This window comes from Bacteroides sp. 4_1_36 (genome assembly GCF_003466325.1).
Taxonomy (GTDB): domain Bacteria; phylum Bacteroidota; class Bacteroidia; order Bacteroidales; family Bacteroidaceae; genus Bacteroides; species Bacteroides uniformis.
In genome coordinates this window covers 1-206018 of sequence record NZ_QSOX01000008.1, presented here as the reverse complement: position 1 = coordinate 206018, position 206018 = coordinate 1, and the positions used below count along the sequence as shown (strand labels likewise).

General features: G+C 47.6%; 140 protein-coding genes and 5 pseudogenes. 63 read left to right on the top strand and 82 right to left on the bottom strand.

What is annotated here, in order from left to right:
* Positions 1 to 424, top strand: a pseudogene (locus DXD65_RS21245) (glycosyltransferase family 2 protein); the annotation flags it as partial.
* A gap of 21 nt (positions 425 to 445) precedes the next feature.
* Here the strand turns inward: DXD65_RS21245 and DXD65_RS10170 are convergent.
* Genes DXD65_RS10170 through DXD65_RS10155 form a run of 4 tightly spaced genes read right to left on the bottom strand, consistent with a single transcriptional unit; the run spans position 446 to position 4205 of the window.
* Positions 446 to 1273, bottom strand: a complete 828-nt coding sequence (locus DXD65_RS10170) for a phosphorylcholine transferase LicD (protein ID WP_005833794.1) — start codon at positions 1271 to 1273, stop codon at positions 446 to 448.
* 17 nt (positions 1274 to 1290) lie between these two features.
* A complete protein-coding gene (locus tag DXD65_RS10165) occupies positions 1291 to 2022 on the bottom strand; it encodes an NTP transferase domain-containing protein (protein WP_005825963.1) in 732 nt (243 codons plus the stop codon).
* Positions 2019 to 3056 carry a pyridoxal phosphate-dependent aminotransferase gene (locus DXD65_RS10160; RefSeq protein ID WP_005825966.1) on the bottom strand — a complete coding sequence of 346 codons (1038 nt, stop codon included), beginning with the start codon at positions 3054 to 3056 and terminating at the stop codon, positions 2019 to 2021. Before DXD65_RS10160 ends, DXD65_RS10165 begins: the two co-directional genes overlap by 4 nt.
* A 3-nt stretch (positions 3057 to 3059) precedes the next feature.
* Complete coding sequence (locus DXD65_RS10155) at positions 3060 to 4205, bottom strand: glycosyltransferase family 4 protein (protein ID WP_005825968.1); 1146 nt, start codon at positions 4203 to 4205, stop codon at positions 3060 to 3062.
* 367 nt (positions 4206 to 4572) lie between these two features.
* Between DXD65_RS10155 and DXD65_RS21240 the strand changes: the two genes are divergently transcribed.
* From DXD65_RS21240 to DXD65_RS10135, 3 genes are all read left to right on the top strand, one after another.
* Positions 4573 to 4788 carry a hypothetical protein gene (locus tag DXD65_RS21240; protein ID WP_227201678.1) on the top strand — a complete coding sequence of 72 codons (216 nt, stop codon included), beginning with the start codon at positions 4573 to 4575 and terminating at the stop codon, positions 4786 to 4788.
* Between the two features lie 46 nt (positions 4789 to 4834).
* Positions 4835 to 5878 carry a 4-phosphoerythronate dehydrogenase PdxB gene (gene pdxB / locus DXD65_RS10140; RefSeq protein ID WP_005825977.1) on the top strand — a complete coding sequence of 348 codons (1044 nt, stop codon included), beginning with the start codon at positions 4835 to 4837 and terminating at the stop codon, positions 5876 to 5878.
* Positions 5879 to 5994: 116 nt separating this feature from the next.
* Positions 5995 to 7848 carry a sulfatase-like hydrolase/transferase gene (locus DXD65_RS10135; protein WP_057097419.1) on the top strand — a complete coding sequence of 618 codons (1854 nt, stop codon included), beginning with the start codon at positions 5995 to 5997 and terminating at the stop codon, positions 7846 to 7848.
* On the opposite strand, the gene purN is transcribed toward DXD65_RS10135, so the two are convergent.
* Complete coding sequence (gene purN / locus DXD65_RS10130; protein WP_016272085.1) at positions 7839 to 8426, bottom strand: phosphoribosylglycinamide formyltransferase; 588 nt, start codon at positions 8424 to 8426, stop codon at positions 7839 to 7841. The two genes, DXD65_RS10135 and purN, sit on opposite strands and share 10 nt — an antisense overlap.
* Positions 8427 to 8575: 149 nt before the next feature.
* Here purN and DXD65_RS10125 point away from each other — a divergent pair, with 149 nt between their 5' ends.
* The 3 genes from DXD65_RS10125 to rnc are packed head-to-tail and all read left to right on the top strand — an operon-like array spanning position 8576 to position 10985.
* Positions 8576 to 8812 carry an acyl carrier protein gene (locus DXD65_RS10125; protein ID WP_004291965.1) on the top strand — a complete coding sequence of 79 codons (237 nt, stop codon included), beginning with the start codon at positions 8576 to 8578 and terminating at the stop codon, positions 8810 to 8812.
* A 21-nt stretch (positions 8813 to 8833) separates the two neighbouring features.
* The gene (fabF, locus tag DXD65_RS10120) at positions 8834 to 10099 is read left to right on the top strand and encodes a beta-ketoacyl-ACP synthase II (protein ID WP_005825984.1); all 1266 of its coding nucleotides are present in this window, start codon (positions 8834 to 8836) and stop codon (positions 10097 to 10099) included.
* A 7-nt stretch (positions 10100 to 10106) separates the two neighbouring features.
* The gene (gene rnc / locus DXD65_RS10115; RefSeq protein ID WP_172679983.1) at positions 10107 to 10985 is read left to right on the top strand and encodes a ribonuclease III; all 879 of its coding nucleotides are present in this window, start codon (positions 10107 to 10109) and stop codon (positions 10983 to 10985) included.
* On the opposite strand, the gene DXD65_RS10110 is transcribed toward rnc, so the two are convergent.
* A complete protein-coding gene (locus tag DXD65_RS10110; protein WP_005833813.1) occupies positions 10944 to 11954 on the bottom strand; it encodes an ATP-dependent 6-phosphofructokinase in 1011 nt (336 codons plus the stop codon). The genes rnc and DXD65_RS10110 overlap by 42 nt on opposite strands.
* Before the next feature lie 122 nt (positions 11955 to 12076).
* On the opposite strand from DXD65_RS10110, the gene DXD65_RS10105 reads away from it, so the two are divergent.
* Positions 12077 to 13588 carry a GH3 auxin-responsive promoter family protein gene (locus DXD65_RS10105; protein ID WP_005833815.1) on the top strand — a complete coding sequence of 504 codons (1512 nt, stop codon included), beginning with the start codon at positions 12077 to 12079 and terminating at the stop codon, positions 13586 to 13588.
* A gap of 145 nt (positions 13589 to 13733) precedes the next feature.
* Here the strand turns inward: DXD65_RS10105 and DXD65_RS10100 are convergent, their stop codons facing one another.
* Positions 13734 to 14615 (bottom strand): DUF3078 domain-containing protein, encoded by an 882-nt coding sequence (locus tag DXD65_RS10100; RefSeq protein WP_005825995.1) that lies wholly within the window; start codon positions 14613 to 14615, stop codon positions 13734 to 13736.
* Between the two features lie 99 nt (positions 14616 to 14714).
* Positions 14715 to 15767 (bottom strand): tRNA 2-thiouridine(34) synthase MnmA, encoded by a 1053-nt coding sequence (gene mnmA / locus DXD65_RS10095; RefSeq protein WP_117887605.1) that lies wholly within the window; start codon positions 15765 to 15767, stop codon positions 14715 to 14717.
* A gap of 125 nt (positions 15768 to 15892) precedes the next feature.
* Here mnmA and cysS point away from each other — a divergent pair, with 125 nt between their 5' ends.
* Complete coding sequence (cysS, locus tag DXD65_RS10090) at positions 15893 to 17368, top strand: cysteine--tRNA ligase (protein WP_008662079.1); 1476 nt, start codon at positions 15893 to 15895, stop codon at positions 17366 to 17368.
* A gap of 158 nt (positions 17369 to 17526) precedes the next feature.
* Here cysS and DXD65_RS10085 read toward each other — a convergent pair whose 3' ends face one another.
* From DXD65_RS10085 to DXD65_RS10075, 3 genes are all read right to left on the bottom strand, one after another.
* Positions 17527 to 19557, bottom strand: coding sequence for a patatin-like phospholipase family protein (locus DXD65_RS10085; protein WP_061412285.1), 2031 nt, complete (start codon positions 19555 to 19557; stop codon positions 17527 to 17529).
* 145 nt (positions 19558 to 19702) lie between these two features.
* Positions 19703 to 21247 (bottom strand): sulfatase, encoded by a 1545-nt coding sequence (locus DXD65_RS10080; RefSeq protein WP_016272089.1) that lies wholly within the window; start codon positions 21245 to 21247, stop codon positions 19703 to 19705.
* Positions 21244 to 22443, bottom strand: a complete 1200-nt coding sequence (locus tag DXD65_RS10075) for a glycoside hydrolase family 88 protein (protein WP_005826007.1) — start codon at positions 22441 to 22443, stop codon at positions 21244 to 21246. Before DXD65_RS10075 ends, DXD65_RS10080 begins: the two co-directional genes overlap by 4 nt.
* 178 nt (positions 22444 to 22621) lie before the next feature.
* Here DXD65_RS10075 and DXD65_RS10070 point away from each other — a divergent pair, with 178 nt between their 5' ends.
* Complete coding sequence (locus DXD65_RS10070; protein ID WP_005826009.1) at positions 22622 to 23065, top strand: PaaI family thioesterase; 444 nt, start codon at positions 22622 to 22624, stop codon at positions 23063 to 23065.
* Here the strand turns inward: DXD65_RS10070 and DXD65_RS10065 are convergent.
* Together DXD65_RS10065 and DXD65_RS10060 are read right to left on the bottom strand one after the other, a co-directional pair.
* On the bottom strand, positions 23010 to 23924 hold the full coding sequence (locus tag DXD65_RS10065) for a DUF3108 domain-containing protein (RefSeq protein WP_080545834.1): 915 nt from the start codon (positions 23922 to 23924) through the stop codon (positions 23010 to 23012). The two genes, DXD65_RS10070 and DXD65_RS10065, sit on opposite strands and share 56 nt — an antisense overlap.
* Positions 23839 to 25794, bottom strand: coding sequence for an Ig-like domain-containing domain (locus tag DXD65_RS10060; RefSeq protein WP_005833829.1), 1956 nt, complete (start codon positions 25792 to 25794; stop codon positions 23839 to 23841). The genes DXD65_RS10065 and DXD65_RS10060 overlap by 86 nt, the downstream gene beginning before the upstream one ends.
* 308 nt (positions 25795 to 26102) lie before the next feature.
* On the opposite strand from DXD65_RS10060, the gene DXD65_RS10055 reads away from it, so the two are divergent.
* The 4 genes from DXD65_RS10055 (at position 26103) to lpxA (ending at position 33024) form a co-directional block, all read left to right on the top strand.
* The gene (locus DXD65_RS10055; RefSeq protein ID WP_005833830.1) at positions 26103 to 27278 is read left to right on the top strand and encodes an efflux RND transporter periplasmic adaptor subunit; all 1176 of its coding nucleotides are present in this window, start codon (positions 26103 to 26105) and stop codon (positions 27276 to 27278) included.
* 54 nt (positions 27279 to 27332) lie between these two features.
* A complete protein-coding gene (locus tag DXD65_RS10050; RefSeq protein ID WP_005826019.1) occupies positions 27333 to 30752 on the top strand; it encodes an efflux RND transporter permease subunit in 3420 nt (1139 codons plus the stop codon).
* 19 nt (positions 30753 to 30771) lie between these two features.
* Complete coding sequence (locus tag DXD65_RS10045; protein ID WP_022401867.1) at positions 30772 to 32157, top strand: TolC family protein; 1386 nt, start codon at positions 30772 to 30774, stop codon at positions 32155 to 32157.
* Positions 32158 to 32256: 99 nt separating this feature from the next.
* A complete protein-coding gene (lpxA, locus tag DXD65_RS10040; protein ID WP_009037409.1) occupies positions 32257 to 33024 on the top strand; it encodes an acyl-ACP--UDP-N-acetylglucosamine O-acyltransferase in 768 nt (255 codons plus the stop codon).
* 563 nt (positions 33025 to 33587) lie between these two features.
* Here lpxA and DXD65_RS10025 read toward each other — a convergent pair.
* Positions 33588 to 34322, bottom strand: coding sequence for a carbohydrate-binding family 9-like protein (locus tag DXD65_RS10025; protein ID WP_057281884.1), 735 nt, complete (start codon positions 34320 to 34322; stop codon positions 33588 to 33590).
* Entirely contained in the window at positions 34313 to 35395 is a 1083-nt protein-coding gene (locus DXD65_RS10020; protein ID WP_008662096.1) for a phosphotransferase enzyme family protein, read from the bottom strand. The genes DXD65_RS10025 and DXD65_RS10020 overlap by 10 nt, the downstream gene beginning before the upstream one ends.
* Before the next feature lie 189 nt (positions 35396 to 35584).
* Here DXD65_RS10020 and DXD65_RS10015 point away from each other — a divergent pair, with 189 nt between their 5' ends.
* The 4 genes from DXD65_RS10015 to DXD65_RS10000 all read left to right on the top strand — a co-directional run bounded on the left by DXD65_RS10015 (position 35585) and on the right by DXD65_RS10000 (position 46115).
* On the top strand, positions 35585 to 39658 hold the full coding sequence (locus DXD65_RS10015) for a hybrid sensor histidine kinase/response regulator transcription factor (protein ID WP_117720806.1): 4074 nt from the start codon (positions 35585 to 35587) through the stop codon (positions 39656 to 39658).
* A gap of 129 nt (positions 39659 to 39787) precedes the next feature.
* On the top strand, positions 39788 to 41347 hold the full coding sequence (locus DXD65_RS10010; RefSeq protein WP_008662099.1) for a sulfatase family protein: 1560 nt from the start codon (positions 39788 to 39790) through the stop codon (positions 41345 to 41347).
* 170 nt (positions 41348 to 41517) lie between these two features.
* Positions 41518 to 44598, top strand: coding sequence for a SusC/RagA family TonB-linked outer membrane protein (locus DXD65_RS10005; protein WP_005826038.1), 3081 nt, complete (start codon positions 41518 to 41520; stop codon positions 44596 to 44598).
* 26 nt (positions 44599 to 44624) lie between these two features.
* Positions 44625 to 46115 carry a RagB/SusD family nutrient uptake outer membrane protein gene (locus DXD65_RS10000; protein WP_034522898.1) on the top strand — a complete coding sequence of 497 codons (1491 nt, stop codon included), beginning with the start codon at positions 44625 to 44627 and terminating at the stop codon, positions 46113 to 46115.
* 405 nt (positions 46116 to 46520) lie between these two features.
* Here DXD65_RS10000 and DXD65_RS09995 read toward each other — a convergent pair whose 3' ends face one another.
* Both DXD65_RS09995 and DXD65_RS09990 read right to left on the bottom strand, forming a co-directional pair.
* A complete protein-coding gene (locus DXD65_RS09995; protein WP_005826042.1) occupies positions 46521 to 49166 on the bottom strand; it encodes a glycoside hydrolase family 2 in 2646 nt (881 codons plus the stop codon).
* Between the two features lie 8 nt (positions 49167 to 49174).
* Entirely contained in the window at positions 49175 to 51655 is a 2481-nt protein-coding gene (locus DXD65_RS09990) for a polysaccharide lyase family 8 super-sandwich domain-containing protein (protein ID WP_117887604.1), read from the bottom strand.
* Positions 51656 to 51849: 194 nt separating this feature from the next.
* Here DXD65_RS09990 and DXD65_RS09985 point away from each other — a divergent pair, with 194 nt between their 5' ends.
* Complete coding sequence (locus DXD65_RS09985; RefSeq protein ID WP_008662105.1) at positions 51850 to 52983, top strand: glycoside hydrolase family protein; 1134 nt, start codon at positions 51850 to 51852, stop codon at positions 52981 to 52983.
* Positions 52984 to 52985: 2 nt separating this feature from the next.
* Positions 52986 to 53954 (top strand): tRNA-dihydrouridine synthase family protein, encoded by a 969-nt coding sequence (locus DXD65_RS09980; protein WP_005826046.1) that lies wholly within the window; start codon positions 52986 to 52988, stop codon positions 53952 to 53954.
* 208 nt (positions 53955 to 54162) lie between these two features.
* Here DXD65_RS09980 and DXD65_RS09975 read toward each other — a convergent pair whose 3' ends face one another.
* From DXD65_RS09975 to DXD65_RS09960, 4 genes are all read right to left on the bottom strand, one after another.
* Positions 54163 to 57249: a chondroitinase family polysaccharide lyase gene (locus DXD65_RS09975; RefSeq protein ID WP_005826047.1), complete on the bottom strand. Its 3087-nt coding sequence runs from the start codon at positions 57247 to 57249 to the stop codon at positions 54163 to 54165.
* 6 nt (positions 57250 to 57255) lie between these two features.
* Complete coding sequence (locus DXD65_RS09970; RefSeq protein WP_005826049.1) at positions 57256 to 57945, bottom strand: DUF6250 domain-containing protein; 690 nt, start codon at positions 57943 to 57945, stop codon at positions 57256 to 57258.
* A 114-nt stretch (positions 57946 to 58059) separates the two neighbouring features.
* Positions 58060 to 58572, bottom strand: a complete 513-nt coding sequence (locus DXD65_RS09965) for a hypothetical protein (RefSeq protein ID WP_005826053.1) — start codon at positions 58570 to 58572, stop codon at positions 58060 to 58062.
* A gap of 77 nt (positions 58573 to 58649) precedes the next feature.
* A complete protein-coding gene (locus tag DXD65_RS09960) occupies positions 58650 to 59924 on the bottom strand; it encodes a DUF2851 family protein (protein WP_117887603.1) in 1275 nt (424 codons plus the stop codon).
* Between the two features lie 96 nt (positions 59925 to 60020).
* On the opposite strand from DXD65_RS09960, the gene dapB reads away from it, so the two are divergent.
* From dapB to uxuA, 7 genes and pseudogenes are all read left to right on the top strand, one after another.
* Positions 60021 to 60785, top strand: coding sequence for a 4-hydroxy-tetrahydrodipicolinate reductase (gene dapB, locus DXD65_RS09955; RefSeq protein ID WP_005826055.1), 765 nt, complete (start codon positions 60021 to 60023; stop codon positions 60783 to 60785).
* Positions 60786 to 60791: 6 nt separating this feature from the next.
* Positions 60792 to 62285, top strand: a complete 1494-nt coding sequence (lepB, locus tag DXD65_RS09950; protein WP_005826057.1) for a signal peptidase I — start codon at positions 60792 to 60794, stop codon at positions 62283 to 62285.
* Positions 62282 to 63217, top strand: a complete 936-nt coding sequence (gene lepB, locus DXD65_RS09945; protein ID WP_005826058.1) for a signal peptidase I — start codon at positions 62282 to 62284, stop codon at positions 63215 to 63217. The genes lepB (DXD65_RS09950) and lepB (DXD65_RS09945) overlap by 4 nt, the downstream gene beginning before the upstream one ends.
* A gap of 89 nt (positions 63218 to 63306) precedes the next feature.
* Positions 63307 to 63948, top strand: coding sequence for a WbqC family protein (locus DXD65_RS09940; RefSeq protein WP_117887602.1), 642 nt, complete (start codon positions 63307 to 63309; stop codon positions 63946 to 63948).
* A 5-nt stretch (positions 63949 to 63953) separates the two neighbouring features.
* Positions 63954 to 65171 (top strand): annotated as a pseudogene (locus DXD65_RS09935) (alginate lyase family protein); the annotation flags it as partial.
* 137 nt (positions 65172 to 65308) lie between these two features.
* Positions 65309 to 66121, top strand: a complete 813-nt coding sequence (locus DXD65_RS09930) for an SDR family oxidoreductase (protein WP_057097399.1) — start codon at positions 65309 to 65311, stop codon at positions 66119 to 66121.
* 34 nt (positions 66122 to 66155) lie between these two features.
* Complete coding sequence (uxuA, locus tag DXD65_RS09925) at positions 66156 to 67328, top strand: mannonate dehydratase (protein WP_005826068.1); 1173 nt, start codon at positions 66156 to 66158, stop codon at positions 67326 to 67328.
* A 134-nt stretch (positions 67329 to 67462) separates the two neighbouring features.
* On the opposite strand, the gene DXD65_RS09920 is transcribed toward uxuA, so the two are convergent.
* From DXD65_RS09920 to DXD65_RS09905, 4 genes are all read right to left on the bottom strand, one after another.
* Positions 67463 to 68128 (bottom strand): MIP family channel protein, encoded by a 666-nt coding sequence (locus DXD65_RS09920; RefSeq protein ID WP_085931073.1) that lies wholly within the window; start codon positions 68126 to 68128, stop codon positions 67463 to 67465.
* Positions 68129 to 68386: 258 nt separating this feature from the next.
* Positions 68387 to 70612, bottom strand: coding sequence for a glycoside hydrolase family 3 C-terminal domain-containing protein (locus DXD65_RS09915; protein ID WP_008662112.1), 2226 nt, complete (start codon positions 70610 to 70612; stop codon positions 68387 to 68389).
* Positions 70613 to 70972: 360 nt separating this feature from the next.
* A complete protein-coding gene (locus tag DXD65_RS09910; RefSeq protein WP_008662113.1) occupies positions 70973 to 72223 on the bottom strand; it encodes a glycoside hydrolase family 5 protein in 1251 nt (416 codons plus the stop codon).
* Between the two features lie 205 nt (positions 72224 to 72428).
* The gene (locus tag DXD65_RS09905; protein WP_034523271.1) at positions 72429 to 74021 is read right to left on the bottom strand and encodes a DUF6377 domain-containing protein; all 1593 of its coding nucleotides are present in this window, start codon (positions 74019 to 74021) and stop codon (positions 72429 to 72431) included.
* 106 nt (positions 74022 to 74127) lie between these two features.
* On the opposite strand from DXD65_RS09905, the gene DXD65_RS09900 reads away from it, so the two are divergent.
* The 3 genes from DXD65_RS09900 to DXD65_RS09890 all read left to right on the top strand — a co-directional run bounded on the left by DXD65_RS09900 (position 74128) and on the right by DXD65_RS09890 (position 76894).
* Positions 74128 to 75312, top strand: a complete 1185-nt coding sequence (locus DXD65_RS09900) for a DUF5009 domain-containing protein (protein ID WP_117887600.1) — start codon at positions 74128 to 74130, stop codon at positions 75310 to 75312.
* Positions 75312 to 75899, top strand: coding sequence for an epoxyqueuosine reductase QueH (locus tag DXD65_RS09895; protein ID WP_008662117.1), 588 nt, complete (start codon positions 75312 to 75314; stop codon positions 75897 to 75899). Before DXD65_RS09900 ends, DXD65_RS09895 begins: the two co-directional genes overlap by 1 nt.
* An 89-nt stretch (positions 75900 to 75988) precedes the next feature.
* Entirely contained in the window at positions 75989 to 76894 is a 906-nt protein-coding gene (locus tag DXD65_RS09890; protein WP_008662118.1) for an alkaline phosphatase, read from the top strand.
* A gap of 9 nt (positions 76895 to 76903) precedes the next feature.
* Here the strand turns inward: DXD65_RS09890 and DXD65_RS09885 are convergent, their stop codons facing one another.
* On the bottom strand, positions 76904 to 78151 hold the full coding sequence (locus DXD65_RS09885) for a M16 family metallopeptidase (protein ID WP_008662120.1): 1248 nt from the start codon (positions 78149 to 78151) through the stop codon (positions 76904 to 76906).
* 123 nt (positions 78152 to 78274) lie between these two features.
* Here DXD65_RS09885 and DXD65_RS09880 point away from each other — a divergent pair, with 123 nt between their 5' ends.
* From DXD65_RS09880 to DXD65_RS09850, 7 genes are all read left to right on the top strand, one after another.
* Positions 78275 to 78880, top strand: coding sequence for an SIS domain-containing protein (locus tag DXD65_RS09880; protein WP_008662122.1), 606 nt, complete (start codon positions 78275 to 78277; stop codon positions 78878 to 78880).
* The gene (locus DXD65_RS09875) at positions 78868 to 79797 is read left to right on the top strand and encodes a carbohydrate kinase family protein (protein WP_005833892.1); all 930 of its coding nucleotides are present in this window, start codon (positions 78868 to 78870) and stop codon (positions 79795 to 79797) included. Before DXD65_RS09880 ends, DXD65_RS09875 begins: the two co-directional genes overlap by 13 nt.
* Positions 79798 to 79960: 163 nt before the next feature.
* Positions 79961 to 81343: a hypothetical protein gene (locus tag DXD65_RS09870; RefSeq protein WP_005833893.1), complete on the top strand. Its 1383-nt coding sequence runs from the start codon at positions 79961 to 79963 to the stop codon at positions 81341 to 81343.
* Positions 81340 to 81954 (top strand): DUF5043 domain-containing protein, encoded by a 615-nt coding sequence (locus tag DXD65_RS09865; protein ID WP_005826095.1) that lies wholly within the window; start codon positions 81340 to 81342, stop codon positions 81952 to 81954. The genes DXD65_RS09870 and DXD65_RS09865 overlap by 4 nt, the downstream gene beginning before the upstream one ends.
* Positions 81955 to 81990: 36 nt before the next feature.
* Positions 81991 to 82608 carry a DUF5043 domain-containing protein gene (locus tag DXD65_RS09860; RefSeq protein ID WP_005826097.1) on the top strand — a complete coding sequence of 206 codons (618 nt, stop codon included), beginning with the start codon at positions 81991 to 81993 and terminating at the stop codon, positions 82606 to 82608.
* 149 nt (positions 82609 to 82757) lie between these two features.
* Positions 82758 to 83822, top strand: a complete 1065-nt coding sequence (locus tag DXD65_RS09855; protein ID WP_008662127.1) for a tyrosine-protein phosphatase — start codon at positions 82758 to 82760, stop codon at positions 83820 to 83822.
* Between the two features lie 144 nt (positions 83823 to 83966).
* Positions 83967 to 85919 carry a DEAD/DEAH box helicase gene (locus tag DXD65_RS09850; protein WP_008662128.1) on the top strand — a complete coding sequence of 651 codons (1953 nt, stop codon included), beginning with the start codon at positions 83967 to 83969 and terminating at the stop codon, positions 85917 to 85919.
* 89 nt (positions 85920 to 86008) lie between these two features.
* On the opposite strand, the gene DXD65_RS09845 is transcribed toward DXD65_RS09850, so the two are convergent.
* Entirely contained in the window at positions 86009 to 86497 is a 489-nt protein-coding gene (locus DXD65_RS09845; RefSeq protein WP_005826103.1) for a Dps family protein, read from the bottom strand.
* A 140-nt stretch (positions 86498 to 86637) separates the two neighbouring features.
* On the opposite strand from DXD65_RS09845, the gene DXD65_RS09840 reads away from it, so the two are divergent.
* The 3 genes from DXD65_RS09840 (at position 86638) to ahpF (ending at position 90099) form a co-directional block, all read left to right on the top strand.
* Complete coding sequence (locus DXD65_RS09840) at positions 86638 to 87564, top strand: hydrogen peroxide-inducible genes activator (protein ID WP_005826104.1); 927 nt, start codon at positions 86638 to 86640, stop codon at positions 87562 to 87564.
* A 195-nt stretch (positions 87565 to 87759) separates the two neighbouring features.
* On the top strand, positions 87760 to 88326 hold the full coding sequence (ahpC, locus tag DXD65_RS09835) for an alkyl hydroperoxide reductase subunit C (RefSeq protein ID WP_005826106.1): 567 nt from the start codon (positions 87760 to 87762) through the stop codon (positions 88324 to 88326).
* A 213-nt stretch (positions 88327 to 88539) separates the two neighbouring features.
* Complete coding sequence (gene ahpF, locus DXD65_RS09830) at positions 88540 to 90099, top strand: alkyl hydroperoxide reductase subunit F (protein ID WP_008662129.1); 1560 nt, start codon at positions 88540 to 88542, stop codon at positions 90097 to 90099.
* Positions 90100 to 90137: 38 nt separating this feature from the next.
* On the opposite strand, the gene DXD65_RS09825 is transcribed toward ahpF, so the two are convergent.
* The 13 genes and pseudogenes from DXD65_RS09825 to DXD65_RS09765 all read right to left on the bottom strand — a co-directional run bounded on the left by DXD65_RS09825 (position 90138) and on the right by DXD65_RS09765 (position 109114).
* Complete coding sequence (locus DXD65_RS09825; protein WP_005833898.1) at positions 90138 to 92276, bottom strand: S46 family peptidase; 2139 nt, start codon at positions 92274 to 92276, stop codon at positions 90138 to 90140.
* A 16-nt stretch (positions 92277 to 92292) separates the two neighbouring features.
* Positions 92293 to 93663 (bottom strand): TIGR00341 family protein, encoded by a 1371-nt coding sequence (locus DXD65_RS09820; RefSeq protein WP_005826112.1) that lies wholly within the window; start codon positions 93661 to 93663, stop codon positions 92293 to 92295.
* 52 nt (positions 93664 to 93715) lie between these two features.
* Positions 93716 to 94348, bottom strand: a pseudogene (gene dinD, locus DXD65_RS09815) (DNA damage-inducible protein D); the annotation flags it as partial.
* Positions 94349 to 94528: 180 nt separating this feature from the next.
* Positions 94529 to 95971 carry a lipopolysaccharide biosynthesis protein gene (locus DXD65_RS09810; RefSeq protein ID WP_117887608.1) on the bottom strand — a complete coding sequence of 481 codons (1443 nt, stop codon included), beginning with the start codon at positions 95969 to 95971 and terminating at the stop codon, positions 94529 to 94531.
* Between the two features lie 112 nt (positions 95972 to 96083).
* Positions 96084 to 97121, bottom strand: coding sequence for a Holliday junction branch migration DNA helicase RuvB (gene ruvB, locus DXD65_RS09805; protein WP_034525480.1), 1038 nt, complete (start codon positions 97119 to 97121; stop codon positions 96084 to 96086).
* A gap of 241 nt (positions 97122 to 97362) precedes the next feature.
* Positions 97363 to 98889, bottom strand: a complete 1527-nt coding sequence (locus DXD65_RS09800) for an ADP-ribosylglycohydrolase family protein (protein ID WP_005826117.1) — start codon at positions 98887 to 98889, stop codon at positions 97363 to 97365.
* A 35-nt stretch (positions 98890 to 98924) separates the two neighbouring features.
* The gene (locus DXD65_RS09795) at positions 98925 to 100496 is read right to left on the bottom strand and encodes a RagB/SusD family nutrient uptake outer membrane protein (protein WP_005826118.1); all 1572 of its coding nucleotides are present in this window, start codon (positions 100494 to 100496) and stop codon (positions 98925 to 98927) included.
* Between the two features lie 8 nt (positions 100497 to 100504).
* A complete protein-coding gene (locus tag DXD65_RS09790) occupies positions 100505 to 103459 on the bottom strand; it encodes a SusC/RagA family TonB-linked outer membrane protein (protein ID WP_005826119.1) in 2955 nt (984 codons plus the stop codon).
* Positions 103460 to 103511: 52 nt separating this feature from the next.
* The gene (locus tag DXD65_RS09785) at positions 103512 to 104516 is read right to left on the bottom strand and encodes a GRP family sugar transporter (RefSeq protein ID WP_005826120.1); all 1005 of its coding nucleotides are present in this window, start codon (positions 104514 to 104516) and stop codon (positions 103512 to 103514) included.
* A gap of 11 nt (positions 104517 to 104527) precedes the next feature.
* Positions 104528 to 105463 (bottom strand): ribokinase, encoded by a 936-nt coding sequence (rbsK, locus tag DXD65_RS09780; protein ID WP_005826121.1) that lies wholly within the window; start codon positions 105461 to 105463, stop codon positions 104528 to 104530.
* 39 nt (positions 105464 to 105502) lie between these two features.
* Positions 105503 to 106429: a ribokinase gene (gene rbsK / locus DXD65_RS09775; protein ID WP_005826122.1), complete on the bottom strand. Its 927-nt coding sequence runs from the start codon at positions 106427 to 106429 to the stop codon at positions 105503 to 105505.
* Between the two features lie 216 nt (positions 106430 to 106645).
* Positions 106646 to 108196, bottom strand: coding sequence for a hypothetical protein (locus DXD65_RS09770; protein ID WP_008662136.1), 1551 nt, complete (start codon positions 108194 to 108196; stop codon positions 106646 to 106648).
* A gap of 150 nt (positions 108197 to 108346) precedes the next feature.
* The gene (locus DXD65_RS09765; RefSeq protein ID WP_008662139.1) at positions 108347 to 109114 is read right to left on the bottom strand and encodes a DNA alkylation repair protein; all 768 of its coding nucleotides are present in this window, start codon (positions 109112 to 109114) and stop codon (positions 108347 to 108349) included.
* A 131-nt stretch (positions 109115 to 109245) separates the two neighbouring features.
* Here DXD65_RS09765 and DXD65_RS09760 point away from each other — a divergent pair, with 131 nt between their 5' ends.
* From DXD65_RS09760 to ybeY, 3 genes are all read left to right on the top strand, one after another.
* Positions 109246 to 110250: a M28 family metallopeptidase gene (locus DXD65_RS09760; RefSeq protein ID WP_008662142.1), complete on the top strand. Its 1005-nt coding sequence runs from the start codon at positions 109246 to 109248 to the stop codon at positions 110248 to 110250.
* Positions 110251 to 110275: 25 nt separating this feature from the next.
* The gene (locus DXD65_RS09755) at positions 110276 to 111508 is read left to right on the top strand and encodes a nucleoside recognition domain-containing protein (RefSeq protein WP_008662144.1); all 1233 of its coding nucleotides are present in this window, start codon (positions 110276 to 110278) and stop codon (positions 111506 to 111508) included.
* 67 nt (positions 111509 to 111575) lie between these two features.
* Complete coding sequence (ybeY, locus tag DXD65_RS09750; protein ID WP_117887598.1) at positions 111576 to 111989, top strand: rRNA maturation RNase YbeY; 414 nt, start codon at positions 111576 to 111578, stop codon at positions 111987 to 111989.
* 71 nt (positions 111990 to 112060) lie between these two features.
* On the opposite strand, the gene DXD65_RS09745 is transcribed toward ybeY, so the two are convergent.
* From DXD65_RS09745 to DXD65_RS09670, 16 genes are all read right to left on the bottom strand, one after another.
* A complete protein-coding gene (locus tag DXD65_RS09745; RefSeq protein ID WP_229122456.1) occupies positions 112061 to 112546 on the bottom strand; it encodes a hypothetical protein in 486 nt (161 codons plus the stop codon).
* 179 nt (positions 112547 to 112725) lie between these two features.
* Entirely contained in the window at positions 112726 to 113253 is a 528-nt protein-coding gene (locus DXD65_RS09740; RefSeq protein ID WP_008662148.1) for a hypothetical protein, read from the bottom strand.
* 6 nt (positions 113254 to 113259) lie between these two features.
* Positions 113260 to 114690, bottom strand: coding sequence for a C10 family peptidase (locus DXD65_RS09735; RefSeq protein ID WP_016272137.1), 1431 nt, complete (start codon positions 114688 to 114690; stop codon positions 113260 to 113262).
* A 69-nt stretch (positions 114691 to 114759) separates the two neighbouring features.
* Positions 114760 to 115896: an aldose epimerase family protein gene (locus DXD65_RS09730; RefSeq protein ID WP_117887597.1), complete on the bottom strand. Its 1137-nt coding sequence runs from the start codon at positions 115894 to 115896 to the stop codon at positions 114760 to 114762.
* Between the two features lie 29 nt (positions 115897 to 115925).
* Entirely contained in the window at positions 115926 to 117956 is a 2031-nt protein-coding gene (locus tag DXD65_RS09725; RefSeq protein WP_117887596.1) for a hypothetical protein, read from the bottom strand.
* A gap of 33 nt (positions 117957 to 117989) precedes the next feature.
* A complete protein-coding gene (locus tag DXD65_RS09720) occupies positions 117990 to 120716 on the bottom strand; it encodes a family 78 glycoside hydrolase catalytic domain (protein WP_117887595.1) in 2727 nt (908 codons plus the stop codon).
* Positions 120717 to 120721: 5 nt separating this feature from the next.
* Entirely contained in the window at positions 120722 to 121729 is a 1008-nt protein-coding gene (locus DXD65_RS09715) for a family 43 glycosylhydrolase (protein ID WP_005826142.1), read from the bottom strand.
* Positions 121730 to 121756: 27 nt separating this feature from the next.
* Positions 121757 to 122725, bottom strand: coding sequence for a glycoside hydrolase family 43 protein (locus DXD65_RS09710; protein ID WP_057259006.1), 969 nt, complete (start codon positions 122723 to 122725; stop codon positions 121757 to 121759).
* Positions 122726 to 122728: 3 nt separating this feature from the next.
* On the bottom strand, positions 122729 to 123697 hold the full coding sequence (locus DXD65_RS09705; RefSeq protein WP_057256598.1) for a glycoside hydrolase family 43 protein: 969 nt from the start codon (positions 123695 to 123697) through the stop codon (positions 122729 to 122731).
* Positions 123698 to 123941: 244 nt separating this feature from the next.
* Complete coding sequence (locus DXD65_RS09700) at positions 123942 to 126584, bottom strand: family 43 glycosylhydrolase (RefSeq protein WP_117887594.1); 2643 nt, start codon at positions 126582 to 126584, stop codon at positions 123942 to 123944.
* A gap of 84 nt (positions 126585 to 126668) precedes the next feature.
* On the bottom strand, positions 126669 to 128246 hold the full coding sequence (locus DXD65_RS09695; RefSeq protein ID WP_035447546.1) for a RagB/SusD family nutrient uptake outer membrane protein: 1578 nt from the start codon (positions 128244 to 128246) through the stop codon (positions 126669 to 126671).
* A 22-nt stretch (positions 128247 to 128268) separates the two neighbouring features.
* Positions 128269 to 131319 carry a SusC/RagA family TonB-linked outer membrane protein gene (locus tag DXD65_RS09690; RefSeq protein ID WP_035447543.1) on the bottom strand — a complete coding sequence of 1017 codons (3051 nt, stop codon included), beginning with the start codon at positions 131317 to 131319 and terminating at the stop codon, positions 128269 to 128271.
* Positions 131320 to 131619: 300 nt separating this feature from the next.
* A complete protein-coding gene (locus tag DXD65_RS09685) occupies positions 131620 to 135573 on the bottom strand; it encodes a hybrid sensor histidine kinase/response regulator transcription factor (protein WP_117887593.1) in 3954 nt (1317 codons plus the stop codon).
* 105 nt (positions 135574 to 135678) lie between these two features.
* Complete coding sequence (locus DXD65_RS09680) at positions 135679 to 137496, bottom strand: glycoside hydrolase family 2 protein (protein WP_061412246.1); 1818 nt, start codon at positions 137494 to 137496, stop codon at positions 135679 to 135681.
* Between the two features lie 331 nt (positions 137497 to 137827).
* Positions 137828 to 139318 (bottom strand): RagB/SusD family nutrient uptake outer membrane protein, encoded by a 1491-nt coding sequence (locus DXD65_RS09675; RefSeq protein ID WP_117887592.1) that lies wholly within the window; start codon positions 139316 to 139318, stop codon positions 137828 to 137830.
* A 19-nt stretch (positions 139319 to 139337) separates the two neighbouring features.
* The gene (locus tag DXD65_RS09670; protein ID WP_117887591.1) at positions 139338 to 142499 is read right to left on the bottom strand and encodes a SusC/RagA family TonB-linked outer membrane protein; all 3162 of its coding nucleotides are present in this window, start codon (positions 142497 to 142499) and stop codon (positions 139338 to 139340) included.
* Positions 142500 to 142794: 295 nt separating this feature from the next.
* Between DXD65_RS09670 and mnmG the strand changes: the two genes are divergently transcribed.
* The 6 genes from mnmG (at position 142795) to deoC (ending at position 148953) form a co-directional block, all read left to right on the top strand.
* Positions 142795 to 144669, top strand: coding sequence for a tRNA uridine-5-carboxymethylaminomethyl(34) synthesis enzyme MnmG (gene mnmG / locus DXD65_RS09665; RefSeq protein WP_005826165.1), 1875 nt, complete (start codon positions 142795 to 142797; stop codon positions 144667 to 144669).
* Between the two features lie 56 nt (positions 144670 to 144725).
* Positions 144726 to 145250 (top strand): adenine phosphoribosyltransferase, encoded by a 525-nt coding sequence (locus DXD65_RS09660; RefSeq protein WP_005826167.1) that lies wholly within the window; start codon positions 144726 to 144728, stop codon positions 145248 to 145250.
* Positions 145251 to 145372: 122 nt separating this feature from the next.
* Entirely contained in the window at positions 145373 to 147193 is a 1821-nt protein-coding gene (uvrC, locus tag DXD65_RS09655) for an excinuclease ABC subunit UvrC (RefSeq protein WP_117703750.1), read from the top strand.
* Positions 147194 to 147273: 80 nt separating this feature from the next.
* On the top strand, positions 147274 to 147726 hold the full coding sequence (gene dtd / locus DXD65_RS09650) for a D-aminoacyl-tRNA deacylase (RefSeq protein ID WP_117887590.1): 453 nt from the start codon (positions 147274 to 147276) through the stop codon (positions 147724 to 147726).
* On the top strand, positions 147726 to 148064 hold the full coding sequence (locus tag DXD65_RS09645) for a nucleotide pyrophosphohydrolase (protein WP_005826173.1): 339 nt from the start codon (positions 147726 to 147728) through the stop codon (positions 148062 to 148064). The genes dtd and DXD65_RS09645 overlap by 1 nt, the downstream gene beginning before the upstream one ends.
* On the top strand, positions 148051 to 148953 hold the full coding sequence (gene deoC, locus DXD65_RS09640; RefSeq protein ID WP_035447524.1) for a deoxyribose-phosphate aldolase: 903 nt from the start codon (positions 148051 to 148053) through the stop codon (positions 148951 to 148953). Before DXD65_RS09645 ends, deoC begins: the two co-directional genes overlap by 14 nt.
* A gap of 84 nt (positions 148954 to 149037) precedes the next feature.
* On the opposite strand, the gene DXD65_RS09635 is transcribed toward deoC, so the two are convergent.
* Positions 149038 to 150012: a polyprenyl synthetase family protein gene (locus DXD65_RS09635; RefSeq protein WP_008662178.1), complete on the bottom strand. Its 975-nt coding sequence runs from the start codon at positions 150010 to 150012 to the stop codon at positions 149038 to 149040.
* An 87-nt stretch (positions 150013 to 150099) separates the two neighbouring features.
* Here DXD65_RS09635 and polA point away from each other — a divergent pair, with 87 nt between their 5' ends.
* Together polA and DXD65_RS09625 are read left to right on the top strand one after the other, a co-directional pair.
* A complete protein-coding gene (gene polA / locus DXD65_RS09630; RefSeq protein WP_034525482.1) occupies positions 150100 to 152955 on the top strand; it encodes a DNA polymerase I in 2856 nt (951 codons plus the stop codon).
* Positions 152956 to 153233: 278 nt separating this feature from the next.
* A complete protein-coding gene (locus DXD65_RS09625) occupies positions 153234 to 153626 on the top strand; it encodes a DUF3836 domain-containing protein (RefSeq protein WP_005826180.1) in 393 nt (130 codons plus the stop codon).
* A gap of 153 nt (positions 153627 to 153779) precedes the next feature.
* On the opposite strand, the gene DXD65_RS09620 is transcribed toward DXD65_RS09625, so the two are convergent.
* Entirely contained in the window at positions 153780 to 155567 is a 1788-nt protein-coding gene (locus tag DXD65_RS09620) for a RagB/SusD family nutrient uptake outer membrane protein (protein ID WP_005833922.1), read from the bottom strand.
* Positions 155568 to 155623: 56 nt separating this feature from the next.
* Positions 155624 to 158674: a SusC/RagA family TonB-linked outer membrane protein gene (locus tag DXD65_RS09615; protein WP_005833923.1), complete on the bottom strand. Its 3051-nt coding sequence runs from the start codon at positions 158672 to 158674 to the stop codon at positions 155624 to 155626.
* 215 nt (positions 158675 to 158889) lie between these two features.
* Here DXD65_RS09615 and DXD65_RS09610 point away from each other — a divergent pair, with 215 nt between their 5' ends.
* Complete coding sequence (locus tag DXD65_RS09610) at positions 158890 to 160305, top strand: calcineurin-like phosphoesterase C-terminal domain-containing protein (RefSeq protein ID WP_005833924.1); 1416 nt, start codon at positions 158890 to 158892, stop codon at positions 160303 to 160305.
* 106 nt (positions 160306 to 160411) lie between these two features.
* Positions 160412 to 161035 carry an HD domain-containing protein gene (locus DXD65_RS09605; protein ID WP_005833925.1) on the top strand — a complete coding sequence of 208 codons (624 nt, stop codon included), beginning with the start codon at positions 160412 to 160414 and terminating at the stop codon, positions 161033 to 161035.
* Between the two features lie 270 nt (positions 161036 to 161305).
* Here DXD65_RS09605 and DXD65_RS09600 read toward each other — a convergent pair whose 3' ends face one another.
* Complete coding sequence (locus DXD65_RS09600) at positions 161306 to 162922, bottom strand: family 43 glycosylhydrolase (protein ID WP_005826184.1); 1617 nt, start codon at positions 162920 to 162922, stop codon at positions 161306 to 161308.
* A gap of 339 nt (positions 162923 to 163261) precedes the next feature.
* Here DXD65_RS09600 and ychF point away from each other — a divergent pair, with 339 nt between their 5' ends.
* The 6 genes from ychF to DXD65_RS09570 all read left to right on the top strand — a co-directional run bounded on the left by ychF (position 163262) and on the right by DXD65_RS09570 (position 171831).
* Complete coding sequence (gene ychF, locus DXD65_RS09595; RefSeq protein WP_008662190.1) at positions 163262 to 164365, top strand: redox-regulated ATPase YchF; 1104 nt, start codon at positions 163262 to 163264, stop codon at positions 164363 to 164365.
* 74 nt (positions 164366 to 164439) lie between these two features.
* Positions 164440 to 165252, top strand: a complete 813-nt coding sequence (locus DXD65_RS09590) for a carboxypeptidase-like regulatory domain-containing protein (protein WP_117887589.1) — start codon at positions 164440 to 164442, stop codon at positions 165250 to 165252.
* A 19-nt stretch (positions 165253 to 165271) separates the two neighbouring features.
* The gene (locus tag DXD65_RS09585) at positions 165272 to 166192 is read left to right on the top strand and encodes a ketopantoate reductase family protein (protein WP_035447514.1); all 921 of its coding nucleotides are present in this window, start codon (positions 165272 to 165274) and stop codon (positions 166190 to 166192) included.
* Between the two features lie 86 nt (positions 166193 to 166278).
* Positions 166279 to 167181, top strand: coding sequence for a prolipoprotein diacylglyceryl transferase (gene lgt / locus DXD65_RS09580; protein WP_005833929.1), 903 nt, complete (start codon positions 166279 to 166281; stop codon positions 167179 to 167181).
* Positions 167182 to 167282: 101 nt separating this feature from the next.
* Positions 167283 to 169619, top strand: a complete 2337-nt coding sequence (locus tag DXD65_RS09575; RefSeq protein ID WP_057281848.1) for an alpha-xylosidase — start codon at positions 167283 to 167285, stop codon at positions 169617 to 169619.
* Between the two features lie 34 nt (positions 169620 to 169653).
* Positions 169654 to 171831 (top strand): glycoside hydrolase family 3 C-terminal domain-containing protein, encoded by a 2178-nt coding sequence (locus DXD65_RS09570; RefSeq protein ID WP_117887588.1) that lies wholly within the window; start codon positions 169654 to 169656, stop codon positions 171829 to 171831.
* A gap of 167 nt (positions 171832 to 171998) precedes the next feature.
* On the opposite strand, the gene mutS is transcribed toward DXD65_RS09570, so the two are convergent.
* A complete protein-coding gene (gene mutS, locus DXD65_RS09565; protein ID WP_008662199.1) occupies positions 171999 to 174614 on the bottom strand; it encodes a DNA mismatch repair protein MutS in 2616 nt (871 codons plus the stop codon).
* Between the two features lie 331 nt (positions 174615 to 174945).
* Positions 174946 to 175782, bottom strand: coding sequence for an AraC family transcriptional regulator (locus tag DXD65_RS09555; RefSeq protein WP_227212800.1), 837 nt, complete (start codon positions 175780 to 175782; stop codon positions 174946 to 174948).
* A gap of 299 nt (positions 175783 to 176081) precedes the next feature.
* Between DXD65_RS09555 and DXD65_RS09550 the strand changes: the two genes are divergently transcribed.
* On the top strand, positions 176082 to 177257 hold the full coding sequence (locus tag DXD65_RS09550; protein WP_057087309.1) for an acyltransferase family protein: 1176 nt from the start codon (positions 176082 to 176084) through the stop codon (positions 177255 to 177257).
* A gap of 25 nt (positions 177258 to 177282) precedes the next feature.
* Positions 177283 to 178873, top strand: a pseudogene (locus DXD65_RS09545) (glycoside hydrolase family 3 N-terminal domain-containing protein); the annotation flags it as partial.
* Positions 178874 to 179173: 300 nt separating this feature from the next.
* Here the strand turns inward: DXD65_RS09545 and DXD65_RS21235 are convergent.
* The 8 genes from DXD65_RS21235 to DXD65_RS09505 form a co-directional block, all read right to left on the bottom strand.
* Positions 179174 to 179398, bottom strand: coding sequence for a hypothetical protein (locus tag DXD65_RS21235; protein ID WP_229078195.1), 225 nt, complete (start codon positions 179396 to 179398; stop codon positions 179174 to 179176).
* A complete protein-coding gene (locus DXD65_RS09535; protein ID WP_087332804.1) occupies positions 179395 to 179574 on the bottom strand; it encodes a hypothetical protein in 180 nt (59 codons plus the stop codon). Before DXD65_RS09535 ends, DXD65_RS21235 begins: the two co-directional genes overlap by 4 nt.
* Positions 179558 to 181183, bottom strand: coding sequence for a hypothetical protein (locus tag DXD65_RS09530; protein WP_087332803.1), 1626 nt, complete (start codon positions 181181 to 181183; stop codon positions 179558 to 179560). The genes DXD65_RS09535 and DXD65_RS09530 overlap by 17 nt, the downstream gene beginning before the upstream one ends.
* A complete protein-coding gene (locus DXD65_RS09525) occupies positions 181183 to 182211 on the bottom strand; it encodes an HlyD family secretion protein (RefSeq protein WP_117887586.1) in 1029 nt (342 codons plus the stop codon). The genes DXD65_RS09530 and DXD65_RS09525 overlap by 1 nt, the downstream gene beginning before the upstream one ends.
* Positions 182212 to 182213: 2 nt before the next feature.
* Positions 182214 to 183596: a TolC family protein gene (locus DXD65_RS09520; protein WP_233556133.1), complete on the bottom strand. Its 1383-nt coding sequence runs from the start codon at positions 183594 to 183596 to the stop codon at positions 182214 to 182216.
* A gap of 507 nt (positions 183597 to 184103) precedes the next feature.
* A complete protein-coding gene (locus DXD65_RS09510; protein WP_117887583.1) occupies positions 184104 to 184625 on the bottom strand; it encodes a DUF3836 domain-containing protein in 522 nt (173 codons plus the stop codon).
* Positions 184626 to 184809: 184 nt separating this feature from the next.
* Entirely contained in the window at positions 184810 to 184950 is a 141-nt protein-coding gene (locus DXD65_RS21125) for a hypothetical protein (protein WP_165852974.1), read from the bottom strand.
* Between the two features lie 271 nt (positions 184951 to 185221).
* On the bottom strand, positions 185222 to 185578 hold the full coding sequence (locus tag DXD65_RS09505) for a cupin domain-containing protein (RefSeq protein WP_117887582.1): 357 nt from the start codon (positions 185576 to 185578) through the stop codon (positions 185222 to 185224).
* A gap of 199 nt (positions 185579 to 185777) precedes the next feature.
* Here DXD65_RS09505 and DXD65_RS09500 point away from each other — a divergent pair, with 199 nt between their 5' ends.
* A complete protein-coding gene (locus DXD65_RS09500) occupies positions 185778 to 187043 on the top strand; it encodes a S41 family peptidase (protein WP_005833947.1) in 1266 nt (421 codons plus the stop codon).
* Positions 187044 to 187128: 85 nt separating this feature from the next.
* Here DXD65_RS09500 and DXD65_RS09495 read toward each other — a convergent pair whose 3' ends face one another.
* From DXD65_RS09495 to DXD65_RS09485, 3 genes are all read right to left on the bottom strand, one after another.
* Complete coding sequence (locus DXD65_RS09495) at positions 187129 to 187554, bottom strand: DUF3836 domain-containing protein (RefSeq protein ID WP_008662201.1); 426 nt, start codon at positions 187552 to 187554, stop codon at positions 187129 to 187131.
* A 290-nt stretch (positions 187555 to 187844) separates the two neighbouring features.
* Positions 187845 to 188711: a hypothetical protein gene (locus DXD65_RS09490; protein ID WP_081030275.1), complete on the bottom strand. Its 867-nt coding sequence runs from the start codon at positions 188709 to 188711 to the stop codon at positions 187845 to 187847.
* 110 nt (positions 188712 to 188821) lie between these two features.
* Positions 188822 to 189520 (bottom strand): response regulator transcription factor, encoded by a 699-nt coding sequence (locus tag DXD65_RS09485; protein ID WP_057087546.1) that lies wholly within the window; start codon positions 189518 to 189520, stop codon positions 188822 to 188824.
* Positions 189521 to 189691: 171 nt separating this feature from the next.
* Here DXD65_RS09485 and DXD65_RS09480 point away from each other — a divergent pair, with 171 nt between their 5' ends.
* The gene (locus DXD65_RS09480; protein ID WP_230373589.1) at positions 189692 to 190165 is read left to right on the top strand and encodes a metalloprotease family protein; all 474 of its coding nucleotides are present in this window, start codon (positions 189692 to 189694) and stop codon (positions 190163 to 190165) included.
* A 2-nt stretch (positions 190166 to 190167) separates the two neighbouring features.
* Here DXD65_RS09480 and DXD65_RS09475 read toward each other — a convergent pair whose 3' ends face one another.
* The 9 genes and pseudogenes from DXD65_RS09475 to DXD65_RS09435 all read right to left on the bottom strand — a co-directional run.
* Complete coding sequence (locus DXD65_RS09475; RefSeq protein WP_117887581.1) at positions 190168 to 192393, bottom strand: sensor histidine kinase; 2226 nt, start codon at positions 192391 to 192393, stop codon at positions 190168 to 190170.
* A 136-nt stretch (positions 192394 to 192529) separates the two neighbouring features.
* On the bottom strand, positions 192530 to 194614 hold the full coding sequence (locus DXD65_RS09470) for a DUF2961 domain-containing protein (RefSeq protein WP_117887580.1): 2085 nt from the start codon (positions 194612 to 194614) through the stop codon (positions 192530 to 192532).
* 11 nt (positions 194615 to 194625) lie between these two features.
* Positions 194626 to 198237 (bottom strand): annotated as a pseudogene (locus tag DXD65_RS09465) (glycoside hydrolase family 38 C-terminal domain-containing protein).
* A gap of 40 nt (positions 198238 to 198277) precedes the next feature.
* Positions 198278 to 199450 (bottom strand): glycoside hydrolase family 76 protein, encoded by a 1173-nt coding sequence (locus tag DXD65_RS09460; RefSeq protein WP_117887579.1) that lies wholly within the window; start codon positions 199448 to 199450, stop codon positions 198278 to 198280.
* Positions 199451 to 199473: 23 nt separating this feature from the next.
* Positions 199474 to 200619: a DUF4185 domain-containing protein gene (locus DXD65_RS09455; protein WP_022400933.1), complete on the bottom strand. Its 1146-nt coding sequence runs from the start codon at positions 200617 to 200619 to the stop codon at positions 199474 to 199476.
* A 22-nt stretch (positions 200620 to 200641) separates the two neighbouring features.
* A complete protein-coding gene (locus DXD65_RS09450; RefSeq protein ID WP_117887606.1) occupies positions 200642 to 202585 on the bottom strand; it encodes a glycoside hydrolase family 172 protein in 1944 nt (647 codons plus the stop codon).
* A gap of 369 nt (positions 202586 to 202954) precedes the next feature.
* Positions 202955 to 204148 (bottom strand): glycoside hydrolase family 172 protein, encoded by a 1194-nt coding sequence (locus DXD65_RS09445; RefSeq protein ID WP_057258994.1) that lies wholly within the window; start codon positions 204146 to 204148, stop codon positions 202955 to 202957.
* 31 nt (positions 204149 to 204179) lie between these two features.
* Positions 204180 to 205628, bottom strand: a complete 1449-nt coding sequence (locus DXD65_RS09440) for a glycoside hydrolase family 125 protein (protein ID WP_057258992.1) — start codon at positions 205626 to 205628, stop codon at positions 204180 to 204182.
* 101 nt (positions 205629 to 205729) lie between these two features.
* A partial coding sequence (locus DXD65_RS09435; protein WP_199670732.1) for a glycoside hydrolase family 97 C-terminal domain-containing protein occupies positions 205730 to 206018 on the bottom strand: 289 nt, incomplete at its 5' end.

Below are 206018 nucleotides of genomic sequence, written 5' to 3'. Positions count from 1 at the left end.
TGAGAGGACGTTTAGACGCAAGAAGGACGCTGAAGAGCTTAGTTGCGGATTTGAGGGTATAGAATACTCACCCGGAATGTACAGCGACCCAGATTTCACCGCAAAATTATATATGTGTGGAGTCAGATTCATGAAAGGGCTACAAGCCAGTCGCATCTATCATTTTGAAACAAAATCAACTACCCGCATACGCAAGAATTGTGGTCAAATGCAATTTCTATTAAAATGGGGCATGACTTCATCCACATTCCGCAAAGTTTTCACTTACAAAGGAAAAGATTTCAAATCCCAAAAGATAGGAACTTTCAAAACAGGAAATAGATTCAAAATAAGCCTAATACGCGGCCGCCTAAAAGCCATATTTTATTTATTAACCAAAGATTTCGGTCCCTTATGGAAATTTTGGAAAAAAACATTTGTCTAACATTTCCCTAAAAGAGCAAAATTATAAAATAGAATTGGAACTTTCTTGTGAAGAATAGGGCTTATCCAAATCCAAATAGTGGAAATTATGCTGTCTCTGCCCGCTTTGTTTCGGTATAACCATGTAGTCTCCATATTTTCGGGTCAGATAGGCGTCATAATCTTGTACTCCCCACACTGTTTCGCCCTCAAACGAAACGGGAGTCGGAGCTCCCAGCTCTGCCTTGGGCATAATACCGCGCATACCGTCGTCATAATCACAGACTAAAGAAGACTTGTCAAAGTCATAGGTGGTCATCACATTTCTGATACTCCTCTGTACGCCGGCAGTAGTAAAAAGTCTCCGGCACAGCAGCGGCAACCATGAGCCGGGACCTTTTCCATGTTTATAAGGGTCGCGGTAGATAAAATAGAGCACCCGCTTGTAAAATTCATACCGGGCAAAATGAATCCTCTGTTTCAGGTTGCTTTGCGGTACACCGTCCAATGGAAATACGTCCAAGTAGATACCTCCCAAGTATTTCAAATGCATACGCTCGATAAGAGTCGTATCCGCATCTTGTATCTTGGCAAAAGGTAATGGATAATTCGGATCATTTTCTGCGCAGACAGCCTCATAAGGCTTGGGAAGCCATTCCTTGGAATGAGACATCAACAAATCATAATCAGCCCTCGGCATACCGATATCCAAATCATCGTCCCAAGGGATAAATCCCTTATGACGGACTGCACCAAGCATAGTACCGGCCATTATATAATAGCGCAAACCATGTTCTTTACAAACTTTATCCACAGCAAGCAATATCTTCAAAATACGAAGCTGCAAAGGACGTATATCATAATCTGCCATAAAAATCAGCCCATTAATTAATAAAGTTGTGAAGGAATCAACCGCTGTGCTTGTTCAAAGTCATTCACCGTATCAAGCTCCACAGAAAAATATTCGGTAGTGTCAAGCGCATAGAAAGAGTGTCCTTGCGGTATGAGACGCTCAAAAGCACGTTCATAGAAGATATTATCCAAACCTTCTTTGGTAATCATAACCTCCAATTCCCGGAAAAGCGCTTCTGTATAAGCGGCAGACATCTTCTCGATGCCAATAGACTCGCCAATAGCTCGGGATATGGAGCACGTCTTACTGATTTCCAACACCTTGCCATCATTGTCCGCTATTACCTTGATTTCCTCTTCCCCCAATGTATGATGGTTCAGAGCCAACGCATCCGCTTGACCATATCCAAGCAACTTGGCTACAATCTGCGGGTCAAAAAGGATATCGCTGTCCAGCAACAGAATGTCCTCTTTATCTACATAAGGCCGTGTAAGCCATAAAGAGTAGATATTATTGGTAGAAGCATATTTCTCATTATAGATAAACGTAACCTCCAATGCCGGATAATGAGCTTCCAGAAAGTTCACAATCTGCTGCTGTCTATAACCGGTGACAATGACAAACTCCCGAAAGCCATTCTGCAGCAATGCATCAAAGGCTCTTTGCAGCAAACAACGCTCTCCAACTTTCAACAGACATTTTGGAGTGGTATCAGTCAACGGACGCAAACGCGAAGCTATCCCTGCAGCCAATATAACCGCTTTCATTGTAATGCAATTTTTTTAATGGTGTCAATGACAATACGGTTCTGTTCAGGACGCCCCAAGGTAATACGCAAATGGGTATTGATGTCTGGTTCATTCATGAACTTCACCTTATAATCCTCGTCGGCAAAAGCTTTCTGTAAGCGTTCTTTCAAGACAATCGGATATTTTATAAGGACAAAGTTCGCCACCGACTCATATACCTTGAAACCAGGCAACGTCCCTATCTCCGCTTCAAAGCAGGCGCGACTCTCATTCATCAGCCGTGCTATATTCCGGTAATGCGCATCCGATTTCAGTGCGGCAATAGCAATATCCTCAGAGATACGGTTATAACCCAGATATTTGTTGCTGTATTTGCCAAAGCTGGCCAACTCCTTACTCATAAACCCAAACCCCATGCGCAATCCGGGCAATCCGTAGAACTTGGAAAGCGTGCGTGAAATAATCAGGTTGGGATATTTATCAACCAGCATTTTAATATAGTCCGTATCAGTAGATACGAAAGAGGCATAGGCTTCGTCCACCAAAACGATGGTTGTTACGGGCAACTCAGCCAACAAAGCGTCCAATTCTGCGGGGGTCAGACCGTTACCGGTGGGATTATTGGGCGAAGCGATTAATAAGACCTTGGGATTCTCACGCTGTACCATCTCTTTCATGGCAGCGAAATCATATTTAAAGGTATTGCCATCCTCATACAATGGATACTGCAACGTATGCCCGTCCACTTCATCAGCAATGGATTTATAGTACCACCACGAGAATTTAGGAATGAGCATCGTCTTGTTCCCATCCTCTTGGGTCAGGAAATAGTGGACTGCTTGTTTCAATATATCTTCTCCACCATAACCCAACAGTACCTGCGGTTCATCAATTCCGTAAGATTCAGATAGATAAACAGACAGAATACTCTTCTTGCCTTCGTCGTAGATACGGGTATAGAAACAGAGTTTGTTTATATCAAAATTCTTTAGAGCCTCCACCACCTCTTGCGAAGGTGCGTAGTTAAACTCATTGCGGTCCAAATAATTCATATCTTAGGTTTCTTTTGTTAATACTTTCCGATAACACTCCATCGTCTCACGCGCCATCTGCTCCTCCGTGAAACGCTGTGCCCACTTCAGCCCCTCCTCAATCATGGTGGCACGCAAAGAAGGCTCTTGTGTACGGGCAATCGCTGCCGCCAATCCCTCCACATCATAGGGACGCACATACAATGAATGCTCCCCCCCCGCTTCTTCAAGACAAGAGCCGGTTGCTGCTACCACCGGAATGCCGGAATGCAAAGCCTCAAGAATAGGGATGCCAAAACCTTCGTAAACGGATGGGTATACAAAAGTCTCGGCCGACTGATAAATGGCAGGTAAATCGTCCGAAGGGATACCATGCAGAAAATGTACTCTGTCTTGCAATCCGGCTTTTGTCATAAACTCTTTCAGCTGATGGATATAGGCTGTGGGTCTCCCTACCAGAACAAAATGCAGTTCATCGGGCAGATACTCCAAAGCCTTCACAATGGCCAGCGCATTTTTACGCTCCTCAATGGTGCCCACCGACAAGATATAGCGTTCGGGCAACCGATAACTCCGCATCACCTCCTTGCGCTTATCCTTACCGACACGACAGGCATACAGAGAACTACACCCTTGGTAAATAACGGAAATTTTATCCGCAGGAATTCCATAATAATGTATGATGTCACGCTTGGTACACTCACTCACAGCAATGATGTGGTCTGCATGCTTGCATGCATAGCGGCATTTGTAGTTATAAATCAAGCGGTCGACCAACGAAAAACAATGTGAAAGTCTCAGGAAAATAAGGTCGTGAACAGTCACCACACTCTTTACTTCCCGTACCCGATGGATGGTCAGGGGAAGTTCGTTACTCAATCCGTGGAACAGCCGTATGTTGTCCCGTTTCAAAGTCCTGCGTATACCTCCCACGCGCCACAACGAAGTCATTCCTCTCCAGAGCCAATAAGATGGATAATGTACCGATACCGTTCCCCGGCTTTCGGCCACCATCGACGAGAGTTGCTGATTTTCACGGTGTACCGGAGCATACAACCAATACTCGTTTTCCGGAGCAAAGGCTGACAATGACTGCACCACATACCGGCTGTAATTGCCCAATCCCGTAAAATTCTGCACAGCCCGTTTTCCGTCGTATCCTATTCTCATCTCTAAAAAGTTTCAGCTGCAAATGTACAAGATAATCCTCATATAGCAGTCTATTTCGCTTTCCTTTTTTGACAAAAACACAAATTCACCTATAAAACATAAGATAGAGATGAGCAATCACTTGCTGTCTGTTACAAAAACCAAGTACGGAATCGGGCACATCCCCATTGTTCAATCCGTACTGGCCCATTGTTTTATCCTTCAAACACCTTATCTCCTTCCCGAAAACTACTTTATTCATCATCGGCCCACTGTTATGAACCAATTCAACCACACTAGTGAGCTGTTTAGTTCACTCAAGTGAACATCACGGCTCACTAACGTGGGCTGCTGAAGAATCCAAAAGTAAAACGAAAGAATGAAAAGGATGCAACAGAAGAAAGAAGGATGCGGAACGGAAGAAAACACGGGTGAGAGCAAAATTTACCCTCACCCTTTTCGATTGCTCTCACCCACCCCTGCAATGCCGTTGAATAGGGAAGTTGAAGAAAAGAGTGAGAGCGGTGAGGGCAGAAATGCAAACTTAAAAACGGAAAGAGTCAAATTATTTTCCGGGCATTACTTAGCCACTTTGACGGATTAGTCGTATCTTCGCACGATGGAAAATCGTCGAAAAGAACAGCAGCATTATGAGAGTCATTGTTGACAACAAAATACCTTTCATTAAAGAAGCCATCGAAAAAATAGCCGACAGCGTGATTTATACTCCCGGCAGAGACTTCACTCCGGAGTTGGTAAAAGATGCCGATGCACTGATTATACGTACCCGCACCCGCTGCAACAAGGAATTGCTGGAAGGCAGTAAAGTCCGCTTCATTGCTACCGCCACCATAGGCTTCGACCATATAGATACGGAATATTGCCGTGAAGCAGGCATCGCTTGGACCAATGCCCCCGGATGCAATTCAGCATCCGTAGCCCAATACGTGCAATCAGCCTTACTATTATTGCAACAACTCAAAGGAGTACAACTGTCCGAATTGACATTAGGCATCATCGGCGTAGGCAATGTGGGTAGCAAAATAGCCCAAGTAGGGCAAGAACTAGGCATGCGTGTCCTGAAGAATGACCTGCCCCGGCAAGACAAGGAAGGAGAGAGAGATTTCAGTTCCTTGCAAGCACTCGCAGCAGAATGTGATATCCTCACCTTCCACGTACCTTTATATAAGGAAGGGCCATACAAAACATTCCATTTGGCAGACCATACTTTCTTCCGGTCATTAAAACGCTGTCCCGTCATTATCAATACCTCACGTGGAGAGGTGATTGAAACCAATGCGCTCCTGAATGCCTTAGAAGACGGACTGATTTCCGATGCCATCATTGATGTATGGGAGAACGAGCCTGATATCAATCTTACCTTATTAAATAGAGTGTTCCTTGGAACTCCCCATATAGCCGGTTATTCAGCCGACGGAAAAGCCAATGCCACCCGTATGTCCCTGGATGCCCTTTGCCGTTTCTTTCACATCAAAGCCGACTACCGCATCGCTCCCCCCCAACCCCGGAACCCGATTATTACCGCCGACAGCCTGGCAGAAGCATATCTGCAAATGTATGACCCGAGAAGGGACAGCGAAACACTGAAAACACATCCCGAACAATTTGAAAAATTGCGGGGAGACTACCCGCTACGAAGAGAAAAAGATGCTTACACTTATATCCCAAAGTAGCACATACATTTAGAGATACAGCCCGATAATACAAAAGACGTCACTATATAAGCTCCTCACGCCTTTACTATCAATGCCGAATCAGAGGAAACTATAGGCAAAACATTACAATATCAATGCAAAAAATACAGTTAGAGAAATCACTCAGTGAAGGATTTATTTTTTATGCAATTTCAACTCTGACGATTGCCATACAATTTCTGTTTTATCTGATTCACAGTCCCCGGCTCGCCATGATGGACGTGGGAGGCTGGATGTTTTATATAACGGCCGCTTGCTCACATGCCGCCTTGTGGGCACTTATTCCTTATATCGTATCCTTAATCGTAGCCATTACCGTCCGGCGCCATCAAGCCGCCGCCATCACACACATTATTCTTGTATCATTACTCAATATACTTGCTTACATAGACGGCAGTGTGTACAGTCTTTACAAGTTCCATATCAATGGTTTTGTACTGAATCTCCTGGTTGGAGAGGGCAACAGTGAGATTTTCACATTCAGCTTCTGGCTTTATCTGAAGATTGCAGGAGTATTAGTGGGTATATTTGCCGCCAATACTTTGCTAAGAATACTTGCAGGCCATTGTTATACCCGCTTTCACCGCTGTGGCTTCCGTCCTGTACTTGCCACTCTGATTTTGTTTGCACTATTCTCTAACTTTTATCATGCCTATGCCGCTGTAGCGCAAAAGACTTCAGTGATTCGCAGCGCCCCCTGCCTGCCCTATTACTTCCCGCTTACGGCAACCCGCCTGATGATGAAGTTAGGAGTGGTCTCATCCAAGGATGTCATTAAAATGAACTTCAACAACAAAAAGCAGTCTGCTGACCTCAACTATCCGATAGATTCTTTGAAATACGAAGTCCATTCCAACCCCAAGAATGTAGTGCTGATAGCCATAGACTCATGGAACTACCGCGCCTTTAACCAGGACATTACACCTCATATCAGCCACTTTGCCGACAGTTGCAGCAGATTCACCTCCCATCTAAGCAGCAGCAATGGCACACGTGGAAGTATCTTCGGGCTTTTCTTCAGTCTCTCATCCATCTACTGGACTGATTTTGAGGTATCGGGCATACAGCCCCTGCTCATAGAAGAACTATTGAAGCAGAATTATCAGATAGGTATTTATCCCAGTGCTACAATCGTCAACCCGCCATTTGCCAAAATACTTTTCTCAAAGGTACCCGACTTGCGTACCCATACCGAAGGAAAAACCGTTTATGACCGCGACTGCCGTATTACAGCAGATTATCTGCAAGCACTCGATACGCTGGGCAGCGGTACAAAACCTTTCTTTTCCTTTCTCTTCTATGATTTGGCACACGGATATGAAGTGCCGAAGGACAAGCTTTATCGTTTCCAACCGTCCTGGGAGTTCGCCGACTATATGAAACTGAACAACGACATAGACCCTACTCCTTTCCTGAACCTCTACTACAACTGCGTGGCGGAAGCCGACTCACTGGTGGGATGCGTCCTCCACAAACTTGAGGAAAAGAAACTGCTAGACAATACCCTGGTCATCATTACCGGAGACCATGGACAAGAATTCAATGAGAATCATAAAAATTATTGGGGCCACGGCAGTAATTATTCACCGGTACAAACACATATCCCCTTCCTATTATATGAACCGGGAGAACAGCCACATACCTACCATCACCGTACCACGCACTATGATTTTGCACCAACCCTAATGAATAAAGTGCTGGGTGTAACCAATCCGCCTTCCGATTACAGTATGGGGCATTTAATAACCGATACTTGTCCACGGAACTGGCATATCGTGGGCGACAATCTCAATTATGCCTTTATCGTAGAAAATCATACTATTCTGGAAAAACACCCTTCCGGATATATAGAGATCAGCGACAGTGCATTGAATCCCCTGGAAAACTACAAGATAGACAACCGTAAGCTGAACGAGGCCATCCTCTCCCTTAACCGATTCTATAAATAACTGGGAGAGAGGCCTTCCACCAACTCCTCTATCACCTTCGGATAGTATTCATACTCCAGCCGGTGGATGCGTTGCGCCAGCTCCTCCGGCGTATCGCCCGGCAATACGGGGCATTTCTGCTGGCAGATAATGCCGCCTTCGTCATAATGCTCATTCGTATAATGGATGGTAATACCGCTTTCCTTTTCGCCGGAAGCAATCACTGCCTCGTGCACACGGTCGCCGTACATTCCCTTTCCACCGAACTTGGGCAGCAACGAAGGATGTATATTTATCATTTTATTGGGATAAGCATGCAGAATATTGTCCGGCACACGTGCCAGGAATCCTGCCAATACCACAAAATCAATATCATGCTCTCGAAGCGTCGACAAAACAAGCTCTCCACTTTCCCAATCGCTCTTGGCAAACCAGACACAAGGCACTCCCAGCCCCTTGGCACGCTCTAAAACAAACGCATTCTGCCGGTTAGTCAAAACCAGAGCCACACGTGCCGAACCTTTTTCCCGGAAATAACGGATGATATTCTCGGCATTCGTACCACTTCCCGACGCTAAAACTGCGATATTTTTTCCCATAATCCCTCCAATTACTGCACAAAACCGTGAAAAATGTGCAAAAAGGTGCATTTAATTCATCAAATATTTGCGAGGAATGATAAATATTCATTCCTTTGCACCGCAAATTTAAAGAAATAAAACTAATTATTAATTAAAAACTTAAAGTTATGTCTGAAATTGCATCAAGAGTGAAAGCGATTATCGTCGATAAATTAGGCGTAGAAGAATCAGAAGTTACTAACGAAGCTAGCTTCACTAACGACCTGGGAGCTGATTCTCTTGACACTGTAGAACTTATCATGGAATTCGAAAAGGAATTCGGTATCTCTATTCCCGATGACCAGGCTGAAAAGATTGGTACTGTAGGTGATGCTGTATCTTACATCGAAGAACACGCTAAGTAATCTTATCCATTCGTTTATAACATGGAATTAAAAAGAGTTGTAGTAACAGGTCTCGGCGCCATTACTCCCATTGGCAACAGTGTTCCCGAATTCTGGGAAAATCTTGTGAATGGGGTTAGTGGAGCAGGACCTATTACTCATTTCGATGCATCGCTTTTCAAGACTCAGTTTGCATGCGAAGTAAAAGGCTTCGATGCTACCAAATATATAGACCGCAAAGAGGCCCGCAAGATGGACTTGTACACACAATATGCCATTGCAGTAGCCAAAGAAGCGGTAGGTGACTCTGGGCTTGACGTCGAAAATGAGGATTTAAACAGAATCGGTGTCATCTTCGGCGCCGGTATCGGTGGCATCCGTACATTCGAAGAAGAGGCGGGCAACTATGCCCTGACCGGTAAGGAAAACGGCCCCAAATTCAATCCGTTCTTCATCCCCAAGATGATTTCGGACATTGCTGCCGGACAAATTTCCATCATGTATGGTTTCCATGGTCCCAACTACGCAACTTGTTCTGCATGTGCCACTTCCACAAATGCCATTGCCGATGCGTTTAACCTCATCCGTTTGGGTAAGGCAAATGTTATCGTGTCCGGTGGTTCGGAAGCTGCCATCGCCGCTTGCGGTGTAGGTGGTTTCAATGCCATGCATGCATTGTCAACCCGCAATGATTCTCCCGAAACTGCATCCCGTCCGTTCAGCGCAAGCCGTGACGGATTCATCATGGGTGAAGGTGGCGGTTGTCTCGTTCTCGAGGAACTGGAACACGCCAAGGCACGCGGTGCCAAAATCTATGCGGAAGTTGCCGGCGTAGGAATGTCTGCCGACGCTCATCACCTGACAGCCTCTCACCCCGAAGGTTTGGGAGCCAAGTTAGTGATGCTGAATGCGTTGGAAGATGCAGAAATGAAACCCGAAGAAGTAGATTATATCAATGTTCACGGTACATCTACTCCCGTAGGTGATATTTCGGAAGCAAAAGCAATCAAAGAGGTATTCGGACAGCATGCGTATGAGTTGAACATCAGTTCGACAAAATCCATGACCGGCCACTTGCTGGGCGCTGCCGGTGCGGTAGAATCCATTGCAAGCATCCTCGCCATCAAGAATGGCATTGTTCCTCCGACCATCAACCACGAAGAGGGTGATAACGACGAAAACATCGACTATGACCTGAACTTCACGTTCAACAAAGCACAAAAGCGCGAAGTGAACGTAGCTTTGTCCAATACTTTTGGATTCGGTGGTCATAATGCGTGTGTCATTTTCAAGAAATACGCAGAATAATAAGGTCGTGTTACGTAACCAAATAGATAAAATAAGGCTCTTGTTCCGCAAGGATAGAGAGTCTTATTTTTGTTTTTACAGAATTCTCGGCTTCTTTCCACGTGACATCAAGGTCTATCAGCAGGCTTTGCTGCATAAATCCATCTCCATGCGCTCCGAAAAAGGACGTCCCATCAACAACGAACGGCTGGAATTCTTGGGCGATGCTATCCTCGACGCCATTGTAGGAGATATTGTCTACCGCCATTTCGAAGGACGCCGCGAAGGTTTCCTTACCAATACCCGTTCCAAAATTGTACAGCGGGAAACACTCAACAAACTGGCCGTGGAAATCGGACTGGACAAACTGGTGAAATACTCCACCCGCTCCTCATCCCACAACAGCTACATGTACGGCAATGCATTCGAAGCCTTCATCGGCGCCATTTATCTGGACCAGGGCTACGACCGCTGCAAGCAGTTCATGGAAGAGAAGATTTTCAAAAACTATATCGACCTCGACAAGATGTCTCGCAAAGAGGTCAACTTCAAGTCAAAACTCATCGAATGGAGCCAGAAGAACAAAATGGAGGTGTCATTCGAGCTTATCGAGCAGTTTCTCGACGAAGAATACAATCCGATGTTCCACACCGAAGTCCGCATCGAAGGGATATCGGCAGGTACCGGCACCGGTTATTCCAAGAAGGAGTCGCAACAAAATGCGGCACAGATGGCATTGAAAAAAATTAAGGATGCCGCTTTCAAGGAGGAAGTCCAGGCAGCCAAGGAGCGAAACCATGCAACAGAAACCTCCACAGAAGAAAATCCCATGGCAGAAGCTGTTGAAGAATCCCCACAAGAAAAATTAGCCGAAACAGATTCCCATCCGACGTCCCTGGACAACTAAGTCATTGTCTTCCGTCACCAGCTTCAACTTGCCCGCAATCTCCTCCAGCGGTGCAGAAGCTATTTCATTCCCCTTCAAGGTAATCATCCGCCCGAACTGCCCGTTGGCAATCAGTTCCGTGGCATGTCCGCCCATACGTGTGGAAAGGTTACGGTCAAAAGGTGTGGGTGAGCCGCCCCGCTGAATATAACCCAACACAGTCTCACGGGTCTCGATACCCGTCTCATACTCTATCTCCTGAGCGATATACTCGGCGGCACGCTTCCGCCCGTCCGTCTGTATACCTTCGGCTACCACCACGATGGAGTAAGGCTTTCCTTTCTTCAGCCGATTCAGAATCGTTTCTCCGATACGGTGGATATTATAGGGAATCTCCGGAATCAGAATCACGTCACCACCGCCTGCCATACCGGAGTATAAGGCTATCCAACCTGCCTTGTGCCCCATCACCTCAATCACCATCACCCGTTTGTGCGAGCTGGCCGTGCTGTGCAACCGGTCGATGGCATCCGTAGCAATGCTGACGGCAGAATCGAATCCGAAGGAGAAATCAGTTCCCCAAATATCGTTGTCTATGGTTTTAGGTACAGACACAATGTTCAGCCCCATAGCAGAGAGTTTGGCGGCTGTCTTCTGCGTACCGTTCCCGCCGATACAGACTACACAATCAAGCCCCATCTCTTCGATATTCCGCGCTATCAGTGCCGGTTTGTCCACGCCGGACATCACGCCGTTCTTCTTAAAGGGCTTCTCGCGCGAAGTACCGAGCATCGTACCTCCCAAGTTCAGCAAACCGGATAAGGATTTTTCGGTAAACGACTCCACATCCTTGGTCAGCAGCCCCTGAAAACCGCTGTGAATGCCAATTACTTCCATTCCATAATGGTTGATAGCTGTTTTACATACACCGCGAATGGTAGCGTTGATGCCGGGACAGTCGCCTCCTGAAGTCAAAATACCTATTCTCATGATATTTTTGTTTGAATTATTGTTCTATAGGTCCGTAAAGATAGAAAAAAAAGAGAAAAAAGATAGAGATGCCGATAAATAAGATTATTTTTGCGGTTTAAAATAAGATTTCACAAAGAACGATGAATATTACAAAGTTTCTGAATAAGGTATATTTTGCTCCCCGTCTGAAAGAAATCGAACAATACACCAGCCATGCCGGTGAATTGCAACAGCTTGTACTGCAGCGCCTCGTCCGGACAGCGGCAAACACGGAATGGGGAAAGAAGCATGACTATGCCTCTATCCGTACTTATGAAGATTTCAAGAAGCGCCTTCCCATACAAACTTACGAAGAAGTAAAACCTTATGTAACCCGCCTGCGTGCCGGTGAGCAAAATCTGCTTTGGCCTTCGGAAATACGTTGGTTTGCCAAATCATCGGGTACCACCAACGACAAGAGTAAGTTCCTGCCCGTCAGCCGGGAGTCCTTGCACGACACGCATTACAAGGGAGGCCGGGATGCCGTTGCCATCTATCTGGGACAGAATCCCGAAAGTCGTTTCTTTTCCGGTAAAGGGCTTATCCTTGGAGGCAGCCACGCTCCCAACCTGAACACCAACCACAGTCTTGTAGGCGACCTCTCCGCCATCCTCATAGAAAATATCAACCCACTGGTAAACTTTGTCCGCGTACCCAGCAAGCAGACAGCCCTGATGGAGCACTTCGAGCCCAAAATGGAGGCCATCGCCCGCGAAACCATCCATGCAAATGTCAGCAACCTTTCCGGCGTACCGTCCTGGATGCTTGTACTCATCAAACATATATTGGAAAAGACGGGAAAGCAGAGCCTTGAGGAGATATGGCCCAACCTGGAGGTATTCTTCCACGGCGGCGTTGCCTTCACTCCCTACCGCGAGCAATACAAAGACGTGATCCGCAGCAGCAAGATGCATTATGTAGAGACTTATAACGCCTCCGAAGGCTACTTCGGCACGCAGAACGACCCTGCCGACCCTGCCATGTTGCTGATGATTGACTACGGTATCTTCTACGAGTTCATCCCGCTTGAAGATGTAGGCAAGGAGAATCCGCGTACCTTCTGCCTCGAGGAGGTGGAGCTGAACAAAAACTACGCCATGGTAATCTCCACTTCTGCCGGTTTGTGGCGATATATGATTGGAGATACGGTGAAGTTCACATCGAAGAACCCCTATAAGTTCGTCATCACCGGACGTACCAAGCACTTTATCAACGCGTTCGGCGAAGAACTGATTGTGGATAACGCGGAAAGAGGACTTGCCAGGGCATGTGCCGAGACCGGTGCACAAGTAGTAGATTACTCTGCTGCTCCCGTGTTTATGGACAAGCATGCCAAATGCCGCCACCAGTGGCTGATAGAGTTTGCACAAATGCCGGACAGCCTGGAGAAGTTCGCCAAAGTATTGGACGACACCCTGAAAGAGGTGAACTCCGACTATGAAGCTAAAAGGCAGAATAACCTGGCGCTGCAACCGCTGGAAATCATCGTCGCCCGTCCCAACCTCTTCCACGACTGGCTGGATAGCAAGGGGAAACTCGGCGGACAGCATAAGGTGCCCCGGCTCAGCAACACGAGGGAGTATATAGAGGAAATGCTGGAACTGAACCGGTAAATTACTATATCATAAAAATCAAGCGCGGATTACGCAAATTACGCGGATAAATTAATAAATCCATGTAATCTGCGTAATCCGCGTTTTACAAATCAGTCAGTACGTTTTGACTTTACTTTTTCATCTCAACAATCAGCCTCAAGGATTAGAAATTATATGCCAGCCCAATTCCCAGCACTTCCTTAAACTGCACCTTGGCGCCCTTCTTCACTCCATTGTCATCAAACGTTTTCACATCATTGTCATACTTCAGAGTTGTATTGATGGTAGCCGACAATACTTTATTGATTTTCATGCTGATAAGTACATCCCAATTCACATCTATGTTTCCAAAATCTTTGCTGTAAGGAGTAAAGAAATCAGCCGTAGTAATCAGATTCACATTCTCCATCACGGGCAATTCAGCACGGGCTTTCACAAAAGCGCCACCCTCTATCTTGAAGTGGTCACCCGGGTCTACACCAAAGGCACCCAAATCGGAGAGATAATCATCAGTCACGAAAGTCATCTTGGTGGAAACGGGTGAAAGCAGCAGAGAATAGTTACTTTTAGGCCTCCATTCCATACCCAGAGCGATATTCGAATAGGCAGGAGCAAAGAAATTGGAAATCTGGTGCTCTTTGTCGGGATAGTCATATCCTTTGGCAAACTGGGTATTCAAATCACCCATCAGCGTATAGAACCAGACGTTGTCGGTAGAATATCCCAACTGAGTGGAAAGCCCTATTTTATCACTACTTTTCCTCATCCCCTGAGATTTGGTTTTGGACAAGCCATAGTCCAGCACCATGTTGGTGACCCAGAGCCAGTTTCCTTTCTTGTGTGTCAGTGATGCATTCAAGTAGGCATTTCCAGCAATGGAATTTTCACCTCCTGCCGACCAGTTGGCCATGGCAGTCTGTGACATATTAAGACCAGTCACTCCTTTCAATACCCAAGCTCCCTCCTGATAACCTTTATCATCCGTCTGAGCATAAGTTATGGTTGCTAAAGCAGCAAACAACATTACAATATATATCCTTTTCATATTACAGTTCGTTTTAAAAGTTTCTCATAAAAAGACGTCTCATAAAATTAACAACATTTACTATCTTTTGTTCGAGAAGCTATAAAACGAATGTAAGGTTCAGAGAATAATTCCACCGCCCAACAAGTATCCGTCCTTATCATAGAAAGCCGCTGCCTGCCCGGGTGCAATGGATTCCAGCGGCTCTATCAGACGGACACGTAACAGACCTTCCACCGTAAGAGTCACCCTGCACCGGTTTGCCTGCTTACGGTAGCGTATCTTCACAATAACCTCGTTTGCACCCAGCACACGACTATTCTCCACCAGGTTCCAGTCTCCCAGCCACATTTCCTGCCTGTAGAGGGAAGAGAGCGGAGCTAAAACGACTTCATTGCTTTCCACTCTTGTCTCTTTCACAAAAACAGCCTTGTTCAGATGGATACCCAAGCCCCTACGTTGCCCTACGGTATAAAACGGATAGCCCTCATGCCATCCTAAGAAATTCCCCTTTTCATCGACGAATCTACCTTTACCGGGTAATAGTGTTTCAGGAACCTCACGCTTTAAAAAGGAACGGTAATCCAAAGGGCAAAAGCACACACCTATACTGTCTTTCTTCGCAGCCACCTGCCCGAAACCACGCTCCGCCGCATACGAGCGCGCCTCATTTTTCGTAATATCTCCCATCGGAAGCAACATACGCTGCAGGATGTCCTGCTTCAATCCCCACAGAAAGAAAGTCTGGTCTTTGTCCTTATCTGCAGCAGGAGCTATATAATACTTTCCTCCGGACAAGACTTTACGCACATAATGTCCGGTAGAAATCCAATAAATCCCCTTTTCATCGGCTATTTTAGCCAACAGTGCCCACTTCAGCTCATTATTGCAGACCGTGCAAGGAACGGGAGTGCGTCCCCTTAGATACTCTTCCACAAAATAGCGGATAATACGCGAACGGAAAAGCTCGCGTGCATCATAGGTAATGTGTTTCATCCCCAGCTTCAGGGCCAGAGCCCGTGCATCTTCCAAATACCCGGTCTCATCTCCTGCCTCATAGAAACGGAAAGTCACGCCAGTCACCTCATAACCGGCTTCCTGCAACCTCATGGCGGCCACGGAACTATCCGTGCCGCCACTCATGCCAAGCAATACACGTTTATCTGACTTCATGGATACAAAAGTAATAAACGAAGGTGAAATCCGTTGCATTTACTCTTATAAAACAGAATATCATTATAGATTTTCACAGATTTATTATACCTTTGTACTCCTAAAAGAACTAATAATCAACTGTTATGGAACATCAACTGACCATTTACAACACTTTAAATAGAAAAAAAGAGCTGTTCGTACCGCTGCATGCACCGCATGTAGGCATGTATGTCTGCGGACCGACCGTGTACGGTGACCCGCACTTGGGACATGCACGCCCTGCCATCACTTTCGACCTGCTGTTCCGCTACCTGACGCACATCGGCTACAAGGTGCGCTATGTCCGCAACATTACCGACGTGGGCCATCTGGAGCACGATGCCGACGAAGGTGAAGACAAGATTGCGAAAAAAGCCCGTCTGGAACAACTGGAGCCAATGGAAGTGGCACAGTACTACATCAACCGCTATCATAAGGCGATGGATGCATTGAATGTGCTGTCTCCCAGTATCGAGCCACATGCCAGCGGCCACATCATCGAACAGATAGAACTTGTAAAGGAGATATTGAAGAACGGATATGCCTATGAAAGTGAAGGTTCCGTTTATTTCGATGTAGAAAAATACAACAAGGACCATCACTACGGCAAGCTCTCCGGACGCAACCTGGATGATGTTCTCAACACCACCCGCGAACTGGACGGACAGAGCGAGAAGCACAATCCCGCAGACTTTGCCCTCTGGAAATGTGCGCAACCGGAACACATCATGCGTTGGCCTTCCCCGTGGAGCGACGGCTTCCCCGGCTGGCACGCCGAATGTACAGCCATGGGAAAGAAATACTTGGGCGAGCACTTCGACATTCATGGTGGCGGCATGGACCTTATCTTCCCGCATCACGAATGCGAGATTGCACAATCCGTAGCTTCCCAAGGAGAAGATATGGTACATTATTGGATGCACAACAACATGCTGACCGTGAACGGACAGAAAATGGGTAAGTCTTACGGTAACTTCATCACATTGGAAGAGCTCTTCAAAGGCACACACCCCATGCTGGAGCAAGCCTACAGCCCAATGACCATCCGCTTCTTCACCCTGCAAGCCCACTACCGCAGTACGGTAGACTTCAGCAACGAAGCTCTGCAAGCCGCCGAAAAGGGATTGGCAAGACTGATGGATGCTGTACATGGACTGGACAAGATTACCCCTGCTGCAACCTCCACCATAGACGTGAAATCCCTGCGTGCCAAGTGTTACGAAGCCATGAATGATGACTTGAACTCACCGATTGTCATCGCCCACCTCTTCGACGGCGCCAAGATGGTAAACAATATCCTGGCTGGAAACGATTCCATCACAGCCGAAGACCTGAAAGAATTGAAGGAAACCTTCCACCTCTTCTGCTTCGACATCTTAGGATTACAAGAAGACAACGCCTCCAACGAAGAGCGTGAAGCTGCCTTCGGCAAAGTAGTGGACATGCTATTGGAAGAGCGTTCAAAGGCAAAAGCCAACAAAGATTGGGCTACATCCGACAAAATCCGCAATGAACTCACCGCGCTCGGTTTCGAGATTAAGGACGGTAAGGACGGAAGCGAATGGAAGCTGAATAAATAACGAAGGTATCATAACTCACCACAGAATCATACAGATTGGGGTAAGTTTTAGACAGAAGAACAAAAGAACATATTTCTCTCTCTTGTTCTTCTGTTCTTTTAACTGAAAAATAAAATCTGTATAATCCTATGGTGATTGTGTATTTTGATACATCCCTGTTAGAATACGAATCCGAACCCGGCATACCACCCTACTTTCTTCGTCTGGTTGGACCAATTCAATTGTATCTCCACTGGTCCCAGAAAACTCTTGTACATATAGCCGATGCCTACCCCTGCCATATCAACCGATTCGGAAGAGTCAAGAATCTGATGAAACTTCCCGGAGTTTCGCCCATAACTGCCCATCACTGATATATACTGGTTTTTCAAGATACGCTGTCTGAGGTTCAGCCCTGCAACCAGCAATGCGGCTTGTGACAGTTCCGCACGGTTGATGCCCGTAAACGGTATCTGCTGTGGCATATAGCGCCCCGGTATGGTCCCCCCCACCATATTGATGATGGCAAAAGGATAATTATCGCTTCCGGACAATACGCGTCCATAAAACGAAGGAGTGACAGTGAGCTTACTCGACGGAGAGAAACATCCCTGCCAACGGGCATCGAAAACAGAAATAGGATTGTTGTCTTTATACTGGAAGAGGTTATCCGTATAGAGATGGTAGGATACCGCCCACGACATGCCTTTTGTAGGGGCGCTCCTCTCATTCAAGTTGTTGAACACAAGTCCGGCAAAGTAACTGAATAAGGACGAATTCTCAAACAGTGCCGAAGCCAACGGGTCGAGCGACAGCAAATCATGATAGTGGTAGTAATCAAAGTCAATGCCCAAACTGACCTGGATATTGTTCCAGTCCTTCGCCGCCCCCATACGGACCAGCTGATGTGTAAAAGTCAAATCCAGCGTCAGTTTGCCTTCATTATAAATATTCATATCTTTATAGTCGAACTGATAGGCAAGTCCTGCCTGCCATCCACCGTCCCACTGATAACTATATCCGAGTCGTGCCAGTGTACGCTTGCCCAGACGGGCGGTGAGGCTGGCCAGCGACTCCCGCTGCCGGCCGAAATAGAAGTCCGTATTTGCCTGCAACGCCGCCAGTTCTTCCGTATCAAAACGAAAACCGACATTCAGCTTGTTCTCCCGTACAGCAGGGGCGGCTATTTGGGAATCAACGGGAATCTCCCTATCAACAGCCGCGCCGGGCAAGCGGAAAGGTCCCGGGCGGCGAGGCTGATAATCTTCTGCAAGTCCCAGCTTCCGTTTCAGGGCAAGCAGTCCGTCCCAACTGTCCATGGCAGCACGCTCTCCCCGCACCATCAAAGTGTCGATGGCCTCTTTGGTGAAACTTGCAGCCGAATAGCCGGTGACATCCACCTTTATCAACACGTCGGTATTACGCAGATTCTCACGGTATTTCTTCTCTCCTTGCAGATTAATGATTTGCCCGAAGATGTCTTTCACCGATTTCAGCTCGGAAGCCTTAAGCAGCGGACTCTGCACATCCACCCCGATAATGTAGTCGGCCCCCATGGCAAGCGCCACATCTACCGGATAGTTATTCACCATTCCACCGTCCACCAACACCATTCCATCCAGGTCTACCGGAGCAAACACACCGGGAATGGACATGCTGGAACGCATGGAAGTGGCCAGTATTCCCTCATGGAACACTACTTCGCTGCCATTCACCAGATTTTCCGACACGCAGGCAAACGGAATAGGAAGACGGCTAAAATCCACAGAATCCTGGTAACCTTCTGTCAATGTGGAGAACAAACGTGCCAGGTTCTTCCCTTTTATGATACCCGCATCCGAAACAGCGGCAGATTTCAAAGAAAACGGAATGGAGAGTACATAGCGCTCCGACTTCAACCGGTCATCCAGCAACACATCCTTAGGATTGGGGGCATCCGAGAGCAAGAATTTCCAGTTCTGGGCATTCACCATACTGTCCAATTGCTGCGGGGTATATCCGATAGAATACAAACCGCCCACAATGGCCCCCATACTAGTGCCCACCACATAATCTATAGGGATACCCGCTTCTTCAATTACTTTCAGAGCACCGATATGCGCCGTCCCTTTGGCGCCACCCCCACTGAGTACGACAGCCACTTTCGGACGCCCGGACGCCCAAAGGACCATCGGCAAAAACAACAAACAAGCCCATAGTCTATACTTCATCTCCATCATTTACTTAATACGTATTGGTAATTTATTCCACTCTGAATCAAACAACCCGCTCCGACAAATAGTTCACTATCAGTCGAAGCGGGTCGCAAAAAACGTTCAAGCAATTTATGGAGGATTATCTATAACCCATTTCCAATCAATAAGGTATCATATCCTTCAAGATACCTTCCTTATACCAAGGATCATCAATCTCTTTCAACACTTTGCCCATCTCTGCGCAAAGGTCTTTTACGACTTCTTGGTTTTCTTCCAAAGAAAGGTTATTCATCTGATACGGGTCCTTTTCATCGTCAAACAACAAACTTTTGACCAGCTTATGGTTTTCGCGGTCAATGTAGAGCGCCAGCGTGTAGCGCGCCGATTTAAAGCCGCGCGACGAAGGGAAGTAGGAACGGACCATACCTTCCGCATCCTTCTCACCGTCCAGGTTCTGGATGTAGAGAGCGCCGGTGGGACGTACAATATCCGCCTTTTCATCGAAGAAAAGCGGTGCATAGTTGCGTCCCTGCACCTCGGCCGGAATGGAGTCGGCAAGACCGGCAAGACCCAACAAGGTAGGCATGATGTCCGGCGAGGAAAGCATCAAGTCGTCCACGCGGGGCTTAATCTTATCGGGAAAACGCACCAGGAAAGGAACGTTCATGGACTCGGAGTACGGGGAATTCTTCGGGTCTTCCGTATGCTGGCTGCACATGGTCTCTCCATGGTCGGAGGCAAACACGACAATGGTATTCTTGTCCAGTCCGAGTTCCTTCAAGGCATCGAGTATCTGACCGAAAGCACGGTCGACACCCGTCACAGAAGCAAAGTAGTAGCGTGCACTCTCTGCCTTGAGCATCTTGGAGTCGGCATTCGGACGGACGAGCAAGCTGTCCAGAGGCTGGTTTTTATAGAGATTGAAATCTTCCTCCATACAGTCGTCCAAAGAACGGTACGGACTATGGGGAGGATTCATGCCTACCATAATGAAGAAAGGTTTCTTCGGGTCGCGTACATTCCCCTCGTTCTTCAGATAAGACACCACCTTGCCCGATTCGTGTAACGGTGACCACTCGCGCGGGTCGTGGCGACGGCCTTCCGTATCCCAGTAATGCGGATTCTTGTGTTCGTCAAAGGTACCGTAAGAATACCAGTAATTGAACCCATGACGACGTTCTTTCGGCGTATAGGCATCCCATGCAGGTACACGGTCTTCCACATACTGTCCGGGACGTTCGGGGTCGTTGGGGGTAGGAAAGTCGGCATGCAGTTTGCCAAAGTAGGCACAGTCATATCCGGCATTGCAGAAAACATCACTCACACACACAGCATCCTCACGCAAGGAGCTGATGGGACGGCTCGAATTGCAATTCAATGGAATACCACTCTTATTAGGATACATTCCCGTCAACAGAGAACCACGGTGGGGACTGCTCAACGGGCAGTTGCTCATGGCAGATGTCAATACCACCGACTCCCGGGCAAAATCATTCAAGCGTGGGGTATGCACCGGGTCATTCCGAAAGTTCACTTTCTCGCGAAAACCTTCCTGGCCCCAGAACTCCATCGCCTGGTTACGGTATTGGTCGGGAAAAACGTAAATGACATTCGGCTGGACGGATTGTTCCGCCTGCGGGGCTTTACAGCCCTGCAAGGCGAACAAACCTAAACCACCTAACAAAATATTTAATTGAGTTTTCATTTTTCCAAGTCTCTTTTACGCATCAATCCTTCCAGGAAGTAATAGTCGGCATAATTCAGCGGTACATCAATCTCCGCACCGTGAGGAATACTGCCCACAGAGTGCATCAGGATGAAGTTGCCGTTGGTACCCACCTTGGCACGGTAGGAAGGAGAAGCGAGGCTTTCCATAATCCGGTCGGCGGTTTCCTTGTATCCCTTATCCGGCAGATAAGTACTCAGCTCGTAAAGGGCGGACGCCGTGCAGGCAGCTGCCGAAGCATCGCGAGGTTCATTCGGGATATTGGGAGCATCGAAATCCCAGTAGGGAACCAAGTCTTCCGGAAGATTCTTGTTGTTGAAGATAAAGTTGTAGACCTTTTCAGCCTGTTCCAGGTATTTGGCATCGTGTGTATAGCGATAGCACATGGTATAGCCGTACAAGGCCCACGCTTGTCCACGTGCCCAAGCAGACTCGTCGGCATAGCCTTGTGCAGTCTGTCTCTTACGGACTTCACCGGTTTCGGGGTCATAATCCACCACATGATAGCAGCTGTTGTCCTCACGGAAATGGTTAGCCATAGTCGTATCGGCGTGCTTCCGGGCTATGTTATAGAAAGTGGAGTCGCCGGACAGCTTGGAAGCTTCGAACAGCAGTTCGAGGTTCATCATATTATCAATGATAACGGGACATTTCCAGCCACGTTCAGCCTGCCACCCCTTGTCTGCATCCCATGACTGAAGTACGCCTGCTGCAGGGCGGAAACGGGTAGACAATGATTTGGCTGTCTGTATGATGACCGGCTTGTACTCCTCCTTACCCGCAAAACGGTATCCGTTCAGGTAGCTGCTGCCAATCATAAAGCCCACATCATGGTGCCAGGTAAGGTATTGTACCGAATCCAAATCCTCGGTATACTTCTCTGCCAGCGGCAGCCACTTCTGGTCACCGGTCAACTCGTACATATGCCAGATATTACCGGGGAAGAAGCCGGAACACCAATCGTCGATAGGTACATAGACAATGTTCCCATCCTTATCAATGGTACGGGGATTAAGGATTTTACCGGATTTTTCGATAATGTCTGTCTGAATTGTCTCCTGAGCCACAGCATTATCAATGTTTTCTTGGATAAAGTTGCTTTCAGCCTGCTTTTGCCCTGCGCAACCTGCCAATACAAGGAGGGAGATTCCCAATGTAGTGAGGACTGTTTTCATAATAAGGGATTTATTTATTAAGAGTTTATGATTTTTCCTGCTGCAAAAGTAGAGCAAGTGTACAGATTTGACCCGCCTAAATAATTCAATTAATGGCTAAAATCGTTACTTTTGCGTCCGGAAGCACATATTTTCCACCCATTAATCATTAATCACTAAACATTAATCATTACTCCCCATGACCGCACAAGAGTTTTTTAAGAACGACCGCTTCGCCACGAATGCAGGTGTAGAACTGATAGAAATAAAGGAAGGATACAGCAAGGCACGCCTGGTTATCACGGCAGAGCATCTCAATGCGGGAGGCCGTACGCAAGGGGGTGCCATCTTCACCCTTGCCGACCTGGCACTGGCAGCAGCAGCCAACTCCCACGGAACATTGGCCTTCTCTCTTTCGTCCAATATCACCTTCCTGCGCAGCAGCGGACCGGGCGATGTACTGTATGCCGAAGCACGCGAACGCTACATCGGCCGCACCACCGGATATTACCAGATCGACGTCACCAACCAGGAGGGAAAACTGATTGCCACTTTCGAATCCAGTGTATTTAGAAAAGGGGATAACATCACTTTTTCCTTACCACAGACGTCATCGGATAGCGGTTGCCCCGGACACTCTTGAAGAATGCCTTGGCCGAACCGAAATTCAAATACATGTCCAAGCGAATGGGAAGGTGGTTCTTATCATCGGATACGAAGAAGGTGATGACCTCCTTCTCCTTACCTTTCTTGTACTCTACGAAAGAGAATACCAAGCAGCGGTAAACGGTGTCGTTATTCGCCTTGACCTCCTCCTTGCCGCGGTAAATCAACGTCTGCTCTTCCACCCTGCGTCCTGTGGCCATGGGAAAGAGTATCTTCTGCCCTACCTTGTAGTCTTTAGGGTCATAAGAGCGCGCCTGCGCCAAAATGCTCAACATATCGAAGATACAGCGACTATCACTGTATTCCATCTCCTGAGCCTCACGCACGGGATTGTGCCAGGTGCGTCTCTGCTTTACATTCGCCAGTCCGTCCGAGTAGGAGAACCAAGCCTCGTCCACCGTATGGCGGCTTCCCTCCTCCGCCGCTTTACGGAAGTAGAGCGGCTCCAACCTATCGCTGACATAACAAGTCAACGTATCACGCATCTTGAAGAAAAAATCGGTCTTTTTACTGCCTACACAAAGCAAGTTAAAGCGAAATGCAGGCTCGGAATGGTAAGTCGTGGCATTGGTAGTGAGGCTTGCCAGACCCACCTTCTTCCAAATGAACTTCCAATTGAAATATAAATCGTACATGACATGCTCGCCCGACTGGAAAGCTTCATTCTTTGCAGTACATTGGGCCTGAACAGACTGGGAGGTTCCCAAACAGACCGCTCCCACCATTAATAGAATGAACAATTGCTTCCGCCTAATAGCTATGGCCTCTACCACTGTTGCGGCTGCTATTGCCACTGCGGTTATTTTTGTTCCTGTTTTGCTTTTTCTTGTCTTCATCTGGTTTTTGTTTTTTTAGTTCGTCCGGCTTCTGCCTATCCAGGGACTTGGCCTTAATATCCCATTCCTGGGTCAAATCAAAGTTCGCTTTAAGCTCCAGAACCATCGGATAATAGTAAACCATTTCAGGCTGGCGCTTCTCGGCATAGTTTCCCGTATCCCAGACGCCATTCCCATTCGTATCATTTATCAGCCGCGCTCCATATTTGCCCGGATTGAGGAAATAGAAATCGGCTTTCCCATCCACCACCGGCACCGTGCGCAGCACTTTGTCCTGACCGTCCAGTAGTTCCACAAAAGCCAGAGAGTCCGCTCCATGCACATTAAAGAATATCTGCCCGTACTCTTCCAGCTTCTTGGCCTTGAAGTCCTTCTTTATCTTGTCGGAGAACAACCCGTACAATCCGCGTATGGCAGCAGAATCCACTTCAAATGTATAGCTTTCGCCGGGTGCCCATTCGGCAAACAGATTATAACGCTTCAAGTCCAAAGAGTCGCGCATAAAGTCGAACGGGATATCCTGCCACAACGAGTCCACTTTCAGTTTCAGATGGAAAGCGGTGGTATCTATGCTTGCCACCGGCTCCGTAAACGACAGAGTAAGATAATCATATACATCGATTGCAGAAGGGGCATACACATCTACAGCCAGGAATTCCGTCGGCTCGGGCTCTTCCACCTCACCTTCCTTCAACTTCTTCTTTTTCTTCTCACGCTCTTTCTGTTCCTTTTCCTTCGCTTCCTGCTTCTGCTTCTGCTGCTTGTCGTATGTCAACTTCGCCAGCACATTCAAAGTATCGGTACGGGGTACCAATCGTTTCAGGCTATCCGTATACAAATAGGTGATACTCATTTTCAGGGAATCCTGCTTATAGAGCAGAGAATCCTTTATCCAATAATGAATCGTATCGTTCCGGCCGGTAGGCTGTTCTATAACAAACGCATCTTCCTCATTAAAGTTCAATCCTTTCAATAAAGGCAACGTGTCTGCCGGAGCAGTGAAATAGAGCGAAAACTTCTCCGGAGTCAACCGTTCGGCCTTCAAAAAACGTTGCGAGAAGGAAAGCTCCTTGAAAGCACGCAGCAGAACATCATCCGGAAGGTAGTGGGTATATTGACGTTCTACAATCGTATCTACTGTCAGCGAGTCTATCCAGGTCGTATCCTGGCGCATGCGCTCTTCCATGGAAGGAATGATGATAGAGTCATTAAAAGCTATCACTTCCGTCGGCTGGGAATAGGCAAAATTCTGGTCGGCATCCTGCAAGGCATAAATGCGATACTTGCCGGGAGCCACTCCACGGATAGAGAAGCGTCCGCGACTGTCCGTACGCCCCACCCGCTCAAAAGGAAGTTTGGTAAAAGCGGAGTCGGCCAGATTGGCATGCAGACCGACCAGCATTCCTTTCACCGGTTCAAGATTGGCCGCATTCAGTACTGTACCGGCCACAGCCATAGAGTCGAGACGGTCGCCCGTAGAGAAAGAATAGAAGAAATTCTCCAAGGGATTCCCCTCATTATTATCCTGGATGGCATCACCAAAATCGAATGTATAAGTAGTATTGGGTTTCAATGTATCCTGCAGAGTGATGACCACCTTCTTCCCATTAGACTTAATTTCGGGCTGCTGCACCTGCGGAGGGGATATTACAATCTTCTCATTCGGCTTGTCAAGCTTGATAAATTCATCGAACTCAATGGAAAGTTTATTTTTATTGTGATGGAGTGCGCCGGGCGTGGGAGTACCGGAAATAAAACGCGGAGGAGTCTCATCATAAGGTCCTCCTTCAATACGGCCCACACTGGCACAAGAATACAGTGCGGCAGCTATGGCAACACCCCCCAACAACCTGCGGAAAAGCGGCTTCATTTTAGTATGGCGTTTACGTTCTAACATGCTGCAAAAATAAAGGTTATCTGCCAATTAGCGGTATGCTTTACAGTATTTTAATCAAAAAATGTCCTTTCGTTCTCATCTATGTATGAAACATAGTTAAAAAAGGAAGTGTTTCACACCTTATATACTAAGAAAAGAATATTTTTGCAGACGAAAACTGAATAGGAGTATTCAGTTTTCTTTTTCCTACCTTATTTCTAAATCATGAATTACACACAAAAACGCCTTTCAAGAATCGAAAAAAAGAAGAATATAAAATTATACAGAGAACAAAAAAGAGTATGAAGAGTAGATTAGTATTATTGGCATGTTGCCTGGCACTGCTCAGCAGTTGCGGACAAGGCGACAAAGGAACGGGTAAAGCTCCCGAATTTGCAGTGATTGAGGCAAAGACCACCACTGCCAACTTGACAAACAGCTACCCTGCTACTATCAAGGGGAAACAAGATGTAGAAATCCGCCCGATGGTGAGTGGGTTCATCACAAAATTGCACGTGGATGAAGGCGCCACAGTGCGCAAAGGACAAGTGTTGTTCAGCATCGACCCCGTACAGTATCAGGCAGCCGTAAATTCGGCCAAAGCTGCTGTTGAAACAGCCAAAGCTGCCGTAAACACACAAGAACTGACTGTAAACAACAAACGTGAACTGAACAAGAAAAACATCATCAGTGACTACGATTTGCAAATGGCCGAAAACCAGCTGGCACAGACAAAGGCACAACTAGCACAAGCCAATGCCCAATTGGTCAATGCCAAGAACAATTTGTCATACACCAGTGTAACCAGCCCCAGTGACGGTGTAGTAGGTAGCATTCCCTACCGCGTAGGTAGCTTGGTTAGTCCTTCCGTAGCCAGCCCGCTGACTACCGTTGCCGACATCTCCGAAATGTACGCCTACTTCTCCATGACCGAACGCCAACTCTTGTCACAGATTCGTGAAGGCGGTAGCACCAAGGAAATTCTGGAAAAGATGCCGAATGTACAGTTGCAGCTCATCGACGGAACCATGTATGCCGACAGTGGCCGCGTGGAGACAATCAGCGGAGTCATTGACCAGACTACCGGTTCGGTAACCATGCGTGCCCTCTTCCCCAACAAGCACAACGTGCTGCGTAGTGGAAGCACCGGCAATGTGGTATTCCCCAACCCGCTGCATGATGTCATCATGATTCCACAGTCTGCCACTACCGAAATCCAGGACAAGCAGTTCGTATTCGTACTGCAACCGGACAACACGCTGAAAAATACCGAAGTTAAAGTGTTCAGCTTAGACGACGGCAAGTATTATTACGTGACGGAAGGTTTGAAAGCAGGCGAAAAAATCGTTATCGAAGGGGTACAGAACCTGAAGGACGGACAGTCCATCACGCCCATCACGCCTGCTGAAAAGGAAGCCGAATACCAGAAGGCCCTAAAAGACCAGAAAGAAGGCAATATTCAGACTGCGTTTCAATGAAAGAATGAAAAATAAAAAAATTCTTCAATTTTTAATTCCTTAATTGTTCATGAAATGAAATTAGATAGATTTATTAACCGTCCGGTACTATCAACGGTAATTTCCATCCTGATAGTAATCTTAGGAGTTATTGGTCTGGCTACCTTGCCTATCACCCAATACCCGGACATTGCACCTCCCACCGTATCGGTAAGTGCGACTTACCAAGGTGCCAATGCCCAAACGGTGCTTAACTCCGTTATCGCTCCGCTGGAGGACCAGATTAACGGTGTGGAAAATATGATGTATATGAGTTCGAGCGCCACCAACAGCGGTTCGGGCGACATTTCCATCTACTTCAAGCAAGGTACCGACCCCGATATGGCAGCGGTGAACGTACAGAACCGCGTTTCCATGGCGCAAGGCTTGCTGCCTGCCGAAGTTACCAAAATCGGTGTAACCACCCGTAAACGCCAGACTTCCATGTTGATGGTATTCTCCATCTATGATGAAAAAGACCAGTACAACATCGAGTTCCTGGAAAACTACGCCAACATCAACCTTATCCCTGAGGTGAAACGTGTCAACGGTGTGGGCGATGCCATGGTATTGGGACAAGACTACTCCATGCGTATCTGGCTGAAACCTGATGTAATGGCCCAATACAAACTTATCCCCAACGATGTGGTTGCCGCCTTGAGCGAACAGAACATCGAAGCGGCTCCCGGCCAGTTGGGTGAGCGCGGTAACCAAACCTACCAGTATACCCTGCGCTACAAAGGACGTCTGCAACAGACTACGGAGTTCGAGAACATTGTCATCAAGGCCTTGGAGAACGGTGAAATACTCCGTCTGAAGGATGTAGCAAATGTGGAACTGGGCCGTCTGTCATACGGATTCAACAATATGGTAAACGGACATAAAGCCGTGAGTTGTATCATTTTCCAGATGGCAGGCAGTAATGCCACGCAGACCATCTCGGATATCGAGGCCCTACTGGACGACTATTCCAGCAAACTGCCCGCCGGCTTGAAGATAAACATTGCACAGAGTGCCAACGACTTCCTCTTCGCTTCCATACATGAGGTAATCAAGACATTGATCGAGGCCTTTATCCTGGTGTTCATCGTAGTGTATATCTTCCTGCAGGATATGCGCTCCACGTTGATTCCCGCCATCGCCATTCCCGTGGCGTTGATTGCCACCTTCTTCGTATTGAAACTGATTGGCTTCAGTATCAACTTGCTGACCCTTTCGGCCATGGTGCTTGCCATTGCGATTGTGGTCGATGATGCCATCGTCGTCGTCGAGGGCGTCCATGCCAAGCTGGACCAGGGCTACAAATCGGCCCGTACAGCTTCCATCGACGCCATGAGTGAACTGGGTGGTGCCATCGTCTCCATTACGTTGGTGATGATGTCCGTATTCGTTCCCGTGAGCTTCATGGGAGGTACGGCAGGTACTTTCTACCGTCAGTTCGGTTTGACCATGGCGATTGCCATCGGTTTCTCGGCTCTGAACGCCCTGACCCTGAGTCCTGCGCTGTGTGCCATCTTCCTGAAACCTCACAACGGCGGACACGAAAGTCTGAAAGAGCGTGTAGGCGTTGCCGCCAAGGAAGCCCGCAAGATTATGATTGCACGTTATGCCGACTCTATAGGCCGGTTGATGCGTCCCGGCATTACACTGCTCTTCGTGACGGTAGCTATCCTGGGCATGATTTTCGGTCTGTTCAGCTTCAGCGAACACCCCATTCTGTGTAGCTTGATGATTATCATCAGTGTGCTGGCGTTGGCAGGTATGACTACCGACAAGTTCAAACAATCCTTCAATGACTCATACAACGGTATCTTGGGCAAGTATAAGAAACAAGTGCTGTTCTTCATCCAGAAACGCTGGATATCGGCAGGACTGGTTATCGGCTCTATTGTACTGTTGGGCGTATTCATGCAGATAACCCCGACCGGTATGGTGCCCAACGAAGACACCGGTACCATCATGGGCGCTGTGACACTGCCTCCGGGCACTTCACAAGAACGCGCACAAGAGATTTTGAACCGTGTGGACAGCTTGGTTGCTGCAGACCCTGCCGTACAGTCACGTACCGTTATCTCAGGTTATAGCTTCTTGGGCGGTCAAGGCCCCTCCTACGGTTCACTCATCATCAAGCTGAAGAACTGGGAAGAACGTTCCACGATGCAGAACTCCACGATTGTGTACGCCACTTTGTACATGCGTGCCCAAAAGATTATCAAGGAAGCGCAGGTATTGTTCTTCGCGCCGCCTATGATTCCGGGTTACTCGGCTTCAAGCGACATCGAGTTGAACATGCAGGACAAGACGGGTGGTGATTTGAACCACTTCTTCGACGTGGTGAACAACTATACTGCTGCCCTGGAAGCGCGTCCGGAAATCAACTCCGCCAAGACATCCTTCAACCCTCACTTCCCGCAATACCAGCTGGACATTGACGCTGCCGCTTGTAAGAAAGCAGGCATCAGCCCCAATGACATCTTGACTACCTTGCAGGGATATTACGGTGGTTTGTATGCTTCCAACTTCAACAGCTTCGGTAAGATGTACCGCGTAATGGTACAAGCCGAACCTGATGCTACCAAGAATATGGAAACACTGCAAAGCATCAAGGTGCGCAACGGCAACGAGATGGCACCTATCACGCAGTTCATCTCCATCAAGAAAGTATATGGTCCTGACGTCATCAGCCGTTTCAACCTCTACACCTCCATGAAGGTGATGGTGGCTCCCGCATCAGGCTACACTTCCGGTCAGGCTCTGCAAGCCATTGCCGAAGTGGCGCAGGAAAACCTGCCTGCCGGTTTCGGTTATGAGTTGGGAGGTATGGCGCGTGAAGAGGCCGAAACGAGTGGCAGCACTACGGGACTCATCTTCATATTGTGCTTCGTATTCGTTTATCTGTTGCTGAGTGCCCAGTACGAAAGCTACATCCTGCCTTTATCCGTATTGCTGTCCGTGCCGTTCGGTCTGCTGGGTAGCTTCCTCTTTGTAGGCGGTATAGGCGCATTGGGCAGCATCCCGGCACTGAAAATGATTCTGGGTACGATGTCCAATGACATCTATATGCAGATTGCCCTCATCATGTTGATGGGTCTGTTGGCCAAGAACGCCATCTTGATTGTAGAGTTTGCCCTCGAACGCCGCAGAATGGGTATGAGTATCACCTGGGCAGCCGTATTGGGTGCCGCAGCCCGTCTGCGTCCTATCTTGATGACGTCGTTGGCAATGATTGTCGGTCTGCTCCCGCTGATGTTTGCTTCCGGTGCGGGTGCCAACGGTAACCGTACGCTGGGTACGTCTGCCATCGGCGGTATGTTAATCGGTATGATTCTGCAAATCTTCATAGTGCCCGCACTGTTCGTGGCATTCCAGTACCTGCAGGAGAAATTCAAGCCGATGGAATGGGAAGATGTGGACAACTCGGATGCAGAACCGGAGATTGAACAATATACAAAATAGTGATTAACGATTAGCGATTATGAAGAAAATAATATGCCTGATGTGCGCAACTGCTTTATTGAGCAGTTGCCACATCTACAAATCATACGACAGACCCGAAGACATAACAACTGCCGGACTGTATCGCGACACGGCGTCCGTGAACGATACATTAGCCGCAGATACGGCCAACTTCGGTAATCTGCCTTGGAGAGAAGTGTTCACAGACCCGCAGCTGCAGACACTTATCGAGCAAGCACTCACCAACAACGGTGACCTGCGTAGTGCCGCCTTGAACGTGAAACAAGCACAAGCCGCACTGATGTCTGCCCGTCTTGCCTATGCTCCGACGCTTGCCTTGTCTCCGCAAGGAACCGTCAGCAGCTGGGACAAGGGAAAGGCTACACAAATCTACTCCCTGCCCGTCACCGCAAGCTGGCAAGTCGACCTCTTCGGTCAACTGCTGAACCCGAAGCGACAAGCAAAGGTTAGCTTGAAGCAGACGCAATTCTACGAACAAGCCGTTCAGACGCAAGTCATCGCCGGCGTAGCCAACATGTACTACACCCTGCTGATGCTGGACCGCCAACTGCAAATCACCGAAGGCACCGTCGAGATTCTGAAAAAGAACCTGGAGACCGTGCAAGCCATGAAAGATGCAGGCATCTACGGAACCACTTCTGCTGCCGTAGAGCAGAGCCGCACTGCCTACGCTCAAGTCATGGCATCACTGCCCGACATACGCCAGAGCATACGCGAAACCGAAAACGCCCTCTGCCTGATGTTGCACCAACCGGCACAGAGCATCGCACGCGGTGTGCTGGAAGAGCAACAGCTGCCTACGGAATTTTCAGTAGGTATCCCCTTGCAGTTGCTATCCAACCGTCCGGACGTGAAAGCTGCCGAGATGTCACTGGCTGCCAGCTACTATAATACCAACAGCGCCCGTGCCGCTTTCTACCCGCAGATTACATTGAGCGGTTCGGGAGGCTGGACCAATAACTCCGGTGCAGGTATCGTCAACCCGGGTAAACTGCTGGCTTCCGCCATCGGTTCGCTGACGCAACCCTTGTTCTATCGCGGTGCCAACATTGCCCGTCTGAAACAAGCCAAGGCACAAGAGGAGCAGGCTAAGATTCAGTTCCAAACCGCCCTGCTAAATGCCGGAAATGAAGTGAGCAACGCCCTGCACCTGTATCAAATGGAGAAGGACAAAGCCGTTTCACGCACTATTCAAGTAAATTCTGCCCGCCAAGCTGCCTCAGATACAAAAGAATTGTTTAACTTAGGCACGTCGACCTATCTGGAAGTCTTGTCTGCCGAGCAGTCTTACCTCAGCGCACAGCTTGCAGAAGTATCCGACACCTTCAGCAGCATGCAGGCAGTCATCAGTCTGTATCAAGCGCTTGGAGGAGGAAGAGAATAAAATGAGCGATAAGTGATTAGTGATTAGCGATTAATGAAATAGTAAATCCTAATCACTAACCATTTATCACTAATCATTAATCATTAATCGCTAATTACTATGATAAGTCCGTTAGCTTATGTAGATTCTGCCGCAAAAATCGGCAAGAATGTAACCATCCAGCCCTTTGCTTTTATCGAAGGGAACGTGGAAATCGGTGATGACTGTATTATTATGTCGGGTGCAAAAATTCTGCACGGTACCCGCATGGGAAAAGGGAACAAGGTGCATCACAATGCCGTTCTGGGTGCCGAACCGCAAGACTTCCATTATACGGGAGAGAACAGCATGCTGATTATCGGTGATAATAACGACATCCGCGAGAACGTGGTTGTCAGCCGTGCTACCCATGCAGGAAGCGCCACCCGCATCGGCAATGAAAACTACCTGATGGATGGTGTACACCTCTGCCACGACGTGCAGATAGGCAACCATTGTGTACTGGGTATCAAGACTACCGTAGCCGGAGAATGTCAGATAGACGACTGCACCATTCTGAGCAGCAACGTCATTCTGCACCAATACTGCCACATTGGAAGTTGGGTACTGATTCAAGCTGGCTGCCGCATATCAAAGGATGTGCCGCCCTATATCATCATGAACGGTAATCCGGCAGAATACCACGGTATCAACGCTGCTGTGCTTCAACACAAACACCAGGTGAGCGAACGTGTATTGCGCCATATCGTAAATGCCTACCGTCTGGTATACCAGGGAAACTTCAGCGTGCAGGATGCCTTGCAGAAGATTGAAGACCAAGTACCGATGAGTGACGAGATACACAATATCATCAACTTCATCAAGAATTCCAAAGGAATCGTGAAGTAAACACCCTTCTTCGGGCACGAATCACGCAGACAATACGGATGGATAAATTCTTTTCCGTAAGTCTGCGTAGTTCGTGCCTTTTTCTATATTCCTCTACAATAGTTCCTGCATTGTCTTTTACTATTTTTTGATGTATATTCATTCCAGGCAGTATGCTAAGTAAAACAAACTGTTTCCTTTAACTAAACATTTTGTTTCCTTATAGAAAACACTTTGTTTCCCTTAACAAAACAGTTCGTTCCATTATATGAAAACAAAGTGTTTTTCTATACTGAAACAAAGTGTTCTCTAATGCTGGAACAAACTGTTCAGTGTTGTGAACTAACGGATTAAGTATATAAAGGGTATTTATTATACTGTTTCTGTAGACAATGGTCTGTCTTGTCCTATAAAAGACGGGGAAAGAAGCAGGAAGCAACCGGGTACGCTCGGAAGGGTGAGGGTAAAATTTGCCCTCACCCTTTTTATTTGCTCTCACTCACCCTTGAAAGGGCGATGAATAGGGAGTTTCAGAAAAGCGGTGATAGTGGTGAGGGCAGGTTGAGTAATTTTTTGTTCTACTACTACTCGAAATGCAGTGCGCCGAAGAACTCCGGACAATGGAAGTTCGGCTTCTCCAGCCCTATCGGATTCCAGGAAAGGAAATGGGGAGTCTGAAGCTTGTCGCCGCATTTATAGAAGTTGGCACGGATTGTCTTGCCGTCCAGCGACGTGATGTCATGCAGGAAGAAAGCGGAATAAGGGATGATCAGGGCCACTTCCCAGGCACACTCACCTACCCTTTCGTCGAAAGCCTTACGTCCCAAAGAAGCCCAACGCTGTACTTTATCGAGCACCTCTTGCGGGGCATGCTGGCGGTTTCCACGTCCGGCACCCGCACCGATAAGCAGCGTTCCGGCACAATTACACTCCATATTGTAGTACACTCCGTCACCGGCAGGCACAGAGAAGAACTCTACACAAGCATCTTCCCAGACCGGACCGTTATCGTGTCCTGCCACTGCGCGTACACTCGCTTCCCTTACCTTGAAATGCAGCAGAATGGCATCTTCCGTATGCGCTATGCGGAACTCCACATCGGGAGCATAAGGAAAAGCAGCCCAATTCACTGTGTTTACGGGCTGAAACGCCACCTTCTCTTCATCCATAAGAGCCGGAACCGACTCTACCGGTATATTGGCCACACTTACTTTCTTTACATTCAATTCTTTCATTTTACTATTTTGGGGATTAATTGCAGACAGCGGCAGGACGCAAAGGAGTGCCGCCATCATCATCAGATACTTTTTCAGATACATGAGTCAATGAACTTTTTCATCTCCGGTGTATGTTCCTCCACACTCTGCAACAGTTTGAACTGAGCCTTGGTACGCACAAGATTGTGCTCCGGATACTGGATTTTATAATAAGTATCACCGTTGATATAATCTGCCAGGAAGCGTACGCACTGCATGTATGGGAACAAGGCAGCCGCATAAGGCAGATTCTCAATCTCTATCGGCAACAGGAAGGACTTGCCCGATTCCAGATAGCCCTTGGTAAATGCCCGGAATATTTCCATATTGAAGTTCACATTATCCGGATTCTTGTCGTCTTCCAACCCCGTGTTGGCACCTGAGCGAAGGAAATCGCCATAATCGGAGAAGATGAAGCTGGGCATCACCGTATCCAGGTCGATGACACAAAGCACCGTACCGTCTTCGTCGAACATCATATTGTTCACTTTCGTATCACAGTGGCATACCCGTTTGGGCAGTTTGCCTTCACGGAACAAGCGTTCTGCCTTGCACATTTCATCAGCGCGTTTTTCTATCTCATCCAGAAAATACCGCACCTCCTGCACACGTCCCGCCGCATCGGCAGCCACAGCATCACGGAGTTGCTTCAGGCGGAACTCCATGTTGTGGAAATCGGGAATTGTCTCGCCCAATGTATCTGGAATGTCGGCAAGCATAGCCTGGAAATTACCGAAGGCAGTTCCCGCATAATAGGAATATTCGGGGTTCACCGTCTCGTAAGTCTTGGCACGGGGAATAAAAGTCATGATACGCCAGTAGTTCTCACCGTCATACCAATAGGTTTTCCCTTCGGCCGTGGGGATGAAATGAAGCACTTTACGCTCGACATCGGCCTCTCCTTTCTCTTCCAGCTTCTTACGGATATGCCCGGTCACAGCCTCGATATTAGACTGTAACATCTCTACATTCTGGAAAATGGCATGATTGATACGTTGCAGAACATAGTCCGGCGCATCGGCCTCAACGGTGGTCACTTTGTACGTATCGTTAATCAGGCCTGAGCCTAAAGGCTTGATTTCACGAACCGTACCCTGCATTTGAAAATGAGATACAATAGATAAAAGGTCTTTCATGATAATAAATGAATTAATTTGTTTACAAAGATACGCCGATTGCCATCTATCAAAAGACAAGTATCGTTCGGCGCGCTTCCAAAATTATACATTTATCCAAACATAACCGCAAAAACTGCCTAATAAATAAGAAGTCTTGTACAAAATATACCTATATTTGTAACTGAAACCTTAAAAACTACCCGAAAAGTGCGAACGTTTATCATCCGGCTACTTCTTGTCTCAGTAAGCATGATTGCTGCAACCCTGCAGGCGCAGAACATCACCTTCAACCATCTGACAACCGACGACGGTCTGTCACAATTCTCCGTGAACAGCCTTTACATCGATGAAAACGGTGTTTTATGGATTGGAACCCGAGAAGGCTTGAACCGTTATGACGGAGAAGACATACAAACTTACAAGCTGCAGAAGAACGACCCTTACAGCCTTTTCTGCAACACCGTGCTGCGCATGGCCGGCAACCGTAACGGAAAAATCTACCTGCTCTGTACGGAAGGAGTAGCCGAGTTCAATCTCGCCACCCAAAGATTCACCACCCTGCTGCAAGGAAATGTACACAGCATATATTACAAAGAGGCCCTTTTCATCGGAAAACAGAATGAAATCTACCGCTATAACGAGCAGACCGGGAACTTTGACCTCTATTACCAGCTTCCCGGAAAAAGTCTGGAAATCTGCTGTATGCATCTGGACAATGGACAAATGTGGATTGGAACGACCACCAACGGAGCATACCGCCTGCAACTGGACAAGAACGAGCTGACCCACCCCATCCTGAAAGGCAACATCACCAGCATATACCAAGACAGCGAAGGCGAGTTATGGATTGGCAGCTGGGAAGAAGGGCTGCACCATGTAAAGACCGACGGAACCATCGAAATCTTTGAATACGACGCAAAGAACCCTTACAGCATCTCTTCCAACTTCGTGCGAGCCTGCTGTGAAGACAATCTGGGAAACATCTGGATTGGGACATTCAACGGATTGAACCGGTATGACAAAAGTACGGGACTCTTCCAGAACCACACTGCCAGTGATGCCCAGAGCGACGGACTGACACACTCTTCCATCTGGTGCATCGTAAAGGACAACCAAGGAACGCTGTGGCTGGGGACCTACTTTGGCGGCGTCAACTACTTCAACCCCGAGTACGAGATATACAGCCGCTATATGTATTCGCCCATCGAAAAGAAGGGGCTGAGCAATCCGGTTGTAGGCCGCACCATCGAAGACAAGGACGGCAATCTGTGGATTGGCACCGAAGGGGGCGGACTGAACTATTACAACCGCCGTACCCGTGAGTTCAAATGGTTCCGCCCGGAAATCGGTCCCAACAGTATTTCCCATAACAACATCAAGGCTCTCTACTATGATGCCTCCAAAGACATCATCTGGATAGGAACCCATCTGGGCGGACTGAACAGACTGGACATACGCTCGGGGCGATTCACACACTACCGCATGGAAGCAGGTAATCCGGAGACCTTGCCTTCCGATATCATCCGCGATATCGCGCCTTACCAAGACCACCTGGTGATAGCCACCCAAAACGGAATCTGCCTCTTCGACCCTGCCAACGGGAAATGCCAACAACTGTTCCAGGACAGCAAAGAAGGCAAAAAAATCAAGATGGTGGCAGATGTCACTTTCGACAGCAACGGTACGCTCTGGATTGCAGCCACGGGCGAAGGTGTGTTCAGCTACCGTTTCGATACCGGCAAACTGACCAACTACCGCCATGATACTGCCGACCCACACAGCATCAGCAACAACAATGTAAACAACATTACCCAAGATAGCAAAGGCAATCTGTGGTTCGCCACTTCGGGCAGCGGACTAGACTTATACCGCCCTGCCAGCAACGACTTCGAGAACTTTGACCAAGCGAAGAACGGCCTTTCCAGCGACTGTATCTATGAGACGGAGGAATCCCCCACCAGCGGCAAACTGCTGCTCATCACCAACGAAGGCTTCTCCATCTTCGACTACCGGCAAAAGGCATTCCTGAACTACAGTGCCGAAAACGGTTTCCCAATGACTGCCGTCAATGAGAATGCCCTTTGCGTGACCCGTGACGGAGAAATATTCCTGGGAGGCACGCAGGGAATGATTTCTTTCCACGAAATGGAGTTGAACTTCACACCAAAACCCTACAAAATCATCCTCTCCCGCCTCATTGTGAACGGAACGGAAATACAAGTGGGAGATGAGACCGGTATCCTGCAGCAAGCCTTGTACTGCACCCCCGAGATTACGCTCAACGCTGACCAGTCCATGTTCAGCATAGAGTTCGCCACTTCAAACTATGTAGCCGCCAACAAAGACGACATCATCTATAAGCTGGAAGGCTTCTCCAACGACTGGAACAGTGCCCGTGGACTGCACAACATCACCTATACCAATCTAAACGCCGGAACCTATAACTTGATTATAAAGCCCAACGGAAAAGACGAGAGCCTTTGTCCGCAAGTCCACCTGACCATACACGTGTTGCCTCCCTACTACAAGACTCCCCTTGCCTATCTTATCTACCTGATAGTGACGGGAATCCTGCTCTGGTATCTGGTGCGTACCTACAAGTCCAGAATCAAGTTGCGGGAATCACTGAAGTACGAACAGAAGCACATCCGTGACGTAGAGGCCCTGAACCAGTCAAAGCTACGTTTCTTCACCAACATTTCCCATGAATTCCGCACCCCGCTGACACTCATCGTGGCCCAAGTGGAAACGCTGATGCAACTCCAGAACTTCACGCCTGCCATATATAACAAGGTACTGGGCATCTACAAGAACAGCATACAGCTACGGGAACTCATCACCGAGCTGCTCGACTTCCGCAAGCAGGAACAAGGGCACATGAAGATAAAGGTAAGTCCACACAACATCGTGAACTTCCTATACGAAAACTATCTGCTTTTCCTGGAATATGCCAGCGCCAAACAAATCAGCCTCTACTTCGAGAAGGAAACAGACAGCCTCGAAGTATGGTATGACCAAAAACAGATGCAGAAAGTGATAAACAACCTGCTGTCCAACGCCGTCAAGCATACCAAGGCGGAAGACAGCATCACCCTCAGCATCAAGACCGAAGGCAGCAATGCCGTCATCCGCGTGACCGATACCGGCAGCGGCATAGATGCCCGGGAAGTGGACAAGATATTCGACCGCTTCTACCAGATAGACCAAATGGACTCTACAGATGCAAGCAAGACGGGTACGGGTATCGGCCTGGCATTGACGAAGGGTATCGTGGAGCTCCATCACGGCACCATCCGTGTGGAAAGCGAACTGGGCAAAGGTAGCAGCTTCATCGTAAACCTGCAATTGGGGAACGCACAGTTTGACGAAGAGCAAATAAACAAGAATGCAGACAGTGTGCAACAAATAGAAATTCCCAAACCGGAAAACGATGCCCTGCTCAAGGCGGAGCTGGAAGAGAGTGCTCCCATCAAACGACTCCCGGATGCAAAAATCCTGATAGTGGAAGACAACGACTCCATCCGCGACATGCTGGCAGGTATCTTCAAGCCCTTCTACGAAGTGCTGACTGCGGCCGACGGAGCGGAAGGACTCGCACTGGTGCGCAGCGAAATGCCCAATATCGTAGTCAGCGATGTAGTAATGCCCAACATGTCGGGAACAGAACTGTGCAAACAGATAAAAAGTGACTTCAACACCTGCCATATCCCCGTGGTGCTGCTCACTGCACGGACTGCCATCGAACAGAACATCGAGGGACTGCGCATCGGTGCGGACGATTACATCACCAAACCGTTCAACACCAATCTGCTGATTTCGCGCTGCAACAATCTGGTAAACTCGCGTATTCTTCTGCAGGAGAAGTTCAGCAAGCAACCACAGGCTTTCGCACAGATGCTTGCCACCAATCCCATAGACAAGGAGATTCTGGACCGCGCCATGACAGTCATTGAGAAACATCTGGACGATACGGAATTCAACGTCAACGTCTTTGCACGTGAAATGGCAATGGCACGCACCAATCTGTTCACCAAGCTGAAGGCTATCACCGGGCAAACTCCGAACGACTTTATCCTGACTATCCGCCTGAAGAAGGGTGCCCTGATGCTGCGCAACAATCCGGAACTGAATATCACCGAAATTTCGGACCGGATAGGTTTCAGTTCTTCACGCTATTTCTCCAAATGCTTCAAGGACATTTACCACGTCAGCCCGCTGGCCTACCGCAAAGGAGAGAATGGAGGAGAGGAAAGTACGGAAGACAGTGAAGAGACATCTTAATATTGTACATCAAGCCATCGCATGATACGGTTTGTACTTTTTCTCCCTTCCCTTGTACTTCCTTATACACCCGATTCCATAAAACCTCTTACCTTTGACCTCAGAATTACAATCTAAAGTCAAAGAACTATGAAGCATTTTTCCCCCTTGTGGTCTCTGATTCCCGGTGCAGCCCTGATAGCGGGATGCGGAAGCCAACCTAAAGACAAGACTTCGGAGCACTCGCCGCAGAAGCCCAATGTAGTATATCTGATTGCTGATGACCTGGGTATCGGCGACCTGAGCTGTTACGGTGCCACCAAAGTAAGCACTCCCAACATTGACCGCCTTGCCGGACAAGGCATGCAGTTTACCAACGCTTATGCCACTTCTTCCACCAGCACTCCTTCCCGTTTCGGCCTGCTGACGGGCATGTATCCCTGGCGACAGAAGAATACCGGCATCGCTCCGGGCAATTCCGAACTCATCATCGATACCGCCTGCGTCACTATGGCCGATATGTTCAAGGAAGAAGGCTACGCCACTGCAGCAGTGGGCAAGTGGCACCTCGGCCTGGGCCCTAAAGGCGGTACAGACTTCAACCACTCCATCAAACCGAACACCCAAGACATCGGCTTTGACTATGAATACATCATCCCCGCTACCGTCGACCGCGTTCCCTGCGTCTTTGTAGAGAACGGACATGTAGTGGGCCTCGACCCCAACGACCCTATCACGGTGAGCTACGACCACAAGGTCGGTGACTGGCCCACCGGTCTCGAAAACCCCGAACTCGTCAAGATGAAACCCAGCCAAGGGCACAATAACACCATCATCAACGGCATCCCCCGCATCGGCTGGATGACCGGCGGCAAATCCGCCCTTTGGACAGACGAAGACATTGCCGACGTGATTACAGACAAAGCCAAGAACTTCATCACAGCCCATAAAGACGAACCTTTCTTCCTTTATATGGGTACGCAAGATGTACATGTTCCCCGCGTGCCACATCCGCGTTTCGCCGGCAAGAGTGGTTTGGGCGTACGTGGCGACGTCATCCTCCAGCTGGACTGGACCGTGGGTGAAATCATGCACACTTTGGACAGCCTCGGCATTGCCGACAACACCATTTTTGTATTCTGCAGTGACAACGGTCCCGTCATAGACGACGGCTATCAGGACCAGGCACGCGAACTGCTGAACGGCCATACTCCCATGAAGCACTACCGCGGTGGGAAGTACAGCGCTTTCGATGCCGGTACCCGCATTCCCTTCATTGTACGCTGGCCCAATGGCATCAAGCCCGGCAAACAACAAGCCCCCTTCTCCATGATTGATGTATACGCTTCATTCGCCGCCCTGCTGAACCATCCGCTGGAAGCAGGCATCGCTCCCGACAGCCGCGACCAGCTCAACAACTTCCTGGGAACCGATACTGCCGGATGTGACTATATTGTACAACAGAATCTGGACAATACACTCTCCATTATCCAAGGAGACTGGAAATACATAGAGCCCAGCGACAAGCCGGCACTGGAGTATTGGACAAAAATAGAAATGGGCAACGCCCCGCAGCCCCAACTGTACAATCTTTCCATTGATCCGTCCGAAAAAGACAATGTGGCAGAAGCCCATCCGGACAAGGTAAAAACGCTCTCTGCCCTACTGGAAGAGGTGAAGGAAGCAAAGAACCAAAGTGAAAGGGAATAAAAGTACAAGAGTGGTATAGTTCGCAAGTTTTGTACGAATTCGTACTTTTTGCGAACTATTAACTAATACATTTGTATATTCCATCCCCTACATTTGCGATGTGATTCAACTCTGAAGTGAGTACAAAACAAAGAAACAACCTTTATTAATAACTAATTAAATTAATATTTATGAAACAGAAATCCAGCTTCTTTAAAGCATTAGGTATTATGTTGCTTTCTGTCCTATTTGCCACGCAGGCCAATGCACAGAATCTCACAGTAACAGGTACAGTGACTGACAACTTAGGTCCGGTGATTGGTGCTTCTATCCAGGTGGAAGGAACAAGTAACGGATGTATCACAGACATTGACGGAAACTACACCCTTCCCAATGTTCCGGCAAACGCAACTCTCGTATTCTCCTATATCGGATATCAGACACAAAAGATTGCCGTAGGCGGAAAGACCAAAATCGACGTAAAACTGGCAGAAGACAGCCAATTGCTGCAGGAAGTTGTCGTAGTGGGTTACGGCGTTCAACGTAAGAGTGACCTGACCGGTGCAGTTGCTTCTGTAAAAGCAGCAGATGCATTGAAGAATACCCCGACCGGTAATGTATCCGATGCATTGCAGGGACGTATGGCCGGTGTATCAGTTCTCTCTGGTTCCGGTAATCCTACTGAAGACAATACCATCCGTGTACGTGGTATCAACTCTATCACAGCAGAAACCGGTCCTTTGGTTGTTATCGACGGTTTCATCGGTGGTTCCCTTCAGTCGTTGAATCCTTCCGATATTCAATCTATCGAAGTATTGAAAGACGCATCTGCAACAGCTGTTTACGGTTCTCGCGGTGCAAACGGTGTAATCTTGGTTACTACCAAAAACCCATCCCAAGACAAATTGACTGTATCTTTTAATGCATTTGCCAACATCAAGACTGTAGCCAAGTATGCTGATAATCTTTCTACCTATGAATATGCCAACCTGGTTAATGACTATGGTAAGGAATATTTTGGATACGGCGACAATCACTATTATAGTGCAGAGCAATTAGCAGCCTTCAAGTCTGGCAAAGCAGGTTATGATTACTCAAGAGAAATCTTCCGCAGCCCTGCCGTTACACAGAACTATGAAATGTCTATTGCAGGTGGTGGCGAAAAGACTACTTTCCTGGCATCTCTCCGCTATCAAAACGATGAAGGTATCATCAAGGAGTCAAGTAGCCAAATCTACAGCTGGCGTTTGAAAGTAGATACCAAAATCAAGAAATGGCTGAAAGCTGGTATGAACATCTATGGTCACTACAGAGAAACAAGTACTCCACGTGTCAATGAATATGATGGTTTAATCCAACAAGCAATGTACTTTCCCAGTACTATTGAACCGCAAGATGAAGATGGAAACTACAATAATTCATTTTTTGAGGGTAGTTCAACTTACAATCCAATGGGGCATATTTGGGAAGCAGACAATGCCAACAAGACAATAAATAATCGTATACAAGGTTATGTCCAGTTTGACATCATGGACGGTTTGAGCTTCCGCTCACAACTGGGAGTTCTGCTTGACAATAGACTAAACACTTCCGTACAAAATGACAAAAGTTACTATGCTTTCAAGAATAGCAATTTATCGCAAGGTCAAGCACGTAGTTACTGGAACACTTCCTGGTTAAACACCAACACATTAAGTTATGTAAAAGAATTTAATGCTAATCATCGTGTCAACGCAACTGCTGTTTTCGAACAGTCTTATGATAATAATTTCAATCATACCGGTACTGCTTATGGTTTGGATTATATTGATAGGATCGGTATAAACAACTTGGCATGGTCAAATGCAGAGCTTGCTACCAATAGCTCCGACCGTGTTATCAATACATTAATGTCAGGTATGTTACGTGTAAACTACGTATTTATGAACCGTTACATGGTTACTGCATCTATTCGCGCAGATGGTTCTTCACGTCTTGTTGATAAATGGAGCTATTTCCCATCTGCAGCTTTGGCTTGGGACTTGAAACAAGAAAGTTTTTTGAAAGACAACAGCTTTATCGACCAATTGAAACTTCGCCTCGGTTATGGTTCTGTAGGTAACCAAGCTGTAGAAGCTTACCGCCCCTATTCCAAACGTACTCCAATAAGAAATAGTGATGGCTCCACCTCTTATAAAGTAGACCGCCCTGCTGCTCCTTACCTAAAATGGGAACGTAACGACCAGTTCAATGCAGGTGTTGATTTTGGTATACTCAACGGTCGCATACGCTTGACTGCCGATTGGTATAGCAAATTATCCAAAGATATTTTGTTGGATCTGGCACAACCAACACACATGGGATTTCCCTCATTGTTGATGAACTCTGGCGAAATCAAGAATACTGGTATAGAGTTCACAATCAGTGCAGACCCATTTACCGGTAAAGGCTTCAGCTGGCATACCGACGTTACTTTATCGCATAATAAAGGAACTTTCAACAGCATACCTACAGCTAACCATCGCCAACAGCAAGCCGGAAGTTTCCAAAATCAATTATTCCAGATGATTGAAGGTGAAAAATTAGGTACATTCTGGGGATATACTTTCGGAGGTATCTGGCAGGAAGATGAAGTGAACGCTCCATTCGTAGACGCCAACGGTCAAACAAATGGCAAAACAAACGGTGAAGTCTATAAAGTCGTAGCTGGTAACTCTAAATATGTAGATACCAATAAAGACGGAGTACTGAATGATGCAGACCAAGGTATCATCGGCTGTGGTCAACCGACATTTAACTGGGGTTGGAACAATAGCTTCAATTACAAGAATTTTGATTTCTCATTCTTTATGGTAGGTTTCCATGGCTTTGATATATACAATGCAACTCATCAAATGGGATTCAATACAGTTTCCGGTCAGAACATGGCTGCAGTAACTCCAATGCGTGACTTCTTGAACCGTTGGACGCCAACCAATACAAATACAGATGTACCGGGTTTCGTACAAGGAGGCACAGAAAACAAAGTATTCAGCAGTCGTTTTGTAGAAAATGGAAGCTTTATCAAGATGAAAAGTATCACCTTGGGTTACACTTTGCCCGAATTAGCCTGCAAATCACTTGGTATCAGCAATCTCCGACTTTATGTTTCCATCCAGAATCCGTTCCATATCACCAACTATTCCGGTCTGGATCCTGAAGCAACAATGGGAAGCCCACTGATACAAGGTGTTGATTGGGGCTCATATCCTAACAGCCGTAATTATCTGATTGGTTTAAATTTTGCATTCTAATGATTTACCTTTTAAACAAGAATAATATGAAAAAATTAGCATATATAGCAACAATAGCCTGCAGTATGTTCCTGACAACTTCTTGTGTAGACCTGACCCAAGAGCCACAGTCTTTCATTACTGATGAAGATTACATTGCCAGCATGGACCTAACAGGTCTTCAACAAGCTGCAACAGGACTTTATAACGATTTATGGAATGGGAACTATGGTTTTAACTGCCGTTTACAACGCATAAATGTATGTGCAGATGATATTACTTATCGTGCGGCAAAAGCAAATAATGAATTGGCCAATTACTATAGACTATCTCCCAATATCACAGCCAACACTGCAGATTTCGATACTACTTGGTCACTATTTTTTGCCGTTATCAACCACTCCAATACACTTATTAATAAGACGGTATTACCGGAAAATGCAGACCAAGCCAAGAAGTTTGAAGAAGTATTAGGAGAAGCTTACTTCCTCCGTGGACTTTCTTATTTTTATTTGGTACGCATGTATGGTGATGTACCCCTAATTCTAGCAGAAACAGACGCTTCAACGTACATGCCGAGAACTGCTGTTGCAGAAATCTATGATCAAGCGATTATTCCTAGCTTGAAAAAAGCAGTAGAAATATTACCGGCAAAAAGTCGCAGCGGCTTCAGCTCTACTCCTTCCAAATGGGCAGCCGAAGCTTGTCTGGCAGACGCTTACATGACAATGGCCGGTTGGCCTTTGAAAAGAGGACAAGAGTATTACTCACTGGCAGCGGCTGCAGCTAAAGACATCATAGACAACTCTGGTTTGTACCTGACCGAAGAATATGCAGAATTGTGGAAAGAAGCCAATAAAGCACAACCCAATGAAGTAATGTTTGCCATCCACCATAATGCGAAGATGAAGACGGCAAGTAACTATGGAAAGTCTTACTACCCCAGCGATTTTGCCCCCAATGCCGGTTGGTCTGACTACTATGCAAACGAAAGCTTCTTTCTAAATTATCCGGATGATGCACGTAAAGAGTGGAATTATATGACAGAATGGGAAACTAAAAACGGTCATGTCACTTATAAAGAAAGTGCCGATAAGCTTCCCGCCATTTCCAAGTATTATGACTATGACAACGGCGCACCCGGTAAGAGTGCCCAAGCTAATGGTATCACTTGTATCTACCGTTACGCCGATGTCCTGCTGATGTACGCAGAAGCTTCCACCCGTGCCACAAACAGTGTAAACGCACAAGCTTTGGATGCCATTCAGAAAGTACAGAAACGTGCCGGTTATGCACAAGACCAGCTGACCACAACTACTGATCCTACAGCTTTCACAACAGCTGTATTCAACGAACGCGGTTGGGAATTCTTTGCAGAAATGAAACGTTGGTTCGAACTTGTTCGTCTGGAAAAGGTAAGTGAAGTTAGAGCCGAGACTTGGAATGGTTCGCTTTTCCAAAGCAACAACCATTATTACTTCCCCATACCTTATCAGCAAATCCGTCTGACACAGTGGACTAATAATGCAGGCTACTAATACTGATAAAAACGTAATAACACAAAACTTCTAACCTTATTTATCAAGAAATCAAATAGACCTTAATCAATTTGATATGTACGAAAGGGAGGGGCCGTGAGGTTCCTCCCTTTTATTTATCAATACAATGTAATACTACCCAAACAACATCCAACTAAATCAGGGAAAAGACATCCAGCTGGAAACTAAAAGCTTCATGCTGAAAACTAACAATATAAGACTATCCCTAATAGATAAAACAACGATATCACTCTATTTCCAATACTCTCATTAGAGCGTGATAGATAGGTATGAAAAAACACCTATCACACCCTAATAAATTTATAATCACATATATACTCCTTTGCGTGATAGCGTGACAGATGTTTTTATTTTTTTGTGTAGAAACAAAAATACCAGTAAATGCTATTTCTTTTCCGTACTTTCAAAGTGGCGTTGCTGCTGTTCCACCTGCTTCATTTCATTGATACGTTCCTGCTCTTCCCTGGCAAGGCGCTCTATTTCATTGAAGTCAATCTCTCCGACTTCAGTTTTTCCAAAGATTTCCGTCTTTTGCGGAACCGGAAGCTCTCTATACAAGGCTACACGTTCCGCAGGCAAAGTAGCTATTTCAATCACTGCCTGGGGATGGAACTGTATACCTGGATGCAAAAGACGTGCTTTTATTTTGATAGTACCTGCTTTCGTTGTTGTACGGATCAGTGCAGGTGCAGTCCCCCAACGACTGACACGGGGATTGGCTTCTACCTCTCTTCCACCGACCAACTCTCCTTCTCCTTCCACCTCAAAAATAACGGTTTCTTGAGAAAGGCGCTTTACATAGCCATCCTTATCGGTAATGGAAGCAATCACCGTGACCATATCCGAACCATTGGCACGCAGGGGCAGTCCAGAATCAACAGTCAGTACAAGCTGTTCATTACGTTTGGAAGGCATATTCTTGGTCCTAGCAACAATCTTGCCATCCAGGAATCCCTCAGCCACAATACTACATTGTTCCGGTTTCCCGGCCCGATGAAGTGCCCGGACATCCACAAAGCTATAAGCACCCTTAAAAACAACGGGAGGATGACGAATCCCCTTCTCCTCCAGCAACGGCACTTGCACAAGGGTGTCTTTTTCGTTCACAATGACACGTACACTATCACAGTTGGTATAAACCACTATATCCTCGGGGGAAAAAGGAGTCATGGCATTAGCTATATACACCATCGGCCCACTATCAGCCTGCTCCAAGTGCAGGTGCGGATCACGCTGGCTCATCATCATGTAATAGGAATACTTTGGCTGACGGAACATATCCATCAGTCCTCCCCAGAAAGGGTCAGGATGATAACCACGCTGGTGGTCAAACGAATGCCACAAGGCACCTCCTATATGCCCCCGAGGAGATTTGTAGAACTGATCAACCGTAAGAGAGCCGCCATAATCCTTGCGGGCATAGTGCTGGGCCTGGCGAATCTGTGGCTCTTCACCCCATTCACGTGCCACACGGCTGTAAGAATTGTGGGAATTCCAGTCATCCACACAGTCACCATACTCCCGGGTAAAGCAGGATTTGCCTGCATTCCGGTAAAACGCCTCGTTCTTGGGGGCTGTATAAACTACATCATATCCCATTGCTCCTTTGCTCTTGTCATCAATGGCAGCATAGCAACCCGGAGCCGGATACTCTTCATGAGTAGCCCGATAGGCATTCTGTGCGAAAGACTCCGGAAAAGCCGTCTCATTAAGTACCGGTTCCCACAGAAGGACAGACGGATGATTACGGTCTCGACGGACCATATTACGGATGTCGGAAAGGATACGTTCTTCAAACACCGGTTCCGGATTCCAGTACTGCCAGCCGGGAGTGGCTACAATAATGAACATGCCCAGTTCATCGCAGGCATCCATAAATGCAGGGTCTTGGGGATAGTGTGCCGAGCGTATAATCCGGAAACCAGCATCACGCATTTTCTTCACGTCCAGCCAATGCAGGTTGTTGGGTACGGCATTCCCGATATAAGCATAGTCCTGATGGCGGTTTACCCCCATCAGCTTGTCTCCGAACGGCTTACCATTGATATAGAGACCGTCGGCACCGCGAAACTCAATGCTTCGGATACCGATACGGGAAACAACAGCGTCGCACAGCTTGCCGTTAAGATAGACAGAGGTGCGGAGCCGATACAGATTCGGAGTATCGGGATGCCACAAAGACGGATTTCTGACAGTGAGCTGCTGCATGACGTGTCCATCACTTCCGGCAGACAAGCTGAGACTTTTCCTTGTACTGGCCACCTGCTTGCCAACAGCATCCAGCAGGGTTGACTCCACTACCACCCGGCAACCACTCTCTCTATCATTGACGATATGAGTCTTGACATTCACCCGAGCCTTTTGGTCCGACACATCCTCATAGCTGACAAACACGCCTCCCCCAGCCACCTGGCCAGCCTCATTGGCATCGCTTACATGCACGTCACCGGTACAGATAAGATAACAATCACGGTAGATGCCACCAAATACACAAAAATCCATCGTATACTGTTTGCGCCCCGGCGGGAAAGAAGGGTCATCACTGTTATCAGCACATACGGCAACGGTTACCTCATCACCTGGACGCACACCAACAGCAGTCAAATCTATACTCACCGGGAGAAAACCACCGAAGTGCTCCTTTACCTTGTAACCATTGATATAAAAGCTGCTTTTACCCATAACCGCCTCAAAATAGAGGGACAACCGCTTACCTTGATACCGAGTATCGACAGTGAAACGCTTGGAATACCAGGCCGGCCCCTGATAATTGCGAGAACCGCTCGCCTCGGAAGGAACCAGCTGTACGGTATGCGGTAGGTTTACCAGCTCCCACTTGCTGTCATCCAGTTGCAAAGGATCAGCTTTTAAAGGAATATCCCCCCGATGAAAACGCCATCCGGGATTAAAGTCCAATACCTCGCGGCCGGAATTGGGCACCGGATAAAAACTGGCAGCAGAAAAGTGTTCTTGTGCTTGCAGTACACCGATGCAAGCCCAGAAAATAATTAATAAAAGAATCTTTTTCATAATCTATATCATTGATTTGTCATTCTATCCACACGTATTACCGCCGGTTTTCCACAAAGCATCCCCTGCGGCATAGGTACTTTGATTTCCCTTCCATTGAGAACAATCCGAATCCCTTTCAGAGCCGCATTCATGCAAGCATCGGTGACAGAAACCACAATCTCCCCTGCTTCTTCCCTTATCAGCACCGCACATGGGGCAGAAGCGGAAAGAGACAAACCTTCTGCCTGCAAACCTTTATTGCCGGGATACAAGACAGCTTCCACCACCTTTCCATCCATAGAGCAGACCGCCTGCACCAGGGTATCGTTCTGCAATACCCGGAACGGCAGTTCATCCGATGGTATCTGCCGGCCTGCATAAACCACATAGCCATAGGTATCATCAACCGGACGCTGTCCATGATTTGCCCACAGACGGAGGATTCTGACTTCTGAGGGCAAGCCTTGTTTCTTTTCATTCACCTTGTTCCGCTTCACCCAATCTGTGGGACGAGTCTCGCAAGTAACAAATGCTTCACGGGTATACTCAGGAAGTATCCGATAGGCAAACTTACCTTTCTGCACCAGCCAGAGGGGAGTACCATCTGCCGACAAAAGCGAGTGAGTGCCGGAAGCGACAAGCTCCATTTTTTCCCTTTTCATCGAGAAAACTTCATCCGTCCAAGCCGTCTGGTCGATAGTGGTGCGAATCTCCCCATCCAGTTCAAGACGCTTATTGGTTACGCCCGCACCCAAAGCTACCATGTAATCTCCCAGAATGAAATAAGACTTATATGCCTTGAAGCCATAAAGAACCTCGTTCAAACCCTCACTGTTCCCCTTGTCGTTCACACCCTCTTTCGCAGAAGCGTTCATCTTTTCGAAGATATATCCTGCAACGGCATTACTCCCGCCATCCGTAGCACCGGCAGCAAAATTACTCCTGCTGCAATAACCACGCCAATTCTCTACGGGAACCAGTTTGTCCATGCCTTCGCGTGCAGTCACACCTGGGGAAGCGGTGACATCCCAACCGCCCATAATCCGGAAATACTCATCGCCGCTGCGCTGGAACAACGTCATTCCATCCGTCGGATAGAAATTGTAGGCATCAGCAAAGCTGGCTGCACTCTCCAGTCCGTCACAGCGGACAGAGGCCATATTAATCGTGATATGATAGTCGGGAGTCTTCTTTATCAAGTCGTCGTTGTTGAAGAACCAACGGGTACCGGAATAGACGCCCGGAGCATACGTCTCCATCGTGATGCGATTCTTCTTCACCTCTTGCTGCAATTGCAACAGTTCCCGCTGCTCTTCGGGGGTGAAAGAGTCCATCCAGTTGCCGATAAGGTTATCCAGCATTCCGGCATAAGGGATGGAAAGCTCTGTGGGATTATATACATACGAGCCACGGTCCAGGCAAGGAAGGCGATATCCCTTATAATAATACCAGGCACCACCACGCAGGAAATTAAGAAGTGCCTGCACATTATCCCGGCCCAGATTCTTGGCCCAGGGAGAGCCTTTCAGCATATTCAGCATTTTAAGTGCATTGGAAGTCCCGTCAATGGGATAGCCCCAAATCAGGCATTGCTTTCCATGTCCCCAACCTGCCCCGTCGGCAGTGAATCCCTCAGTCCAGAAAGCATCGGAATACGTAGTTTGGGAGGTCATACTGATACCGCGCTGGCAAACTTCCGCCAGCAAGTCTATCATAGGAATGGAACGGTACATGGCGGCCACGGGCAATAGGGAACGATAGGCCAATGCATTGCCGCCCACCCACCACACATGGTTGCGGAAACGGGAAATGGAAACTACATTCTCATCGGTTTCGTCGTGGCGGAGAGGTTGGGTCCAAGCTTGTAAGGCAATGGTTTTCAACATATCGCACGCCTCTTGCAGCAATGTGCCGCCTTTCCCACCTTCAGCATCGTCCATCTGTTTCAGATAGCAGAAATAAGTATTGACCGCTGCCGTAGGTATGGCAAAGCAAGATGCATGGAAACGGGGACCGTCATTGGGGCGTCCTGCCTCGATACCGCCGTAATGCAAGATTGCCTTCAGCACTTTACCGGACAAGGCCTGCTCTTCTGTCAGTTCACCTTTACGATAGGCATCCGCTACTTTCCAGATACGGTTGAAGGCATCCGCCACGAACAAGCCTATTTCGGCCTGCGGGTTGGAGTAAGGCTTCTGAAAGGCATTCTCTTTGCGGAATTGCTCTTCCTGCTCCCTTAAACCAGAAAAGATACCGTCGGCAGTGAGTTGTGCCAGACACTCCTGCGCACTCAACCGGGTGTCCAGGGAATGATAACGGTAAGGATGCTGCGCAAAGGAAGCGCGGAAAGCCTTGATGGACTTCTCCTTCTCTGCATCCCCCCGCTGCCGGGCTTCGTTGTAGTAACGGTGATAATTATTGAAAGCAAACAGCGTTTCCTTCTCCTGCGGAAAAGCGGTTGCGGCCAAGCAAAGGCCGAGAATGGTCAGAATAAGGTTTCTCTGCATATTAGAATCGTATTGGTTATTGTATAATGTCCGATTATATTTTCAGCAAATATAATGAAAGGCAGAGGGAAGAAATGACGGCAATCATACAAAACAGATGCAGTTTTCGTACGGAACTGGCTGAGTGCGGCAACAGGCATAAAAAGATTGGCTATCTTTGTTTCATCATAATAACCTTATTAACAACACTCCCCATGAAAAGACATCATCTGCTTTTTCTCTTTGCCGCTTTCATAGCTATAACGTCTTCTGCCCAGAAGCTGGACAATCTGGTAGAACTGAAACAGAAGTCGGAAAACCCACTGTTTCATCACTTGGACAAAGCTCCACGTACACCAGCTTTCGAGTGCGAAGGCTATTGGGCCTGGGGAAGTTCGGTAGTGAAAGGAGATGACGGCAAGTACCATATGTTCGTTTCCCGCTTTCCCAAAAGCTTGCCGTTCCATCCGGGATGGATGGTAGCCTCGGAGATTGTACATGCCGTATCCGAGATACCGCAGGGACCTTATCGGTTCAGCGAAGTGGCCCTCCCTGCCCGTGGTGCGCAATACTGGGACGGACGCTCCACACACAATCCACGCATTTTGAGGCAGAACGGGAAATACTACCTTATCTATATGGGTTCCACCCACCCCTTTGCCGACCCTACTTACGAACAACTCACCCTGAAAAGCCCCTGGTGTACCGTTGCCCGCGCCAACAAACGCGTGGGACTGGCCGTTGCCGACTCGCCCTACGGTCCGTGGAAACGCTTGGACGAGCCCATCTTGAAGACCAAGCCCAATACTTTCTACAGTTTTCTGACCTCAAATCCCTCGCCTATCATTCAAGAAGACGGTTCGGTGATGATGATATTCAAGGGGCGACATTACACGAACGGTTACCTGCACTCGGCCATGAGCCTCGGAATGGCTTATGCTCCTACCATAGAAGGCCCTTATCGAGTGCTGAACAATGACTGTCCCATCTTTGAAGTAGACGGTCAGGGCGAAGCGGAAGACCCTTTCCTCTGGAAAGATGCAAACGGTTATCATGCCATCTTCAAAGACCATGTAGCCAAGTTTACTGGCGAACGGGGCGGAGGCGTCATGGCACATTCCAAAGACGGCATCCAATGGACGGTGGACAAAGACCCGAAAGCCTACTCGCTCACTGTGGAGTGGGAAGACGGCAGCGTGGAGAAGCAAGGACAACTGGAACGCCCCTTCATCCTCTTCGAGGACGGAAAGCCTGCCTACATCTTCTTTGCCACGATGGACGGGCCCGGAGGATTCGAAAATGCATCCCGTTCTTGGAATATGGTGATTCCCATCAAAGATCGGAAGTAAAAATGTGTATCTTTGCAGCCATGAACGAGAACATATTACCCATCCACTTCGCCCCGCTGCAAGGCTACACCGATGCCGTCTACCGGCGGGCGCATGCACGCATATTCGGCGGCATAGAGACCTATTACTCTCCTTTCGTACGCATGGAGCACGGAGAAATCCGGCGGAAAGATGCCCGTGACATTGAGCCGGACAACAACCCGGACCTGCACCTCATCCCCCAGCTCATTGCTCCGGATGCGGACAAGCTGGAGCACATAATGTCCCTTTTCATCGAAAAAGGATACCAGGAAGCGGACATCAATCTGGGTTGTCCTTTTCCGATGCTGGCCCGGCGCCACAATGGCTGCGGCATGCTGCCCTATCCCGAAGAAGTGAAGGCGCTGCTCTCCGAAGCCATCGACCGACATCCCGACATCCGTTTCTCCGTGAAGCTGCGTCTGGGCTGGGAGCAGGCAGAGGAGTGTCTTGCCCTGCTACCGCTGTTCAACGAACTCCCCCTCGCACACATCATCCTGCACCCGCGTCTGGGCAAGCAGCAATACAAAGGAGAGGTAGACCTGGAGGGATTTGAAGCTTTCTACAAAGAGTGCACCCACCCTCTGTTCTACAACGGAGACCTGCATACCGCGAATGATATCCGTTCTATCACCACACGGTTCCCCCGATTGGCAGGTATCGTCATCGGCCGCGGGCTACTCGCCAATCCTGCCCTGGCGCTGGAATACAAGCAAGGAACCCCGATTTCTTCCGATGAAATGGCGAAAAAAGTGGGACAACTACACACCGAGGTCTTCAACGCCTATCAAGAGCTACTGCAAGGCGGTGAGGCACAGCTATTAATGAAAATGAAAAGTTTCTGGGAGTACCTATTGCCGGACGGAGACCGCAAAGCGAGAAAGACCATTCATAAGACCAGCAAACTGGCAAACTATCAGTCAGCAGTAAGCAATCTGCTCGGAACATATTAAACAACCGTTTCCAGTATCTTTCTCTATAGGAGAGAAAGGCTAAGACTCCTATACCGAATACCCACAACACCCGGATGTATTCACCCAAAACATGGGGATGTATTACCCCAAAACATCCCCATGTTTTATAGCACAACACCCGGATGTTATGGGGTAAAACATCCGGGTGTTGTGGGTATTCAGTATCAATGTCTAACCTATACTCTCCCTACCTCTTTAGCTCTACCTCTAAGCTTGCAGCATCCCGGCAAGTAAAGCGCAGCACAGTCTGATTCTTGTCTGCCGACAACACCTTGCAATAGGGCGTCTCGGCAACCTTCCACTGTCCCTTCAAAGTAACGGTTACGGGAATCTCCTGACTCTCATTGTCAGTCCACGGGCGTGAATAGATACTGCGCTCAATACGTTTTCCGTCTTTATCGAAAGCCTCGTCACTCGGACCACGATACAAGGCCAAGTCGGGCTGGGAAACAGTCAGCAGAAGCTTGTCCTTATATTCGCGTATCATGACAAGGCACGATGTATCGGCTTTCTGCAACAATCCGCCGTCGGGCAGAGCTTGCGGAGTCTCAAACAAGACGTAAGAAGTAAGACCGTCTGCCGGAGAACGCACAATGTGGGCGTTGCGGTCTTGTTGGAGAATCTTGTAAGTGGGTTTCTTGGCGAATGCCTCCAAAGCGGCGGCATCCGTGTGGGGTAGCACGGCATATTCGTAGGAAGCGCCTTTCGGGGCTTTGCCATGCTGTAATGTCAAGGACACCCAGTCGCCGGAAGTGGGCTTGGTGCTACGCTCGCCCACGGTCACTTGCGGGAAGTTCTTCTCGTAGCGGGCATCAGGGCGGGAGGCTTTGGAAATGTAATAACCTACGCCGTTGGGATCTATATAAGTCTGCCCGTCACTCTGACAGGACTCCCAGTACCGGCGGGTTTCGGGAGTGGTGGCGGCAAGCTGGAACACGGTGGTTTCCGTTGGATATTCGGTATTTAGGTTTTCGATGTCCGTACCGAGGCATACAATGGTGCCGTCGAAGAAATGGAACGACTTGCGGGCACGGTGAGAACCGTTATACTTATCATGTTCATGCAGCACCATACCGAAGTTACCGTTCAGATGTGCTTGGGACAAACCGCCGGCAAAAGCTTCGTCGGAATAGAGCATCTCCTCCATGCCGGAGAAGGTATCGACATTCAATACCCGGGCACGCAGCTGGTCGAAAGGCAAATGAATGCTCGTGACACCCGGAATACGATTCCAGTCGAAACCGGCCTCCTGCCAGCCACTGGTGGCAAAAGTAACCATTTCATCGGTTTTTCCGGTAAGAATCTGCATGCTGCCATGTGCCAGATAACGGCCATAGAAATTGGCGGGGAGATAGTGCTCGGCAGCCCAGAGGTAACGGGAATGTCCGCGTACTACGGCAGCCCAGTTGCTGCGACGCTGTACGGATACACAACCGTAACCCAAAGCCAGATTGCCTTGCGGGTCGGGTTCCGGACGGAAGCCTTGGGCTTCAAGCAACTTCTTCATCTCCAATTCGTGGCGAGTGGAAGCCTTCGGCAGATAGTCGGGCGCATTCTTGTCCGGAGCTTCTGTATAGGCAACCAGGCGCAAATAGGCAGCGGCCATTTCGGGGTCATACTTCTGCTTGCCATCCGGCGTACCGGCAATGGCCATCGTGGCATATTGGATAGGTATCAGACTTCCTCCCCCGTTGGGATGGCGTCCGGACATGGAGAGAGACCATTGCTTCAGGTTGCAATAGAAACGCATGGTGAGAAGCACTTTCTTCACCGTCTCGTGTGCCTGCTCGGACAGGCGGAACTCGGTACCACTCAGCAAGTAAATCATATTAGTGGCACCGTCCAGACCGCCCACTGCATAAGCAGGATAATTGTTGCAATGATGGAAGCAGGCACCGTCCGGCTTGAAAGAACCGGCCAATCCCGGCGCAGGAAGACAGCCTTTGTCCAGCCAACGGGAGAAGGAACGCAGGTATTGCAGTTTCTCCGGTGTATCCTCCATAATCAGAATGCTGGCTATGCGGCCTTGCAACTTGGTGTTGAACGTATCTATATCAATACCGTTGACGGCAGGTTCGGGATATACCTCATTGGTGATGGCATACCAGTTGAGCGTACGTACCGCCTCTTCCAGCTTACCTACCTCACGCAACACGTCCTTCATCAAGAAATAAGCCACAAACAGACCGCGCATACTATATCCGTAATGGTGGATATTCCCCCAGCAACTGCCGTAGGCAATACCCTGGTCGGTGGCGTTATCGTACATGGCGATGAATTTCTGCTTCAACTCGTGTTTCAGCGCCGCATCTTCCGCATTGTTGTAGGCGATGGCGACGCGTTTCATCAGGTTGAAATAGTCGCTTATCTCTATCCCCAGTCTGGAGAACATATCTTTGTCCCAATCGGGTACCATACGTTCGTATGCCTCGGAGTGACGTACGAAATAGATAGGACGTCCTGCTACCTTGCCGTTCTTGTAGGTAATCCGATAAAAATCATACTTCTCACGGATGGACTGCATCTCCTTGTCCGAAAGCGCGGAAGGTGTGTAGAGCATGCCGCGGAAACGCTTCTCCATAATCCGTATATCCTGCTTCTGCGCCTCGGTCACGTCTGTCAGAGGGATGTCCGGTTTCCACAAGGAGTGTTCGTAGATAACCAGCCAGTGGTTGGTGGTTCCCTTATTTACAAACGGTACCTGCAAGTCGGCAGTCTGCTGGCGGGCATCCACCTTGCTGGCAGTAATCAGATGGTCGAAAAAGAGTTTCCCCTTCACGTCGGGGGCTACAATTCGGATTTCGTCCATCCCTTCTTCCGGGGTACCTTGCATATCGCGTTCATAACATACCCATGCTCCGCGCCAACCGGTAAAGTTGATGCCAAAAGGAAAAGAGGTGCATACCTTGCCATCCTTCAGGAACTCAAACAGAATCTGCTTGTCCTGGGCCTGCTCATTGTACACCCATACGATGAAAGCCGAAAGATAGGTGTCTTTCCCCGTCGGGTCTTTCTTCTCAAACTTCAAGTCTTTTTTGATAGACAGTGCGGCACCCGGCTCGAAAGTCCAGCTCAAACTGTGGTCGCCGTCCCTATAATGTTCGTCGCTAATGCCCAACTGCGAACCGGCTGCCGTAGTGACAAACGCCGGAACCTGCTTCTCCTCAAAAGAAAGCAAGCGCTCATTCTTCACGATTTGTGCATGTACACTGCCCGGCAGCAACATGCAAACGAGCGCTACCGCTCCTATTTTCCATTTACTGAATTGCATCATGTCTGTTTATTTAAGGTTATCGATATTTGCTACTTGGAAATCTGCAAAACGTACGTGGTTCTGCCACAACCGTAAGGCGAAATAGCCGTCTCCTTTGCCATCGGCAACCGGTAAGCTGAAAAGCTCTTCACCATCCATGGCATAAGTGGTGGCTCCATTCTCCACACGGATTTTAACTTCATACCAATGGTTGGGCTTCAAAAGGTGGGCGGCATCGGTATACTCTTTCAAGATGGGTTTAATCTTTGCATCGTCCACTCCATAATACTCTCCATGGTATTCACGGAAACGCGTAGTTCCATTATCATTACCGCCGTAGCCCACATAGTAAAGGTCCAGCGTATTGTAATTCTTGAACTCGCCGTTGCGCCATGCACTGCGGGCAAAGAAGTCATCCGGATGCCGGGGGTCATCGGCCCCCCAAAAACAATTCAAGTCACTGAGACGGTCGTAGCTACCATTCTCAACCACCACTTGTACCCGGTAGGTAATCTCATAGTTTCCCGTCAACCGTTCCTTATACCAAAGGGACAGCCCGTCCGGAGATACAATATCCATCGTATCGCCGATACATGTAATTTCCACTTTTCCGGAAGAATCCTCCACGACCCAGGCGGTAAGCCGGCAGGAAGCGCCCATCTCCATACCGGGGAGGACACATAAGAGAAGTTGCATCAAAAGAAGTTGTAACCGCATATTTCAATGTATTAGTACGGTACAAAGAAACCCCTCTTTTTGGAAAAAGAGGGGCATAAATCGTACAGAAGAAGGATAAAATAATGATTGAGGCGGATTTCTGCCCCCACTTCATCAAGGATGAAGTTCTTCGAAAGCCTTGTTTTCCTCTTGTACCGCCTGAATAGTTTCTTCCAGTTCATTGATAGGGAGATCGAAGTTGTACCAGTCGTTATAGCAGTCGGTGACATACCACTTGCCATCCGTCAGTTCAAAGACCACACGAAGGGAAGGTTCTGATTCATCATAGCCTGCTTCGAACTCTTTATGGGCAGGCTCATTGACAGTGAAGTGAGAAATATAGGTACCTCCCTCCTCTTCGGTAGTACGTCCTTCCTTCAGCGTTTCTTCGTCTAGCAATGCCCACTTCTCGCGGGTGAAGGGAAAAGTCTGTTCCGTCTCACCGTCATCCTTCAAGAGGGCGATGGGAGACTTCAAAGGAAACTTGATTCGGGAATACTGGAATGAAGCACTGGACGTGAATTTCTGGAGAAATGTCTTGAAATCCTCCTCTTCGGCAGCCAGACCATTGAGAGTCGTCAGCATGAGTGCCGCAAACAGACAAAAAACAAAGCGGATAGCCTTCATATACTCGGATTATTTTTCAATGCGCAAAGATAATATAAAAGTAATAAAATGCTAAGGCTATGGGGCGATAATTATTATCATCTATGTTTCAGATACTCGTAACCAAACCGGCAACGCAAGTAGTCTTTCTTGTCACAATATTCCTTTTGAAGTTGAAGCAGAGCCTGCGAATCGGCAGCGGTAGATACCGGCAAACCGGCACCATCCCAAAGTCGGGTTACGTGATTGTTTTCGGCCTTCAAGGATTCAAGGAAACGGGTGGCACGGTCACACAAAACGTCATCGGCCTTGTGCAGGCCATAAGCATAAAGAAACGGGATGACCGTATTGATGGCAATCAGATTCAAGGCACCGTCCCCTACCCGCTTTTCCCTCCGGGGTGAAACCTTTCTGAAATTGAAGTGCTCCTCCCAATACGCGGAAGTCTTGGCAGCCAGTATCTTCTTCACCGCCTCCAGCGTTTCAGCCTCCATAACACGCGAGAAGAGCGACTGCTCCTTGTGATACAGACAGGCAAGCTGGGCGAGGCGTACATGTGGAAAGTTATCGGGACGAAGACGCAGAAACCGCCACTGCTCAACAGACATGGGAGCTGGCAGCTCGAACTTGTGTTGCAGGTAGCGGAACTCTTTCTGAAGTATCAAATAATAATCATCTGCCTCTGCCGAGACCTCCTCCAGCAGGCCTGCCTGCCCCAGGAAGAAAGCCTCCACTTGAAACAGACTGTCCCGATGTTTGTCTACGGCGCGGAATGGAAGGCGGTTTGCCCATGCCTCGAAAGCATCCCCATTCAGCCCGAAGCCGAAGTTACGAGCAAGAGTAATGAAGAAAACATCTTCCCAATGATGATTGCAGCGTTCGAGCCGCTGGGATATGACGCATGCTTTCTGCTCAAAACGCTCTACCTGCAAAGCGGACAGCCAGGAATGGACGGTCAGCTTTGGGAGGGAGGCAAGGATGGAATAGCAGGGAGGATAAATCTCTGTCTGCCGAAGCTCTTCATAGCGCAAGCGGACAGTGTCGGGGCAAGTGAGCACCATCTGGGGAACCAGCTCACCGTTCGTGCGGTACACATCACAATTCGATTCGCCCACCACGTGCAGGATGACGGTATCATACGCCTTGTCACGGTCGTGCCTATGGAGCAGCCAGTCTGATGCCTGCGTATGCACTTCGACGTTGCCCACCCAGAGCGTACCGTCTATTTTCAGTTTGGCATTAAAAAAATCGGGGCCTGCATTCATGTTCGGCAAACCGGGATCTATCACTTCTACCGGCCGGCCGGAGGTTGTCTGGAGCAATGACAAAGGAAATATTTTGTGCTTCCAAACATAATGCAGTAGTTGTTCCATGTTAACAAGACGTTAATGTTGAGCACAAATGTAAGAAAAAGATTATCTTTGCGACCTATAGTTTGTTGATAAACTAAATAAAAACAGATAGAAACAATGAAAATCGCATTAATCGGCTACGGAAAAATGGGCAAGGAAATCGAGAAAATAGCCCTTGGCCGCGGACACGAAATTGTAAGCATCATCGATGTCGACAATCAGGAAGACTTTGAATCGGCAGCCTTCAAGAGCGCCGACGTTGCCATAGAGTTCACCAACCCCATGGTTGCATACAATAACTATATGAAGGCATTCCGCGCCGGGGTCAAACTGGTATCCGGCAGTACGGGATGGATGGCAGAACATGGAGACGAAGTAAAGAGACTTTGTACCGAAGGCGGCAAGACACTGTTCTGGTCTTCCAACTTCAGCTTGGGAGTAAGCATCTTCTCTGCCGTCAACAAGTACCTCGCAAAGATAATGAACCAATTCCCTGCCTATGATGTGACAATGAGCGAAACGCACCACATCCACAAGATGGACGCTCCGAGCGGAACGGCCATCACGCTTGCCGAAGGTATTCTGGAGAATCTCGACCGTAAGGACAAATGGGTAGAAGGGACTTTCCAAGCTCCCGACGGAACCGTTTCGGGCTCTACGGAATGTGCAGCCAATGAGCTATCCATAAGTTCTATCCGCGAAGGAGAAGTACCGGGCATCCACAGCATCCGCTACGACTCCGAAGCCGACAGTATCACTATCACCCACGATGCCAAGAATCGCAGGGGATTTGCCTTGGGAGCTGTCCTTGCTGCCGAATATACCGCCAAGCACGAAGGTGCTTTGGGAATGAGTGACTTGTTTCCATTTTTAAAAGACTAAAACATCATGAGAAAAGCAACACGCACCCAATGGATTAAATTCAGTATAGTCACCCTGCTCTACCTTGCCTTTCTGGTTTGGGTAAAAAGCTGGCTGGGACTGATTGTACTACCCTTCATTTTTGACATCTACATCAGTAAGAAGATACCCTGGGGATTCTGGAAGAAATCGGAGAATCCTGCCGTACGCAGCATCATGAGTTGGGTGGATGCCATCGTATTTGCGCTGGTAGCCGTCTACTTCGTAAATATCTATGTGTTCCAGAATTATCAGATACCGTCTTCCTCATTGGAGAAATCCTTGTTGGTAGGCGATTTCCTTTACGTCAGCAAGATGAGTTATGGTCCGCGCGTACCGAATACGCCGCTTTCCATGCCGCTGGCACAACATACACTACCGGTATTCAACACCAAATCGTACATCGAATGGCCCCAATGGGAATACAAGCGTGTACCAGGCTTCGGCAAAGTGAAACTGAATGACATTGTGGTGTTCAACTTCCCGGCAGGCGACACGGTAGCCACCAATTTCCAGCAGACAGACTTCTATACCCTTGCTTACGAAGAAGGAAAACGCGTGTATCCCAACAAGGTGAATATGGACAGCCTGACACGCAAGCAGCAACGTACTGTCTACGACCTGTACTACAATGCCGGACGTAATCTTATCCGTTCCAATCCGAGAATGTACGGTGACATTGTCATACGCCCCGTTGACCGTCGTGAAAACTATGTAAAACGTTGCGTAGGCCTGCCCGGCGATACGTTGCAAATCAAGAAAGGACAGGTATACATCGACGGTAAAGCCATCGAGAACCCTACAGAAATGCAGTTCAACTACTTTGTACAGACTACAGGTCCTTATATCACCGATGATATGTTCCGTGAACTGGGCATCAGCAAAGAAGACCAGACACTGATGACCGACGGTCTGGGCTGGGAAGAGAATCTGATTGAAATGGGATTGGACCGCCGGGATGCCCAAGGCAGGCTGGCACCGGTCTATCATCTTCCGCTCACCAAAAAGATGTACGAGACCCTTTCGGGCAACAAGAAACTCATCAGTAATATTATCATTGAACCGGGAGAATTCTCGGGACAGATGTATCCGCTGAACCTTTACACTAAATGGGACCGCAACAACTACGGCCCGATATGGATTCCTGCCAAAGGCGCCACCATCAAGCTGACCGAGGACAACCTGCCTATCTACGAACGCTGCATCGTTGCCTATGAAGGCAACAAACTGGAAGTCAAGGAAGACGGCATCTACATCAATGGTGAAAAGACCGACTCTTATACCTTCAATATGGACTACTACTGGATGATGGGCGACAACCGCGACAAGTCCGCCGACTCCCGATACTGGGGTTTTGTGCCGGAAGACCATGTCGTAGGAAAGCCTATCGTAGTATGGTTGTCACTGGACAAAGACCGGGGCTGGTTTGACGGTAAGATACGCTGGAACCGGATATTCAAGTGGGTGGACGGCATTAAATGAAAAAAGGGTGTAAGATAGCAATCACAATAGTTGGAGTGGCACTCGTCGTGGTGCTGCTTCGGGGTTGTGTGGCAACTTCCTATCTTATCCCCTCTTCCGGCATGGAAAATTCACTGTACCAAAGTGAGCGTATTCTTGTAAACAAGTGGAGCTACGGTCTGCGGCTTCCTTTCATGAAGTTATGGGGGTATCATCGCTGGGCGGACAGTCCGGTGCAGAAAGAGGATATTCTTGTATTCAACAATCCTGCCAATCTTTCAGAACCCGTGATTGACCGACGGGAAGTCTTCATCAGCCGTTGCATCGGTATTCCCGGAGATACCTTGCTGATAGATTCGCTTTTTTCAGTGATTCCTTCCGAAAAGAATGCGCCCGACCAGAAGTTTCTTTATTCTTACCCCAGACAACGGGAACGACAGTTGGATTCATTGCTTTCCATACTTTCCATCGCTCCCAACAAACTATTGGGGCAGGACTCAACAAAGAATATACGCAGTTTCAGCCGTTATGAACACTACTTGCTGGAACAAGCCATGAACGGGAACTGCTGGATAGAACCTATTGTCAAGGAAGATTCTATGGAGATACTGAAACCTCTGATAATCCCCAGCAAAGGCAAAGCCGTGCGCGTATATCCGTGGAACAAGACTTTGTTGCGAAATACCCTGGTACTTCACGAAAAGAAACAAGCCGAAATCAAAAACGACACCCTTTATGTGGAAGGCAAACCCGTGCAACACTGCCATTTTACCAAAGACTACTACTGGGTAGGTGCCAACAATGCCATCAATCTTTCGGACTCCCGTCTTTTCGGTTTCGTCCCCAAAGACCACATCATAGGCAAGGCATCTATCATCTGGTTCTCCAAAGAAAAGGGAACAGGACCTTTCAGCGGTTACCGATGGGGCAGGATATGGAAAAGAGTGGAATGACAAACAAATGAAAGAATAAAAATGAAAATACAAACAATGCACAGTAGCTTCAATCGTAAATCGCAAATCATCTAATCGTAAATATACTGATGAAAACAGTTTTTCTTTCTTCCGCCTATTTGGCTCCCATAGAATATTATACCAAATTGCTGGCATACGATAAAGTATTCATCGAACAGCATGACCACTATATGAAGCAGACTTACCGGAACCGTTGTACCATTGCCGTACCGGACGGTGAACTGGCCCTTTCCATCCCCACCGTCAAACCGAATACCCTAAAATGCCCGATGCGCGATATACGCATTTCAGACCACGGGAACTGGAGGCATCTGCACTGGAATGCCATAGAATCTGCCTACAACCACACTCCTTTCTTTGAATATTATAAAGACGACTTCCGCCCTTTCTATGAAAAGAAGTATGAGTTTTTAGTCGATTTCAACGAAGAACTTTGCCATCTTATCTGTTCTCTGATAGACATACAGCCCGATATGGCACGCACCACCGAATACCGGACTGAATTCACTCCGAATGAAGCGGATTTCCGCGAACGCATTCATCCGAAAAAGGATTTTTCTCTGGAAGATACAGAATTCTCACCACAACCTTATTATCAAGTGTTTCAAGAGAGACTCGGGTTTCTGCCCAACTTGAGCATCATAGACCTGCTGTTCAATATGGGACCGGAGAGCTTATTGGTATTACAGAAGTCCATCGCTCTAAAATAAAAGACATGAAACCGAAAACAACAATACAATGGACGCTTGCATTCCTGCTTCTGGCATCTTGTATGCAAGCACAATCCATTTGGAACACAGCACACCTCGCAAATGTAAAACACTCTATTCACGAGCCTTTCTATGCCACAACTTACGAGATATTGAAAGCGGAAGCGGACAGGTTATTGGACGCCCAGCCCCTTTCTGTCATGATGAAAGAAAAAACACCTGCCAGCGGTGACAAGCATGACTATATGAGCCAAGCCCGATACTATTGGCCCGACCCGACAAAGCCAAACGGCCTGCCTTACATCAACCGCGACGGCGTATCCAATCCTGAACTGAACAAACTAGACCGTAATCGGTTGGGAACAACAGCCGGCCGCATCACTACCCTGGCTCTGGTCTGGTACTTCAGCGGAGAAGAGCAGTATGCCCGGAAAGCCACAGAACTTATCCGCGTATGGTTTCTGAACAAAGACACCCGAATGAACCCCAACCTGGAATATGCACAAATGATGCCGGGACACAATAACGACAAAGGTCGCTGCTATGGGCTGATAGACACCTACTCCTTCATAGAAATGCTGGATGCTGTGGCACTGCTAGAACAGTCAAAAGCATTTACTACCCAGGACAGCAAACAACTGAAGAAATGGTTTTCCAAACTGACCGACTGGATGCTCGCCAGTCCGCAAGGTAAGGAAGAAGCAGCCAGTGCCAACAACCACAGCGTAGCCTACGATGCCCAAATCATAGCTTTCGCCCTCTATACCGGTAACAAGAAACTGGCGCAGGAAATCATCAATGACTTCCCCCAAAAACGTATCTTCCCCCAGATAGCTCCTGACGGACGACAACCGCACGAACTGCAACGTACCCTTGCCTTCCACTACTCACAGTACAACCTGACCCACTTTATTGACATCATGCTGATGGCAAAAAATCTTGGAATCAAGCTGGATGACATCACCTCTACCGATGGACGTAACTTCTACAAAGCCATGGATTTCCTGGCTTCCTACGTCGGAAAGGGCCTCAGTGAATGGCCCTACCAGCAGATAAGCGGCTGGGAAAGCTCGATACAGAATTTCTGCAAAGACCTCTACCGTACTGCCGTCTACCTGAATCCTGCACGCAAAGACTACCTGAATCTTTATTATGCCCACCGTATCCTAAAACCGCATGACAACTTCAATCTACTGTATATACAAGCCACGGCATTGGACAACCCGATAAGGAAATAGCACTTTCTTCCGGACAACAAATGCATCTTTTTTGTATGATTGTTAGTCAGTGCAACGGATTATTCCGTATTTTTGCAACGCTAATCAAATAAAACACAACGTAATTTTTAAATGAACGAATCATGAAAAACTTATTTGACATTAAAGACAAAGTAGTGGTCATAACCGGCGGAACAGGAGTATTGGGGAAAGCCATCGCCTTTCATCTGGCAGAAGAAGGTGCAAAGGTCGTCATTTTGGGACGCAAGGCAGAAATAGGGGACGCCATTGCCGGAGAAATCAAGGCAAACGGTGGAGAAGCCATGTTCCTGACAACCGACGTGATGAACCGTGAACTGCTGGAACAGAACTTGGCTGACATCCTGAAAGCCTATGGCCGCATAGATGCCCTGCTGAATGCAGCCGGCGGAAATATGCCGGGCGCCACCATCGCGCCCACGGGCACTTTCTTCGATTTGAAGATAGAAGAGTTCCAACGGGTGCTTGAATTAAACCTGACCGGTACCGTACTGCCTACACAAGTCTTCCTCAAACCGATGGTGGAGCAGAAGGCAGGTGCTATTGTCAACTTCTCCAGCATGGCTGCTTTCCGCCCCATGACGCGTGTAGCCGGATATGCTGCCGCAAAAGCCGGTATCTCCAATTTCACAGCCTTCATGGCTACGGAAGTTGCCAAGAAGTTTGGTGAAGGTATTCGTGTAAATGCCATCGCACCCGGATTTTTCCTCACAGAGCAGAACCGTGCCCTGCTGACGAACCCGGATGGAAGCTACACGGAACGTGGGCAAGATGTGATTCGCCAAACTCCCTTCGGACGTATGGGCCGTGCAGAAGAGCTTTGCGGAACCATCCAATACCTCATCAGCGATGCTTCCAGCTTTGTCACCGGTACGGTGGCTGTAGTGGACGGAGGGTTCAACGCATTCGCGATGTAAATAGTAAATTGCAAATCATCAAACAATAAATAACATGATTCTTTGTGAACAAACCTGGCGCTGGTACGGTCCCAACGACCCGGTAAGCCTTTGGGACATCAAACAAGCCGGGGCTACCGGCATTGTAAACGCCTTGCATCATATTCCAAACGGGGAAATATGGACAGTAGAGGAAATCAAGAAACGGAAAGAAATGATTGAAGCCGTCGGTCTGCGCTGGTCTGTAGTAGAAAGTGTACCCGTACACGAACATATCAAGACCCAAACCGGAGACTTCCAGAAGTATATCGACAACTATAAAGAGAGCTTGCGTAACCTGGGCAAATGCGGCATTCACATTGTCACCTACAACTTTATGCCCGTACTGGACTGGACACGTACCGACCTCGCCTACGAACTACCCGACGGCAGTCGTGCCCTCCGCTTTGAACGTGCCGCTTTCATCGCCTTCGACCTCTTCCTGCTACGTCGTCCCGGTGCAGAAGGCGAATACACCGATGAAGAAAAGGCCAAAGCCCGTGCCCGCTTCGAACAGATGACAGAGGCAGACAAACAACTGCTTGTACGCAACATGATTGCCGGACTTCCCGGCTCAGAAGAAAGCTTCACCCTGGAACAGTTCCAACAGGAACTGGACCGCTACAAGGGCATCACTCCGGAACGCCTGCGTGCCAACCTGATCTATTTCCTGCAAGAAATCACTCCGGTAGCCGACGAAGCAGGTGTCATGCTCGTTATCCATCCGGACGACCCACCGTGCTCCATCCTCGGCCTGCCACGCATCATGAGCTGTGCTGCCGATTTCCAGGCACTGATTGACGCTGTTCCCAACAAGAGCAACGGTCTTTGCCTCTGCACCGGTTCGCTCGGTGTAAGCAGCGCCAACGATTGTGCAGTCATCATGCAGCAATTTGCCGACCGCATCAACTTTGTCCATCTGCGCAGTACACAACGCGACGCCGAAGGCAATTTCTACGAAGCCAACCACCTGGAAGGAGACGTGGACATGTATCACGTGATGAAAGCCTTCCTTGAACTGCAACAACGCCGTGGTGTCTCTATCCCGATGCGACCCGACCACGGACACCAGATGGTAGACGACTTGAAGAAGAAAACCAATCCCGGCTATTCCTGTATCGGCCGTCTGCGCGGACTGGCAGAGCTTCGTGGACTGGAAATGGGTATAGCCAAATCGCTGTACGAATAAGGCACAAGATATAGCAAGCATAAGGAAAGAACAGGAAGCCCTCCGTCCGAAACTTCAAAGTTTCGGACGGAGGGCTTCCCTTTATAAGTTTTCTGCCATCAGCCGCCTCTTCTTAAGGCACTGTCTGCCGACATTTATTTACCTTCTTTTGCAGCAAGCACTTTCCATACAACGGCACTCAGCGCAGCACCCACAAACGGAGCTACAATGAACAGCCACAACTGAGAGAGAGCCTCGCCACCCTGGAACAGTGCCGGACCGATGCTACGGGCAGGATTGACAGAAGTTCCCGTAACAGGAATACAAACAATGTGCACTAATACCAACGTAAGACCAATGGCCAATCCTGCAAGATTACCCGCCCCCTTCTCGGAATCCGTAGAACCTAAGACAACCAGCACAAAGATAAACGTGAACACAGCCTCTGCAATGAATGCCTGCAACATCATTCCGTCAGCAAACCCATTGGAACCGGTAGCCGTAGGACCACCATGAGCGCCCGTAGACACCAATGCATAAAGAATGGCAGAACCGATAACCGCCCCGATAACCTGAAACACCATATACATGGCTGCATCTTTCCCGCTCATCCTGCCGGACAACAGAACGCCCAGGGTAATGGCAGGATTAATATGACAGCCCGAGATTCCTCCGATAGCGTATGCCATCGCCACAACGGACAAGCCGAAAGCAAAAGCCACTCCCAGCGTTCCGACACCTGCACTAACCGCCCCCGCCGCACTTCCGGCAAAGACAGCACTACCACATCCCATCAGGACAAGAACCATTGTCCCGATCATTTCTGTAAAAATAAATATAAAAGATGAAAATCTGCCCAAACACAGCGGTAAAAACTCACCCATTACTACAAAACATCACTGCTTTAACTCTAACATCCAGCATATCTGCATCTTCCTTAGCCAACCCGAAGAAACTCAGAAATATAAGAAAACATATTGGCTTGTAAAGAGTACAAAGAAAGGGTGCAACCTCACGGCCACACCCTCCATCTACACTATCTTTGATAATAACCTAAAAGGAAACTTTATTTTCCTACATCATTTCAATTCAAAAGGAACCGTTCCCTTCACATCGGCTGCCGAAGCTGCTATGACAGCCTCGAACTTGCCCGGCTCGGCCACCCAAGCGTGCTGGGTGTCATCGAAGAAGCTAAGAGCCTCCTTATCAATGGTAAATGTGACTTCCTTTGTTTCGCCCGGAGCCAGTTTCACCTTTTGGAAACCTTTCAGTTCCTTGACGGGACGAGGCAGAGAGGACTTCTTGTCACTGATGTACAGTTGGACAACTTCCTGCCCTTCGCGCGCTCCGGTATTCTTTACAGAAACCTTCACGGTCAGCGTACCGTCGGCCTGCATGGTCTTGCTGTCGGCCGTCGGCTTGCCATATTCGAAAGTGGTATAGCTCAAACCGTGGCCGAAGGGGAACAACGGTTTCACCTTCTTCTGCTTATCGGCCCAACGGTAGCCCACGAAGATGCTTTCATTATACTTGATGTCGATGATGTCCTTGCTCCGTTTGCCGGTATATTCGCCCAAGCTGTGGGCCGGGCAGTCCTCCAGCTTCACGGGGAAGGTGAACGGAAGCTTGCCGCTGGGATTGACATCACCCATGAGGATGGCGGCAAGGGAACTGCCGGCTTCGGAACCCAGATACCAGTCCTGCACGATGGCAGGCACCTCGTTCACCCACGGCATGGCAATGGCGTTGCCGGAGATGTTGACGACAATCAGATTCTTGTTCGCCTCGGCCAGTGCGGAGATAACGGCATCCTGACCGTAGGACAAGCCCAGACCCTTACGGTCGGAGTCCTCGCAGTCCTGGCCGTTGCTCTTGTTCAAGCCGCCGATGAAGATGACATAATCGGCATCCCGGGCCTCTTTCACGGCTTCAGCTATCAGCTCTTCGGGAGTACGGTCATCCTTCAGATTCTGTCCGGTCACCACCCCGTTGTATTCACCGCTTGCATCGCCCACGTAGCCACGGGCATAGACCACCTCGGCCTTGCCGGCCACACGCTGCTTGATGCCGTCCAACGGAGAGAGTTCGCGCTGTACCTTCAGGGAAGAACTACCACCGCCTACGGTCATCATCTTGATGGCATTCTCGCCCACTACAAGAATCTTTTTAGCCCGGTTCAGGTCTATCGGGAGCACATTGCCCTTGTTCTGCAACAGTACGATGCCCTCCTCACCGATGCGGCGGGCAGCCTCGTAATGTTCCGGAGAGAGCATGCTTCCCCACGGACGGTCGGGGTTCATCACCGTACGGAAGATAAGGCGCAGAATGCGGCGTACCTTGTCGTCCAGTTCCGTGGTACCTACCTTACCTTCGCGGATGAGGTTCAGATAGGGATTTGCCAGATAATAGTTATCGTATGCGTTGCTGGCACCGTTCGAGAGCCCGTTGGTCCAACTGCCGAATTCCATATCCAGCCCGTTGGTGATGGCTTGCCGGGTATCGTGCGTGCCGCCCCAGTCGGAAATGACTACGCCGTCGAATCCCCATTCGCCCTTCAATATATCGTTCAATGTGTATTGGTTGTGACAAAGATGTTGGCCTTTGTATAGGTTGTAGGCACCCATGATGCTCCACGCTCCGCCTTCCTGCACGGCCATCTTGAAAGCAGGCAGATAGATTTCATAAAGAGCACGGTCGTCCACGATGACGTTGGTGGTGTGGCGGTTCACTTCGTGGTTGTTCAAGGCGAAGTGTTTCACGCAGGCGGCCACGCCGTTCTGCTGCACGCCCCGGATATAGGGCGACACCATCTTTCCGGCCAGATAAGGGTCCTCACCCATATACTCGAAGTTGCGTCCGTTGAGCGGTGTGCGGTAGATATTGACACCGGGGCCCAGCAGGACGGACTTGTTGCGGTAGCGCGCCTCTTCACCGATGCTCTGTCCGTAAAGGAGAGACATTTCGGGGTTCCAGGTTGCCGCCAGACAGGTCAGGGCAGGGAAAGCCACGCAGGAGTCGTTGGTGCATCCGGCTTGTTCCCACTCGTCCCACAACACATCGGGACGTATGCCGTGGGGGCCGTCGTCCGTCCATACATCGGGAATGCCCAGACGGGGCACACCCGCACTGCTGAACTTGCTTTGCGCATGAGTCAACTTCACTTTCTCTTCCAGGGTCAGACGGCTCAAGGCGTCTTCCACTCTTTCTTCAATAGGTTTGCTTGCGTCCAGATAGACGGGCTTCTGCTGCGCCAGAAGAGGCAGCGCGACAGCGGCCAGAACCAAACCGAATAATACTTTTTTCATTGTTGTATAATTAAGTTGTTATATAAGTAAGCAATCATAATCAGTCCGTACCATTGATAATCCCCAACATACAAGGGAATATGACTTAGCCCTACCTACATAGGAACTGAAGTCCTTACACCCGTATAGTGAGTACCCATAACATCCGGATGTTGTTGTCCAAAACATCCCCATGTTTTACCCCAAAACACCCGGATGTTTTATCCCAATACATCCCCATGTTTTACCCTAAAACATCCGGATGTTTTGGATACTCAGTCCTATGGTGTGTACAGCTCAGTCCCTACCTCTTTCATGCTAAGTCCCGGCATCTCATCCTCTGGGACTTGATACGTACTGTTTGCAGCGAGGCAGCACCCGCTACTTCATTCCCAATGACCGGATATAACCCTCCTGAACCACACAATTCTTCAGTTTGCATGCCTCGATAAAGTCCATCATCGCCTTGCGGGACATGGCCTGCGCGGGACGTGCCTCACGGATTTCCTTGTACGTGGCACGCGGTGCTTCGGAGAAATACACGATGTTTGCCCAGTTCTCCGGCGGAGTGATGCCGACGAAAGAAGAACCGTCCATCTTCTTGTAGGGCCAGAAGGTATAGCCGATGTTGTTCTCGCGCATCGTCTGGCAGAAAGCGGCCTGCCATTCGTCCGTATTGTGGCCTATCTCACCCATGTACATGGGCAGGTTCACACTGTCGCGGAAGTTGATAATCGTCTGGATGGCAGCTTGGGTAGGTTCGCCTCCGTAACGGTGGCAAGTGTACATTATCTTGTCGTCGAACTTGGAGTCCTTGAAAGGCTTGAAATTACCGTTCCATTGCGCACCGCCCAGCAGGATGATGTGGTTGCTGTCCACCTCGCGGATGGCGGCTACACCTTTCTTATATACATCTTCCAGCTTGCCGTTGAGTTCCTCCATGTTCTCGAAGTAAGGGGCAATGGGCTCGTTGAAGAGTTCGTAACCGAGGATGACCGGTTCGTTCTTGTAGCGGTCGGCTATCCGGCGCCAGATGTCACAGTAGAGTTGCTGGCTGACTTCGCTGTCGAACAGCCAGGGATAGCCGTAGCTGTCGTCGATATTGTCGCCCGTCTGTCCGCCGGGAGCGTCGTGCATGTCGAGGATGAGGTACAAGTCCGATTCGCGGCACCACTCTACCAGGCTGTCCACGCGGGCAAAGCCGTCTTGGTCGGCAGTCAGCCCCATATAGTCCTCGTCGGTAAACAGCTTGTAGTGGAAAGGCAGGCGGATGGTGTTGGCACCCTGCTCCTTGATGAAGCGGATGTCCTCGCGCGTTACATAATTGTCCTTGAATGCTTTCCAGAAGTCGGCCGTAAAGTCCGGTCCCACCAACTGGCAGAACATCTCATTGATGAAACGGCCGGAATTGGTCTTGTTGAACTTGAACATGTATCCTTCCGGATTCAGCCAGTTGCCCAGGTTGGTACCCATGATGAAGAGTTTGGTACCGTCGGGCTTTATCAAGTCCTGACCCTGAATGGTTACGAATGCATCCGAAGTTACTTCTTTTGTCGCTTGTTTCTCACCGCATCCCGCAAGGCCCAAAGAGAGCAGGGCGATGGTAATGCTTGTCGCTAATAAATGTTTCATGGCAATAATTTTGGTTATAGTATTAGTTGCGATATTCGCTTTTGCTTCCCCAAAGTTAGGAAAGATAAGAACACCTCGTACCGGCGAATCGGGAATAGGTGGAAGGAGTGAAGAAGCATGAACAAACAAACAACTAATAATCAGAAATATAATCAGAAGAAGAGAAAGGCAGAAAGTGGATTCAAAAAGCCAGTTTGACGTATTGTCAGCGTATCTGCATCAGCCGTATTTCAAAGTCCTCGCGCGAAATGCGGGCCTTGTTCTTCACTTTGGCACGGTAATTATAGATGGTGTTTACGGAATAACGGAGGAATTCTGCAATCTGCGAACTGTCGTCGATACCCAGACGAATCAAGGCGAAAATGCGGAGTTCCGTATTCAGCAACTCGCCTTTACGGAGCACGATGCGTTCTTCGGGCTGCAGCAAGTCATTGAATTTATCGACAAAATCGGGGAAAAGGTGCAAGAAGGCAGTATCAAAGTTATCATAGAGTTCCTTCAGTCCGGTGTCCAGCACCTCGCGGGAACGCACCATCTTCAGCAGCTCTTCCATCTGCCCGGCAGAGATTTTCTTGTTGACCATCCGCCGGTAGGTATCCAGCCGGTTGATATAAACGGAGCAGAGATTCATGAAACGGCCCACATACTCCTCCTTGATGTTGTTTGAGAGTTGCAGTTGCTCGTTGGCATGCTCCAGCTTGTTCCGTGCGGCAGAGAGTCGCTGCATCTGCCGGTAGATAAAGCCCACTGCCACCACCAACAGCACAATCAAAGCGCTGATGAGCCAGAGGTACAGCCGGAGCCGGTCATTCTGCTTCTCACGCATGGCCTGATAAGTGAGGTCTATCAGTGAAAGGATGCCGGCAGTCTGGAGGCTGCGGCTACGGGCGTTGTATCGGTTGGTTTCGTCCCACGAGAAACGGATGTAACGGTAGGCATGCTCCATATCCCCTTCCTCATAAAGAAGTTCCGCCAGGTTCCAGAGTGAGGCATGGTCTGTGATGCTCAGGCGAATATCGGTCAGTGCAGACAAAGCCAGATAGCGCTTCTCCTCCTCCCGGTTCCCGAGCCGGCGGTAGAGCAATGAGCGCTGATAGGTCACCAGCGCATATTCGGGAGTATTGGGCTTGGCATGTGCCAGACGCGTATCATTGATGCTCAAGGCTTCGTCCGGATGGCCTGCAGCGGCCTCCCGCGTCTCTCTTCGTTCCAGATAGAGGGGGGATGAAGGCAGAAGTACCTGCATCAAAGAATCGTCATAATGGGTAGCCAAAGCCTGATAATGCTTCTTGAAAGAATCGTCCAGCGTATAGAAACTCAGTTCTGTGTAAAGTTTATGACAGGCATTGTAATAATCCGGCATCAGATGGGTGGGAAGGGAGGCTTTGTCCGTCTGCCTCAAGAGTTCGGCGGCTTCCTCGTACATGCCTGCCGAAGCCATCAGGTGGGCAAGCTCCAGCCTTGTTTCGAGTGCTGCATTCCGTTGGCCATAGCGTTCTGCCCAATCCAGATTGACACGAAGATAATGGATGGCAGAGTCGCAGATATATGCCTTGTACTCCTTATAAATTTCTCCATTCCATCGAAAAAAAGAGAGATTGGCGGTGTCGGCATCCAGCAATTGGCGCTTCAGCCGGGCAATGCGCCCTTCACGCACGGCGACATAGTGCCGATGCGCCTCAATAGCCTCATCCAAAGAAGCCGTCAGTGCAGTGAAAGACGACGTGCCGGCAGCCAAAGCCACACTTTGCCATACCACGACGGCAAGAAAACAAAAAATGAACAATCTCCTTTCCATGACCATAAAGTTCATGCAAATATAGCAAGAAATCCTGCAAAGCAGTAGCATCGGAAAGAATAGTTTCCTATATTTGCGTTCAAAACCCCCAAACAAATTATCTATCATGAAAAGCTTAACACTCCAACGGATTGCCGCGGTAGACGTATTCCGCGCACTCACCATGTTCCTCATGCTCTTTGTCAACGACATTCCCGGACTGAAAAACGTGCCCCACTGGCTGATGCATGCCAGGATGGACGAAGACATGATGGGATTCTCCGACACCATCTTCCCTGCTTTCCTTTTCTGCATGGGCATGTCCGTATCCTTTGCCATACAAAACCGGTACAAAAAGGGAGACAACACCCTGCAAGTCGTGGCCCATATCTTCTGGCGGACAGTGGCACTGATTGCCATGGGACTGTTTTCACTGAACAGCGGAGGCATCGAAGGCGGCCTCTCGCACCCATGGTTCTCCATCCTGATGGTCATCGGTTTCTTCCTCACCTGGGGGGTATATCCCAAAGCGGTAGGAACGAAAAAGGTCCTTTTCACCGCAATGAAAACAGCAGGCGTGCTTCTGCTTGCCTTCCTCGTCATCTACAAGGACATGAACGGGAAACCGTTCCAGATAAGCTGGTGGGGCATCCTCGGACTTATCGGCTGGACGTATGCGGTATGTGCAGGCATCTATCTATTCACTCGGGAGAACCTGCGGAAGAATGCCATTGCCTGGTTCGTGGTCGTATTGCTTGCCGTAATCAGCCATTCAGACCTGATACCGGGAGAGTACGGCAGCCGGATTATCCTGCTTCCCTTTATCCCGAGTGACTGGACACTGCATGCCTTCGGTATGTCCGGCGTACTGACCTCCCTGCTCATGCAGCGCTATGCCGACCGGGAACGGCCGGGACGATTCATCGGCATGCTTTGTGCCCTCGGCGTAGGAATGCTTGTCCTTGCCCTCGTCTCACACCCGTTCTGGATTATATCCAAAATACAAGCCACGCCGACATGGTTGTTCTACTGCCTCGCCATGTTCTTCCCGCTGTTCGGCTTCTTCTACTGGCTGACGGACGTGAAAGGCAAGACCAATTGGTTCGATATCATCAAACCTGCAGGTACGGCAACGCTGACCTGCTATATTATTCCTTACATCTGGTATGCTGTCCAGCAACTGCTGCATCTGCACTATCCCGAAGCATTGGGAAGCGGCGTGCCGGGACTGATCAAGTCCCTCGTGTTCTCGCTTGTCATTGTCGGGCTGACCGGCTTGCTGGTGAAAGTAAAGATTAAACTGAAAGTATAATGTTGAAAGTCCAAACACCCAACGGTGAAGACAAGGTGCTGCTGCATTCGTGCTGCGCACCTTGCTCCTCTGCCATCATCGAGTGCATGCTGGAAAACGGCATACGCCCCACCGTATTCTACTGCAATCCCAACATCTATCCGCAGGCGGAATATGAGATAAGGAAAGAGGAGGCTATCCGCTTCGTAACCTCCAAAAACCTCGATTTCATCGACGCGGACTACGACTATGCACACTGGCTGCACACTATAAAAGGACTGGAAAACGAGCCGGAACGTGGCAGCCGATGCCTAAAGTGCTTCACACTGCGCCTGACAGAGACAGCCCGCTACGCCTCCGAGCATGGTTTCTCCGTATTCACCACTACCCTCGCCTCTTCGCGCTGGAAAAGCCTGGAGCAAATCAATGAAGCCGGACGCCGTGCCGCCGCGCTCTATCCGGATACCCTCTTCTGGGAACAGAATTGGCGGAAAGGCGGGCTCCAGGAGCGGCGCAACCAACTGCTGAAAGAGTATGACTTCTACAACCAGCAGTATTGCGGCTGTGAATTCAGCATGCAACGGTTGGAAAAGAACGAAACGATATAAAATCGGCCGGATTATGTACGATATCGTACTAAAACTAGGTACGTTTCTCGTAACTTTGTTTCATGTTAACAATAAGAACTAAAGAAAACATGAAGAAACTGACTTTTACATTATTCATCGCCCTAGCAGTGGCATGCCTCTTTTCAGTTCCCTGCAATGCCAAGGGAAAAGCAAAACACGTAGTTTTCATCGGTCTTGACGGCTGGGGTAGCTACAGTGTTCCCAAAGCAGACATCCCCCACATCAAGCAACTGATGGCAGACGGTTCTTATACATTAGAAAAACGGACTGTACTTCCCTCCTCCAGCGCCGTCAACTGGGCAAGCATGTTTATGGGGGCAGGTCCTGAATTGCACGGATATACGCAATGGGGCTCCAAGACTCCCGAGCTTCCGTCACGCGTACTGAACCAGCACGGCATATTTCCTACCATCTTCCAGCTGCTACGTGATGCCCGGCCGGAAGCGGAAATAGGCTGCCTGTATGAATGGGACGGTATCAAATACCTTGTAGACACTCTTGCCTTAAGCCACTATGCGCAAGCGCCCGACTACAACAAACATCCCGAAGCCTTATGCGGTATGGCAGAAAAGTATATCAAGGAGAAACAACCGACCCTTCTTGCCATTTGCTTTGACAACCCCGACCATGTAGGCCATCAAGCCGGACACAATACTCCTGAATATTACGCCAAACTGAAAGAACTCGACGGTTATGTGAGCCGCATCATCCAGGCCGTTACAGAGGCAGGCATGCTGAAAGAAACCATCTTCATCGTTACTGCCGACCACGGAGGCATTGAAAAAGGACATGGCGGCAAGACCATGCAGGAAATGCAGACTCCCTTCATCATCTCCGGAAAGAACATTAAGAAAGAAGGCGAATTCCACGAAAGCATGATGCAGTATGACGTTGCCTCCACCATTGCCCACATCTTCGGGCTGAAACAGCCACAAGTATGGATAGGACGTCCTATGTTGCAGGTTTTCAAATAAAAAAAGCGGTCAGCGATAAATGAGCGTCGAAAGATAGTCCTCGGCAAACATCTCGTTCGCCACCTCTAACAGAGCTTCCGAAGTGAGCTGTTCAATGCGATGGAACACGGCTTCGGAAGTTTCGCATTTATTATAATGCAGGAAAGTCTTTCCCATACCCAGCGCATTGTTCTCATTATTATCCGAAGCTACACCGATTTGCCCGATAAGCTGCTTCTTGGCGGCCGCAAGCTGCGAGGAAGTCATCCGGACATCACGCAAGCGTTTCAATTCCTTATATACCAGGCGGGTGCAGTAGTCCAAATCTGCAGGGTCGCAACCGAAGTAGATGCAGAAAGTTCCCGTATCGGTATAGGAAGTCAAGTTGGATTCTACGTTATAGACCAGCCCACGACGTTCACGGAGAGAGACGTTCAAGCGGCTGTTCATGCCCGGGCCACCCAAGACATTGTTCAGCAGGTAAAGTGCGGTGCGCTTGTCATCGTATGCATTATATCCCCGGCTGCCAATCATGACATGTGCCTGGTGAGTATCCTTATGCACTACAAGATGCTCGGGCACATAAAGGGGAGGCGGAGTACGACCATAATGCACCGGTGTTGCCGGTATATCCGCCAGAAGTTTTTTTGCCATAAGCACAACTTTCTTGAAACTCAGATTGCCCAGAACAAAGAAAACCATATTGTTGGGATGGTAGAAGCGGGCAGTGAATGCGGCAGCATCCTCACTGCGAAACTGCTTTAACTGCTCGGGATTGCCAAGAATGTTGCGTCCCAGGGGATGCCCCCTGAATATCAAGTCCTCAAAATCATCGAAGATTAGCTCGGAAGGGTTGTCTTCGTAGGATTGTATCTCGTCGATAATCACCTCTGTCTCCTTCTCTATCTCGCGTTGCGGAAAGGTGGAGTGGAATACAATATCCACCAGAAGTTCGAAGGCACGGCCGAAATGCTCGGTCAGGAAAGCAGAGTAAATCACCGTCTCTTCCTTGTTGGTGTAAGCGTTGAGGTCGCCGCCCACATTCTCCATGCGGTTCAGAATGTGCCATGCCTTGCGCTTGGCGGTACCTTTAAATATAAGGTGCTCCACAAAATGCGCCATACCCTGCTCGTTTTCAAGCTCGTCGCGCGTACCCGCATCTACGGCAAAACCACAATAAGCCACTTTGGAGGCTGAGGGTTCGTGAATGATGCGCATGCCATTGGGCAGGATATATTGATTGAAAGTTGGCAGTAAATTTTCTTTTAAGTTCTTCATTCTGACGTTTCAAACTATTTGAGGCGACAAAAATACAATAAAACTTATTGCCGTTTATAGAAAATTGCAGATATTTGCAATTGCTATAATTTTAAGCACATTAATCAAATTAGCACATTAAGTATGATTGCATCCATTCAAGAGCTTTTGCAGAAAGAGGCACAAGCCGTACTGAACATTCCAGTGACGGACGCTTATGAAAGAGCTGTAGAACTCATCGTAGAACAAGTGCACCGCAAAAAAGGGAAACTGGTAACTTCGGGCATGGGCAAGGCAGGACAGATAGCCATGAACATCGCTACCACCTTCTGCTCTACCGGTATTCCGTCCGTTTTCCTGCACCCCAGCGAAGCACAGCATGGTGACCTCGGCATCCTCCAGGAGAATGACTTGTTGCTGCTCATCTCCAATTCGGGCAAAACTCGTGAAATCGTGGAGCTGACACAGCTGGCACATAACCTGAACCCGGGACTGAAGTTCATCGTCATCACCGGAAACCCCGACAGCCCCCTGGCACACGAATCCGATGTATGCCTTAGCACCGGAAAACCCCAAGAAGTATGCGTATTGGGCATGACGCCCACGACTTCGACCACTGCCATGACCGTCATCGGCGACATCCTGGTAGTACAGACCATGAAACAGACCGGATTCACCATTGAAGACTACTCCAAGCGCCATCACGGCGGTTACCTCGGAGAAAAATCAAGATCGCTATGCGTAAAGTAATAGGTATCGGAGAAACCATACTGGACATCATATTCCGTGGCGAACAGCCCACAGCAGCCGTTCCGGGCGGTTCGGTATTCAACGGCATCGTTTCACTGGGACGTATCGGTGTTCCCATCTGCTTTATCAGTGAAACGGGCAACGACCACGTGGGCAATATCATCCTCAACTTCATGCGCGAGAACAATATTCCCACAGACCATGTCAATGTGTTCCCCGACGGGAAGTCCCCCGTATCACTCGCTTTCCTGAACAACCGGAGCGATGCGGAATACATCTTCTACAAAGATTATCCCAAGCAGCGCCTGGACGTGGAATATCCGCAGATTCAGGAAGACGACATCGTAATCATAGGGTCGTACTATGCCCTGAATCCGGTACTGCGCGACAAAGTGGTGGAGCTACTGGAACGCGCACACGACATGCATGCCATTATCTACTACGATCCCAATTTCCGTTCGTCCCATAAAGAGGAGGCCATCAAGCTGGCTCCCACCATCATCGAGAATCTGGAATACGCCAACATTGTACGCGGCTCGCAAGAGGATTTCTTCTATATGTGGGGCCTGCAGGAGGCCGACAAGATATACAAAGACAAAGTAAAGTTCTACTGCCGCAACTTCCTCTGCACAGCCGGCGCGGAGCAGGTTTCATTGCGCACCGGCACGATTTCCAAGGAATATTCCATCCCCCCACTGGAGGCGGTCAGCACCATCGGTGCAGGAGACAACTTCAACGCAGGCATCATCTTCGGGCTGCTGAAACATAATGTACGCTACGAGGACCTCGATACCATGGACGAGGCTACTTGGGACCAAGTTATCCAATACGGCATTGAGTTTGCCGCCGAGGTATGCAAGAGTTTCAACAACTCCGTTTCAAAGGAATTTGCAGAAGCACGAAAATACCAGCCATAGACACCCTTACAAAAGGGTGTTCACCACAGATTACATGGCCTGAAAATCCATGCAATCTGTGGTAGAACAGCTTCCGGATTAACAAAATTCTCCCGCTTTTCCTTTCATTTCTGCTTTTTTTTTGCTTTATTTGTCTATCCTTTATACCTTAAGCATTCGCGCTATGAATACAAAAGGAAGCAGACAGCACTCTCCAACCCCTCCTAAGCAGAAATGGCAAAACATCTGCCTTGCCTTGTGCATTCTTTTAGGAATACTCGCCTCTTGCGAAACAGAAGAATCCTTCTATCAACCCCGATTCCCGGCAAACGATGTCCCGTTGACCCGGCAAGCGTTATTCAAGCCGGAAAACTTCTTTGCCTACACCGACTCTACCCTAAAAGCCGTGATTTCCGCACTACGCAGAGTGGAAGAAGAAAAGCATTTCACCGCTTCTTTCCTGTTGAAATACGGCATTCCTCTCTGGAACTTCACCTATAAATTGACTGGAGAAGAGACCTGTATCTTCGTTCCCCTCTACCGCCTTGACAAGCCACACTGCATCGATGCCATCTGGCTGTTGCACATCAAAGACGGATGGATGAAGTTTTTTCCATTGAAGCGTGATGACGAACTCATAAGAGAAAGCGACCAAGTGTTCATATTCGACTTGTTAAGCTATCTAGTATTTGGCGAAGAGAATGCGCAAGGACTCACATTCAAGCCTCATGCCCAGACCCGTTCGGTAATAACCGTCACCCAATGCTGGGATGTATATACCGGACCTAAAGACCAGCTGGAATACAGCTATACCAACTGCGTTAGTCATTCCTATTGGGTAGATGATGCCCTTATAAATAATAGCAACTGGAACAGTGAAGGAGGAGGAAGCGGCGATGTGTGGATTGGAGGAGGAAGTTCAGGAGGTTCCGGCTCTTCATCGGGCACTCCGGCAGGAAATATATTCAAGAAAGAGGCCGACCAAGACTCGCTTTTATGGGTAATCACCGAAAACATGACAGCCCGAATCATGGAAGACTGTTTGGGAGGAGACCTATACAGCCAACTGAAAGAGAAAGTCAAAAACAACAAAATCAATCTGGAATTCGATTTCGGCAAAGGGTATTCCTACAATTGGGAAGAGCATACCTTGCACATCGGATTGGAAGAATTGGAAGCAAACAACCTTCTGCATGAAATGTTCCATGTTTTCCAAACCACACAAGAGCCTATATCATCGTTCAAAAGTTCTATGATGAACAGAGAGATAGAAGCGCACTATGCGCAATACCTGTTCTTACAAAGGAGCGCGGAGTGGACGGACAAAAAACAAGATAAATATGCAAAAAGCCAACGCCTAAGAGCAACAACTTCATTGACTAAATATGTAAATCAGCAAGGTCATGTTACAACTTCATTCTTGGATATCTTTGAAACCTATATATCTAATAATGTCGTTAATGCTTTCCGTCAGGAAGGATACGACAATTATCCATTTAAAGAGTATTCGGATATCACCAATATTTTTCCCAACATAAAATTAACAACTAAAAATTGTGACGAATGAAAAGACTATTGCTTATTACACTGCTTATAGGATACATCTACCCTTGTGTAGCACAGGACAAACCTATCAGAACAGAAGAATCACTTGAAGGAACAGTCATTTATAAAAAGACCACCACTTTCGAGGTAGATGGTTATACGTACCAATGCGACGTAGATGACGGTAGCCAGTTTGTGACTCTTTATAACAAAGAAAACAAACTGACATACGAAAAGATTGTGTATAAAGACACGGGGAAGACATATATTGGCAGCTGGAGTAGCAATGTAATTGAATATGACAGATTCATGAGTCAGCAAGCAGATTTCATAGTAGACCAAGCATTCACCAAAGCCATGGCAGATGAAATTGGGAAAACGGAACTTATGATAACCATGTTGCTCAGTCCAAATACGGGAGAAGTAATGGAAGTGAATTTCAATTTTTTCACCTTTGAGCCATACGCCAAAGTGCCACTACATGTATATAGGGAAATCGAAGTAAAACTGAAAGAACAAATTCATTTTAAACCCATAGAGGAAGGAAAACAACTCAACTACATTATGCTGGCATGGATGCAAAAGCCCCAAGGGAAACTCCCCCCATTACCTCCTCCCGGTTCGCTAATGTAAGCAACATACAAAATTAACAACTAAAAATTGTGACGAATGAAAAGACTATTGCTTATTACACTGCTTATAGGATACATCTACCCTTGTGTAGCACAGGATAAACCTATCAGAACAGAAGAATCGCTTGAAGGAACAGTCATTTATAAAAAAACCACCACTTTCGAGGTAGATGGTTATACGTATCAATGTGACGTAGATGACGGTAGCCAGTTTGTGACTCTTTATAACAAAGAGAACAAGTTGACATACAAAGATATTGTATATAAAGCCACAGGAAAAATATACATCGGTAGCTGGAATGAAAAAAAAGTAATTGAATACAATAGCTCCATGAGTAAACAAGCAGACTTCATTGTGGACGAAGCTTTTACCAAAGCCATGGCAGATGAACTCGGAAAGCGTGAGTTCACAATAACCATGCTACTCAGTCCGGATACGGGGAAAGTAATGGAAGTGAATTTCAATTTCACGACCTTTAGCCCATACGCCAGAGTACCACTGCATGTATATAGGGAAATCGAAGTAAAACTGAAAGAACAAATACACTTTAAACCCGGAGAAGTGGGAAAACAACTCAATTACATCATGCTGTCATGGAGACAAAAGCCCCAAGGGAAACTCCCCCCATTACCACCTCCCGGTTCGCTGATGTAACATTGTAAACCAACCTGCCTATGCACGAAAGAATCTATAGCAGTTTTTTTAAAGTTCAAAAAAGAAATATAAAAGCTTGGCATTGCTGTTACCTTCTGTGGGTAAATTACATATATTTGTGATTAACGACATCAGAGAGGTTACGAATTATGTATAAGAACTTATTGAACTTGCTTGTTTTGGCAGTGCTGCTCCCTTCCTGCAATGGCACTGCCCCTCACATTTCCGTTGTATGCGAAGAAAACAACGTGGGCAACTGCATTGTAAAATGGGAAATGGCCCCCCTCATCAAAGGAAATGTGAAGGTATATGCTTCGACCAATCCCGACCATATCCCCGAAGATGTTCCCGTTGCCGTCGCCAACATCTCCGACCTGAAGATGACTGTCATCACTACCGACCCTACACAACGATACTACTACACACTTGTATTCGCCGACAAATACCGGGTAAAGATTGCCACCCGCAACATCAACATCCCCGGCATACAGAACTTCCGGGACCTGGGAGGCTATTCCTCCTATCCCACCCAAAAGAAAGTGCATTGGGGCATGTTATATCGCTCTGCCGAAATAGACAAGCTGAAACCGTGTTCGCGCAAAGAGCTCAAGAACATAGGCATAAGGACCATCATCGACCTGCGTTCATCTGTCGAAGCGAACAGACAAAGCCCTTTGCAACAGGAATTCAAAGTGATCCATATCCCCATTCCTACCGGCGACATGGAGTATATCCTGAAAGGTGTGCAGGAACAGAAAATCAAGAGCGACACTGTCTACCGAATCGTGGAGCAGATGAACCGCGAGCTCATCAGCAACTACACCAAAGAATACCGCCGGATTTTCGATATTCTGCTGGACAAGAACAATTATCCCGTCGTTATCCATTGCTCGTCGGGCAAAGGGCGCACAGGCATCGTATCGGCACTTGTGCTTGCCTCCCTTGGAGTGGACGAAGACATCATCATGGAAGACTACCGCCTCAGCAACGACTACTTCAACATCCCGGCGGCTTCCCGATACGCCTACCAGCTTCCGGCACGCTCGCAAGAGGCCATCACCACCCTCTTCTCGGCACGCGAGGATTTCCTGAATGCCGCCATCGAAGAAATGGAACGAAGGTATGGAGATACCGACACCTACCTGCAAAGAGGCATCGGTCTGACAAAAGAAGAAAGAAAGAGACTGCAAGACATTCTTTTAACGGATAATTGACAATGGATAATGGATAATGAGTAGCCAATAAAAAACGATTTTATCATGTAATTGCATAATTATCAACCATCAATTATCAATTATCCATTGAAAAGCACTATCTTTGCGCCCGAAATATAAAGATAAAGATATACAGAAGATTTAATGAAGACATTTGAAGAGCTCGGTGTGTCGCCGGAGATACGCCGCGCCATCGAAGAAATGGGTTACGAGCAGCCCATGCCGGTACAAGAGGAAGTAATTCCCTACCTTTTAGGAGAAAACAATGATGTAGTAGCACTGGCACAAACAGGAACAGGAAAGACCGCAGCGTTCGGCCTGCCGCTCATACAGAAGATTAACGTCAACAACCGAATTCCCCAATCACTTATTCTCTGCCCCACCCGCGAACTTTGTTTGCAGATAGCAGGCGACTTGAACGATTATTCTAAATATACCGATGGCTTGCGAGTGTTGCCCGTATATGGAGGCTCGTCCATCGAAAGCCAGATACGCGCCCTGAAACGGGGTGTACACATCATCGTAGCCACACCGGGACGACTGCTGGACCTGATGGAACGCAAAACCGTGTCCCTCGCCACCATACAGAACGTGGTTATGGACGAAGCGGACGAAATGCTGAACATGGGATTCACAGACAGCATCAACGCCATTCTCGCCGATGTGCCGCAGGAGCGCAACACCTTGCTGTTCTCCGCTACCATGAGCCCGGAAATCGCACGCATCTCCAAGAAGTACCTGCGCGATGCCAAGGAAATCACCATCGGACGCAAAAATGAAAGCACCAGCAACGTGAAACACGTAGCCTTCTGTGTACATGCCAAAGACAAGTATGCTGCCCTGAAACGTATTGTGGACTACTATCCGCAGATATACGGCATCATCTTCTGCCGTACCCGCAAAGAAACGCAGGAAATAGCTGACAAGTTGATGCAGGAAGGCTATAATGCCGACTCGCTGCACGGCGAACTGAGTCAGGCGCAGCGTGACGCCGTGATGCAGAAGTTCCGCATCCGCAACCTACAACTGCTGGTTGCCACGGACGTTGCCGCACGCGGCCTCGATGTGGACGACCTGACACACGTCATCAACTACGGATTGCCCGATGACACCGAGAGTTATACCCACCGCAGCGGCCGTACGGGACGTGCCGGCAAAACCGGGACTTCCATCGCCATCATCAACCTGCGAGAGAAAGGCAAAATGCGCGAGATTGAGCGCATCATCGGCAAGAAATTCATTGCAGGCGAAATGCCCACCGGCAAACAGATATGCGAAAAGCAACTGCTCAAAGTGATAGACGATCTTGAAAAGGTGAAAGTGAACGAGGAGGAAATCGCCGACTTTATGACCGACATCTACCGCAAGCTGGACTGGCTGAGCAAAGAGGACCTGATTAAACGCATGGTTTCGCATGAATTCAACCGTTTCCTGGATTACTATCGCGGCCGTGACGAGATAGAGACAGCAACCGGTAGTGAGCGTGGTGCAAGAAGTGGCGAGAGGGGCGACCGCAACGACCGTAGAAGCAGCCGCAAAGCAGAACCCGGCTTTACCCGCTTGTTCATCAACCTGGGTAAAATGGACAACTTCTTCCCCAACGAATTAATCAGCCTGCTGAACAACAATACACGTGGACGTGTAGAGCTGGGACGAATTGACCTGATGCAGAAGTTCTCCTTCTTCGAAGTGGAGGAAAAGGAAGCCACCAATGTAGTGAAGGCCCTGAACCGCGCCAGCTGGAACGGCCGTAAAGTATCCGTAGAGGTTGCCGGAGACGAGGGTAAGGAGGCTCCGAGGGGCAAACGTCCGGGTACAGCCGGAAGCTATGGGAAAAAAGAGTTTGACAGCAAGAAGCGCAGCTACAAGGAAGACGGCAAACGGAACGATGCCACCGGCAAACGCAGCGAAAAGGCCGAAAGTCCTGCAAACGACAAGAAGAAAGGCAAGCCCAGCCGCGAAGAGCGGGGTTACACCAAAGCCCGTGGCAAAAAGGATGACTGGAAACAGTTCTTCCAGGGCAACAATGACTTTAAGGATGCAGAGCCCGACTTCAGTGAAGAAGGGTGGGCAAGACGGACACCGAAGAAGAAGTGATATAAACTATAGAAAAAGGATAGGGTGATAAAACCGGCAGCATCCGCTACCGTTTTATCACCCTATCCTTTTTCACGACTCTTTATCCTTTATTTCGTGCAGCTTTTCGTACTGAATGCAACGAGCATCCAAACCATTTTCTCCTGCTCTTTCAGGTAGCCGGTCATCAAATCTGCCGTCACGTCATCGCCAGCTTCATTTGCCAGTTCAATTACCTTTCTCTCTTCACCAATCAGGTAGCCGTAAGTCTCGAGGATATGGTCCACAGCCTCACTGCCGCAAGAGATGTCGGACACTTCCTTCACGTTGGCAACCTTCAGGTATTCACTGAACTTATTCTCGGGCACGCCACCCAGCATCAAGATGCGCTCTGCAATCTCGTCAATCTTCTCGGCGGTATCGTCATACATACTCTCGAACTTCTCGTGCAGCACAAAGAAGCCGTGTCCCTTGATGTTCCAGTGCATACCGCGCAGATTGGTGTAATGTACCTGGAAGTCGGCCAATAATTGGTGCAATGCTGATGCTACGCCAGCCACTTTCTTTTCATTCAAATGCAAGTAATCTAAAGTTTTCATAATTCTATTGTTTTAAATATTTATACTATTTTTCTTTTGGGTATTGCAAAGATAAGGGGTAAATCAAGGCTTGTCAAACAGATAATTTCTATCTTTGCATAGACGAACTCTATACATAACCTTCAAATGCCTTGTTCATCATGACTTTACAACAATTGGAATACATCCTTGCCGTCAACCAGTTCCGCCACTTTGCCAAAGCAGCCGAATATTGCCGCGTGACACAGCCCACCCTCAGTGCCATGATTCAGAAACTGGAAGAGGAACTGGACACCCGGATTTTTGACCGCAGCCAGCAGCCGGTATGCCCCACTCCCGTCGGTATCCACATCATAGAACAAGCACAGAATATATTGGTTCAAGCCAACCGTATAAAGAATATTATAGAAGAAGAAAAACACTCACTGACCGGCACCTTCAAGCTGGGCATACTTCCCACCGTAGCTCCTTACCTCCTGCCCCGTTTCTTTCCGCAGCTGATGAAGAAATACCCCGACCTCGACATCCGGGTAGTCGAAATGAAAACAAACGACATCAAGAAAGCCCTGCAGACGGGAGAAATAGATGCAGGTATCGTAGCGAGTCTGGCAGGTATGGAAGAGTTGCAGCAGACGCCGTTGTTCTATGAACAGTTCTTTGCCTACGTGTCGCGCGAAGACGCCCTCTTCAACAACGAGGTAATCCGTACTTCCGACCTGAACGGCGAACAGCTTTGGCTGCTCGACGAGGGCCATTGCTTCCGCGATCAGCTGGTGCGTTTCTGCCAGATGAAGTCGGCACGTGCCAGCCAGCTTGCCTATCACTTGGGCAGCATGGAGACCTTTATGCGCATGGTAGAAAGCGGCAAAGGCGTGACCTTCATCCCCGAACTGGCCGTTCTGCAACTGGGCGATGCCCAGAAAGAGCTGGTACGTTCCTTCGCCATCCCCTGCCCCACCCGCCAGGTCGTGCTGCTGACCAATAAGAACTTTATCCGCCACACGCTGCTCGAAGTGCTGGTTAAGGAGATAAAACTTTCCGTACCCAAGGAAATGCTCTCACTGAAAGCAACCCAAGCAGTCGTATAGATTTCATCTATCGCTCCATAAAATCTTTCAATCGGATTTTTTGTTCTATCGGGGAAAAATGCTATATTTTTGCAAACAGAAAAAGCGAAGGTCGGTTGCACCTCAGCATCATCAAGCAAACTGGCTTCTACATTCTGTCTGCACAATCTTCGCATTGGTAAAACAAAAAACTAAACCTATTAAAAGAGAAAAATTATGGAACCGATCATCAACTCACAACTCCCTGAATTCAAGGTTCAGGCTTTCCAAAACGGAAGTTTCAAAACAGTATCCCACGAAGACGTAAAAGGTAAATGGGCCATTTTCTTCTTCTATCCGGCAGACTTTACCTTCGTATGCCCTACCGAGCTGGTAGACATCGCAGAGAAATATGACCAATTCCAAGCAATGGGCGTAGAAGTATATTCTGTAAGCACAGACTCGCACTTTGTGCACAAGGCATGGCACGATGCTTCCGAAAGCATCCGCAAGATTAAGTACCCCATGCTTGCCGACCCCACAGGCGTACTGAGCCGCGCATTCGGCGTGATGATTGAAGAGGAAGGCATGGCATATCGCGGCACATTCCTCGTAAATCCCGAGGGTAAAATCAAGATTGCCGAGATACAGGACAACAACATCGGACGCAATGCCGACGAGCTGCTGCGCAAGGTAGAAGCTGCACAGTTTGTTGCCACACACGATGGAGAAGTCTGCCCTGCCAAGTGGAAGAAAGGAGCGGAAACTTTGAAGCCGAGCATCGACCTTGTAGGAAAGATTTGATAAGTAATAGGAGGAGCGGGCGCTTTCACCATAGAAAGACGTCCGCTTTCCTTTAAGACGTCCGCAGTACTTGTACAGAAGTACTGTAGTACTTTCAAAGGAGTACCGCAGTACTTTCGAAGGAGTATTGGAGTACTTCCTCACAAGTTCTGCAACTACTCTATATCAAACATATTAAAAGACTATTTTCTCACCCCAAACACCCTATTAATCATGTTAGAAACAACTATATTAGACCAGGTGCGGAGCGTATTCCAGCATTTGGAAGCCCGCTACGTCTTTCACATCACCTATCATCCGGGTCACGAGCAGGCACAAGAGCTTATCGGATTCTTGAAGGATGTGGCAAGCTGTTCCGACAAGCTCTCCTGCCGGATGAGTGAGATAGAGAACCCCGTGTTGGAGTTCACATTGCTGAAAGACGATGTGGAAACCGGCATCAAGTTCCGCGGCATCCCCGGCGGACACGAGTTCACTTCCCTCCTGCTTGCCGTGCTGAATGCCGATGGAAAGGGGAAAAATCTGCCGGACGAAGCAATTCGTCGCCGCATCCGGGCGTTGCAAGGCGACATCAGCCTGCAAACGTATGTATCGCTTACTTGCACCAACTGTCCGGATGTGGTGCAGGCACTGAACATCATCGCATTGCTGAATCCGCACGTCACCCACGAGATGGTGGACGGGGCGCTTAATCAAGAGGAAGTGGATGCGCTGAAGATACAAGCCGTGCCGTCAGTCTACGCTAATGGCAAGCTGCTTCACGTAGGTCGCGGTTCTTTAGGAGAGCTTTTGCAGAAGCTGGAAGAAGCCTTCGGCAGTGCTCCGCAAGAGGACGAAGCACCGATAGAGAGAGATTTCGACGTGCTGGTATTGGGCGGTGGACCAGCCGGAGCTTCCGCAGCCATCTACTCTGCACGCAAGGGCCTACGGGTGGCGATTGTTGCCGAGCGCATAGGCGGACAGGTAAAAGAGACGGTAGGCATAGAAAACCTTATCTCCGTGCCGCAGACTACTGGTGCAGAACTTGCCAACGCACTCCGCACACATATAGAGCACTATCCGATAGAGATTTTCGAGGAGCGTAAGATAGAGAAAGTAAAGTTGCAGGGAACGGAGAAAAGTGTCTCCACCGTAGGCGGCGAGATGTTCCATGCATCGGCGGTAATCATTGCCACAGGGGCAAGCTGGCGCAAACTGAATGTGGAGGGCGAAGCGGAATACATAGGACGCGGCGTGGCATTTTGTCCGCATTGCGACGGTCCGTTCTATCAAGGCAAGCATGTGGCGGTTATCGGTGGAGGTAACTCGGGGATTGAAGCTGCCATCGACCTGGCAGGCATCTGCCGGAAGGTAACGGTATTCGAATTTGCCGATACACTGAAAGCCGACCAAGTGCTGCAAGAGAAAGCCCGGAGCCTGCCGAATGTGGAAATCTTTACCTCGTCACAGACCATTAAAGTTGATGGAAACGGGGAAAAAGTAACTTCTATCCGCATCAAGGACCGCCTTACCGGCGAGGAACGCGACTTCCCGTTAGACGGCATCTTCGTGCAAATCGGTTTGGCAGCCAACAGCGCTCCTTTCCGCAACAAGCTGGAAACGACTCCGACCGGGGAGATTAAGATTGACGCTTTCTGCCGTACCACACTTCCGGGGGTATATGCGGCAGGGGATGTATCGAATGTTCCCTACAAGCAGATAGTCATTGCCATGGGCGAAGGGGCAAAGGCAGCACTCTCGGCATTCGATGACCGTATCCGTGGAGTGATTTAGAAAATATCACCCATAAAAGTATAGGCAGGGGGCACACGTTAAGGATTGGCAAGCTTCAGTTCCTGAATCAGATTTCCTGCCTTCCCATACTTCTCAATCATAAACAGTATGTAGCGTACATCTACCCCGATGGTACGCTGCATCTTCGGCTCATAAAGGATGTCGCTGCTCATGGCTTCCCAGTTCCCATCGAAGGCAAGCCCCAGAAGTTCTCCTTTGGCATTGAACATGGCACTGCCGGAATTGCCTCCCGTAATGTCATTATTGGAGATAAAGCAGACATTCATTTCTCCCTTCTCATCGGCATATCTACCGAAATCACCGGAGGAAAGAAGGGATAGCAACTCAGGCTGCACTTCAAAATCCACATCGCCTGCATGGGCTCTGACTTTCTCCAGAATACCTTTCGCGGTGGTATAATAATCATATTCCGCTCCGTCGAAGGGGGCATAACCGCAGACAGTGCCAAAACTCAAACGCATGGTGGAGTTGGCGTCGGGATAGAAGTTACGGGATGCGTACATACGTCGCACGGCAGAGTTGAACAAACGTTCATTCCGCTCGATTTCACCGGAAGCCTGCTGTACCTGCATATTCATCTCGAATAGCTTCGTGATGAGGTCGATGCCCAAGTTGATGGCAGGGTCATTATATATCTGATAGGTGGTGTCCTGCTCCAGAAAACGCTTCAATCCACGGGGGGTGGTCAGCTCCGAGCGGGCATAAAGACTATCCACATAGGTACGCTCGTTACCTCCGTATTCTGTCGCAATCGTCTGGTAGAGCTCGGGCAGATAGGTGGAATCCACTTGGGAGCGGTATTCTTTCAACAGTGCTGTAAACACTTCCTTGTCAATGCCCAAGTCCAGATTGGCATATTTCTCAACGATAGCTTTCAGATTGGCAACCACCGTTTTCTCTTCCCCCTCAAAGTCGAAGTTGAGGATGGACAAAGCAAGCTGCACCAGTTCCGGACCGTTCAGGAAAGATTCGGCAAAGTAAGCTCTGGCACGATAAGCATCACGGCGGCTCTTGTAGTTCAACTCCAGGTCGGAAAAAAGATGCAGCAGATGTTCCCGCTCCTCCGGTGTCTGCTGTATCCAGCGACGGAGTTCGGTCTCCATGGCACGCTTCTTGTCCAGCACATGCAGTTTCTTGATGGTGCGGTTCACTCCTATGCTGTTCTTCCAATAATTGGAACTTTCGTCGTATTTGGAAGCGTACTTGATGCGGATGCTGTCACGGCTATCCATTTCACGCTTCCAGATGGCCTGCTTCACACCACGGACATCTATCTGAGCCTGGTTGGTGGTGGTCATCATCTCTTCGATGCCAAAAGAGGAAAGATAGCGTTCCGTACTGCCCGGATAGCCCATCGTCATACAGAAGGAACCCTCACGATAGCCGTCCAGGGATATCGGAGCCACGTATTCGGGATGGTAGGGAACATTGTCGGGAGAGTAGTCGGCAGGACGGTTGTCTTTGCCGGCATAGATACGGAATACGGCGAAGTCGCCCGTATGGCGTGGCCATACCCAGTTGTCAGTGTCCCAGCCGAACTTGCCCACTGAAGAAGGGGGTGCAAATACCAGACGCACATCATTGTAGTCGCGATAAACGGAAAGCCAGAATTCATTGCCTCCATAGTAAGCATCCACAATGCCTATCAGCGTGGAGTCTTTACGAGAAACCTCTTCGCCAATGACCAGCATCACCGAATCTACTACACTTGTACGCTCAGATTCGTTCATATCCGGTTTTACTGCTCCAAGTACCCGACGGGTCACGTCTTGCTGGTGCAAGAGGAAGCGGACGTAAAGTTCCGGATTAGGCAGTTCTTCACTAAGATTACGTGCCACAAAGCCGTCTTTCAGATAGTCGTGCTCCACAGACGAGTGTTGCTGTATGCTGCTGAAGCCGCAGTGATGATTGGTAAACACCAGCCCGTCCCCGGACACCACCACTCCGGAACAAAAGCCTCCGAAGCTGACTACCGCATCCTTCAGCGACGGGCGTTTCGTATTGTATAGCTTGTTGACAGACATCTGCAAGCCCAACTCTTTCATGGTCTGGCGTGTCTGCTTGTTCAGATTTCCCAGCATCCACATCCCTTCATCCGCTTGTCCCGGCAGAGAAAAAAGGAAGCAGACAGCTATCAGTATAAATCTTATTTTCATTCCGTCAATTCTTGTATTATTCAGTAATCAGCCTCAATTGCTTGGCACCCGTACGCGCCTTGAGCCACTCCGCAATCTTTTCCTTCTCGTGCGCACCCGGATGCTTGCCGAATTTCAAGACGGCAAGGGTCACAGTATCCACCCGTACAGAATCTACCGCCAGTTCAATCGCATGAGATATTGATACGGTCTTTACCGACGGGTAGAGCACTTTCAGTTCTGGGATAATCTTCTTGCCCAATTCATCGAAGGTTTTGTATCTTTCCAAATTCTGCTCCAGTGTGGCAATCTTCTGTTTCTGTTCCACCAGACGCTGCTCACTGTTCTTGTAGAAGTCTTCCATCACCATGGCACGGATGGAAGAAATATCCACCGCTTCATTGTTCATACCTTGGAGGACTATCAGCTTGGTATTGTCCAGCTTATAGTCTTTCATCTTGCTGCGGGCAATGGCGATGGAAGCTTCGGGCACCTCCTGCCCAATCAGCACGACACGTATTTCGTGGCCCTTGCCCTCGTGATGGATTTTCTTGTCCAGCACCTGCGTATTCTCAAAGGAGAGCTGCTCGTTGACAAAACGGTTGGCAGCACTCTCAAAGAAGGTATCCTGGACGATACCTACCGTCAGATAGACAGCGGGACACATGGTCAGGATAGCAATCAGGACGATATATTTACGTACTTTCTTCTCCCGGTTCTTATCCACAAACTCCTTGCGCTGGAAGTGCATCACGCGCACGCCCAGGAAAGTGGCAAGACTGATAAACACGGAATTGATGAAATAAAGATAGAATGCACCGAGGAAATAAATCAAGTTACCCGTTGCCAGCCCGTAGCCTGCCGTACAGAGAGGCGGCATCAAAGCCGTGGCAATGGCAACACCCGGAATCACATTTCCTTTCTCTTTGGTAGAGAGCGCCGTCACACCTGCCAAGCCGCCCATCAAGGCGATGAATACGTCATAAATGGTGGGTGACGTACGTGCCAGCAATTCCGACTGCCCTTCGGCAACGGGACTCACCAGAAAGAAAATGGTAGCAGTGGTCACACTGAACAAGGTAGTTATCAAGAAGCTCTTCAAAGACCGCTTCATCAATTCAAAATCATTCAACCCCACAGAAAGCCCCACGCCCATGATAGGCCCCATCAGCGGCGAGATGAGCATGGCACCGATAATCACGGCTGTGGAGTTTACATTCAATCCCAACGAGGCCATGAATATGGCGAATATCAGAATCCAAAGATTGGCTCCTTTGAATTCCACTCCCTTACGGATGGAATCTACAGTTTCCAGTTCATTGTCCTTGTCTTTGCGCAAATCAAGATAGTCTTTCAGAAAAGTCTTGATAGCGAAGGTATTTCTGTTGTCGGTCGTCTTTTCTTCCATTATCAATTATCAGTTTTCAATTTTCTCTCAATGAAACGCCTCGTAAAACACTGCTGGTCATCTCGGCAGCAAAGTCCTTTGCCTTAATGCCAAGAGTTGGCAAGAAATCTGCCAAAGCACGTTTTTCCGGTGCTCCAAGTTTACGTTTAAGCATAGCAGTGTTCATGCGAAAAAGAGCTTGGTCGCCCTTACTACGTATGATTCCGAACCCCTTGTCATCCACACCACGCTCGTAAAGAACACCAAAGAGGCGTTTCTCTGTCTCTGCCAACTTATGGCGAGCCTGGACACGGTCGTAGTCAAGAAGTCGTTGCTCTATTACCTCTGCCACACGTGTTTGTACAGCAAAGTAATTTTGGGCAAAAGCAATCTCCGACTTACGAGGGTCACCATTTTGTGCCACGAGGTAGCAGGCATAGCGAGTGAGCATAAAGTCTTCAATGTCCTTTGATGCACCTTTAGGCATAAGTATCGTTTTACTGATGCCGGTAAAATGATTACTCGTCTCTACACTAGCGTTTTGGCAAGCCTCCTTAGCTTTTCCTAAAACATTCTCAAACGTTTGCCATTTGGCATAGCCCAGAATGGGATATAATTCGCGAGCACTCCAGCACTCCACGCCTTCGTATTCACACGCAATGGATTCGAATCTTGCGAGGAGATTCTGAATTGCTTCTGATTTAATCATACTTGATTCTGAATTTATTGTTTGCTCTTCTGCACAATCCTTGATTTCAAAACAATCTTTATGCGATTGATTTTTCTGTCCATTGTGTCACTTCAGTTTTAATAACAGTACAAAAGTAATGCTTTTCTTGACAAAACTGTTAAATACGCAATGTTTATCAATCTAACTTCTCTAACCTCACTTCACCAGCCTACCAATGAACGGAATCTGCCTCAACGGCAAGTCGCACTTCACGATATAGGCCACAAAGAGCAGCAACAAAACGGTACGGTACGCCATACGCAGGTAAATATTTTCTATCGGGACATATTCGGCAGCCAGATAGAGTACTGCCGCAAGCAGCACATAACTACCGATAGCCCTCAGGTCATACTGAATGGGATACTTCTTCTGCCCTACGAAATAGGACAGAAGCATGGCGATGCCATAGCCACAGAATCCTGCCCAGGCACAAGCCATATAACTGTATCGGGGAATCAGAAGTATGTTCATCACTACCAGCACCGTGCAACCTATCAAGGAGAAATAAGCTCCCCAACGCGTTTCGTCAATCAGCTTGTACCAGAAGGAAAGATTGAAATAGATACCCATAAAGATTTCGGCAGCCATCACGATAGGCACTACCCGCAATCCCGGCCAGTAGTCGCGACCGATAATATGGCGCAGGATGTCCAGATAGAACATGACAGCGAGGAATGCCAGCAGTGTGAAGATGATGAAGAACTTCATGGCTTGCGCATACATCTGCTTGTTGTCCTTGTCCCGGCTCTTCCCGAAGACAAAAGGCTCGTATGCATAGCGGAAGGCTTGTGTAAGCATCGCCATCACCATGGCAATCTTGCTGGCAGCCCCATAAATGCCCAACTGTACGGAAGCTTCCGCCTCATCCGGATAGACAAAAGGAAAAATAATCTTATCCGCCACCTGATTCAGGATACCTGCCAAGCCGAGTACCAGCAACGGCAGACAATAAGCAAGCATCCGCTTCAGCAGTTTTCTGTCCAGCACGTAGGCAAACCCACGCAACTCCGGAATCATGCAAAGCATGATGGTAGAGGTGCATATCAGATTGAAAAGGAAGGCATAACCCACGTCATCCCCTTTCATTCCCACATAATAGAGCAGATTCAGTGCAATGTTCAGGAAGATGAACAGCAGTTTGAGTGCCGCAAACTTAATGGGACGCTTCTTGTAGCGCAAATAAGCGAAAGGAATGCTTTGAATAGCATCCATCGCCACCACAATCATCATCATGCCCACGTACCAGGGATGGTCACCATACTCCAGCCATCCGGCAATGGGGTTGAGGAACAGCAATCCCAATGCAAGAAAGGTAAGCGCCCCCACACTCACACTGAGCAATGTCGTGGAGTACACCCGCATCGGGTCGTCCTCTCCTTTATTGGCAAAGCGGAAGAAACCGGTCTCCATGCCGCACGTCAACAACACCAGCATGAGCGCCACCCACGCATATACATTCGTCACTACGCCATAGCCTCCGCTTTGTGCGGACATCGCCATGGTATATACGGGCACCAGCAGGTAATTGAGGAAACGCCCCACAATGCTGCTCAACCCATAAATGGCAGTTTCTTTTGCCAATGATTTTAATCCGGCCACTTCTTTAATGGTTGTTATGAACACAAAGGCACGGAGGCACAAAGTTTTCTAGGATAAGAGGAAAGAGAGACTTTATGTCTCCGCATCTCTGTATTCGTTTTCTTAAAATGAATCACTCGTCGCCAAACAAGGTACGCTGGCTACTATAGAGGCTTCGCCCCAGATGCTTGTAGGCAAGCTCCGTCACTTCACGCCCACGGGGAGTGCGTTTCAGGAAACCTTCTTTTATCAGGAACGGTTCATAGACTTCCTCTATCGTACCTGCATCTTCGCCCAAAGCAGTGGCGATGGTAGTCAATCCCACCGGACCGCCTTTGAACTTGTCGATGATGGTACAGAGTATCTTATTGTCTATCTCGTCCAGACCATACTTGTCGATATTCAGAGCCTCAAGGGCAAACTGTGCGATTTCCGTGTCAATGCTCCCCGAACCTTTCACTTGGGCAAAATCGCGTACACGCCGCAGCAATGCATTGGCAATACGCGGTGTGCCACGGCTGCGGCTCGCAATCTCGGCGGCAGCCCTTACGGAGCAAGGCACATCGAGGATGCCGGACGAACGACGGATAATGCCGCTCAACACATCATCATCGTAATATTCCAGATGCAGGTTGATACCGAAACGGGCACGCAACGGAGCTGTCAACAGACCGCTACGCGTGGTAGCTCCCACCAGCGTGAAAGGATTCAAATCAATCTGTATGCTTCGGGCAGAAGGGCCTTTGTCTATCATGATGTCTATGCGGTAGTCCTCCATGGCTGAGTACAGATATTCCTCCACTACGGGGCTCAACCGGTGTATTTCGTCGATGAAAAGTACATCATTGGGCTCCAGGCTGGTAAGCACTCCCGCCAAATCCCCCGGCTTGTCAAGTACCGGACCGGAAGTTATCTTGAAACCTACGCCCAGTTCGTTGGCTATGATATTGCTGAGTGTTGTTTTTCCCAATCCGGGAGGGCCGTGAAGCAACACATGGTCCAGCGCCTCGCCACGCAGGCGGGCAGCTTTCACAAATATGCGCAGATTGTCCACCACCTTGTCCTGCCCGCTGAAATCCTCAAAATTCAACGGACGGAGAGCGTTCTCGAAATCACGTTCTCGGCTGGTGACGGGCTGCTGGTTGCGTATATCAAAATCTTCTTGTTCCATTCCAGATTCCTTTGTTTTCTGCAAAATAACTAATTTATTTTGAGATAAGCGATAGAAGTTAGTTTTTTCATGGCTATCTCTCCTACCCAAAAAAAACTGCATGAAAGAAAACTCATTCATACAGTTCTTAAAATCATCCATAAGCTAATCTTGCTTACCTTACCCTATGCAATACTATGTTACATATTAATACCTATTTATTGTTTTTGATATGGTTCCTAATCAGCATAGTATTTCACAATCATTTCTTGCCTTTCGAATAAACGATATAATCCCAAGACTTCAACAAAGCATTAGCACCATCTTTTATGACTTCTACCTTTACTTGATGTTTACCCTCAGGCAGCTGATATTTCCAAAATATATCTAACCGCCGATCATGGAAGTAAGTCGGAAATGCAGCAGCCTTCTCGACCAACTCCCCATCAAGATACAGATTAACTTTCAGTACTGCATCCGGCCGATTCATGTCCCTACGAATAGCCTCCCCACGGAGTACAAATCCCGTACCCTCAAATTCAAAAGTCAGTATATCTATATCGTGTTTAGACAATTCAACCTTAGCCGTGGGATACATATCTGTAAAACTCTGCTCCAAACGTACAGTCTCGGGCCTCTGTACGGCAATTGTCACATTCTCCTTTTCCACTTTTCCTCCATTCCTGCGAATCATCTCCAAAGCATGTTTATTGCTGATAGTGTAAATCTGATCCAAACAGAGTAACGTATACTTGAAATTCTTGCCTTCCGCCCCTCTCAAACCTTTCATCCAATATTCAGGGATAGCATCATAGCCTATCATTGTGCCTAATATCCCTCCTGCAGAAGACGGATTACAATCTGAATCCTGACCTGCCCGCGTTGATATTTCCATTGTCTTAGTGAAATCACCATTGCCATACAATAATCCTAAAACGATGTAAGCGGCATTAATTTTAGCATCAATATCTAATGGATGAAATACTCCATCCGGACAACCGATCTCTTCCGCATGATGTTTCTGAATTTCGAACCAAGTACGTTTCCAATCATCAGGATACATTTTATACCACTCTATCACATCTGCAATACATTTATAGAAACCACTTTCCTCCGGAATCGTCTTTAAAGCCTCAGTAACAATAAACTGGATATCATCAGACACAAAAGCAAGACTATACATGGCACCGACATAAACACCACCATACCAGCCATCTCCATAACACATAAGATGCCCCACCTTATCACTGATTTGAGAAGCTGAATTAGGCATACCCGGATTCATCAGTCCGGCAAAATCTGCTTCAATCTGATAATCAATGTCATCGGCATGTGGGTTATTCAGCCAATGTCCAGGATTGTCCACTCCATGAGCTATATTATACCTCGCAGCCTGATTGGCATGCCATAAATTATAGTCTGCCGTAGCAAAAGCTACAGCAAAATCTTTCACCGAAGCATCCAGCCCTTTTTTCTCCAATACATCTACAAAAGTGAGGTCCATGTAAATGTCATCATATAAATCAGGCCAGGAATCCATCAATCTTTGCACATAACCTTCCCCCCAAGGAATCGTCTGATAATCCTGAATAAAAGTTCCTTGATACCTAAATTCCGTATAACTACCGAAGCTAACCCCGATAGTCTGGCCGGCCCAACCTCCCTTTATCTTATTCTCTAATTGAACCTTACTCATCGTCACTGATGAAGGCAATTTTGAAGCTGCATTACCCATTACAGTCCCCAGCAGCACGCATATACATATTCCAAAGATTCTAAGTTCTTTCATAATTAATTTTTTAATTTATATTTCAATATACCACCCTATTTATACCCCTCATTTTGTTCCAATTTATTATTAGCTTGTATCTCTGACAAAGGAATAGGAAATAAGTTTAAATAAGTTTCTTTAGAAGGTTCGTGAAAAGTCCATTCTCCTTTTGTATAATTATTATCAAAACGTATCAATTGGCTACGCCTCAAACCTTCCAAAGCAAATTCCCGGCCCCATTCATCCAATAAAATTCCAAAACGTACAGGAACACCATTTACATTAGTTGTTTTCAACAAATCAGCTCCAGAGAGTTTGTTGTCACCGTCAAAAGCACGTTTCCGTACTTCATTGACTAACTGTGCCGCTTCTTCCGCATTGCCATTTGTACGTAAAATACACTCAGCTTTCATCAAGTAAACCTCTGCATAACGCATAGCCACCCAATCATTATCCAACGCACGCGAGGTTCCCATTTTAATTTCATACTTACCGCAACGGTAACCTTCAGCCTCTCCTCCATTTTCAAGATTGCTGACTTCCTTTGTATAAATCAAGGGTTTTCCTTCCCAACCAGGAACAAGTCCAGTGCAATATAAGATAGACCCGTCACTGCCATACTGCTGCCCCATTCTCCAGGTTTTCGGTAAACGCTTATCGCCTTCCTCATAAGTATCTATAAAAGTAGGAACAGCACACACCCCATTATCCAACCATGTCTGCAAATTAAAGGTTTTTACATTTGAAGGATGAAGAGTTTTCTGCAAAGCCATGTAAATGGTACTTCCAGTCTTCACCTCATCTGCCGGATAAGCAAATATAATCTCTTGGGAGCCTTCATTCTGGGCATAGAAAGGTGCACTATAATCATTCTCCAAGGCATATTTATTGGAGTTCATTATTTCTGTACAAAGTGCCATGCATTCCGTATACATATTCTTCCCTATCCATGACTCTGCATTCAAATAAAGACGTGCCAGTAACATCTTGGCATTCCATTTATTGAATCTGCCATAGTAAGTCTTTGTATCGTCACTCAGCTTATCAACATTATTTTTTATACTATTCTCTATAAATGCAAACACCTCTTCGCGGCTACTGGTTTCCGGCAAGAAACCTTCCGGAACATCAAACCGGTCTACAATAGGTACATTACCGAAAGCCTCACATAGTATGTAATACCAATAAGCACGGGCTACCTCCAACTCAGCTATTACACTTTCCTTACCAGTAACTTCGAAATCCAAATTGTCAAGCTGATAAATTACCCGATTACAATTACTGATTCCTCCGTAGGCCTGTCCCCAAAGATCTGAGAAATGGGGATCTTCCGGTTTCCATGTATGCTTATGCAGACGTATATAGATTCCTCCGTCAAACCAAGCTGCTCGCGGTGTTACGGCCACATCAGTCGTTTCTTCAAAGTCCCACCACTTACGCCATTCCAGAAGTCCTCTATAATCCGTATATACCGGTGTAATGGCAGCAATGATATCTTTTTCATTTTTATAGAAGTTGTTGTCTACCAACCTATCATAGATTTTCTCATCAAGATTTGTGCAAGAACCAGCCATTGCCCCCAACCCCATCAGGAACAATATATATAAACTATATTTTTTCATCATTCTTCATTTTAAAATTTAACAATAGCACCGACCGTATACGAACGGACTGTAGGATACAGCTCCTTACGCTCAACTCCAGGATCTAAACCCTTAATACTGACTTCAGGATCCAGTCCATCATAACCAGTGATAGTAAGCAGATTATGTCCCGTCACATATAACCGCACACTTCTCAAATATTTATTATTCAGATTAAGAGTATAACCCAATGTAACATTGTCTAACTTCACATAGTCTCCCTTCTCAACATAATAGCTATGGTACATATGAGAATCAAAAACATAAGACTGGCTCCCGAAAGGTTTTTTCAATACAGATTTCGGCAAATTACCTTCACTAATACGCTTCATCGTTTCCCAATGCATTCTATACTCATTCAATACTTCAAAGCCGAAAGCTCCTCTCAAAGATATTCCCAAATCAAACTTTTTATATAAAAGTGTTGTGTTCAAACCTGCATACATACTTGGCAAACCATTACCGATCACTTGTTTGTCTTCCTGTCCGGCTTCACTGGCCAATTTAGGATTACCATCAGCACCTTCCACCAACCATAATCCATCATCGGTAAGTCCTACTGCTTTCCAACCGTAAAAATTTCCTATCGGTTCACCCTCCTTTACAATATGCGTCGTCTGCTGAATACCTGAACTAGTCCACCCCGTATACCAATAATCTCTTTGATACTTGTCATTGGAAAGAGATAAAAGTTTGTTGACATTATAAGAGAAATTACCTCCCAGTCTCCAAGTAAAATCCTTTGTCCGGATAACCTCTCCATCCAATGCTACTTCAATTCCCCTATTTCTTATCTTGCCTACATTAGCCCACATCGTACTAATGAAGTTAGGTGGCACAGGAACTTGATATTCAGACAATAAATCTGAAGTTGTCCGCTGATAAAGATCAATTGTACCATTCAATCTTCTACTCAAAAGAGAAAAATCAATACCTAAGTTCCATTCCGATTTTGTTTCCCATTTCAAATCTGGATTAGGATTAGAGGCCGGTACTACTCCTTGTGTCCATTGCCCGTTCATCTGGCCTACACCAGAATAGTTCAATAAAACCAGCGACTGATAAGAATCTGACAATTCTGTTCCCGTCACACCAAATCCAACTCTCAACTTCAAGTCATCTACGAAACCGATATTTTTCATGAAGCTCTCTTCGCTAATTCTCCAACCGGCTGAAATAGCAGGAAACCAGCCCCATTTATGATTCACGCCAAATTTTGAAGACCCTTCACGTCTCAAACTTCCCATCAGCATGTACTTGTTATCATAGTTATAGGTAAGTCTACCAAAGAAAGAGATCAGCTTATTGCCATTTTTATAGCTACTGATTGTCGATTTACCATCTTTTGTAGACTGGGCTGTACCAATATTCCAAGGGCCAAATATATCAGTAGGGAAATCCATAGCATACATCTGGCTGCCTTGTCTTTCAAAATCTTGATAGCTATATCCCACCAATCCCGAGAACTCATGCTTTCCTATCGTCTTAAAATAATCTGCTGTCAGTTCCAGAGTCCGATCCATACTGCCGGCTGCCCATTTGGTTACTTCAGCGTTTTTATTTTCAATAGTGGTAGTAAAATAGTTGAAAGTATTCCATTTGTCCCTCATGGAGTCATATCGCTGCATGGCCGCCATCGCACTCAGATTCAACCCTTCAATGGGTGAAAAAGTAATTTTCCCACTCGCTAGAAGTTGATTCCATTTTTCCTGGTCTGTTTCCTCATTCAGAAGAGCTACCGGATTATAGGGCTTATAAGAAGTTCCATATTCTTTATAGGAGCCGTCTTCATTATAAACCGGACGCGTCGGATTCATCAAGCAAGCCTGCAAATAAGCATTATACCAAGTAACGTCCTGCTTTATGGTCGAATTGTTGACATTCAACTGTATTTTCAATTTGTCATCCATCATCGAATGATTCAATCCAATCTTGAATGTCAAAGCTTCCTTGCCTGTATTCAACAAGATACCATCCTGCTTTCTATAGGTTATCGAAGCAATATAGTTTGTCTTTTCAGTTCCTCCACGCAAAGACAAATTATGAGTATGATTTACGGGATTACGGGTAATTGCATCAATCCAATTGACATCAGCACCTTCATCACTGATATTATCCTTAAACAAAGGGTCCTGTGCTAGTCTTCTGTAATCAGATGCTGTCAGTACATCCGTCTGCTTTTGTATAGACTCGAATGCTACATATCCATGGTATTCCAAAGACGCTTTGCCTTGCTTTGCTTTTTTTGTAGTAATGATTATCACACCATTTGTTCCTCTAGTTCCATAAATAGCCGCAGCCGATCCATCCTTCAGTACATCAATGGTTTCCACATCCTCGGGAGCAATGGAATTCAGACTTCCTCCGGGAATGCCGTCAATAACAATCAAAGGGGCTGATGACGCAGAAATCGTGGATACACCACGAATATTGATTTCCACTCCTGCTGTCGGGTCTCCCGATGGGCTTGCCATTTGCAAACCAGCAACCTTGCCTTGCAACAACTGGGTAGCATCTTTTACAACTCCTTGAATAAAGTCTTCAGACTTCACATTCGTAATGGCACTTGTAATTTCCCCCTTCTTCATAGAGCCATACCCAATAACTACCACATCATTTAGAAGATTAGAACTTTCGGTCAACTGGACGTTAATGCTTGTTTTCTCGCCCACAATCATTTCTACGGTATTATAACCGATGTATGAGATGACCAACACATCTTTTGGAGAAGAAACCGTTATGGAGAACTTACCTTCAACATCAGAAATCACACCAGTAGTCTGGCCTTTAACAAGAATATTAGCACCAATAACAGGTACACCCTCAACATCTGTCACCAATCCGTTTAAGGTTCTTTTTCCTCCGGAAGCATACATACATACTGATATTCCCATCAAACACAGTAGAAAGAAATACCGCCACCATTTTACACTTTTCTGTTTCATATTATTTTAATAAAGTTAATAAAGCCAATTTATATTCAAATCATCGGAGAGATCAGTTACCTCCCGAAAATATAATAAGTGAAAGCCCTAAAATAAAGAAGACAAACATTATTGCCAGAAGTCTATTCGTTCCGCGCGGACTTCCTGCAAACTCTTTCCAAATAAACACTCCCCATAAAGCAGCAATCATAGGAGCTCCCTGCCCTAGTGCATATGAAATAGCAGTACCTGCCTTTTCAGCAGCAATATAGCTCAAAGCCGTTCCCAGCCCCCAGATGCATCCACCTAAGATACCAACCAAATGTGTTTCTATTTTTCCCGCAAAATATTCCTTATAAGTAACAGATACTCCCACAAAAGGATGTTTCATCACCAAAGTATTGAATATAAAATTACTGAAAAAGATTCCGACAGCAAAGATGAAAAATGCTGTATAAGGAGTAGCCATCCCAGGTGTGGGAGAAATAAAATTATTCAAATCCATGGCAGAAGCAACAAAACGGTAAAAGAAGGACATCAATACACCGGCAATCGTTGCTAAAACAATCCCTTTCCTGCTCCCAATAGTACCACTATTCTGCTTCTTACCTGCAGCCATTCCATTACAGACAATGGCAACCACCACAAGAAGAACCCCCACAAATAACCATAGCGGATTACCTTTCGGAGCACTAAAGTAATTGATAAAAACTCCCAGGACCAATGCCAGCCCAACACCCAACGGAAAAGCTACCGCCATTCCCGCCATGGAAACTGAAGCGGATAAAAGAATATTAGAAGCATTGAAAATCACACCTCCTACAAATGCACTGACCATATTTTCCGTACTGACTTGACGAATGTCCTCAAGAAAACTTCTTCCTTGACTTCCGAAGCTCCCTAAGCTGAATACCAAAAGAAGTGCAAACAGCAGAATGCCTATGGTATAATCCCAATAATAGAGCTCATAACGCCAACTCTTTCCCGCCAATTTCTGGGTATTTCCCCAAGAGCCCCAGCAAATCATTGTGACAAAGCAGAAAAGAACGGCTAACGTATAACTGCTGACAATAAACATAGTACAAAATATTAAAGATTAAACGATAAAGATATTTCCCTCTCAAGTCTGAAACGTCCGACTTCTTCAAGTGTAGGAATAGATGGCTGAGCACCCATCCGGGTAACTGCGATTGCAGCTGCAACATTAGCAAATTCCAATGCTTCCCTATCCAAACCTCTCTGCGAACAAGCCACGGCTAAGGCACCACAAAAGGTATCACCTGCAGCAGTTGTGTCAACAGCATTTACTTTATAACCAGAAATACGGACAGTTTCTTTTTTATTCTTCATATATACCCCACAGCTACCCAACGTAATAATAACATTACGTGCTCCTGATTCCATTAATGCAGTAGCTATCTCATCAAGATTATCTCCCGTATAACTCATATCGGAAATAAAGGAAGCTTCCACTTCATTCACTACCAACAAATCAACGGAATTCATCAATTCCCTATCAATTGGGCAAGCAGGAGCAGGATTAAGTAAAACTTTCTTCCCTCTCTCATTAGCCAATAAAGCCACTTTCTTCACCGTTTCATAAGGAATCTCAGCCTGCATCACAATCATATCCGCCTCATCAATGACTTTTTCGAAACGTATCACCGCATCTGGCAGTAAAGAATAATTAGCTCCAGGAGCTACTGCAATACAATTTTCGCCACTATCAGCCACAAAGATGAGGGCAGTACCCGTAGGATGGCATTCATCATCCACGATGTAATCCGTAATGATACCTTCTTTCTCGAACTGTTTTTTCAGAATATCCGCATACATATCATTTCCCAAAGAAGTGATAAACGTGACAGAAGCTCCGAGCCGTGCTGCCGCAACAGCTTGATTTGCCCCCTTTCCTCCCAGTAACTGCATGAAACAAGCGTCTCCGACTGTTTCGCCCGGTGCAGGAAGATGGCTGACTTGTGCAACCATATCTATGTTTGAACTTCCAATAACTACAATTTTCATTTTTATCAGATTTATAAATATAACTCAGGTTGGTTTATCTCATAAAGCTATCTCCCGTTTATAAGGAATGGCACTCTGTGCACCCATACGTGTCACTGCAAGAGCTGCCGCAGCATTGGCAAATTCCACCGATTCTGTCAGCGTATGGTTCTCGGACAAATAGACACTAAACGCTCCGCAAAACACATCTCCAGCACCAGTAGTATCAATTGTTTCTACTTCCTTTGCAGGAATCATAGTATATTCTTCCTTTTCCTTTACATAAGCGCCATCTTTTCCTAATGTAATGACGACATTCTCTATTCCTTTCTCACCTATAGCTTTCGCTGCACGCCAAGCACTTTCCTCATCTATCACCTTGATGCCCGACAGCATTTCAGCCTCAATCCGATTTGGAAGTATGGTATGCACACAACTCAAAAATGAATTACTCAGAACAGAAGCCGGGGCAGGATTCAAAATCACCTTCTTTCCATAACTTTTGGCAATAGTAGCAGCATATTCTACAGTTTCAATGGGTACTTCCAATTGCATCAGTATAATATCAGCCTCCTCCAATTTACTTTTTGCTTTATCTATATCTTCGGTCGATAAGGAACGACTCGCTCCTGGTGCAACAATGATGCTATTTTCTCCGTAAGAATCTACAGAAATTAGAGCAACTCCCGAAGGACTCTTTTGGTCCGTAAAGATGAACTCTGTATTTATTTTTTCAGAACGGTATATCTCCAAAGCTTGCAACCCGAACAAATCATAGCCAATCTTTGAAATTAATGTAACCTCAGCACCTAATCGGGCGGCTGCAATGGCTTGATTGGCTCCTTTTCCACCAGGATTCATATAAAAGGTTCCTCCCAATACAGTCTCTCCTGGAACTGGTAAACGTCCAGCCTTTACCACCATATCCGTATTACAACTTCCGATGACTACAATCTTTGGTTTATAAATAAAAGATTCTCTCTCCATAATATTAAAAATTAAGATTATGCAAATGAAATAAATAATAAGAGGGAAAACTTTACACTATTAATTCATTTATATAATTACAAACTATATATATCTTTCTATAAATAGATATAAAACAGATTTTATGGGTATTCTTATCCCATATTTATATAATTACAAGAGAGAAAAAGAGAACTATAAGTGAAGGTATTTTATGGCAGCACTCTGCCACTTATTCTATTTTTGAAGCAGTTCTTTCATATGCATATGCCGTTTCAGTACATCAGACAAGTTTTCCTTCAATATCTTGGCTTCTATCCACGCAGTAAGGTCACAAAGATGCAATAACTGATTCTCATATTTATCATCATACAAAGCCTGCACTTCAGGAAGAAGTTTCTCCCAAAAAGCTTCGCGATCTTTTCTCAAAACTGGAAGATGCTGCTGGTTCAGAAACCACAGAATGATATGCTCCGTTTTGAAAGTATGCTCTTTGGGAGAAGAAAGGCTACGATTGATAGAACGTGATTCATGATATACAAACTCATATTCATGCATTTCATAATAAACTATAAGGCGCACTAGCCGGATAGTCCTCATCAGAGGTTGATACTTTATATTATGATCAATAATGGCATTGCTTATGTATTTCTTTGCTGCTTTGTAATTCTGATTACCTATATGTACAAGTGCAGTATAGAGTAGCAATTCACTTTTACGCACCGGGCTCAACCACGCTTCCTTATCATAAAGTGACTTCTGATAATATGCCATCAGTTTTGTACAATCCAGAAAATCTCCATTATCTAAATAAGGAAACAGTTCATACTGAAAGAGAAGGCAAATGGCGTTCACCTGAAATTCAAATGAAGAAGCATCCGAGATAAGCTTTTTCAACTTGTCCAGGAAGTAAGGTATTTCGTCATATTGTCCACAGACCCTCAAACTGCCAAGTACCCCCTCAAGTACTGATAAATAGTAGATAGGAGGATTCGACCAGAACTGCCGGTTCTGCTCGAACAGCCGGCTAAGCTCTTTATAAGAATTCAAGGCAGCTTTATATTCTCCAGCTCCCATCAAATAGTTGGCTTGAAAAAGTCTGTGATTCCGCATTAACTCAAAATTTCCTTCTATTCCGGAAGAAGCAGCTATGGAAAGTTCATTAACCATAAGGTCATTCATATCTTGCTTCTGTTTTGAAGTTCGGATAGAACCGATATGGCTAAGGCGGTACTTCAACAAGTTATGCAAAGAAGACTGTTCTACAATTTTGCGGGTTTTCTTTAAAGCTTCATTTTGCATAAAGTGTTTATGATAGAGTTCAGATTCAGCCAAATTCGGGAAATTAAGTCTCAGCAAATATTCCAACTCCAGCTTTAAGGCAATGGTCAGCACTTCATTGTTTTCATAATATGTTGCTTGTTCTATCGTGTCTGAAAGTATCTCAAAACATTCTTCAAATAAAGAACGTTCGTAAAGCATACGGGCTTTACACAAATTGTTCAGTAGGTCATAATAGATATCTTTCTTCTTTCGCAAAGTGAGCAAACTATCCGTCAGTCTTTCATACAAATATTGAATAGAGACTTCAAACGAACCACCAGGCCTGCGCTTATGAAATTCCCCCTTTACATTTTTACTATCCAGTTGCTTACTTTTGGTAATGATATCATATATCACCAAATAGTCTTTTTCCTCCTTATCCTTCAACATTTGGACGGAGAAAGCTTTCTTTTCCGCTTTGGACATAGAATATATCAGTGATATGACTGAATCGACCCGTTTCATAGCAGTTTTATAGTTCTTGCTGCAAAAGAACTAATTTATTTCCTAAAAAGTATAGAAATGGAAAAGTATTTACTGTTCCCCCAAAGCAAGCCTACCTTTACATAAAAATGCAAACCCATAAAAATACAGTTTCACGATTTTCATTCCCCATCAGCGCTTCATAAACTCCTTGCGTTCCTCCTCCGGGAACTTCTCTATCGCATAACGCAACATCGTTCGCGGCATCGTCCTGCAATGCTTCTCCAAGAATTGCACCAGCAAGTCCTTGTCCCGCTTACCCATCTCCCGGAGCATCCATCCTACCGCCTTTTGCATCAAGTCATGCTTATGATGGAGCAGCCGTTCCGAAAGGGCTAATATATCGATGAAATCACCATTTTTGATAAGTGTATAGGTAGATACCACAGCAATGCGCTGGTCCCAAAGCAGCGGACTATCCGCCAGCCGGTAGAGGTCCTTGCGAGGTTTGTCTTTCAGATATTCGCCCACAATGCCGGGGGCAGACAAATCGACCAAATCCCAATTATTGATACGGCCCGTTTGCGAAAGGTAAAAGTCATAAATCTCCTTTTTCCCCTTTTCATCGCTCTTTTTGAATCGCTCCACCAACATCAGCAAGGCACAAAGGCGACACTCGTGCCATTCACTCTGAAGCAAGGCTGCCATTACCCCAAAAGGTTCGTGCTTGTGCTGCTTTGCCACCTGCCGGGTGTTGGGTACCACCACTCCCAGAAACTTATCCCCCTCGCCATACTGCCCCTTTCCGGTCTTGAAGAAACGGGGAAGATACTCCCTTTTCACCGGGTCGATATACGCCTCCAATTCCTGCTGAATCTGTACCGAGATGCACGCCACTTCTTCTGCCGAAAGCACACGTTCGCACAAGACGGTTTCCACTGCTTCATTCTTCTTTTTCATCCTTCTCTCATTTGATTTACACGGATTTGAATTCATCCACCAATGGACAAAAATACAACATTTATATAGAAACTATGGAAAGTTATCTTTAATTTTGCAACCGGTATGTCCAATCCTTAAAACCGTACGACATGTATAAAGCTGTTTTGGGAGCAATCTGCTGCCTTTCTTTCGCACTATCCTTACATGCACAATCTCCACAAGAAAAGGGGTTGCAAAGCATCAGCCGCACTTCAGCCAAGGCTATTGTCGGCTTTCTGGCCGATGATGAGCTGCAAGGACGCGAAGCAGGCATGCACGGTTCACGACTGGCTGCCCGCTATCTGGCATCCTGCCTGAAAGAAGCCGGCATTGCCCCGCTGGAAAAGGACAATTATTACCAGCCCTTCGAGGCTTACAACAAGGAACGCCAACAACGGGGACGGTGGCAAGTGCATCCCGACTCCATCGCCATCCTTAAACAAGGCGTCCACCGCATCCTGCAGATGAGTAATGTATTGGGAACCATCCCGGGAGAACGACCGGATGAATATGTCATCGTAGGTGCCCACTTCGACCATCTGGGTGTGGACGAGACGCTGGCAAACGACCGGATATACAACGGTGCAGACGACAATGCCTCCGGTATCTCTGCCGTCCTGCAGATAGCCCGTGCATTTCTTGCCACCGGACAGAAGCCTCTGCGCACGGTCATCTTTGCCTTTTGGGATGGGGAAGAAAAGGGATTGCTCGGCTCAAAATACTTTGTACAAAGCTGTCCTTTCATCAGCCAGGTGAAAGGTTATCTCAATTTCGACATGATAGGCCGTAACAATAAGCCCGAGCAGCCTCAACACGTTGTCTACTTCTACACCGCCGCCCACCCCGTATTCGGCGACTGGCTGAAGCAGGACATTGCACGCTACAGCTTGCGCCTGCAACCGGACTACCGCGCCTGGGACCGCCCCACGGGAGGAAGTGACAATGCTTCTTTTGCCCTGTGCAACATCCCCATCATCTGGTACCACACAGACGGACATCCCGATTATCACCAGCCTTCGGACCACACCGACCGGCTGAACTGGGAAAAAATGATAGAAATAACCAAAGCAGCTTTCCTCAACGCCTGGAATCTTGCCAACGAAAACAAATATTAATCCACTAGAAACAAAGTAACGATACATGGTTTTAAATTACATCTGGGTAGCTTTCTTCGTCATCGCATTCATCGTGGCCCTCTGCAAACTCATTTTTATGGGTGATGTGGAGATATTCACAGAACTCGTCAACTCCACCTTCTCCTCTTCCAAAACAGCTTTTGAAATATCCCTGGGACTGACAGGAATACTCGCCCTCTGGCTCGGCGTGATGAAAATAGGCGAAAACAGCGGCATGATCAATGCCCTCTCCCGTTGGCTGAGTCCGGTATTCTGCCGTCTCTTTCCCGAAATACCGAAAGGACATCCTGCCATGGGTTCCATATTCATGAATCTCTCTGCCAACATGCTGGGGCTGGACAATGCCGCTACCCCAATGGGGCTGAAAGCCATGAAGGAACTTCAGGAACTAAACCCGAAAAAGGATACTGCCACCAATCCGATGGTAATGTTCCTTGTCCTCAACACCTCGGGACTGATACTTATCCCCGTCAGCATCATGATGTATCGCTCGCAGATGGGTGCCGCCCAACCCACGGACATCTTTATCCCCACACTGATAACGACTGCCATCTCGACCATTGTCGGTGTCATTGCCGTCAGCATTGCACAACGCATCAACCTGCTGAACAAGCCCATACTTATCCTGATTGGCTGCATCAGTCTTTTCTTTGCCGCGCTCATTTATCTGTTCACACAGATTAGCCGTGATGAAATGGGTGTATATTCCACTTTGATTGCCAACATACTGCTGTTCTCCATCATCCTGCTGTTCATCCTCTGGGGGCTATGGAAGAAAATCAATGTATACGATGCCTTTATAGAAGGAGCCAAAGAAGGCTTTACCACTGCCATACGCATTATCCCTTATCTGGTTGCTTTTCTCGTTGGAATCGCCGTTTTCCGCACTTCCGGCGCCATGGATATACTGGTGAACGGTATCGGTTATGTAGTAGGACTATTCGGTGTAGATACCAGCTTTGTAGGTGCCCTACCCACTGCCCTGATGAAGTCACTGAGCGGCAGCGGTGCCAACGGACTGATGATTGACACCATGAAACAGTATGGCGCCGATTCATTTGTAGGACGCATGAGTTGCGTGGCACGTGGCGCTTCGGACACCACATTCTATATTCTTGCTGTGTATTTCGGCAGCGTAGGTATCACCAAAACGAGGAATGCCGTGACGTGTGGGCTGATTGCCGATTTTTCCGGCATCATTGCAGCCATCATCATCAGTTACTTATTCTTCTTTTAAAAGAACTAGCTTAATCGCAAGAACGTAATTTCAATCGTACATCGTAAATCATTAAATCGTAAATAAAATGATTAGTTATCAGACAGACGGCGTGGAAATGCCATCCATCAAGAAGCGTGAAACCACGGAATGGATAAAATCCGTAGCCGCCACTTACGGAAAAAGAATCGGTGAAATCGCCTACATCTTCTGCTCGGACGAGAAGATACTCGAAGTGAACCGCCAATATCTGCAACACGATTATTACACAGATATCATCACTTTTGACTACTGTGAAGGCAACCGCCTTAGCGGTGACCTCTTCATCAGCCTCGATACCGTACGCACCAATGCGGAACAGTTCGCCGATAACAACTACGAACGTGAACTGTACCGGGTCATCATCCACGGCATCCTCCACCTTTGCGGCATCAATGACAAAGGGCCGGGAGAACGGGAGATTATGGAGGAGGCGGAAAATAAGGCGCTGGCGATGCGGTAAATCCAAAGAATAAAAACTCTGTCTTGATAAAGTGCTGATTTTACCAAGACAGAGTATTTAAGAAAAACAAGTTACTTTGCCAACACAACGACAACTAACGGGTGATATTTGTCTGCTCCTGATTCGATGCGGGCATCCACACCATCTATAGTTACTCTAATAAGTTCAACACTGCCATAACCATCATTGTACTTCCAATGGGAAATAATGGAATGTTCCTCTCCGTCACCAAAGATATAGGGACAAACAAACGTACGCCTCAATACTTCAGGCTTCTTGTCATATTTATATCCATCCCATAGTGCATCAAAGATTGCCAAAGTAAAAAGTCCGTCCCTGCTTTCCACATAGATACAGTCCGGTCCGGTAAAGTCATCTTTAGAATCGGGTTCTACCAATTTATAGGAGTAATCTTTCTCTCTCAAAGCAGGCTTACCATTTCTTCCAAGACCGGTTTGCATTCCCTCAATCAAATCATTGCCATTTTCATCGACAAATGCTAAATTGTATCCATAATGAATAGGAGGATAAGAGTCTTCCTCACTTTTGCAACCCATGAAAATCAAAGGGAATAAAGCAGTCAATAACAAAAATCTAAAATTTCTCATAATATATTTTCTGAAGTGAAACATACAAACTTACTCTATCATATTGATAAATCTATCTTCTATAGGACTAACATCATAAGCTGTATACCAACCATTATATCGTCCATATAAAAAACATAAGATACTCTCTATTTATCTAAGCTAACAAGAGCTTGAGGATAAAATTTGTCAAAACCTTCAAGAATCGGACTCTCCACATCATCTATTGTAAGACGGATAAGTTCTGCCTCCCGATAATCAGTATCAAACTTCCAATAAGAAACAATCGTATGTACTTTCTCATCACCGAATATATGCTTACAGGCAAGTTTATGAGTAAGGACTTCCGGCTTCTTATGCCCATACCAGTCTTCCATGCAGACATCAATGCGTAGCGATTGATAGCCACTTACCTTTCCTAATATTAATGATTTGGTATCAAAATAATCATCTTCCGTTGATTTGATAAACTCAAAAGTATAAGTTCCGCGTAATAAAACAGAATCCCTCTCGCTGTTTATTTCAAATGGTACATCTGCAAGCAAATCATTACCCGATTTATCTATGAATGCTAAATAGTATCTATAGAGATGAGGCGGGTAAGAGTCCAATTTATGTTCACAACCGGCAAAGCATATCGCAAACAATAACAATGAATAGATATATACTCTTCTCATAATGCGTCATTTTAAGGGTGAAACATACAGATTTTCTCTGTCGTATTGATAGTTCCTATCATCTGTAGGATTCACATTATTTCCACTAAACCAGCCATTACCAGTGCCATACCACCCCCAGTTCATATGAAAATATATGCGACCAGAACCAAAAGAAGTAGTAGTGGGATTCATATAATTAGGGAATCCACAACTTGAATAACTTGGATTTGTAGAACGATTTACAAGATACTCCACAAAATAGCTATAGGAACTTCCATATTCTTCCGCACCATCACAAACCCATGCATGCCCTTTCCAAGTTATTCCGATAAAATTTTTCCTGTCACCTGTCATATATACAGGACGTCCTCTAAAATAGATTTCACTTTCTACATCCCACATGTCATGATCCTTTTTAGATACTGCATACCCCATTGCCTCAAAACCTCTTTTGGCATCACCTAAGGAAGCTCCAGATTCGTCTTTACCATATTCCATATTCACGGCTTTACCAATCATCGCTATTAGAGATTGAGATGCAGAAGTCGGTCTATCATTAGCCATACCGCTCCAGTCAAAGGATTGAGGCCATTCATGATACTTCTCAATCTGAGCCATAGCAATGGCAACACAGCCAGCAGGATATTCATTCGGACATAATGCACTATATCCTCCCTCCTGCCCCCATTTTGTATTCATCAAAGGCCCAACTTTTCTGTTATTACTATTATATCCTACTATTGTAAACTCAAGAGGAGAACCATAAAAATTAGCCTTTTCTACAAGACTTTCATAATCTGATTGTGAGAGAAAAGATCTTGCAGAACTTAAAGGACCAAACGAATATCCCGGACACAAAGTATACAATTCGCCTAACCTTTCACGAAACATTGTCCCATCACTATAATGATCAGAAGTAGCATCACGTGTTGTGGCAGGCAGTATTTCGTAAGCCTCCCACATAGAGCGCATATTTGCCAAAGTCTCGGCATTTTGCATATCGCTTTCCTTAATAGCCCAATTTGTTTCATCCATCCAAATAGAAAAGCCACTCTGCTTAGCTTTTTCTATATTGATAGAGTTAGTATCTGAATATGCCAGAATCGGATAGTAATTCTTGGTAGCACCTACTATAACAAAACCACCGCCTTCATAATTTATTATATACATAGAAGGCGTATTGTCTTCACCGTAAACCGTCTTAATATCTTTTACTGTTTTACCAGAAAAGGCATCTGGCTCAATAGAGCCATTTCTTGTTGTCACCGCATCTTTACCATTAGCAGCTAAAAACAAGCCGGCCACCTCTGTGGCTTGACTAACCGGCACAAAGCTTTCATCATTTACAATGTCTACACAATCAGCATCCACTTCTATAGGAAGGGGTTCCATGCTATTCTCACTGCATGAACAAAATGCTGATACAATCCAAGCATACAATAAATACTTTTTCATACGCATTAATTTTTAAAGTTAACAAAAGAGATTATTATAAATATAAGGCAGGCTACGCCTGCCTTATATTTATTTCTTCACCGAAAAGCGATAGATGCAATGACTGTCATACTTCTCTCCCGGCTTCAGCAATGCAGAAGGCCATTCCGGCTTGTTGGGCGTATCGGGATATTTCTGCGTCTCCAAACAGACGGACGCACAATGACCGTACACGATACCTTTCTTTCCGGTCAGTGTGCCATCCAGGAAGTTACCGGCATAAATCTGAATGCCCGGTTCGTTGGTATAGACATCAAGCACAATACCCGTTGAGGGAGATTCGAGGGTGGCACACGGGCGGGTGACATCGCCCTTCGTATTGAGTACCCAGTTGTGGTCATAGCCCTTGCCGTTCTTCAACTGCTCAAAGTCATTGTCGATACGGGCGCCAACAGCAGTAGGAGTGCGGAAATCCATATCCGTACCTTCTACGGAAACAATCTCACCGGTAGTCATGAAGGTACTGTCCACGGGGGTATAAGCATCTGCATCAATAGTGAGCAGATAATCCGAATTGGACTTGGAGGGGTCACCGTCCAGGTTAAAGTAAGAATGGTTCGTCATATTGACAACAGTGGTACGGTCCGTTTCGGCACTGTAACGAATGTCGATGGCATCGTCATCTGTCAGCGAGAAAGTGACCTTGCAGGTCAGGTTACCCGGGAAGCCCTCCTCTCCGTCTTTCGACAGATAAGTCAACTCCAGAACCTGACTGCTCAACTGGCGGGCATCGAACACTTGATATTGGTATCCCTTGGGACCTCCATGCAGGCAATGACCGTAATTGTTGCGCGGCAGCTGATACTCTACCCCATCCACTGTAATCTTACCCTGGTTGATACGGTTGGCATAACGTCCGATGGTAGCGCCGAAATCCGAAGGGAACTTGATGTAGTCCTGAATGGAATCGAAGCCCAGCACCACATCACGCATAACGCCATCCTTGTCCGGCACCATCACTGATACAATACGTCCACCGAAATTCGTAATACAAACTTCCATACCATTCTTATTCTCCAAAACAAACAAGTCTGTCTGCTTGCCATCCACTTCCGTACGGAAGTTCGCAGGTTCCAGTCCAGAAGCAGTCTTTTCACTCGCCTGTTTGCCCGTGCAAGCCGATGCCAATAGCATCACGCTTGCCAACAAAGTCATCATCTTATTCATAAATACAATATTGGTTACTGTTTAGACTATCATTTTTTCAACAAGAACTGCTCCGCACGTCCCGGAGTGAACAACTCCCACAAAGAAGCAACCGTCCAGCCCGGAGCGAAGATATTGTTGTAATATCCCTTTCCGTTACGTCCGTAATCCCAATTGGTATGCTGCACCACTTCCGGGTAATAGCCTACTTTGGCAATGCCACACATGTGTCCTTCATACGGCAGTAACTGGCGCATGGAAGTGGATATCACCTCGGCAAAGTCAGAGAAGCGCGGCTCGTTGTACTCTTTGGAGAGCCAATGCAGCACATCGGCAAATTCGAAGATAAATACATCGATATGGTTATTCTCTACCGACACATTTCCCCAACCACGGGTTTTCAAGCCGATATCTCCCAGCATCTGACCTTCGGCAAAAGGAACATCCCAAGTATAATACCATGACAAGGCAAAATAAGCGGCTTTCTTTGCCAGACCGGCATAGTGTGCACGCTCTTCTCCTTTGGTAACCAAAGCCAGGTAATAAGCAGCCGTAGCAGCATACAAGGAGGCTTCCTTGTCCTCGCAGTTGGCATCCAGCGTAGAAGAGAAATAATCGGCTTTGGATATCAATTCCTTCTCCAGATAGTCTACCGTACGCTTGGCGCTTGCCAGATAACGCTTGTCTTTGAAATACTTGGACGCCATCACCAAAGGCAATGTTGCCGAAGGCGTGCTACCACCGCTGGCATCCACGACAGAGAAATCATCCTTGAACTTGCGCGGGAAGCTGCCGTCCTCGTTCTGCAACTTGAGGAAGCTGTCCAGCATGCCCTTGATGCGTTTCTCCCATTCGGGGTGTTTACGCTTCTGCTGTTTCTCGTAGTTCAAATAGTTCAAGATGGCATACACTCCCTCGGACTGACGGCGGATGCTATGTCTGGTTTCCTTGAAGCCGCGGTTGTAGTGTACCACTTCGTTGAAGAAACCGGCAGGCGAAAAACCGTTCTGGAGATAAGTGTCAAAGATATGGTTGGCATTGTCCACCAGGTCTTGGCGGTTCTGCTGTTTGCCATACTCCAAAGCATTGAAAGCGTTCAGCAATGTACGTCCCACAAAGCCCACTTCGGCAACATCGGTATTGGCACAAGTAGCAGTCTCCAACTCTACACCGGAATAATAATGAGTGGGGGTATTGCCAACATAGCTTTCCACGAAGAAGTTGCTCATCACCTCCTTCATGCGGTCTACCGTGTAAGGTGTGTCAACCGGTTTCGGACGGTTAGTGTCATAACAATACTCCCAGGTGCGCTGTACGCATTCCGAAAAATCGGCAGCATTCCTTTCGGACACCTCCCAAGTCATGGAGATGCTGTCACCCTTACGAAGCAACTGGAAAGCCTCAACGGCAGGAGCCAGCGTCAATTTGCGGATATATGTCTTCGGTGCTTCCTTATAGGGGAAACCGTATGCCAAGACAGTCATACCATCCACATTGCAGAAACCGGTATATCCGATGGAAGTCTCGCCGGACAAGATTACCTCTCCCTCCTTATGAGTGGTCAAAGCTTCCTTGTCGAACTTGTCAATACGGATAACCGACATGGACGTACCACTTGCCGGATTGAAAGCTGCCGTCAGCGGAGTGCTCAAACGGTCCTCACGCACCAGCCAACTGTCCGATGTGTGGAAAGAAGGAGCTTCCTTCGGCGAACGCAGGTTGCGGCGATACCAGAAGCCCGGCATGTAGAACTGGCAGTCCGAATGCTTGTAACCGGTCTTTATCTGTTCCCCGTAGTTGAAATACACATTTTCCAGTGCCTTGAGTGTGACGGTAATGCGCAGTTTGCCATCCTTGTCCACCACCTGGCGGATGATGTCCAATGGCAACGTTTCCGAAGCCCGGCAGCTGTACATACCATCCTGCATCTTCTGCAAGGCCAGCGGATATTGCTTGGCATCATTCCCCGGCACTTTCAAGGAAATAGAAGCAGAGATGTCTTCCGGAGCAGCATTTGCCGCTCCGGCACCCGTAATGCCCACCAAAAGCATTACCCCCAAAAACAATCTTTTTAGTCTCATAGTTACATCTGTTTTATTGTTGTTAGAAAAATATCATTCAGACATGAATACATACTTGCCGGAGCCCAATTCGACTACCAGCTTACCGTCAGCCTCCTCCACGGAATGAATCCCCGCCTGACCGGCATCTACCTGTACATGGAAGTCAAGCGGCAGCTTGACCGTAGCGGTTGTATTGGCAGGAATCTCAACGTTCCACTCCAGCTTATTGCCATCACGTTTCCAGGAACTTCCTATTCTGCCATAAGGCGATACATGCGAAGCATTCACATAATTCAGTTTTTCCGGGAATACCGGTTCCATCAGAATCTGCTTGAACCCGACGGAAGCGGGAGTATTCTTTATGCCGGCAAGATCCTCATAGAACCATATCAGCAGATCTCCCAAAAGCATCACATGGTTTCTTGAATTCATCGCCGGATTTGCCGTGTCACCATTCCATAATTCCCAAATGGTGGTTGCACCCTTCTTAATCATGTAGCCCCATGAGGGATAAGTGTCATTGGTCACTATCTTATAGGCAAGTTCCAGTCCACCGTACTCGGTAAGTCCGCGCATCAGATGCTGGATGCCAAGCACACCGGCACTGACATGTCCCTTACAGTCTTTTTCCGTCTTCTCCACGACATTGGCAAATACTTTATCTTCATATCCGTCGGGAACCAGGCCCAGTCTAAGGGAAAGCAGGTTTGCCGTCACCGTATTGTTGTCATACTGTGCAGTCCCGGGATTGAAGAATTTCTTGTTATAAGCGTCCTTGATTTTAAGGGCAAGTGCGGCATACTCTTCGGCATCTGCCGGAAGTCCGTTCATTTGCGCGAACTTCTCCATCAGTTGCAGAATGCTGTAAAACACCGTTGTACTCAGCACTTCGCCGTTCGTCTTCCGGGCAGGGTCCTCCGAATGAATCAGCTCCGGCGACTCGGGAGGCATGCACCAATCCCCGTATTCATCCTTCACCAGAATATAGTCCTTCATTTTGGTCTCCGTCATGTGGTTTACCCAGCGCTTCATGGACGGATAGCGCTCTTTGATGGAGCTATCATCGCCAAACTGGCGGTAAAGCATGTCGGCTACGTAAAAATAGGCAGCCGGCCAAGTCACGTCATCATGGAAGATGGTCCAGTAACGGGGAGATACCACAGAGATACTTCCATTTTCATTCATGGACTCTTCTATATCCACCAGCCACTTCTTATACATCAAGGCATTGCCGAAAATGAAACTTTCACCATAGGCACCGGTAGTGCGGTCGCCCAGCCATCCAAGACGTTCATCACGCTGGGGGCAGTCGGTAGGCATACCGCGATAGTTTCCACGGATTCCCCAATAGGCATTCTTGTGAAGTCTGTTAATCAACTCCTCGGAAGTCTCGAACGTACCGTTCGTTGCCATTTCATCATACACCACCTTACCGGTGAAATCATCCGCTGCCGGTTCATAGTCCAAACCGGATATTTCCATAAAACGGAAACCATGGTAAACAAACAACGGTTCCCAAACAAACTCACCGTCAGCGGCAGGAGTATAAATATCCGTGACAAGGGCACTGCGCAGGTTGTCAAGATACAGTTCCGTACCATTGTCCTTCAGCACTTCGGCAAAACGCATAGTAATGGGCTTGTCCTTCTTGCCACGCAGTTTCACCTGCTGTATTCCTACCATATTCTGCCCCATATCCACGATATATCTTCCATCACCTACCGATTTAACGGATATTGGCTTTATCTCCTCCATCACCTTCAGACTCGGAGAGAGCTGTGCCACAAGTTTTCCTTTGGGAGCCTCCATCCGTTCGGCCAACTGCCATCCGGAATCATCATAGCCGCTTTCCGTCCATTTACCCAATTCCAAGCGGGCATCGTAATGTTCACCGTCAAATTCGTTGTTCGCAGTTATAGGACCGTGGTTCGTCGCTTTCCAGGAATCATCGCTGACTACCGACACCGTCTCACCATTGTCGTACTCTATATTCAACTGCGCCATGAGACGGGGCAAACCAAAACCTACCATCCCATTGGCGCGCATGGAAAGATAGCGGCCGTTGCCCAGAGCCACGCCTATCGCATTGGTACCGGACTTCAACAAGGGGATGACATCATAGGTCAGATAAGATACAGAAGCATCGTACCAGGTAGGCAAAGGACCGAATACATCGTTTCCAATCCTCTCGCCATTCATATAGCATACGGAAGAGCCTACTCCCGAAACATAAAGGACTGCACGCTTCGGCTGTGACGGCAAATCAAACTCCTTCCGCAGATAACGTGCCGGAAGGATGGTCCGCTCACCGTCCAGTTTCAAGTTTGTACTGTCGTTCAGTCCAATCCAGCCGGCTTTCCAGTCCGAACTGTCCAGCAAAGCCATTGACCAATATTGGATACTACTTTGCGCCTTGTCACCGGTATTTGTCCATACAGTGACACGCCACCAATATTTCTGTCCCGACTCCAAAGGCGCCCCTGCGTACTTCACCAGCACCGATTGGCCAGACTCCACACGACCGCTGTTCCATACCAGCCCGGAGCCGGCCTGCAAGCCCTTGTCCGAGTCCGCCACTTCAATCTGATAAGCAGTCTGCATCACATCCTGCTTGTCGGTTACCAGTTGCCATGAGAAACGGGGAGCCGATACAGCCACTCCTTCGGGATTCTTCCGCATTTCAACAGTGGTTTCCTCCACTTTCAAGGAACTGCCACCCGATACTTGACAGCCCATCATCAATAGGGCCAACAAGGAGATTAAAATAGATTTCTTCATACTTGTCAAAATTTCGGTTTCTCCGCTTCCGTGGATGCAACGGAGCCTTCTACCGTCGGCCATCCGTCTTCCCAGCTAATCTTATCCAACATCAATACACGGCCTTCAGGCTTCTTTGTGCTCACCGCATGATAGAAGAACCAGTCATTGCCGGCATTGTCCGTCACAATCTCCGAATTATGACCGGTACCCACAAAGGAATTACTTTTCTGAATCAGCACTTCGTGCTTGTTATCCATCATGCTACCGCCATTCTTGTCGACATAGGGGCCGAAAAGATTATCTGAACGGCCTACAACAGTAGTGTAAGTACTCTTCAATCCCTCACAACAACTTCCTATGGAAGCAAAGAAGTAGTAATGCCCGTCCTTCTTGTGAATATAGGTACCTTCGTAAGCGGTTCCTGCCACTTGCTGCGGTGTGGCGCCGTCCTTCAGAGAGAGTCCGTCATCAGACAGTTCAATCGCATAGATTCCTCGAAAACTGCCCCAGAAAAGATATTTCTTCCCTCCATCTTCTATATAGAAAGGGTCGATGGAGTTCTGTACATTGATTTCATTGCTGCGGAACATCTTTCCGTGGTCCGTAAAAGGTCCCTCAGGCTTATCGGCAGTAGCACAACCGATGCCGCAAGTTAACTCGCCTCCCCAAACAGACATAGAATAATAGAGCACGTATTTATCACCTATCTTGTTGATGTCCGGCGCCCACAAACCGCCGTTCGGCTCAAAATCAGGCCGCGTACGGTCGGTAAAGGCAGTACCTACATACTCCCAATCCACCAGGTTCTTGGAACGGTGAATCGGCAGATTGCGTATGTCCTCGGTGGCATACAAATAGTAGTATCCATCATCTCCCTCAATGACAGAAGGGTCTGGCAAACTATAATCTATCACCGGATTGCGATAGACATTCTTCGGCTGTTGTTCTTCCGGTTTATCCTCTTTTGTAGCCGATGACGAGGAACAGGCTATCAGACTGCATAACACTGATAATACAAGAAACTTCTTCATACAATGTATTCTTTTCATTCTTTCATTTTACTTTTCGGGTGATGTACTGCCCAATACCTGCGGACGGATAAGAGAGCCACCGATAGAAACCGTTCCCTGGTCGGAAATGGCAAAATCCTTGATATACGAAGTGCGCGGCTGTACTTTCGTGGAATCCCAATGTGCATGGAAAATGTATTTCCAGCTACCGTCCTTACAGCAGAAGGGTGCTCCATGACCGGTACCCATCAAGCCGTCGGCATGTTGCAGAATCGGATTTCCCTCGTATTTCTTCCACGGTCCCATCGGGCTGTTCGAAGTCGCGTAACCCACTCCGTAGTTCTTGCTTTCAAAGTGATTGGCTGAATAAACCAGGTAGTAGACACCCTCTTTCTTCAAAATTGAAGGACCTTCGGCCACCTTAGCAGGCTTGTCCTGCGAAAGTTCCCAAGGCTCTCCCACCTTAATGCACTCTGTCAGCGTCTCCTGCTTGATGCCGGTTAGGTCATCGTTCATCTCTGCCACCCAGATGACGTTGCCATCTGTAAAACGCACGAAATAAAGGTAAGGCGTACCGTCATCATCAATGAATAGAGAGGTATCGATACTCTTCTCATCCCATATCGGCTGCTTCACTTCCTGACGGAACGGACCTTGGGGAACATCTGCCGTTGCCACGCAGATATGCTCCTCGGTGGAGTAGAACAGATAAAACTTCTTTTTCGATTCGATGTAGTAGACCTCCGGCGCCCAGAATCCCCACGTACCGTAGGAATCTGCTGCCGACAACGCCTGGCCTTCACGCGTCCAGTTTTTCAAGTCATCGGAAGAGAAGCAGGCAAAGCCTTCTCCTTCTACCGTACCTCCAGTGCCGTAAGCATAATACTTGCCTTCGTAAAGCATTACGTAAGGGTCGGCAATCGGCAGATAGTCTGATTCTACAACCGTCTTCTCCTTGCAGCCTGCAAAGCAAAGACAAAGCAACAGTAGCAATATATAATTCTTCTTCATATCCATCTCTTATTTTACTATTTTGGGCGTCATATAGTCCTTGCTGATTCTCATACGGTCCACACCGTCCACTTTCTCGAAAGAAACGTCACTGATGTACATGGCACGTGGGTGGATACTACTCTTGTCCTTATGGGCATGGAAAACTATACGAAGCTTGCCTGCCTTGTCTGTGAAGGTGGCACTGTGCCCCACCCCAACCAGTTCTCCGGGTTTCTGCAGCAAAGGATTCTCCTCGTATTTGGTCCAAGTACCCATCAAATCGGTAGCTGTGGCGCAACCTATGCCGTAGAAAGGACTTTCATAGCTATTGGCAGAATAGGTCATATAGTAGAGCCCATTACGCTTGATGACAAACGGGCCTTCATTCACACGGGGCCATACCTCCTCCCATGCCTGAGAGACGTGGATGCAAGGGTGCATGGTCTCCTTCTTGATAGTCATGAGGTCTTTCTCCAATTCGGCCACCCAGATGTTGAGCCCGTCGTTGAAACGGTCGAAGAAGAGATAAGGCGTGCCGTCATCATCAATAAACAGAGAGTTGTCAATGCATTTCTCATCGGCAATCATCGGTTCCTTCTTACTTTGGGTAAATGGTCCTGCAGGTGAGTCTGCTGTTGCCACACAGATATGCTCGTCTGCCGAGTAATACATATAGAACTTCCCGTTCACTTCGTAGACCTCCGGTGCCCAGAACCAGCGGTCGGCCCAGACATCCTTCTTCTGGAGCGCCATGCCCTTATACTTCCAAGTCTTCAAATCATCGGAGGTATAGACTTCGATGCCTTCATCCGCATGGGTGCCATAGGCATAGTAAGTGCCATCGTGCAACATGATGAACGGGTCGCCCAAAAGCACCGGCGTTTCAACTCCTTCGACAACAATATCGTCCACATCCTTATAGTCTGAAGAGCAGGACTGGCAGGAAGCCAGCGTGGCCAACAGAAACAGATACATACATATAAAATTCTTTTTCATGATTCTTTCTTAAACAATTGTTATGATGATAAATATTTACTTTCAAGAAGATGTTCCGTTACACCCGTATATTGAACCCTATTCAGTCGTATACTGAATCCTATTCAATCGTATACTGAAATACATTCAGTCGTATACTGAATCACCCCAGTCCATCACACTGATTCACAAGGAAATACAAACACCGGCTTCTATATACATCTTTCATTACATATATACGGAACGGCACATCCCACGATCGCGTCTAATCGCGCCTCTGCCCTACATGATAATACAACGTACCGCTATAAACCGGAGAGCCGCCCTCCGAACAGAATCCGATGCGGGATGCAGGGTAGCGTATATCCAAAGCTCCCAGCTCCCTGCCGTCGACAAACAGATACAGCTTGTCTGCACGACGCACGGCACGAAAATTATAGGATTCCTTCCACAATTCATGTACACCTATCTTATAGATATGGCGTTCCAAATCCTCCGCCTCCTTGTTGATGAAGCGGATGCCTTCTGCCTTTACCGGAGTAAAGGTACAATAATTATATGCAGGATGTTCTGCTATCCCCCTATCTTTGTTTTCTATCGGATGCCATTCGCCGCCATTCAGGTATTCTATGTCGAACTTGCCGAACATGTCATCCACAAATTCGGATTTATTGCCTGCTTCGTGACGATTCAGGTAAAGTGTATCCAACCATGCAGGTGCGGCAAAACGATAACCTTTCTCAATGAAGTCGGTATACTTCACATCCGGATAGAGCGTTTGCAGGCATCCCAACGGGAATTCCTTCTTCCAGGCAGTTTTCCCTTTCTTCACGGCTGTCACCTCAAGCATACGGGTGATGCCATCGAACTGAGCCTTCACATAGTTATCCTTATCCACATAAACCGGATAGCTTCCTGCCTTGTCTTGTCCGGACAAGCCGGACAACTGGAAGCTGAATTCATAATCGTTCAAGAAATCGCCCTTCAACAACTCCTCATTCCCCGAAAGCTGGAAATGCACATCATCGAAGCCGATGGTATAGGTAGCCCCTTCGAACAAGGCAGACTTTGTCTCGTCAAATACTCCGGGAACACCCGCTTCTTCTACCGGAAGAGCCTCTGCAAAGACATGTCTCCCCGGTGCGGGAATCTCATCCAGCCAAATCTTCAGACAGCCACCGTTACGCTCAATGCGCAGATGATGGTACACACCCCAACGGAAATCTTCAGGCAGGGCATAGGATTCCTTATTTTCCTTACCGCCGACAAGTGTACGCAGGTACCAGCTCCGGTTCTCGGCATCCAGACCGACATAGGCACAGTTATCCGCATCCTTCCACCAGGCAACGATGCCGGCTCCACCCTCGGTCTTGACTCCCGTCTCGAACAAGTAAGCCACGGACGGCTGTACTTGTTGCAACACACCGAACGAAGCTGTCTCGCCTTTACCCGCAAAGGTAGGCATCGAAGGTTCGGGATGATAACCTGCCGTGCGAGGGCCGGTGATACCATCCACAAACAACGTCTTGTCGAAGAACTGGACACGGTTGATATATTGCCCCCGATGCTCATCGTTCTTGTTTGCCATATAAATCAGCCACCATTCAAATCCGTTGGGGCCTCTCAAAATATTGGGCTGACCGGGAGTCATCAGAATATCATCGGCAATACCGTCTTTCATATCGAACAGAGAAACGTCGAAGAATTGCGAACGTCCCTTGTTTGTTTCTACGGCAAGCAGATTCGTGCCTTCCTTCAAAGCAGCACGCAGCTTCTTGTCCAGGTTCACGATACAATAATCACGCCCCTGCTTCTCGTAGACAAGTGTTCCGTTCAGATAAATCCGGGTATCTCCGTCGTGAGCGACACGCAATGCCAGGTTGCCGGTTTCGCTACCGGCAGAGAAAGTCTTTCGCAACCATAAGGAGGGCGTATTCCACAAGGTGCCCAGATGCCGGGTGGTGGAACCTTTCACTTCACGGGACGAAAAGCCGGTCTCCCCCCTCGCCCAGCCGGAGTCATCGTAGGTCGCCTTTGTCCAGTCGCCCTCCGGCTTGTCCTCCGTATAAGCAAACAACGGCTCATACGTGCGGCCATACCGCAATAAATCCACCTGCTTCTCCTCCAGTTGCGTCTGATTGCAGCCTACAACCGGATAGCTATATTTATTACCATTTTGAAAACCTAAAGGAGAGTCTGTCTCGGCAACTCCCAACTGATAATTGCCCCACTCTGTAGAGGTGTGGTTGGCATTGTACATCATATAGTAGCGGTCTCTATACTTCATGACCCACGGTCCCTCCGCCACTCTGTTATCCATCGTTTCCCATGTGTCCGGCAATGAGGCGAACTGGCACACCGGTTCGCCGGCAAATTCTGCCGGGTTCTTCATTTTACGTCCCCAGATGGTATTCCCATCGGTAAAGCGTACCATATACATGTATAGTTGCCCGTCATCATCTCTGAAAACTTTGGGGTCGATACGGTTATCCATCCATGTCTTCTTGTTCGGTTCTGTATAAGCGCCCAAGACATCTTTGCTCTGCGCATGTACAATGTGAACGGCATGCTTGTCCTTTCCCCAATAATTGACTGACCAGTACAAATGAAAATCTCCATTCAGATAGAACATGTCATTGGCATGAATCTGGTCATCTCCGGCTCCGCTGCCTCTGGTCCAGTCATTGTCCATGGATACGACATGGATAGGTTTCCCCCAATGAACCAGGTCATCGGATACATAGAAATCCCCGTTTGTACGGACCCCGCCAATATAATATTTGCCATTATATTTCATTACGCCGGCATCCGCCACTCCCGGAAGTACCGGATTCTGGATGTTCTGCGCAAACAAGCTGCCGCAGCAAGCAAAAGCGAATGGTAATAGTAGTTTTTTACAGACAAGCATATGGTATAAGATTTAAGAAAGAAAAGGCTATGCCGGAAGCATCCTGAATGAGAACAGGCTTCCAGGCATAGCCTTCTTTAGTTATTAATAGTTAGGATTCTGAGTAAGATGTGCAACACCACCTACCGTGCTGTTCATCACTTCATCTCTCGGAATGGGCAAACGTCTGTGCTTACCGACGATGAAGTTATTGAAGTCCTTGTCACGGGCTTTCAGCTCATCAATTCCAGCCTGAGAATCAAGTAATCCCCAACGCTTCAAGTCAGCCCAACGCCAACCTTCGAAACAGAGTTCCAAAGTACGTTCCATCTGCAGGCGCTTGATAAAGGCATCTTTAGAACTCAGGCAGTCTTTCCACTGACTGTCTTTCAACTTGGCCAGACCGGCACGTTCTCTTACCTTATCCACATAAACAGCAGCATCGGCAGGATTAGTACCCGTTTCAACAAGACATTCTGCGTAGTTCATCAAGATATCTGCATAACGCATGATACGATAGTTGTTACGGGCAAAGTAATCTTCTGCATCACGATAGTAAGCAGTATTGTATTTACGTATGTAGCAGTCTTCCGGGTCAGTTCCCCAACCGTCATTCCAATCGGCATTTTCAAATCCATAATATTTCTTCGGTTGATCGGGGAAGTCTTGTGAGAATCCACGGTACAGAATACTACCATACAAACGCAAGTCATTCTTTCCGTCAATACGTTTCTCTTTCAAGAACTCATCTACCAACCAGCGACGTGCCTTACCATCTCCCCAACCTATACCACTCGGAGCATAGAACTGAGTACGCTGGAAACCGAATGCCATACTGGCATCATTACCCGTACCACCCTTGTTTTGGTCATCGAACTGAATTTCAAAGATACCTTCCTTGTTGTTCTCATCCAAGTCAGTGAAATTATCTTCACGATTGGCGATAAGATCGTACAAAGAGCCCTCTTTATCAATCAGCCATTGCAATTGTTCCTTCGCCTTGTCATACTTATGTTGTTGCATATAGGCCTTGCCCAACAATGCTTTGGCAGCGCCTTTGGTGGCACGTCCCAAATTGGCAGCATCCCAAGATTCAGGAAGATAATCCATAGCAAACAGCAAGTCTTTCTCCACTTGATCCCATATTTCCTGCTCGGAAGCGTCTTCCGGAATATAATTGGCATCTTTAGGTTCCAAAGGCATCGTTCCTTTGTCCCACAACAGATTTACCTGAAAATACCACATTGCACGTAAGAAAGAAGCTTGTGCCAATACCTGGTTCTTTGTAGTCTCGTCCATTTCAATATTAGGCACATGACTCAACACTTGGTTGCAACGGAAAATACCTACGTAGAAATGTTCCCAATGTATATTGTTGCCTTCGTAAAAATTATAATTGTTGTAAAGAAAACGTGTCCAGTCACCCAATTCAATCCAAGGAGAAGAACTCCATCCCTCGTCCGAGGTCAAATCGTAGCGAAAAGAGAGCCAACGCATCCAAGTACCTTCCTTATAAAGAAAACTGTAGCAGGCATTTACACCAGCTGTAGCATCTTCCGGCTTATTCCAATAAGTATCGTTGGTCACTTCATTGGGATTATCAATATCCAATAAACTAGAACTGCATCCAGTGCACAATGTCAAGGCACCTGCGAGCATTAATCCATTATATATCTTTTTCATAATTTACAAACTGATTTATAAGTTAAAAGGTCAAATCCAATCCAAACATCACCGAACGGGTATTGGGATAAGCAAAGCTGTCCGTACCACTGTTCCAAACGGAATTCGCACCCTTGAAGTCAGGATCCAGACCGGAATATCCGGTAATAGTAATCAAGTTGCTACCGGTAGCAAACAGACGGAGTTTCTCAACGCCCAAGTTGGTCAGCCACTTCTGCTTGAAATTATAACCGATAGAGATATTCTTCATACGGAAGTAAGAACCATTCTCCAGGAAACGGTCGGCATCACGCGAGTTGCGGAAGTCACCGTAAATGATACGTGGGGTATTGGAGTTAGGATTCACCTGATAAGGCTCTTCGCCCTTCTCAAAGCGGATATAGTTGGAGTTGTCTGCAAACAGACGTCCTTGCCAACGGGATACGTTGTATATCTTATTGCCAAATTGACCGTTCCACATCATACTGAAATCGAAGTTCTTCCACTCTGCATTCAATACCAACGACATTTGCATCTTGGCCCATGGACTACCACAATAATCACGGTCAATATCAGTAATTTGACCGTCATCATTTAAATCAAGATACTTAACGTCTCCCAATTGCGGACGTTTCCCTTCAATCATGATCGGTGTACCGGCAGGTACTTTATCTTCATTAGGTCCCGGTACATGGTTACCTTTCGTCACATAATTGTCTATTTCCTCTTGTGTCCGGAAGATGCCGTCTGTTTTTCTCAGATAGAATTCGGCCAACGACCTTCCCGGCTCTGTTCTGGCTTGACCGGAATCAATAAAGTTTCTTTCCGACCCATCCCGTCCCAAGCTCAGAACTTCGTTATCCATCGTAGTCACATTCAGTAAAGCGCTGTACTTAAAGCCTGAAATCTGGTCTTTCCAACCAAATGTAAACTCGAAGCCCTTGTTGCGCAAGCTGGCAGCATTTTTCCACGGAGAGCCTCCTTGATTACCGGTAGAAATGGCAATCGGAGTCTCAGCCAATACGTCACTGGTTTTTGAATTATAATATTCCGCACTGACAGTCAGGCGTTGGTTCAGGAAACTGGCATCAAAACCTACATTCACCGTTTCTTTTGTTTCCCAAACAAGACCTGCATTCACCAGTTTCACCTGAGTAGAACCCGGAACAATAGCACCACCGAATACAGTTACAATACTCTGGTTGATAGTTCCGATATAATCCCAATCACCAATGGAAGAGTTACCAAGACGACCCCAGTTACCTCTAATTTTCAAGTCATTAATCCAAGGCACATCAAAGAATTCCTCCTTTGAAATTCTCCAGGCACCGGAGAATGAGGGGAAATTGCCCCAGCGGTTTTCCTTAGCCAAGCGAGAAGTACCGTCACGACGGAAAGTGGCAGTCAGATAGTATTTATCATCATAAACGTAGTTTGCACGTCCCAAATAAGAAATCATCGCATTCTCGCTGATGCTGTTTGAATTCTGCTGATTGCTCTGTCCTGCATTCAAAACTGTAAAGTAATCGCCGTTACCCGTCATCGGAAAGTTCAGACGGGAAGCCCACAAACCTTCCCACTCATGGTGCTGGTAAGTAGTACCGACCACGGCATCCACATGATGCTTACCAAAATCCTTATTGAAGTTCAACGTGTGCTCAATCAACATGTTGTAGGTGTTGTCACGTGCCTTCTGGCTTTCCGGATCACGGTGTTCCTGATTCTGAGTCCAGTTACCTTCTCCACGGAACCATGAGTTCTCATAGAAATAAAGGTCAATACCACCATTGAATTTATAAGAAAGGAATTCGAAAGGCTTGAATTCCAACCATAAAGAACCATTCAAACGATTCTGGCGGAAATGACGGTATTCCAAATCTTCACGGGCAATCGGGTTCACACCAAAAGTATTGTATTTGGCAGCATCACCATAGCCATATCCACCCGGATTATTCTCATCATAGATAGGAATAGTAGGCATCATACGCAAAAAGTCATTGTAGGTATTGGTCTGGTTCGGGTCTGTGTTTGTGAGTGAATAAGCCAAGTTTTCACCAAAAGAGAACCAGCCCTTTTTACCTTGTGTATTGACACGGAAGCTATAACGGTCGAAAGTATTTCCATAAGAAACGCCGTCATTGTTATAGTAGCCGGCTGATACAAAATAACTACCGGAGTCACCGCCACCGGAGAGTGATACGTTGTAGTCCTGCACCAATGCGGTCTTCAACACTTCATCCTGCCAGTTGGTATCATACTGTGAGTGTTTCTGAGTGCTGTTTACAGTAGCAATGCCATCTTTGATAGCTTCATTATAGGCAATATCATTATACTTGATATATTCTGCCGCATTCATCAAATCAAATTTCGGGCTCCATTCCAATGTTTCCTTTACGCTTACATTCACCTTCATGGGACCTTTCGTACCCTTCTTGGTAGTAACGATAATCACACCATTGGCAGCACGCGAACCGTAGATGGCAGCAGCAGAAGCGTCCTTCAGAATCTGGATGGATTCTGCATCTGCAGGGTTGAAGTCAACTCCCGGATCTGTAATCATACCATCAATTACCCACAACGGAGAGTTATTACTCAAAGAACCGACACCGCGAATTTCAATAGAGGCATCTTCGCCCGCCCTACCGCTACTGCGTACGTTAATACCGGTTGCCAAACCCTGCATCTGGCTGACCAGTGTTCCTGCAGCGCTTTTCTTCATTTCCTTGGTATCAACAACGGCAACCGCTCCAGTCAAGTCGGACTTCTTCACGGTCTGATAACCGATGACAACCACTTCTTCCAGTGCTTTCGAATCATCTTTCATCACCACGCGCAAGGCAGTTCCCTTATAGACAACTTCCTGCGTAAGCATACCGATATAAGAGAAAACGAGTGTACTTCCTTTTTTTCCACTCACTGAGAAATTACCGTCAATATCGGTAATGGCACCCGTGGTAGTACCCTTCACCAATACATTCACGCCCACCAAAGGCTCACTATTTGCATCCGTCACCGTTCCCGTTATGGTCACATCTTGTGAATAAGCGGTAGCTGCAAACACAACAAAGAATAAGAATAAGATTTTCTTGATCATTTTTTATAGAATTAGATTTTAAAACTATGCGGAAACTAACGCCCGCTTTTTAAATACACCGCAGAAAGTGATTAGTCACTTCTGCCAATCATAGAACATTGATTAGGATTTGTTACGTCATAGGCATAGGGGTCATAGTATTATAAATTGTTGGCTTTCGGATGCAAATATATCCGCATAAAGCTAAAATTAATGCAAATATCGCTTCAATCTATGCAATTATAAATCCAAAAAATGCCCCTGAGAGACACCTCAGGGGCATTTGATTGGATTGTTATATTTAGCAAGCATTCCATGCTATCATTTCACGAAGTCTTTGGGCAGAATACCAAATTGTTTTTGGAAGCACTTGGTAAAATAGGAAGGAGTATTGAAGCCGGTCATATAGCAAACCTCATTGATTTTACACTCTCCTTCCTTTAAAAGCTGCGCCGCTTTCTTCAACCGCTCCAGACGGATGTAGTCATTGGGAGTCATATCCAATATGCCCTTTATCTTCCGGTTCAGGCTCGACCGGCTCATGTTCAGCAGGCTTGCCATATCATCCAGGCAGAAATCCGGATTCTGCATATTGGCAACCACCACTTCCTTCAATGTTTTAAGGAAAGATTCATCTGCCTTTGTCATTGCCATACTGCCCGTCTGCACAAAGGGAGAATTGACAAAAGAAGCCCGTAGCTTCTCACGGTTGTTCAGCAGATTGGCCACACAAACTTTCAGATATTCCACGGAGAAAGGTTTCTCTATATATACGTCAGCCCCCAGCTTCATTCCCTCTATTTTGGCTTGAAGAGTCGTCTTCGCCGTAAGCAGGATAATCGGTATATGGCTATAGTCAAGCTCGGACTTCAGATGCTCGCACAGCTCCAATCCATCCATCTCGGGCATCATAATGTCTGAAATGACAAGATTTACAGTATGTTCCTTCAACACCTTCAAAGCTTCCACCCCATTCACGGCAGTCAGCACACGATATTCCGAAGAGAGCTGTTTCACAACAAATGCCTGCATTTCCAGACTGTCTTCCACCACCAAAAGAGTATACCGGTGCTGTTCCAAGGCAGTACCTGCACCACTTTCCTCAGAGGATTCCCCGCCCGTTACCGGTTCTTTATGCTCCATAGCCACCGTCTGCTCGTGCTTCAGCGGAAGTGACAGCAGGAAACAGTTGTTCTCCATCGAATCTTCCATGCACAACGTACCCTCATGGAGTTCGGCCAATGAACGGGCAAGTGCAAGCCCGATACCGGTGCCGGGCACAGAGCGCAAGGTACCGGTTTTATACTGGATGAACGGCTTGAAAATCTCCTCGCGCATCTCTACCGGAATGACAAGGCCGTCATTGCATACAGAAAGCAGCAGTCTTTCACCTTCCGAATATAGCCTGATGCGTATATAGGTCTCCGAATACTTTATCGCATTGGTCAGCAGATTGCTGATAATCTTGGTAAGCCCTTCCCTATCAACCGAAGCATACAAGCTTTCGGGAGTCTCTATACTCAATGCCAGCCCCCTTTCACGTGCCAAAGGCTTGAAACGCTTATACGTCTTCTGCAAGAGCTCAGACACGTCGCATTCCACAAAATTCAATTGGAAGCCTTGCGTCTCCGTCTTCCGGAAGTCCAGCAACTGGTTCACCAAATCAAGCAGTCGGTTGGTGTTCAGTTCCATGGTCTCCAAATCATCCCTGATGTCGTCCGAGACAGACTGGGAAACCAATACATTCTCGAGCGGACTCTTTATCAGTGTAAGCGGTGTACGTATCTCATGCGCCACATTCGTGAAGAAGTCTATCTTCGCAGTATACAACTCCCGCTCCTTTTCCCGCTCAAACTTGTCCATAGCCTGCTGATGCTTCTGCCGGGTCTGTTTTCTGAAATAGATGATTACAGCAGCCAGTGAGCATAACGCCAATACCGTATAACCGGCATATGCCCAGGTGGAGAGATAGAAAGGAGGACGGATATGGATGTCGAGCACACGTTCCGTAGCGTTCCACTTGCCATCGCTGTTGGAACCTTTTATACGCAACGTATAGCTTCCATAAGGAAGGTTTGAATAGTTGATGATGGAATTCCGTCCTACCGTATACCAGTCGCGGTCAAAACCTTCCAACTTATATTCAAGACTGTTCATTTCGGGTGCTTGATAACTTAAAGCCGCAACCTGGAAAGAAAAGGAGTTCTGGTCGGCATCCAGTTCTATTTCATCCGCATAGGTGATGCTCTTCTCCAAAGGAGAATCCGGACTGTCCACCGAAAGCCGTTTATTGAACAGAAAGAAGTCTGTAATCACCACGGGAGGGAGGAAAGTGTTCTCCACAAAGGTTTCCGGGTCAAAGGCTATGAATCCGTTGATGCTTCCTAAATAGATGCGTCCTTTCTTGTCGATGTAGCCGGACTGGAAATTAAACTGGTTGCTCAGCAGCCCGTTGGCCGTGGTATAGACATGCTTGCTCTCCGTATCGGGATTGAAGCAGACCAGACCATGATTGGAAGTAATCCACAAGTTGCCCCGCTTGTCCTCGACCATCTTGTAGATGGTATTGCTCGGAAATCCTTTCGACATGTCATAACGGGTAAAATTGTCCGTTTCCGGATTGTAGCGGCAGAAGCCCTCACCCAGCGTCATGAACCACAGACGCTTCCTGCTGTCTTCGTAGATACTGATTACCTTATTGTAGGGAAGAGAGGTCGAATCATTCTCATTAGACAGATAATTCCTCCACTGCTGGCTTCTTACATTGTAGCAGAACACTCCATTAGAAAAAGTAGCAAACCACAGATTTCCGTTGAAGTCCTCCAGAATGTTATAAGTAAACATATTCTTCAGCTGAGGAATCCGGGTAAAGTCATCTGTAGAGCGATTGTACTTCAACAGACCGGACGTGGTGCCTATCCACACGTCTCCCGTAGTGGTCCTGCAAATGGTAAAGGCGTCATTGGCGACCATGGAATTCTCACTCTCACCCTTGGCATAATGTTTCACCTGCCTGGTCCGAAGATTCACCCGGTTCAGACCACCGGAGAACGTACCCACCCACAAATCATCCCCGTCCAGGCAAAGGCCGTGGACATTCTGATAAATGGCCGGATGCTCAAAAGGCTCTATCTTTCCGTTTTCCGGATTGTAATTAAACAAGCCTTTGTCTTCGGTACCTATCCACAAGGTGCCATCATTACTTTCACAGATTTCCCGTACACGACGGCCGAAATGCCTGAGATTGTCTCTCGGATAGAACTTCTCGAAATAAGTCCACTGATAAGGACAATAGTTCACTCCACCGAAATAAGACCCTATCCACATGCCGTTCTCCTTGTCGCAGCAGAGCGAATAAATGGCATTGTCCGACAATGCATACGAATCATCCTGGTCGGGAACGGTCAAATGGGTAATCTTGTCATTCGTCAGATTGTAAATATACAAGCCGGACTCTGCGCCCACCCACAGCTCGTTGTCAGATTTGAACTGCAAAGCCCTCACATAGGTGTTCAGCAGCTTCCGCGTCTTGCCGGTAGTCTGGTTTATCTCTGTCAACCCGTTCAGCGAAGCGATATACACACAATTATGGGGTCCGCTGACCTGCCAGTTGATAATATCATTCTTGAAAATCTCATTTCCTTCCGCGTCCTTGAAAGGCTGCAGAGGAGTTTCAAAGTCAGCTTTCGTATAGTAAAGATTATCCGCATACAAGGCCAGCCAACACGTATTCCCATTCAGCCAAAAGCGGGTTACATTGGGCAGTCCCGAATCGTGCAGATGGTTCAGCAGCCTCCCTTCATCCGGTTTATAGCAGAACAACCCCTGGTTTTCTACCGATATCCAGATATTATCGTCCTCGTCACTTCCAATCATGGTGACGAAATCCCTGATGATACTGCCGTTATCACTGGCCTCATCGAAAGCGGTAAAGGAATCCAGTACCGGGTCGTAAATAAAGACTCCCCCATCGGTACCAATCCAGATATTTCCCCGGCGGTCCTCGTAGAGCGCAGTTATGAAGTTCTTTCCTAAACCGGAGTTCTCTTTCTTGTAAATACGGAAAGACAATCCGTCATAACGGTTCAGACCGTCCTTGGTTCCGAACCACATAAAGCCTTTCCTATCCTGCAAAATCTGATACACGGTGTTCTGCGAAAGACCGTTCCGGATATCCATCGTTCTGAAATAGTAATGAACAGCATCCTGCGCACAAACCGGCAATACCGCCCATAGGCACAGACTAAGGAAAAGCTTTATAATCAATCGTTTCATAACAACATTTTTAATGTACAATTTACCATTTACAAAGTACAATTTAACTATGCAGATGACAGCGCAGCCAAATTGTACTTTGTAAATGGTAAATTGTAAATGCCCCTATTTCTTAAGTGAATTGCAGATACGTGTATTTATCTCTTTCACGCGTTTCTCATCCAGCTTTATCACCTTGCGGTCGTAAGTCATCAGACCGTTCACTTCCACCTCCACATCCGTGGTCTGTGTATAGACGGCTGCCGAGAAACCTCTTTTTATCATCTGATACAGCATATCGGCATATTTCACGTACTCATCAGTCACTTCTTTGGAAGAGTTGAACTGAACATATCCCCAGTTGCGGTTCGGTTCCCAGATATGGTCTTTCAAGACAAGGCCGATGCCGCCATACTCACCCAAAACCGTGGCACGCTGTGCATCATACAGATACATTTCCGGTTGGGGATAGTTGTGGAGGTCGAGCATGTCACCGCAAGTATAATGGTTACCGCCACTTGCCGGATTCACCAGGCGGGTCGGGTCATACTGTTTCGTCCATTCGGCTATCTCTACCGTCTTGAACTGCCCCCAGGCTTCGTTGAACGGTACCCATGTACCGATACACGGATAAGAGTAGAGACAATCCATTATTTCCTTCCATTCCTTGTGATAATAGGCTTCGGATTCGGCGGAGCGTTTCAGTTCTGTTCCGTCGAAATAGCGGCGGTTCTGCCATTCCGGATTACGGTCACCGCTCGGCATATCCTGCCATACGATGATACCCAAACGGTCACAATGTGTGTACCAACGTGCCGGTTCCACCTTGATATGCTTGCGAATCATATTGAAACCGAAATCTTTCGTCTTCTGTACATCATACAGCAAAGCCTCGTCTGTGGGAGCTGTATACAGTCCGTCGGGCCACCAACCCTGGTCCAGCGGTCCAAACTGGAACAAAGCCTCGTTATTTAGTTCCAGGCGTACGATGCCATCCGCGTCACGACGGGTGGAGTACTTACGCATGGCAGCATAGCTGTCCACCTTATCCACTACCTTGCCTCCGCTTTTCAGAGTCACTTTCAGCGTATAGAGGAAGGGGGAATCCGGACTCCACAACTTGGCATTCCGGGGCATGGACACCTCCACCGGCTCTGCATTGATACTTTTGCCGGTGGCTACCAGTTGATTGCCGTCATACACATTCACTTCCACAAAGTCGGAAGGACATGCACTATTCAATTCAGCCTTCACTGTCAACAGATTACGGTCAATATCGGGAGTGATACGGAGGTTCTCGATATGTTTTCCGGCAACCGGCTCCATCCATACCGTCTGCCAGATACCGCTTACGGGAGTGTACCAGATACCTTCCGGATTGCTGACCTGCTTTCCACGGGGTTGAGGTCCTTTATCCGTTGGGTCCCAAACTTTTACGACCAACTGATTATTGCCTTTGCCAGAAAGAGCGGCAGTAATATCGAAGGAGAACGGAGTAAATCCCCCCGTATGACTGCCTACTTTCACATCATTCACCCATACATCCGTTTTCCAGTCGACAGCACCAAAGTGCAACAGCACTTGTTTTCCCTTCCAAGCAGAAGGAATATCAAAACTGCGCTGGTAGACCAGTTCCTGGTTTTCATTGATTCTTTTTCCAACTCCGGACAAGGAGGATTCGATGGCAAAAGGAACAAGTATCTGCCCTTCGAACTCTGCCGGAAGATGCTCACCTTTATTTATAACGGCATAATTCCACAGTCCGTTCAAGTTCTTCCAGTCACTCCGTTCCATGATGGGACGAGGATATTCGGGCAACACATTTGCGGGATTGATCTGGGATGCCCAGTCCGTTTTGATTTTATCACCTGCCGGCTTCCATTGCGCCGAGCTTCCGATTGCAAACAACGTCAAGAATGACGATATGAGGAAAAATCTTCTCATAGTATTATAACTTTTTATTGGTTTCTACGAAAGCAAAGATAAGCCGATTCAGAAAAAAAGAATAGAAATTTCGAACCAATAAATAGTATTTTTGTGGAATATCAAGGTATTACCATCTCATTTTATCAAAGAAATTCATCAAAGGCACCTTTTTCCGCTTTTCTTGCCACGCCTATGACAAGGTTTTGCCTTCCCATTGGCAAGACTTTGCCACCGCGTTGGCAAAACTTTGCCATAGGCGTGGCAAAAGTTTGCCAAGGCAGTGACAACTTGTTGGCAAAATACCTCCCTGATATACAAGGAGTAGCAAACAATAGACAGCAGGGAACGACTAATATCCCGGATTCTGCTGGTTCTCCAATGCCGGATTGGCATTTATCTCATCCTGCGAAATAGGAAGCACAATCTTCTCGAAAGTACGGTCGATTGTTTTTCCACGGTGACTCACCGGAATATCTTGAAAATCGTCGTTGAATTCGATGGTTCTGCCCATACGCATCATGTCGAAGAAGCGTTGTCCTTCACCAAAAAGCTCCTTGCTGCGCTCGTCCAGAATCATATCATCGGTAATGGTAGCGGCAGTGGCCGGTGCCAGTCCGGGAGAACGCCTGCGGATTTCATTCAAGTAACCGGCGGAGGCATCTGCGCCTGCTTCCTGCTTCGTGGAGTGCAAGGCTGCTTCGGCGGCAATCAGATATATCTCGGAAAGACGGATTATCTTGATATTGACGGCTGTATTGGTTGCCTTGCCGTCACCTGCCAGGGTGGTACTACCCATATACTTGTAGCAGGCTCCCTTGCGTTCAATCTCATTGTCCACCCAGTATTCATCGTTGTCCATGATTCCCCAACGCACATCCGTCTCGTCTTCACCCAGACGGTTCAGGAAATAATCGCTGGCAAGATACCAGCCCATGGCATTCTTCAACTGTCCGTAGCGCATCAGGTAAAAGCCCAAAGAAGAAGTTCCCAGGTCTGATTCCTCAGTGGTGATGCCCAGCTCAAAGATGGACTCGGAACCAAACTGCTTGCTCCAGGAAGCCGTCCAATCGGCAGGCTCATACAGTTTGTACACACCGCTTTCTATAATCTCCCGGGCAGCGTTCAAAGCACCGTCATAATCTTCCATATAGAGTTTCACACGCGCTTGCAGGGCTATGTTGGTGTAATAGTCCGCATATCCGCTCTGCTTTGTCTTCTTCTTGGCAAGCAGGGCCGCCCCGTCCGACAAGTCCTGCAGAATCTGGCGATAGTTCTCCTCCACAGTAGCACGGGTGGGCTGGGCGTTCACCGTAAGCGGCTCGGTTACATTGGGAACTCCATAAGAGGTCTTGTTGTAATTGTAAGGAAGCCCGTAGAGACGGACCAAATCGAAATAGAACAGCGCCCTCAGAGTCAACGCCTGCCCTTTGGCTTCGGAAAAGTCTTCCATACTGCCCGATTCTTCCAGCTTCTCAATGTTGCTCAACAAGGTGTTGACCTGCAGAACGCAGTAATATCCACGGCTCCAGAAACCGGAATAAGTATTGCTGTTAGAAGTGTGGTTGAACGTATAGAATGCATCCAGTCCGCGTCCGGCAGCAAAAATCGTGAGGTCACCGCCCTTGGCATCACCGTACATAAAAAGGTTTCTGCCGTAATAGGACGATGAGGTCATCGCACTCATCACACCGTTGATAACCACCTGCGCATCGGCTACCGTACCAACAGCACCTTCTGCATTTCCGGAGTTGGTGGGCTGCATATCCAGAAAATCGTCACACGAAGTGAATGTAAAGGCACCAAGTATCACAAGTGCCAATAAATGATATATCTTTTTCATTGTTAGTTCCTCCAGTTCATTAAAATTTCAATTCAACGCCAACGACAAATGTTTTTCCGATAGGGGTTTCCCAACCACGTGTGCCGTATTCGCTCACTTCGGGGTCTGCCTCCTTGTATTTGGCTATTGTCCAAAGGTTGCTGGCAGTGAAGAAAAGGCGGGCATTCTCGATGAAAGCCTTGCGGGTCATGGCTTTGGGCAGCGTATAGGCCAATGAGAGATTCTTCAAGCGCAGATAACTGGCATTGAACAAGTGGCGGCTGCTGTATTGTTGCGGGTCATCGAGGTCTACACCTTCGATACGGGGCTCTGTACCGTTCGTATGGTCTGGCGTCCAAAGGTTGTTGTAGTAGCTTTTAGCACGGATACGCTCCCAATAATAACCGTCGTCGGCCACATCCATGTAGGCTCCATCGTACAAGTCTCCTCCTATCTTATAGGTAAAGCCCAACGAAAGGGCTATGCCTTTGTAGGAGACCGAGGTATTGATGCCCCCATACACTTTGGGAACGGCATTGCCGATGATGGTGTAGTTGGCATTGTTATAGTCATAAGTAGCTCCGCGTCCGTTATACTCAAAATCTCCGGCCTTGCCATTCTTGGGGTCATTTACATAGTAGACGTTCTTGCCGTTGGTCTTGTCCACACCTGCCCATTCGTATCCATAGAAAGCCAGCGTGGACTGACCTTCCCGGTATACATATTGCGCACGGCTGTCGCTACTGGTGGGGTCGTACCAGATAATGTCCGCACCGCCATACAACTCTTTCACCTCAGAACGGAGGAAGGTTGCGTTGGCACCGGCACTCCATAACCATCCTTTACTATTAATGATGTCACCACTCAACTCCACCTCTACCCCATGGTTGTTGATGCATCCTACGTTCCGCAACGTAGAGGAAAATCCCGTAACCATCGAAATGGGAACATCCTGGAGCAGGTTCTTCGAATCACGGTTGAAGTATTCCACCGTACCGCGCAGACGCTGGCCGAAGAAGCCGAAGTCGATACCCACATTCGTGTTGTAGCTCGTCTCCCAAGACAGCTTGTCATTGGTGACGGTAGTGATTGTACCGCCCGGGTTACCCATGTACTTACTGGTATAGCTCATCAAGCTCATATAGCCGTAATTGTCCGAAGGCAGCGTACCGTTAATACCATAAGAGGCACGTATACGCAGGTTGCTCAGGAAAGAATATTTGCTCATAAAACCCTCGCGCATGATGTTCCACGCTCCTGCCACTGACCAGAAGTTTCCCCAACGTTCCTGCTTGCTGAGCCGGGAAGAACCGTCGCGGCGGTAAGAACCGGAAATGAAGTAGCGTTCATCGTAATTATAATCCAACTTGGAGAGCACGGACACCATCGAGTTTCCCCAGGAATATCCGGCAGAAGTCTGCGTTCCGGCAGTAGAAACTGTATGAATGGTGCTGACCGCAAGATTGCTTCCTGTGGCACGCACATAGTCTGTCTTGTTCTTCTCCGCTTCGAAACCCACCATGGTGCCAACTGTGTGTTTGTCGAAGGTGCCGGTATAATTGGCGGTAGTGGAGGTAACCATCTTCTCGTATGTAGTACGGTATTCGTTGACATTCCCATTGTCTGCCGAGCCTTTATAGTGATTGGCACTGTAATAGATATGGTCTTTTACAGTAGTATTGTCGTAAGAGTAGATAGAACGAAGGTCCAGGCCCGGCATCAGATGCAGGGTGAGCGTCTCCGCAGCCATGATTTTGGTACTGGTAGAACCGTTCTCCCACTCTTTGTCATAATAAAGCCCATTGTAGGCGTAGCTACCGTAACGTTCGGTCCAGAGCTCGCCGGTCTTGTAATCAGTGGGCCAGTAGAGTCCCCACAGCAAGTTACGGGTCTGCATGAAGTAATTACTGCCCGTGTTGCGTGTATCATTATAACCGCTTTTCTTGGTACGCGCCAGGCTGGCATTGGTGGTCAGTTCAAGGAATTTCCCCACCTTCTGGGTGAGGTTCAGGCGACCGGAAACACGGTCGAAGCTGTTCATCTTCAAACGTCCTTCGTCCTGGGTATAGGAAAGGGAAGTGTAATAGTTGGTATTCTGCGTAGCACCGCTGACGGACATATCGTAGGTCTGGTAAATGGCGGTACGGAAATATGCCTTGTCCCAATCGTAGTATTTGCCTCCACGCCCGGAGTTGTCGTACTCAAGGATATTGACGTTCTCGTAAGCTCCCGTACCATTTGTGGTAAATTGGTAGCCATGTTTGTTGAAACGGCTGTTCAACTGGCCTATGGCATAGGCTGCCGCCTTTTCGTCCGTTTCGCCCTTACCGCTTGTACGGGCATCGTGAAATACGGTGTAGAGCATATTCACATTCTCCTGTACGCTGGCCGTTTCATAGTTGTCCGTTGCCCAGCAGGGCGTGAAGCCCACTTCGGCTTTCAGCGTCACCACCGGCTTGCCAATCTGTCCTTTTTTGGTAGTAATCAGAATGACGCCGTTTGCCGCACGCGACCCATAAAGCGAGCTGGCCGCCGCATCTTTCAATACAGAAATAGATTCGATGTCTTCCGGGTTCAACGTATTCATGATGTTGTTGGTAGAATAGAGCTCACCGCTCATCTGCCCCGTATTGCCCGAAGAGACCGGAACACCGTCCACTACATACAACGGTTCATTCCCGGCATTCATAGAACCTATGCCACGGATGCGGATGGCCGGTGCGGAACCCGCCTGGCCGGAATTATTCGTCAGTTGCAAGCCCGCCACTTTACCGTTCAACGCGTTTTCAAAGCTGGTCGTCGGAATGTCTTTCAGCGCATCCGCTTTCACTAAAGAAGCCGAACCTGCATAGCTGCTCTTTTTGGCCGTGCCGTAAGCCACCACCATCACTTCATCCAGCAGTTCCGAATCCGATTTCAGCACCACCTTCATAGCAGGCTTTATGGCAGCTTCTACTTTCTGCATACCTACAAAAGAGACAATCACTGTCTTTGCCGTGCCCGGCACATTCAAGATTGTAAATTTACCTTCGATATCGGTCACGGCCCCCAGCGTTGTACCCTTCACCAATACCGATGCCCCAATAATCGGCTCATTGTTGTCCTCGGCAAATACTGTTCCCGAGACCGTAGACGTCTGAGCCATCACTCCTGCCCCCATAACCAGGCAGACAATGATTAACAAGAAGAATTTCTTTCTCATGCTTCTCTTCCTTAAAATTAGTCAATCAAAACACTTTTTAATATCCAAACGCTGCAAAGGTATGTATCTTTTTCAAAAAGAAAAGCAATAGTATTCAAAAAGCTTCATTTTGATTGTATTTTAAGCTAAACACAAGCAATATGTCTATAGTCTAAGCATTCCAAGCAATAAGTATGATACTGGATACGGAAATATAAGCAATGCCAAAGAAGATATATCCGGATTTTAAGATATGACACGTCCCGGCATACAACTTTTTTCGTAACTTTGCACAGTTTTAAAATACACTGAACGAATGGAGTTTAAGTATGACGTTATTGTAATCGGCGCCGGACACGCAGGATGCGAAGCCGCTGCCGCTGCTGCAAACCTGGGTTCGAAGACTTGTCTTATCACAATGGATATGAACAAAATCGGACAGATGAGTTGTAACCCGGCAGTGGGAGGTATCGCCAAAGGACAGATAGTACGCGAAATAGACGCCTTGGGAGGATATATGGGATTGGTGACAGACCAGACAGCCATACAGTTCCGTATACTGAACCGTTCCAAAGGTCCCGCTATGTGGAGTCCGCGCGCGCAGTGCGACCGCAACAAATTCATCTGGGCATGGAGAGAGATACTGGAAAATATCCCCAACCTGCATATCTGGCAGGATACCGTGCAGGAAATCCTCGTTGAAAACGGTGAGATTACGGGAGTAGTCACATTATGGGGAGTAACGTTCCATGCCAAATGTGTAGTACTCACCGCAGGAACTTTCCTCAACGGACTGATGCACGTGGGACGTACCATGCTTCCAGGCGGACGTATGGCAGAACCTGCATCCTACCAATTAACCGAATCCATCGCAAAGCATGGCATCACCTTTGGACGCATGAAGACGGGAACCCCCGTACGCATAGATGGACGCAGCGTGCATTATGAGGATATGGAAATCCAAGACGGAGAATGTGACTTCCACAAGTTCTCGTTCATGGACACTCATGTACGCCATTTGAAACAGCTCCCTTGCTGGACCTGCTTCACCAACGAAGAAGCACACCGCATCCTGCAGGAAGGTCTGCCGGATTCTCCCCTTTTCAACGGACAAATCCAAAGTATCGGCCCACGTTATTGCCCCAGTATAGAAACCAAGATTGTGACTTTCCCCGACAAACCGCAGCACCAGCTTTTCCTGGAGCCCGAAGGGGAAACAACCCAAGAGCTCTACTTGAATGGATTCTCTTCTTCATTGCCCATGAATATCCAGATTGCAGCATTGAAAAAGATACCGGCGTTCAGAGACCTCGTCATCTACCGCCCGGGCTATGCCATCGAATACGACTTCTTTGACCCCACCCAACTGAAACATACGCTGGAAACGAAGAATATAAAGAATCTGTTCTTTGCCGGACAAGTAAACGGAACAACCGGTTACGAGGAAGCAGCTGGACAAGGAATCATGGCAGGTATCAACGCCCACATCAATTGCCACGGCGGAGAACCGTTCACCCTTGCAAGGGATGAAGCATATATCGGCGTTTTAATCGATGACTTGGTAACAAAAGGTGTGGACGAGCCTTACCGTATGTTTACTTCCCGTGCCGAATATCGCATCCTGCTCCGTATGGATGATGCGGACATGCGACTCACGGAAAAAGCCTGGAAGCTGGGACTCGCCAAGGAAGAGCGGTACAAGCTGCTGACAGAAAAACGTGAAGCCGTGAACCGAATTATAGACTTCGCGCGGAATTACTCGATGAAACCGGCATTAATCAATCCGGTATTGGAGCAGCTCGGCACAACTCCACTGCGCCAGGGATGCAAATTGATAGATTTGATAAACCGTCCGCAGATAACGATTGAGAACATTGCCGAACACGTCAGTGCCTTTAAACGAGAACTGGATAAAATATCCGATAGAAAGGAAGAAATTGTAGAAGCTGCAGAAATACTCATCAAGTACGAGGGATACATCGGACGCGAACGGATTATTGCGGATAAATTGGCAAGATTGGAAAGCATCAAGATAAAAGGTAAGTTTGACTATAATTCCATTCAATCCCTTTCTACCGAAGCTAGACAGAAGCTGATGAAGATAGATCCGGAAACAATAGCCCAAGCGAGTCGGATTCCGGGAGTATCTCCAAGCGACATTAACGTGCTACTGGTACTTTGCGGACGATAGAGCGCAAAGTTCCACGTGAAACAAAGAATTCAATAAACGTATTAAATAAACTGATTATGAGCAAAGAAACTCTTACCAAAAGCATCCGAGAAATACCCGACTTCCCCATTCCGGGAATTCTATTCTACGATGTAACTACCTTGTTCAAGGAGCCTACCGCCTTGCAGGAACTCTCGGACACACTATACGAGATGTATAAAGACAAAGGCATCACCAAAGTAGTGGGTATAGAATCAAGAGGATTCATTATGGGCCCCATTCTCGCCACCAGACTGGGGGCAGGCTTCGTACCTATCCGCAAGCCGGGAAAGCTTCCTGCAGAAACCATTGAAGAAAGCTATGATAAAGAATATGGCAAAGACACCGTGCAGATGCACAAGGATGCCATCAATGAAGACGATGTAGTATTGCTACACGACGACTTGCTGGCAACCGGTGGAACAATGGAAGCCGCCTGCAAACTGGTGAAACAGATGAACCCCAAGAAAGTGTATGTAAACTTCATCATCGAGCTGAAAGAGCTTCATGGCAAGGATGTGTTTGGAGATGATGTGGAAGTGGAGGCTGTGCTGTCGCTTTAGCCATTTCATATTTCACCACAGATTACACAGATTAACACAGATTATTTATCCACCACAAAACACAGTTTTATCGAATAGAAATCTGCGCTAATCTGTGTAATCTGTGGTGAAACGTCGGTATTATGGAAGAACTCAGAACTAACGACTACCTCAAAGGGATTGTATCCAACCTTCCCGAAAGTCCCGGTATTTACCAATATCTGAATACCGAAGGGACTATTATATATGTAGGAAAGGCAAAGAATCTGAAGCGAAGAGTGTCTTCCTACTTCAACCGGGAGCACGAACCGGGAAAGACGAGGGTGCTGGTCAGCAAGATTGCAGATATCCGATATATCGTGGTGAATACGGAAGAAGACGCGCTATTGCTGGAAAACAATCTTATCAAGAAATACAAGCCTCGCTACAACGTACTGTTGAAAGACGACAAGACGTATCCCAGCATCTGCGTGCAGAACGAATACTTTCCACGCGTATTCAGAACCCGGAAGATAATCCGTAACGGTTCCTCCTATTATGGCCCTTACAGCCATATACCTTCCATGTACGCATTACTCGACCTCATCAAGCATCTGTACCCTTTGCGTACATGCCACCTGAACCTCTCTCCGGAAAACATACGTGCCGGAAAGTTCAATGTTTGCCTGGAATACCACATCAAGAACTGTGCAGGACCTTGCATCGGGAAGCAAAGCCAGGAAGAGTATCTGAAAAACATCGCTGAAATCAAGGAAATACTCAAAGGGAATACCCAGGAGATAGAACGGATGCTTTTCCAGCAAATGCAGGAACTGGCAGCCGAAATGAAGTTTGAAGAAGCACAGAAGATAAAGAAGAAATACCTGCTGCTGGAAAACTACCGGGCGAAATCGGAAGTGGTAAGCAACGTGCTGCACAATATCGACGTGTTCTCCATCGAAGAAGACAGCGATGAAAAGTCCGCTTTCGTCAACTACCTGCACATTACGAACGGTGCCATCAACCAGGCTTTCACCTTTGAATACAAGAAACGATTGAATGAGAGCAAAGAAGAACTGCTCTCTCTCGGCATCATCGAAATGCGGGAAAGATACAAGAGCCTTTCTCGTGAAATCATCGTGCCTTTTGAGCTGGATATGGAGCTGAAAGATGTCGTCTTTACCATCCCGCAACGGGGAGACAAAAAGAAACTGCTGGAACTCTCCATCCTCAATGTGAAGCAGTACAAAGCCGACCGCCTGAAGCAAGCCGAAAAGCTGAATCCGGAGCAACGGACCGTGCGCCTGCTGAAAGAAATACAGCAAGAGCTGCACCTGGACCGCCTGCCCATGCAGATAGAATGTTTCGACAACTCCAACATCCAGGGTTCCGACCCCGTGGCCGGGTGCGTGGTCTTCGTCAAGGGGAAACCTTCCAAGAAGGATTACCGCAAGTACAATATCAAGACCGTAGAGGGACCGGATGACTATGCCTCCATGAAAGAGGTCGTAAAACGGCGCTATCAGCGCGCTATAGAAGAGAAAGCACCCCTGCCCGACCTTCTTATCACCGACGGCGGAAAAGGGCAAATGAGCGCCGTAAAAGAGGCGATAGACGAGCTTGGCCTGAACATCCCCATCGCCGGACTTGCCAAAGATGGCAAACACCGCACTTCCGAGCTATTGTATGGCTACCCTCCCCAGACCATCGGATTGAAACAGAACACCCCCCTCTTCCGACTGCTGACGCAGATTCAAGATGAAGTGCACCGCTTCGCCATTACCTTCCACCGCGACAAGCGCAGCAAACGGCAGATTGCCTCTGCACTGGACGAGATAAAAGGCATCGGCGAAAAGACGAAAAGCGCATTGCTCAAGGAGTTCAAAAGCGTGAAGCGTATCCGCGAAGCATCTGCCGAGGAGCTTGCCGCCGTGGTGGGAGAAGCGAAAGCCAAAATCATCCAGACCTATTTCTCAGAGAAATAATAACTGATAAATCCGTCTGTAAAGCCATGCACACAACGAATTAATTCGTAACTTTGTTCCCTCAAAAAGACAAGAATAACATGAGAGTAGTGATACAACGTGCCGGACACGCTTCCGTCACCATCAACGGAACCTGCAAAGCCTCCATTGGAAAAGGCCTCATGATACTCGTAGGCATCGAAGAATCCGATGGAAAAGAAGATATTGACTGGCTTTGCAAGAAGATAGTCAACCTGCGCATTTTCGATGACGAAAACGGCGTGATGAACAAATCCATTCTTGAGGCAGGCGGCGAAATACTGGTTATCAGCCAGTTCACCCTACACGCCTCCACCAAGAAAGGTAACCGCCCTTCCTACATACGGGCAGCACGACCGGAAATATCCGTCCCGCTGTACGAACAATTCTGCCGGGAACTGAGTTTAGCATTAGGTAAAGAAATAGGTACCGGCGAATTTGGTGCCGATATGAAAGTAGAACTGATGAACGATGGTCCCGTGACCATCTGTATAGATACAAAAAACAAGGAATAATGACGTTAGAAGAAGCACAGAAACAAGTGGATTCCTGGATAAAGGAATACGGAGTGCGCTATTTCAGCGAACTCACCAATATGGCGATACTGACCGAAGAAGTGGGCGAACTCGCCCGCGTCATGGCACGCAAGTATGGCGACCAATCCTTCAAGAAAGGAGAAAAAGACAATCTCGACGATGAGATGGCAGATGTTCTTTGGGTACTTCTCTGCCTTGCGAACCAGACCGGAGTGAACCTGACAGACGCCTTCTGCCGCAACTTCGAGAAGAAAACCAGACGTGACCAGACAAGACATATCAATAACCCTAAATTGAAAGACCATGGAGAAGAATGAGCCTACCCAGAGTAAGTATGACGCCGCCCTGGCAAAGTACAACACCCAACTGGATGATGCGGAAATAGCTGCACAAGCTGCCAGAATCATTGCAGAGAAAGTGCCGGCAAACAACACGCCGGAGGTAAAGAAATTCCTTTTCAACTGCATTGACCTCACCACACTGAACAGTACGGACAGCGACGAAAGCGTCATGAAATTCACCCAGAAAGTGAATAAATTCGACGAAGAGTTCCCCGACCTGAAGAATGTGGCAGCCATCTGTGTATACCCCAATTTTGCAGAAGTCGTAAAAGACACGCTGGAAGTGGAAGATGTAAAAATAGCTTGTGTATCAGCAGGTTTCCCCTCCTCCCAGACTTTCATTGAAGTGAAAGTGGCAGAAACTGCCATGGCACTGATGGAAGGCGCCGATGAAATAGACATCGTTATTTCGGTGGGCAAGTTCCTGGCGGGAGACTATGAAGGCATGTGCGAGGAGATACAAGAACTCAAAGCAACCTGCAAAGAGCACCACATGAAGGTAATCCTCGAAACCGGAGCTTTGAAGACGGCTTCGAACATCAAAAAAGCATCCATCCTTTCCATGTATTCGGGTGCCGATTTCATCAAGACTTCCACCGGCAAGCAGCAGCCTGCCGCCACGCCGGAGGCCGCCCTGGTTATGTGCCAGGCCATCAAAGAATATCACGAGCTGACGGGTATCAAGGTAGGCTTTAAGCCCGCAGGAGGAATCAACTGCGTGAACGATGCACTGATTTATTACACCATCGTCAAGGAAGTGCTCGGCGAAGAATGGCTGAACAACGAGCTGTTCCGTCTGGGAACCAGTCGTCTTGCCAACCTGCTGCTTTCGGAAATCAAGGGTGAAGAGATGAAATTCTTCTAAGAGGAAGCTGCATTTACCTATAAATAAAGCCTGATGGAGTGGGTTCCATCAGGCTTTCTCATATTATCAACCGGAAACAGTCCGTCATTTTTCCCGTTCTACCACATAATCCAGATACCCGGCTAGCGCTACTTTTACCTCCGTATCGGGCAAAGAAGCCAGCAAAGAAAGAGCCTTTTCCTTATAGTCATACATCACTTGCGAAGCATACTCTATACCACCATTCTGCTTGGTAAATTCGATTAAATGGGCTATTTCGCCAGGCGTTGCCTCCCCATTCTTTATCTTTACGGCAATTTCTTCCGCTGTTTTATCCTTCACGGTATTGAGCACATGAAGCGCAGGCAGAGTCAACTTCCCCTCCACCATATCATTTCCGGTAGGTTTGCCTATTTCCTTGCTCTCGGAGTAATCGAAAATATCATCCTTTATCTGAAAACAAAGCCCGATATATTCACCGAACAGACGCGCAGATTCCGCCTTTTCATCGCTGGCCCCCACCGAGAGAGCGCCCGCCTTCGTACAAGCTGCAAAGAGCACGGCCGTCTTCTTGCGGATAACGTCGAAATAGACTTCCTCGGAGAAATGGAGATTGCTGACGTTGGAAAGCTGCAGAAGTTCACCATCTGCCAAATCCTGCCCCAGGCAGGAGACGATGTCGATAATGTCATGGTTACGGGTCATGCCCACTTGCACCAACGCTGTTGCAAGCAGATAATCGCCTGCCAGTACGGCTACTTTATTATTGAAAATGGCATTAACGGAGAGTTGTCCACGGCGTTCAGTACTTTCGTCCACTACATCATCGTGCACAAGGCTGGCATTATGAAGAAGTTCCAACGCAACCGCAGCATGCAGGGTTGCAGGACATACCTTGCCAAAAAGCTTCGCAGCCAGAAGCACCAGAATGGGGCGCATCATCTTCCCGTTCTTCTGCCGGATATGCGCAATTACGCTGTTCAGCAAAAGGTTGGAACTGGAGAGGGTACTTTCAAAAAGCTTCTTGAAGTCCTCCAATTCCTCAGAAATCGGAGATTTTATCAATGATGAGTTGTCCATGCATCGCTATTTGCCTACAAAAATAGTAATAAAACGGTTAATACGGTATTTTTTTGTACTTTTACCATGAAAAAAAGGATTAAATGTATGAATTCAATCGATAAACTGTTTTTGCTCGATGCCTATGCACTGATATATCGAGCCTATTACGCGTTCATCAAGAACCCGAGAATCAATTCAAAAGGATTCAACACTTCGGCCATTCTGGGCTTTGTAAACACCCTGGAAGAAGTGCTCAAAAAAGAGAATCCCACACACATAGGAGTAGCCTTCGACCCGTCGGGCCCCACCTTCCGCCACGAGGCCTACGAGCAATACAAGGCACAGCGCGAGGAGACACCCGAGGCCATCCGCCTTTCCGTACCTATTATAAAGGACATCATCCGCGCCTACCGCATTCCCATCCTCGAAGTATCCGGCTACGAAGCCGACGACGTGATAGGCACGCTCGCCACCGAAGCCGGACGGCAGGGCATCACCACCTATATGATGACTCCCGACAAGGACTACGGGCAACTGGTATCGGACCGCGTCTTCATGTACCGCCCCAAGCACACCGGCGGATTCGAAGTGATGGGTACCGAAGAAGTAAAAACCAAGTTCAACATACAGACCACCGAGCAGGTCATCGACATGCTGGGACTGATGGGTGATGCTTCCGACAACATCCCCGGCTGTCCGGGTGTGGGCGAGAAAACCGCACAGAAACTGATTGCCGAATTCGGCAGTATCGAAAACCTGCTGGAGCATACCGACCAGCTGAAAGGCGCACTGAAAACGAAAGTGGAGACCAACCGCGAGATGATTACCTTCTCCAAATTCCTTGCCACCATCAAAACAGATGTTCCCATTCAGCTCGACATGGATTCGCTCGTCCGCGAAGAACCGAACGAAGAAGAACTCCGCAAGATTTTCGAGGAGTTGGAATTCCGCACACTCATCGACCGGGTACTCAAAAAGGGAAGCGGCAATTCGTCCTCCCCTACTCCAACCTCTCCGGTACCCGACCTCTTTGCCGGGACTCTGTTTGCCCAGCCGCAAACCTCCACTCCCGAAAACAGCGCCCCGATTCAAGGCGATTTGTTTGCAAATTTTGCGGGCGAGGGGACGGGCGTTTCTGAAAATTCAAACCTGACGCGGTTAGAAATGCTCGATATAGACTACCAACTCATTGATACAGAAGATAAAAGAGCAGAAATTATTCAAAAGTTACTTACAAGCGAAATTCTCTCAATAGATACCGAGACTACCGGAACCGAGCCAATGGACGCCGAACTTGTAGGAATGAGCTTCAGTGATGCCGAAAACCGTGCATACTACGTACCCGTTCCCGCCGAACGAGAGGAAGTCTTAAAAATTGTAAACGAGTTCCGTCCCCTCTTCGAAAACGAGAAATCCATGAAGGTGGGACAAAATATCAAGTACGATATGATTATCCTCCAAAATTACGGCGTCCAGGTGAAAGGCAAACTTTTCGACACCATGCTTGCCCACTACGTGCTTCAACCCGAACTGCGACACAACATGGACTATCTGGCGGAAATCTACCTGCACTACCAGACCATCCACATCGATGAGCTAATTGGAGCGCGAGGCAAAAACCAAAAGAACATGCGCGACCTTCCACCCGAAGATGTCTACCGTTATGCCTGCGAGGATGCGGACGTCACCCTCAAACTGAAAAACGTGCTGGAAAAGGAACTGAAGGAGCAAGGTGCCGAACATCTGTTCTACGAAATAGAGATGCCGCTCGTCCCCGTACTTGTTAATATAGAGAGCAACGGAGTGCTGCTCGACACGGAAGCCTTGAAGCAATCGTCCCAACACTTCACCGTCCGTCTGCAGGAGATTGAGAAGGAAATCTACGAGATGGCTGGCGAGACATTCAATATCAGCTCCGCCAAGCAGGTAGGCGAAGTGCTGTTCGACAAGCTGAAAATCGTGGAGAAAGCGAAAAAGACCAAGACCGGACAATACGTCACCTCCGAAGAGGTGCTGCAAAGCTACCGCAGCAAGCACGACATCATCGGGAAGATACTGGAATACCGCGGACTGAAGAAACTGCTGAGCACCTATATAGATGCCCTGCCCCAGCTCATCAACCCACGTACGGGCCGCATACACACCTCCTTCAACCAGGCGGTGACCGCTACCGGACGCCTCAGCTCCAGCAATCCCAACCTGCAGAACATCCCCATCCGCGACGAAGACGGAAAGGAAATCCGCAAGGCGTTCATCCCCGACACCGGCTGCGAGTTCTTCTCTGCCGACTACTCGCAGATAGAGCTGCGCATCATGGCACACCTCAGCGAAGATAAGAACATGATAGACGCCTTCCTCAGCGGACACGACATCCACGCCGCCACCGCTGCCAAGATATATAAGATAGATATAAACGACGTAACCGCCGACATGCGCCGCAAGGCAAAAACGGCAAACTTCGGCATCATCTACGGCATCTCCGTCTTCGGGCTTGCCGAACGCATGGGCGTTTCTCGCCAGGAAGCCAAAGAGCTGATAGACGGCTACTTTGAAACCTACCCACAAGTGAAGGAGTATATGGATAAAAGCATCCAGGTGGCACGCGAGAACGGCTATGTGGAAACCATCTTCCACCGCAAGCGCTTCCTGCCGGACATCAACTCAAGAAACGGGGTGGTACGGGGCTATGCCGAACGGAATGCCATCAACGCTCCCATCCAGGGAAGTGCCGCCGACATCATAAAAGTAGCCATGGCACACATCTATCAGCGCTTCCAAGCTTACAATCTGAAAGCAAAGATGATTTTACAAGTCCATGACGAACTAAATTTCAGCGTTCCAGAGGCAGAAAAAGAGCTTGTACAGAAAATCGTAATCGAAGAGATGGAGCAGGCATATCGCATGTACGTACCCCTGAAAGCCGATTGTGGGTGGGGAAACAACTGGTTGCAGGCACACTAAACAGCCCAATAACTTTATTTAACTTACAATCAGAAAGCAACAGAAGCAATCCTTTCCAAATACAGTTTGCTCATCAGAATATCCGGCGACCTCACTGCCGGATATTTTTTATTCACCAATCTTGCCAAAAGGAAAGCATACCGAAACCCTCACTACTGACATATTGATAAAATTTAATATGATATTTATATTTATGTCAATTTAATACGTACCTTTGCAGCGAAATCAATGACATATTGATAGAAAATAGAAAGTTAAACTAAAAAAGACATAAAACCATGAAAGCAAAAGTATCTTTAAAAACAGTGATTGTTTCAGCACTTCTCTTAGTTTGCGGATTAAATGCCTCAGCCGACAATAAGAGCAACCTCATTTACAATTCGGAAGAAGTAAATGGCATGAAGGTGGCAGAGACCGTATACAAGATGGACGGAAACACGCTTGCCAACTATATGAAGTACAATTATAAGTACGACGACCAGAACCGCATGACGGAAAGCGAAGCCCTGAAATGGAACAGCACCAAGAATACATGGGGCAAGGACATGTGCATCCGCTATGCATACCAAGGCAAGACGATGACTACCACATACTACAAATGGAACAACAAGAAAGGCGAATACATACTGGTTCCCGAGATGACAGTAATCATGGACAACCCTAACATGTAATTGACAAACTCTCTCTTAAAGTAAGAAATCTTATTCCTAACAACAATAACCGAAACCTTTCATAAAAGAGCCGGAATGATTCGCACATTCCGGCTCTTTTATTATATCTTGAAAAACAAATCCTTTCCGTCAGATACCAATAACCTTACACGATTAGTATCCTGGATTGTTTTCTATAATGGCACTGTTTGTATCAATCTCACTTTGGGGAAGCGGCCAAAGTTCATCCTTTCCTTTGATATACTTCATCGTGTTATACACACGGAGATTCAGTGCTTTCCCATCCCAAGAACTACCCTCTGAATATGCCGGATGCCAGTTGTCATCAAATGAAGGCTTGGCATTGGACATAAGCCCTTTTTGATTGGGAGCATAAATCTTACCTGTCATCACTGTAGAAGCCATACCCCAACGACGGAGATCAAACCAACGAAAACCTTCATTACAAAGTTCAACAGTACGTTCGTAACGTAATGCCTTTCGGAGTCCGCTCTGCGAAGTAACTACCACATCGGGCATTCCTACACGATTACGAATTATATTGATGTCCGTTCGTGCTAACTCCAGATTGCCATCAGCCATTTCAATATTGGCTTCTGCCTCTATTAGATAAACCTCTGCTAAACGCATCAAGCCGCAATTAAGATCACTGGTTTCATGGTTGGAGATTGCAGCTCTTTCCAACTCGGCTATATCCAAATATTTCCTCCAGAGATATCCAGCAGGACCTTTAGTGCCATTGGCACCGTATACGCCCTTGGTTCCCTGTGACTCCATGTTTGTCACGTCCTTGCCCGTGCTATAGTCGTGAATCTTTTTACTGGTAGTGGAAGTCTGGAATTCTAGATTGAATATGCGTGAACCAGGTCGCAAACAGAAAAGATCCAGACGAGGGTCCCGGTTTTGCCAAGGGTTCTGCCAGTCATACAGAGAAGATTCCGTAATCGATTTGCCATCCTTGCATTGAAACATATCAACAAATGTTTGTGTAGGACCAAAATAGGCGCATCCTCCCAGTGTACGTGGAGCCATGTAATATGCCTCCTTGGTTTTATTACTGGATATTACCGCATCATACTGCACGGACCAGAGCCACTCATTGCTTGCCTCACCGTCATAACCAAACAGAGCCGTCTGACCGGTTGGCTCTCCTGCCTCATGACTTTCTCCACAATACTGTGTATTGATGGATTCCAATTCAAAGCCTGCCTCCTTAGCCAAATTCAAGGCTTGTTTGGCCGAACTGGCAGCCAAGTCATACTTTTTCCAATTCAAGGCAATACGGGCACGTAACGCATACGCTGCTACCCGTCCGATGCGTGCACTGCCATAGCTTTCTGCTTTATGGCGGAGTGGAAGGTTAGCCAAACACTCGTCGCTAAGATCCGAAAGCAGATTCTCTACAATGGTCTCTCTCGGTGTACGTGGGGTCTGGCTGTCATTTATACCCGCTGTGTGGACCACATACGGCAAGTCTCCATAGTGCTGGCAAGCTTGATCATAACAGAATGCCCGTATGCACAGCAGCTCTGCCCGTATACTCTCTATATCCGTATCAGAGGCTGTGCCACGCAGATTATCCAGCGCATCGAGAAGCTGGTTGATACGTGCCACGGTCTTATACACGCAATTATAAAGCTTGTTTGCCACCGCGTTTTCAGCAGAAGCTCCGGAGGTGATTAATTCCGTATACATAGCCGTGTTGACACGTGTAGCACCAATATCGGTAATATTGTCTGTCACCTTCCACCAGGTGGTGGTGCTGGCACTATAAGCTGTCAGAGATGAGTAAACAGCGTTCAAACCGAAATTCGCCTCTTCCATACTCGAAGGATAAGAGGAAGAAGACGGTGAAGTGAGTGGTTCAAGGTCGAGTGAACAAGCACCGAGACCTAATAGAGACAGCGAAAGGAGTGCTGTATAAATATTGTTTCGTTTCATATCATTTTTTCTTTTTATGTCTTCTTGAATACAGACGGTTTCCCTATTCCGGCTAATCAGAATTTGATGTCAACGCCAAAAGTGAAGGCTTTCGTCTGGGGATAATTGTTTGCCGCACCCAGAGATACCCCATCTGTTGCTGATGCGTTATAGTTGACTTCGGGGTCATAGCCATCCCAAAAGTCAGTAAAAGTCAAGAGATTCTCAGCATTGGCATAAATGTAGGCAGACTTCAGTCCGATGGCTTTCATCCACTTGGAGGGCAGGTCGTAACCCAGCTGCAGGTTCTTCAGACGCAGGTAAGCGGCACTCTTCATCCAGAAGGATGATGTATAGGTGTTGTTACTGCTCTTATAAGAGAGGCGAGGCGTGGATGCATCATGATTCTGCTCCGTCCAATAGTCAAGGTGTTCCTTGCGGTAGGTTCCTCCCTGATAGCAAGGCATCACGTAGTAGGAATTGAGATAACCGTCGGCCTTGCCAACTCCTTGCAAGAAAGCCGAAAGACGAATTCCTTTGTATCCCACTCCTAAATTAAAGCTATAACTATAGCGTGGAACTGTACTTCCGATAATCGTCTTGTCATCTGTAGTAATTTTGTTGTCTCCGCTGACATTCCGGTATTTCAGGTCACCGGGATATACGGTTGTACCGAATTGGGGACAGTTGGCATTGATTTCGTCCGCTTCTTCTTGTGAATTGATGAAACCGTCGCATATCAATCCGTAAATGGAGTTAATGGAAGACCCCTCTTGGTTACGAATATCACCGCTTGTGCTGCTTGTGCCCCGCATGTCGGTGATGGTGTTTTTCACGTCGCTCAGCGTAAGGGCGGCATCCAGCGAAAAGTCCCTCGTCAGCTTCTTGCTGTAGCCTACGCTTAGCTCCCATCCCTGGTTTCTTACCTTGCCGGCATTCTGGAAGGGAGCACCCATACCAATGTGGTTGGGGATGTCCAGCTTCATCAGGATACCATCCGTTATCTTCCTATACCAGTCGGCAGTGATGTTGATACAGCCGAACAGTGAAAGATCTATGCCTAAGTCAGTCATGGTAGAAGTCTCCCATGTAAGGTCCCTATTGGAGAGCGAGGTAACAGCAGAGGTCGTGTAAAGATTACCTCCCATAGATATAGAGCCCGTAGAGAGTTGCTGAGTAGTGGGATAATAGGAACTTCCGATATTCTGGTTGCCCAGTTTGCCCCAAGAGGCACGTAATTTCAGATTATCCACTCTATCGCGTATAGATTCCATAAAGGGTTCCTCGCTGATGCGCCATGCTGCAGAGAATGAAGGGAACACGCCATATCGGTTACCCTCTGCAAATCTGGAAGAACCGTCGGTACGGATATTGGCCTCCACAAGGTAGCGTTCCTTGTAGTTGTAATTCAAGCGGCCAAAGAAGGAGTTGATGGCCCATTGGTACTCCCCTCCTCCATTGTTCATGTTCTCAATGTTACCGGCATCAATTTGGTCATATTGAGGGAAGTTGAATACTTGACGATAGGCAGAAAGAGTCTTTTCTGTATAGGTCTGACACTCCATACCTGCCATTACTTTGAAGTAGTGGTCATCCAGCTGTTTCTCATAGTTGGTCAGTGCCTGTGTGTTCCAGTAGAAGTAACGATAGGCCGATTCTGTAAGCGAGTTGTAGGTTTCGCCGCTCTTGAAGCTGGTAGTACCTTCCGGGTCACCATACGTGGTGACAGAATTCTTATAGTTATGGTTATTCTTGGTGATATAACGTGGAGTGGCTTGAACTGACACATTCCATCCATCGAGAATCTTATAGGTCAGAGCCATCGCCATGGTAGCACGGATAACATTGTTTTTCACAATACCGCCTTCACGCAACAACAGCACGGGGTTATTGCCCATCAGACCATTTGCCCCATTATAAAGACCAGTAGTAAATTGATTGACAATGTTCGGGGTTCGGGTGTTCATATAATTGAAGGCATGTCCTTCGTAGGGAGAACTATTTTTATTGGCATTGCTTACTTGTATGTCAAACTTCATGTCCAGACGGTCGCTAAGCTTGATGTCCATATTGTTGCGTACAGAGATTTTACGGTAAGAGGAATTGACCACTATACCCGTCTGGTCCAGATACCCTATAGAAGTAAGTGTCTTGATACGTTCTGATGAAGAAGTCAGAGTAAGCGTATGCCCATGGTTGAATCCGTTTTCTGTAAGAATCAAGTCCTGCCAGTCTGTATTAGGATAGATGTCCGGGTCAGTAGCCATGCCAGCCACATATTCCCTTATATATTCATCACTATAGGGCAGGTCGGATCCGTCGTTACCTGCTGCCACATTTTCCAATTGCATATATTCCAATGCATCCACTTTTTGAGGAAGCATCGTTGCGCCTTGGAATCCAAAATATCCTTTATAGGATATGCTGAACTTGTCTTGACTGCCACCCCGTTTGGTAGTCACCAGAATGACACCATTGGCAGCACGTGAGCCATAGATGGATGCAGATGCAGCATCTTTCAAGACGGACACTGACTCGATGATGTTAGGATCCACTTCATCTATGGTTCCTTCTACGCCATCGACCAACACCAACGGGGCGGCACTATCACCACCGAAGGTTCCGATACCACGTATACGTATATGACCGCCATTGCCGCCTGGCTCACCGCTCTGTGTAGTGACAGTTACACCTGCAGCCATGCCTTGCAGAGCCGAAGATACGTTTGATACTCGACGGCTTGCAAGCTTCTCGCTGTTAAGCGAAGAAACCGAGCCTGACAGATTAACCTTCTTGTTAGTGCTATAACCTACCACTACCACGTCGTTAAGCAATTGTGAGTCTTCATCCAGTACCACATGAATGAAGTTCTCCCCTGCAGTCTTCAGCTTGAGGGTACGGAAGCCGATGTAGGATACGATGAGTTCCGCGTCTTCGATGGTTTCAAAATTGAAGTTGCCGTCCACATCGGTAATGGTTTTCTCGGGAGAATGGGTCACTTGAATTGTAGCACCGGGAAGTGGATTATTGAACCGGTCCACCACTTTACCTTTGACGGGTTTCAGTGAAGCTGCGACTACATTCAACGAAACAAGCAGCCCACATACACACACAAAGGATTTAATCATTCTTGTTTTCATTAGTTTCTATGATGATTTTAATTTCGGCTGCAAAAGAATGGATGCTGTATTACAGACTTGTGTCACTTCTGTGATTTTGATATGACACCGGATGAGAGCCCGACATATGTAACTTGAACGTAACCCCATAGAAACGACGAAGTAATTTCACTCACCTATTTTTGCTCTCAATTCAAACAACAAATAATTGAAAGAGAAAAGCAATGAACAAAAAGAACATTTTTTACGCCGCATTGCTGCTTATGGCAATAGGGGCAGAAGCTAAAGAGATTAAAGGCAAAGTCATGGCCGACGGCAAGGGGCTGGCCAAAGTTGTAGTAACCGATGGCACCGCATTCGCTCTTACCAGTGAAGACGGAAGCTATATGATTGATGCTGATGAGAAGGCCCACTTTATCTATGTAGTGACACCTTCAGGCTATATGGCTCCTTGCAACGGGGGTACTCCCGTCTTCTATAAGACTCTGAACGAGAACAGCCACGATTTCCAGCTCCATCGCTGGGGAACAGTAGGAGGCAAATACGCCATGATGGCAGCAGCCGATACACAACCGCGCGGAGAGAACGCATTCCATCGGCTTGAAACGGAAGCTTTCCCCGACCTCAAGCAAGTGGGCTTTGAATATATGAGCCAGAATATTCCTGCTTTCGCCATCTTCTTGGGCGACATCTTATGGGATAACCTGGAAATGTTTCCCCACATCAAGCAAGAGATAGCAAAGATCCAAATTCCCATCTATCCGGTTATCGGCAACCACGACCACGACAAGGAGGTGAGCGACGATGATGCCAGTGCACATCTTTATCGGCATTTCTTTGGACCCACTTACTATGCGTTCAATGCTGGAAAAGACTATTATATCGTTTTGGACAATATCCTTTATAAAGGAAACAAGAAGTATGAAGTGGGGCTCAATGATCAGCAGCTCAATTGGGTGAAGAGCTATCTGCAGTACGTCCCCAAAGGGGCTCATCTGTTTGTTTGCATGCATGCTCCGGCATACTTCTATAACGAGAACTACAAGTTGGGACGCGTAGCCGAGTTACTCGACCTTTTCGAGGGTTATAAGGTAGATATTCTCAGTGGTCACACTCATGTACAATGCAACACACAAATCAGAAACAACATTCGTGAGTACAATATCGCCTCCATCGGAGGCGCGTGGTGGTTATGGGACGGCATCTATAGCAAAGACGGTACCCCTATTGGCTACCAAGTATTCGAATCCGGCAAGAACGGAATTGCAAATTATTTCAAGTCATTAGGACATGACCGTGACTATCAGTTCCGTTACTATCCCGTGGGTACAGTACCCGGCCATGAAGACGAACTCTGCGTCAAGGTATGGAATTGGGATAACCGCTGGAAAGTGGAATACTACGAAGACGGGAAGTTGAAAGGCGAAATGAAGCAGTATAAAGGCATGGATCCTGATTATGATTTCTTCCTGCAGCGCAAAGCTGTCACAGAGGGAAAGGATATGAAGGAACGTGGTCGCCAAGCTAACAAGAATGCTTATTTCTTTTTCTCTACAAAACCGAGCGATAAAGCAAAGAAAATAAAAATCGTGGTGACTGACGCCAACGGGAAAAGCTACGAGCAGTCTTTGGAACATTAAGTAAACAGACAGATAGTAATCGGTACCTGATTATGAGCCATTCCCTGCTCCTCGTTATTCAGCTATCGGTTATTATTCGTACCTTTACCCGAAAAAGGAATGCCACATGATACCCAAGCCCCTCATTACCTACATCGAGACAGCAATCATCCCCCGTTACAAGGAGTTTGACAAAGCACACAACCTCTCACACGTCCGCACCGTCATCGAAGAAAGCCTTGCCCTCGCCCGGCAATATCCCGAAGCGGACGAACGCCTGGCATACGTCATTGCCGCCTACCATGACACGGGACTGTGCCGCGACCGCGCCACCCACCACCTTGTCTCCGGCGAGATACTGATGGCGGACTCTACCCTGCGGCAATGGTTCTCCGACACGGAAATCCTCCTCATGAAAGAAGCCGTAGAAGACCACCGCGCCTCTACAGACCACGAACCTCGTAGCATCTACGGCAAGATTGTTGCCGAAGCGGACCGTATCATCGACCCGGACATCACCCTGCGCCGCACCGTGCAGTACGGATTGAAACAGAATCCTGCCGCCGACAAGGAGTGGCACTACCAGCGGTTCCATCAGCATCTCATGGCAAAATATGCACCCGGCGGTTATCTGAAGCTCTGGTTTCCCGAGGGCAAGAATGCGGAACAGCTGAAGAAGCTCCAAGCCATTATCGCAGACGAAGGACAGCTGCGGCAAGTTTTCAACCGAATATTCGAGGAGGAAAAGTAATAGCGGTATCAATGAAGCATATGCCCCATTTCATTTCCGACTATGGAAACGGTTTGTTTCCTATAATGGAACAGAGTGTTCTCTATAAGGAAACAAAGTGTTTCCTATAACGGAACAAATCGTTTTATCCCGTCGAAACAAGTCGTTTCATACAAGAGAAACAATCTGTTCCGACGGGGTGTAACAAAGTGTTCAGTACTGTGAACTAATACAATAGCTCTATTTAGAAGGTCTCACAAGATAAGTATCCGCCTCCATAAGTATAAAGACTTATGGGCGTGCCAACATGAGGAAATCATAAAACTCACAGATGGACTGGCCTTCGGTTTCTGATTCGAAGACAAAGAAGAGCGGCTGCTTTCCCTTATGCAGCTTTGCCGGAATAGAGAGCGGAGCATAGAACTCTCTGCAAGTGCTGCCAGCCTTCACATCCACAAGTCCTATCTCTACACCGCCTTTTGTTGTCCAAGGGCTACCCAGCATGATGCGGATGCGTCCGTCGGTATCTTCAGCCTTCAACCTTAACTGCATCTGCAAAGACTTATCTCGCGGAACGGCATTCATATTCAAGTATTTATATCCTACAATCGACCCACTTGTATTATTCACCACCGGAGCGAACGGGATTTTGTGGTTGTTATCGCCGGCATAGGGATTATTATCCCGGTACACAGGCCGGATGTAAGACCCCGTGTAGACATAATGGGGATAGACCTCTTTGATACCTCCGGGATTGGTGTGCCAACAAGCCAACCCGGCCGAGATGCGCTGCATAGGATTGAGCCCTTCAAGAAGGAAACCCTCAGAGTTGAATTCCCCGCGCGAAATCACGACTTTCCCACCTTTTCCTTTTTCCACCTTTACATCAATGGCCGACACCATAGCCTGGCGTGCATAGCAATCAGTACCTATCTGGCGATGATAGAACACGTACCATTGCCCTCCTATCTTGCAGATACTGCCATGCGTATTTCCACCGGGCATGGCCGAAGCTATCACATTGCCTTTTTCATCATACTCGCGCGCACGGGCATCGATGATTGTTCCGCCATAGGTCCAGGGACCCAGAGGATGCTCGCTATAAGCGTATGCCAGCGTATAGTTGCTGGCGTTCGGCAAGCCATCTTCACCCTCAGCGGTAGTACGGCTATAGATAAACACATACTTATCCTCAATCTTGCGGATGGAGGATGCCTCAAAGAAGCGGAATATACCTTCCTGCCGATAGCCTGAAATCATGTTCTCCACCACTTCGGTACCCGGCTTTACCGTGCACATGGTAGCAGGGTCCAACTCCGCGCCATGCGAAATGCCAAATCCCCAATAACCATACACACGTCCATCATCATCGACAAACACTGCGGGGTCGAATCCCAAACAACCGAAAGTCTCGCGAGGACGTTCCTTGTTCCAATTGCATACTGTAAACGGACCATCGGGACGGTCGCTTTTGGCAATCATGGAATTGCGTCCACTACCTTGATTATTCGGAAAGAGGTAATAAGTTTTCTTACCATCGGTATCGGTAGTTACTGTCACGTCAGGGGCAAAAAGCACGTCGTCGGTTCCATCAGCATTCAGTTTATACAGCTCGGGCGACTCATTGACTTTAAATATCACGCCGTCATATCTCCAACGGGTCAGGTCCTCTATGGGTGCCGACCACACCACTTGGTCACGTCCGCAATACATCCACTTGAGATTGTCGTGCGAACCATAAATATAGACACGGTACTTGCCGGGACAGTCAGGATCCTCAAACACATAGGGCTCACCATCAGGAATAAATTCCCAAAGCGGCAGATAAGGATTCTGTGCAGATAATGTAAAAGACAAGCTGATGAGACATGATAAAATCATCAGAATTTTTCTTACTTTGTTTTTCATAATCGCATTGATTTATAGAATGATACTTAAATTATAATTGCGACAAAACTATCAATTTATCGTTTCATCGTCATGCTTTTAATGCAAATTAACACGTTCAATACGAATTTCTAAATACCGTTCCGGCGGCTCTCCCATCTCCTCCTTTCTTCGTTGGTGTATGCAAAAATCAGCTATTTTTCAGTAAGTTTGTCCGGTTTGCACTATCTTTGCTTAAAAAAGCGAAGATAGGCTGCACCTCAGCATAAAAAATGAACGAGTTCATTTTATTCTGCATTCGGTTTGCACTATCTTTGCATCCAATTAACTGAACAATAACTAAAAAAACAAGATAACACTATGGCATTAAAAGCTGGTATCGTGGGCCTTCCCAACGTAGGAAAATCCACTCTTTTCAACTGCTTGAGCAGCGCAAAGGCACAAGCGGCAAACTTCCCGTTCTGTACAATCGACGCCCAAATGGGGCAAGTGTCCGTACCCGACGAACGACTGACGAAGCTCGCCGAGCTGGTTCACCCGGGGCGTATCGTACCTGCCGTGTGCGACATCGTCGACATTGCCGGACTGGTGAAGGGCGCCAGCAAAGGTGAAGGACTCGGCAACCAGTTCTTGGGCAACATCCGCGAGTGCGACGCCATCATTCACGTGCTGCGCTGCTTCGACAACGGCAACATCGTCCACGTGGACGGTTCGGTGAACCCCGTGCGCGACAAGGAAATCATCGACACAGAGCTGCAACTGAAGGACCTCGACACGGTGGAAAACCGCATCAAGCGTGTAGAGAAGATTGCCAAAGTGGGTGGCGACAAGGCGGCAAAGATAGAGTACGAACTCCTGCTCCGCTACAAGGATGCCCTGGAACAAGGACAAAGCGCCCGCACCGTCATCCCACAGAACGACGACGAGGAACAATGTGCCAAGCAGATGTTCCTGCTCACCACCAAACCTGTGCTCTACGTCTGCAACGTGGATGACGTCAGTGCCGCCAGCGGCAACCAGTACGTAGAGCAGGTGCGCGAAGCCATTAAGGGCGAGGATGCGGAACTCATCATCATCTCCGCCCAGACCGAAGCCGACATCGCCGAACTGGAGACATACGAAGAAAAGCAGATGTTCCTCGAAGACCTGGGACTGAAAGAGAGCGGTTGCAACCGTTTGATTAAAGCTATCTACAGCCTGCTGAACCTCGAAACCTTCATCACTGCCGGAGAGATGGAAGTAAAGGCATGGACCTATCGCAAGGGATGGAAAGCACCGCAATGCGCCGGCGTTATCCATACGGATTTCGAGAAAGGGTTTATCCGGGCAGAGGTCATCAAGTATGAGGATTATATCAAGTATGGCAGCGAAGCAGCCGTGCGCGAAGCCGGAAAGTTGGGTGTGGAAGGCAAGGAGTATGTGGTGCAGGATGGGGACATCATGCACTTCAGGTTCAATGTGTAATGATATTCATTCCAGATGGCAATGTACTTTCTTTGTACATTGCCATTTTCTAATAAACTCCATACAATAACAATATGAAACAGATTATCTTCCTTTTATTCTTATTGTCCTGTACTGCCGTTTATGCACAACAGCAAGACTCAGTAACCATTCACGGACGGGTGACTGATTACAACGGACAGCCGATAGACAGTGCCAGTGTCTGGTGGCAAAACCCGCAGTTCAATGACATCATAGAAGCCATAACCGACAAAGACGGGCATTACACGGCCCGTATACCCAAAGGGAAATATCAAAGTGCAGCCTCTATTTATCTGCCCTCCTATGCGCACATTGCCATGAAAAGCGGGCTGCCCGAGACTGAACACCGCCTGGAGTTCTGGGCCTGGGATTTCATCGCCGACCGCGACACTACACTCGACATACGTTATCATCGTATGGAAGCTTATGGCCTGCGTGCTTTCTGCATCCCCGGAGCCATGCCTACTTATCAGATATACGTCCGTCCCATGAGCTTGACACGTACCTACCAATGGATGAAAGAAACAAAGCCCGAGTCATTGGTACACGGTGAAAACCTGGGTGACATTGAGCAACAAGAACAAAACAAAGAAGCCAGAGAATGCCAGATGGCTCCCCGCCCCGGGCAACTGAAAGTCACCGTCTGGATAGACGGCGAGAAGGTCCCCGTGCTGATGAAGCAGGAAATAAAAGAGTATTTCGACAGCAACGAATATGGCAACGCCTATCTATTGACAGTAGATATGCCCAAGCATCCCAGAAAAGACCTTCCCTACCGTATCTTCAAAGTAGAACTGGAAGACATGGAGAACGGTGACCGCGGCGAAGGGCTTTACTATATGGAAAAGAAAAACTACGTTCAATAACATTAACCATACACTACAAATGACAAACAATAATCTGAAATACCTCATAGCAGGTACCGGCGGCGTAGGCGGAAGCATTGCCGCCTTTCTTTCATTATCCGGCAAAGACGTCACTTGCATTGCACGCGGCGAACACCTTGCCGCCATACGCAAAAACGGATTGCAACTGCACTCCGATTTGAAAGGTGAACATTCTCTGAAAGTTGCGTCATTTACCGCAGAAGAATTCCAAGGCAAAGCGGATGTTATCTTTGTCTGCGTTAAAGGTTATTCCGTAGACTCCATCACTGAACTCATCAAACGTGCCTCACACGACCGTACAGTGGTAATCCCCATCCTGAATGTTTACGGAACCGGTCCCCGCATCCAGCGGTTGGTCCCCGGCGTCACGGTGCTCGACGGCTGCATCTACATCGTAGGCTTCGTATCCGGACGGGGAGAAATCACGCAGATGGGAAAGATTTTCCGGCTCGTCTACGGAGCACACCGCGGCACGATTGTTTCCCGTGAAACATTGGAAGCCGTGCAACACGATTTGCAGGAAAGCGGCATCAAAGCCGAAATCTCCGACGACATCAACCGGGACACATTCGTCAAGTGGTCGTTCATCTCGGCAATGGCCGTCACCGGAGCCTATTACGACGTACCTATGGGCGAAGTCCAGAAACCGGGCAAAGTGCGCAACACCTTTATCGGGCTGTCACAAGAGAGCGCAGCTTTGGGCAGGAAATTGGGTATAGAATTCAAGGAAGACATTGTGGAGTATAACCTCAAAGTAATAGACAAACTCGCCCCCGAAAGTACCGCCTCCATGCAGAAAGATATGGCCAAAGGGCATCAGAGCGAAGTACAAGGCTTGTTGTTTGACATGATTACGGCTGCAGAGGAACAAGGGATTGAGGTGCCGACGTATAGGATGGTGGCAGAGAAATTCAAATAAACTGCCACGATGAACTGCCAAACGAGATAATTTCATACCTTTGTCCCGAACAACCCCGTAATTCAGTAATTTAATTCTTCATAAATATGCTATCACTACTCACCATCAACTGGAACCCCGACCCCGAACTATTCAACTTCTTCGGCATATCCATCCGCTACTACGGTTTATTATGGATTATCGGCCTCGCCTTTGCCTACCTTATCGTGCAACACCAGTACCACGACCGCAAAATAGACGAAAAGAAATTCGAACCTCTTTTCTTCTATTGCTTCTTCGGCATACTGATAGGCGCACGACTGGGCCACTGCATATTTTACGACTGGGCCTACTACCAGGACCACTTCGTTGAAATGATTCTCCCCATCAAGCAGACCGCCGCAGGATGGAAAATGACGGGTTACACCGGCCTTGCCAGCCACGGCGGCACGCTGGGCCTGATTATCGCCCTCTGGATGTACTGCCGCAAGACGAAGATGCACTACATGGACGTGCTCGACATGATAGCCGTTGCCACTCCCATCACCGCCTGCTGCATCCGCCTTGCCAACCTGATGAACTCCGAAATCATCGGCAAACCGACCGACGTGCCCTGGGCATTCATCTTCGAGCGGGAAGACATGTTGCCCCGCCATCCGGCACAGCTCTACGAAGCCATTGCCTACTTCATTTTCTTCTTGGGAATGGTCTGGCTATACAAACGCGGACAGAAGAAACAAGAGACCAAGCTCGAAACAGATTTCAGCACCACCAAGCGGAAATCAACCACCGTGCAGGCCGAAGCCTCCCTGCCCTATCACCGCGGTTTCTTCTTCGGACTCTGCCTGACGGAGATTTTCACCTTCCGTTTCTTCATCGAGTTCCTGAAAGAAAACCAGGTGAACTTTGAGGACAGCATGACGCTGAACATGGGCCAGTGGCTCAGTATCCCGTTTGTGATTATCGGGGTATATTTCATGTGTTTCTACGGGAAGAAAGCTTCCAAATAAACATTTCAGCCCTACATAAGCAACATACCCACCCCTTTCATCTGTGTGGATTTCTCTACTTTTACGGCATCGAAACAGTAACCGTAAATCATATATTTATCATGAAAGAGAAACAACTGATGAAAGGGGCAGCTTTTATGCTGCTAGCAGCAACTGCCATCCCGCCCGCACATGCCCAACTGAAAACAAATGCCGGCGTGCAATACCTGCTTTCCCAGTCGAAAGACATGAGCCAGGATTTTCTGGACCTCAGCAACACCTATTTCTTTGCCGACAGCCTGGTATCGTTCGACACCTCCACCGGCAAGGGGACTGTCCAGTGGAAACGCCAGCAACTGATGCCCCGCCAGGCATTCAATGCAAACACCTACCTGCACCAGCCCCTCCAGTCGCTGGACTTCCCGGAGACGGCCTACGACAACAATCCACAACTGACGTTCACCGTCGAACCGGTCAGCGAACGTACCCTCCGCATCCGTATGCTTACCTCGCCCATCGTACCGAAAGAAGATGCCGATGACCCCATGCTCATAGGAAAGCCTGCCGACGGACGCTCCTTCTGGAAAGCCGAGAAGACGGATAAAGGTACCCTGTACACCTCCCGATACGGCAGTCTGCTCATCGAGAATTACCCCTGGCGCCTGGTGCTGAAAGATGCTGACGGACGCCTGCTGACACAGACCCGTTGCTGGAGCGACAACGACTCCACACAGGTCAAGGTACCTCCATTCAGCTTCATCAAGCGCGGCTCGGACAACTCACGCAGCATCAATCCCGTATTCAGCCTCGCGCCAAACGAGAAAATCTACGGTTGCGGCGAGTCCGCCACCGCACTGAACAAGGCCGGACAAAAGGTCAACCTCTTTGTCACCGACCCGCAGGGCCCCGAAACTCCGGATATGTACAAACCTATCCCCTTCTTTTTCAGTAACCGCGGCTATGGCATGTTTATGCACACTTCCGCCCCCGTGACCTGCGACTTCGGCTGCTCCTACATCGGAGCCACCAAACTCTTTATGGCAGACGAAGCGATGGACATCTTCATCTTCCTGGGTTCGCCGAAGGAGATGCTGAGCGAATACACCGCACTGGTAGGACGGCCCGAAATGCCCCCTTTGTGGAGCTTCGGCACCTGGATGAGCCGCATCACCTACTTCAGCGAAGCAGAGGGCCGCGATGTAGCCCGGAAACTGCGTGAGAACAAGATACCGAGCGACGTCATCCACTTCGATACCGGTTGGTTCGGCGTGGACTGGCAGTGCGACTACGCCTTTGCCGCCGACCGCTTCGACAATCCCCGGCAGATGCTCACCGACCTAAGGTCACAAGGCTTCCGCACCTGCCTCTGGCAACTCCCCTACTTCACTCCGAAAAACAAGTTCTTCCCCGAGCTGGTGGAACGCGGTCTGTACGTACGCAACGGTAAGGGGCAGCTCCCCTACGAGGACGTGGTGCTGGACTTCACCAACCCCGAAACCGTGAAGTGGTATCAGGAAAAACTCGGCAATCTGATTGAAATGGGTGTAGGCGCCATCAAAGTAGACTTCGGCGAAGGTGCCCCGCTGGATGCCATCTATGCCAACGGCCGTAGCGGACTGTACGAACACAACCTCTACCCGCTGCGCTACAACAAAACCGTGGCCGACATCATCAAGAAGCTGCACGGCGAAAACATCATCTGGGCACGTTCTGCATGGGCAGGCTCACAACGCTACCCGCTGCACTGGGGCGGTGATGCCGCCACCACCGAAACCGGTTTCGAGGGAACCGTCCGCAGCGGTCTCTCCATCGGATTGAGCGGGTTCTGCTTCTGGAGCAATGACATAGGCGGCTTCGTGACCCAAAGCCCCGAAAGCCTCTACCGCCGCTGGCTGCCCTTCGGCTTCCTCACCAGCCACAGCCGCGTGCACGGAGCACCTCCCACTGAGCCGTGGTACTACGGGAAAGAGTTCACAGACTATTTCCGCCGTTGCGCCGAGCTGAAGTACAAACTGATGCCCTATGTATACGCACAATCCAAAGAGTGCACCGAGAACGGCTGGCCGATGCTCCGCGCCCTACTGCTGGAGTATCCCGACGACCCGGGTGCATGGCTGGTAGAGGACGAGTACATGTTCGGCTCCAACCTCCTCGTGGCACCCATGCTCGAAGAGGGAAGCGGACGGGATGTCTACCTCCCCGGACGGCAGAAATGGATAGACTACCAGACCGGAAAGGTGTATGCTCCGGGATGGAACCATATCGAGTGCGGCACCCTGCCCATCGTCATTCTTGTAAAGGACGGTTCGGCCATCCCCCATATCCCCGTGGCACAATGCACAGACCAGATGAAGTGGGACAAGATTACGTGGAAGAAGTATCTGGCAGACGAAAAGAAAGCCGAAGGATTGCTCTGCCTGCCGCAGGACGGACAGTTACAACGGATATCAATCCCATAACCGGTATATCAAACACATTAAACCCTAATACCCCATGCGAAACAAGTTATTGTTCCTCGCCTTGCCCCTGCTATTCGGCTTACAGGCAAGCGCACAACACATACAAGCCTTTCAAGATACCACGCTCACCGACGAACAGCGCGTGGAACATCTTCTTTCCATCCTGACATTGGATGAAAAGATAAACCTTCTTTCCACCGACCTCGGTGTCCCTCGCTTCAACATTCCCCGTTGCGGACACTACGAAGGACTGCACGGGCTGACCCTCGGCGGGCCTGCCATGTGGGGCGGACGCCAAAGAACGAAAGACGGGAAAGTAGTCCCCACAGACTGCCCCACCACCATATTCCCCCAATCCTACGGTCTGGGCTCCACATGGGACACCGATTTGGTGCGGAAAGTAGCGGAACAAGCCGCTGAAGAAGCCCGCTACTACATGCAGACCACCGGCAACAAGCGTCATGCCCTCGTGATGCGCGCTCCGAATGCCGACCTTGCCCGCGACCCACGCTGGGGACGCACCGAGGAGAGTTTCGGAGAAGATGCTTTCCTCACCGCCCAACTCACCATTGCCAGCGTACGCGGCCTGCAAGGCAATCATCCCCGCTACTGGAAAACCGCCTCTCTGATGAAGCATTTCCTTGCCAACAGCAACGAGGACGGACGGGACAGCACTTCCTCCGACTTCGACACGCGCTTGTTCCATGAATACTATGCTTATCCTTTCTATAAAGGCATCACCGAGGGAGGCAGCCGTGCCTTCATGGCCGCCTACAACAGTTGGAACGGCATCCCCATGTCCATCCATCCCTGCCTCGAAGAGATTACCCGCAAGCAGTGGGGCAACAACGGTATCATCTGTACGGACGGCGGTGCCCTGAAACTGCTGATTGAAGCGCACAAGAGTTTTCCGAGCTTTGCGGAGGGTGCTGCTGCCGTAGTAAAAGCCACCACAGGACAATTTCTCGACGCATACGTTCCTTACGTCAAGGAAGCTCTGGAAAAGGGATTACTGACCGAAGTCGACATCGACAAGGCTATCCGCGGGAACATCTTCGTCGCCCTCAAGCTCGGCTTGCTGGACGGGGACAACTCCCGTAACCCTTATCTCTCTATCGGAAAGAACAGTACGGAGACACCGCCTTTCATGACAGCAGAAGCCCGCAGGCTGGCACGGGAAGTCACCGCCAAGTCCGTGGTGTTATTGAAAAACAAAAAACTCCTGCCACTCGATGCCGGAAAGCTGCGTAAAATAGCCATTATAGGCCCGTATTCGGACAAAATCGTGCAAGATTGGTATAGTGGTACCCCGCCTTACGAAACAACGATTCTGAGTGGCATACGCAATGCTGTGAAAGAAGGAACCGAAATCATCCACGCCGAAGACAACCGCATGGGCCAGGCAGAAAAGGCTGCTGCAGCCGCCGACGTTGCCATCGTGTGTGTAGGAAACCATCCTTACGGCACGCGTGCGGACTGGAAGTTCTCTCCCGTCCCCAGTGACGGCCGCGAAGCCGTGGACCGCAAATCGCTGATGCTGCCCGATGAAGACTTGGTGAAGCTGGTGCTCAAGGCCAATCCCAATACCATACTGGTGCTCGTCAGCAGCTTCCCCTACACCATCAACTGGAGCCAGGAGCACGTGCCTGCCATCGTCCACATCACCCACTGCAGTCAGGAGCAGGGCAACGGACTGGCCGACGTACTCTTCGGCAAGGTGAATCCAGCCGGACGTACCGTACAGACGTGGGTGAAAGACATCACTGACCTACCCGACATGATGGACTACGACATCCGCAACGGACGCACGTATATGTACCACCAGGGCCCGGTGCTCTATCCTTTCGGCTATGGTCTGAGCTATTCCGACTTTGCATACGAGAAGATTGAATCCGTCAAGCAAGACAAGAAGAACATCCGCGTGACGGTATCAGTGAAGAATACAAGCGGACGCGACGGGGAAGAAGTTGTGCAGCTCTATGCCAGCTATCCGGACTCCAAAGTGGAACGTCCCTCCAAGCAGTTGCGCGCCTTCAAGCGTATCCCCATCAAGGCTGGTGAAAGCCGGGAAGTGACGCTTACCGTTCCCAAGGAGGAGCTCGGCTATTGGAACGAAGAAAAGCAGATGTTCGTTGTAGAACCCGGAACGGTGAAGCTGCTGATAGGGGCTTCATCGGAAGATATACGGTTGGAGGGAAAAGTCAAACTATAAGAAACCAGCCGTGTTTTGAAACAATCCGGATGAGGATGCGTCGAAACTGGTATTCACCACCGATTACACAGATTTACACAGATAAGCATCTTTGATTATCAGTAGATTAAGCTCATTCTGTGTTAATCCGTGTAATCTGTGGTGAATTTTGACACACCCCTATCCGGTTATTTCCCTTTCACTATCCTCTTTATATCATTCAGCTTGTTCAGTGCCTCCAGCGGCGTCAGGTTATTCACATCCAGATTCAGTATCTCATCGCGTATCTGGCACAACACCGGGTCGTCGAGCTGGAAGAAGCTGAGTTGCATGCCGCCGCGTGTCTCTCCCACTTCCACCATCGGTTTGCTGGAAATCCCCTGCTGGCGGTTGTCTGTTTCCAGTTGTTTCAGAATGTCATTGGCACGCTTCACGATGCTTTTGGGCATACCCGCCATTTTGGCTACATGAATACCGAAGGAGTGTTCGCTACCGCCGCGCTCCAATTTGCGCAAGAAGATGACTTTGTTATCTATCTCCTTCACCGAAACGTTGTAGTTCTTTATACGCTTGAAGCTCTTCTCCATCTCATTCAGCTCATGGTAGTGCGTGGCAAACAAGGTTCGGGCTTTTGCCTTGGGATGCTCGTGTATATGCTCCACAATCGCCCAGGCGATGGAAATACCATCATATGTAGAAGTACCGCGCCCCAGCTCGTCGAACAGCACCAGGCTGCGGGGAGAAAGGTTGTTCAGGATATCCGCCGCCTCGTTCATCTCCACCATAAAGGTAGACTCGCCCACGGAAATATTATCGCTGGCACCCACACGGGTGAATATCTTATCCACCAACCCGATATGGGCACTCTCCGCAGGCACAAAACTGCCGATTTGAGCCAGCAGCGTAATCAGCGCCGTCTGCCTCAGCAAAGCAGACTTACCCGCCATGTTGGGACCCGTAATGATGATAATCTGCTGCGTCTGGCTATCCAGCATCACATCATTGGCAATATACTTCTCGCCGATGGGGAGCTGCTTCTCAATCACCGGGTGGCGTCCCTGGCAGATTTCCAGCACATCGTCGTCGGCAATGACGGGGCGTATATAGTTGTTCTCGCGCGCTGCCGTGGCAAAGGAGAGTAGGCAGTCCAGACGCGCTATCTGGTTCGCATTGATTTGAATGGCGGGGATGAACTCGCTCAATGATTGCACCAATTCTGCATAGAGTTGTGTTTCCAGTACCAGTATCTTGTCCTCCGCACCGAGAATCTTCTCCTCGTACTCCTTCAATTCCTGGGTAATGTAGCGTTCGGCATTGGCAAGGGTCTGCTTGCGTATCCACTCTGCCGGCACTTTGTCCTTATGCGTGTTGCGCACTTCGATGTAATAACCGAAGACATTGTTGTAGCCTATCTTCAAGCTGGGAATCTCCGTCAGCTCACTCTCGCGCTGCTGTATCTGCAACAGATAATCCTTACCGGAGTAGGCTATCTGGCGCAACTCGTCCAACTCGGCACTAACACCGGACTTGATGACACCGCCCTTATTAATCAGCAACGGCGGGTCATTGTCTATCTCCCGGTCTATGCGGTCGCGGATGGACTGGCAGATGTTCAACTGCTCGCCTATATGATTCAAGCTGGCATTATCGGCATCCATGCAAGCCGCTTTGATGGGTTCTATCGCCTGCAAAGCCACCTTCAGCGCCACTACCTCACGCGGAGAGACACGGCCTACCGCCACTTTGGAGATGATGCGCTCCAAGTCACCTATCAAATGCAGCTGCTCCTCTATCAACTCCTTGAAATCGGGCTGGCGGAAGAAGTATTCCACTACATTCAGCCGTTCGTTAATCGGCTGCACGTCCTTCAACGGGAATACCAGCCAGCGTTTCAGCAGGCGGGCACCCATCGGGCTGATGGTCTTGTCTATCACATTCAGCAGACTGCTACCGCCGTCGTTCATCGACCCCATCAGCTCCAGGCTGCGCACCGTGAACTTATCCAGACGGACGTACTTATCCTCCTCGATGCGTGCCAGCGAAGTGACATGCCCTATCTGCGTATGCTGCGTCATGATGAGGTATTGCAGGATAGCTCCCGAAGCGATGATACCGTTCTTGAGATGCTCCACACCGAAACCTTTCAGGTTCTTCACCTCGAAATGCTTCAGCAGCTTCTCGCGGGCGGAAGTCTCGGTAAACACCCAGTCGTCCAGCTCGAAAGTGAAGAACTTGCTGCCGAAGTTCCCTTCGAACATCAACCGCTTGCCACGCTCGAAAAGCACCTCTTTGGGGGCAAAGTTGTTCAGCAACTTGTCCACATAGTCGAAAGGGCCTTCCGCCGTCAGAAATTCGCCCGTAGATATGTCCAGGAAAGCCACACCGCAGGCACCCTTGCCGAAGTGTACGGCAGCCAGAAAGTTGTTCTCCCGGTAGTTCAGCACATTGTCGTTGATGGAGACTCCCGGCGTCACCAGCTCCGTGATGCCCCGCTTTACGAGTTTCTTTGTCAACTTCGGGTCCTCCAACTGGTCGCAGATGGCCACGCGCTTGCCGGCACGTATCAGCTTGGGCAGATAGGTGTCGAGTGCATGATGCGGAAAGCCCGCCATTTCGATGGTTTTCCCCTTGCCGTTGGCACGTTTGGTCAAGGTAATACCGAGGATTTCGGACGCGACGACGGCATCGGTGGAATAGGTTTCATAGAAGTCACCACAACGAAACAGCATGACAGCATCGGGATGCTTTGCCTTCAAGTCGAGGAACTGTTTCATCATCGGGGTAAGGACAATATCTTCGTGCATACAAGTCTTTAATTTTTAATTTCCAGGATTTTGAGCCAAGAGAGCAGAAAATCGTCAAGTAAGGCCCAAAACTTAATGTGACAAAGATAATTCTTTTTTAGAAAACAGCTGCGTAGAGGCTTCAAAACCTTAGCAAGCCTTAACAAAGAGACGTATTTTCCTAAAACATGTTATAAAACAGCCTTTTTTATTTGCTTTATTTGGAGATAAGCAAAAAGTCCGTACCTTTGCAATGTGTTTTTCATAGTATTAGATTTAAGGTTAACAAAGGTTGGAGTACAGCGGTACTCCTTTTTTTATACCCACACCTTTCGTATCTTCCCCTTTTCCCTTACAAAAAGACATATTCACTCGGCGAAACGCCCTTCATCTTCTTGAAAACCCGGTTGAAATAAGGAACATTGTTGAATCCCACCTGATAGCAGATTTCTGCTACGGATACCTTTTGTTGTTTCAGCAACCGGCAGGCAAGCTCAATGCGGTATTCATTGAGATAAGTGACGAAAGTCTTCCCCGAGACTTTCTTGAAAAAGATACAGAAAGAAGTGCGGTTCATCCCCACGTGGCGTGCAACGTCATCCAGCGTAATATCCCGCTTGGCGTTACAAACGACGTAGACTTGTATCCTATTCATTCGCTCCCGTTCCGGGTCCATCTTCTGATACTGCCCCACCACACTCTCTTCCTCGCTCCCGGCAAGAATAAGCAGCAGTTTTATCATCAGCGGGATGCGTTCAGCCCTCCCCAAAGGACGCATCTCCTCGAGGACGGAAGCAATAGCCGACGACTTTTCCTTCCCGAACTTCACGGCATCCCTTTTCCGTTTCAGCTTCTCCGTACATTCCTGCAGCTCAGGGAAAGCAACACAGCAGTTGTCAAGAAATTCCCGGCCGAAAGTTATCGTGATATTGGCAATATGCCCCTGCGCATCTGTCACATCATTCTCGAAATACCAGCAATGCGGTATCTCCGGAGGAACTATCACTACTTCCCCACTCCCGAAAGGTTCAGTACGGTCACCTATCAGCCGCATGCCTGAGCCTACGATGATATACGACAACTCCCACGTTGCCTGCTCATGCAGACCTATCTGCTCGCCGGGAGCCAGGCATACATCGTCGAAGGTAAAAGAAGTGTTTTCCGGCCGAGGCACTGCATTATCATTCATAATTTGGGTAAAATATCTCCCTGAAGGGGAGTAAATGCAAATATAAGACAATCCTAATAAACAATAAGAGAAATGCCCGGAGAAATTGCAGACTAACTTTGCCCGCGAAATAAAGTTATGCCGGGAATCCGGATTGTCTGAGGATATGTCAAAATACACACTCGCCACAGATTACACAGATTAACACCGATAAAAGTTCTTGATTATCAGAGCTCCTAAAATAATCTGTGTAATCTGTGGTGAGTCATGACACGTCCGCATTTTAGAAGAATATTAATCTAACAACAAACATAATTCCAATGAAGACAACAACTTATTTAGCATCCAAGCCGCGTTACGAAATACTGGACGGGCTTCGCGGCGTAGCCGCAATAATCGTGGTAGCTTTCCATCTTTTTGAAACCTATTCCGCAGGGCCTGCCCACCAGATTTTGAACCACGGCTACTTGGCCGTGGACTTCTTCTTCGTACTCTCCGGCTTCGTCATCGGTTATGCCTACGACGACCGCTGGGACCGTATGACAACGTGGGACTTCTTCAAGCGACGCTTGGTACGCCTGCACCCCATGGTGATTATGGGTACACTCCTCGGCGCCTCCCTATTCTACTTCAGTGCCTGCTCCGCCTTCCCGATGGTGATGCAAACACCGTGGTGGAACGTGCTGCTGATGACACTCCTGGGCTGCCTTATGTTCCCCACCCCCACTTCATGGGACATCCGGGGCTGGTGGGAAACAAACGCGTTGAACGGCCCCACCTGGTCGCTGATGTGGGAATATATTGCCAATGTGCTCTATGCCCTATTCATCCGCCGCTTCTCCAAACTGGCACTGGGCATATTCGTCGGACTCTCTGCCTGCCTTACGCTCGACGTCACGCTCAACATAGATACCTTTGGGCTTCTTTCATCGCGGGGAGAAGCCGCCTACACCCTCATCGGCGGCTGGAGCCTGACACCCGGCCAGCTCTATATAGGCATTTCACGCCTGCTCTATCCCTTCTTCATGGGTCTGCTGTTGTCTCGCATAGGCAAGCTGGTGAAGGTGAAGAGAGGATTCTACTGGTGTTCCCTGCTGGTGACTGTTATCCTCGTGATGCCGCGCATCGGAGGCGAGACCAGCCAATGGATGAACGGCGTCTACGAAGCCGTAAGCGTGCTCGCCCTCTTTCCGCTGATAGTGGCTATGGGAGCAGGCAGCAACGTCACGGGCAAGCGTTCCGTAGCCCTCTGCAAATTCCTGGGCGAACTATCCTATCCGCTGTACATCACACACTTCCCGCTGATATACATGCAGATAGCCTGGGCACGGAATAACCCCGACGCACCGGCAGGAATGCACTTGTTCATTGCCGTATCCGTCTTTGTACTCTCCATTGCCATTGCATACGCTTGCCTCAAACTGTATGACGAACCGGTACGCGAGTGGCTGAAACAACACTGGTTGATGAAGAAGAATACCAAAACATCCAAATGATTGTTGAACCCAAATACACACTACCATGAATAGAATAAAATCTTTCTTGTTGGCAAGCATGTTTCTCCTGCCAACAATGGCGCAGCAAGCAGCTGCTCCAGCTATTCCACAAGACAAAAAAATAGAGCAGAAAGTGGAAGCCCTACTGAAAAAAATGACCCTTGAAGAGAAAATAGGCCATGAGAGAAATCGGCATACCCTGCATCTATGGACTGGACCAAAATCACGGGACAACCTACACAATGGGTGGAACGCTCTTTCCTCAAAACATCAATGTGGCTGCTTCCTTCAACCGCAACCTGGTCCGTGAAGCCGCACGTATTACTGCCTATGAAACCAAAGCCGGCAGCTGCCCGTGGACTTATTCTCCCACCATCGACCTGGGACGCGATCCCCGCTGGCCACGCATATGGGAGAATTATGGCGAAGACTGCTACGTCAATGCAGAAATGGGGCGGGCTGCCGTACTCGGCTTCCAAGGAGAAGACCCGAACCATATCGGCAAACAAAATATTGCCGTATCACTAAAGCATTATATGGGCTACAGCGTCCCCTTCACCGGAAAAGACCGTACACCGGTATACATCTCGGCTCAAGACCTTCGTGAGAAACACTTTGCTCCTTTCCTGGCTTGTGTAAAAGCAGGAGCATTATCCGTCATGGCAAATTCGTGTTCTGTCAACGGATTGCCCGTACACGCCAATTACAAACTCTTGACCCAATGGCTGAAAGAAGAACTGAACTGGGATGGAGTACTTGTCACGGACTGGGCTGACATCAACAACCTCTGGCGCCGCGAAAAAGTGGCAGCCGACAAGAAAGAAGCCATCAAAATCGCCATCAACGCAGGTATCGACATGGCCATGGAACCTTATGAATGGGATTTCTGTACACTGCTGAAAGAACTTGTACACGAAGGCGAAGTACCCATAAGCCGCATTAATGACGCCACCCGGCGCGTGCTACGCATGAAATTCCGCCTGGGACTGTTTGACACCCCGACCTACGACACCAAGGATTTCCCCCTATTCGGCAGAAAAGAACATGCCACAACAGCCCTCCATGCTGCCGAAGAAACCATGGTACTGCTCAAGAATACGGATAACATCCTGCCACTGGCAAAAGGCAAGAGACTGCTCGTCACAGGACCGAATGCCAACTCCATGCGTTGTCTGAACGGAGGATGGTCTTATACTTGGCAAGGACACCTGACCAACCATTTTACTGATGAATACAATACTATCCTCGAAGCCCTTGCCAACCTGCTCAGCGGTGATGAAAACTTCAGTGGAAAGCTGCCCTTCACCTATCCGAAAGAAATCAACTCACTCATCAACTACAACTACAAGGTGAGCGAGGAAGTGGAAAAAATAGAAGGGGCCTACGACTATGACGCGGTTGTATCCGTGCAATGGGCTTTTGGATACGGACTAAGCTATACCTGCTTCAGCTATAGCAATCTGAAAGTAAACAAGGCAGACTTCACAGCCGATGACGAGCTTATCTTCACTGTGGACGTAAAAAATACAGGAAGCCGTGCCGGCAAAGAAAGTGTTCTCCTTTTCAACAGTGACCTCATAGCTTCAATGACCCCCGACAGCTGTCGCCTGCGAGCTCCCAATCGGTAGTCTATATTGCCAGTCTCCCATTTACTACATTCCCTATTTAAGCAACAATTCCTGCAATACTGCATTTTAAATTCTTGCTTACTAAAACTTATTCGTCCGACAGCCGTTGAATTATCGTCCGACAGTTGTCGGACGAATCTGCAACAGTTGTCGGACGATAATTCAACAAGTATCGGACGAATAAATCTTAGCAAAGAAAAAGATAGATGGCTTACCGCTTGATTTATTTGTGAGTACCCGCGTACACAATCAGTACCTTCCCCAAAGAATCAAGTTGCCAATGAGTTCTCATGAGCTTGTCATTGCAACTTCAAGAATGGTAACATATTTCCACCGGTAGACAATGGCAGCTTGCAGCACATCGTTGGGTTTCACGGACGACTGTATGTTGGTAAACGTAAAGCCACGGGTACTGAGACGCTCCTTCAGTAATGCCTCCACCTCCTTCTCCATCATCCACTCCACGCTCACTACCGGCCAGATTGACGATGATGCCCGTCTGTCCCGAATCAATACCGGTCATTTTTGGAGAAAAGAAGGCCTCCCTTCAGCGCAAGTCCCTCGGTACGAGTAGTGCCGGATGCCGTGATACGGATGTCACTGTTTACCCAGAAACAGATGCGCAGAGCTGTAATATCACTGCCGATGAAATCTTCTGCTTTGCCGGCGCCTTTACTTCCTTCTCGCAAGATACTCGATGGCATAAACCGGCCAGCGGGGAACTTTGCGGATATTTGTACGGACAGCAGGAATATCGCACAGCAGGAAGAGGGCGGCAAGGCCTAAAGCGAACCAGATAACATAGCCATAGACCTGCTTCATTGCCACCATCATCATGGAGTGCAGGAAGTCGCGGCCAACGTATTCGCCGAGGTTGAAGTGCGCCATATCCAAATGCGTGAGAGTGAGTTGCTGTCCGTAGCTCATCATGTTGTCGTTCATAAAGTGCGAGAAGATAGTGGTATAAATGCCATAACCTGCCGCTCCTGCCAGATACATGTGGAGGATGTTGAACACGAACAAGCCCATGAAGAACTGCTCAAGACTTGGCACCGATTCGTCTAAAGCCCACATCAATGTCGGGGCAAGGATGGCATACGCAAATCCTCGCAAGAAGATGGCAAAGCGGTACTGCTCGATGTTGACGTTTATGTCAAGCGTGAAGTACATCAGCATGCCATAGAGTGCGATACCAATGAAGGCAATGCCGAAGAGTTTCCACACCTTCCACTTCTTGACTTTCAGCCAATAGAGATCGAGCAGGATACCGAGGTACATGCCGGGAAGTGCCCACATATACTGCGACTCTTTGGTCAGCTCCTCCAGCCGGATGACTTCGCTGTAGAGTATCTCTTCCATCGTGTGTTCAGCACCGAAAGCGAGTTCGGCAAAGAAGGTGACGAGGAGGATGGGAACAACGTTGCGACGTGTAAAAAGACCAAGCTCGATGTAGGGGTAACGGTAGTAGCGCAGGCGGTAGAGCACAATGCCGGAAAGCACAATGGCAGCACCGAACAGAAGGCGTATGCGGAGGGTATCGAACCACATGAAATAGTCGCCGTACACCACAATGTACGACACCACGAGCATCAGTCCGCAGATGAGCAATGCTCCCTGAAAGTCGATACCTTTGAGCGACAGACGCTGGGGCATGGGACAAAACGGACGGCAGAAGATGGCCTGCGTGAGCAATACGAACGACATAGTGCCGATGGTGAAGACGTGCATCATCTGCCATGTGAAATGATGACCGAACCAGGCGGCAAGCCATCCGCTACCCTCGATGGCGGTGAGCAGGATGATGTGAAGCACGGGGAAGAAAACGGCAAAATCGCGTCGGGGGGTAATCCAAAGCTGGATGTTGCTCATGCACTCGAACGTGCCCTGTATCTTAGCCATTCCGGCTATGAAGCACACTATCATGAGCACAGGCATCGACTGGCAATGCATCGTCAGCACATTGCATACGGCAAGAACGATGGCAGAACCGCAGAGCAACTGCTTGTTGGTGAAGCGGAACTTCATGCGGAAAAGCATCGGAAAATAGACAGCCATGCCCGCGAGGGTGGCATAAAGCAGAAAGAGCACGTCCTCGATCATGAAGTCGGTGGTGCCACGAATGCCATCCAGTGCACCAAGGTAGATGCCACCGCCGAACTGAAAGCAAAAGGCGGTCAGCACGTACAGCCACGGCTGTATCCGGCGAGGCACCCATCCCTTCATCATAGGCATGGAAAAGCCCATGCCGGGTGGAGGGCCACCGGCGCTCTTCATAAAGAATTCAGTCAATTGTCCCATTACTCCTCAACGATACATTCCACATTATAACCGCCCTTGAGCCTGGCAACATCAGCATTCTCATCGAGCTTGATGCGTACGGTGACGCGCTGTTCGACCTTCACAAAATTACCCGTGGCATTGTCGATGGGAATAAGTGAGAAGGCACTGCCGGTAGCATCAGAGATACGTTCCACCGTACCCGTATATTGTATACCGGGAACGGCATCGGCTGTAATCTCAGCCTTACTGCCCACCTTGATGTGAGGCAACTGGCTTTCCTTGTAGTTCGCCTCAACCCAACGTTCACCATTGTCAACGATACTCACCAGCATCTGGCCCGGATTGACAAGCTGACCTACGTGAATATCCTTCGTGCCAACGGTACCGTTACAAGTGGCAATGATGTAGCAATAGGAGAGGTTGAGACGGGCGAGGTCGACGGCACGACGAGCCAGTTCGATGCCCTGCTCCGAAACGGAAAGGTGATGCCCCTGTTCGGCCACAACAGCCGACTGCATCTGACGTGAACGAACCGCCTGCTCGTAGGCTGCCTTGGCACTCAGATAGCCCGTATGTACTTTATCATATTGTTGTCGGGTAACAGCATCCTGACTGAGGAGCTTCTTGAAACGAGTATCCTCACGCATGGCATTCTCCATCTGTACACGTGCGGATTCGATGCCGGCTTCGGTAACGGTCATGCTTGTCTTGGTGGTAACGATGCTGCTTGCCGTTCCCTGCGAACCGTGTTCGGCACGGATAAGGTCGGTCTCGGCTTGGGCCAGTCGCAAGCGAAATTCGGCATCCTCGATGATGGCAAGCGTATCGCCTTTCTTTACCTGCTGGAAATCCGCGAACCGTACCTCACGGATGAAGCCTTGCACACGGCTGCTCTGAGACACGACGTTCTGGCGTACACGGGCATTGTCGGTAAATTCTCCACTGCCGAAGTGCATAAACTGACTCACCACATAAACGGCTCCACCCAAGAGGCAAAGCACGATGAGCGCATTGTATAAATAGATGTGTATCTTGTTCTTTTCCATTATTATAAAGTATTTGTTACGTATTTGAGTGTATAGAAATTATAAAGCATGCTGATGCGGGCATTGACCAGTGCCATTTCGGCAGAGAGTTTCATGTTGGAGGCATCGACCATGTCGGTAAGGAGTGCAAGGTCGTTCTGATAACGGTTCTGCACCACGGAGTAGTTCTGATTGGCAAGTTCCACCTGCTTCTGCTGTGTCTTCACCTCGGTGTAGGACGTAAGGAGGTTGGTGTAGTTTGCCTGTACAGCATTCTCCACACCCTCACGAGCCAAGGCGAGCGCTTCCCTCGACTGCCGATGCTCTGTACGTGCCTTGCGGATATGGCGTTTGTTCTTCCAAAGACTGCCAAGATTAAACTTTACGCCTATCCCGACAAACCACACGTTTACATTGCAATCCTTCGGGATGAGGTCTTGTGTATAAGGACCAAAGAGATGATTCTCTGCCACGACAGCCACCGAAGGCAATGACTCCGCCTTTGCCTGCTTCACCTTCTGCTCTGCAAGATTTGTGGCAACCGTTGCCTGGCGGATACCAAGATTGTTGTCCGTTGCCGTCTGCTGCCATGTGTCTTGAACGGCGATTGCCGAGAGTGCGTCTATTTCTGTGTTGAGCTCATTCTTATCGGGAACTATAACCGTCTGCTCCGGTAAATGAAGCGTTGTAACCAGTTGATGGTTGATGATGGTAGAGGCATCGGTGAGCTTTGCCAGTGTGAGTTCAAGACTCTGCAACTGGAATTCATAGCGAGTGATGTCGTTCTGCAAAACAGTACCCTGCTCACGGCGGGCTTTCATTTGGTCAATCTCCTTCTGCGTAAGTGCGATATTCTGACGCACCACTTCTATCTGATTGCCTAACTTGTAGAGGTCAAGATAGTAACCCGTCAACAAGAAGCGCACCTCCTGGCGGTTCTTCTCCACATCGAGTTCTGCCATTTTTTCGCCCAATTCTGCCATGCGGATGCCCGAACGGATAGCGCCACCGGCATACACAACCTGCGACACCTGAGCCGTGAAACTATTTCCCCAATGGGGGGTGTCCTGCTTACCATTTGCCACGGGAATAGCTCCCATACCCGGCACGATGTAATCGGTCGTTCCATCGGTCGAAAAACCTCGCGACAGCATGAAGGCATTGCCCGTATAACTGCCTTGAAGGCTCAAATCCACACTCGGCAGCAAAGCCGATTTGGCTGCTGCCACCCCTTCGCTGGCTGCCTGCAAAGCCACCTCACTCACCCTCACCTTCTGACTCTGTTGGTCAGCAAGATTGTAAAGTGCCGTGAGTGTCATCGCCTGCACAGCCTTGTCTTGTGCATATATAGGCACAAGACAAGGCTCTCCGGCCATCAGAGCGACAGCCAGAGCAGAATAAACCATAAGTTTGTTCATGAAATAAAAATAGATGTATTGTTGTTCATTATTTTTTCCTCTAACCGTTAACTATAAGCCGTTAACCTCTGTTCATTCCCTCGGAAATACTAATAATGAACCATAAGAGTCCGGACAGCACAACATCTGCCACAATGCGCTACAAACGGCCTCATCAGGGAATATAAAAAAGATGAGAACCGAATTTCGAGCACTATTGATTAAGAAATCCGGTGCAAAAGTACAAATAAAAAGTCGAAATAGGGTTAAAAAAAGTCGGTAAGTATCAAAAATTAATGTTTGAAAAGCATGGTATCATCCTTTTTCTTATTGACAATTTTGGCGTTTCAATGTTGCAATGCGTAATGCCACTCCAAACGCCTTTTAAATGGGTATTTCTCCGGCACCGAGGAACACCCTCTCCGACACCGGGGAACTCTGCCTTCCCTGGTGCCGGAAAACAAAAAAACGCATTGCCTATATAATTACAGAAAATCAGCTTATTCAAATCCGTTCTTATTTCTCTGCCAATAGCTGCACAGATTCATCCGTCATGTGATGGTCTGCTGTCAAGCTCCAGTCATTGTTCTTTTCGTCCCATTCGTAACTGAGGTAGCGCAAGACACTGCTGTCGGTCTGCCGATAGACGGCTTTCTGCTTGATGTCGGTGTAGGCATTGCTTTGCTCGTTCCAGAGGGCGTATTCCACAGTGACGTCGTCCGTATAGAAGAAGTTAAGACTGTGGTGCTTCTCAAAGCTTTGCGTGGATTCGTTCCATTTCAGCACTTCTTTTTGGGAGATGCGACCGGAGTTGTCGTAAATGTAATTGTACTTCAGGTGGCGGTGCAGGAATTTCTGATTCTCCACTTTGAATACGGTTTGTGTTTCCACACGGCCGTCGTTGGTTTCGGTATTATAGGCAAAGTTGTCTGTACGGTTAACGGCTACTGCGCTTACTACGTTTACTAAAGAGGTCATTGCGATGATTGCTGAAATTACTAAAGTCTTCATAATGGTTCTATTTTTTAAGTTATACATTTTGTTTCAAGTTCTTGTCTTTGGGGGAGTTGTTCCCTTTCGACATTGCAAAGATAGGAGGTGGTAAAAAGCTTTTAGGTTATCGTTACGTTAATGTTAGGTTAACGGAGATATTTATTACTTTTGCGCCCAAAACAAGAACAAAATGAAAACACGTTTCCTCTTATATCTTTCCTTTTCCAATCTATCGGAGACGTAACTGGATAGGCATACAGCAGACTGTCACCACATCTACTATTGAGAAGTACCATCTTTCTTCTATGTCGTCCCAAACGGTTCGGACTTTCTTCGCTTCGAAAAGCTTGATGGCATTATGCTGGGGCATGATATTATGTTTTCAATTCTTTGTTTTAAGCTCTTTGATTGGGTCCTCGTTATGTGACAGAAACAATGCTCTTTCTTCAATTTAATCATAATTTCTGTTTTATTGCATCAGTTGACATAGTCTGTTTTCTTAGGTATAGTACAAAATATATGATTATTTTGACTTAAAACAAATCGCAGTCAATAAATCACTGCACATCATATGACAATAGGGAATAGCCTGCACCACAGCCCATCCCCTATCACCTTAATTCTACTTGTGTGACTTCCTCTTACTTCACCACACCGTCCGTCATCGTAAAGCCTTCCAGAGAGCCGGCTTTCACCTGAATACAAATCATACTGATGGCGCTGTCTGCCGCAGCCGACAATTGGCGTTCTCCTGCCGGAGCCACGCGAAGCCAGTCACCCGCCTGCAGTTCTACGGTTTCTCCGTCAACCACCATGGTGCCGCGTCCGGAGAGGACGGCATAAATTTCTTCATTTTGCTTGTGCGAATGCACAAAAGGTACTCCTGCACCAGCCGGCAAATTGCTGATAGATACTTCTGCACCAGTCAGATTCAATGAATCGTGCAACTCGACACGTGCCTCGCCTGCGGGCACATTTACTTTCTGATAGTTCTTCATAATCACTTCTCCTTAGTATGTTTTGATTTACGGCTGCAAAGTTAGCCAACTACCAGACATCGTACAAGAAGGCACTTGAAGCTCAGTTAGTTACCTCCATGTTACCATTATTGGCAAATAAGGAGTTAGAAAAATAAGATTAACAAAAATTATTACTATTTTTGCCGAAAAAGCAAATATCGACTAAACTCTATAAAACATGAAGATTCTGAAAAAAATTTCAAAAGTAATAGTCATCGTAATGGCTGTACTGGCAACCATTTGGTGTGGTTTGTATGTTTATGCCAACTATTTCTATAATGACAAGCAGATTGATGTAGAAAACTTCTACATCGCGGAACTACCGTTACCCCCCTCGCAGTTTGAAGAAGATTTCAAAGAAATACACCAGATTGTCATGGAGAATTATTCATTATACCAAGCCAAGCATCTGAATATGGATTCATTGTATCAAGCTTGTGACGCCCGCGTTCGCCAGGCGCAGACCACCACAGACTACGGACTGATAGTGCAGGAATACATCTCTGCCTTACAATGCGCCCACGCCATTACCTGCTACAAGAGGTACACAGCCAATCAGCGCGTAGCCTTTATAGAGGATTCCTTGTTCGTTGACAAACCCAGTGACTATCTGACAGAATACGGCTTCCAGGACAAAGACCGGATTATAGCTATCAACGGACTCCCCTATAAACAATGGATTGAACAGAACGAAAAATATACCGAAGCATCTACCGTCCCCCACAGACGGCTCCGTACAGCCTATGATGCGTTCCGTAGTTATGCAGACACCCTAAGAAACTATACACTGCTGAGAGGGGGCGATACTCTGACCGTCACCCTTCCCTTGAAACAAAGGGACTATTTTCCGGATAACGAAGAACAAACTGTGGAGAGCAGGATATTACAAGACAGCATTGGTTACCTTACCATCAAAACCATGATGAACCCCGTCATGGAAGATTTCAAGGCGGTCTATCCCAAAGTCAAGGATTTACCATACCTCATTATAGACGTACGTAGAAACGGCGGAGGAAACAGCATGAATGGAGTAAACATCTGCAAGTACTTCATCCGCGAAGCACAACCACACTGCGTCAGCAAGAGCTACATCATGCAGCCCGAAGCCGACGCCTATAAAGGTAAAATCTATCTGCTGACCGACACATATACGCTCTCTGCTGCCGAGAGCTTCACACTCGACATGAAGGAAAGCGGAAATGTCACCCTCATCGGCGAAGCTACCGGAGGGGATACCGGCAATGGCCCCCGTCCTTTCTGTACCAAACAGCGGACCTATTTCCGTATCCCTACCCGCCAGCCGGACGTCTCTTCTAAAGGTTTCCCCATGGAAGGTATAGGCATACCGCCCCATCATCAAGTATCCCAAACCGTAGCAGATTTCATGAAGGATGAAGATACAGTGCTGAATTATGCTGTCGGACTGATAACAGAGAAACAATAATACATTTCCTCAACGAAAAAGAGCCAAGTATCAAAGGTGTGTCACCTCACGATACTTGGCTCTTTTGTATTTGATATATTATCCTTTATTTGGTACTTGCCAACATCAAAGCCGCATTGCTGTCATTCAGTTCGTAAACGGTAGTTTGCGTATAGCTGTCGTAACCATTAGTTCTACTGTTCCAACGGGCATAGTTCAACTCAACTTCACTGTCAGTGTATTCAACATCCAGCTTGAAATAAGGCACCCAGGCTTCCTTTACGCTATCCCACTTGAAAGCTTCCTTGCTCGTCACACGGTTCTCACTGTCATAAGTGTAAGTGTAGCGGAGGTGACGGAAAAGGTGTCCGTCCTCATTGCGGAAGATAGTCTTGGCGGTCATCAGTTCGCCGGTCATCTCCTCGTTTTTCACATAATCGGCAGGAGTTGCCGCACTTGCAGAAAAGTTCATTACACTTGCCATTACCACTGCCATCATTACCACTGCTTTTGAAAATACTGTTGCTTTCATAATCGTTATTTTTTATTGTTATTACTTCTTTCTCTGAGGAGGTTGTTGTTTCGTAACCGCCTTCGCCTATATATAGTCAATCTGCGTGCCAAAGAATTAAATCACTGATTATCAAAGAATAACTATTTTATAGTAATGTCCATTTTCGGACAACTGTCCGCACAAAAACGAACAGCAAAACAAAAAATAAACGAAATATCATGAAAGTATTTCTACATTAGCAATAATATTATGTAACAGTAGTAAACTGTTTGATGATTGTCCCTACAAAAAGCTGATTTATACTTATCTTATCTCAATGGCGGCATCTGAAAACGTGGTGGGGCAATAGTCGCTCCGCCACTGCCCCCTCTATTATCAAAGACGGTGTTACGCAGAATCTCATACAAGATTCCACCTACATCCAGACTTAATTTAAACTTGTCGAAATTATAATAGGGAATCACAACGGGAACCGTCTCCCAACGACCGCGATAAGCATCGTAATAACGTTGTACTCCAACTTCCATACCAAAACGTTCGGACATATCCAGAGACATGGTGGCACCGTAGCGGTGGGTATCCATCCCGTAAGTATTTCCTATGGCATACGAACCGAAAACCTTAAAAGCTACACGGTCCGAAGCCTGATACCGTAAAGCTCCCGAAGTACTGAAAGCCTGCCCGGTGGAATGAATCATATTTATCTTCATGGCATCTACGCCAAGCTGGAGCGTCAGCCTTTGGTTAAAGGCATGCTGATATCCCAGGGAAGCATTGTTGAAACGTCCGATACCCGATACGCTGGTCTGCCCACCGGAACCGAATAACATACCGTGAGGAAACTGTCTTAATACACCGCTTGTACTGTAATCTCCCCGAAATAGCAGGGAAGGATTGGTCTGATAAGGCAGACGAAGAGACTCTTTCAGTGAAAAATCGGGCAGGGAATAGGAGTGCTCCGGATGAAACATGGAAGAAGGGGCAGAGTTTTCAGAAGGAAGCTCAAAAGGAGAGAATAGAGATTCATTGAATTCCGGCTGTATCTGTATACTGTCACGAATGAAACGTACACTGTCTTCCTGCGCAAAAAGCAATTGCGGCACAAAAGCCAACAGCAGGCAGATTCCCAAACGACCACCAAGACAAGAGATACTGACTTTCCGTTTTATACGCATATACCCTCCTTCTTTATATTCATATAATACTGCTATACAAAAATAACGAAAATAAACCAGAAGAACAGTACATGTACTGCTAAATTATTGCAATATAGAAGGATACATTATTAATTTTCTATCAGTATCAATCCTACTCCTTTCACTGTTTTAATGGTTACCGACTCGTCTTCCGAAAGAAATTTCCGAAGTCTCGTCACAAATACATCCAGGCTGCGGGAAGCAAAGTAATCATCTTCCGTATTCCAGAATTTATCCAAGATAGCTTCCCGGCGGATAACGTCTCCCCGCTTCTCACAAAGCATCTGCAACAAACCTGTCTCGCGCACAGTCAAAGTCTTGTTTACACCCGAAGCATGTTTCAAAGTGGCATGTGTGGCATCCAACACATATTCCTTGCCTATCTTGTAGCATTGACTCGTGTCTTTCGATTTTTCGCCTTTGGAAAGCTTCAATAAGGCGTGGACATGTGCATCCAGTTCTTCGGGAATGAACGGTTTCTTTATATAGTTATTGGCACCGATTTCATAACCTTTTACCACATCTTTAGGAGATATTAGGGCAGAGGAGAACAGAATCGGAGTTTCCCCATCTGTCTCGCGGATACGCTTCACCATCTCGTAACCGTTCATAACGGGCATTTCTATATCAGATACTATCACATCAGGATGTTGTTCTTTCCACTGTTTCAAGCCCTCCTCGCCATTGGCGGCAGCAATCACTTCATAACCGCCTATCATATCTTCCAACCCGCCCTGAACTATATATCTCAAGCTTGCATCGTCTTCTACCAACAATAACTTTATCATAATGCGTTTATTATATATTGCAAAAATAAGGAAAAGAATGAATGCAACAGTCATATTGCTATAAAATAAACGAGGAAAACAACGCCTCTTAACCTAATATTAACGTAGCGATAACTTATGAAGCATGTGCCCCACTCTACCTTTGCAACATCAATACAAAAAATCCACACTATGAAAGCAGATATTTCAATAACAAAAAGCCGAAAAGGGACAGAGATAGTAGTTTCGGGCAAGAGGATTAATAAATACGGCATCATAGCTGCCATAGTATTTGCAGTACCAATGCTGATTCTGTTTCAGTCGATACATGGAGAAACAACCAGCCATCTATCGCTGGTCAGATTCTCCATGTGTATATTGGCAGCTGTCCTGGTAAATCTATTCCTACATAAACTGTTGTTCAGATTGTTTTCGCCGATACGCATGTGGCAATATCGCACCACATGCCTGCTGCCCTTCCTGCTACTGGGTATATTGCCCCTTATATATGGTATGACAAGTGGCAATTATGATGTCACACGATTTGGAATATTACTGGCTGTCATGAGTTTCGACGACCTTTACATCCTCTGGCAATTACGCTCATTCGGCGGAGACTCCTATATTACTGACAAATCAGAAGGATTGAATTTCCACGTGTGGTAAATTTATACAGTCTCAATAGGAAAGTAGAGTGTAAATTCACTGAAGCACCCCTCTTCACTTTCCACTTCTACCCTGCCGCCATGTGCCAGCATCACCTGCTGTACATAATTCAGGCCCAGACCAAAACCTGCAGCACCGCCCCTTCCACTTCGCCCGACTGCTGCAGAACGTTCAAAACGGTTGAAGATAAGAGACTGGTCTTTTAAGGGAATACCCAATCCGTTGTCACACACCTTTATCTTGCAGAAGCCTTTCTCCAATTCGCAAATAATATCTATCTTTACCTCTTCATGGGAATATTTAATGGCATTGTCCAGCAGATTGCCCAACACTTCACGCAAACAGAAGGCATCGGCATACACCATTTCACAACGATGATAAACGGTCGTAAATTCTACCCTTTTGCTGGTTTTCAGAGAAATTTTGGCAATTATATCATCAAGTAAAGGCCGCAAAGGCACCTCTTCCTGATGGAGTTCCAAATGTCCCTCATCCAGCTTGGTAAGTACCAGTACACGATTGGAAAGGGTAAGCAGATGCTCACACTCTTCCATCATCGCCTGCCGGTATTTCTCTTCTTTTCCAGGCTTACCGGACAATTTGCCGCTATTCAGAATATGAGCTCCCATCAGGATGGAACTCAGAGGAGACTTCATGTCGTGTATCATAGCATAAGTAAAATCCTTCTGGAATTGCTCCAAATGCCGCTGTGTACGCAAAACTTTCACCTGGCCGAGAATACAGTCCAACACCACCAAAAACATCACCCAAAGAGGCAGAAACAGATACCATACGGAACTTATGACGTAGCGATACGGATTCTTCACCACACCTTGTATACAAAGGATGCTGTCCTCCTTCAACGGTATAAACCGGGAAGAAATATCCTGATATTTTGCCGAGGCATATCCTGCTTCCACCACTGTACTATCGGAGGGAGCGTAGTACTGGCGGATACCACTCTTATAGGTCATTCCCAAGGCTTCCAACCTGGAAGCAAAAGCAGAATCGAGGTACTGCACGGAGAGAGGAAGTTCCATTCCGCTTTCATTGATGCTGCGCTGCATAATCAAAGCAGAGCGTAGTCGATAATTCAAATCGACCGGATTGTACATATGTACCACTCCAAAGCGGTTCACCTTATACTTCGACTGCTCTTTCTCCAGAAATTCCCTTTGCTCCTTTGCAAAAGGCGATTCAACACTCTCTTCCCATTCATCCTTTCCATCCCTATCAGTCTGTTCGTAGAGCAAAGAAAGGCGGCGTTTCAAGACCTCGTCATAAAAAGCCGCTTCAAAACAATCATTTACCTGATAGGCAGTTTCTTTGAAAGAAGCACGGTACAGATAGACAAACCAGACTACCATCAGCAGACAGCCGGCAATCAACCCGACAATCGAAAAGATTTTAAAAGAATATTGCTTGCGCACCTGCCGCTGCCGTTCGCTTTGCTTAGCTCCCGTAAGCGTATGTTCTGTCATGTCCAGCAAATGTTGCCCCGAGGCTTCTATATCTGCCCACCGGCTCTCCGATATCTGACTACGTACCTCACCTATCGGCAACCTCATCTTCTCTGCCAGCACATAAAAAGCAGACCGCTGCTTCTCAATATCATTACCTTGTTTAAGTATGGAATCCATTTGCATGGCCCAACTGTACACCAGAAAAACAACCAAGAGAAGCGTAGGAAGGAACAAAAAGACTATATCCTTGACAAGCGGTATAAAAGGAGAAAACATGACAGCTTCAATGGCCTCTCCTTTCTTCTCATTCAACCAGGCTTTTTCCGAAAGAACAGACTTGAACCGTACATATACCGAACGCTTGCTTCTGTCCGTCGCAGGACGGATATTTACAGTCCGGTCTATATTTTTCCATTTCAGTTTCTTCTCTACCAACCTCGCCATCACATCTAATGGAATGGCGACATGATATACATCTTCGAGAAAGGAAGCTGCCTGCTGATAGTTTAAAAACATCTCATCTTCGAAAGACCTGATACTGTCTTTGGATAGATACGAGTAAAAAGGGATAGTCATGTCAGGAAACGGTAAATTATTAATCTCGTTGTCCACCGTTTCGATAAAAGCCAGACGGAAACATTCGTTCAGTGCGCGTTCCGCCTCTTTCTTGGTATTGTCGTAAGCATACATCATACCACCAATCTGCACCACAATTACCAGTAGCAGCCCTACAATAGAAAGGATATAGAGTGAACGAAGTTTCATCTTACCTATTATTTTGAGGACAAAGATAGCATTTTATCATAGAAAAAGAACTGATACAAAAAAGATAGCCTTGGACTTTTATTTATCCAAAGCTATCCATACAAGTACAATCCCTGCGATAGAGACGTCTACAGAATTATTTGCGAAGAGTCAACTTATCAATCCCAAAGAAACCGGTATCATGTCCCGGAGCCAGTGCAATCGACTCAATCTGCAACTCATTCTTTCCTTTTTTCAAATTGACCCGCCCAAGATTCACCAAAAGCAGAGACACTTCTCCATTGGTCAGACTGACTTCCGGAGTAATCACCTTATCATTTACACGAAGGGCAAATGTACCATAATCAGGCGCCACAGTGAACTGTATTTTCGCATAATAAATTCCTTCCACTTCACTGTCAAAAACTAATGACAGCTTATCTCCCAGTTTAAACTCTTTCCAGTAGAGCTGCATACCCTCACTCCACAAGGGGTGGAAGTTGGTCTGCAATTCAACGGAACCCATATGCCCCGGACGAGGCTGCATGACTTCGCCCTCCACAACCAGACTCATCCCTGAACCGAAAATATCTGACGGTTGGTTGGCAACCCGTTCGCGTACATCGCTCACAAAGGGTTTCGGCTGTATTTCGCCTCCGGGAAGCATATACCAGAAGGTTATCGGAGCATAATTAAGGTGTATATTCGACCAATCGAATAACTCCATGTCAAAGCGCAGGCTCCGGGTAAACGGAATCGCATCCAAACTACGAACACGGGTATTCTGCGCCAAACCTATGTGAGCATAACAACCATCTCCTATGGGTTGGGCAACAAAAGGATGGTTTATCCACGGTTCATAGCGCCCCCAGGCATAGCCATAATAATCTTCTGTACCCGTTCCAAAGTGTGACGGAAAGGTTTCACCGTCCACATACACCTTTTCATCTCCTTCTCCCCACCAACCCAAGTTGGGGTTATAGACAGTAACCGCATCTCCCACATACACGCCCCTACCTTTAAGATCGGCAAACGTAAGGTCCTGGGCAAACTCATCGCCCCGGGCATGGATATGCGTAAACTGCTGCCATGTGGTACCAAAGTGCATGGAGCGCTCATCCCACTGCCACTTTCCACTAACTGCAGCAGCCTTGGATATCTCCACCGGCTGTTCCCCATAATTGGTCAAGGTAATCGTACAGTTCCGCTCAAAAGGCATCACCCACCATGCACTCATCACATCATCCTGCACGGCCCGCGTATACCACGTACCAGTTGCAACGGGATAATAGCCTACCCCAAAAAACTCACCGACCGGAGCCCAGACAGTTAGTTCCCCATCAAAGGCAATGGACAAGACCGTAGAGCGAAGTGCTTGGCGACGGTCATCGGCATCAATCCGCATCGAAAGACGACGAATGGCACGAGAGCCGTCAATCGTAAAACTACGGCTTTCACCCGGAGCCAGAGAAGCCGCCAGATTGAGCGTACTTTCTCTTCCCGCAAGCGGAGTATCAATACCAGGTGTTCCTTCCGACAGCTTCTTATTGACAGCAGCTATCAGCCGGGCATTCTTCTTCAACTCTTTGGCCGAGAAAGAAATCACCTTGACCGGAGAAGTATAAGTGCGGTAATTGATAGCATAGTATACAATGGTCTTACTCTCAATTTTCCCCTCCGGAGTAATCTTCAAGTCCGGCGATTCGATAGTCACCTTGCACCGCTTGGCATAAGGTATTGGCAAATATAAATTATGCCCTCTTTCTTCCATCGGAGCCTCATCGGGTACTGAAGTTGAAAGAGGTTCTCCACAAAGGACTTGTCCGCTCAATATATCACGTACATTGCCTTCAATTACCGGTTTTTCCTCATTGTCTATGTAGATACGCAGAGTCCCCTGTCCCCGATTTATGCCGGAGAAAGTCATCCAGAAACGAACTATGGCACCGGGGCCTTCGGCATCCATCATCACATATTCCGTCCTCCCTCCGTTCTCTTCCTGGCAGATAAACTGTCCTTGGTCGAAATTACCAAACCAGGCACGCTTATCCGTCATGTTATGCGAACTACGGTCGTAGCTGCTGAACTGCTTACACGTATAGGCATTTTCGGGCCAACGCGCCAGCACGGAACGGTCTGTCATCTCATGCAACAATGTCTTAAGAGAGATAACCGGGTCGGCCATAGCCAAACCGCTATAGAGAAATATCAACTGAATTACAAAAACTAGTTTTTTCATCATAACCGATTATTTTAGTAAATCTCCATCTCATTGATGCGTAACACCTTTCCTCCTGCATGCTGCATAGGACGGGTTATCATCAAGCGTACATAGCGTACCTGCGCCGGAGTGTCAATCATACGTGATACGACATTCTGCCGGTTTCCATCTATATTGTCAAGTGTCTTCCATTCTTCAGTCTGGCTGTTTCTGCCTTGCAGGAAGCAAGCGGAAGTAATGTACCCTTTGTCCTCACGGCCTGCATTCACCAGTTTCCAACCGCTCACAGTTTTCGCCTCACCCAAATCAAAATCCACATAGTTCAACGCACTTCCCACTTCACACCATTTGGTATCGACATCCCCGTCAACGATGCGTTCGGGCTTCTCATTATCATTAAAATAGCCGGAATAGGCGATAATCTTCGCGTCCTTCAACAGATTTTCTTTTTCCACCTCCACACTGTTCAACTCCATCTCATTGTCACGGATGGCTGTATGGAACAAGCTAGTGGCAACCTGAACGGGTTTCAGAGTTTCCTCCACCAATGTGGCAGCAAAAAGAACAACCTTTTCATTCTTCGGAAGTATAAGGCTGGCAGCACCTGCCGGAATATCAACACCGAACTTGAACATATAGGTAAACTCATAGGCCTCATCGGCTGTAGGAGAGTGGCGGTGAGTTCCCACATAAGCCACTTCGGCATCCTTCAGATAACCTTTGGTATGTCCCGAATGTCCCCACTGTCCGACAAATCCGGTATAGGAAGGTACAATGACCTCACTCTTGTTCCCTCCGCACCGGAAAGTGGCGGCATAGTCCCCGTCCGTAGCGGCAGCCAGAAAATACAGTTTATTATACTTTTTACCTTCCGGTAGAACAATAGTATCACCATTGCACGTCATTCCGTTGGCGGCATCTTTCTCGCCGAGCTGGAAAGGAATCCCGTTTACAGTCAGGGATTCGGGCAACAGTTCTGCCGCAAACGAATAACCCGACTCAAAATCAGCTTCACCGCGGAACTCGTTGAATGAGGAACATTTACAGTTATAGGACAACGGTAAAGAGGCATATTGCAATTGATAAGCGTCCTCGCCCGATGACTTCAAACGTACCTTGAATGTCTTTATAGAATAAGGCTTTATACTTACAGACAGCCCGTTTCCACTGAATTCGGCCGAACCGATACTCTTTTCAGTGCCATCCGCTTCGTAGGCACTGGCAATTTCGCCTGCAAAAGAAAGTACCGCATCCTGCACCTTCTCACTGCCTATCTCATAGACACGCACTACATACTCATCCGAGTTCTCGGCTTTCTTCAATGCCTTGATAATGACATTACGGTTATTGGAAGAGACGAAAGAGAACTCCTTACCCAATGTACCCCTATGTTTATCGGTACGGAAAGCTTTCAGCTTCTGGTTCAATATCTCCGCCTTCTCTATGGTGACAGCCTTGTCAAGTCCGCCGGCATGACCCACCAGACTGTATGTAAAGCAATGATGCCCGAAGTCCTGGCGGTTCTGGTAAGCATAATCCTTGTCTGTTTCGGGGGTATGCAGCAGGGTCAGGCGGAGGGTGTTGTCGTCCGGCTTGTCCCAGCCGTATTTGCTGTCATTCAAGACAGACACGCCATAGTTTCCACTACGGTCAGTCAAATCGGCCCAATACTGTGCATAGACTTCGTAGGCAGTCTCCGTATTGTTGCCCCGCCTCACACTTCCAAGTCCCAAATCGTAGGTGGCTTCCGTATTTGCCATGTTCAAAGGAAATTCGGCCTTCAACAAAGCATTGGACAACTGCCAGTCCACCTCATTGTAAAAGTCTATGCGGTCGGCACGGCTACCCTCATACAAACGGATGTACTGCTTGAAGAGTGACTCTCCATAACGTTTCTCGATGCAGAGTGACTTGCGCAGCTCACCATCCTCCACCAGTGTCATCTTCACATCCTCTGTGATGGAAACCGGTTCCCGGTCTATAGTCTCCTTCAAGATCTCCCAAGCAGGCCACATGTAGGACTTGTTCTGCGTGAAGAGTGCCAGACGAATGGATTTACCGGGTTTCACCAGCTCCTTGCCGTTCTTCTTGTCAAACAACGAAACGATATCACCCTTTGTATCCAGCGTTATCTTATAAATGGAATTCTCCAATGCATTGGAATCCACAGATACCCGGGTGTCAGCCGACGGACCAGAAGTACGGACATCATATACCGCATAACCGGTAGCGGGCACAATAGCCTCTATCAAGAGTCTGGCTTTACCGTCAGCATAGGACAGCAATTGGGCGGCCACTTTCCGGCCATTCATATCATATACGGTAATCCCTTTCGGTTTCTTTGGCAAGGCAAGTTCTACCTCTGCCACATCGGAAACCTGGAATCCAAGCGCATTGTAAAGCACCACCGGTATCCCTTTCACCCTGGTATCCATCTTTCTTGCCACAGCGTCAATGGAGGAAGTAAGAATACCGGAGAACTGCTTGAGGGAAATCAACTCGTCATTCCATGAGAATTCATAAGCCCGCGGTATACTTGTTCCCGTAAGGTCATCATGGAACTGATGGAAAATGAAACGCTGCCAGTTCTCAGTCAATGCAGCTCCGGGATAGGAAGCCTGGTTCAGCCATTCGGCTACAACGGAAGAGCGTTCCGCTGCATCCCCCAAAAGCTCATTCTGACGGTTGTACAGCTTCATGGCAGCCTGGGAAGTATAACATCCGGTACCGTGAACATCCATCAACAGTTCACCGTTGAACTTGGGCAGTTCCGGATGGCTTGCGTAAGGCTGGAAGTCTTTATATATCCGGTCACTCGTGGCACTGACAATCTGCAACGGACCATTGCCTTGCAAGCCTTTCTCTACGGCACGTACAGACTCCAATGTAGGTGAACCGCCTATGTCTCCCGTACCGTAATAGCGGTAGACCATGTGAAGCGGAGAGTGGCCGGTCAATTCCAACAAGTCCTTGTTTTCCGACAGGTCCCCGTCCTCAAAACGTTGGTTATAATCATATCCATGGGTCATCATGATGGTAGAGCCGTCTATACCTTGCCATAAGCCGACAGTGAAAGGATATTTGTCGTTACCGTAGAACGGTTTGTTGCGCCACTGCAACTTCTGGGAGGAGAAGCCGATCAGTCCGCAATGGGACGCAATGGCAGGAAGTGTCCAGCCAAAACCGAAACAGTCCGGTAAGAAAATGTCCGTGCTCTCCACACCGAATTCCTTCCGGTAATAATCCTAGCCGAGCATGATGTTACGAATCGCAGACTCTATGGAAGGAACCAGCGTATCAGTGGCATCCCAGCTGGCTCCACTGATATGCCAACGACCGCTCTCTATGAATTTCTTCATCTCTTCGTATTGCGCCGGATAATATTCCTTCATCCAGGCATACTTGACCGCACCTTCAAAATTAAAGATGTATTCCGGATACTGCTTCAGCAGAAACAAATTCTGACTGATCGTGTTCCATACATAATCCTTTATTGTGGTCTGGATATCCCAGTTCCACTGTGTGTCCAAATGTGCATCAGACACCATGTAGGCTTTCGGTCTTTACGCCTGAGCACCATTCTGAGCATAGGTACCGCCACCCATTAGCAAGGCGGATACCAATACTGCAATCTGTCTTTTCATTTTCTGTTTATTTATTGTTTATTGTGTTTAAAGGTTTTATTCATTGCAATTCGCTGATCTCGGCGAAAAGCTCAATCATACAGGCATTCTCCAGTAGACTCTTGAACTGCTCTTTTCTGTTTCCCGACCAATCATTACTAAACAAGCCATTCTCATCACGCGTATAGTTCCAGGCATAATCCGCATTCTCAATCATGGTCTTTATGTACGCCTCATTCCTATCCACCAGATATAGCGCCTTCAAACCTCTGAACAAGATTACATTAAACCAAGGAGTTCCCGGGAAGAATTTCATCTCTCCTGTTGCGATAGGCTGTACCTTCAGAAAGAAACGGCAGGCACCCTCGGCTGTCTGCTGCGCTTCCTTCAAGTAATGCTTCTCTCCAGTTACCTGATAGAGAAGTACACCGGCCTGAATCATCTGCCCGCTGTTATAAGTATATTTGGCCGGATCCACTTTTCCCTGCAAATTCTTGTTGTCCCAATATACAAAGTCAGAAGGGTCACAAAGATTGTCACGGGTCCATTGATAGGTCTTCTTAGCTTGCTCAAGGTATTTTGCATCCTTAGTCAACTTAAACAGCTTCATACAAAGAACAGTAGCCGGAGCATTCGAACAAGTGTTTTTTGATTCTTTCTTCTGTTCGCACCAATAGATTCCTCCCCCCAACTCTTCGGACCATCCGGAATAAATATAGTCATGCAGCTGGATGGCTTTTTCCAGATACTCCTTGTCACCAGTCCGTTCATAGTAATCACAGAAATCAATGGCCACCCAGTCATTGTCATCGTAATAACGATCATTATGACCTGCAAAAGCCGGATACGACTGGTAACAATGGGGAATCCGGGTAGAGTCCCAATAAAGGTCCAGTCCCGGCTTTATCTGCCGGTCCATCAGTTTTCTGTACTTCTTTTGCCCGGAAACCTTATACAAAGAAACACAACCGGATACCAAGGCTGAATAAGGCCACAAGAAAGAGACCTCCTGCTGGTTAACAACAGCGCCGGTATTGGCCGTATATGTAATTCTCTGCTCCGGGTTTCTTGGATAAGTTTCCGTCAGCAGGCCATACTTCTCCACTTTATAGAGAGTAAGTATCTGCTGAAGCAAAAAATCGGCTCGTTGCAGATAGATTTGTTTGCTTGTCTGTGCAGACAAGCAAACCGGTAACGAGAGAGCTATTAATAAAAATAAATTCCTAAGCTTCATATCCAATTCAAGTCAAGTGATTATTATTCCAGCTTCATATCGGCACACATCAGGAAAGCATTGTATGGCCCCCACATGGACATGATGAACCAAAGCTGGTCATCATTGTCTTTCAACGGATGTATGTAAGCGCAATACAAAGCTGGATATCTGTCCGCTTCCGCCAATACTTTCGGCTCGCTCCACTGGACGAGATCCTTCGATGTACAATAAAGAATGGCATGCCTTTTGGTCAAAGGAGTCTCGTCATGATTCGGATCATAATTATAAGTCAGAATCCAACGCTCAAACTTCTTGTGCCATATCAGCGACGCTTCTCCTACGGGACCTCTCAATACCGGAGTAGCGGCAGCCTCATTTCCACGTATCCACTCTTTACTTTCACCGTTCCAGTATTCATAGGCCTTCATATCCAGAAGATCTTTCTCAAGGAAACGCGCCAGATACGCAGCATCACCACGTCCGGCCTGTGTGCCGAGCATATAAATCCATCCGTCACATTTGGCATAAGCCACTTGCGAAAAATGACTGTCGGGAGAAAAAGTCACCTCTTCACGCCGCTCCCATGTCCGACCGTCATCATTGGAAGTATAGACAGAAGAAAAATTGGTAAGCCAGCGTCCATGAGGCGCTCCCCAATCATAGATGTTCATAATATGGACACAATCCGTTTTACCGGCCCGAATAGCACTCGTAGGGATGGAAGTCTGGTATACCTCCGGATTCGTCTTACCGCCCGCACATACCTCAAGCGCCTTACCATCGGCATCAAGCAGCATTGAATCTATTTTAAGACCGTCTGTAAGCTCTGTATCCGATGAAAAAGCCAGTACGTTGGAACGCCAGTTGGAACCATTGCCACCATTTTTATTCACGACAAAACCTTCTCCACTGGTATCTCCGAAAAACATGCCCACACGGTTTCCATCCATATGCCACATTAACCCCAAATCCGTTCCATATACATCAAAGTCAGGTCCGGTATTATTGGGATTCAGCAATGTATCTCCCGGCAAAGGATCACCCGTGACACGGGATATCATACGTACATTATCAATACACAGCGTTTTTTCACTATCAGCATCCTTACAAGCCATATTGCCCGTCAAACTACAGGTAACAAGCCCGAACAGTAAAATTTGTTTAGTTCTCATTCTTATCAATTCCATATACAAGTACACATTCCCACATCTATTCCTTTATTCTTTCCAGGATAATCAGTCCCAGTTCAAACTGGTCCCCACCGTTATTATTTCTCACATGGAAAGTGACTGAATTGGTTTGTTCCGTCAAATTGATGTCTCCTACATGTACTCTGTCTTTAGACACTTCTTTGTCCTTCTTAGTAGAGATCCATCCGGACAGTTGCTTCTGGCGTTGCCAAACCTGGAAGTCGGCACCATTCGGTTTCTCAAAATAGTTTATCAGCACTTTATATTTTCCTTCGGGCACATCGTTCAGCATGATGCGCACTACTCCTCCATGCTGGGTGGTCATACGGATTCCACGCTCATTTGTTACCTGGACACCTCCACCAAGACTCAGCTGCATCAGTTGAGGGAAATAGATATGTTCTGTCGGCTGATATACAGTGCGTAATTCAGCAGTAGGCTCTTCTCTGCCTTGCAATGGCTGGGCTGCATAGAAGAATCCAACAGATGTATAATCTACCGGAAAATTATTTTTTACTTCACCATGTTCCATTCCATGATAGATTTCCTTCTCATAGGACATTTTGTCGGCCAAGAAGAAACGGTATCCACCGGTTCTGGCCATCGGAAGCGAATAATCCAGGCAACCATGGAGGGGGAGGCTGTTTCCTCTGTCCCAACGATCCAATAAAGCATACCAGCCACCGTTGTAATAGTCTTCGGAGCCAGTGCCGTGCAGACGCATTTTATTATCTACGTAAGTACTGTCATCCCCTTCGAAGAACAAGGTCATTCCCGGACGCAGGCCTTGTGCCTGATGGATGGTTCCTACATAATGTCCTTTTCCTTTTTGTGCAGCAAACTTATGGAAAATGCCGAGAGGAGTTTTCTCTCTACGCCATACAGAATAGAACTTACCCTCTTCCTTCACATTACGCTTATTACTGTTATAGTACACTTTAACGTTTACAGAAATAGGAGATTGCTGAATACCTTCTCTCTTTTTATAAATCATCTTCATAGAAGCTGACTTGTCAAAAGGCATTGGCAGATAGCAGTAGTTGGAAGTACCTTGCTTACCCATTAAGATACTCCGCATTGCTCCTTTTCCATAGGCATATCCAAAAAAATCAGCAACGGGGGCATAAATAGCCTCCACCTTCTCATTATCCCATTTAGCTGAAAGAATCACATCTTTGTATAAACCTTCAAAAGATGTTCCGCCATCAATCGACATACCTACAATACGTCCCGGTTCTGCCATCTCAAAGAAAGAAACTTCTTCTCCCGGACTCAGTGTAAATACCTTTTCTTCCGTCTGTACACCAGCTGATTTTCCAAAGGTATAATTCGTTACAGCAGGAGACAAGTCAGCCCATATTCTATTCACCTCAGCCAACAAATCCTTATCCTGCTGTGAGAATTCACCGGTATAGGTTTCCACCTTCTTTCCCGGCAGGTTACGGTATTGTATCTGAATGAATTCCAATTTAGGTCCATCGAAAACAATTTTACAGGACTTTTTATACGTAATGGGCAGATAACAATAAAAACCACCGATTTCATTGCCACAAACGGGCTTTGTAAACGGATAAACCTTACCGGAAAACAAATCCGAGAACTTTATTTTCAAACCAGGTTCCTTTTCTCCGTCAAAGTAAAAATAGAGCATATTATCTGTCGGTGTAGGCGTCCAAATACGATTAATTACTCCAGGGCCCTCCATTTCTGCAATCACCAGTTTATCCCCTTCCTTTCGGAGGAAAGAATAAGTTCCGGCAAAACCATCGTCGTTACCCCATGTTCTGTCATAACTCGAAAACTGCTCCACATAAGAACCGGTACGATACTCGGGCAGTTTATCCACTCTTTTCAACAATTCCAACTCATCTGTCCATCTGTACGGGTTTTGAGCTGTAACATACATCCCTGCCAGCAGAAAAGCGAACAAGAAAATCAAGAAACTTTTTTTGTTGATATTCATTACATTTAAATTTATGAATCCATTGATAGAGAAAAGGCAGGAAGGGATTATGTTGCTCTCCAGCATCCCTTCTTGCCGTTTTCCCTTTAATAATAAAAGCTTATACTATCCATAAAACGTCAATCAATTCCCCTCCGGCATTACCACCATAACGTTCGTACCAAAGAATTTAGCCCATTGGGTGTTGTCAGGACCTGGTTACAATTCAATACTGACAATTCCGTCTTCAGCCTGTTCAATGGCAATATTTTGCCAACATATTGGCAACATTGTGCCAACACGATGGCAAAGTCTTGCCAACAAAGTGGCAAGACTTAAAAAAGAGTAATACTTAGAGATATGGACCTATACGAAAAAGAGGAGAACTATTTATTCATTTCCCCAAAGAGTTGCTTTATTACCCTTAGCTTTACGCCAAGCGTCACGCCAACGATGTATGTCCATGTGATTGATGAAAGGCTTCGGTGCTCTTTGTGCTTTCGTAGGAGCTTCAGGAAGAGCAACAGCTGAATCTTGATACCAATAGGCAACGGTTGCCAAATCCAACGTCAAATTATTATTAGAACCATGCTCTATCGTTCCTTTAACACTCTTCTCAAAGAAGATGGGATCAGCTATGAAGAAGCGGTAAACATGGGTACGTCCCAACCAGCCGATATCATTATTCACACGAGGATACCCGAAATAAGGATGCGAGAATGCCTCTTTAGGGCACCAGGAAGTATTGAAGAAATCTTCCGTACCCGTTCCTATCAATGAAGGTGTTTTTTCTCCGTCAATAAACCACATATCATCTCCTTCACCATACCACATAGTAGTAGGACAGTGTACATAGTAGTTAATACCAACGAAATGACCTTTTCCTTGTGTCTCTACAAACACGTAATTGTCCTTACCAGTAGTATTCGGTTTCTGCTCTCCGGTAAGCCCCCATTCCGTTTCACCTTCGGGAAGGGCCTCCGTGAGGTTATGGTTGTACCACGCATGGAATCTGCCCATATCTTTGGGAAGCTTGTCCATTTCCAGATAATCTACGTAGAAATAGAAGGCATCAATGTTCCTGTCACTTTGATTCTCGATTTCAATACGTGCGCCTTTCTCAAAAGGCATAGTGAAATAGCATGACATGCCGGTACCGTTTTCAGGACCTGATGAAAGAGGCAATGATGCATAATTATATCTTTCGTCCCATCCCTGCCCAAAGAAAGGTCCGATAGGAGACTCTACCGAGGGATAGTCGTTTCCATCCCAATACATGCGAATGATAATGTCGTTTCTGCTCAAAGTGGGAGGTGGAGGCGCAATCGTCACCCAAATGTGGTTGATGACTCCCGTTCCCTTGATGTCTGCAATGATGCGTTTCTCACCTGGTTTGAAGGGCTCCAAGTGATCTCTGTTACCTCCGGTAGGATCTGTACTGGAGATTCTTTTGTTTTTTACACCCGACTTCAACTTTGCCAAGTCAAACATTTCGTTCGTCATGTTCGACTGTGCAAAAACAGTAGGAAAGTACAATCCCAGAACAAGGGAGAGTAACAAACTGAATTTTGTAATTCTTTTCATAAATTTTTGTTTACATTGATTAATTAGATGATTAATATTCCAATAAATAAGGTTTCTCATTGAATGTTTTCCACAGCAATTCTCCAAACAATGTATTGGCCCATGCAAACCAGCTCCTTGTGAATTTCTTGGGATCATCCTTGTGGAACGACTCGTGCATGAACCCGGTACCGGCATGCGTTTTCTGGAGCATCTGGATACATTGCTGTAACTCTTCATCGTCTTGAGCAGTCAGGGCTTTCATTATCAGGCTCATCGGCCATATCATGTCCGTACCAATATGATGTCCTCCTATCCCTTCAAAATAAGAACCTTTAAAGAAGTAAGGATTGTATTCCGACCATACAAATCTTCTGGTATTGGCATAAATTGCATCATCACTATCAACACCACCCAGATAGGGTAACGCCAGCAGATTAGGGACGTTGGCATCATCACTAAGATAAGCAGATCCAAAGCCATCTATTTCAAAAGCATAGATTTTACCGAACTTCGGATGATTCACCACGGCATAAGTCTGCAAAGCATTATAAACTTCTTTACTCAACGCCAATAGTTCATCAGCCAGTACATTGTCTTTGGTTATCTTTTGAACCATTTCGGAAGCCTGCCTCAAACTGGCCACCGCAAAGAAATTGGACGGGACAAGAAAAGGAAAGATGGTAGCATCATCACTAGGCCTGAAAGTAGAACAAATCAATCCGACCGGATTTACTTTATAGCCCACTCCACCCATAGGAACAGCATCTATAGCCCATTCCGAAGTTCTGCGAAAGCTATAAGGCCCGTTACCATCTTTTCTCTGCTGTTCCTTGCAGACCCTTAAAATGGTTTCTATCGCCTTCTTCCATTGCGCATCGAAAGGAGAAGCATCATTTGTCTTTTTCCAGTATCCATATGCCAGGCGAATGGGATAGCAAAGCGAATCCAACTCGTATTTACGCTCATGAATACCCGGTTTCATCTCCGTATGATCGCTGTTCCATCTTGTATACTTCGTATCATCATCATAAAAGGCATTGGCATACGGATCCTTCAATATAAAGGAGGTCTGCTTATTGATAACGCCAATTATCAGTCTTTGCAGGTTCTTATCTTCAGACATGAAATCCAAATACGGATATACTTGGGCAGAACTATCCCTTAACCACATGGCATCAATATCACCGGTAATCACATATGTATCCGGTCGGCCATCCTTTTCTGAATAAAAAACGGTTGTGTCCAACGTATTCGGAAAACAATTCCCAAACAGCCAGCCCAGTTCTTCATTCTTGACCTTCTGTTTAAAAGTAGCAATGGCCTTTTCAATGGCAGGACTTTTGAAGTTCCTTTCCGATATAGGCTTCCTTACTGTTGGAAACGACGAAAAAGAGGTAGCTGTCGAAGCTACGCCTGAATTCGCAAGCATCAAGTTTTTATTCAGCGCATATCCTGCCCCCAAAAGGCCCACTCTCTTTATAAAATTTCTTCTATTCATGTTATAAATCCATTGATTAAAAATATTATCCTGGAACAATCTTCTTATCCTAACAAACTAACAACTGATTGAAATACAATTTCAACTGATAAACATCACCCTTATAACCTTCTGATATGTAATAGCGCTCCTCCATCCTTTGCCAGATTCAGTTCAATGATATCCTTCCTTGTAACTTTCCGCACCAGTCTGTCCAGATTGTTTGGATTCCGCTCCACATCCTCCGCATCGGTATAGATCGTTGCCTGGTAATCTCCCTCACTAAGGAAGTCCAATTTCAATTTCAGATTCCTTTCCGCACCGTTGTTTAGCGAGCCTACCCACCAGTCCAAACCGCTCCTGCGGGCCACCGTGACATGCTCATTCATCCTTGCCAGCGGAACTCTTATC

Coding starts and splice junctions, on each gene's coding strand:
- DXD65_RS09440 (WP_057258992.1), bottom strand. CDS start 205,628: ATGAATAGAAGAAATTTTATAAAGAGAGTGGGCCTTTTGGGGGCAGGA.
- DXD65_RS09790 (WP_005826119.1), bottom strand. CDS start 103,459: ATGAAACAGAAAAGTGTAAAATGGTGGCGGTATTTCTTTCTACTGTGT.
- DXD65_RS09575 (WP_057281848.1), top strand. CDS start 167,283: ATGAAAGAGAAACAACTGATGAAAGGGGCAGCTTTTATGCTGCTAGCA.
- DXD65_RS10110 (WP_005833813.1), bottom strand. CDS start 11,954: ATGAGAATAGGTATTTTGACTTCAGGAGGCGACTGTCCCGGCATCAAC.
- DXD65_RS09510 (WP_117887583.1), bottom strand. CDS start 184,625: ATGTATAACTTAAAAAATAGAACCATTATGAAGACTTTAGTAATTTCA.
- DXD65_RS10170 (WP_005833794.1), bottom strand. CDS start 1,273: ATGGCAGATTATGATATACGTCCTTTGCAGCTTCGTATTTTGAAGATA.
- mnmG (WP_005826165.1), top strand. CDS start 142,795: ATGGAGTTTAAGTATGACGTTATTGTAATCGGCGCCGGACACGCAGGA.
- polA (WP_034525482.1), top strand. CDS start 150,100: ATGAATTCAATCGATAAACTGTTTTTGCTCGATGCCTATGCACTGATA.
- DXD65_RS09530 (WP_087332803.1), bottom strand. CDS start 181,183: ATGGGACAATTGACTGAATTCTTTATGAAGAGCGCCGGTGGCCCTCCA.
- DXD65_RS09920 (WP_085931073.1), bottom strand. CDS start 68,128: ATGATCGGGACAATGGTTCTTGTCCTGATGGGATGTGGTAGTGCTGTC.
- mutS (WP_008662199.1), bottom strand. CDS start 174,614: ATGCACGAAGATATTGTCCTTACCCCGATGATGAAACAGTTCCTCGAC.
- DXD65_RS09895 (WP_008662117.1), top strand. CDS start 75,312: ATGTTGAAAGTCCAAACACCCAACGGTGAAGACAAGGTGCTGCTGCAT.
- DXD65_RS09840 (WP_005826104.1), top strand. CDS start 86,638: ATGACTTTACAACAATTGGAATACATCCTTGCCGTCAACCAGTTCCGC.
- DXD65_RS09525 (WP_117887586.1), bottom strand. CDS start 182,211: ATGGAAAAGAACAAGATACACATCTATTTATACAATGCGCTCATCGTG.
- DXD65_RS09690 (WP_035447543.1), bottom strand. CDS start 131,319: ATGATCAAGAAAATCTTATTCTTATTCTTTGTTGTGTTTGCAGCTACC.
- DXD65_RS09910 (WP_008662113.1), bottom strand. CDS start 72,223: ATGAAACATTTATTAGCGACAAGCATTACCATCGCCCTGCTCTCTTTG.
- DXD65_RS09730 (WP_117887597.1), bottom strand. CDS start 115,896: ATGAATAAGATGATGACTTTGTTGGCAAGCGTGATGCTATTGGCATCG.
- DXD65_RS10070 (WP_005826009.1), top strand. CDS start 22,622: ATGACCGCACAAGAGTTTTTTAAGAACGACCGCTTCGCCACGAATGCA.
- DXD65_RS09670 (WP_117887591.1), bottom strand. CDS start 142,499: ATGAGAAAGAAATTCTTCTTGTTAATCATTGTCTGCCTGGTTATGGGG.
- ahpC (WP_005826106.1), top strand. CDS start 87,760: ATGGAACCGATCATCAACTCACAACTCCCTGAATTCAAGGTTCAGGCT.
- DXD65_RS09455 (WP_022400933.1), bottom strand. CDS start 200,619: ATGGAATTGATAAGAATGAGAACTAAACAAATTTTACTGTTCGGGCTT.
- cysS (WP_008662079.1), top strand. CDS start 15,893: ATGGAACATCAACTGACCATTTACAACACTTTAAATAGAAAAAAAGAG.
- DXD65_RS09520 (WP_233556133.1), bottom strand. CDS start 183,596: ATGGTTTATTCTGCTCTGGCTGTCGCTCTGATGGCCGGAGAGCCTTGT.
- lepB (WP_005826057.1), top strand. CDS start 60,792: ATGAGAAAAGCAACACGCACCCAATGGATTAAATTCAGTATAGTCACC.
- DXD65_RS09870 (WP_005833893.1), top strand. CDS start 79,961: ATGAATACAAAAGGAAGCAGACAGCACTCTCCAACCCCTCCTAAGCAG.
- dtd (WP_117887590.1), top strand. CDS start 147,274: ATGAGAGTAGTGATACAACGTGCCGGACACGCTTCCGTCACCATCAAC.
- deoC (WP_035447524.1), top strand. CDS start 148,051: ATGGAGAAGAATGAGCCTACCCAGAGTAAGTATGACGCCGCCCTGGCA.
- mnmA (WP_117887605.1), bottom strand. CDS start 15,767: ATGAAGTCAGATAAACGTGTATTGCTTGGCATGAGTGGCGGCACGGAT.
- DXD65_RS10125 (WP_004291965.1), top strand. CDS start 8,576: ATGTCTGAAATTGCATCAAGAGTGAAAGCGATTATCGTCGATAAATTA.
- DXD65_RS09635 (WP_008662178.1), bottom strand. CDS start 150,012: ATGGACAACTCATCATTGATAAAATCTCCGATTTCTGAGGAATTGGAG.
- DXD65_RS09685 (WP_117887593.1), bottom strand. CDS start 135,573: ATGAAACGATTGATTATAAAGCTTTTCCTTAGTCTGTGCCTATGGGCG.
- dapB (WP_005826055.1), top strand. CDS start 60,021: ATGAAAATCGCATTAATCGGCTACGGAAAAATGGGCAAGGAAATCGAG.
- rbsK (WP_005826122.1), bottom strand. CDS start 106,429: ATGGAGAGAGAATCTTTTATTTATAAACCAAAGATTGTAGTCATCGGA.
- DXD65_RS09680 (WP_061412246.1), bottom strand. CDS start 137,496: ATGAGAAGATTTTTCCTCATATCGTCATTCTTGACGTTGTTTGCAATC.
- DXD65_RS09590 (WP_117887589.1), top strand. CDS start 164,440: ATGAAACAGATTATCTTCCTTTTATTCTTATTGTCCTGTACTGCCGTT.
- DXD65_RS09850 (WP_008662128.1), top strand. CDS start 83,967: ATGAAGACATTTGAAGAGCTCGGTGTGTCGCCGGAGATACGCCGCGCC.
- rbsK (WP_005826121.1), bottom strand. CDS start 105,463: ATGAAAATTGTAGTTATTGGAAGTTCAAACATAGATATGGTTGCACAA.
- DXD65_RS09875 (WP_005833892.1), top strand. CDS start 78,868: ATGCGTAAAGTAATAGGTATCGGAGAAACCATACTGGACATCATATTC.
- DXD65_RS09860 (WP_005826097.1), top strand. CDS start 81,991: ATGAAAAGACTATTGCTTATTACACTGCTTATAGGATACATCTACCCT.
- DXD65_RS10065 (WP_080545834.1), bottom strand. CDS start 23,924: ATGAAGACAAGAAAAAGCAAAACAGGAACAAAAATAACCGCAGTGGCA.
- DXD65_RS10085 (WP_061412285.1), bottom strand. CDS start 19,557: ATGAAGTATAGACTATGGGCTTGTTTGTTGTTTTTGCCGATGGTCCTT.
- fabF (WP_005825984.1), top strand. CDS start 8,834: ATGGAATTAAAAAGAGTTGTAGTAACAGGTCTCGGCGCCATTACTCCC.
- DXD65_RS09880 (WP_008662122.1), top strand. CDS start 78,275: ATGATTGCATCCATTCAAGAGCTTTTGCAGAAAGAGGCACAAGCCGTA.
- DXD65_RS10105 (WP_005833815.1), top strand. CDS start 12,077: ATGAATATTACAAAGTTTCTGAATAAGGTATATTTTGCTCCCCGTCTG.
- DXD65_RS09495 (WP_008662201.1), bottom strand. CDS start 187,554: ATGAAAGCAACAGTATTTTCAAAAGCAGTGGTAATGATGGCAGTGGTA.
- DXD65_RS09700 (WP_117887594.1), bottom strand. CDS start 126,584: ATGCTTGTCTGTAAAAAACTACTATTACCATTCGCTTTTGCTTGCTGC.
- purN (WP_016272085.1), bottom strand. CDS start 8,426: ATGGGAAAAAATATCGCAGTTTTAGCGTCGGGAAGTGGTACGAATGCC.
- pdxB (WP_005825977.1), top strand. CDS start 4,835: ATGAGAGTCATTGTTGACAACAAAATACCTTTCATTAAAGAAGCCATC.
- DXD65_RS10135 (WP_057097419.1), top strand. CDS start 5,995: ATGCAAAAAATACAGTTAGAGAAATCACTCAGTGAAGGATTTATTTTT.
- DXD65_RS09905 (WP_034523271.1), bottom strand. CDS start 74,021: ATGGAAAGGAGATTGTTCATTTTTTGTTTTCTTGCCGTCGTGGTATGG.
- DXD65_RS09975 (WP_005826047.1), bottom strand. CDS start 57,249: ATGATGCAATTCAGTAAATGGAAAATAGGAGCGGTAGCGCTCGTTTGC.
- DXD65_RS09625 (WP_005826180.1), top strand. CDS start 153,234: ATGAAAGCAAAAGTATCTTTAAAAACAGTGATTGTTTCAGCACTTCTC.
- ahpF (WP_008662129.1), top strand. CDS start 88,540: ATGTTAGAAACAACTATATTAGACCAGGTGCGGAGCGTATTCCAGCAT.
- DXD65_RS09735 (WP_016272137.1), bottom strand. CDS start 114,690: ATGAAAAAGTATTTATTGTATGCTTGGATTGTATCAGCATTTTGTTCA.
- ruvB (WP_034525480.1), bottom strand. CDS start 97,121: ATGGAACAAGAAGATTTTGATATACGCAACCAGCAGCCCGTCACCAGC.
- DXD65_RS09645 (WP_005826173.1), top strand. CDS start 147,726: ATGACGTTAGAAGAAGCACAGAAACAAGTGGATTCCTGGATAAAGGAA.
- ybeY (WP_117887598.1), top strand. CDS start 111,576: ATGATTAGTTATCAGACAGACGGCGTGGAAATGCCATCCATCAAGAAG.
- DXD65_RS09745 (WP_229122456.1), bottom strand. CDS start 112,546: ATGGGTTGCAAAAGTGAGGAAGACTCTTATCCTCCTATTCATTATGGA.
- DXD65_RS09885 (WP_008662120.1), bottom strand. CDS start 78,151: ATGAAGAACTTAAAAGAAAATTTACTGCCAACTTTCAATCAATATATC.
- DXD65_RS09765 (WP_008662139.1), bottom strand. CDS start 109,114: ATGAAAAAGAAGAATGAAGCAGTGGAAACCGTCTTGTGCGAACGTGTG.
- DXD65_RS09550 (WP_057087309.1), top strand. CDS start 176,082: ATGAAGACAACAACTTATTTAGCATCCAAGCCGCGTTACGAAATACTG.
- DXD65_RS09855 (WP_008662127.1), top strand. CDS start 82,758: ATGTATAAGAACTTATTGAACTTGCTTGTTTTGGCAGTGCTGCTCCCT.
- DXD65_RS09605 (WP_005833925.1), top strand. CDS start 160,412: ATGATACCCAAGCCCCTCATTACCTACATCGAGACAGCAATCATCCCC.
- uxuA (WP_005826068.1), top strand. CDS start 66,156: ATGATTCTTTGTGAACAAACCTGGCGCTGGTACGGTCCCAACGACCCG.
- DXD65_RS09725 (WP_117887596.1), bottom strand. CDS start 117,956: ATGAGACTAAAAAGATTGTTTTTGGGGGTAATGCTTTTGGTGGGCATT.
- DXD65_RS21125 (WP_165852974.1), bottom strand. CDS start 184,950: ATGCCCCAGCATAATGCCATCAAGCTTTTCGAAGCGAAGAAAGTCCGA.
- DXD65_RS10025 (WP_057281884.1), bottom strand. CDS start 34,322: ATGTATCTGAAAAAGTATCTGATGATGATGGCGGCACTCCTTTGCGTC.
- DXD65_RS10155 (WP_005825968.1), bottom strand. CDS start 4,205: ATGAGAATAGGATACGACGGAAAACGGGCTGTGCAGAATTTTACGGGA.
- DXD65_RS09985 (WP_008662105.1), top strand. CDS start 51,850: ATGAAAAGACATCATCTGCTTTTTCTCTTTGCCGCTTTCATAGCTATA.
- DXD65_RS09490 (WP_081030275.1), bottom strand. CDS start 188,711: ATGCGTATAAAACGGAAAGTCAGTATCTCTTGTCTTGGTGGTCGTTTG.
- DXD65_RS09705 (WP_057256598.1), bottom strand. CDS start 123,697: ATGAAAAAGAATTTTATATGTATGTATCTGTTTCTGTTGGCCACGCTG.
- DXD65_RS09505 (WP_117887582.1), bottom strand. CDS start 185,578: ATGAAGAACTATCAGAAAGTAAATGTGCCCGCAGGCGAGGCACGTGTC.
- DXD65_RS09460 (WP_117887579.1), bottom strand. CDS start 199,450: ATGAAGCTTAGGAATTTATTTTTATTAATAGCTCTCTCGTTACCGGTT.
- DXD65_RS09785 (WP_005826120.1), bottom strand. CDS start 104,516: ATGTTTATTGTCAGCAGTTATACGTTAGCCGTTCTTTTCTGCTTTGTC.
- DXD65_RS21240 (WP_227201678.1), top strand. CDS start 4,573: ATGCAACAGAAGAAAGAAGGATGCGGAACGGAAGAAAACACGGGTGAG.
- DXD65_RS09820 (WP_005826112.1), bottom strand. CDS start 93,663: ATGGAAGAAAAGACGACCGACAACAGAAATACCTTCGCTATCAAGACT.
- DXD65_RS09585 (WP_035447514.1), top strand. CDS start 165,272: ATGACAAACAATAATCTGAAATACCTCATAGCAGGTACCGGCGGCGTA.
- DXD65_RS09960 (WP_117887603.1), bottom strand. CDS start 59,924: ATGGAACAACTACTGCATTATGTTTGGAAGCACAAAATATTTCCTTTG.
- DXD65_RS09755 (WP_008662144.1), top strand. CDS start 110,276: ATGGTTTTAAATTACATCTGGGTAGCTTTCTTCGTCATCGCATTCATC.
- DXD65_RS09715 (WP_005826142.1), bottom strand. CDS start 121,729: ATGAAGAAGTTTCTTGTATTATCAGTGTTATGCAGTCTGATAGCCTGT.
- DXD65_RS09480 (WP_230373589.1), top strand. CDS start 189,692: ATGAAAGCAGATATTTCAATAACAAAAAGCCGAAAAGGGACAGAGATA.
- DXD65_RS10045 (WP_022401867.1), top strand. CDS start 30,772: ATGAAGAAAATAATATGCCTGATGTGCGCAACTGCTTTATTGAGCAGT.
- DXD65_RS09570 (WP_117887588.1), top strand. CDS start 169,654: ATGCGAAACAAGTTATTGTTCCTCGCCTTGCCCCTGCTATTCGGCTTA.
- DXD65_RS09600 (WP_005826184.1), bottom strand. CDS start 162,922: ATGAAAAACAAAGTAAGAAAAATTCTGATGATTTTATCATGTCTCATC.
- DXD65_RS09555 (WP_227212800.1), bottom strand. CDS start 175,782: ATGAATGATAATGCAGTGCCTCGGCCGGAAAACACTTCTTTTACCTTC.
- DXD65_RS09720 (WP_117887595.1), bottom strand. CDS start 120,716: ATGAAGAAATCTATTTTAATCTCCTTGTTGGCCCTATTGATGATGGGC.
- DXD65_RS09620 (WP_005833922.1), bottom strand. CDS start 155,567: ATGAAACGAAACAATATTTATACAGCACTCCTTTCGCTGTCTCTATTA.
- DXD65_RS09970 (WP_005826049.1), bottom strand. CDS start 57,945: ATGCGGTTACAACTTCTTTTGATGCAACTTCTCTTATGTGTCCTCCCC.
- lgt (WP_005833929.1), top strand. CDS start 166,279: ATGCTATCACTACTCACCATCAACTGGAACCCCGACCCCGAACTATTC.
- DXD65_RS09710 (WP_057259006.1), bottom strand. CDS start 122,725: ATGGATATGAAGAAGAATTATATATTGCTACTGTTGCTTTGTCTTTGC.
- DXD65_RS09500 (WP_005833947.1), top strand. CDS start 185,778: ATGAAGATTCTGAAAAAAATTTCAAAAGTAATAGTCATCGTAATGGCT.
- DXD65_RS10060 (WP_005833829.1), bottom strand. CDS start 25,794: ATGAAGCCGCTTTTCCGCAGGTTGTTGGGGGGTGTTGCCATAGCTGCC.
- DXD65_RS09695 (WP_035447546.1), bottom strand. CDS start 128,246: ATGAAAAAGATATATAATGGATTAATGCTCGCAGGTGCCTTGACATTG.
- DXD65_RS09795 (WP_005826118.1), bottom strand. CDS start 100,496: ATGATGAAAAAATATAGTTTATATATATTGTTCCTGATGGGGTTGGGG.
- DXD65_RS09965 (WP_005826053.1), bottom strand. CDS start 58,572: ATGAAGGCTATCCGCTTTGTTTTTTGTCTGTTTGCGGCACTCATGCTG.
- DXD65_RS09615 (WP_005833923.1), bottom strand. CDS start 158,674: ATGATTAAATCCTTTGTGTGTGTATGTGGGCTGCTTGTTTCGTTGAAT.
- DXD65_RS09845 (WP_005826103.1), bottom strand. CDS start 86,497: ATGAAAACTTTAGATTACTTGCATTTGAATGAAAAGAAAGTGGCTGGC.
- DXD65_RS09825 (WP_005833898.1), bottom strand. CDS start 92,276: ATGAAAATAAGATTTATACTGATAGCTGTCTGCTTCCTTTTTTCTCTG.
- DXD65_RS09770 (WP_008662136.1), bottom strand. CDS start 108,196: ATGAAACGGGTCGATTCAGTCATATCACTGATATATTCTATGTCCAAA.
- DXD65_RS10055 (WP_005833830.1), top strand. CDS start 26,103: ATGAAGAGTAGATTAGTATTATTGGCATGTTGCCTGGCACTGCTCAGC.
- ychF (WP_008662190.1), top strand. CDS start 163,262: ATGGCATTAAAAGCTGGTATCGTGGGCCTTCCCAACGTAGGAAAATCC.
- DXD65_RS09980 (WP_005826046.1), top strand. CDS start 52,986: ATGTGTATCTTTGCAGCCATGAACGAGAACATATTACCCATCCACTTC.
- DXD65_RS09865 (WP_005826095.1), top strand. CDS start 81,340: ATGAAAAGACTATTGCTTATTACACTGCTTATAGGATACATCTACCCT.
- DXD65_RS09995 (WP_005826042.1), bottom strand. CDS start 49,166: ATGAAAAAGATTCTTTTATTAATTATTTTCTGGGCTTGCATCGGTGTA.
- DXD65_RS09930 (WP_057097399.1), top strand. CDS start 65,309: ATGAAAAACTTATTTGACATTAAAGACAAAGTAGTGGTCATAACCGGC.
- DXD65_RS09660 (WP_005826167.1), top strand. CDS start 144,726: ATGAGCAAAGAAACTCTTACCAAAAGCATCCGAGAAATACCCGACTTC.
- DXD65_RS10000 (WP_034522898.1), top strand. CDS start 44,625: ATGAAAAAATTAGCATATATAGCAACAATAGCCTGCAGTATGTTCCTG.
- lpxA (WP_009037409.1), top strand. CDS start 32,257: ATGATAAGTCCGTTAGCTTATGTAGATTCTGCCGCAAAAATCGGCAAG.
- DXD65_RS09485 (WP_057087546.1), bottom strand. CDS start 189,520: ATGATAAAGTTATTGTTGGTAGAAGACGATGCAAGCTTGAGATATATA.
- DXD65_RS10050 (WP_005826019.1), top strand. CDS start 27,333: ATGAAATTAGATAGATTTATTAACCGTCCGGTACTATCAACGGTAATT.
- DXD65_RS10080 (WP_016272089.1), bottom strand. CDS start 21,247: ATGAAAACTCAATTAAATATTTTGTTAGGTGGTTTAGGTTTGTTCGCC.
- DXD65_RS10100 (WP_005825995.1), bottom strand. CDS start 14,615: ATGAAAAGGATATATATTGTAATGTTGTTTGCTGCTTTAGCAACCATA.
- DXD65_RS09890 (WP_008662118.1), top strand. CDS start 75,989: ATGAAGAAACTGACTTTTACATTATTCATCGCCCTAGCAGTGGCATGC.
- DXD65_RS09915 (WP_008662112.1), bottom strand. CDS start 70,612: ATGAAAAAAGTATTATTCGGTTTGGTTCTGGCCGCTGTCGCGCTGCCT.
- DXD65_RS10165 (WP_005825963.1), bottom strand. CDS start 2,022: ATGAAAGCGGTTATATTGGCTGCAGGGATAGCTTCGCGTTTGCGTCCG.
- DXD65_RS09675 (WP_117887592.1), bottom strand. CDS start 139,318: ATGAAAAAGATATATCATTTATTGGCACTTGTGATACTTGGTGCCTTT.
- DXD65_RS09990 (WP_117887604.1), bottom strand. CDS start 51,655: ATGCAGAGAAACCTTATTCTGACCATTCTCGGCCTTTGCTTGGCCGCA.
- DXD65_RS10005 (WP_005826038.1), top strand. CDS start 41,518: ATGAAACAGAAATCCAGCTTCTTTAAAGCATTAGGTATTATGTTGCTT.
- DXD65_RS09610 (WP_005833924.1), top strand. CDS start 158,890: ATGAACAAAAAGAACATTTTTTACGCCGCATTGCTGCTTATGGCAATA.
- DXD65_RS09445 (WP_057258994.1), bottom strand. CDS start 204,148: ATGAAAAGAATTACAAAATTCAGTTTGTTACTCTCCCTTGTTCTGGGA.
- DXD65_RS09740 (WP_008662148.1), bottom strand. CDS start 113,253: ATGAGAAGAGTATATATCTATTCATTGTTATTGTTTGCGATATGCTTT.
- DXD65_RS10160 (WP_005825966.1), bottom strand. CDS start 3,056: ATGAATTATTTGGACCGCAATGAGTTTAACTACGCACCTTCGCAAGAG.
- DXD65_RS09450 (WP_117887606.1), bottom strand. CDS start 202,585: ATGAATATCAACAAAAAAAGTTTCTTGATTTTCTTGTTCGCTTTTCTG.
- DXD65_RS10020 (WP_008662096.1), bottom strand. CDS start 35,395: ATGAAAGACCTTTTATCTATTGTATCTCATTTTCAAATGCAGGGTACG.
- DXD65_RS09800 (WP_005826117.1), bottom strand. CDS start 98,889: ATGAAAGAACTTAGAATCTTTGGAATATGTATATGCGTGCTGCTGGGG.
- DXD65_RS09940 (WP_117887602.1), top strand. CDS start 63,307: ATGAAAACAGTTTTTCTTTCTTCCGCCTATTTGGCTCCCATAGAATAT.
- DXD65_RS09900 (WP_117887600.1), top strand. CDS start 74,128: ATGAAAAGCTTAACACTCCAACGGATTGCCGCGGTAGACGTATTCCGC.
- DXD65_RS09760 (WP_008662142.1), top strand. CDS start 109,246: ATGTATAAAGCTGTTTTGGGAGCAATCTGCTGCCTTTCTTTCGCACTA.
- lepB (WP_005826058.1), top strand. CDS start 62,282: ATGAAAAAAGGGTGTAAGATAGCAATCACAATAGTTGGAGTGGCACTC.
- uvrC (WP_117703750.1), top strand. CDS start 145,373: ATGGAAGAACTCAGAACTAACGACTACCTCAAAGGGATTGTATCCAAC.
- DXD65_RS09470 (WP_117887580.1), bottom strand. CDS start 194,614: ATGATGAAAAAACTAGTTTTTGTAATTCAGTTGATATTTCTCTATAGC.
- DXD65_RS10010 (WP_008662099.1), top strand. CDS start 39,788: ATGAAGCATTTTTCCCCCTTGTGGTCTCTGATTCCCGGTGCAGCCCTG.
- DXD65_RS10075 (WP_005826007.1), bottom strand. CDS start 22,443: ATGAAAACAGTCCTCACTACATTGGGAATCTCCCTCCTTGTATTGGCA.
- DXD65_RS09475 (WP_117887581.1), bottom strand. CDS start 192,393: ATGAAACTTCGTTCACTCTATATCCTTTCTATTGTAGGGCTGCTACTG.